General features: G+C 53.0%; 213 protein-coding genes, 2 other RNA genes and 1 riboswitch (2 of these 216 only partly in view). Of the genes, 86 read left to right on the top strand and 129 right to left on the bottom strand.

Features of this window, described 5'->3' with window-relative positions:
* On the top strand, positions 1-1007 hold the 3' portion of the coding sequence (gene phrB, locus DFK18_RS03835) for a deoxyribodipyrimidine photo-lyase (RefSeq protein WP_114416893.1). The gene continues 469 nt to the left of window position 1, outside the view; the window shows 1007 of its 1476 coding nt (coding positions 470-1476); its start codon lies beyond the left edge, outside the window; the stop codon is at positions 1005-1007.
* Here phrB and DFK18_RS03830 read toward each other — a convergent pair.
* Positions 994-1332: a zinc ribbon domain-containing protein YjdM gene (locus tag DFK18_RS03830; RefSeq protein ID WP_114416892.1), complete on the bottom strand. Its 339-nt coding sequence runs from the start codon at positions 1330-1332 to the stop codon at positions 994-996. The genes phrB and DFK18_RS03830 overlap by 14 nt on opposite strands.
* Before the next feature lie 243 nt (positions 1333-1575).
* Here DFK18_RS03830 and DFK18_RS03825 point away from each other — a divergent pair, with 243 nt between their 5' ends.
* Positions 1576-3708 carry a SulP family inorganic anion transporter gene (locus DFK18_RS03825; protein WP_114416891.1) on the top strand — a complete coding sequence of 711 codons (2133 nt, stop codon included), beginning with the start codon at positions 1576-1578 and terminating at the stop codon, positions 3706-3708.
* Between the two features lie 22 nt (positions 3709-3730).
* Here DFK18_RS03825 and DFK18_RS03820 read toward each other — a convergent pair whose 3' ends face one another.
* From DFK18_RS03820 to dapB, 23 genes are all read right to left on the bottom strand, one after another.
* Complete coding sequence (locus tag DFK18_RS03820; RefSeq protein ID WP_114416890.1) at positions 3731-4144, bottom strand: DUF4150 domain-containing protein; 414 nt, start codon at positions 4142-4144, stop codon at positions 3731-3733.
* Positions 4145-4158: 14 nt separating this feature from the next.
* Entirely contained in the window at positions 4159-4797 is a 639-nt protein-coding gene (locus tag DFK18_RS03815; protein ID WP_114416889.1) for a DUF3540 domain-containing protein, read from the bottom strand.
* A gap of 23 nt (positions 4798-4820) precedes the next feature.
* Positions 4821-6002, bottom strand: coding sequence for a pentapeptide repeat-containing protein (locus tag DFK18_RS03810; protein WP_114416888.1), 1182 nt, complete (start codon positions 6000-6002; stop codon positions 4821-4823).
* Positions 5999-8788: a DUF2169 family type VI secretion system accessory protein gene (locus DFK18_RS03805; protein ID WP_114416887.1), complete on the bottom strand. Its 2790-nt coding sequence runs from the start codon at positions 8786-8788 to the stop codon at positions 5999-6001. The genes DFK18_RS03810 and DFK18_RS03805 overlap by 4 nt, the downstream gene beginning before the upstream one ends.
* A 2-nt stretch (positions 8789-8790) precedes the next feature.
* Positions 8791-11604: a type VI secretion system Vgr family protein gene (locus tag DFK18_RS03800; RefSeq protein WP_114416886.1), complete on the bottom strand. Its 2814-nt coding sequence runs from the start codon at positions 11602-11604 to the stop codon at positions 8791-8793.
* A 17-nt stretch (positions 11605-11621) separates the two neighbouring features.
* Positions 11622-12965, bottom strand: a complete 1344-nt coding sequence (locus DFK18_RS03795; protein WP_281269754.1) for a TAXI family TRAP transporter solute-binding subunit — start codon at positions 12963-12965, stop codon at positions 11622-11624.
* 32 nt (positions 12966-12997) lie between these two features.
* Positions 12998-13957 carry a type VI secretion system baseplate subunit TssG gene (gene tssG / locus DFK18_RS03790; RefSeq protein WP_114416884.1) on the bottom strand — a complete coding sequence of 320 codons (960 nt, stop codon included), beginning with the start codon at positions 13955-13957 and terminating at the stop codon, positions 12998-13000.
* The gene (gene tssF / locus DFK18_RS03785; protein ID WP_162299673.1) at positions 13921-15630 is read right to left on the bottom strand and encodes a type VI secretion system baseplate subunit TssF; all 1710 of its coding nucleotides are present in this window, start codon (positions 15628-15630) and stop codon (positions 13921-13923) included. The genes tssG and tssF overlap by 37 nt, the downstream gene beginning before the upstream one ends.
* On the bottom strand, positions 15623-16024 hold the full coding sequence (locus DFK18_RS03780; RefSeq protein ID WP_114416882.1) for a GPW/gp25 family protein: 402 nt from the start codon (positions 16022-16024) through the stop codon (positions 15623-15625). Before DFK18_RS03780 ends, tssF begins: the two co-directional genes overlap by 8 nt.
* On the bottom strand, positions 16025-16516 hold the full coding sequence (gene tssD / locus DFK18_RS03775) for a type VI secretion system tube protein TssD (protein ID WP_114416881.1): 492 nt from the start codon (positions 16514-16516) through the stop codon (positions 16025-16027). It lies immediately after the preceding gene.
* Positions 16509-18038 (bottom strand): type VI secretion system contractile sheath domain-containing protein, encoded by a 1530-nt coding sequence (locus tag DFK18_RS03770; RefSeq protein ID WP_114416880.1) that lies wholly within the window; start codon positions 18036-18038, stop codon positions 16509-16511. Before DFK18_RS03770 ends, tssD (DFK18_RS03775) begins: the two co-directional genes overlap by 8 nt.
* Before the next feature lie 13 nt (positions 18039-18051).
* The gene (locus DFK18_RS03765) at positions 18052-21480 is read right to left on the bottom strand and encodes a type VI secretion protein IcmF/TssM N-terminal domain-containing protein (RefSeq protein ID WP_114416879.1); all 3429 of its coding nucleotides are present in this window, start codon (positions 21478-21480) and stop codon (positions 18052-18054) included.
* Positions 21481-21512: 32 nt separating this feature from the next.
* On the bottom strand, positions 21513-22190 hold the full coding sequence (locus tag DFK18_RS03760; protein ID WP_114416878.1) for a DotU family type IV/VI secretion system protein: 678 nt from the start codon (positions 22188-22190) through the stop codon (positions 21513-21515).
* A gap of 3 nt (positions 22191-22193) precedes the next feature.
* Positions 22194-23579, bottom strand: a complete 1386-nt coding sequence (gene tssK / locus DFK18_RS03755; protein WP_162299672.1) for a type VI secretion system baseplate subunit TssK — start codon at positions 23577-23579, stop codon at positions 22194-22196.
* A gap of 24 nt (positions 23580-23603) precedes the next feature.
* Positions 23604-24299, bottom strand: a complete 696-nt coding sequence (tssJ, locus tag DFK18_RS03750) for a type VI secretion system lipoprotein TssJ (RefSeq protein WP_114416876.1) — start codon at positions 24297-24299, stop codon at positions 23604-23606.
* A gap of 6 nt (positions 24300-24305) precedes the next feature.
* Positions 24306-24821 carry a type VI secretion system tube protein TssD gene (gene tssD, locus DFK18_RS03745; RefSeq protein WP_114416875.1) on the bottom strand — a complete coding sequence of 172 codons (516 nt, stop codon included), beginning with the start codon at positions 24819-24821 and terminating at the stop codon, positions 24306-24308.
* Positions 24822-24858: 37 nt separating this feature from the next.
* Positions 24859-26304 (bottom strand): type VI secretion system contractile sheath large subunit, encoded by a 1446-nt coding sequence (tssC, locus tag DFK18_RS03740; protein ID WP_114416874.1) that lies wholly within the window; start codon positions 26302-26304, stop codon positions 24859-24861.
* A 14-nt stretch (positions 26305-26318) separates the two neighbouring features.
* Positions 26319-26855, bottom strand: a complete 537-nt coding sequence (gene tssB, locus DFK18_RS03735) for a type VI secretion system contractile sheath small subunit (protein ID WP_114416873.1) — start codon at positions 26853-26855, stop codon at positions 26319-26321.
* Positions 26856-27304: 449 nt separating this feature from the next.
* Positions 27305-27781 (bottom strand): transcription elongation factor GreA, encoded by a 477-nt coding sequence (gene greA / locus DFK18_RS03730; protein WP_114416872.1) that lies wholly within the window; start codon positions 27779-27781, stop codon positions 27305-27307.
* Positions 27781-31002 carry a carbamoyl-phosphate synthase large subunit gene (gene carB / locus DFK18_RS03725; protein WP_114416871.1) on the bottom strand — a complete coding sequence of 1074 codons (3222 nt, stop codon included), beginning with the start codon at positions 31000-31002 and terminating at the stop codon, positions 27781-27783. The genes greA and carB overlap by 1 nt, the downstream gene beginning before the upstream one ends.
* Before the next feature lie 22 nt (positions 31003-31024).
* A complete protein-coding gene (carA, locus tag DFK18_RS03720; RefSeq protein WP_114416870.1) occupies positions 31025-32182 on the bottom strand; it encodes a glutamine-hydrolyzing carbamoyl-phosphate synthase small subunit in 1158 nt (385 codons plus the stop codon).
* Positions 32183-32400: 218 nt separating this feature from the next.
* The gene (locus tag DFK18_RS03715; protein ID WP_114416869.1) at positions 32401-32964 is read right to left on the bottom strand and encodes a hypothetical protein; all 564 of its coding nucleotides are present in this window, start codon (positions 32962-32964) and stop codon (positions 32401-32403) included.
* A gap of 77 nt (positions 32965-33041) precedes the next feature.
* On the bottom strand, positions 33042-33845 hold the full coding sequence (gene dapB / locus DFK18_RS03710; protein WP_178006170.1) for a 4-hydroxy-tetrahydrodipicolinate reductase: 804 nt from the start codon (positions 33843-33845) through the stop codon (positions 33042-33044).
* A 152-nt stretch (positions 33846-33997) separates the two neighbouring features.
* On the opposite strand from dapB, the gene DFK18_RS03705 reads away from it, so the two are divergent.
* Both DFK18_RS03705 and DFK18_RS03700 read left to right on the top strand, forming a co-directional pair.
* Positions 33998-35650, top strand: a complete 1653-nt coding sequence (locus DFK18_RS03705) for an HD family phosphohydrolase (RefSeq protein WP_114416868.1) — start codon at positions 33998-34000, stop codon at positions 35648-35650.
* An 18-nt stretch (positions 35651-35668) separates the two neighbouring features.
* Positions 35669-36448, top strand: a complete 780-nt coding sequence (locus tag DFK18_RS03700) for a 3',5'-cyclic-nucleotide phosphodiesterase (RefSeq protein WP_114416867.1) — start codon at positions 35669-35671, stop codon at positions 36446-36448.
* 60 nt (positions 36449-36508) lie between these two features.
* Here DFK18_RS03700 and DFK18_RS03695 read toward each other — a convergent pair whose 3' ends face one another.
* Positions 36509-38728 (bottom strand): CHASE2 domain-containing protein, encoded by a 2220-nt coding sequence (locus DFK18_RS03695; RefSeq protein WP_114416866.1) that lies wholly within the window; start codon positions 38726-38728, stop codon positions 36509-36511.
* A 15-nt stretch (positions 38729-38743) separates the two neighbouring features.
* Entirely contained in the window at positions 38744-40111 is a 1368-nt protein-coding gene (gene radA, locus DFK18_RS03690; protein ID WP_114416865.1) for a DNA repair protein RadA, read from the bottom strand.
* Between the two features lie 90 nt (positions 40112-40201).
* Here radA and DFK18_RS03685 point away from each other — a divergent pair, with 90 nt between their 5' ends.
* Both DFK18_RS03685 and DFK18_RS03680 read left to right on the top strand, forming a co-directional pair.
* Positions 40202-41473: an O-acetylhomoserine aminocarboxypropyltransferase/cysteine synthase family protein gene (locus DFK18_RS03685; RefSeq protein WP_114416864.1), complete on the top strand. Its 1272-nt coding sequence runs from the start codon at positions 40202-40204 to the stop codon at positions 41471-41473.
* A 160-nt stretch (positions 41474-41633) separates the two neighbouring features.
* On the top strand, positions 41634-42224 hold the full coding sequence (locus DFK18_RS03680) for a peroxidase-related enzyme (protein WP_114416863.1): 591 nt from the start codon (positions 41634-41636) through the stop codon (positions 42222-42224).
* A gap of 55 nt (positions 42225-42279) precedes the next feature.
* Here DFK18_RS03680 and DFK18_RS03675 read toward each other — a convergent pair whose 3' ends face one another.
* Both DFK18_RS03675 and hemE read right to left on the bottom strand, forming a co-directional pair.
* Complete coding sequence (locus DFK18_RS03675) at positions 42280-44265, bottom strand: alpha/beta hydrolase (protein WP_114416862.1); 1986 nt, start codon at positions 44263-44265, stop codon at positions 42280-42282.
* 116 nt (positions 44266-44381) lie between these two features.
* Positions 44382-45461 (bottom strand): uroporphyrinogen decarboxylase, encoded by a 1080-nt coding sequence (gene hemE, locus DFK18_RS03670; protein ID WP_114416861.1) that lies wholly within the window; start codon positions 45459-45461, stop codon positions 44382-44384.
* Between the two features lie 197 nt (positions 45462-45658).
* Between hemE and ribA the strand changes: the two genes are divergently transcribed.
* A complete protein-coding gene (ribA, locus tag DFK18_RS03665; RefSeq protein ID WP_114416860.1) occupies positions 45659-46282 on the top strand; it encodes a GTP cyclohydrolase II in 624 nt (207 codons plus the stop codon).
* Here ribA and DFK18_RS03660 read toward each other — a convergent pair.
* From DFK18_RS03660 to hrpB, 6 genes are all read right to left on the bottom strand, one after another.
* Positions 46276-46902 (bottom strand): acyloxyacyl hydrolase, encoded by a 627-nt coding sequence (locus tag DFK18_RS03660; RefSeq protein WP_114416859.1) that lies wholly within the window; start codon positions 46900-46902, stop codon positions 46276-46278. The two genes, ribA and DFK18_RS03660, sit on opposite strands and share 7 nt — an antisense overlap.
* Positions 46902-47291 (bottom strand): RidA family protein, encoded by a 390-nt coding sequence (locus DFK18_RS03655; RefSeq protein ID WP_114416858.1) that lies wholly within the window; start codon positions 47289-47291, stop codon positions 46902-46904. Before DFK18_RS03655 ends, DFK18_RS03660 begins: the two co-directional genes overlap by 1 nt.
* Before the next feature lie 24 nt (positions 47292-47315).
* Entirely contained in the window at positions 47316-49433 is a 2118-nt protein-coding gene (spoT, locus tag DFK18_RS03650) for a bifunctional GTP diphosphokinase/guanosine-3',5'-bis pyrophosphate 3'-pyrophosphohydrolase (protein ID WP_114416857.1), read from the bottom strand.
* Between the two features lie 55 nt (positions 49434-49488).
* Positions 49489-49740 carry a DNA-directed RNA polymerase subunit omega gene (rpoZ, locus tag DFK18_RS03645; RefSeq protein ID WP_114416856.1) on the bottom strand — a complete coding sequence of 84 codons (252 nt, stop codon included), beginning with the start codon at positions 49738-49740 and terminating at the stop codon, positions 49489-49491.
* Positions 49741-49825: 85 nt separating this feature from the next.
* Complete coding sequence (gmk, locus tag DFK18_RS03640; protein WP_114416855.1) at positions 49826-50446, bottom strand: guanylate kinase; 621 nt, start codon at positions 50444-50446, stop codon at positions 49826-49828.
* A gap of 122 nt (positions 50447-50568) precedes the next feature.
* On the bottom strand, positions 50569-53019 hold the full coding sequence (hrpB, locus tag DFK18_RS03635) for an ATP-dependent helicase HrpB (protein ID WP_114416854.1): 2451 nt from the start codon (positions 53017-53019) through the stop codon (positions 50569-50571).
* 143 nt (positions 53020-53162) lie between these two features.
* Between hrpB and ahpC the strand changes: the two genes are divergently transcribed.
* The 4 genes from ahpC (at position 53163) to DFK18_RS03615 (ending at position 59121) form a co-directional block, all read left to right on the top strand.
* On the top strand, positions 53163-53729 hold the full coding sequence (gene ahpC, locus DFK18_RS03630; protein ID WP_114416853.1) for an alkyl hydroperoxide reductase subunit C: 567 nt from the start codon (positions 53163-53165) through the stop codon (positions 53727-53729).
* Between the two features lie 79 nt (positions 53730-53808).
* The gene (gene ahpF, locus DFK18_RS03625) at positions 53809-55395 is read left to right on the top strand and encodes an alkyl hydroperoxide reductase subunit F (RefSeq protein WP_114416852.1); all 1587 of its coding nucleotides are present in this window, start codon (positions 53809-53811) and stop codon (positions 55393-55395) included.
* A 141-nt stretch (positions 55396-55536) separates the two neighbouring features.
* Positions 55537-57078, top strand: a complete 1542-nt coding sequence (locus DFK18_RS03620) for an FMN-binding glutamate synthase family protein (RefSeq protein ID WP_114416851.1) — start codon at positions 55537-55539, stop codon at positions 57076-57078.
* 192 nt (positions 57079-57270) lie between these two features.
* Positions 57271-59121: a methyl-accepting chemotaxis protein gene (locus DFK18_RS03615; RefSeq protein ID WP_114416850.1), complete on the top strand. Its 1851-nt coding sequence runs from the start codon at positions 57271-57273 to the stop codon at positions 59119-59121.
* Positions 59122-59159: 38 nt separating this feature from the next.
* Here the strand turns inward: DFK18_RS03615 and DFK18_RS03610 are convergent, their stop codons facing one another.
* Both DFK18_RS03610 and DFK18_RS03605 read right to left on the bottom strand, forming a co-directional pair.
* Positions 59160-60809 carry an alpha/beta hydrolase-fold protein gene (locus tag DFK18_RS03610; protein ID WP_162299671.1) on the bottom strand — a complete coding sequence of 550 codons (1650 nt, stop codon included), beginning with the start codon at positions 60807-60809 and terminating at the stop codon, positions 59160-59162.
* The gene (locus DFK18_RS03605) at positions 60799-62712 is read right to left on the bottom strand and encodes a TonB-dependent receptor plug domain-containing protein (RefSeq protein ID WP_114416848.1); all 1914 of its coding nucleotides are present in this window, start codon (positions 62710-62712) and stop codon (positions 60799-60801) included. Before DFK18_RS03605 ends, DFK18_RS03610 begins: the two co-directional genes overlap by 11 nt.
* Positions 62713-62932: 220 nt before the next feature.
* Between DFK18_RS03605 and DFK18_RS03600 the strand changes: the two genes are divergently transcribed.
* Entirely contained in the window at positions 62933-63931 is a 999-nt protein-coding gene (locus DFK18_RS03600) for a serine hydrolase domain-containing protein (RefSeq protein WP_114416847.1), read from the top strand.
* Positions 63932-64390: 459 nt separating this feature from the next.
* Positions 64391-65260, top strand: coding sequence for a DUF3800 domain-containing protein (locus tag DFK18_RS03595; RefSeq protein WP_114416846.1), 870 nt, complete (start codon positions 64391-64393; stop codon positions 65258-65260).
* Positions 65261-65621: 361 nt separating this feature from the next.
* Here the strand turns inward: DFK18_RS03595 and DFK18_RS03590 are convergent, their stop codons facing one another.
* On the bottom strand, positions 65622-66482 hold the full coding sequence (locus DFK18_RS03590; RefSeq protein WP_114416845.1) for a YicC/YloC family endoribonuclease: 861 nt from the start codon (positions 66480-66482) through the stop codon (positions 65622-65624).
* A gap of 58 nt (positions 66483-66540) precedes the next feature.
* On the opposite strand from DFK18_RS03590, the gene rph reads away from it, so the two are divergent.
* A complete protein-coding gene (rph, locus tag DFK18_RS03585) occupies positions 66541-67260 on the top strand; it encodes a ribonuclease PH (RefSeq protein ID WP_114416844.1) in 720 nt (239 codons plus the stop codon).
* Positions 67261-67550: 290 nt separating this feature from the next.
* Here rph and DFK18_RS03580 read toward each other — a convergent pair whose 3' ends face one another.
* Positions 67551-68306, bottom strand: a complete 756-nt coding sequence (locus DFK18_RS03580) for an exodeoxyribonuclease III (protein WP_114416843.1) — start codon at positions 68304-68306, stop codon at positions 67551-67553.
* An 84-nt stretch (positions 68307-68390) separates the two neighbouring features.
* On the opposite strand from DFK18_RS03580, the gene pyrE reads away from it, so the two are divergent.
* Together pyrE and DFK18_RS03570 are read left to right on the top strand one after the other, a co-directional pair.
* Positions 68391-69035, top strand: coding sequence for an orotate phosphoribosyltransferase (gene pyrE / locus DFK18_RS03575; RefSeq protein ID WP_114416842.1), 645 nt, complete (start codon positions 68391-68393; stop codon positions 69033-69035).
* Between the two features lie 27 nt (positions 69036-69062).
* Positions 69063-69650 (top strand): YfaZ family outer membrane protein, encoded by a 588-nt coding sequence (locus DFK18_RS03570; RefSeq protein ID WP_114416841.1) that lies wholly within the window; start codon positions 69063-69065, stop codon positions 69648-69650.
* Positions 69651-69652: 2 nt separating this feature from the next.
* On the opposite strand, the gene DFK18_RS03565 is transcribed toward DFK18_RS03570, so the two are convergent.
* Positions 69653-70471 carry an ATP-grasp domain-containing protein gene (locus tag DFK18_RS03565; RefSeq protein WP_114417082.1) on the bottom strand — a complete coding sequence of 273 codons (819 nt, stop codon included), beginning with the start codon at positions 70469-70471 and terminating at the stop codon, positions 69653-69655.
* Positions 70472-70636: 165 nt separating this feature from the next.
* On the opposite strand from DFK18_RS03565, the gene DFK18_RS03560 reads away from it, so the two are divergent.
* A complete protein-coding gene (locus DFK18_RS03560; protein ID WP_218563895.1) occupies positions 70637-71059 on the top strand; it encodes a PaaI family thioesterase in 423 nt (140 codons plus the stop codon).
* Here DFK18_RS03560 and DFK18_RS03555 read toward each other — a convergent pair.
* Entirely contained in the window at positions 71052-71945 is an 894-nt protein-coding gene (locus DFK18_RS03555) for a DMT family transporter (RefSeq protein WP_114416840.1), read from the bottom strand. The two genes, DFK18_RS03560 and DFK18_RS03555, sit on opposite strands and share 8 nt — an antisense overlap.
* Positions 71946-72031: 86 nt before the next feature.
* On the opposite strand from DFK18_RS03555, the gene thiS reads away from it, so the two are divergent.
* Genes thiS through trmB form a run of 3 tightly spaced genes read left to right on the top strand, consistent with a single transcriptional unit; the run spans position 72032 to position 73760 of the window.
* Positions 72032-72232: a sulfur carrier protein ThiS gene (gene thiS / locus DFK18_RS03550; RefSeq protein WP_114416839.1), complete on the top strand. Its 201-nt coding sequence runs from the start codon at positions 72032-72034 to the stop codon at positions 72230-72232.
* A gap of 14 nt (positions 72233-72246) precedes the next feature.
* Positions 72247-73035: a thiazole synthase gene (locus tag DFK18_RS03545; protein WP_114416838.1), complete on the top strand. Its 789-nt coding sequence runs from the start codon at positions 72247-72249 to the stop codon at positions 73033-73035.
* Positions 73032-73760 (top strand): tRNA (guanosine(46)-N7)-methyltransferase TrmB, encoded by a 729-nt coding sequence (trmB, locus tag DFK18_RS03540; protein ID WP_114416837.1) that lies wholly within the window; start codon positions 73032-73034, stop codon positions 73758-73760. Before DFK18_RS03545 ends, trmB begins: the two co-directional genes overlap by 4 nt.
* A gap of 39 nt (positions 73761-73799) precedes the next feature.
* On the opposite strand, the gene DFK18_RS03535 is transcribed toward trmB, so the two are convergent.
* From DFK18_RS03535 to DFK18_RS03520, 4 genes are read right to left on the bottom strand one after another with little or no spacing between them, the layout of a single operon-like run.
* The gene (locus tag DFK18_RS03535; RefSeq protein WP_114416836.1) at positions 73800-74087 is read right to left on the bottom strand and encodes a DUF2218 domain-containing protein; all 288 of its coding nucleotides are present in this window, start codon (positions 74085-74087) and stop codon (positions 73800-73802) included.
* A 13-nt stretch (positions 74088-74100) separates the two neighbouring features.
* Positions 74101-74886, bottom strand: coding sequence for an ABC transporter ATP-binding protein (locus DFK18_RS03530; RefSeq protein ID WP_114416835.1), 786 nt, complete (start codon positions 74884-74886; stop codon positions 74101-74103).
* Positions 74883-75950, bottom strand: coding sequence for a FecCD family ABC transporter permease (locus DFK18_RS03525; RefSeq protein ID WP_114416834.1), 1068 nt, complete (start codon positions 75948-75950; stop codon positions 74883-74885). The genes DFK18_RS03530 and DFK18_RS03525 overlap by 4 nt, the downstream gene beginning before the upstream one ends.
* Before the next feature lie 3 nt (positions 75951-75953).
* Complete coding sequence (locus DFK18_RS03520; protein ID WP_218563894.1) at positions 75954-77105, bottom strand: ABC transporter substrate-binding protein; 1152 nt, start codon at positions 77103-77105, stop codon at positions 75954-75956.
* Positions 77106-77359: 254 nt separating this feature from the next.
* A riboswitch (S-adenosyl-L-homocysteine riboswitch) is annotated at positions 77360-77438 on the top strand.
* A 72-nt stretch (positions 77439-77510) separates the two neighbouring features.
* On the opposite strand from DFK18_RS03520, the gene ahcY reads away from it, so the two are divergent.
* Both ahcY and DFK18_RS14735 read left to right on the top strand, forming a co-directional pair.
* The gene (ahcY, locus tag DFK18_RS03515) at positions 77511-78902 is read left to right on the top strand and encodes an adenosylhomocysteinase (protein ID WP_114416833.1); all 1392 of its coding nucleotides are present in this window, start codon (positions 77511-77513) and stop codon (positions 78900-78902) included.
* Positions 78903-79029: 127 nt separating this feature from the next.
* The gene (locus DFK18_RS14735) at positions 79030-81762 is read left to right on the top strand and encodes a cation-transporting P-type ATPase (protein WP_218563893.1); all 2733 of its coding nucleotides are present in this window, start codon (positions 79030-79032) and stop codon (positions 81760-81762) included.
* Between the two features lie 34 nt (positions 81763-81796).
* Here the strand turns inward: DFK18_RS14735 and DFK18_RS03505 are convergent, their stop codons facing one another.
* The 16 genes from DFK18_RS03505 to DFK18_RS03430 all read right to left on the bottom strand — a co-directional run bounded on the left by DFK18_RS03505 (position 81797) and on the right by DFK18_RS03430 (position 97197).
* Positions 81797-82165 (bottom strand): YbaN family protein, encoded by a 369-nt coding sequence (locus DFK18_RS03505; protein ID WP_114416831.1) that lies wholly within the window; start codon positions 82163-82165, stop codon positions 81797-81799.
* Positions 82166-82335: 170 nt separating this feature from the next.
* Positions 82336-83811 carry a methyl-accepting chemotaxis protein gene (locus tag DFK18_RS03500; protein ID WP_114416830.1) on the bottom strand — a complete coding sequence of 492 codons (1476 nt, stop codon included), beginning with the start codon at positions 83809-83811 and terminating at the stop codon, positions 82336-82338.
* Positions 83812-83814: 3 nt separating this feature from the next.
* Entirely contained in the window at positions 83815-84333 is a 519-nt protein-coding gene (locus DFK18_RS03495) for a PAS domain-containing protein (protein WP_114416829.1), read from the bottom strand.
* 200 nt (positions 84334-84533) lie between these two features.
* Positions 84534-85625 (bottom strand): nickel/cobalt transporter, encoded by a 1092-nt coding sequence (locus tag DFK18_RS03490; RefSeq protein WP_114416828.1) that lies wholly within the window; start codon positions 85623-85625, stop codon positions 84534-84536.
* Positions 85622-86266: a DUF1007 family protein gene (locus DFK18_RS03485; RefSeq protein WP_114416827.1), complete on the bottom strand. Its 645-nt coding sequence runs from the start codon at positions 86264-86266 to the stop codon at positions 85622-85624. Before DFK18_RS03485 ends, DFK18_RS03490 begins: the two co-directional genes overlap by 4 nt.
* Positions 86267-86406: 140 nt before the next feature.
* Positions 86407-87501 carry a metal ABC transporter solute-binding protein, Zn/Mn family gene (locus DFK18_RS03480; protein WP_114416826.1) on the bottom strand — a complete coding sequence of 365 codons (1095 nt, stop codon included), beginning with the start codon at positions 87499-87501 and terminating at the stop codon, positions 86407-86409.
* Between the two features lie 16 nt (positions 87502-87517).
* Positions 87518-88396: a metal ABC transporter permease gene (locus DFK18_RS03475; protein ID WP_114416825.1), complete on the bottom strand. Its 879-nt coding sequence runs from the start codon at positions 88394-88396 to the stop codon at positions 87518-87520.
* The gene (locus DFK18_RS03470) at positions 88396-89154 is read right to left on the bottom strand and encodes a metal ABC transporter ATP-binding protein (protein ID WP_114416824.1); all 759 of its coding nucleotides are present in this window, start codon (positions 89152-89154) and stop codon (positions 88396-88398) included. The genes DFK18_RS03475 and DFK18_RS03470 overlap by 1 nt, the downstream gene beginning before the upstream one ends.
* 198 nt (positions 89155-89352) lie before the next feature.
* Complete coding sequence (locus tag DFK18_RS03465; RefSeq protein WP_114416823.1) at positions 89353-90444, bottom strand: AI-2E family transporter; 1092 nt, start codon at positions 90442-90444, stop codon at positions 89353-89355.
* 145 nt (positions 90445-90589) lie between these two features.
* Positions 90590-90862: a hypothetical protein gene (locus DFK18_RS03460; protein WP_114416822.1), complete on the bottom strand. Its 273-nt coding sequence runs from the start codon at positions 90860-90862 to the stop codon at positions 90590-90592.
* Positions 90863-90864: 2 nt separating this feature from the next.
* On the bottom strand, positions 90865-92676 hold the full coding sequence (locus DFK18_RS03455) for a Na/Pi cotransporter family protein (RefSeq protein ID WP_114416821.1): 1812 nt from the start codon (positions 92674-92676) through the stop codon (positions 90865-90867).
* A gap of 18 nt (positions 92677-92694) precedes the next feature.
* The gene (locus DFK18_RS03450; protein ID WP_114416820.1) at positions 92695-93546 is read right to left on the bottom strand and encodes a peptidoglycan DD-metalloendopeptidase family protein; all 852 of its coding nucleotides are present in this window, start codon (positions 93544-93546) and stop codon (positions 92695-92697) included.
* A gap of 69 nt (positions 93547-93615) precedes the next feature.
* Positions 93616-94989: an exodeoxyribonuclease VII large subunit gene (xseA, locus tag DFK18_RS03445; RefSeq protein ID WP_114416819.1), complete on the bottom strand. Its 1374-nt coding sequence runs from the start codon at positions 94987-94989 to the stop codon at positions 93616-93618.
* A gap of 6 nt (positions 94990-94995) precedes the next feature.
* A complete protein-coding gene (locus tag DFK18_RS03440) occupies positions 94996-95580 on the bottom strand; it encodes a YggT family protein (RefSeq protein ID WP_114416818.1) in 585 nt (194 codons plus the stop codon).
* 63 nt (positions 95581-95643) lie between these two features.
* Positions 95644-96477, bottom strand: coding sequence for a pyrroline-5-carboxylate reductase (gene proC / locus DFK18_RS03435; RefSeq protein ID WP_114416817.1), 834 nt, complete (start codon positions 96475-96477; stop codon positions 95644-95646).
* 24 nt (positions 96478-96501) lie between these two features.
* The gene (locus DFK18_RS03430) at positions 96502-97197 is read right to left on the bottom strand and encodes a YggS family pyridoxal phosphate-dependent enzyme (protein WP_114416816.1); all 696 of its coding nucleotides are present in this window, start codon (positions 97195-97197) and stop codon (positions 96502-96504) included.
* Positions 97198-97258: 61 nt separating this feature from the next.
* On the opposite strand from DFK18_RS03430, the gene DFK18_RS03425 reads away from it, so the two are divergent.
* Both DFK18_RS03425 and DFK18_RS03420 read left to right on the top strand, forming a co-directional pair.
* Positions 97259-98293, top strand: coding sequence for a type IV pilus twitching motility protein PilT (locus DFK18_RS03425; protein WP_114416815.1), 1035 nt, complete (start codon positions 97259-97261; stop codon positions 98291-98293).
* A 3-nt stretch (positions 98294-98296) separates the two neighbouring features.
* Positions 98297-99424, top strand: a complete 1128-nt coding sequence (locus DFK18_RS03420) for a PilT/PilU family type 4a pilus ATPase (protein ID WP_114416814.1) — start codon at positions 98297-98299, stop codon at positions 99422-99424.
* 1 nt (position 99425) lies between these two features.
* Here the strand turns inward: DFK18_RS03420 and DFK18_RS03415 are convergent, their stop codons facing one another.
* The 26 genes from DFK18_RS03415 to rpmH all read right to left on the bottom strand — a co-directional run bounded on the left by DFK18_RS03415 (position 99426) and on the right by rpmH (position 125769).
* Entirely contained in the window at positions 99426-100667 is a 1242-nt protein-coding gene (locus tag DFK18_RS03415) for a heme biosynthesis HemY N-terminal domain-containing protein (RefSeq protein WP_114416813.1), read from the bottom strand.
* Positions 100664-101914, bottom strand: coding sequence for a uroporphyrinogen-III C-methyltransferase (locus DFK18_RS03410; protein WP_114416812.1), 1251 nt, complete (start codon positions 101912-101914; stop codon positions 100664-100666). Before DFK18_RS03410 ends, DFK18_RS03415 begins: the two co-directional genes overlap by 4 nt.
* A 15-nt stretch (positions 101915-101929) precedes the next feature.
* Positions 101930-102694 (bottom strand): uroporphyrinogen-III synthase, encoded by a 765-nt coding sequence (locus tag DFK18_RS03405; RefSeq protein WP_114416811.1) that lies wholly within the window; start codon positions 102692-102694, stop codon positions 101930-101932.
* Between the two features lie 6 nt (positions 102695-102700).
* The gene (gene hemC, locus DFK18_RS03400; protein ID WP_245944322.1) at positions 102701-103633 is read right to left on the bottom strand and encodes a hydroxymethylbilane synthase; all 933 of its coding nucleotides are present in this window, start codon (positions 103631-103633) and stop codon (positions 102701-102703) included.
* Positions 103634-103661: 28 nt separating this feature from the next.
* Complete coding sequence (gene glmS, locus DFK18_RS03395; protein ID WP_114416809.1) at positions 103662-105509, bottom strand: glutamine--fructose-6-phosphate transaminase (isomerizing); 1848 nt, start codon at positions 105507-105509, stop codon at positions 103662-103664.
* A gap of 12 nt (positions 105510-105521) precedes the next feature.
* A complete protein-coding gene (gene glmU / locus DFK18_RS03390; RefSeq protein ID WP_114416808.1) occupies positions 105522-106892 on the bottom strand; it encodes a bifunctional UDP-N-acetylglucosamine diphosphorylase/glucosamine-1-phosphate N-acetyltransferase GlmU in 1371 nt (456 codons plus the stop codon).
* Positions 106893-107000: 108 nt separating this feature from the next.
* Complete coding sequence (gene mgtE / locus DFK18_RS03385; RefSeq protein ID WP_114416807.1) at positions 107001-108353, bottom strand: magnesium transporter; 1353 nt, start codon at positions 108351-108353, stop codon at positions 107001-107003.
* 22 nt (positions 108354-108375) lie between these two features.
* Positions 108376-109446, bottom strand: coding sequence for an FAD:protein FMN transferase (locus DFK18_RS03380; RefSeq protein ID WP_114416806.1), 1071 nt, complete (start codon positions 109444-109446; stop codon positions 108376-108378).
* Between the two features lie 4 nt (positions 109447-109450).
* On the bottom strand, positions 109451-110248 hold the full coding sequence (locus tag DFK18_RS03375) for an undecaprenyl-diphosphate phosphatase (protein ID WP_114416805.1): 798 nt from the start codon (positions 110246-110248) through the stop codon (positions 109451-109453).
* A gap of 99 nt (positions 110249-110347) precedes the next feature.
* Positions 110348-110773 carry a F0F1 ATP synthase subunit epsilon gene (locus DFK18_RS03370; RefSeq protein WP_114416804.1) on the bottom strand — a complete coding sequence of 142 codons (426 nt, stop codon included), beginning with the start codon at positions 110771-110773 and terminating at the stop codon, positions 110348-110350.
* Positions 110774-110803: 30 nt separating this feature from the next.
* Positions 110804-112183 carry a F0F1 ATP synthase subunit beta gene (atpD, locus tag DFK18_RS03365; protein WP_114416803.1) on the bottom strand — a complete coding sequence of 460 codons (1380 nt, stop codon included), beginning with the start codon at positions 112181-112183 and terminating at the stop codon, positions 110804-110806.
* A gap of 42 nt (positions 112184-112225) precedes the next feature.
* Positions 112226-113095 carry a F0F1 ATP synthase subunit gamma gene (gene atpG / locus DFK18_RS03360; RefSeq protein WP_114416802.1) on the bottom strand — a complete coding sequence of 290 codons (870 nt, stop codon included), beginning with the start codon at positions 113093-113095 and terminating at the stop codon, positions 112226-112228.
* 64 nt (positions 113096-113159) lie between these two features.
* On the bottom strand, positions 113160-114707 hold the full coding sequence (gene atpA, locus DFK18_RS03355; protein WP_114416801.1) for a F0F1 ATP synthase subunit alpha: 1548 nt from the start codon (positions 114705-114707) through the stop codon (positions 113160-113162).
* A gap of 16 nt (positions 114708-114723) precedes the next feature.
* The gene (locus DFK18_RS03350) at positions 114724-115260 is read right to left on the bottom strand and encodes a F0F1 ATP synthase subunit delta (RefSeq protein ID WP_114416800.1); all 537 of its coding nucleotides are present in this window, start codon (positions 115258-115260) and stop codon (positions 114724-114726) included.
* 12 nt (positions 115261-115272) lie between these two features.
* Positions 115273-115743 carry a F0F1 ATP synthase subunit B gene (locus DFK18_RS03345; protein WP_114416799.1) on the bottom strand — a complete coding sequence of 157 codons (471 nt, stop codon included), beginning with the start codon at positions 115741-115743 and terminating at the stop codon, positions 115273-115275.
* Between the two features lie 84 nt (positions 115744-115827).
* Positions 115828-116055, bottom strand: a complete 228-nt coding sequence (gene atpE, locus DFK18_RS03340; protein ID WP_114416798.1) for a F0F1 ATP synthase subunit C — start codon at positions 116053-116055, stop codon at positions 115828-115830.
* 100 nt (positions 116056-116155) lie between these two features.
* Positions 116156-116992 (bottom strand): F0F1 ATP synthase subunit A, encoded by an 837-nt coding sequence (gene atpB, locus DFK18_RS03335; RefSeq protein ID WP_425451586.1) that lies wholly within the window; start codon positions 116990-116992, stop codon positions 116156-116158.
* Positions 116993-117004: 12 nt separating this feature from the next.
* Positions 117005-117421, bottom strand: a complete 417-nt coding sequence (locus DFK18_RS03330; RefSeq protein ID WP_114416796.1) for an ATP synthase subunit I — start codon at positions 117419-117421, stop codon at positions 117005-117007.
* Positions 117422-117530: 109 nt separating this feature from the next.
* Entirely contained in the window at positions 117531-118433 is a 903-nt protein-coding gene (locus DFK18_RS03325) for a ParB/RepB/Spo0J family partition protein (RefSeq protein ID WP_114416795.1), read from the bottom strand.
* A gap of 21 nt (positions 118434-118454) precedes the next feature.
* Entirely contained in the window at positions 118455-119228 is a 774-nt protein-coding gene (locus DFK18_RS03320) for a ParA family protein (protein WP_114416794.1), read from the bottom strand.
* Between the two features lie 4 nt (positions 119229-119232).
* Positions 119233-119880, bottom strand: a complete 648-nt coding sequence (rsmG, locus tag DFK18_RS03315) for a 16S rRNA (guanine(527)-N(7))-methyltransferase RsmG (RefSeq protein ID WP_114416793.1) — start codon at positions 119878-119880, stop codon at positions 119233-119235.
* Positions 119877-121763 (bottom strand): tRNA uridine-5-carboxymethylaminomethyl(34) synthesis enzyme MnmG, encoded by a 1887-nt coding sequence (gene mnmG, locus DFK18_RS03310; RefSeq protein WP_114416792.1) that lies wholly within the window; start codon positions 121761-121763, stop codon positions 119877-119879. Before mnmG ends, rsmG begins: the two co-directional genes overlap by 4 nt.
* Positions 121764-122109: 346 nt before the next feature.
* Entirely contained in the window at positions 122110-123471 is a 1362-nt protein-coding gene (gene mnmE, locus DFK18_RS03305; protein WP_114416791.1) for a tRNA uridine-5-carboxymethylaminomethyl(34) synthesis GTPase MnmE, read from the bottom strand.
* 78 nt (positions 123472-123549) lie between these two features.
* Complete coding sequence (gene yidC / locus DFK18_RS03300) at positions 123550-125220, bottom strand: membrane protein insertase YidC (RefSeq protein WP_114416790.1); 1671 nt, start codon at positions 125218-125220, stop codon at positions 123550-123552.
* Positions 125221-125224: 4 nt separating this feature from the next.
* Positions 125225-125620, bottom strand: coding sequence for a ribonuclease P protein component (gene rnpA, locus DFK18_RS03295; RefSeq protein ID WP_114416789.1), 396 nt, complete (start codon positions 125618-125620; stop codon positions 125225-125227).
* Positions 125621-125634: 14 nt separating this feature from the next.
* A complete protein-coding gene (gene rpmH / locus DFK18_RS03290) occupies positions 125635-125769 on the bottom strand; it encodes a 50S ribosomal protein L34 (RefSeq protein ID WP_092388829.1) in 135 nt (44 codons plus the stop codon).
* Positions 125770-126286: 517 nt separating this feature from the next.
* Here rpmH and dnaA point away from each other — a divergent pair.
* Genes dnaA through gyrB form a run of 4 tightly spaced genes read left to right on the top strand, consistent with a single transcriptional unit; the run spans position 126287 to position 132491 of the window.
* The gene (gene dnaA, locus DFK18_RS03285; protein WP_114416788.1) at positions 126287-127795 is read left to right on the top strand and encodes a chromosomal replication initiator protein DnaA; all 1509 of its coding nucleotides are present in this window, start codon (positions 126287-126289) and stop codon (positions 127793-127795) included.
* Between the two features lie 13 nt (positions 127796-127808).
* Complete coding sequence (gene dnaN, locus DFK18_RS03280) at positions 127809-128918, top strand: DNA polymerase III subunit beta (RefSeq protein WP_114416787.1); 1110 nt, start codon at positions 127809-127811, stop codon at positions 128916-128918.
* A gap of 18 nt (positions 128919-128936) precedes the next feature.
* Positions 128937-130031, top strand: a complete 1095-nt coding sequence (recF, locus tag DFK18_RS03275; protein ID WP_114416786.1) for a DNA replication/repair protein RecF — start codon at positions 128937-128939, stop codon at positions 130029-130031.
* Between the two features lie 42 nt (positions 130032-130073).
* Positions 130074-132491: a DNA topoisomerase (ATP-hydrolyzing) subunit B gene (gyrB, locus tag DFK18_RS03270; RefSeq protein WP_114416785.1), complete on the top strand. Its 2418-nt coding sequence runs from the start codon at positions 130074-130076 to the stop codon at positions 132489-132491.
* 58 nt (positions 132492-132549) lie between these two features.
* Here gyrB and gmhB read toward each other — a convergent pair whose 3' ends face one another.
* From gmhB to DFK18_RS03245, 5 genes are all read right to left on the bottom strand, one after another.
* Positions 132550-133095: a D-glycero-beta-D-manno-heptose 1,7-bisphosphate 7-phosphatase gene (gene gmhB, locus DFK18_RS03265; RefSeq protein ID WP_114416784.1), complete on the bottom strand. Its 546-nt coding sequence runs from the start codon at positions 133093-133095 to the stop codon at positions 132550-132552.
* Positions 133096-133148: 53 nt separating this feature from the next.
* Positions 133149-135215 carry a glycine--tRNA ligase subunit beta gene (gene glyS, locus DFK18_RS03260; protein WP_114416783.1) on the bottom strand — a complete coding sequence of 689 codons (2067 nt, stop codon included), beginning with the start codon at positions 135213-135215 and terminating at the stop codon, positions 133149-133151.
* A complete protein-coding gene (gene glyQ, locus DFK18_RS03255) occupies positions 135215-136165 on the bottom strand; it encodes a glycine--tRNA ligase subunit alpha (protein ID WP_114416782.1) in 951 nt (316 codons plus the stop codon). The genes glyS and glyQ overlap by 1 nt, the downstream gene beginning before the upstream one ends.
* Positions 136166-136218: 53 nt before the next feature.
* Complete coding sequence (locus DFK18_RS03250) at positions 136219-137268, bottom strand: glycosyltransferase family 4 protein (RefSeq protein ID WP_114416781.1); 1050 nt, start codon at positions 137266-137268, stop codon at positions 136219-136221.
* 142 nt (positions 137269-137410) lie between these two features.
* A complete protein-coding gene (locus tag DFK18_RS03245) occupies positions 137411-138130 on the bottom strand; it encodes a 3-deoxy-D-manno-octulosonic acid kinase (RefSeq protein WP_114416780.1) in 720 nt (239 codons plus the stop codon).
* On the opposite strand from DFK18_RS03245, the gene DFK18_RS03240 reads away from it, so the two are divergent.
* From DFK18_RS03240 to DFK18_RS03225, 4 genes are all read left to right on the top strand, one after another.
* Positions 138129-139256 carry a glycosyltransferase family 9 protein gene (locus DFK18_RS03240; protein ID WP_114416779.1) on the top strand — a complete coding sequence of 376 codons (1128 nt, stop codon included), beginning with the start codon at positions 138129-138131 and terminating at the stop codon, positions 139254-139256. The genes DFK18_RS03245 and DFK18_RS03240 overlap by 2 nt on opposite strands.
* Positions 139246-140667, top strand: coding sequence for a bifunctional D-glycero-beta-D-manno-heptose-7-phosphate kinase/D-glycero-beta-D-manno-heptose 1-phosphate adenylyltransferase HldE (gene hldE / locus DFK18_RS03235; protein ID WP_114416778.1), 1422 nt, complete (start codon positions 139246-139248; stop codon positions 140665-140667). Before DFK18_RS03240 ends, hldE begins: the two co-directional genes overlap by 11 nt.
* On the top strand, positions 140667-141923 hold the full coding sequence (gene waaA / locus DFK18_RS03230) for a lipid IV(A) 3-deoxy-D-manno-octulosonic acid transferase (protein WP_114416777.1): 1257 nt from the start codon (positions 140667-140669) through the stop codon (positions 141921-141923). Before hldE ends, waaA begins: the two co-directional genes overlap by 1 nt.
* Positions 141924-141997: 74 nt before the next feature.
* Positions 141998-142669 (top strand): glutathione S-transferase, encoded by a 672-nt coding sequence (locus tag DFK18_RS03225; RefSeq protein ID WP_114416776.1) that lies wholly within the window; start codon positions 141998-142000, stop codon positions 142667-142669.
* Here the strand turns inward: DFK18_RS03225 and rpiA are convergent.
* On the bottom strand, positions 142666-143343 hold the full coding sequence (gene rpiA / locus DFK18_RS03220; RefSeq protein WP_114416775.1) for a ribose-5-phosphate isomerase RpiA: 678 nt from the start codon (positions 143341-143343) through the stop codon (positions 142666-142668). The genes DFK18_RS03225 and rpiA overlap by 4 nt on opposite strands.
* Positions 143344-143501: 158 nt before the next feature.
* Between rpiA and ilvA the strand changes: the two genes are divergently transcribed.
* Positions 143502-145016, top strand: coding sequence for a threonine ammonia-lyase, biosynthetic (gene ilvA, locus DFK18_RS03215; RefSeq protein ID WP_114416774.1), 1515 nt, complete (start codon positions 143502-143504; stop codon positions 145014-145016).
* Between the two features lie 173 nt (positions 145017-145189).
* Here the strand turns inward: ilvA and DFK18_RS03210 are convergent, their stop codons facing one another.
* From DFK18_RS03210 to DFK18_RS03200, 3 genes are all read right to left on the bottom strand, one after another.
* Complete coding sequence (locus tag DFK18_RS03210) at positions 145190-145813, bottom strand: 5-formyltetrahydrofolate cyclo-ligase (protein ID WP_114416773.1); 624 nt, start codon at positions 145811-145813, stop codon at positions 145190-145192.
* A gap of 17 nt (positions 145814-145830) precedes the next feature.
* A non-coding RNA gene (gene ssrS / locus DFK18_RS03205) (6S RNA) lies at positions 145831-146012 on the bottom strand.
* A gap of 26 nt (positions 146013-146038) precedes the next feature.
* Positions 146039-146356 (bottom strand): cell division protein ZapA, encoded by a 318-nt coding sequence (locus DFK18_RS03200; RefSeq protein ID WP_114416772.1) that lies wholly within the window; start codon positions 146354-146356, stop codon positions 146039-146041.
* A gap of 133 nt (positions 146357-146489) precedes the next feature.
* Between DFK18_RS03200 and DFK18_RS03195 the strand changes: the two genes are divergently transcribed.
* The 4 genes from DFK18_RS03195 to DFK18_RS03180 are packed head-to-tail and all read left to right on the top strand — an operon-like array spanning position 146490 to position 150886.
* Positions 146490-147083, top strand: coding sequence for a UPF0149 family protein (locus DFK18_RS03195; protein WP_114416771.1), 594 nt, complete (start codon positions 146490-146492; stop codon positions 147081-147083).
* Between the two features lie 31 nt (positions 147084-147114).
* Complete coding sequence (gene pepP / locus DFK18_RS03190) at positions 147115-148440, top strand: Xaa-Pro aminopeptidase (RefSeq protein ID WP_114416770.1); 1326 nt, start codon at positions 147115-147117, stop codon at positions 148438-148440.
* A complete protein-coding gene (ubiH, locus tag DFK18_RS03185) occupies positions 148421-149668 on the top strand; it encodes a 2-octaprenyl-6-methoxyphenyl hydroxylase (RefSeq protein ID WP_114416769.1) in 1248 nt (415 codons plus the stop codon). Before pepP ends, ubiH begins: the two co-directional genes overlap by 20 nt.
* A gap of 3 nt (positions 149669-149671) precedes the next feature.
* Positions 149672-150886, top strand: a complete 1215-nt coding sequence (locus DFK18_RS03180; protein WP_114416768.1) for a UbiH/UbiF/VisC/COQ6 family ubiquinone biosynthesis hydroxylase — start codon at positions 149672-149674, stop codon at positions 150884-150886.
* Between the two features lie 12 nt (positions 150887-150898).
* Here DFK18_RS03180 and DFK18_RS03175 read toward each other — a convergent pair whose 3' ends face one another.
* From DFK18_RS03175 to gpmI, 3 genes are read right to left on the bottom strand one after another with little or no spacing between them, the layout of a single operon-like run.
* The gene (locus DFK18_RS03175) at positions 150899-152224 is read right to left on the bottom strand and encodes a S41 family peptidase (RefSeq protein WP_114416767.1); all 1326 of its coding nucleotides are present in this window, start codon (positions 152222-152224) and stop codon (positions 150899-150901) included.
* A 40-nt stretch (positions 152225-152264) separates the two neighbouring features.
* A complete protein-coding gene (locus DFK18_RS03170; protein ID WP_162299670.1) occupies positions 152265-153422 on the bottom strand; it encodes a murein hydrolase activator EnvC family protein in 1158 nt (385 codons plus the stop codon).
* A gap of 29 nt (positions 153423-153451) precedes the next feature.
* Entirely contained in the window at positions 153452-155002 is a 1551-nt protein-coding gene (gpmI, locus tag DFK18_RS03165; RefSeq protein ID WP_114416765.1) for a 2,3-bisphosphoglycerate-independent phosphoglycerate mutase, read from the bottom strand.
* A gap of 157 nt (positions 155003-155159) precedes the next feature.
* On the opposite strand from gpmI, the gene DFK18_RS03160 reads away from it, so the two are divergent.
* The 12 genes from DFK18_RS03160 (at position 155160) to DFK18_RS03105 (ending at position 164578) form a co-directional block, all read left to right on the top strand.
* Positions 155160-155579, top strand: a complete 420-nt coding sequence (locus DFK18_RS03160) for a rhodanese-like domain-containing protein (RefSeq protein ID WP_114416764.1) — start codon at positions 155160-155162, stop codon at positions 155577-155579.
* A gap of 86 nt (positions 155580-155665) precedes the next feature.
* On the top strand, positions 155666-156124 hold the full coding sequence (secB, locus tag DFK18_RS03155; protein WP_114416763.1) for a protein-export chaperone SecB: 459 nt from the start codon (positions 155666-155668) through the stop codon (positions 156122-156124).
* 3 nt (positions 156125-156127) lie between these two features.
* Entirely contained in the window at positions 156128-156847 is a 720-nt protein-coding gene (locus DFK18_RS03150; RefSeq protein WP_114416762.1) for a 16S rRNA (uracil(1498)-N(3))-methyltransferase, read from the top strand.
* A 23-nt stretch (positions 156848-156870) separates the two neighbouring features.
* Positions 156871-157842 (top strand): glutathione synthase, encoded by a 972-nt coding sequence (gene gshB, locus DFK18_RS03145; protein WP_114416761.1) that lies wholly within the window; start codon positions 156871-156873, stop codon positions 157840-157842.
* 19 nt (positions 157843-157861) lie between these two features.
* The gene (locus DFK18_RS03140) at positions 157862-158674 is read left to right on the top strand and encodes an energy transducer TonB (protein WP_114416760.1); all 813 of its coding nucleotides are present in this window, start codon (positions 157862-157864) and stop codon (positions 158672-158674) included.
* Between the two features lie 59 nt (positions 158675-158733).
* Positions 158734-159288, top strand: a complete 555-nt coding sequence (locus DFK18_RS03135) for a YqgE/AlgH family protein (protein ID WP_114416759.1) — start codon at positions 158734-158736, stop codon at positions 159286-159288.
* Complete coding sequence (ruvX, locus tag DFK18_RS03130) at positions 159281-159814, top strand: Holliday junction resolvase RuvX (RefSeq protein ID WP_114416758.1); 534 nt, start codon at positions 159281-159283, stop codon at positions 159812-159814. Before DFK18_RS03135 ends, ruvX begins: the two co-directional genes overlap by 8 nt.
* Positions 159811-160344, top strand: coding sequence for a bifunctional pyr operon transcriptional regulator/uracil phosphoribosyltransferase PyrR (pyrR, locus tag DFK18_RS03125; RefSeq protein ID WP_114416757.1), 534 nt, complete (start codon positions 159811-159813; stop codon positions 160342-160344). Before ruvX ends, pyrR begins: the two co-directional genes overlap by 4 nt.
* A complete protein-coding gene (locus tag DFK18_RS03120) occupies positions 160341-161330 on the top strand; it encodes an aspartate carbamoyltransferase catalytic subunit (protein WP_114416756.1) in 990 nt (329 codons plus the stop codon). Before pyrR ends, DFK18_RS03120 begins: the two co-directional genes overlap by 4 nt.
* Positions 161330-162619 carry a dihydroorotase gene (locus tag DFK18_RS03115; protein WP_114416755.1) on the top strand — a complete coding sequence of 430 codons (1290 nt, stop codon included), beginning with the start codon at positions 161330-161332 and terminating at the stop codon, positions 162617-162619. The genes DFK18_RS03120 and DFK18_RS03115 overlap by 1 nt, the downstream gene beginning before the upstream one ends.
* Before the next feature lie 38 nt (positions 162620-162657).
* Positions 162658-163329: a fumarylacetoacetate hydrolase family protein gene (locus DFK18_RS03110; RefSeq protein ID WP_114416754.1), complete on the top strand. Its 672-nt coding sequence runs from the start codon at positions 162658-162660 to the stop codon at positions 163327-163329.
* A gap of 106 nt (positions 163330-163435) precedes the next feature.
* Complete coding sequence (locus DFK18_RS03105) at positions 163436-164578, top strand: HD-GYP domain-containing protein (RefSeq protein WP_114416753.1); 1143 nt, start codon at positions 163436-163438, stop codon at positions 164576-164578.
* Here the strand turns inward: DFK18_RS03105 and speA are convergent, their stop codons facing one another.
* The 4 genes from speA to glnK (DFK18_RS03085) all read right to left on the bottom strand — a co-directional run bounded on the left by speA (position 164579) and on the right by glnK (DFK18_RS03085) (position 168556).
* Positions 164579-166495 carry a biosynthetic arginine decarboxylase gene (gene speA, locus DFK18_RS03100; protein WP_114416752.1) on the bottom strand — a complete coding sequence of 639 codons (1917 nt, stop codon included), beginning with the start codon at positions 166493-166495 and terminating at the stop codon, positions 164579-164581.
* Positions 166485-166823 carry a P-II family nitrogen regulator gene (gene glnK, locus DFK18_RS03095; RefSeq protein ID WP_114416751.1) on the bottom strand — a complete coding sequence of 113 codons (339 nt, stop codon included), beginning with the start codon at positions 166821-166823 and terminating at the stop codon, positions 166485-166487. The genes speA and glnK (DFK18_RS03095) overlap by 11 nt, the downstream gene beginning before the upstream one ends.
* A 120-nt stretch (positions 166824-166943) precedes the next feature.
* Positions 166944-168191 (bottom strand): ammonium transporter, encoded by a 1248-nt coding sequence (locus DFK18_RS03090; protein ID WP_114416750.1) that lies wholly within the window; start codon positions 168189-168191, stop codon positions 166944-166946.
* A gap of 26 nt (positions 168192-168217) precedes the next feature.
* Positions 168218-168556, bottom strand: a complete 339-nt coding sequence (gene glnK / locus DFK18_RS03085; protein ID WP_114416749.1) for a P-II family nitrogen regulator — start codon at positions 168554-168556, stop codon at positions 168218-168220.
* A gap of 276 nt (positions 168557-168832) precedes the next feature.
* On the opposite strand from glnK (DFK18_RS03085), the gene DFK18_RS03080 reads away from it, so the two are divergent.
* From DFK18_RS03080 to DFK18_RS03065, 4 genes are all read left to right on the top strand, one after another.
* Positions 168833-169072, top strand: a complete 240-nt coding sequence (locus DFK18_RS03080) for an accessory factor UbiK family protein (RefSeq protein WP_114416748.1) — start codon at positions 168833-168835, stop codon at positions 169070-169072.
* A gap of 50 nt (positions 169073-169122) precedes the next feature.
* Positions 169123-170604, top strand: a complete 1482-nt coding sequence (locus tag DFK18_RS03075) for a YifB family Mg chelatase-like AAA ATPase (protein ID WP_114416747.1) — start codon at positions 169123-169125, stop codon at positions 170602-170604.
* A gap of 17 nt (positions 170605-170621) precedes the next feature.
* Positions 170622-171812: a CBS domain-containing protein gene (locus tag DFK18_RS03070; RefSeq protein WP_114416746.1), complete on the top strand. Its 1191-nt coding sequence runs from the start codon at positions 170622-170624 to the stop codon at positions 171810-171812.
* A gap of 104 nt (positions 171813-171916) precedes the next feature.
* Positions 171917-174532: a bifunctional diguanylate cyclase/phosphodiesterase gene (locus DFK18_RS03065; protein WP_245944321.1), complete on the top strand. Its 2616-nt coding sequence runs from the start codon at positions 171917-171919 to the stop codon at positions 174530-174532.
* Positions 174533-174586: 54 nt separating this feature from the next.
* Here DFK18_RS03065 and metF read toward each other — a convergent pair whose 3' ends face one another.
* Together metF and DFK18_RS03055 are read right to left on the bottom strand one after the other, a co-directional pair.
* Entirely contained in the window at positions 174587-175420 is an 834-nt protein-coding gene (gene metF, locus DFK18_RS03060; protein ID WP_114416745.1) for a methylenetetrahydrofolate reductase [NAD(P)H], read from the bottom strand.
* 108 nt (positions 175421-175528) lie between these two features.
* Positions 175529-176455 (bottom strand): DMT family transporter, encoded by a 927-nt coding sequence (locus DFK18_RS03055; RefSeq protein WP_114416744.1) that lies wholly within the window; start codon positions 176453-176455, stop codon positions 175529-175531.
* A gap of 174 nt (positions 176456-176629) precedes the next feature.
* On the opposite strand from DFK18_RS03055, the gene DFK18_RS03050 reads away from it, so the two are divergent.
* Complete coding sequence (locus tag DFK18_RS03050; RefSeq protein WP_114416743.1) at positions 176630-177178, top strand: TRAP transporter small permease subunit; 549 nt, start codon at positions 176630-176632, stop codon at positions 177176-177178.
* A 15-nt stretch (positions 177179-177193) separates the two neighbouring features.
* On the top strand, positions 177194-178573 hold the full coding sequence (locus tag DFK18_RS03045) for a TRAP transporter large permease (protein WP_218563899.1): 1380 nt from the start codon (positions 177194-177196) through the stop codon (positions 178571-178573).
* Positions 178574-178634: 61 nt separating this feature from the next.
* On the opposite strand, the gene DFK18_RS03040 is transcribed toward DFK18_RS03045, so the two are convergent.
* Positions 178635-179750, bottom strand: coding sequence for a TRAP transporter substrate-binding protein (locus tag DFK18_RS03040; protein WP_114416741.1), 1116 nt, complete (start codon positions 179748-179750; stop codon positions 178635-178637).
* Between the two features lie 172 nt (positions 179751-179922).
* Here DFK18_RS03040 and DFK18_RS03035 point away from each other — a divergent pair, with 172 nt between their 5' ends.
* From DFK18_RS03035 to DFK18_RS03000, 8 genes are all read left to right on the top strand, one after another.
* On the top strand, positions 179923-180246 hold the full coding sequence (locus tag DFK18_RS03035; protein WP_114416740.1) for a DUF2288 domain-containing protein: 324 nt from the start codon (positions 179923-179925) through the stop codon (positions 180244-180246).
* Positions 180243-180914, top strand: a complete 672-nt coding sequence (locus DFK18_RS03030) for a pseudouridine synthase (protein WP_114416739.1) — start codon at positions 180243-180245, stop codon at positions 180912-180914. The genes DFK18_RS03035 and DFK18_RS03030 overlap by 4 nt, the downstream gene beginning before the upstream one ends.
* Before the next feature lie 109 nt (positions 180915-181023).
* The gene (locus DFK18_RS03025) at positions 181024-181455 is read left to right on the top strand and encodes a nuclear transport factor 2 family protein (protein ID WP_114416738.1); all 432 of its coding nucleotides are present in this window, start codon (positions 181024-181026) and stop codon (positions 181453-181455) included.
* A gap of 27 nt (positions 181456-181482) precedes the next feature.
* The gene (locus tag DFK18_RS03020; protein WP_114416737.1) at positions 181483-182238 is read left to right on the top strand and encodes an SDR family NAD(P)-dependent oxidoreductase; all 756 of its coding nucleotides are present in this window, start codon (positions 181483-181485) and stop codon (positions 182236-182238) included.
* On the top strand, positions 182238-183521 hold the full coding sequence (locus DFK18_RS03015; protein WP_114416736.1) for an NAD(P)/FAD-dependent oxidoreductase: 1284 nt from the start codon (positions 182238-182240) through the stop codon (positions 183519-183521). Before DFK18_RS03020 ends, DFK18_RS03015 begins: the two co-directional genes overlap by 1 nt.
* Positions 183518-184276, top strand: a complete 759-nt coding sequence (locus DFK18_RS03010) for a DUF1365 domain-containing protein (protein WP_114416735.1) — start codon at positions 183518-183520, stop codon at positions 184274-184276. Before DFK18_RS03015 ends, DFK18_RS03010 begins: the two co-directional genes overlap by 4 nt.
* A 3-nt stretch (positions 184277-184279) precedes the next feature.
* Entirely contained in the window at positions 184280-185542 is a 1263-nt protein-coding gene (locus DFK18_RS03005) for an SAM-dependent methyltransferase (RefSeq protein ID WP_114416734.1), read from the top strand.
* Positions 185543-185551: 9 nt separating this feature from the next.
* Positions 185552-186076, top strand: coding sequence for a DUF2878 domain-containing protein (locus tag DFK18_RS03000; protein ID WP_218563891.1), 525 nt, complete (start codon positions 185552-185554; stop codon positions 186074-186076).
* On the opposite strand, the gene DFK18_RS02995 is transcribed toward DFK18_RS03000, so the two are convergent.
* Both DFK18_RS02995 and DFK18_RS02990 read right to left on the bottom strand, forming a co-directional pair.
* Positions 186053-187843 carry a putative bifunctional diguanylate cyclase/phosphodiesterase gene (locus DFK18_RS02995; protein ID WP_114416733.1) on the bottom strand — a complete coding sequence of 597 codons (1791 nt, stop codon included), beginning with the start codon at positions 187841-187843 and terminating at the stop codon, positions 186053-186055. The genes DFK18_RS03000 and DFK18_RS02995 overlap by 24 nt on opposite strands.
* Before the next feature lie 8 nt (positions 187844-187851).
* A complete protein-coding gene (locus DFK18_RS02990) occupies positions 187852-189417 on the bottom strand; it encodes a methyl-accepting chemotaxis protein (protein ID WP_114416732.1) in 1566 nt (521 codons plus the stop codon).
* Between the two features lie 307 nt (positions 189418-189724).
* Between DFK18_RS02990 and fabA the strand changes: the two genes are divergently transcribed.
* The gene (fabA, locus tag DFK18_RS02985; RefSeq protein WP_114416731.1) at positions 189725-190240 is read left to right on the top strand and encodes a 3-hydroxyacyl-[acyl-carrier-protein] dehydratase FabA; all 516 of its coding nucleotides are present in this window, start codon (positions 189725-189727) and stop codon (positions 190238-190240) included.
* 15 nt (positions 190241-190255) lie between these two features.
* Positions 190256-191476 carry a beta-ketoacyl-ACP synthase I gene (gene fabB, locus DFK18_RS02980; protein WP_114416730.1) on the top strand — a complete coding sequence of 407 codons (1221 nt, stop codon included), beginning with the start codon at positions 190256-190258 and terminating at the stop codon, positions 191474-191476.
* On the opposite strand, the gene DFK18_RS02975 is transcribed toward fabB, so the two are convergent.
* Positions 191473-192240 (bottom strand): lysophospholipid acyltransferase family protein, encoded by a 768-nt coding sequence (locus DFK18_RS02975; protein WP_114416729.1) that lies wholly within the window; start codon positions 192238-192240, stop codon positions 191473-191475. The genes fabB and DFK18_RS02975 overlap by 4 nt on opposite strands.
* Positions 192230-193051: a sugar nucleotide-binding protein gene (locus DFK18_RS02970; RefSeq protein WP_114416728.1), complete on the bottom strand. Its 822-nt coding sequence runs from the start codon at positions 193049-193051 to the stop codon at positions 192230-192232. The genes DFK18_RS02975 and DFK18_RS02970 overlap by 11 nt, the downstream gene beginning before the upstream one ends.
* Positions 193052-193182: 131 nt before the next feature.
* On the opposite strand from DFK18_RS02970, the gene DFK18_RS02965 reads away from it, so the two are divergent.
* Together DFK18_RS02965 and DFK18_RS02960 are read left to right on the top strand one after the other, a co-directional pair.
* A complete protein-coding gene (locus tag DFK18_RS02965) occupies positions 193183-193647 on the top strand; it encodes a response regulator (protein ID WP_114416727.1) in 465 nt (154 codons plus the stop codon).
* Between the two features lie 161 nt (positions 193648-193808).
* Complete coding sequence (locus tag DFK18_RS02960; protein ID WP_114416726.1) at positions 193809-195419, top strand: methyl-accepting chemotaxis protein; 1611 nt, start codon at positions 193809-193811, stop codon at positions 195417-195419.
* 46 nt (positions 195420-195465) lie between these two features.
* On the opposite strand, the gene ssrA is transcribed toward DFK18_RS02960, so the two are convergent.
* Positions 195466-195824: a transfer-messenger RNA gene (gene ssrA / locus DFK18_RS02955) on the bottom strand.
* Between the two features lie 69 nt (positions 195825-195893).
* Positions 195894-196376 (bottom strand): SsrA-binding protein SmpB, encoded by a 483-nt coding sequence (gene smpB / locus DFK18_RS02950; protein WP_114416725.1) that lies wholly within the window; start codon positions 196374-196376, stop codon positions 195894-195896.
* Positions 196377-196469: 93 nt separating this feature from the next.
* On the opposite strand from smpB, the gene DFK18_RS02945 reads away from it, so the two are divergent.
* Together DFK18_RS02945 and DFK18_RS02940 are read left to right on the top strand one after the other, a co-directional pair.
* On the top strand, positions 196470-196910 hold the full coding sequence (locus tag DFK18_RS02945; RefSeq protein WP_114416724.1) for a type II toxin-antitoxin system RatA family toxin: 441 nt from the start codon (positions 196470-196472) through the stop codon (positions 196908-196910).
* Positions 196903-197181 carry an RnfH family protein gene (locus DFK18_RS02940; protein WP_114416723.1) on the top strand — a complete coding sequence of 93 codons (279 nt, stop codon included), beginning with the start codon at positions 196903-196905 and terminating at the stop codon, positions 197179-197181. The genes DFK18_RS02945 and DFK18_RS02940 overlap by 8 nt, the downstream gene beginning before the upstream one ends.
* A gap of 6 nt (positions 197182-197187) precedes the next feature.
* Here DFK18_RS02940 and DFK18_RS02935 read toward each other — a convergent pair whose 3' ends face one another.
* Positions 197188-197571, bottom strand: coding sequence for an outer membrane protein assembly factor BamE (locus DFK18_RS02935; protein WP_114416722.1), 384 nt, complete (start codon positions 197569-197571; stop codon positions 197188-197190).
* A gap of 113 nt (positions 197572-197684) precedes the next feature.
* Between DFK18_RS02935 and fur the strand changes: the two genes are divergently transcribed.
* Positions 197685-198092: a ferric iron uptake transcriptional regulator gene (gene fur, locus DFK18_RS02930; protein ID WP_114416721.1), complete on the top strand. Its 408-nt coding sequence runs from the start codon at positions 197685-197687 to the stop codon at positions 198090-198092.
* Positions 198093-198110: 18 nt separating this feature from the next.
* Here fur and recN read toward each other — a convergent pair whose 3' ends face one another.
* Positions 198111-199766 (bottom strand): DNA repair protein RecN, encoded by a 1656-nt coding sequence (gene recN / locus DFK18_RS02925; RefSeq protein ID WP_114416720.1) that lies wholly within the window; start codon positions 199764-199766, stop codon positions 198111-198113.
* 188 nt (positions 199767-199954) lie between these two features.
* Here recN and grpE point away from each other — a divergent pair, with 188 nt between their 5' ends.
* The 3 genes from grpE (at position 199955) to dnaJ (ending at position 203800) form a co-directional block, all read left to right on the top strand.
* Positions 199955-200548: a nucleotide exchange factor GrpE gene (gene grpE / locus DFK18_RS02920; RefSeq protein WP_114416719.1), complete on the top strand. Its 594-nt coding sequence runs from the start codon at positions 199955-199957 to the stop codon at positions 200546-200548.
* Between the two features lie 85 nt (positions 200549-200633).
* Positions 200634-202562, top strand: a complete 1929-nt coding sequence (dnaK, locus tag DFK18_RS02915; RefSeq protein ID WP_114416718.1) for a molecular chaperone DnaK — start codon at positions 200634-200636, stop codon at positions 202560-202562.
* A gap of 98 nt (positions 202563-202660) precedes the next feature.
* Positions 202661-203800 carry a molecular chaperone DnaJ gene (gene dnaJ, locus DFK18_RS02910; protein ID WP_114416717.1) on the top strand — a complete coding sequence of 380 codons (1140 nt, stop codon included), beginning with the start codon at positions 202661-202663 and terminating at the stop codon, positions 203798-203800.
* Positions 203801-203863: 63 nt separating this feature from the next.
* On the opposite strand, the gene bamJ is transcribed toward dnaJ, so the two are convergent.
* Complete coding sequence (gene bamJ, locus DFK18_RS02905) at positions 203864-204571, bottom strand: BamJ family beta-barrel-assembly machinery protein (protein WP_114416716.1); 708 nt, start codon at positions 204569-204571, stop codon at positions 203864-203866.
* Between the two features lie 59 nt (positions 204572-204630).
* Positions 204631-205200, bottom strand: coding sequence for a TIGR02444 family protein (locus DFK18_RS02900; protein WP_114416715.1), 570 nt, complete (start codon positions 205198-205200; stop codon positions 204631-204633).
* 43 nt (positions 205201-205243) lie between these two features.
* On the opposite strand from DFK18_RS02900, the gene DFK18_RS02895 reads away from it, so the two are divergent.
* The gene (locus DFK18_RS02895; protein WP_114416714.1) at positions 205244-207166 is read left to right on the top strand and encodes an ATP-binding cassette domain-containing protein; all 1923 of its coding nucleotides are present in this window, start codon (positions 205244-205246) and stop codon (positions 207164-207166) included.
* Positions 207167-207176: 10 nt separating this feature from the next.
* Here DFK18_RS02895 and DFK18_RS02890 read toward each other — a convergent pair whose 3' ends face one another.
* Together DFK18_RS02890 and dtd are read right to left on the bottom strand one after the other, a co-directional pair.
* Entirely contained in the window at positions 207177-207953 is a 777-nt protein-coding gene (locus DFK18_RS02890; protein ID WP_114416713.1) for an SDR family oxidoreductase, read from the bottom strand.
* Between the two features lie 22 nt (positions 207954-207975).
* Complete coding sequence (gene dtd, locus DFK18_RS02885; RefSeq protein WP_114416712.1) at positions 207976-208419, bottom strand: D-aminoacyl-tRNA deacylase; 444 nt, start codon at positions 208417-208419, stop codon at positions 207976-207978.
* Between the two features lie 169 nt (positions 208420-208588).
* Between dtd and DFK18_RS02880 the strand changes: the two genes are divergently transcribed.
* From DFK18_RS02880 to DFK18_RS02860, 5 genes are all read left to right on the top strand, one after another.
* A complete protein-coding gene (locus DFK18_RS02880; RefSeq protein WP_245944320.1) occupies positions 208589-209656 on the top strand; it encodes a TRAP transporter substrate-binding protein in 1068 nt (355 codons plus the stop codon).
* A 74-nt stretch (positions 209657-209730) separates the two neighbouring features.
* Complete coding sequence (locus DFK18_RS02875) at positions 209731-210306, top strand: TRAP transporter small permease (protein ID WP_114416711.1); 576 nt, start codon at positions 209731-209733, stop codon at positions 210304-210306.
* A gap of 3 nt (positions 210307-210309) precedes the next feature.
* Complete coding sequence (locus tag DFK18_RS02870; RefSeq protein WP_114416710.1) at positions 210310-211593, top strand: TRAP transporter large permease; 1284 nt, start codon at positions 210310-210312, stop codon at positions 211591-211593.
* An 18-nt stretch (positions 211594-211611) separates the two neighbouring features.
* A complete protein-coding gene (locus DFK18_RS02865; protein ID WP_114416709.1) occupies positions 211612-212052 on the top strand; it encodes a universal stress protein in 441 nt (146 codons plus the stop codon).
* A gap of 93 nt (positions 212053-212145) precedes the next feature.
* Entirely contained in the window at positions 212146-213858 is a 1713-nt protein-coding gene (locus tag DFK18_RS02860) for a potassium/proton antiporter (RefSeq protein WP_114416708.1), read from the top strand.
* Here DFK18_RS02860 and DFK18_RS02855 read toward each other — a convergent pair whose 3' ends face one another.
* From DFK18_RS02855 to DFK18_RS02840, 4 genes are all read right to left on the bottom strand, one after another.
* Positions 213859-214419 carry a chalcone isomerase family protein gene (locus DFK18_RS02855; protein ID WP_114416707.1) on the bottom strand — a complete coding sequence of 187 codons (561 nt, stop codon included), beginning with the start codon at positions 214417-214419 and terminating at the stop codon, positions 213859-213861.
* A gap of 51 nt (positions 214420-214470) precedes the next feature.
* On the bottom strand, positions 214471-215418 hold the full coding sequence (locus DFK18_RS02850) for a hypothetical protein (protein ID WP_162299669.1): 948 nt from the start codon (positions 215416-215418) through the stop codon (positions 214471-214473).
* A 125-nt stretch (positions 215419-215543) separates the two neighbouring features.
* A complete protein-coding gene (locus DFK18_RS02845; RefSeq protein ID WP_162299668.1) occupies positions 215544-216158 on the bottom strand; it encodes a thiol:disulfide interchange protein DsbA/DsbL in 615 nt (204 codons plus the stop codon).
* A 59-nt stretch (positions 216159-216217) separates the two neighbouring features.
* Positions 216218-216832, bottom strand: a complete 615-nt coding sequence (locus DFK18_RS02840) for a c-type cytochrome (RefSeq protein ID WP_114416704.1) — start codon at positions 216830-216832, stop codon at positions 216218-216220.
* Between the two features lie 210 nt (positions 216833-217042).
* Here DFK18_RS02840 and yihA point away from each other — a divergent pair, with 210 nt between their 5' ends.
* Positions 217043-217768, top strand: a complete 726-nt coding sequence (gene yihA, locus DFK18_RS02835; RefSeq protein ID WP_114416703.1) for a ribosome biogenesis GTP-binding protein YihA/YsxC — start codon at positions 217043-217045, stop codon at positions 217766-217768.
* Here the strand turns inward: yihA and DFK18_RS02830 are convergent.
* The 5 genes from DFK18_RS02830 to argH are packed head-to-tail and all read right to left on the bottom strand — an operon-like array spanning position 217689 to position 222007.
* Positions 217689-218375 carry a DUF484 family protein gene (locus tag DFK18_RS02830; protein ID WP_114416702.1) on the bottom strand — a complete coding sequence of 229 codons (687 nt, stop codon included), beginning with the start codon at positions 218373-218375 and terminating at the stop codon, positions 217689-217691. The two genes, yihA and DFK18_RS02830, sit on opposite strands and share 80 nt — an antisense overlap.
* Positions 218372-219202 carry a diaminopimelate epimerase gene (gene dapF / locus DFK18_RS02825; protein WP_114416701.1) on the bottom strand — a complete coding sequence of 277 codons (831 nt, stop codon included), beginning with the start codon at positions 219200-219202 and terminating at the stop codon, positions 218372-218374. Before dapF ends, DFK18_RS02830 begins: the two co-directional genes overlap by 4 nt.
* Before the next feature lie 11 nt (positions 219203-219213).
* Positions 219214-220464, bottom strand: a complete 1251-nt coding sequence (gene lysA / locus DFK18_RS02820) for a diaminopimelate decarboxylase (protein WP_114416700.1) — start codon at positions 220462-220464, stop codon at positions 219214-219216.
* 11 nt (positions 220465-220475) lie between these two features.
* On the bottom strand, positions 220476-220607 hold the full coding sequence (gene lptM, locus DFK18_RS02815) for an LPS translocon maturation chaperone LptM (protein ID WP_114416699.1): 132 nt from the start codon (positions 220605-220607) through the stop codon (positions 220476-220478).
* A gap of 5 nt (positions 220608-220612) precedes the next feature.
* Positions 220613-222007: an argininosuccinate lyase gene (gene argH / locus DFK18_RS02810; protein WP_114416698.1), complete on the bottom strand. Its 1395-nt coding sequence runs from the start codon at positions 222005-222007 to the stop codon at positions 220613-220615.
* Positions 222008-222363: 356 nt separating this feature from the next.
* Here argH and DFK18_RS02805 point away from each other — a divergent pair, with 356 nt between their 5' ends.
* From DFK18_RS02805 to DFK18_RS02795, 3 genes are all read left to right on the top strand, one after another.
* Positions 222364-223710, top strand: coding sequence for a sodium-dependent transporter (locus DFK18_RS02805; protein ID WP_245944319.1), 1347 nt, complete (start codon positions 222364-222366; stop codon positions 223708-223710).
* A 207-nt stretch (positions 223711-223917) separates the two neighbouring features.
* Complete coding sequence (locus DFK18_RS02800) at positions 223918-225615, top strand: sensor histidine kinase (RefSeq protein WP_162299667.1); 1698 nt, start codon at positions 223918-223920, stop codon at positions 225613-225615.
* Complete coding sequence (locus DFK18_RS02795; RefSeq protein WP_114416695.1) at positions 225612-226229, top strand: response regulator transcription factor; 618 nt, start codon at positions 225612-225614, stop codon at positions 226227-226229. Before DFK18_RS02800 ends, DFK18_RS02795 begins: the two co-directional genes overlap by 4 nt.
* Here DFK18_RS02795 and DFK18_RS02790 read toward each other — a convergent pair.
* The gene (locus DFK18_RS02790) at positions 226223-227197 is read right to left on the bottom strand and encodes a lipid A deacylase LpxR family protein (RefSeq protein ID WP_114416694.1); all 975 of its coding nucleotides are present in this window, start codon (positions 227195-227197) and stop codon (positions 226223-226225) included. The genes DFK18_RS02795 and DFK18_RS02790 overlap by 7 nt on opposite strands.
* A gap of 187 nt (positions 227198-227384) precedes the next feature.
* On the opposite strand from DFK18_RS02790, the gene DFK18_RS02785 reads away from it, so the two are divergent.
* Both DFK18_RS02785 and DFK18_RS02780 read left to right on the top strand, forming a co-directional pair.
* The gene (locus DFK18_RS02785) at positions 227385-228029 is read left to right on the top strand and encodes a c-type cytochrome (protein WP_218563890.1); all 645 of its coding nucleotides are present in this window, start codon (positions 227385-227387) and stop codon (positions 228027-228029) included.
* Positions 228030-228040: 11 nt separating this feature from the next.
* A complete protein-coding gene (locus DFK18_RS02780; RefSeq protein WP_114416692.1) occupies positions 228041-229036 on the top strand; it encodes a c-type cytochrome in 996 nt (331 codons plus the stop codon).
* A gap of 45 nt (positions 229037-229081) precedes the next feature.
* Here DFK18_RS02780 and DFK18_RS02775 read toward each other — a convergent pair whose 3' ends face one another.
* Both DFK18_RS02775 and DFK18_RS02770 read right to left on the bottom strand, forming a co-directional pair.
* Positions 229082-229579 carry a disulfide bond formation protein B gene (locus DFK18_RS02775; RefSeq protein WP_114416691.1) on the bottom strand — a complete coding sequence of 166 codons (498 nt, stop codon included), beginning with the start codon at positions 229577-229579 and terminating at the stop codon, positions 229082-229084.
* 89 nt (positions 229580-229668) lie between these two features.
* Positions 229669-229869: a PA3496 family putative envelope integrity protein gene (locus DFK18_RS02770; protein ID WP_114416690.1), complete on the bottom strand. Its 201-nt coding sequence runs from the start codon at positions 229867-229869 to the stop codon at positions 229669-229671.
* A gap of 181 nt (positions 229870-230050) precedes the next feature.
* Between DFK18_RS02770 and hexR the strand changes: the two genes are divergently transcribed.
* Positions 230051-230686: the 5' portion of a transcriptional regulator HexR gene (hexR, locus tag DFK18_RS02765; RefSeq protein WP_114416689.1), read on the top strand. It continues 219 nt past the right edge of the window; only the first 636 of its 855 coding nucleotides appear in the window; it begins with the start codon at positions 230051-230053; its stop codon lies beyond the right edge, outside the window.

The following is a 230686-nucleotide window of genomic DNA, read 5'->3' as shown; positions in this document are numbered from 1 at the left end:
CGCCCTTTTATCGTCAATGGATCCAACGTCTGGATGCCAGCGACCTGCAGCCTCTTCCCAAACCACCAGCCCAAGCGGCCACAGCCTGGGAGGCCGACCCCCTGCCGGAATCCTTAACGGAACTGGGACTAGATTCGGGGAATACGAATATCCAACAACTCTGGCCCGCCGGGGAAACCGCTGCACTGGAGCAACTGGCTGCATTTTGTGAGCAGTCGTTGCATCGCTACAAGGAACTAAGGGATTTTCCCGCGCTGGAAGCCACCAGTCGCCTATCACCTGCCCTGGCACAAGGCCTGATTTCACCCCGACAAGCTCTGACCGCTGTCTGGCAAGCAACTCAGGGACGCTTAACTGACAAGGAAAGTGGAGCAGGAACCTGGGTTGCTGAACTCGTCTGGCGTGAATTCTATCGCCATCTTCAAATCGGCTTTCCCCGTGTCAGCCGCGGGCGCGCCTTCAAAACCCCCACCGAAAAGTTGGCATGGCGATCCTTACAGGAAGACAGAGTGCAGGAGGATCTGGAAGCCTGGAAAGCTGGCCAAACCGGTTTTCCTCTGGTCGATGCAGCCATGCGCCAGCTGCAACAAACCGGCTGGATGCACAATCGCCTGCGGATGCTCACTGCCATGTTCCTGAGCAAGCATCTGCTGATCGATTGGCGGATCGGTGAGGCCTATTTCATGCAGCAATTAATAGATGCTGACCTGGCTTCCAATAATGGTGGCTGGCAGTGGGCCGCCTCGACCGGAACCGATGCAGTGCCTTATTTCCGCCTCTTCAATCCCTACCGCCAATCGGAACGTTTTGATCCTCAGGGCGACTTTATCCGCCGGTATCTGCCGGAATTAAAGCAACTTCAGGGCAAGGCCATCCATCAGCCTCCAGTGCATAAAAACCGATCGGACTTGTTTGCAGAGACAGGAGACTATCCGCCCCCAAGAGTTGATCTGAAGGCAGCCAGGGAGAGAGTTCTGGCTGCCTTTGAAGCCATCAAACCTTCTTGACGAACTCGGATTTGAGCTTCATCGCGCCCAAGCCATCAATTTTGCAATCAATATCATGATCACCATCTACCAGGCGGATATTTTTCACCTTGGTACCCACCTTGACCACGCTGGATGCCCCCTTAATTTTCAAATCCTTGATCACGGTAACAGTATCGCCATCGGCCAGGGGGTTACCATGGGCATCTCGAATTTGCTCAGCCGTTTCATCATTGCTTTCAGCCTGGGCAGACCATTCATGTCCACATTCAGGGCATATCAATTGCAGGCCATCTTCATAGGTGTATTCGGATTGACAGGAAGGGCAGGGGGGCAAAGCACTCATGAAAGACCTCAGTAAGAATTAAAAGAAGCTAAATCATGCCAGAGAGGCTGAATAAACACCAATAAGCCGCGCTTTGCTTTATTTCGACCTGAACCAAGGTTACACTTTAAAGGTTTTTTGTAACTAAAATTTCAGCAGTCAGGCTGCAGCGCCATCAGGAAAGTTGGATTAGCCCAGGCTTTTTCAGTCCACGACCTAGGGTTAATCAAAGACGCCAAAATAACAACCTTCGGGAACGCCTTCATGCACTCGCTACTACCCGCTCTCCGCCTTCTCCCTGCCGTTGCTCTGATGAGTCTGATCAGTACGGTCCTGGCTTTTTCTTTTGCAGCCATGATGGTTCACACCACCCATGAAGCCCTCTTGCCGGATATGGTCATGGCAATGCTGTTCACGGCCCTGGTTTCAGCCTTTTTTGTGGCCTGGAAAGGCAGTATGGCCGGTTTGATCGCCATCCCTCTCCCCAGTGCTGCAGCCATGTTTGCCGAGATGTTTCGCAGCAACAGCCCCGAAGCCGGAGAGATCTGGTTACTGCTATTATTAGGCGGCCTCCTGACTGCTAGCTTGATGTTGCTGCTGGGTGGCCTGAAACTCAGCAAGATAGTCCGCTATCTGCCACTTCCGGTTCTTGCCGGCTTTCTGGCCGGGGTGGGCTGGCTTTTCATCAAAGGCGGGCTGGCCCTGACCGGCCTGAACCACTGGTCATTTTCCGCTTTTATGGATTCAGCCCTGTGGATGGGTGTGGGTTTTGCCATCCTTCTCTGGCTGCTGCGTAAAAGAGTCCCTCCTTCTTATCTGCTGCCAGGCGCGACCCTGATCGGGGGGGCGATAATGATTTTTCTGGCACCAGCGCTGCAAAATCAGGGCAGCTGGTTCTTTCATCTGGAAGCGGCAGGGCAACTGCCCCTGACCAGCTGGCAGTGGTTCAGTCAGGGGCTTCCCAGTGTCGACTGGATTCATCTGCCCTGGACGGCACTGCTCACCCTGGCTGTTATTTCGGTTTTATCCATGCTGCTGCAGGCCACCTCGATTGAGCTGTTAGCAAAGCAGGACCTGAATCTGGATCAAGAGCTGCGCGTGGCTGGTGGCATGAATCTATTGAATGCCCTGGCTGGTGGCGGTGTGGGCTCCCTGTCCCTGAGCCAGACCAGCATGGTCCGCCAGATGAAGGCCAACCAGCGCCTGACCGGCTTTTTGATTGCAGCCTGTTTGTTGGTGGCCCTGCTGGTTCATGAACATCTATTGCGCTGGTTGCCTCTGCCACTGGTTGCTGGCCTGCTGATTTTCCAGGGCATGCAGTTTGTTCATCAGTGGCTGCTTACTTCCGGTCAACGCTTCCCCAGGGCCGACCAGTTTGTAATCGGCGTTATTTTTGTCGTCATAGTCTTCCAGGGCTTTTTGGGCGGGGTGCTGCTCGGATTACTCTTGACCATTCTCCTATTTATTCGTGAATACAGTCGTTTACAACCTATCCATCTGAACACCAACCTGACCGGTCTGAAAAGTGGCGTGGAAAGAACCCCTCAGGAACAAAACTGGTTACAGGAAGAAGCTAACCGAGTAAGGATATATCAGCTGCGCGGATTTCTGTTTTTTGGCTCAGCCAATTCCCTGATCGAACAGATCAAAACAGATGTTCACGAAAGCAAAACTCGAATTGAAGCCCTGTTGCTCGATTTCCACCGGGTCACTAATGCCGATTCCTCAACCGCTAATAGCCTCGTGCGCTTGAAGCAATTCTGTGACAGCGAAAAGATTCAGGTACATATTACCGGGCTCAACCAATCCCTACAGGAACGCCTTTTGGCTGCCGGTCTTGCCTTCAGCAAGGAGATGACTCCAGGAGTTTTACGTTTATCGGACTCTCTGGAAGAGGCCTTGGAATTGCTGGAAAACCAGTTGCTGAAGGGGCTGGAAACCAGCGAACTATCTCCGGTCAAAGCCATGCTGCAGCACCGGATGATCCTGCAGGAACACGAAATTCGTCGCCTTCTGGCCTATTTCAAAGAGGAAACCTTCTCCGATGGCGAGTGGATTCTGCAGGAAGGTGAGCGTAAGCGCAGCCTTTACATTATTTCTCAAGGAAGTGTGGAGGTTATGCTGAAGAATCGGGAAACCGGCAGCATGATCCGTCTGAAGAAAATGCGCCCCGGTACCCTGCTTGGGGAGATGGGGCTCTATCTGGATGAACCACGATCGGCCTCGGCGAGAGCATCCGGTGGCTGCCGTGTACTGACTCTAACCTACCCTACTCTGGAGCAACTGGAAGCCAGGGACCCGGATTTGGCCATGGCCTTCCACCGCTTTGTTGTATTCATGCAATCCGAACGTTTACGGGAAAGCAATCAGCGCGTCTACTCACTCCTACAGGATTAAACGGCCTCTCTACTTGATCATCTCAGGTCAAGAGCATCAGCTTGACCTGAGAAGGAGCCAGAGTGACGCCCGGTGCACCCGGGGTAAAACCGTTCTGACCCGACATCCCCAGCATCTTATTGGCTGGCAGACCACCAATCAGGGTTTTCAAGCTCCCCAGGAGTTGCCGCTGCGGTCCCATAACCATCCCCGACACGGGGTTCATCATTAAACCGGCATTATCACCATTACTCATGGGCGTAATGGTCATCATATTATGATTGGGCATGGCCAGCGTCAGCACCTTGACCTGGGAGGGAATCCCCGTAGTGGGTATGGCCATGTTGGGATAAGGAAGGGGCGTGGGGATCGGGCCTACCGGACTGGGAATCGGCGTCAGGCAGACATCGGGAAAACCCATGTTCATACCGCCCATCTGCGTTGTTGCAAAAACCATAATTGTTCTCTCTATCAGCCCATGTGGATGCGTTCAGCATCAACCCGCAAATCCTTCTCGCTGGTAATGCTGCCACGCTGGCTATGAATCGTCAGGGAGTTCCTGACCCGGTGCAGGTGTTCGCCGGAATCCTTTTGTTCCACTTCTTCGACTCGACTGATGGATTGGCGAACCTGCTTCCAGGTGCGCTGACCACTATGCCAGAAGTCCTGAATCAGGTTACGCACCCTTTGCCAGTTCTGAGTCAGCTGCTGACCCTGGACTTCGGCTTCTTCGGTCACCATTTTGCTTTTACGAGTCAGGAGTTGCGCCTGTTCAGCCTGTAGAGACCAATCACCAATATGCTGCCATTTGCAGTCACTACCGCCAAAATCTACCTCCATGCCTTCATGGGCGCGGATGCGCAAAGGCTGCGGCTGCTGGCGTTCCAGAATAGCCAGCAGGTAATAATCTGATCCCACCTGCTGAACCAGGACCCGATCACCCAAGGCCGGTTGAACCAGGCAGGAATAGGCTTGCCGTGCACGAAGCACGCCGCTATCGGAGGACAACAACCAACGCCCTTCCTTGCCCCCCTGAACCAGGGCTGTAAAAGAAGGTCCGGCTTGTTCAGGACCAGCGGGCTGTTGCGGGGAAAAGGCTTGCAAGGACATGAGGAACCTCCATCACGCAGGTGTTAACCTGCTTTTTTAGCATCTTGTTCGGCTTTTTGCCGCACTGGATCGGTCTTGAGTGCGACTTCTTGATCGGTATTCTTCCAGCTGGCATCCGGGTCGAGAATTTCATGCAGATTGGCCCGGTACACCTGACAATCACTCAGGTTGGCTTTTTGCAACAGCGCATGACTGAAATCCACATAAGTCAGATCACTACCGGAAAAATTGCAGCCCACAGCTTTCACTTCACTAAACTGGGCTTGCTCGGCTTTGACTTGAATGAACTCGGCGGCTTCCAAATCCGCCTTGATGAATAAAGCCATCCCCAGCTCACAAAGGTGAAATTTGGCTCCCTGTAACTGGGCCTGAATCAGATTGGCCTGATTCAAAATCGCCTTGCTGAAATCAGCACTGCGTGCCTGGGCCTGCATAAAACCGGCCTGAGTCAGATCCATCTCACGAAAATTACAAGCATCCAGAAGGCATTCCTGGAATTGCGGCTTGATTAAACCCGTCTTGGAAAAATCCCTGTGGCTTAGATCCAGTTTGTAGAAAAAGGGCAACTCCACCTGCATTTGATTCAACTGCAGGCCTTCCACTTCACCTTCTAGAAAATTTAACCTGAAACCCCGCGCTCCACCGAAGTCAGCTTCCTGTAATTGGCAATTAATCAGGCTGGACTGCTCGAATTCAGTACCGGCCCAGCGGGTTTTCTGTAGCTGAGCATCAATGCAACTGAGGTTTTCCATGCGTGAATCACTGAAATCAGCTTCCTGCAGGTTGCTATTGACCCAACTGGTTTGAAAGGTCGTGGCCGCCTGCCATTGGCTGTTGCTAAAGTTGCTTTCCACCAAGCTGGTTTTGTCATGCTGGCTGGATTGCAGCTGACAACCGCTCCATTGACACTGGATGACCGAGCTGGCCGACCAGTGAGTCGCATTAAACTTGATGCCCTTGCCCTGACACTCGACAAAATTGGTGTAAGTGAACTCGGCACCGGAAAAATTCACTTGATCAAATATGCACCGGTTGAAGTTACATTCTTTGATAACAGCTTGGCTCAAATCCACACCCGAAAAATCCACCTGCTCAAAGGCAACGCCTGCCAGAGTCATGCCCTGTAAATTGCCGGTCAGGGTTTGTTGCTGCAAGACAAAGCTATCACTCTTTTCCAGCCAAGCCCCCAGTTCTTCACGATTCATGCTGGTGGCCTCCAATCCTGGAGCAGGGTTCGATCAAGATTGGCCCCATCAAAACGGGTTTCACCGTATTCCATATATAGAAAATTGGCAGCATAGAGGTTGGCGCCTCTTAGGTTCGCCTGCACAACCCGAGCATGGTAAAGACTGGCTTCCATTAGATTTGCATCTTCCAGAAGACAGCCCGTGAAATTGACATTGGCCAGGTTAGCTCGAAATAGATTCGTTCGTTCAAAGGAGCTGGCAGTAAAATCACCTAGCTCTAAATCCGCTTGCTCCATATTGGCACGATCAAAACGGCCTTTTTTTACACTGGCCTCACGGAAGGAAGCCAGCTGCAAGTTGGCTTCGCTAAAATCACAACCGTTTAGCTGGCACCCCCGGACAAAACGAGTGTTAATAAGTTTTGCCCCTTTAAAAGAGGCATGCTCGGCAACCAGCTCTACAAAATTAGTGCCTTCAAGATTAATAGCATCAAATACACAATCTGCAAAACGTGCATTCACATAATTGCCTTGGCTTAAATCAGCTTGGGTGAACCGGCAGTTTTTCCATTCCGGTTCAATCAGGTTGAGTTTTCTTAAGCTGGCTTGGGAAAAGTCACAAGCCTCGACTTCAGTCTCCAACCAGAGGCTTTCATCCAGATTAGCCTGGACAAAGCTATTATCTTTTACTCGTGAATGATTAAATCTAGCCTTGGCAAGCTGGGCTGAAGAAAAATTAGATGCTGTTATCTGACTGGATCCAAGATTCGCTTCGCTCAGATCAGACCCACTAAAATCCACACCATCCAAGCAAGCATGAACCAAAATAGTTTTACAGAGCTTTGCATTTTTTAGGCTGGCAGCTGCTAAATTAACCCCTTCCATATAGCAATGGCTCAAATCATAACCATCCAGCTTGGCACCCGATAAATCCAGATCAGACAGATCCGAGGTGGGTAAAGGCTGGTTAGCCGCCAAAGCCTTGAGCACAGCGTCTTGGATAGCCGCCTGCTCTTCTGAAGAACGTACAGGGGCGCACTTCTCTTGAAACTCAGCTCCCATTAAGTAGGCTTCTTTAAGGCTGACTTCCATTTCTTGAAGTTTTTCTTCCTGCTCAACAATTGCTTGGCGGGCGGCTGATATTTTATTCAAGAGACCTTGGCGCTCTTCCTCTGGCAGATTCAATTCAGCTAAATCTCGTTCGTGCTCCTGCAAAAGACTTTGTAAAGGCTCCAACTGTTGACGCAGATCGGGTCGGGGCCAACTGGGTTGGGGAGGATTCAGGAGCTGATCGATTTGTTGACGAATCTCTTCGTGCTGAGCTTTGAGTTCTGGGTTTTGCAGTAGGGCTTCTAATTCCGGCAAAACTGCAGCCAGCATCTTTTGTGTCTCTATCTCTTTCACTTCATCTGCCAGCTTTTGCAGCTCTTTCATGGCATCAAAATCGATGTTGGCCAAGTCAGGAGAGCCATCCGGTTTTTGCGGAAGAATTTTTGCCTGCAAAGCTTCCAGTTTTTTTTGCCAGTCCTCGGTGTCAGTTTTTGGCAGTTCCGGTGCTTTAAAATTGGGATCAAGTGCTTGTGCCTGGGCAACCACTTCATCAAGGTTTTTTTGTGCTTCCGCTTCCTGCTCTTTTTTAAGCTCTTCAACCTTGTCCAGCTGGGGCAGCTCCAGTTTTGGCATCTCGCCTTGTGACATTAATAAAGCAATACCACATTTCAATTGACTGGGTAACAGAGGCTGGGTATCCATTAAATAGCGCCAGGCATTCTTTTGATCAGTACGTTTATAAATCTGATCGCGATAGTGCTCTTGTGTTTTGGGTTCTTTGGGCAATTCCATGGCCACTTGTAGCGCTTTGACATCTCGCGCATCATCCCTGCTTACTGCCACCTGCCCTCGACATAAAACCAAGCCAAGGTTCTGGTTAGGAAAAAGGAACAGGGTCTCTGGCTCCAATGAGGTTTCTTGAGGCAGAGGTTCTTTTTCATTCTGTTTTTCTTGCAAATAAGTAACCTTAATATTCCACTCAGGAACCTGACCTTCTATAAGGGGATGATCAGCGTTGAGGTTCTTCAGCCGGTACTTGAGTTGACTAGGTAAATACTGACTGTCAAAACGTTGATCAGCCAAGGCATCCTGACAAAAACGAAAGTCAAAATCATCCGGCAAGCCCGGCATGGCTTCGGCCTGATAGGTTTCATCATAGGTACCGGCATAGGGCTTTCTCTGTTCAGCCATCGTATCCAGTGCACTGGTGAAAGCCTGCTCCAGGGGTTTGCCTGGATCAGTTGCCGGCTTATTAAGGAGTTGTAGTTGAGTTACCGGGTAGGCTTCTTCATCTTCCGGCGTTTTGACTTTTTGCTGACCCAGACCTTCAGGATTCAATGCATAATCTTCGCCGCCATAAGAAAAGGCAGGCGTTAAAGGCAAGCGGGTAAAAGGCTCTTCGATTGACTGTTTTTTTAATCCTGGCAGGCCACGCCAGTAGCCCTTACCCAAGGCCAATAGGGATTTTTTGATAGGCCCCACCTGGATATCCACAGTCAGTTCTTTTTGCGGCTTTCCACCTGGAGTTTCAGCGCAACCATAAACCAGAAACTCTGCTTGCTGCTTGGGAAAGGCTGAATCCAGCAAGAGTAATTCTTCACACTCTGATAACTGATCCCATAGATCCTGCTCCAATACCGACTTGCCGCTACTCAGCTCAAAGCCATAAACAGCACCCAAGGATAAATAAAAACGTTTTTGATAGGTAAAAGATCGATTCAGCAGGGTCAACTGTAGAGGTTTAATAATCTGCATAATCAGTTAATCATCGTTATGCCGGAATTATTAATTGATGCCATTATATTATTTATTCTAGTAGTCCTGCTTGTAATCCCTGCATTCTGATTCTTTATCTCTATCATCATGTTGTTTAGTTTAGTGGCAGCATTAGAAATCTCCGTTGCCTTAGCCTCTGCCTCTAATACTTTGGCATTCATTTCTGAAGAACCATCTGCGGTAAACTTACCCCCTGCACTAATTTCTGTTTTTAGCCCCAGGTACATCTCATTTTTTACAGAAATAGCCATCTCATTTTGGGCACCCAAGAAGACTTCGCTGGCCAAGCCTGCTGTAATTTCACTCATGGCATTCAAATTAATTGATTTACCCGCTCCCAGATGCATTTCTACTACGCCACCCATAAAAAAGTCTTCTACACGGCCGTGGTGGATGGATTTACTTAGACCATAAAGTTCTTCAAAACTGTCACCATGATGATAATCGTGGGAATCGCCATGATGATGAGCTTCAGCCTTACCATCATGGACTTCTAGAAGATTGCCGTTCCGATACTCGTAGGTATCTCCGTAGGTCTTTTCTGCTATGACATTATCAGGACTTGAATACTGAATATTACTGCCATTGATACTATCAAAATAAGGGCCGCCTTTATTGGCTTTATCATTGCCTACTTTTTGATTGATTTTACCACTATCACTAACGTGAGTTTCTGCATAGCCATTCCCAAATTCATAATCGGCAGTATCACCCCAGGAGTAGTTATTGCCCATTTGGTAGTTAAAGGTATTACCCCAGACCTTTTCAATCAGATGGTCACCAGGTGACCAGGCGGTGTCAGTACCTTTAATATTTTCATCAAATGCCCAGTCTGTAGCTCCCGTGTATTTGTCAGGAACATCCCAGGTCATATGGCTATAGCGGTCATCATCTGGGCCTACAAAGAAGCTGCGTTCATCGGCATTGCCAAATCCAAAATCAATGCTGCCTCCGAAGGTATAGGTATTGCCATCCGTCCAGGTGTACTGATCCCCGGCCAGTCGGGTAATCAGGTATTGACCGGATAACTCTTCATCACGAGTTAAGTCAGCATCTGAATAGCTGCCTGCTGTATCCAGACTGAACTTGGGAAAAGCAAAAAGGGCTTGTTCGTCAAAGGTATCACCATCTTCACCACCATGAGCTTCAACAGTAAAATCTGCGACCCCTTTATCATCCACTGTATAGTCTTTGGCATACCTGAGTTTTTGCATGCCGCCAATGGATTCCGAGCGAAAAAGACCGTCCGTGGTGATTGTTACTCCGTCCCCGTCATGGTTGGGTGCTCCCAAATGCAGATAACTGTTATTGGTGGGTGAAAAGAGCTTCAGGCGGCTTTTGCCTTCTTCATCCTCCATTTCGATACGGTTGCCACTGGCCGAGTGGATTTCATTACGTGTCTTGTTAGCACTGGTGACCCGGCTGGGCTGGGCCGTATTGGGCAGAGCCCCCGAGATAACCGGACGATCCGGATCACCGCCGATAAAACTCAATAGAACTTCGGTTCCCTTCAACAGCGGAAAGTGCATGCCACCGCCAGTACCGGCCGAAGGCTGCATCATGGGAATCCACCAGGAAGCCTGACCTTCTCCGGGTGTATGAACCCGATCAAACGGCAGGATGACCTTGTAGCGACCTTCATCATCAATATTGGCGTACTTGCCTTCATCTTCGGCATCAATAATGGCATGAAGTACCCCATGGAAACGGGGTTTTTCAGCGCTAGGCGTTGGCCGGAACTGAACATCCGAGCGCAATGCCCTGAGCCGATTCACATAGGCAGCCGGTTGAGTCGCGGGATTGATACGACTGAAAGTGGGATTAAACCCCTCATGCTCCAGGGTGTATGCATAAAAATCGCCATTATCAGCTTCGCGGAAGTGACCTGTGACACTGAAAGCCAGACCGGGAGCCAGGCTGACATCACGGCTTTCACCCAGAAAAACCTCGCCTTGCATGGCAATTTCCTGGGCCCGAACTTCAGCCAGTTTTTCTGCTTCATCAACATCAATCAGGTTGTCACAGTAGCGATAGATATGGCCAAAGCCTTCATCATCAACACTAGCCTTGCCTTCAATCTGAACCGAAGGGGTTTCACTGCTGTAGTCCTTGAGGGTAATGTGCTTGGGTAGGGGTTCGCCCTGGCTGGTCCAGACCTGTAGCAGCCCCAGATCGTCTTCCACCACCAGACCTGTTTCCGGCTGATACTGAAGTTCGATTTCAGCGGCTTTGACATGCTGGAAAATATCATCCAGAAACACCACCTTGTCGGTATCATCCGCATGGTCAAAACGGTAATAGACCCCTTCACGTTCACAAATACGCTGGAGGAAGTTCAGGTGGGTTTCACCGAACTGGCAGCGGTATTCCCAGTCGCGGTAACCACCCAGCTGCCCCAGATCATAATCCGAAGAGCCCAGCTCCCCTTCTTCCAATACCTGGGCCAGGGTGTCCTGGAGTTGATGCTTAAGATAGATTTCGTTGGTTTCGATCAGGCTCAAACGCTGCAGCCTGGGAACCAGGGTCAGTTGATAGAGATAACCGTCTTCCAGAGGGGCCTTAACCTTGCCCTGGGCCACGACCCCCCAGATATCCCGGCTGCGTCCCTGGGCTTCCAGTAAAAGCCTGGCTTTCTTGCCACGCAGCTGCTTGATCGTCAGCTCCTCTTCACTGAAAACCTCCAGGGTAAAGCGAAACGGCTGACCCAGCGCTTCATGCCCCTTGAAGCTGACCACTTCAAAGAGGGTATCCGAGTCAGACATTTCGAACGTAAAGCGGGTATCCGGGTTAGCCATGATTATCTACCTTAGAATCAACTATGGGTGGCGGCTTCAGCCTGACGACTGGCCATTTCATTAACCTGCAGGCCAGCCAGTCGCCATTCGATCTGTCTGAGCACATCGGCACACTGTTGCAGGGTGCTCAGGAAGAGTACCGAATCGCTCAGGTGATTACCCTGGGCCAGGGCTACCGCCTGGTGTTTGAGATTCAGGGCTTCATTCAAATAGCGATACAGCAAACGCATATCCTTGGCTTCTTTCTGCGATTTCTCCAGCTCCACAGCTTCGCGGAAGATTTTTTCCAACCCGGTTTCCAGGTTGTTTCTTTTCTTCTGCTGACGCAGACGTTGCAGCTGTTTGAGCTGCAGGAAACCACCGCCAATGGCTGCAATCAATGCCAGCAGCAGCCAACGGTTATCCGACAGCCAGGAGAGGGTACGCGAGAGCTCATCAAAACCGGCATAGGGGTTGTAATAGCGGGCGCTGGCTGGATGCATGGGCATGTACTGAAGCAGACGATCTTCCAGCGGGTTGATATCCACCATGGTGGGTGCATCCCGGCGCAGACTTTCCGAGAAGAGGGCTTCATGGACTGCATGAACCACCTGATCAGGCAAACCTGAACGGGCAGCCAGCACAGCCAAGGTGCCTATCGTCTGTACATCTTCAGCTGGCAGAGGACCCCGGGCACTGGAATAACTGCCCGCTGGAATAATTGTAGGATTTATCTGACTTTGGTTCAGCGCATAGCCTGCCGCAAAATCGATAGGCAGAAGACGGAATTCACCACTCATCAGCACCGAGCGGAGATCCGGATTCAGCATCCCGGTGGTCACAATGGCACCTTCCAGCTCAGGCGTTTCCAGTAGACGGGTAAAATAGTAGTCATTCATCCCGATTTGCTCGGGATCTATCCCCAGGTGGTTCAGCATCAACATGGATTGCGCCCGGTAACCTGAACCCTCGACACCCAGAGCCACGTTATGGCCGGGCAAATCCATCATTGACTGGATATTACTATTATTTCTTACCACCAGATGCATCTGGTCACGCCACAGGGGAGCAACCAACTCCAGGTGATGCAGAGTGGCTGACCCGATCATGATAATCGCCAGATCGGCTTCGCCTTCCAGGAGACGTCCACGATTATCAACCGAGCCCTTGGTTTCCAGCAGCTCGACATCATAGTCGCCTTTCTGCTCAATAATATCTTTCAGCAGACTGCCGTATTCATAGTAGTAACCACCAGCAGAGGCCGTGGCAATGCGAATAATTCGGGTCTGGTTAGCTTGCTGGATACTCCAGTAGATCACCAGAATGGCTGCCAAAATTACCAGCATCCAACTTAGCCACCATCTAGCTCGAAAACTTATCATAGAACTCTCCATCGTGACCTGAGGCAGCAAGGCTACCGTTTAATCAATGTCAAACTGGCAGTCAGATAATCCCGCTGCCCACTGTCTTCTTGTTTCAACAACCAGCTGTTTTTACCTAAAAAGCCCCAGGCAGCATCGCCCAGTGAAACCTGCTGGCGTGGGGGTTCAAGGGTAAAGACCAACTGGCATTCGAGATTAACGCCCAAATAGATTTTCACCAGCGTCTGCAATAGTTGCCATTGCTGGGTATCACTGACTAATCGACTATATTGCCCGTGACTGATAGGCCCCAGGTGGATACGTATTTTGCCGTTGCTATCAGTAATGCGACTGCCCAGCCAGGCACTTTCACCCAGACCATGATTGGCTTCGCCCAGCCGTGACCAGGAGGCAGTATCCACCAACACTTTTCTGCTGGCACATTCTTCGACCCGAACCGGAAACTGCAAATAACTGTGCAAGAGCTTACTTAATCCTGCTGCGCTACGCTGTGAACTAGTCAGCAAATCAAAGTGTTGCAGCAACCAACTAACGGGTGGCAGCTTTTTTTGATCGTCCGGACTCACCCCCAGCAAACGGGTGAGCAGCTGTTGCCAGCCTGTTTCTTCCCATTCGATGTCACGCACAGCCGGATACCCTTTACTCAGGGTCAGCAGCAACAATTCATAAAGCCGCTGATTGAGTAAATCCAGAAGCGCCCGAGGAGCTGTACGCTCCGATTGCTCTGCCTGTTGCAGCAACTCGGTAATATAGGCCGGAAGTGGCGAAGTTCGCCCATAAAGACCGGGCAGATTGATCTGCACATACCAGAGATCATCTTCCTTCCAGGCGGCATCAACCTCACGCGCAGCCAGACCGGCCTGCAGGTTGGGGCGCAAACGCAGCTGGCTGCCCGGATCTACCGCCTTGATCCAGCGAATCAGCTGCAGCAGGGAGTAGCGCTGGGCTTCCCGGCTTATCCGAGCAGTTGCTGACTCAGCTGTGCTGGCCATGAGAAGTCCTCTCCCGTTTTGAGTTCATTCACCTTCAACGCAGTAAAATGATTGATGGGGGCTGCTTGGCTAAACAGTTGGTTGAGTCGATCACAGAACACCAAGGTTTCTCCCAGACTGTTAAAGGCGTTGCTACTGATGGTGATTTCCAGCTGCAAACCCCGATAGAGGGCTTGCCCCAGCAGTTTCTCCTTGGCAACCACCTGTAGATCGCGGATCGCTTGGATCTTCTTTTCATTGATGTGGCGCTGGGCCTCATCCGGGCTAACTTGATCAGCCAGGCTGCGTAAATGCCGAATCAAACCTGAGTAACTGAAAATACTGGCCGAGTGCGCGGAAAGGTCCAGCACCTTGCGCTCTTCAGAATCAGGATCCAAAGCGGGTGCTTTCCAGGCTGTAGTTGTAGTGAGGTTAGTGAAATCCACCTGCTCGGGAGAACCCTGAACATGAGTGTTCAAGTCACCGGGCAACAAACCTGCAGCCGTTCTGCCGTTACTGCACAGGGCTTCCACCCGCAGCATTTCTTCGCGGCCCCGTTTAACCTCTTTGCCTTTGGCCAAAACCAGCCCAAATTCGGGCAAGCCGGTCAATTCATTACGGCTGTGTCGAATTTGATAGGCATGGGCTTTGCGACGCTCTTCCACTTGCCAGTAGGGCTGATACACGTGGCTTTCATTATTATCCGAATAGCTGCCTTCCACTTTTTTGATTTTCTGAATCAAAAGATCTTCGCCCTGACGTGATCTTACTTGCAGCGGCTGACTCAGCAGAAAGTCATTGCGTAAAAAAGGTGGTAACTGGCGTGTGAATAGATTGTGAGCGGGCACGGTATTGAGATGAAAGTTATCCACACCCACTCGCGGCAGACTGATTCGAGAGTCATCCAGGTAAAACCTGAGTGTCATTCGGGTTGCCGCAAGATTTTCCATTCCCGAAAAAGTTAGCTGCATGGCCAGATTGGTTTCCGGGTTATGAAAATAGCCTTTTACTGCAGCATTGAGATCTCCGGCATCCAGTGGGCAACCCTTGGGACTGGGGCCCACTCGACAGGCTATTTGCTCCTGTTTCTGGCCATCGATCAGGACTTCAAGGTTTTCACTGGCATGCACCAAAAGCCAATAGATGTCGGCTCTTTGTGCCAGCTTGCCACTAATCAAAACATCCAGCGGCTGGTCATCCAGTAGTTCTGCCAAAGTCATGGCATTGGCCTGGAACTCCAGATCCAAGACACGGGTTGCTTCTTGTTTTTGGCTGGATGTTTCGCTGATCTCACAAGCGGTCATTTCCAGCGGCAGAATGCGGCAATTCTGGGAAGTAGTAAAAACCACTTTTTTATCCAGGCGCGGATTGCTGCCCACGGGAGTGCCGGCCGGTAGTTCCAGAGGCTCTTTCAGACTGGAGCGAGGCTGAACCTGCAAAAGGGTTGTTGAGGGCAGAGCCAACAGGCTGTTGGGTGCGGCCACCTCCAACAGGTTGCGTGTCAGTTCGGGAGCCTGACGCTCCATCTGGTCCCGCAAGCCAGCGGTTAAAAAGGCAACCCCTTCCAGCAGTCTTTCAACATCCGGATCGCTGCCTGGCACCAGATGACGAGCCAACTCAGGCTCTTTCTCAGCATAGTCCGTTGCCAACTGGTGCAGTCGATCCAGTTCATCCCGATAATAAAGATCAAACATGGGCCAATACCTTCTGATAGGTGGCAGTTCCCGGCAGGTGAACCTGTAGATACTGGTCCTTACCGTAAACCAGCAAAAATTCCACGTGCCCCTGATTAGCCTGAAGCTCGGCCTGCAGCAGGAGGGCATCTTTTATCTGCTGCATGCGTAAACTGGTGGCTTTGAGTCGAGGCTCATAGCGACGGATTTGTTCTTGAATGGCATGCATCAAGGCTTCCAACTGCTGCTCGTCAGCGCCCAGCTGCAACTGCGGCAACAACTCCAGCCCCATTCGGGGGTCCAGCGGTAGCGTTCCTTTACGCAGATTGACCAAACGCTCGAGATTCAAGCCAATATCTTCTGCCAGACTCGGGCCGGATGTTCCTAGCCCCAGACGATCCAGTAGCGGCATCATCTAGTCTCCTGCCTTACGGACCTGGGTCATGAATTCCTGCTCACCCCCGGGTCCCATTCGCCAAGCGATACTTTTGTAAACCAGGCGCAAACGCTCCAGATAATGCCAGCCATCCTGCGAGGGTTGGTTACAATCGGGCATTTCCGTTGTCAGTGACAGGATCTGTGCCTTCTCCAGTTCGATTTGATAAAAAGGCACCTGCTGACCCTCGTTATCGGCCTGATACCAGGTAATCAAGACATCCAGGGCTTCCTGTTCGCATAAAGCCTGATTCAGAAGCGGTGAGGAGGTATCGATGGGCTTAACCAGTTCGATGGGCTGGTGAGTCACTGCCGCATTAAGCACTCCGCCTTCACTTTCACCGGAACGGGCGACCTTGTGCGTCAATGACAAGACTTTGATCAGGCCTTCACCGTAGCGGTCATCATCTACACTGCCTTGTAGTTCACCCTGATCGGCACCGGTTATTTTCATGTATCCTGGTCTAGCCATGAGTTTCTCCTGGCAATTCAGCAACAAGGCTCAAAGCAAAACTTTCTCCCTGATATTTCAAATGTGGCTGCAGCTGCAATTGCATTTCTGCGGCCCCTGTTTCTCCTCTTGCCAAACGGACTTCAGCCGAGCGGAATGGCTTGCGGTGCAGGATTTCTGCTGTTGGCTTTTCCTGTGCGGAAACAATAGATTGCAGCCATTGGTTAAGTCCGTTTTCGACTTCCTGGATAGTCACGCTACTACCAATGAGTTCACGCATGGCTTGTTTCAGGTAATGGGCCACTCGGCAAACGGTCATCAGATAAACCAGCTGATTATCCGGATGTACGCCATCATCACTCTGGCTGGCCGCCTGTAGCATCACCGGCATTTCACAAACCAGAGCATCTCCGCGACCACCGGAAACAAAGGCGGTTAAACCCGCCTGAGTTAATTCGGCAACACGAGCCTGGCTCCATTGGCTCTCCAAAGGAGCTTGAGCCAACTGAGCGCTAGTGAGCTGCAAAGGCGGATAGAGATAGTCCTGACTACCCGAGGCTTCCAGCAAGCCAGTGTAGGCACCCAGTTGGTTAAAACTTTGCAATAGCAAACCTGCCAGGGGATAGGCGGCATTGCCCCAGACCAGTGCCTCTTCACCGGTTTCCGGTGTTTCTTGAAACCAGTTCTGTTGTAGATGCTCCTGATAGGGAGGCCGCAAAAGCACTCGGGGCATAGCCAACAAGAGGTAGCGAGCTGCCGGTGTTGCCGCCAACTGGCGGAATTTCATATACCGCGGACTGGAAGCCAGCTCCTGCAGCTTCTCGCGGGTTAGCTCTTCATTAAAATCGGAGAGACCAAATGAAGCTGCTGCAGCCGAAGTAATGACAGGAAGATGCGCCATTTGCCCCAGGCGTGCCAGGTTGGCAAGAAGGGATAAATCATGACTGGAAGTCAGCGTCCAGGCTGCATCCACAACCAGGGCCGAATAGGGCTCGCCCCCGTACTGCCCCAGTTCACGCGAGTAAACCAGATCGAATAGTTCCGTGGCTTCCAGCTCCTGGCTGGTCAATTCCTCTTGCAGATGTCTGGCCTGCATATGCAGGAAACTAACTTCCACCTGCTCGGCTGAACGAGTCAATTTCAGCAGTTTATCCAGACTGCGCCAGCTGGCTTCCAGTTGGCGAACCCGTGGGTGGTGGAGAATCCTGTTGACCAGGAAGAGTTCCTGCTGCTGGCGATGTAACTGCGCCAGATCATCCTCAAGGTCGGTCACAGCTCCCCGCTGTAGTTGAGCTAACAGCGCACTGGGTTCCAGGTCATACAGGCCACCGACCCGAATTGAAGCACTCCAGCCTTCACCTTGAAGCTCCAGCAATGGCTGATTCTTAGCCAGCCAAGCATCTATTGAGGGCAGGTTTTCCGCCTGGGTAGCGGCCTTGTCTGCTCCCAGATCAGCTATAACCAGGAGACGACAGGGCAGCGAACTCTGGCCTGGTGGCAACCGGTAGCCCAAGGGCACATTACTTTGATCAATTAAAGGCATCTGGACGTCCCGGTTAATCAACAATATAGCGTGGCAGTCTTTGACGGCTGGCACTCAGGACATCAATGACCCGCCCATGTCCGCGCAAGCCGAACTGGAGATCAAAATAGTCGATATTCCATTCCGCCAGTCGATCAGCATAAAGTGGGAATTCATCCACTGAGATACGCTCTGCGCCATCGGCAAAGTCTTCCAGGAATTCGGGAAAACCATAGGGGCCGCGGTAATTTTTCACCAAGCTGTAGTTCTCAACCTGGATGGTCAGACGCACATTGGTGCAGTCTGGAGTCCAGACAAACTCCGCATCCACCCGGTAGTTACTGTTTTCCACCTCCTGCAGCCCTTCTTCACACTGGAGTTGCAAGAGCATGCTGGAAGGCAAACGGCGGGCTCCCGGATTGGTGGAAATTGGCCGCGTACTGAGAATAACCGAATAATAATCCTGTTTCTGTTTCTTGAATTCGTCGGCTCGAGCCAGGTAGTTCAAGAGCTCGTCATTCAATGGATAGGGAGTGCCAAAAGCTCGTTTCGGAGCAAAACCGGCACCAAAACGCCGTTCAATAAAAGTATCCAGATGCTCGGCTTTAAAAATCCAGACCAGGCCTTCAGGACCATAAAGATAATCGGCCATCCGTTCCTGGGGCACACCATCGGTAGCAGCCAGGAAGTTTTGCTCCCAGAGTTCCTGCATTTCATCCGCAGACTGCTGCACCAGATAACGGCGGAACATGTTCAGTGGACCACGGAAAACCGCCCAAAAGGGTTCATTAAAATCGGTGTTTCTACCCAGTAGCCCCTGCAGATCAGCCAGGTTGCCGTAACCGGCAGCCAAGGAGGTTTGCCCCTGAGCCGGGTTATCCGGGTTGGCGTACAGATCCAGCATGCTCAGATGGGCAATGGAGGGAATCTGGGAATCCTGTGCCATGCCGCGAATATTGCTCTGGTATTCACCCAAGAGCGCGGCGGCTCTTTCCACCATCATTTCCTGCTCTTCCGGGGTAGGGCCGGAACCATCCTGGGCTTTTGCAGCGCTCTTGCCTATCTTGGCCAGCAACTTACCTAGTTTCCCTACTTTCTTAAGCAGTTTCAGAGCCATCTTCTGGAGAGCACTTTTATCTTCACCGGCGGCATCCGGAGCAAAGGCTTTCATGGCTTCATAGATGCTGACCAGGTGCACCCATTCCGGCGCTTCCTCATCCATAAAGGGCTCCAGTTCAACGGCCATGCGATCCAGAAGTGCAAAATGCTGGTTACGTGTGGTGGCCTGAAGATCAACAGCCTGACGCCAGGTGTTATCACCGGAGAGAACATCCACACCGGATTGGAAATTCAGTGCAAAGTTTTTCCAGGCATCCAGGTAGCGCGCCCGGTAGCTTTCCTGAAAACCAGGGATGAGTTCATCCACGCGCGCTGCATTTTCATCAACTTCCTGGGTAGCCAGAAGCTGCTCGATAAAGTCATCAATTTGGGCCTTACCCTCTGCAGTGAAAGCGGCGGGTACTCGCACATCCTGTTCAGCGCGGATGCCCCGCCAAAACTCCCCCAGGCGGACTTCAGCCTCCCTGGCAGCCTGGTTACCCCAATCAATTAACCAGTCCAGGCTACCCGGACTTTTGGACAAGATTCTCTGCAAGCGTGCACGCTTGGTTTGCAGTCTTGCTTCCAGCTTCTGGGGATTGTTGTGACGAATCAGGAAATCCAAATAGAGATTGTTCAGGGCATTTAACTGAGCAATATCTAATGAGGCCAGGACTTCATCATCCTCACGCGTATAAGCCGGAGGCAATTCACGTAACGCGGCTTCATCAGCCCCTTCTTCCAAGGCTTGCAGAAGATTGATTTCACGAACCAGCTGACCGACAAAACGGGCCATCTCGCGACTGAGTTCATCACCGACCAGATCCGTCTCGAACAGCTGTTTTTCCGCAGCAAATTGCAAATGCTTGTCGAGAGGGTCAATCAGGTTCTGCTCCACTCGCTTGACCAGCATACGATTGAGCCGCAACTGGAAATCGGGTGTGGCCGTCACATCATTAAGCCAGGGCAGAAAGCTGTGTTCTTCCAGTTGCTCCAGAAGACTAGCCAAACTGTAGTTGACGTCGATGTTGTTATTAAAGTCACTCTGCTCGATTAACTGACCTGCGTAGCGTTCGGTCATATTTTCGAGAAATAGAGTGTCCTGACGGTAGATAAAGCCCAGCGTGACCAGTACCAAAATAAAGACTGCAGCATAGCCCGCCACCCAGGTATTGCGAATGGCTTTCTCTGCACGCACGGCTGCCGGAACCTTTTCGGTCTGGTTGCGTTCATTCGGCAAAACCTTGGTAAAAAAGTCATGGCAGAACAGGCCCTGCGGCAGCTTCTGCTCCCCTTCACCCGGCAGGGATGAGGCCAGATAGAAACCTCGCAGGCGAGGCAGTTCTTCAAAGACACTCTCCTGGAAGACACCGCGAGTAAACTGGTGCAAGCGCCCCTGGAGTTCAGCCAGACGAGTTGGCAGCACCAGGGCATCCGTAGCCAGATCGCCACCACGCAGAATATAAACATTCAGGTCTTTCAGGCGTTCGGCAATGTGTACCAGACTGCCTTCAATAAATTCGTCGGCTTCCTGCTGTTGATTATTCAACTGGCCCACAGCCTGATCTTTCAGGTGGGTGGGAAGCTGTTCCTGCCAATTGGCCACGCCGTCCAGTTTTTCCATGCCCGTGAGGACAAAATATACCGGGAAGCGGGTTTTGATGACTTTCATCATCTGACCCAGCTGGTTTCGCAATTCCAGCCCCTGTTCAAACAGGTTGTCTTCGCTCTGGCTTTCCAGCCAGGACCAGTCGATGGGCAGAATCAAACCATTGATGGGCTCTTCACTGCGCTTTTTGGAAAGCAGGTAAAGCAGGTGACGCCATTCGGCATCCTGTTCATCCAGATCCTTGTAGAGATGGTTGGGGATTTGCACCAGCAGGCTTTCATTAAAAGGCCACCAGCTGATCGCCGAACCTTCTTTATTTAACTGGGCATCCATATCAGTCGGCAGGGAAACCCGACCCCCCTTAAGCAGATCACCTGCTTGTTCTTCCTCACCCAAATACAGATACCAAGGCAGAGCGTATTCAGGTTCCAACCCCTTATCGACCAGTGGGCTGTCCTTCATAAAGCGCATCAAGCCCTTGAAGCTGGCATCCAGCTGCTGGGTATCTTCATTGGCTGAAGCCTGGGTAGTATCAGGTTCGCCTTCCTGCAGAAGTCGCTTGGCTCTTGCCCGGGCACGCCAGCGTGCCAAGCCCCATTTACCTAAACGGTAGAGTAACCAAAGCCCAAACAGAGCCAGGGTTGCAGTGATCCCTGTTGCTAGGGGGTAGCCCAAGAGCAGAGCGACAAAAACAACCGCCCCGGCAATGAGCGCCCAAACAAAAATAAACAGGAGTATTTTCAGAAACGTTTTCACGAGTCAGCCTTCCTTTCTCTATTCATGGACGGCTAGATCAGTGCCACCAGGCGTTGAGCCAGTGCCACCACTTCCATCCTCATAAGGCCATAAGCCACCAGTACCAGCAGCAAGGGACCGCCCAGATACAATGGCAAATAGGAAAATCTGCGATGCCGGGGGGTAGACTTAGGCACCTGGGGGTAGGCTTCAGGTGTCAATACAGACACTTCGCTATCCCACGGATGCTTTTGCCCCTGAGACAAAAGCTCAAAATTTTCCATACGTAGCCTTTCCAGATAAGCCTGTTCAGAAGGACTGAAAAAGCGCCCCTTGAAACCCAATGCCAGGCAGTAGTAAAAAACCTCGCGTACATCCTGATCCGCTGGATCAATCAGTGTCAGGGAATCCAGTTCACGGAAGAATTCCTGACCGGCATTAGCGGTGTCATAGTATTTTTTCTGTAATTGCCGGGCTCCCCAGGCATCAGCATGCTGCCAGCCGGAAGACATGAGCGTCTCATCAATAAAAGCCACCACGGCAAAGCGGGCCTTTTCATAATGCTCCCGGCGATACCCCAAACTGGCGTAAACCAGAGCCTTGTCGGCTAGCAGACGTTCGCACTCGGTATGGACTTCATCGATATCCGGTTCAAAACCACCGGCATCAACTTTCTCCTGAACCTGCTTGACGTAAGCGAGTACCTCAATAAAACAATCGATCATTCGCATGGTTTACCCCTTGATCGTCACCAGCTCAGCCACCAGGTCATCCGGTGCATCATTCCAGGACAGCTGCATAACCCCTTCGCGTTCCACAGCCATCCAGGCATCGTCATTGCGCTGCAGGGCAAAGTAAGTGGAGTTGGGACGCTGCGGCAGACCTTCAGGGCGAACTTCCAGCAATTGCTTGGCAATACCCGGCAGAGCCCGCGACTGGTAAGTCGGAACCAGCGCCGGAGTACCCAACTTGGAGAACTGCTGGAAAGAACGCAGCCATTGGGGGCGCTCCTTCTGGGTCCGCAGCACCAGGAACATTTCCTGTCCCGAATCCAGAAAGTGAGCCGGCAGATCCAGTTCATACTGACCCTGACGGATCTCTTTGAAGCGCGCCAGGGCTTCGGAATCCAGGGCAATTTCATTAAGCAGACGGTTCACCAGTTCGCGGGCACCAGCAAAACAATTGCCCAACTGCAAGTGATCATAAGCAGGTAACTTCAGACCCGCTCCGGGCATCTCACCGCGAACATTGGCGGTTGTGGAAAAACAGCTCAAATCGGCAATCAGTTCACGCACCTGCTGGTAAACCCGCTCGGGCGGTACTTCTCCCAGCTCCAACAGATGGGTAAAAGCCTGCACCGGACGCGCCAATGCCTGGAGTGCCAATCGATAGCGCAACAAACGCGGATTAAAATCCGAATTGCGGTATTCCGTGGGTGCCTGCTTATAGTCTTCCAGCTGCTGAGCTCGGGCAACCAGTTCATCGCGGAAAGACTGCAACCATTGATGCATTTCCGGCACAGCAGTGACGGTTAGCATCGGAGGCAGATAATCCGGGTCCAGAAGGAGTTGATCCTGCTGGTGCACAAGGCGGCAGACTGGCAGGCTTTCTACACCACTCATTTCGCCCAGTTGGGCCCGAGTGACAAGTTTGCCGTAGAGCGTCAGCAGTGGAGCTTCCACTTCTTCGCCAGGCTGGTAGTAGTCGGGCAGCTGCTCGGGCTTTTCCTGCAACAGATAACGTGACCGGCTTTTCAAACCGGTTTCATGAGCTGATTGCACCGGCTGACGCTGACGCGCAGAGGTAATGACCAGGTGGACTTCCAGCGCTTCACTAACATCAGGCCAGGCTGCCTGATCAATATTCAGATCTTCCAGTTCGGCATTGCCGGGAAAATCAAACCAGGTGCCGTCACGCAGGAGCACCCTGAGACGACGGAAAGCCACCTTGTTGGCTGACAAGGCATTATGATCCAGCTCGTAGGAAGCGACCCCCCAGGGCAGGCAAGAAGTAGCCTGGCGGATGGCTTGCTGCATCTGCTGATGATAAGCATCCAGGTGCTGGAAATGCTGAGGTTGCAGGAACAGCCCCTGATGCCAGTAAATAGGTTTGCTAGTCAAGGTTGTTTTCCTTATGTCCAGGTTTCACAGTGCACGTGCATTGACAGTGCCGATTCGATTTTCACCCAGGTTGACCCAGACCTTGAGCCAGGCTGGCTGGTCTGGCAAAGGATCACTTCTCTGCCAGAAACGCCACCAGGGTTTTGAGGGGGGATTACGGTGGGTAACAGCCGGAATCGGCAGAACTTCAACACTGGCTTCATCACTCATCTGATAGTAGCCAGCAAGAATAACCAGATAACGGGCATCCTTGACGCGGTTGAGTACCAGGGTTCTGCTTTCTCCGGGCGAGAAGGTCAGGCGTCTTTCCCTGAGAAAGCTGGCGTTCAGCTGGTTGGCATCTGCACGCATCAGGTCGGACAAGCGGAAGGAGGAGCTGCGATAGCTATCCAGTTCACCTATATCGCTGACCTGCAGGATTTTGACTGCCAGAGTATGGGGGCGCCCTTGGCGTTCGTTGAGGCCTGCTGCTGCGTGAAAACGTAGCAGCAGGGATTCCGCTTCATACTCTAATTGACCGGCACTCAGGCTGGGCGGCTGCTCGGCTTGACCCTGGTAAATCCAGCGGTCAGGACCTGGTTCCCAGACCCAGGGGGTCTGGTTATCCGACTCCTGGTAAGAAGCTGCAATGGAATTAATCCAGGTTTCTCCTTCAGGTTGTCGACTGGCACAACCCACCAGGAGCAAAGCCAATAGCAAGACACCCAGCCCTTTACCCATTCAGCATTACTCCCCGGCCCAGTTATCAATAGCGGTACTGGAAGCCACTTCATGGTTCCAGGTAATGCTACTGTAAGTCATGCAAACTTCTTCGTAAGCATTTTTCTCGTCGTTGGCCGGATCCAGAAAATCTGGAGAAACTGTACGAATATCAACGATCTTCGCGCCTTCCAGCTCGATGGTGTAGTAGTGAACCGGCTGGCCATCACTACCGGTATCTGCACTGCGATAAAAATGCAGAGTACAAACCAGGTGCTTGGGCTCGGCCAGACACTGGAACAGAAGCGGTGAGCTTTTGTCGATCAGCTTACGCACTTTCAAGTACTCGTGCTTACGGTTACCCGTCACCTGACCGGTCAGGCGGTCGGTAGGAATGCTGACTTTGTGATCAAAGGCGGTAACAAAGATTTCATCTTCATGGCCGGACTTGAAAAACGCACCGATACTTTCTTCGCTGGATGCGCCTTCGCTCAATGCATCGCCGTCGGCCGTCTCAACAGTCATATAAATTACATTTGGCATCTTACTTCTCCTGAAAATTCAATAAATTATCTAGCAATTAAACGCGATCCAGCAGTCCGGTCAGGGATAGGGTGAAGTTGGCTCCCATAAATTTGAAATGCGGAGTCACCTGCAAGCCCACCTGATACCAACCTGCTTCGCCATCCACTTCGGTCACTGTTACCTGAGCGCGGCGCAGAGGACGCTGGCTGCGGGTAGCAGGAGAGGGGTTTTCCTGATCCGCAACATACTGGCGAATCCAGCGGTTGAGCTCACCTTCCAGATCGGCGCGGCTTTTCCAGCTACCCAGGTTCTCGCGCTGCAACACCTTGATGTAGTGCGCCAGGCGGTTGATGATGAACAGGTAGGGCAACTGGGTTCCCAAGCGGTAGTTCAACTCCGCCACCTTGGCTTCGGGATCCGTACCGAAATACTTGGGTTGCTGCACGGAATTGGACGAGAAGAAGGTGGCATTATCAGCATTCTTGCGCTGAGTCAGTGGAATAAAGCCAAGCTCGGACAGCTCGTATTCCTTACGATCGGAAATAGTCGTTTCAATCGGGCCCAGGGTTGCCGGGGTGCCTTCAATTTCTGTCACATGAACCGGAAGATTCAGCACAGCACCACCGGATTGTGGACCAATAATATTGGGGCACCAGCGATAGCGCGCAAAACTGTCCATCAGGCGAGTGGCATAGGCGTAGCTGGCGTTGATCCACAGGTAGTCTTCTTCCTGCTCGACTTCTTCCTGGTAAACAAAGCTGCGCACCGGCTTGTCTTCACCAAACAGGGGGCGACCCATCAAACGCGGCAGAACCAGACCCAGATTACGTGAATCTTCCTGTTCACGCAGACCACGCCACTTGATGTACTGAGGGCCTTCGAACAAGGACTCCACTTCTTTCAATTCAGGTAGTTCAGACCAGTTTTCCAGGCCAAAGAAGGCTGGTGAAGTACCGCTGATAAAGGGGGCATGCGTCATGGAAGACAAGCCTGCCATCTGTTCCAGCAGCTGGATATCAGGCGTACTAGGCGAGAATGCAAAATCGCCGACAACCACACCATAGGGTTCACCACCAAACTGTCCGTATTCCTTGGTATAGATAGTCTGGAACAAGGAAGACTGGCTCACTTCCGGTGCATCCTGGAAATCTTCCAGCAGCTCTTCCTTACTGGCGTTATAGATTTCTACCTGAATGTTTTCATTGAAATCGGTACGCTGCACCAGGAAGTCCAGACCCCGCCAGGTGCTTTCAACCTGCTTAAATTCTGTGGCATGCAGGATGGCATCCATTTGCTTGCCCAGGCGCTCATCCAGCTCATCGATCATTTGCTCGACCAGGGACTTATCAACGCGAGCCACGGGCTCATCCTTGCTCAGCAGCTCTCCCAGCAGCAGCTCAACGCCCTGCTTGGCAAGCAAATAACCAGTGTCTTCCTGTTCCAGGCGGGTAAATCCAAGGATTTCACCAACCAGGGGTTGTTCTTTTACCTGTTCACTCATAACCCACCTCTTACTTATTCAGAGTCCGCGCCATCGGATTGGCTGGAGTTGCCTTTAGCTTTGGCGCTGATGCCCAGTTCACTCATCAACTTCTTACGCTGGCCGGTGTCTTCCAACATCATTTGAATGGTTTTACGCATGGTCGGTGTATTTCCCAAGGGCCCTTTTAACGCTTTCAGGGCTTCACGTAATTCCAAGGTTTTTTTCAGTTCGGGAATAGCATCGGTTAGCTGATCCGGTTCAAAATCCTTCAGTGATTCAGGAGCCAACTCCACATTGAGTTCGTCTTCATTTTCATTCAAGAAATTGGGCACACTGAAACTCATCTCCAGACCCTGAGCCGCCATCACCTCATCAAAATTTTGACGATTGATATTCTGTGTCTGCCGTTCTGGCAGGGGAGCAGGATCATCTCCGGTGCGAAATTGCCCCAGGACCAACACTTTGAAGGGAAGCTCAACCTGAGCCTTGGCATCGCCGGTTGCTGGGCGATAGCAGATGTTGATTCTTTCTTTAGGCGCAACTGATGCACCGTGACTTTTACTGGCCATACCTTTGCACTCCAACTGGTTGTTCTGCGCAATAGATTCAAATTAATTAGCCATTAAACATTAGCAAGCCTCCCCCTTCCCCGCAAACAAATATTTACAGAGTGCCAAACAGTTCACACAAACTGTTAAAATGATATAAATAATGGCATTAATGCCAAGAAACGGCGCTTTTAAAGCAGTTCTTGTTATGTTTTCTATATTATTTCCTTAACATTTGCTTATATTGCATTGCAAAACATCACATCATTAAGGCAGCAACCACCAGCACCCGCTCGACTAAAGTTCAGCAAGAGTGACCCACATCAATTAAGGTTTTCACGACTATTGGGAGGTAGGGGTGCGATTTGCCTGCTTAGAGGACAGGCAAGAGATCAGCGCCCAATTTTTCAGCCATAAAAAAACCCCGGACTAAGCCGGGGTTTTGCAAGCAACCAGGTATACAAAGCTAGCTAACCGTAGATAACTTCTGTTACCTCGTATTCCACTTCGCCACGAGGCGTTTTCACCAGGGCGACATCCCCTTCTTCCTTGCCGATCAGTGCTCGGGCAATCGGGGAGGTGAAAGAAATCTTGTTGTGCTTCAAATCGGCCTCATCTTCACCGACTATGGTGTAGCTGACCTCTTCATCGGTATCCAGGTTCATCAGCTCAACGGTTACGCCAAAAACCACCTTGCCGGTTTTGGGAAGCTGACTGACATCGATCACCTGGGCATTGGACAACTTGCCTTCGATTTCCTGAATACGGCCTTCGATAAAACCCTGCTCTTCACGCGCAGCATGATATTCTGCGTTTTCTTTCAGATCACCATGCTCCCGCGCTTCAGCAATGGCTTCAATCACCCGGGGGCGAGCTACGGCTTTCAGTTCGTCCAATTCTTCGCGAAGACGCGCTTCGCCCTGAACAGTCATGGGACTCTTTTGCATTAAACTTCTCCTGCGTGCAGCTTTTGCAAACGGCGCACACTGATATTCATTCCATACTCAAGGGCCTGGCAAAGAGCCTGGGCACCGGCCAGCGTCGTGGTATAGGGCACTTTATGCTGCAGGGCCGCACGACGGATGCCGGAGGAATCAGCAATAGCCTGACGCCCTTCCGTTGTATTGACGATATAAACAATCTCGTCATTTTTGACCTTATCGACGATATGCGGACGCCCTTCCGCCACCTTGTTCACCACTTCAGCCTCGTAACCAGCTGCCTTGAGAGCTGCAGCAGTACCGCTGGTGGCCACCAGGGTGTAGCCCAGTTTGGTCAGGGAAGCAGCAACACCCAGAATGGCTTGCTTATCCACCTCACGGACCGAGAGGAAGGCTTTGCCGCCCGCCTTGGGCATTTTCTCACCGGCACCCAGCTGGGCCTTAAGGAAGGCTTCGGCAAAGGTCGTACCGCTACCCATAACTTCCCCAGTCGATTTCATTTCGGGGCCGAGAATGGGGTCAACGCCCTGGAACTTGTTGAAGGGGAAGACCGCTTCCTTGACGCTGAAGAAAGGCGGAATAATTTCTGTCTCGAAACCCTGTTCCTTAAGGCTGGTACCGGCCATACAGCGTGCTGCTACCTGGGCCAGGGAAGTACCAATGCACTTGGAAACAAAGGGCACCGTACGTGAAGCACGAGGATTGACTTCGATGATGTAGATTTCACCATCCTGCCAGGCCAGCTGAACATTCATCAGGCCCACGACACCCAGTTCACGAGCCATCTGCGCAATCATCACCCGCATACGATCCTGCACTTCGGCAGGCAGAGAATAGGGTGGCAAGGAGCAGGCTGAGTCACCCGAGTGAACGCCGGCCTGTTCGATATGCTGCATGATGCCGCCGATGACCACATCCTTGCCATCACTGACTGCATCGACATCGATTTCGATGGCGGCGTTGAGGAAGTGATCCAGCAGTACCGGGCTATCATTGGATACCTTGACGGCACTGGTCATGTAGCGCTCCAGCTCGTCACTGCCATAGACGATTTCCATCGCCCGGCCACCCAAGACATAGGAAGGACGCACCACCAGCGGATAGCCGATCGCCTCGGCCTTGGCCAGGGCTTCGTCAAAACTGCGGGCTGTGGCATTGGGTGGCTGTTTGAGACCCAGCTTTTCAATCATCTGCTGGAAACGCTCACGATCTTCAGCCCGGTCAATCGCATCCGGAGTAGTACCGATAATGGGTACGCCAGCAGCTTCCAGGTCACGCGCCAGCTTCAGCGGCGTCTGGCCACCAAACTGAACGATCACACCCTTGGGTTTTTCCTTATTAACGATTTCCAGCACGTCTTCCAGAGTTACCGGCTCAAAATAGAGGCGATCAGAGGTGTCGTAGTCGGTGGAAACCGTCTCGGGGTTACAGTTAACCATGATGGTTTCATAGCCATCATCACGCATGGCAAAAGCCGCATGCACACAGCAGTAGTCAAATTCAATGCCCTGACCAATCCGGTTGGGACCACCGCCCAACACCATGATTTTATCGCGTGAAGAGGGTTCAGCTTCACATTCCTCTTCATAGGTGGAATACATGTAGGCCGTACTGGTAGCAAATTCTGCCGCACAGGTATCCACCCGCTTATAGGTGGGGTGAATATCCAGTTGCTGACGCAGTTTGCGGAAAGAACTTTCGGAAACCCCCAGCAAATCAGCCAAGCGAGCATCGGAGAAGCCCTTGCGCTTGAGGCGGTAAACCAGCGCGTGGTCCAGATCACCAAAGGCAGTCTTGGCCACCTGGTTTTCCAGTTGGATCAGTTCTTCCAGCTGTACCAGATACCAAGGATCCACATTAGTCAGGCGGAAAACTTCTTCAAGGCTCATGCCGCTACGGAAGGCATCACCGATATACCAGATACGCTCTGCACCGGGATTCAGCAGTTCGCGCTTCAAGAGGTTTTTAGCTTCTTCATCCCATTTTTCAATTTTAGGGTCGAGACCACTGGCACCCACTTCCAGACCACGCAAGGCTTTCTGCAGGGATTCCTGGAAGGTACGACCAATGGCCATCACCTCACCCACCGATTTCATCTGGGTCGTCAGGCGGTCATTGCTCTGGGGGAATTTCTCAAAGGTGAAGCGCGGGATCTTGGTGACGACATAATCAATGGCCGGCTCGAACGAAGCCGGAGTCGCCCCCCCGGTAATGTCATTCTGAAGCTCATCCAGCGTATAGCCCACGGCCAGCTTGGCAGCAATCTTGGCGATGGGGAAACCGGTTGCTTTGGAGGCCAGGGCCGAGGAGCGAGAAACCCGTGGGTTCATTTCGATTACGACCATGCGGCCAGTATCAGGGTTGATACCAAACTGGACGTTGGAACCGCCGGTTTCCACCCCGATTTCACGCAGAACCGCCAGGGAGGCATCGCGCATGATCTGATATTCTTTATCCGTCAGGGTTTGCGCTGGTGCCACGGTAATGGAGTCACCCGTATGCACACCCATAGCATCAAAGTTTTCAATCGCACAGACGATGATGCAGTTGTCGTTCTTATCACGAACAACTTCCATCTCGTACTCTTTCCAGCCGATCAGGGATTCATCAATCAACAGTTCGTTGGTCGGTGACAAATCCAGGCCGCGGGTACAGATTTCTTCAAACTCTTCCTTGTTATAAGCAATACCACCACCGGAACCACCCATGGTAAAAGAAGGGCGAATAATGCAGGGAAAGCCCAACTCGGCCTGTACCTGCCAGGCTTCTTCCATGCTATGGGCCATGGAGGCCTTGGGGCACTCCAGACCGATTTTCTTCATCGCCTTGTCGAAGCGGTCCCGATCTTCGGCCTTGTCGATGGTATCGGCATTGGCACCAATCATTTCCACGCCGTACTTTTCCAGCACCCCGTGGCGCTCCAGATCCAGCGCACAGTTGAGGGCTGTCTGGCCACCCATGGTAGGCAGAACGGCATCCGGTCTTTCTTTCTCGATAATCTTCTCGACCACATCCCAGAGGATGGGCTCGATGTAGGTCGCATCCGCCATCACCGGGTCGGTCATGATGGTGGCCGGATTGGAGTTCACCAGAATGACCCGGTAGCCCTCTTCTCGCAGCGCTTTACAGGCTTGGGCACCGGAATAGTCGAACTCACAGGCCTGGCCGATAACGATGGGACCAGCCCCTAAAATGAGAATGCTTTGAATATCTGTGCGTTTTGGCATGACGGTCTCTTTAGCTGCAAATTCAGGCTGACTGGTTTTTACGGGCTTCGATCATCCCGATAAAACGATCAAAAAGCGGAGCGACATCCTGGGGCCCAGGGCTGGCTTCAGGGTGTCCCTGGAAGCTGAAAGCTGCCTTGTCAGTCCGCTCAACACCCTGCAGGGTGCCATCGAACAGGGATTTGTGGGTGGCCCGCAGGGTCGAAGGAAGACTGGCCTCATCCACTGCAAAACCGTGGTTCTGACTGGTAATCATGACTTCCTTGGTATCCAGATCCTGAACCGGATGGTTGGCACCATGGTGGCCGTGAGGCATTTTGACCGAGCGAGCACCTGAGGCCAGCGCCAGCAGCTGGTGACCCAGACAGATACCAAAAACAGGCACCTCGGTTTCCAGAATCTCGGCAATGGCCTTGATGGCGTAATCACAGGGTTCAGGATCACCAGGGCCATTGGACAGGAAAACCCCATCGGGTTTCATGGCCAGGACTTCACTGGCTGGGGTCTGAGCAGGGACCAGGGTAATCCGGCAGCCTCGACTGGCCAGCATGCGCAGGATATTGAATTTCACGCCATAGTCGTAAGCCACTACATGGTAAGGCTGATCAGCATCCTGGGTTTTGCTGTAGCCTTCGCCCAAGGCCCATTCGCCCTGGTTCCAGTGACTGATTGCAGTGGTGGAAACCTCTTTGGCCAGATCCATCCCCTTGAGACCGGGGAAGGAACGGGCAGCGGCCAGAGCTTTTTCTTCAGCATCTGCCGCACCGGCTTCAGCACCAGCCAGGATACAGCCGTTCTGCGAGCCTTTATCACGCAGAATTCGGGTCAGCCTGCGGGTATCCACATCACCAATGGCAACCAGGTTATTGGCCTTCAGATAGTCGGTGAGACTTTGTTCGCTACGGAAGTTGCTGGCAATCAGTGGGAGATCACGAATGATCAGACCGGCAGCGCCCAGAGACGCTGATTCAACGTCTTCTGAATTGATGCCGGTATTACCGATGTGTGGATAGGTCAGAGTTACAAGTTGCTTGGTATATGAAGGGTCAGTCAGTATTTCCTGATACCCGGTCATCGCGGTATTGAATACCACTTCGCCCAGGGTCTGGCCATCAGCGCCAATTGCGGTTCCACGGAAAATACTGCCGTCTTCAAGTGCCAGAATAGCGGGTCTGGTCAAAACTGCCTCCTCCCATCGCAGGCTACAACTCCAAGCACCTTTTTAGTGCCCGAGCTGAATTTGGGTTGCAAAAAAGCGAGATGAACACAAGTGTCCATCCCGCTTTGGTCTGTATTGTTTGCTTGAGGGCTACTTTTTGCCCTGATCGCACCAAGTAAGTGCAGGCGCTTATTTCCATGATTTTAGCGCTTTAGCGGGCCTTGTGTCCAGAAATATCGTCAGCAGGCAGGAGCCTGGCCGGATGGATAAATCTGTACCAGACCGCTCTCGCCATCAAAGTCAGCCACTACCCAGACCTGTTCAAACGGATGCCCTTCCGGCAGACAAATGGCATCCATCCTTTGCAGAAAATCTTCTCTTCGCCAAAGCGGGTTGGCATTGCGAATAACCAGCCAGACCCGATCGGAGTGATAGTTCTTTTCCGCCTTGTTGGCTAAAATCCGGTTCAGGGCCGTCAGCAGGCGCTCATCCGGCGGGGTGGCCGCCAGCTCGGTCAGATAACGCCAGGTGGCATTACCCTGATCGTGACCCAGTACCAGCATGGCTTCGACTTCGCTACCGTAGAGATGGGCAATCTCCAGATCCAGTCTCTGTTTGTTCAGATAGCAGGAAACGTCCGGCTTCTGAGGCTCGTTATGCCAGATATGTCGAACCGGTACTTCAAAGCAGGCCTCATAAAGCCGCATAAACAGGCGGGCCGCCTCATGCTCCAGGCGAATTTTTTCTTTCTCCGAGTCGGAAAGAGGCTTTCCTTCCCGGGAAAAATTCAGATCCGAAGTCATTGCCTAGCCGCCATTGCCGTTTCCTTCAGGTAAAACCAGGCCCGGAACACCCTGGGCCTGGAGCAAAGCCCTATTCATTAATGCAGATCCAGCACATCCTGCATGCTGTAAAGAGAAGCCGGTTTGTCTTGCAACCACTTGCAGGCTCGAACCGCCCCCTTGGCAAAAGTCATGCGGCTGGAAGCCTTGTGGGTAATTTCCACTCGCTCGCCTTCCGTGCCGAATACCACCGTATGATCGCCCACAACATCGCCCACACGCATAGTGGCAAAACCGATGGTCTTGGAATCCCGCGCACCGGTATGGCCTTCACGCCCGTAGACCGCGACTTCTTTCAGATCACGCCCCAGTGAACGAGCCACGGCTTCACCCATTCCCAGCGCAGTACCCGAAGGGGCATCCACCTTGTGACGATGGTGCGCTTCGACGATCTCCACATCATAATCATCGCCCAGGGCAGCTGCGGCCATTTCCAGCAGCTTGAAGCAGAGGTTGACCCCCACACTCATATTGGGCGCAAAAACGATCGATGTCTTCTTAGCGGCTTCCTGCAATTGTGCTTTCTGTTCGTCGTTCAGACCCGTAGTGCCCACTACCAGCTGCTTACCTGCAGAAGCACAGAGGGCCGCATTGGCCAGGGTGACCTGCGGCTGGGTAAAATCAATCAGTACATCAAAATCATCCAGCACAGACTCAACGTCACCTACAGCAGCAATCTGACGCTTACCCACACCCGCAATTTCACCTAAATCAGCACCGATCAGGCTAGAGCTGGGCTCCAGAATACCTGCGCCCAGCTCCGTTGCAGGATCTTCATCGATCGCTTGGATCAGTGCCTTGCCCATACGTCCGACGGCACCCATTACAGCCACTCTAATCATGATTTCCCCACCTGGTTTACTCTGAATTATTTTCTGCCATTATTATAAATAAATCGGTACTCAAACTTACCCATAAATGTGAACCGGTTCACACTTAGATCGCTAAGCTTTGCTAAGATCTAGGACTTTCTGCCTTCCACTCAGAGGTTTTCATGTCATCGGCCACGCCTTCCAACCCCAGCTATGAACGCATTCGCAGACTCAATGCTATCGGCATAGCACTTTCTGCCCAAAGCGATCAGAACCAGCTGCTGGAGATGATACTGAGCAGCGCCCGTGAACTCACGCAAGCCGATGCGGGAACCCTCTACATGGTTGAGCCAGAAGGCCCTTCTCTGCGTTTTGCCATGGTTCAAAACGATAAGCTTAACATCCATTTGGGGGGGAGCGGTGCTCCGGTCGGGGACAACTTTCCCTTGATTCCCCTCTATCTGGAGCAGCAACAACCCAACGAACGAATGATTGTGGCCTGGTCGGTTTTGCATAAGCGAACAGCACGTATTGCTGACGCCTACCACGAAGAAGGCTTTGATTTTTCCGGAACCCGTGCCTTTGATGAGAAAACCGGTTATCGCTCCAAATCCTTTCTCACCGTTCCCCTGCTCAATCACGAAGGTGAAGTCATAGCCGCGCTACAGCTGCTTAATAAACTGGATGCAAAAGGCGAGCTTACGGAATTTGATGACAGTGATCAGGATATTGCCGAATCCCTGGCCTCCCAGGCCGCCATCGCCCTGACCAACCGCCGCCTGATAGACGAATTGCGTAACCTGTTTGATAGCTTCACTCAAGTCATCGCCAGCGCGATCGACTCCAAATCCGCCCATACCGGTGCTCATTGCCGTCGCGTACCCGATGCCACCCTGATGCTGGCCGAAGCAGCCAGTGGTGCCGGCTTCCCCGGCCTGGAAGATTTTCGCATGTCAGAAGATGACATGTATGAACTGAAGACAGCAGCCTGGCTGCATGACTGTGGCAAGGTCGTCACGCCTCACCACGTCATGGAAAAATCCACCAAGCTGGAAACCATCGTTGATCGTATCGACTGGGTTGGCGATCGCTTTGAAATCCTGCGGCGGGATCTGGAAATTCAGCACCTGAAAGAAGAACTGGCCGCAGCTCGAGAAGGCCGGGAATTACCTGCAGCAACCCTGGAGGCCTATAACCAGGCCCAAGAACAACTGGCCGATGACCTCGCCTTCTTGCGTACAGCCAATACTGGCGGTGAATTCATGGCCGACGAATTGATTGCGCGGGTCGAGGCTCTGGGAGAGAAAACCTGGATTAATCTGCAGGGAGAGACCCAGCCACTGCTAACCGAAGAGGAAGTGAAGAATCTTTCCATTCGCAAGGGCACCCTGAACCAGGAAGAACGCAAGATCATGGAAGGCCACATGGTGCATACGTTGAATATGCTGGAACAGCTACCCTTCCCGCGCAACCTGCAACGAGTGCCTGAATATGCTGGTGGCCACCATGAACGCATGGATGGCAAAGGCTATCCTCGCGGACTCAAGCGAGAAGAAATGTCGATTCCTGCCCGTATCATGGGGATCGCTGATGTCTTTGAAGCCTTAACCGCTCATGAGCGCCCCTACAAAAAACCCATGCCCTTATCTTTAGCCTTGACCATTATGGGCAGAATGGTCGAGGATAATCACCTGGATCCAGATTTGTATGCCGCGTTCGTTTACAAAAAAGTGTACCTTGATTACGCTAAGAAACATCTGCGCGATGAACAAATCGATGAAGTGGACGTTGATAATCTGCCTGGATTACGTCTGGCTTCCATATCCCAGGCATGAAGCAAGGAGCATAAGGCTGTGAAGGTAGAAATTCTTGGTTGCAGCGGCGGGATGGGGCTAGGACAGCAAACCACCTGCTACCGTATCAATGAGCATACGCTGCTGGATTCAGGCAGTGGGCTGGGTAATTTGCCGCAAAATGAGCTGCTCAAGATAAAAAATATCTTTCTGACCCACTCGCATCTTGATCACGTCTGTTTTCTACCCCTTCTGATCGACAACCTGTTTGAAGCCATCAAAACGCCGATACAGGTCTATGCCCTGCCCGAAGTCATAGAAACCCTGCAGGAACATATTTTTAACTGGAAAATCTGGCCTGACTTTTCCACTCTGCCCAACAAGCACAACCCGGTTGTAGCCTTTAATGAAATCACCCCCTGGCAGAAGATAGAAGTGGAGGGTATCTCTTACACTCCCTTTCCGGTTGAACATATAGTGCCGACCTGTGGCTACCACCTGCTCAGTGACAGCGGCCAGACCCTGGCCTTTACCGGGGATACCACCTATAGCGATAGTGTCGTGGAAACCATCAATCAGTTGGGCAAGTTGGATGTACTCATGACCGAGTGCGCCTTTCCCGATCGTCTTTACGAACTGGGCAAGATGTCCAAGCACCTGACGCCCGTAATGGTCAAGGATCTACTCAAGACCCTGAAAACACCCCCCGGACAAATCTGGCTTTCCCATCTAAAGCCCAGCCAGCACTTGGAAATCAAGGGTGAACTGGAACGCTTGCAAGACGATCTGGCTTCCACCGACATCCAGATCTTGGAACCCTGCAAGACTTTTCAGCTGTAATAGCTCTCCACTCCTGATCGTCTCACAACAAAGAAAGGGAGGCAGATGCCTCCCTTTTCTCTATTTCTCGGTATGGGTCCAGACGCCATCCCAGTCCTCACCGGGAGGCTGCTCCAGATAGTGATCAATACGATCCAGATAAACACCCGGCAGACTGTCTTGCGGATAGTCGGCCTGTAATTTCTGATAAAGCTGACGGGCCTCTGTAAAACGTGCCTGGTGATAAACCTCCAGGGCAGCCTCATGTTTTTGCAGCCAATCCCGATCTTCTGCTTGCAGCGAAGTCTCCAATCCCAGGGGCTCCAGAATCGTGACAGGCTCAGACCGCCCCTTCACCCTTACCTTATCCAGGCGACGGTAAGCGTACTCCGGTGCAGCTTTGGCCGTCATTTCACTAACGATGATCTTGACGCCATAGGCCTTGGTCAGCCCTTCCAAACGCGAGCCCAGATTGACGTTATCGCCCATGACGGTATAGGCCATGCGGAATTCCGATCCCATGTTGCCCACATTCATAAACCCGGTATTCAGACCGATCCCCATAGCCAAGGGCTTCATGCCTTCTGCAGTGAAAACCTGATTGATTTCGTCTAACGCCTTGAGCATGGCAAAGGCTCCATCCAAGGCATGGCTGGCATGCTGCTCATCCTGTAAAGGTGCTCCCCAAAAGGCCATGACCGCATCCCCCATGTACTTGTCGATCGTACCCTGGTTGGCATGAATGGCCTTGGTAATCGGCGTCAAAAGCCGGTTCATCACACCCGTCAATTCAGCCGGCGGGATGCCCTCGGAAAAAGAAGTAAAACCACGCACGTCAGAAAAGAGAACGGTCAGTTCCCGCTCTTCGCCTTCCAGACCGAAACTGGCATGACTATCCACCATTTCCTCGACCAGCTCGGGCGGTACATATTGTCCAAAACGCTCGGTAACCCAGCCTTTTTCGCGACTTTCACGTAAGAAGTTCATCGCCAGATGCCAGCCTGCCATGAGTATCAGTAGCAGCAATCCCGAGGCCAGGGGCAGCACCCAGCCCTCCTGCCAAGCCCAGATATTAATGCCCAGGTGCACAGTCACCAGCACCAGACTCACCACCAGAACGGCAATTGCTTTCAGACGCGGAAAAATAAAGGTGATCAACAACCCTAGAACCCCCAGGATCAAAAGACCTGCTGCCAGGGAATAGGCTGGCTCAGCGCGGTAACTCTGATGCAGAATGCCGGCCAAAAGGCTGGCATTGATTTCCGGCCCGGGAAAAATACTGGCCACAGGCGTGGCCCGCAAATCCATCAAACCAGGAGCTGAAGCCCCCAAAATGGCCAGAGCACCTTCCAGCTTGCTCGGATCAACCCGACCATGGAGAACATCGGTAGCCGAGACATAGGTAAAGTGGCCTCGCTCACCATACCAGGGCACCAGAGCTCCGCCGCGGGAATCAGTAGGAATCTTGAAGCCACCCACATCCACGGCTTCCAGTTGCGGTACGCCGCCCCCTTCAGCAATATCCAGCTGCAAAGGCGGCTGCCCCAGCACCTGATACATCATCGCCAAGGGTAGATTAGGATAGAGACCGCCTTCCCAGTATTGCAGAACCGGGACCCGGCGAAAGACACCGTCATCATCAACAAAGGGGTTATCAAAAAAACCGCCGCCCAGGGCAGCATCTTGGAGAATATCCAGATTCGAGGAATAGCGTTCAGGGCGTGGCCAAGGCAGGCTGGCCAAAAGTTGTGGATCGGCATCCACAGCGATAGGAGGCGGTAACTGACCGACCGAGGGTGGATCCGTCTCTTTGACCCGCGACTGGAAATAATAGCCGGTCACGACCGGAAAATTAGCCATCACCTGAGCAAGAATACGGTCACCTGCGGGCAGGGGTGGGTCAGTCGGTAGTTGTGGATATTGCTGCTGCAGCGCTTGCCATTGCAGCGCCAGCTGATTCCCCTCGGGCTCGGCAAAAACGATATCCATCCCCAGCAGGCCCAGGTCATAATCCAGAAACAGGGTCTGAATCAGTTCTGCCACAACGACCCGCGGCCAGGGCCACTGGCCCAGCTCACTCAGGCTGCGCTCATCCAGATCGATAATGACGATGGAAGGATCTTTTTCATAGCTGAGCGTTGATTGCACCCGCAGGTCGTAACTCAAACCTTCCAGACGATCTACAGCCTTGAGTGGCCAGAAACCGGCCATTTCCCCCAGGACCAGCAACAAGAGCAATAAACTGACCAGATACTGCCAGTTCTTGAGGGTATAAATACGCTGCCAAATTTTTCCCAGCATGGCTGATTTCCTGTATTAAAGGGCTTCCAAAGCCTCACTTAAACGGGTCACTCCGATTACCTCCATACCTGCAGGCTTTTCCTTGGGCACATTGCCCTTGGGTACCAGGGCTCGTTTGAAACCATGTTTTGCCGCCTCGCGAATTCGTTCCTGGCCACTGGGCACCGGACGGATTTCACCCGACAGCCCGACCTCACCGATAATCATCAATTCCGGCGATAGAGGCTGGTTGCGAAGCGAAGAGACAATCGCCATCAAGGCAGCCAGATCAGCACCGGTTTCCAGAACCTTGACCCCACCCACAACATTGACAAAAACATCCTGGTCACCGGTAAAGATGCCACCGTGACGATGAAGAACCGCCAACAACAAAGACAGGCGATTGGTATCCAGCCCCACTGCGACCCGGCGGGGGTTACCCAGTGCCGACTCATCCACCAGCGCCTGCACTTCCACCAGCAGAGGGCGTGTTCCCTCCCAAGTGGCCATGACCACACTACCCGCAGCCGGCTCCTCATCACGGGAGAGAAAAATCGCGGAGGGATTTTTCACTTCCTTCAGCCCCGTTTCCAGCATAGCAAAAACCCCCAGCTCATTAACCGCCCCAAAGCGGTTTTTGTGACCACGTAGAGTACGAAAGCGGGAATCGCCATCACCTTCCAGCAGCAGGGAAGCATCGATCATGTGCTCCAGCACCTTGGGGCCAGCCAGAGAGCCATCCTTGGTCACATGTCCGACCAGGAATAAAACCGTGTTGGTCTGCTTGGCAAAACGGGTTAAATAGGCGGCCGATTCACGTACCTGAGCAACGCCGCCGGGTGCTGACTGGAGATCATCCAGCTGCATGGTTTGAATGGAATCCACGATCAGCACCTGGGGTTTTTCCACCTCAGCAACTGCCAGCAGTTTTTCAATACTGGTTTCAGCCAGCATCTTTAAGCCCTGGGTTGGCAGCCCCAGACGCTGGGCTCGCATGGCTACCTGTTGCAGGGATTCCTCACCGGTCACATAAAGCACCTTCATCAACTGCGCCAGCTTGCAAGCCGTCTGCAGCAGCAGCGTGGATTTACCTGCACCCGGATGACCACCCAAAAGAATCGCTGAACCCGGTACCAGGCCACCACCCAGCACCCGATCAAACTCACTGAAGGTGGAAGAAAAACGCGGCAGGTCTTCCAGACTGATCTCGGACAGATCCTGCACCTGCTGGGTCAGGGCTCCGGCAAAACCGGTTCGACCGGCGCCGGAAGACTTGTTGCTGACCGCACCCAGGCGCACCTCCTGCACGCTATTCCACTGCTTGCAAGCGGAGCACTGACCCTGCCATTTGCTGTACTCAGCACCACATTCTATACAGACAAAGGCTGTTTTCTGTTTTGCCATAACTTCGCTGCGAAACCCCATTGACAGTTATAAAAAAGGACAGCATTATAACCAAATACTATCTTCGAAAATAAAATAAGGATACTCACCATGAAGCGCGAAACCCTTGCCCTGCATCACGGCTACCAGCCTGACGACCAGCATTCCGTTGCCATCCCTGTTCACCAGACGACTTCTTTCAGTTTTGATTCAGCCCAGCATGCGGCCGATCTTTTTGATCTGAAAGTGGAAGGCAATATCTATTCACGCATCATGAACCCTACCTGCGCGGTGCTGGAACAACGTGTAACCGCTCTGGAAGGTGGTCTGGCCGGTCTGGCAGTGGCGTCCGGTATGGCCGCTATTACCTATGCCATTCAAACGATTGCTGCTGCCGGCGACAATATTGTCTCCATCAGTGAACTCTATGGCGGCACCTATAACCTCTTTGCCCACACTCTACCTCAGCAGGGCATTGAAGTCAGATTTGCCGACAAGGATGATTTTGCCGGTATCGAAAAACTCATCGATGGCAAAACCAAGGCAGTTTTCTGTGAATCCGTGGGCAACCCTTCCGGCAGTGTTGTGGATATGGAAAAACTGGCCGAAGTCGCTCACCGTCATGGCGTTCCCGTCATCGTGGACAATACCGTTGCCACCCCCTTCCTCTGGCGTCCGATTGAACAGGGTGCTGATATCGTCGTGCATTCCGCCACCAAATACATTGGCGGCCACGGCACCACGGTCGGCGGCGTGATTGTGGATTCCGGTAAGTTCCCCTGGGCTGAGCATGCCGAGCGCTTCCCTCAGTTGAATGAGCCGGATGTTTCCTATCATGGTGTCGTCTACACTCGTGATGTCGGCGAAGCGGCCTTTATTGCCCGCGCCCGAGTCGTTCCCCTGCGCAACATGGGCGCCGCTCTTTCTGCCCAGGCGGCCTGGAACCTGCTCCAGGGTCTGGAAACCCTTTCCCTGCGTATCGAACGGATTTGTGACAACACCCAGAAGGTGGCGGACTTCCTGCAGGCTCACCCACAAGTCAGCTGGGTGAACTATGCTGGCCTGTCCGAACACAAGGATGCCGCCCTGGCGCAAAAATACATGGGTGGCAAGGCCTCCGGTATTCTCAGCTTTGGTATCCAGGGTGGCAAGGAAGCCGGTGTTCGCTTCTACGATGCCCTGCAACTCTTCACTCGCCTGGTCAACATCGGCGATGCCAAGAGCTGTGCCTCCATTCCGGCATCCACCACTCACCGTCAGCTGAATGATGAAGAGCTCAAGAGCGCCGGTGTCAGCGCTGACATGGTTCGCTTGTCCGTAGGTATCGAACATATTGATGACCTGCTGGCCGATCTGGATCAGGCGTTGAAAGCCGCTTCCTAATCAACTGGCTGCTATATGAATGCCCTGTTCAGCGTGACTGACAGGGCATTTTTTATGCTTGCCTTCCCGCCGGCCAAACCTCACTCTGAGTAGGGTCAATAAGGTGTACTTGCGCCAGGCCGCGCAAGCGATCATCCAATAACAATAAAAGGAAGCACTCATGAACCAACTCAGCCCTCATTTTGACCTGCCCAAAGACTCCCAGATCAAGGATCTGCCCCAGGACATTCAGGACGCTATTCTGGCCGTTCAGGAAAAAGCCGGTTTTGTGCCCAATGTTTTTCTGATGCTGGCCTATCGTCCAGCCGAATTCCGAGCTTTTTTTGCCTATCACGATGCCTTAATGGAAAGAGACTCGGATACCCTGACACCAGCAGAAAAGGAAATGATCGTGGTTGCCACCAGCGCCCGCAATCGCTGCCTCTACTGTGTGGTGGCCCATGGTGCCATCCTGCGTATCTATAGCAAGAATCCACTCCTGGCCGATCAGCTGGCAGTCAATCACCGCACTTCACCGATCAGTGAACGCCATCAGGTGATGCTGGATTTTGCCCTCTATATTGGCCTGGAAGCGGGCGAGCTAAATGCCAGCTGGAAGGAAAAACTGCATGCAGTGGGCTTTACCCTGGATGACATCTGGGACATAGGTGCCATCAGTGCCTTTTTCGGACTATCCAATCGCATGGTTTCCCTGACCGGCACGCCACCCAACGAAGAGTTTTATTTGCTGGGCCGACTGCCCAAGCAATAAGGCTGCAGGGATCAAGCAGAAGAAGCTTCTGCTTGATCCTTTACCCTGGTTTCTACTAGGTTTTTTTCGACGCGGACGGGCGACGACTGCTCGCCTTGCGGGTCGATGTTGAGCCGGAAGGCTTGGCCGTTGCCGTTTTAGCCGCAGACGCCTTGGCTTGGGGCTGATAGGCGGGAGGTTCATCCTGCAGAAAGTCGGCCACGGTTTCCAGGTATTCGTTGAGCAGTTTTTTACTCACCACGAAGATGTGGCCGATGTTCTTCTCAATCGTACGGTTGAGGCCACCGCGAGTCATCTGCACATTGCCTTTTCTGCCCCAGCGCTCACTGGTCAAGCAGGAACCCACGGGAGCAATCGGGTCTCTCTGCCCGCGGTAATCAAAGAGTGCAATATCAGCACGATTTAACGCATCCATATCCACGGGCTTGCCATCCAGCTCAGGCGCTTTAGACGGCAGGGTATAGCGGCCTTCCCAGATTTGATTGCCCATAAAGACTTTTTCAATCCATTCCCGATGCGCTTTAGCCGGGAAGCGGGTGCCCGAATTCAGCCAGTGCAGGAAGGGAGCCGCATCATCGATAGCCCCATGGAAGTTGGCACGTGCGTAAAAACCTTCTGTCACGTTGAAAGCCACACCGGGTTGAATCGCGTGCATACCGGCCTCAATGGTTTGTGGCGGCAGGTTGCTGTTGCCATAAAAGGCCTGCATGATCGCCGGATCATAGCTTTCCCGGATCAATTGGCGCATGGGCTGGTGACCACTGGTGTCATCATCAAAAAACATGGGCGTGGTCATCAACACCACCTGGCGAATTTTGATATCACATCCACCCTGTTCCGCTTCTTCGATGCGACGAGCCAGGTAGGGCATAAAGAGGGTGCCGCCCATGCAGTAGGCCATCACCTCGATGGACTGCTCGGGATGACGCTCGGTAATCAGATCAAGATAGCGGTCATGAACGGTTTTGCCATAAAAACTCAGGCCCAGATGCTGCTGGTCGGGGCCGGGATTACCGTAATCGACCATATAGAGGTCATAACCCAGCTTCAGCATCCCTTCGATTACAGATTTACCCGGTGCCAGATCAAAGAGCTCGCAACGGTTGATCATGGGACTGGCCAGATAGAGGGTTTTGCCGTTGGGTTTTACCCCCTGAGGACGCGGGTAATGCCTCAGGCGTACCGAATAGAGCTCGGAACCGGGCACCGTTTCCCAATCACAGGCTCCAATCTTGGCAAAGGGGGATTCCAGCGCAAAACGGCGGATATCGATGGCATCATGCGCCAAAAGCGCTAAAAGTCGCAGTTCACAATCTTTAAGATAGTCGTCATCGGACTGCTGGCGGGTGCCCTCGGGAGTCAGCTTACGATACGGATTACGCTTGAGATCACTGAGGGGCTCTCCGGCAATCACCTGCAACAGCGAGCGCAAAAGCTTCTTCATGGCTCTCAGGCGTGTCTGACCATAGCTGTGGTACTGCCATTCCAGTGCCTGAAGCCCGGCCAGTTGACCCAACAACCAGGCCTGACCGGTGGGATTCTCACAGGCCCAGTCGCATTGCTTGCGATCAAAAACCAGTTTACGGCCCTGGCGGGTCAGATAGTCACTTGCTGCTTCCTGCTCTTCAGCGCTGGCATCCAGCTCACAGGTCAGGGCAATCAACATCTTGCGTAGTCGGGCGGCGTAGGCTGACTCGATTCTCAGATTATCGCGGGCCACCAGATCAGGATCGCGCCCCTGGGCCACGGCCTCCTGGGTGGCCTTGACCAGAGGTTTCATCCAACCGGTAAAGATTTCTCCCGGCACTCCCAGAGGTGACCACAGATCCTGCTGGACCCGGGTAGCGGCAAAGAGATTCTTCAGGCACAAGCCATTGAATTCACTCAGCCAGTGATGAGTATCCTTGTAGTAGGCCGGATTATCGGCCAGCGTTACTCCCATGACCTGATCCAGCTGATCAGCAGTCAGCCTGGGCAAGGGCAGACTCGACGTCATGCCTTGCATCCAGGGTTCCAGCCAGTTTTCACTGTTAGCCAACATCATCACCTCCATTTTGGTGCCGGGCAGTTAAGCGATAGCAACCACCCTAACAAAGGGCAAAAAACGAGTTAAGCCCGGGGCACTTCGTGCTTTTATGTGCAGCAGCCACTCCTTACCTAGGCTGGATTTTGCTCACGATGTCTGGATTCACTCAATTCATGTACTGCATCAACCAGAGCCTTGGCATGCTCGGGGGGAACATGCTGGTTAATTCCGTGGCCCAGATTGAATACATGGCCCGGCCCTGAACCATAGCTATCCAGAATACGACCTACCTCGGCACGAATGGCCGCGGGGGGTGCAAAAAGCGCACTGGGATCAAAGTTCCCCTGCAGGGCTACGCGGTTACCCACACGAGCGCGGGCATCCTTCATTTCAGTGGTCCAGTCCAGACCCAGAGCATCAGCGCCGGTCGCCGCCTGGTGCTCCAGCCACTGACCACCGCCCTTGGTAAAGAGAATAACCGGAACCCGGCGGCCATCCTTTTCGCGGATCAAACCATGCACGATCTGTTCCATATAGCGCAGCGAGAATTCCAGGTAAGCGGGCGTTGACAGGCTGCCACCCCAGGAATCAAAAATCTGTACCGCCTGGGCACCAGCACGGATCTGGGCATTCAAATAGGCTGTTACCGTCTGGGCCAGCTTATCCAGCAGCTGGTGCATGACATCCGGCTGGCCATAGAGTAGCCCCTTGGCATGGCGGTATTCACGGCTTCCCTGACCTTCGATCATATAGGTGGCCAGAGTCCAGGGACTGCCACTGAAGCCGATCAGAGGCACCCGGCCATTGAGTTCCTGACGAATACGACTGACCGCATTCATGACGTAATCCAGATCCTTTTCCACTTCGGGCAAAGGCAGGGCATCTACATCCGCCTGGCTGCGCACTGTTTTGCGGAATTTAGGACCTTCGCCGGTTTCAAAATAGAGGCCCAGCCCCATGGCATCGGGAATGGTCAGAATGTCGGAAAAAAGAATCGCTGCGTCCAGATCAAAACGCTCCAGCGGCTGCAGGGTGACTTCACAGGCCAGATCAGTATTACGGCAGAGGTCCATGAAAGAGCCCGCCTGTTTGCGGGTCGCCAGGTATTCGGGCAGATAACGCCCCGCCTGGCGCATCATCCAAACCGGCGTTTTATCAACCGGCTGACGGGCCAGGGCGCGCAGAAAACGATCATTCTTCAATTCTGTCATGAGACTTCCTAATACAAAAAAAGCTGAACAGTCTTTCACCGGGTAAAAGACTGACGGAAAATTGTTGCTCCCATTGTAGCCTGCCCAGGATGATCAGGGCAGGTCTGTGAATAAAAACTTGTAACAGCTGCTGCCGTTTGCTCAGCAACCTAGTAGAATAGTCAGATTAATTTTCACCATTTGAGAGATAGAGACCCGTGACACTGCGTTTTGTTGCCTCTTCACGTCTGCCTACCCCCTGGGCCACCTTCACCATGCACGGTTTTGAAGATACGGAAACCGGCAAGGAGCATCTTGCCCTGACGCTGGGTGAACTGGATGAGGATCAACCGGTACTGGCCAGAGTACATTCCGAATGCCTGACCGGGGATGCACTCTTCTCTTTACGTTGTGATTGCGGTTTTCAATTGCAGGAAGCTCTGAAAAGAATTGCTCAGGAAGGGCGGGGTGCGCTGCTTTATCTACGCCAGGAAGGACGGGGGATCGGCCTGCTGAACAAAATCCGGGCCTACCATCTTCAGGATGCCGGAGCCGACACCGTGGAAGCCAATGAGCAGCTGGGATTTGCTGCCGATCTGCGCGACTATTCCATGCTCATCCCCATGCTCAAACACCTGCAAATCAGCCGGGTGCGTCTGATGACCAATAATCCGCGCAAGGTGGCCGCGCTGGAAAACTATGGCCTTCAGGTTGCAGAACGTCTACCGCTGACCACCGGCATGAATCCCCACAACAGCCACTACCTCAACACCAAGGCCAGCAAACTGGGTCACATGATGTCGGCAGAGGACTTCGAGGATTCAGGCAACCCGCATCAGTAGTGGTAGCTTAAAGCCAGGATATTAAAATCGATGCCGTTATTCTGCTCGGCCATGCCGTTGTTGGAATAGTGGCGATAACGCAGGGCCAGCTCCCATTGCTGTTGTGCACCCCACTGCCAGCCTAAAGCCAGCGTATCGGAGAATTGATAATTCTGGCCAAACTCATGATCTGTAGCTGGAAAACGGCTGGCCGACATGAAGGTGGCACCGATCGAGGTTTCCAGGTAAGGCAACCAGGCCAGGGGTGTTTGCAAACGAAACACCGGAGTCAGTACCAGCAGATTATTACGGTCCTGGGTACCGGCTTCACGCTTTCCTTCCCAGTATTCCAGTGCCACCTGGCCATAGAGTTTGATCTGCAGCCAATCCCCTTGATGCAGATCCTGCCAGTGCCAACGCCAGGCTGCACGATGCGCCATCACCTCTTCACCCTGACCTGATTCAACCAGCACCGCATCAGCACCCATGGGGTTGGTCGCCAGGGTGGTAATCAGGGTCGTGGCTACGGCTGTTTGCCAGAAGGCACTGCCTTCAACCGGCTGAGCTTTTAATGAGGGAGCCAGCACCAGGGCTAGGAATAAAAAAAGCCCGGCCCGGCTGCAGCTTTGCAAAGCGGACATCAGTCGCCGACCACCATAACCCCTTCGGCCTCGAATGCCACGCCCTTGGGCAGTGCAGCAACCTGCACGGCAGCACGAGCGGGATAGGGCTGGGTAAAGTAGCGGGCCATGACTTCATTCACGGTGGCAAAGTTAGCCAGATCGGTCAGGTAGAGGTTCACCTTGACCACTTCATCCATGCTGCCACCAGCGGCTTCACAAACGGCCTTGAGGTTTTCAAAAACACGAACGGCCTGGGCCTCGAAATCGCCTTCGATCACCTGCATGGTTTCCGGAACCAGTGGAATCTGGCCGGACAGATAAACGGTATTACCGGCTTTGACTGCCTGCGAGTAGGTCCCTATGGCTTCGGGGGCCGCGTCGGTATTGATTACTGCTCGATTGCTCATGTGTTGCTCCTTCTTATTATCAAATCATCTCAGGCGCACGACCCGATTCACTTCCGGCAGGCGACGCAATTTTTTCATGACCCGGGCCAGATGGATACGGTCCCTGACCAGCAATTCCAGGGTCAGGATAGACAGGCGTGCATCTCTTTCATCAACGCTGATTCTTTCCAGATTGGCATCCACTTCCGTCACCTGGGTGGCAATCCGGGCAATGATGCCGCGTTGATCTTCAATTTCCAGCTTGAGGCTGACACTAAAGTCGCCCTCGGTGACTTCTGCCCAACTCAGGCCCACGCATTTGTCGGGATTATCGCGAATATCCTGAAGATTGCGGCAGTTATAACGGTGCACCACGATGCCATTGCCAAAACTGATATGGCCCAGAATGGAATCGCCGGGAATCGGACGACAACAACGGGCAAAAGTCACCACCATGCCTTCAGTGCCATGGATGATCATATTGCCATCATCATTGGTTTCTGCCGTTACCGATGCATCAGCATCCAGCAGGCGTCGCGCGACCATATAGGCCATGCGCTTGCCCAGACCGATGGCTTCCAGCAGCTCCTGCTCACTGGCCACCTGCATTTCTTCCAGCAGTTGATCCAGACGTTCCTTGGGCAGATCATCCAGATGCACATCAAACTGGGCCAGGGCTTTTTCCAGAAGACGCTTGCCCAAGGCTTCGGATTCACTGCGCTGCTGCTGCTTGATGTAGTGGCGAATGGCAGATCGGGCCTTGCCCGTGGTCACAAACGACAGCCAGGCCAGGTTGGGGCGGGCACCGGCTGCAGTAATGACCTCGACCGTCTGACCACTTTGAATACTGGCCGACAAGGGCGCCAGCTTGCGATCGATCCGGCAGGCGACACAGGAATTACCGACATCGGTATGCACGGCATAGGCAAAATCAACCGGCGTCGAGCCTTTGGGCAGCTCCATGATGTCACCACTGGGGGTAAACACATAGATCTCGTCAGGGAAGAGATCCACCTTGACGTGTTCGATGAACTCCAGCGAATCCCCCGCGCGCTGCTGCATTTCCAGCAGCCCCTTGACCCACTGGCGAGCCCGGGCATGGCTACCCTCAGCAATCGGCCGATCGGTTTGGCCTGCCTTGTAAAGCCAATGGGCGGCCACACCATTATTGGCCATGGCTTCCATTTCCCGGGTGCGTATCTGGACCTCAATGGGCATACCACTCAAGCCAAAGAGCGTGGTATGCAAGGATTGGTAACCATTGGCCTTGGGAATGGCGACATAATCCTTGAAGCGACCGGGAACCGGCTTGTAGGTATTGTGCACCGTACCCAAAGCGCGATAACAATCATCCACGGTTTCGGTCAGCACCCGGAAGGCGTAAACATCCATGATGTCGTTAAAGGATTTACGCTGGTGCTTCATCTTGCGGTAGAGAGACAGCAGGTTCTTTTCCCGGCCGATCACCCGACCCTTGAGGCCTTCGCTTTCCAGACGCTCCTGAAGACGCTGCTGAATTTTCTTGACCACTTCCTTACGATGCCCGCGCACACTAAGCACTGCCTTGCGCAGGCGTTCATAACGCATGGGATAGATTGCCTGAAAACTTAAATCTTCCAGTTCCAGACGCAGGGTGTTAATCCCCAGACGATTAGCAATGGGGGCATAGATATCCAGGGTTTCACGGGCAATACGACGCTTTTTTTCGCGCTTGAGCGCCCCCAGGGTGCGCATATTGTGCAGGCGATCCGCCAGCTTGACGATAATAACGCGAATATCCTCGGCCATGGCCAGAACCATCTTGCGAAAGTTCTCGGCCTGGGCTTCAGCCTTGGATTCGAATTTAATCTGGGTAAGCTTGGAAACCCCGTCCACCAGCTCGGCGACGGACTCCCCGAACTGACGGGATACCGCTTCCTTGTTAACCCCGGTATCTTCGATCACATCATGCAAAAGCGCAGCGATCAGCGCCTGGTGATCCAGATGCAGATTAGCAAGAATAGTGGCAACAGCCAGAGGATGGGTGACATAGGGTTCGCCGGAACTGCGGCGCTGACCATCATGTGCCTGCTCGGCAAAAAAATAGGCACGTCTGACCTGCTGAATTTCTTCAGCAGGCAGATAGCCTTTTAGACGGTCACAGAGGTCTTCAATCGTGTTCATTACCCACCTTCAGGTGTAAAGACTGAAAAAGCGGCGGGCAATTAACAGCATGGAATCAATAATCCTGCTGCTGGAGTTCTTCCTGAGCTTCTACAGCCTTTACTTCAGCTTCATCCAGAATGGATACGTCCGTCTGCCCTTCGGCAATTTCACGCAGTGCAACGACGGTTGCCTTGTCGTTTTCCCAGTCAACGTGGGGATCCTTGCCACCCAAGGTTAGCTGGCGGGCGCGACGAGTAGCAACCATTACCAGTTCAAAACGGTTTTCAACATTCTCAAGACAATCTTCAACAGTTACACGAGCCATGGAGTGACACCTGACAATAGCAGTGGGTAGGTTTTACAAGACCCGCCATTGTAGCGGAGCGTCCACCCCCACAACAAGTGGCAGTTTATTGCAGCAGATCGGCCAACAAGGCCTGGCAACTGATCTGTTGATTGTCCCGCGTTAATCTTTGAGCCACAAAAATCGCTTCCAGTTCCTTGAGCGCCTGCTCGAAGTCATCATTGATCACCAGGTAATCATATTCTGGATAGTGACTCATCTCACTGATCGCCTGGCGCATCCGCCCGTCAATCACTTCTTTGCTGTCCTGGCCGCGCTGTTCCAGGCGTTCGCGCAAGGCAGCCTGGGAAGGGGGAAGAATGAAAATGCTGGTGGCTTCCGGCATTTTTTTACGCACCTGCTGCGCACCCTGCCAGTCAATTTCCAGAATCACATCCACCCCGGCGGCCATGCGTTCTTCCACGCTCTTTTGGGCAGTGCCGTAGTAGTTACCAAAAACCTCGGCCGACTCAAAAAAGGCCCCTTCCTCACGCAACTGAAGAAAAGCTTCCTGACTGGTGAAATGATAATTCACCCCATCTTTTTCTCCGGGCCGCGGTGAACGAGTGGTGTGAGATACAGATACTTCCAGACGGGCCAGCTTTTCCAGCAGGGCTGCAACCAGACTGGTTTTTCCGGCACCTGAAGGGGCCGACAGGATATATAAGCGACCTTGCGGCTGCGACATGGCAAACTCCCTGAAACAAGACACGATCGATAGGCTGAAAAATAAAAAGCAGCCGAATCCGGCTGCAGTACACATTATTAGGTGCCAAGTTTACCCTGAGTAGAGCTGCTAAGCGACCCGCATCAGCGCCCTTGGGTCGCTCTGCGGGTTTTGCGGGTAGCTTCAGCCGTCAGGGGGTCATCCGGCCAGGGGTGTTTGGGGTAACGCCCGCGAAGATCCTTGCGTACTTCAAAATAGCCTTTCTTCCAGAAGCTGGCCAGATCACGGGTAATCTGGACCGGCCGACCGGCTGGCGACAAGAGATGAATGACCAGAGGAACTCGACCCTGAAGCAGGCGCGGGGTTTCCTGCCAGCCAAACACCTCCTGCAGCTTGACAGCCAAAACGGGTTCTTCACCGCTGTAATCCACCGGCAGGCTGGAGCCACTGGGCACCTCCAGGCGCTCGGGCAGTAACTGCGATAGCTGTTGCTGCAGGGACCAATCCAGAGATTCCAGCAACCACTGCCCCAGGGGTTGACGCGCCAGCTCGTCCAGTCGGGTCATCCCGGTTACCCGGGGCAATAACCAAGCATCCAAAGTCTCCAGCAAGGCTTCGGGGGTCAGGGCTGGCCAGGGCTCACCCAGGTAGCGATGTGCCAGGCGTAACCGCCCCAACAACTGCTGATCCTTGGCTGAAAAGGGCAGGGGTTCACCGGAGCGCAAAGCCTGGATCAGGACCTCGGCCGCCTTCTCTTGAGCTAGTGGTTGCAAGGGACGGCGCTTCAACAAGAGTTGGCCCAACCACAGCTGCTCTTCAGCCACTACCTTCTTTTCTTCGCTATTCCAGAAAACAACTTCTTTGGGGATAGCCTCCCGATTCAACCGCTGTTGCACCAGCTCTTCCGGCAGGGCCACGGCCTGATAAACCCGCGCCTGCTGGGCCTTGCCATCCAGATTGACAGCCACCAGCCAGGTATTTCTGGCCAGAGGATGCTGCTCGGGGAGGGCCAGCTGTCCCCCCGTGATCAATTTATAACGCCCCTCACCCTGGGAAAAGGCAAGGCGGTCGGGATAAGCCGCCAGCAATAAATCCGGCAGATGATCCAGTTCCACCGGCTCCAGGCGACAACCCAAGCGCTCAGCCCAGAGGCGTGCTGTCCTGCGCCAGCGGCCCTGTTCACCCTGGCTTTTTTGATCCGGCAAGCGGGTCATTTCTTCCTGCAAATCAAGCTGGCTACCGCTTAAGCCTTCTTCCAGCCAGGCTACCAACCAGGCAGCCAGGGGCAGGGCTTGCAGCTCCTTGGCTTTTTCCAGCAGTACGCCCAAGCGCGGATGAGTGGACCAGCGAGCCAATCCTTGACCTAGGGCCGTAAGACCCAGGTGGGCATCCAGTACCCCCAGACGCCTGAGAAGATCCCGCCCCGCCTGAAGCGCAGCGGCCGGTGGCGGCGTCACCCAGTTGAGCGTTGTGGCCTCCTTGATCCCCCAACGCGCCAGCTCAAAGGCCAGGCCGGACAGGTCAGCCTGCAGGATTTCCGGCTCCCGATGGGCAACCAGCGGCTGCTCCCGGCTCCAGAGACGATAACAACAACCCGGTGCTTCACGACCAGCTCGCCCTTCGCGTTGATCGGCACTGGCCTGGTTCACTTGCTGGGTGGTTAGCCGGGTCAGACCCGAGCGTGGTTGAAAAACCGGCAACCGCTCCCGCCCTGCATCGATAACGACTCGGATACCGGGCAGGGTCAAACTGGATTCCGCCAGGGCTGTGGACAAAATAATGCGACGCACGCCACCAGGCGGTGGACTGACAACGGCTTTTTGTTGTGCCAGGGGCAGCTGGCCATAGAGGGGCTGAATTTGCAGGGCATCGCTTTGCAGAACTTCAAGCTTCTGCTGCAAACGCCGGATTTCTACCTGTCCCGGCAAAAACACCAGCAGATCGCCTTCCTGTTCTTGCAAAGCCTCGCGAATGACCCTGGCCTGATGCTCGCTGGCGTCCTCTCTGAGTGGTGGCGGTCGATAGAAGCGGGTAATCGGGTAACTACGGCCCGGACAGCGAATCACCGGGGTTTTCTCTCCCAGCAAACGGGTCAGGGCGTCTACATCCAGCGTTGCCGACATCACCAGTAGTTTAAGGTCTTCCCGTATTGTCTCCTGCACCTCACGAGCCAACGCCAGCCCCAGGTCCGCCTCCAGACTACGCTCGTGAAATTCATCAAAGATAATACCGGCCACGCCTTCAAGCAGCGGGTCTTCCTGAATCCAGCGGGTCAGCACGCCCTGGGTGACCACCAGCAAGCGAGTGGAAGCACTGGCCCGACTTTCACCGCGAACGCGGAACCCCACGCTCTTGCCCAGTTCTTCGCCCAGCGTTTCCGCCATAAAACCGGCGGCCAGACGCGCTGCCACCCGGCGGGGTTCCAGCAACAGCCAGCAACCGGCTTCGCCAACCTCCTGCTGCATCAAGGCCAGGGGCACACTGGTGGTTTTACCCGCCCCGGGTTCGGCGACCAGCAGACAGGTGTTGTCTTGCTGAAGACAGCTCACCAATTGCGGCAAATAGGCATCTATGGGCAGGGTGCGGGCGGACATCTCGAGGGCCTTTCTTATCTTGATAGCAAAATCTAATCATGCCGTTGTATTTAATCAATTTCAAACATGGATCAGGGATCGCTAGTATAAACCCCGTACAGACAAACACCTTTTCTAATCAACTGACTTCAAGGAGTTGGATAATGCCACAAGCAATCAATACCGAAATCAAACCTTTTAACGCTACCGCTTTCAAACAGGGCGAATTTGTAGATATCAGTGAAGCTGATGTAAAAGGCAAGTGGGCTGTTTTCTTCTTCTACCCAGCTGACTTCACTTTCGTTTGCCCCACCGAGCTGGGCGACGTTGCCGACAAGTACGAAGAACTGCAAAAGCTGGGCGTGGAAGTCTTCTCCGTTTCCACGGACACCCACTTTACCCACAAAGCCTGGCACGACTCTTCCGAAACCATCGGCAAGATCAACTACTACATGGTGGGCGACCAGTCCGGCAACATCACCAACAACTTTGGTGTTATGCGTGAAGGCGCTGGCCTAGCCGACCGTGCCACCTTTGTGATCGATCCTGACGGTGTTATCCAGGCGATGGAAATCACTGCTGAAGGCATCGGCCGTGATGCTGACGATCTGCTGCGCAAGATCAAAGCAGCTCAGTACGTTCGCAACCACCCAGGCGAAGTTTGCCCCGCCAAGTGGAAAGAAGGCGAAGAAACCCTGGCTCCTTCTCTGGACCTGGTTGGCAAGATCTAAATGGATCGCCACTCCCGTCAGCCTTGGGGCTGACGGGTTCGCCTCCCCCTTTTTTCATCTTTACCACAGGACACGCATCATGTTGGACGCCAATCTCAAGAAGCAACTGGACACCTACCTGCAGAAGATCGTCACCCCGATTGAGCTAAGCGTGTCCAGTAACGATGAACCCAAATCTCAAGAATTACTGGAGTTGGCCGGAGAAATTGCCGGACTCTCCTCACAAATCGAACTGAAAGACGCAGCAGATTCCAAGCGTACCCCGAGTATGGCGATAGCCGCCCAGGGACAGGAAGCGCGCATCCGTTTTTCCGGTATTCCCATGGGCCATGAGTTTACCTCCCTGGTACTGGCACTGCTGCAAACCGGCGGCCATCCTTCCAAGGCCGAGCCGGAAGTGATCGAGCAGATCCGTAGTCTGCCCGGTGAATATCACTTTGAAACCTTTGTTTCCCTGTCCTGCCAGAACTGCCCGGATGTGGTTCAGGCACTGAATTTAATGGCCACGGTCAACCCCAGAATCACCCATGAAATGGTGGATGGGGCCCTCTTCCAGGATGAAGTGGAAGAAAAACAGATCATGGCCGTGCCTTCGGTTTACCTGAATGGTGAACACTTCGGCCAGGGCCGCATGACTCTGAATGAAATCGTCAATCAGCTGGATAGCGGTGCTTCCGAGCGCAAGGCTGCAGAACTCAATGAACGCGATCCCTACGAAGTACTGGTCGTGGGCGGAGGGCCTGCCGGGGCTTCAGCAGCCATTTATGCTGCACGCAAGGGCATACGCACCGGTATTGTTGCCGAGCGTTTTGGCGGCCAGGTCATGGATACCCTGGGTATCGAGAACTTTATCTCCGTACCCTACACCGAAGGCCCCAAACTGGTGGCCAGCCTTGAAGAACACGTCAAAGACTATGACGTGGATCTGGTCACTGAACAAAAAGCAGCCAGCCTCAAACAAAGCGACTATATTGAAATAGGCTTGGAAAGCGGCGCTACGCTCAAGACCCGCAGCCTGATTCTGGCCACGGGTGCCCGCTGGCGGGAAATGAACGTCCCCGGCGAGCGTGAATATCGCGGCAAGGGCGTGGCCTATTGCCCCCACTGTGACGGCCCCCTGTTCAAGGGCAAGAAGGTCGCTGTCATCGGTGGCGGTAATTCCGGCATCGAGGCCGCCATCGATCTGGCCGGCATCGTATCTGAAGTTACAGTGCTGGAATTCGGCGAAACCCTGAAGGCAGACCAGGTGCTCCAGGCCAAGGCCCGCTCGCTGCCCAATGTGGAGATCATTACCAACGCCTTGACCACCGAGGTCAAGGGCGATGGTCAAAAGGCCACCGGTCTGATCTATACCGACCGGGCCAGCGGTCAAAGCCACGAACTGGATGCCGCCGGTATTTTTGTCCAGATAGGCCTGATGCCCAACACCGAATGGCTGCAGGCTTCTGATCTGCAACTCAGCCGTTTCGGGGAAATTGAAATCGACAGCCGCGGTGCTACCAATCTGCCCGGTGTCTTTGCTGCAGGGGATGCCAGTAATGTGCCCTACAAGCAGATCATCATTGCCATGGGTGGCGGTGCAACAGCAGCACTCAGTGCTTTCGACCACCTGATCCGGACACCTGCGCCGGAAGAAGGTCGCAAGGCTGCTGCTACGGCTGACTAACCGCTGCCACGTCACCTTTACTCAACGCATGCTGTGCTTTACCGCCCCCCAGGGGGCGGTTTTTTTATTTTTACGTCAATCGGAGTAAACTCTTCCAGCAGCATCCGAATACTCAAGTACCTTGCCAAGTGAGCAGAAAACATGAACACCACGCTGGTCAATTTTGCAGTTACCTTTGTTGCCATCATCGGCATCCTCTTTATTCTCCTGATCCTAGGCCTGGTGATTACAGCGCTGGTGATGTATCAATTCGACAAGCGCCAGACGGCTCATACTATCCGCCGCAACTATCCACTGCTCGGCCGTTTTCGCTATATCTTTGAAAACCTGGGTGAATTTTTTCGCCAATACTTTTTTGCCATGGATCGTGAAGAAATGCCCTTCAACCGGGCCCAGCGCTCCTGGGTTTACCGGGCTGCCAAGAATCTGGATAACACCATTGCCTTTGGCTCCACCCGCGATCTGCGCAAACCCGGCACCTATTATTTTCTCAACACCCCCTTTCCCACGCTCAGTGAAGATGCCGCCAGCAGCAAGCCTCTGCAGATCGGTCCCTTTTGCCGCCTGCCCTATGATGCACCCTCCTTTTTAAATATCTCCGGCATGAGTTTTGGTGCTCTTTCCGTTCCCGCCATACGTGCCCTATCCCAGGGAGCGGCCCAGGCTGGCTGCTGGATGAATACCGGGGAGGGGGCGCTATCCAAACATCATCTGGAAGGTGGCTGCGATATTGTTTTTCAGATCGGCACCGCCAAGTATGGAGTGCGTGATGCCCAGGGGCGCCTGGATGAACAGAAACTGGCCCAAGTAGCTGCCATCGAGCAGGTACGCATGTTTGAAATCAAGCTTTCCCAGGGGGCCAAACCGGGTAAGGGCGGCATCCTGCCCGGCGACAAGGTCACCCCGGAGATTGCCGAAGCTCGCGGCATTCCGGTCGGTGAAGCCTCCATCAGCCCCAATCGTCACCCGGATATCAACAACCTGGATGACCTTCTGGATTTTATTGCCCGTGTCCGTGACATCACCGGCAAGCCCGTAGGCTTTAAACTAGTGCTGGGCACCACTGACTGGCTGGAGGCCTTTTGCCAGAAGGTGCTGGAAAGAGGTGTGGAAGCCGCCCCTGATTTTATTACCCTGGATAGCGCCGATGGTGGAACCGGTGCTGCTCCCATGCCCCTGATGGATAGTGTCGGTCTGCCTTTAAGGGATAGTCTGCCGTTACTGGTCAACCAGCTGATTAAACATGGTCTGCGTCAACGTATCCGTATCATTGCTTCCGGCAAGCTGATCAATCCCACCGATGTCGCTGCAGCCCTGTGCATGGGGGCTGATTTCACCGTCACTGCTCGCGGCTTCATGTTTGCGCTGGGCTGCATCCAGGCACTGCAATGCAATAAGAACACCTGCCCCACGGGGATAACCACCCATAATCCTCGCCTACAACAGGGCCTGGTACCAGCGGTCAAGGCCAAGCGGGTCGCCAACTTTCATCACAACCTGGTGCATGAAGTCGAGCTGATTGCCCACGCCTGTGGTGCCCCCGAGCCACGACAATTGAAAAGAGAGCACGCTGCCGTGGTGGTCGATGGTGGTGCCGTAGCACTGAATCTGCTTTATCCCACGGATTCACACCAGCTCAAGCCGGAAACCACAGCCAGTGAAGAAAAAGAGATTGCTGAATAAATTTATTTATTTTCAATTATTTAAAAATTAGACGCACCAAAAAAACCTAAATAAAACTATACGCACCAAAAGATATCAAAAATAGCAATCAATTGTTTCAAGATTGTATCAGCGTCACCAAATAATAATTTTAATACTTAGCAAGCTTGGTTATATTTATGAATGCAGAATGCATTTTTTATAGGCCATAACATGCTAATCAAACATAAATTGATCCTCAATGCCGTCTTGGCTGCCATCTCCCTTCTGGTGCTTTTCGGCTTGATGGCGTGGAGTTTAAATACTCTGGAACGCCTGGCCAATGGCCAACAGCTAGCTCAAAAGCTGGAAACCCAGATGCTCACACTGCGTCGACATGAAAAGGATTTTTTAATGCGTCAGGATACGAAGTACCTGACACGTTTTGATGCAACCCAGGAAGAAATCCGCCAACTCTTAAATCAACTGCGCGCTCTCGGCAACGACTATGAGATGGATCTAGGCTCTCTGAATGCCCTGGAGGCCACCTTCTCCGAGTACCAGGGGCTTTTTCACGAGCTAGTGGCGACCACTGAAGAAATCGGTCTGGATCATGAATCCGGCCTCCAGGGAGCACTGCGCTCGGCTGTGCATGATGTCGAGGAAACCCTGGAAGCCATGAATGCCGATACAATTCTGGTGACCCTCCTCCAACTCAGACGTGCCGAGAAGGACTTCATCCTGCGTGGCCTGGAAAAATACCCCCAACGTTTTGATGACCTGATTGTTCAGCTACGCAGCCAATTGCAGGAAAGAAATGTTCCTGGCGCAACCTTTACGTTGGTCGACCAATACCAGAACCGCTTTCAGGACTTTGTGGCCGGTCATCGGCAACTGGGTTTGAGCAGTGAAGAAGGCCTGCGCGGTGAAATGCGCTCTGCTATCCACCAAACCGAAACCCTGCTCGAAGAACTGGTCCTGGCTTTGGAGGAAGGTTTAAGTAATCGCATCAGCCAAGCTCATACGCTGGGTCTTGGGCTGTTTGTCCTGGTTCTGATTATTACCTGCGTGACGACCCTGTTGATTGGACGCTCTATCTTCAAGCCGATTCGCCAACTGGTGGCCGATATTCGCCAGATCGACCTAACCCATAACCTGGCCTTAAGGGTTCATCAAGAGGGTAAGGATGAAATCTCTGCAATGGGAGCCGGTCTGAACCAGATGCTGGCCGGATTTCAGGAGGTTATTAAAAAGGTCAATGCAGCCGTGGCGACCATGAATGCCACCACCGGCGAACTCTCGCAAAATGCCTCGCGCACTTCTGATGACATTGCCCGCCAGCGTGAGGAAACCGAGCTGGTGGCAACAGCCATCACCGAGATGGTCAGTACCATCGAAGAAATTGCCAGCAATACCGAGCATATGGCTGCCAATGCCAACAGCACCCATGAAAACGCCCTGAGTGGTCAGGCGCAGATTCAGGAAGCCATCAGTGTGATCCACCACCTGTCAGATCAACTGGAAGGTTCGGTTCAATCCGTCTCCCAACTGGCCGAGCAAAGCCAGACCATCGGTGAGGTGTTGGGTGTGATTGGCGACATTGCCGAGCAAACCAACCTTCTGGCCCTGAATGCGGCCATTGAAGCCGCTCGTGCCGGTGATCAGGGTCGCGGCTTTGCCGTGGTGGCCGATGAAGTTCGAGCCCTGGCGGCCCGCACCCAGGATGCCACCCAGGAAATCAACGATATCATCACCGCCTTGCAGGGCAAGACTGAAGAAACGGTTCGAGTCATTCACCAATGCCGTGAAGATGGTCAAAGCAGTCGCGAACAGGCTGGTCGTGCCGAAGCCATTCTCGACAGCATTACCGAAGAGGTGACGGATATCTCCCAGCGAGCTACTCAGGTCGCCGCTGCGATTGAAGAGCAAAGCGGGGTTGCCAATGAAGTAGGCCAGAATGTCGTCGCCATTCGCGACATCACCGATCAAGCCGCTGATGCTGTGCAAAGCAACGCCCAGGCCAGTGACGCCATTGCCAGTCAGGCCCGGGAACTGCAAAAGGTGGTTAGTGAATTTAAAGTCTAAGTCTGGCTAGGTTCTGCTCCGATGAGGCCATAGTGGTCTCATTGGAGCGAGCCGAGTAGATGCAGTAATCCCCGATGCAGCGTCGCCCGCCAGTGAAAATAATCATGGCCGGCACTGAATTCTTCCAAAATAACCGGATAACCTTTCACTTCCAGTAATTGGGCCAGCTGGCGATTGGCATTTAAAATGCCGCTTTCACCAAAGTCCGTTTCAAAAAGCCCTGCACTCAAATAAAAACGCAGAGGTTTGCGCTCTGTCTCGGCAACTTGGGCATTAAACCACTCGGGGCGATCGGCAGCTTCCGGGCTCCACCAAAAAGAACCTGATTGGCTCAACACCAGGCCGAAGTTCTCAGGGTGATGAAAAGCCGTACAGGCGGCCGCCAAACCACCAAAACTGGCTCCGGCCAGCAACGTCTTTTCAGGCTGAAAATGAAAGCCGGTGGTCTGCCCGATCCAGGGCAAAAGCTCCTTCGCCATAAAATCGGCAAACACCGGGTTGCAGGGCAGTTCAGAAGTACGTGCAGCACGATTGGGATTGCTGACAAAAACAGCAACCAGCGGAGGGATTCGCCCTGCGCTGATCAGGTTGTTCAGAATTCTGGGCGTGGGCACCTGGCTCAGATAGTCATCACCATCAAAGAAGATGGCCAGAGGCACCACACTGCCGGGTTCGGCCTGCAGAGCCTGCGGCATAAAAATCTGCACCGATCGCTGATTTCCTAACAGCTCGCTGGCCAGCTGATAGGATTGAACCTCGGGCAGGGATTGATCCGCTTGTTGCAGAACGGCTGGAGGCTCTACCTCTAATTCCAGAAAAGAGCGGGTGTTATAGGCATCCGCCAGTAAATACGGCTGCCAACTATGGGGATTATGAGGGTCCTGACGAGCACGCGACAGGATGGCAACCCGCTGCTCCCGCGCTGACCCCTGAATTTGTGGCACATCGGCTGCCAGCTGGTAACTCATCCGCGTACCCACCGGCAGACTATAACTGAGATACCAGATGTCAGTCGCCCCCAGACGCTTCAAAGCTGCATGTTCATAACTGGGACCGCCGAAAAGCAAAACCTGCTGCTGCGCACCTCGCCAAAGAAAAGTCACCAGGCGTTCATCAGTCTGCAGCTGCGCATGAGGAACTTCATCCGAGGTTTCAATCAAGGGGGTTCCCGCTGCAACCAGTTGTGACCAGACAGCATCAGGATCCTCTCCAGCATCCAGGGCCTGACGGGCTTCTCCTACCCGGGTGCTTAGAGGGTGGGAGGCGGCCACCGGCTCATCCACTGACAGCGGTACCTTTTCCAGCTGCAGTTGAACCCGGGCCGCTGCCTCTTCTGCCTGAACTTCCAGGCGAAAGGGCCCGGCAGATTCGGGGCTAAAATAAATAAAGGCTTCCCTGGCACCCGGCTGAGCCAGATATTTAACTGGCCGCCCCCCAGCACCACGGATCACTGCCTGAATGCCCGAGTTACTGCTTAAGTAGCCTCGCAGGTAATCACCAGCTTGCAGAGGCAAATCCAGCGTCCAAACCTCCTGGCTTGCCAACTCCAGCCGGGTATCCACCGGCATGGCTTGCACAGAACTCAGCCAGAAAAGCGCCAGTAATGCCAGCGCAGAATTGATGATCCTGCCCGCCCACAGGGGGCGGGCAGGCGAAGAGCCTTCCTTGGCAAACAGCCTAGAAATCATAGCTGAAACCAGCATAGATGCTGCGGCCCACCAGGTTGCTGGCGTAGTCATCGCCGTCATCATCCAGGCTGACATTGGTCAAATTGTTGATACCGCCACGAACCACCAGGGCCTGGGTGAGCCTGGAGTTAACGGCTAGATCCAGCTCCGTGTAAGCATCCTGCTCTTCATCGCTGGAATTGACCTGGGTACCGGTATGTCTTGCCCCCAGGCGTACTTCCGAGGCATCCAGAAAGGCCCAGTTCACGCCCAGATTCAACTGGTGGCGCGGACGGTATTCCAGCTCGCCTTCACCATTCTCTTCGGTATCCAGATAGGCATAGCTGGCATCCAGACGCACACTGGAGGTCAAATCAGCATCACCTTCCAGCTCTACACCCTGTAACTCCACTTCATTCAGGTTTTCCCAGGAGCGATCACCGGTCACGGAATCTCGAGTTGCAGAAATCATGTCCTCGACCTGGGTGCGGAAAACCACTGCACTCATACGCCAGCTTTGCTGATCGATTTCGGCACCGGCCTCAAAGCTGGTACTGGTTTCCGGCACCAGATCCGGGTTGCCCGGAATAAAGCAGGAACCCCCGCAGCTGACGATTTGATACTCTTCCACGATCTGGTGAGGGCTGGGCGCCTTGTAAGCCGTGCTCACGCCGCCTTTCAGGGAAAGGCCGTCACTAAGCTGGTAAACCAGATAGCCGCGCGGGGTAAATTCGCCCCCAAAATCATCATGATGATCATAGCGGCCACCCAGGGTCAGAGTCAGTTGATCGGTCAGCAGCATTTCATCCTGAACAAACACCGCCTGCATGGCAGCATCACTACCGCCGGACTGGGTAAAGGAGACGGCATCCTTGACTTCCTGATTACGGAACTCATAACCCAGGCTCAAACCATGCATGCCCAGATTCATGCTGGTATTAGCCGCCAGGGTCAGGTTTTCTTCTTCCAGGTGGCGCTGCTTGGGGCTGGGATAACGGCTGTTGTAATCATCAATTTCACCCGACTCCAGATTGGCACTCAAACGGGTCATACCCCAGGTCCAGTGGCCTTCATGGCTCAGACCCAGGGTGGTGCGCTGAATATCCTGTTCCCGGTAATCCGGTCCGGAACTGTAGACGCCATAGGGTCTTTCATCCTGGTTCAGTGACAGGTCAGCACTCAGGGTTTGCTGGTTATCCACATCCCAACTGAGTGAAGAAGAAAGATTGCGCGCCTGCTTTTCCTCGCGTTCTGGCACCTGGTCACTGGTGTCCTGATACCAGGCATCACGATCATAAACCTCGGCACTGACTCGCAAGTAAACATCCGTGGCCAGAGGACCGGCAGCCGAGAGGTTCGTTCTCAACTCCTTGCCATCTTCACCCTCGGTCACCAGCTCGTAGACACTGTCGAGACTGGCTGACCACTGGCCGGGAGCCTGCTTGGTAATGATATTAATCACACCACCCATGGCATCCGCCCCATAAAGGGAAGACATGGGGCCACGAACAACTTCAATACGCTCGATACTGGACCGGGGAATGGAGCTGAAATCAAAATCACCGCCACGCCAGAGCGCATTGGAAGACGACACCCGCTTGCCATTGACCAGAACCAGCGTGTAGCTGCCGCCCAGCCCCCGCACGCGGATGTCATCCCGGCCCGAAGAATCCGTGGAATTAAGAACACCAACATTACGGCCAATCAGGTCAGCAACACTCTGGGTGGGATTATTACGCAGCTCTTCAGCACCAATCACCGAGGTAAAAGCCGGAGCACTCATTTGTGAGTGTTGCGTCCCCGACGCAGTCACTATGACAGCATCCAGCTCTTCTTCTGCCTGGGCGAGGGGTTGAAAAACCAGCAAACTGGCGGCAAGTGCGGTCAAAGTAAACGAATGCGAACCCAGAACTCGACGGGCCATAAATAAATCCTCCTGGCGTGCTCCCTGGAAGAGCAATGAAAGTTAGTGGCTTCTGAGGGAAGCCTTGCAGAGGATCTAAATGCTAATCGTTTTCATTGGTATATGCAAAATATTTTCACTTTGTTCTAACCCCCCTCACCGAGATTCGTAATCAACCAAAAAATGAACCCCTGGCCTGAAAAAGCTCTAACACTCAACACAAGCAGAAGGACAGGAAGACATGCACCGCCGCACCTTTGCCAAATTTGCACTCTCCAGCTTTGCGCTACCCTGGTTACCTAAGGTCAGCGCACATACCTCTTCACGGCTGGATGCTGCTTTCAATTCGCTGGATCAACTCTATTCCCTGCAAATTCAGGTCGGGGACCAATTGCTTTATGCTCAAGCCCCTCGAGGGCCGGGACTAGATTCCCTGGCACCGATCAAATCCTGCTCCAAAAGCCTGGTAGCCCTGCTGCTGGGTAGTTGCATTGCCAGAAATGAAATCGACTCGGTCGAGCGCCGCCTGGTGGAAGTGGCACCGGGTCTGATTCCCGAGTCAGCCACAGAGGGTGTGGATAAGATAACCCTGGAGGATCTGGTCACTCTGCAAGCGGGGCTGGAAGGCACCTCGGGTCAGGAATATGGCGTCTGGGTGAATTCTGCCAACTGGATCGAGGATGCCCTCACCCGCCCCCTGGTGGAAGAGCCGGGCGAAGGCATGGTTTATTCCACCGGCACCACCCACCTACTGGGGGCAGTACTTACCGAAGTAACCGGCAAGAGCCTTTTGCAATTGGCGCGGGAAAGACTGGGCGAGCCGATGGGTTTTCGTATTCCCCCTTGGGTGCAAGACCCGCAAGGCTATTACCTGGGCGGCAATGGCATGGCCATGACCCCGCGCGCAATGCTCAAAGTTGCTCAGCTGGTTAGAGATGATGGCCGCTACCAGGGCCGGCAGCTACTGCCCGAAAACTGGATGCAGGCCTCCAAAATCCCCCGCACTCAATCCCCTTATTCCGGCATGGGCTACGGCTATGGCTGGTTTATATCCGCGAGCGGCTATGTCATGGCGCGTGGCTATGGCGGCCAGATCATCGCCGCCCACCCGCAAACGCAAATGGCCCTGGCCATCACCTCCGACCCCAACCGTCCGGCCTACTCCGAAGGCTACTTCGGTGACCTGATGCAACTACTGGAAGGGCCGGTGATGGAAATGACAATACGTGAATCGGCTTAACCTGCATCAAAAATTCAATATGTATTTTAAATAAAATTTAGGTAGCCTCTGATTAACGTGATGAGCGCAGGTTAGGCAAGGCGAAATTGAACGAAAAAGCGGAGTTTACAAGTAGTAAATGAGCATTTTGAGGCCAATTTCAACGCAGCATAAGCAAGCGCAATAGTTAATCAGAGGTTTCTTAGTTGATTAGTGACTCCTTTGCCCATAAACACAAGGAGACAAATTCATTGTTAACTAGAGAATAAATTAATAATATCGTATTTAAGCGCCACAGCATCATTCTTATTGAGTTTAATAGCTATTTACTCATATGATTCGGATAGCCGAGAAACTTAAAAAAGCTGTGCATGCACTTGTGAGCATCACCTTGCAACGATTGTTAACCCGCTAGTAAGTTGGCCTAATGACTATACTGTGGAGGGCTGCAAAATTATTTGGGACCAAAGGAACTAAGCGATGGCGGAAATACTACAGCTACCTCTGTTCGAACAGGACCCGTCAGCGGACTTGGTTGACGAGGCCACGCATTCTAAGAAAATTGATACAGATAGCCTCTTCAGTAAATACATTGTGTACGTAGATGAAAGCGGTGATCATGGTATGGATACCATTGATCCACAATACCCCCTATTTGTTCTGGCTTTTTGTGTATTCCACAAACGTCATTACAGCGAGCAGGTTGTATCAGCTCTTGAAAAGTTCAAGTTTAATCACTTTGGACATGATCAGATAGTTCTGCACGAAAATGAGATTCGCAAGGAAAAGGGGCAATTCAACATTTTTCGCAGCCGGGAGCAGAAGCATCAGTTTCTTCATGAACTAACCGAAATCATTCAGTACAGTAACTTTATTCTGATTAGCTGTGTCATTGATAAACGTCGCCTAAAGAAGCAGGATTCTTCCGGAGGAAACCCCTACCATATAGCGCTTGGCTTTTGCCTTGAAAAGCTCTATGAGTTCCTTCATGAAAAGCAGCAACAAGGATTACTGACTCATGTGGTAGTGGAGAGGCGTGGACCCAAGGAAGACGATGAGCTGGAGCTTGAGTTTCGGCGAATTTGTGACCGAAACAACTCTCAGAGTATCGTTCTGCCCTTTGATGTTTTGTTTTCCGACAAAAAGGTGATGTCTTCTGGACTACAGCTTGCTGATCTGGTTGCTCGCCCTATAGGCATTAGCGTTCTTAGACCCGAACAAACGAATAGAGCATTCGATGTACTCAAATACAAGTTTTACTGTGATGGAGGAAGATATTGTGTTGGAGAAGGGTATGAGGACCTAGGTTTGATGATTTATCCACCTCCAGAAAGCGAAAAGCCCCGATGAAACTCACCGAGGCTACAACGCCGACCGGGCACCCCCAATCCACTTGCCATAAATTATAGACAAGAGCCTCGGTAGGATGCAATAGGAACTTCAATACACAAAGAAATTGACTTCAAGAACGCCGTAGAGCTCGCACTGGTTGCCAGAAGGGAAATACCACCGGGCTCGATGCTGAACCCCCCTTGTTCTCTACAAAGATCGTGATTTCTCTGCAGAAAAACAACCAAAGATCTGAGAGCGGTTTTACAACCTGGAGGCAAGCAAGGTCGAGAGTAGCTTCTAGATACTCTAACGAAAGAATTATCCATCTAAAGGCGCACTTGCCGTACTGCACAAGTCTTAATACCGGCACAGCAGGCAGCTACTCAATATTCTGAATCTGCTCGCGCATCTGTTCGATCAGTACCTTGAGGTCGACCGAGACCTGGGTCATGTCCAGGCTCATGGCTTTGGAGCCGAGGGTGTTGGCTTCGCGGTTCATTTCCTGCATGAGGAAGTCGAGGCGACGCCCCACGGGTTTTTTGCTTTTTAGGGCCAGGCGTACTTCCTTGACGTGGGCATTGAGGCGATCCAGCTCTTCGGCAACATCCTGTTTTTGCGCAAGCAAAACCACTTCCTGCTCCAGACGCTGGGGATCGACCTCCACGGCCAGTTTTTCGGCTTTTTCCAAGAGGGAGCGACGCCAGAGTTGCAGGGCTTCGGGCAGGTAGTCCTGGGCTTTTTGCAGGCGCTCACTGATGGCACCCAGGCGTTCTTCGATCATTCCCGCCAGGGCTTCACCTTCACGCAGGCGGTTGGCCTTGAGTTCTTGCAGCGCCTGATCAAAGGCTTTCAGGGCTTCTGTTTTGACGGCTTCCAGGTCAACTTCCTGCGCCTGGAGCACTCCCGGCCACTGCAACAGGGTCAGAGGATCAAGCGAGGCAGCCGGGGTGCGGTTGTAGACCTGGTCGGCAGCGGCGATCAGTTGATCCAGCAATTCGCTGTTCACCTGCATGCCTTCACCGGCTTCCACCGGATAAAAACGCAACTGGATATCGACCTTGCCGCGACTGAGCGAGGAGCGCAGTTTGTGCCTTAAATCCGGTTCCAGACTGCGCAAGCTTTCCGGCAGGCGAAAGCTGGGTTCCAGATAGCGCTGATTGACCGAGCGGATTTCCCAGCTGAGGCTGCCCCAGGATGGCTGAATTTCATGTCGGGCGAAGGCGGTCATGCTGGCAATCATGTTGAATCCTTAATGTGTATAATGCGCGCTAAATTCATTCAAGGCTTTAGGTAGACCCATGCGACCCAGTGGAAGAACACCCGATCAAACACGAGAAGTCACTCTGAGCCGTCATTTTACCAGTCACGCCGAGGGCTCTGTACTGGTTTGTTTTGGCAATACCCAGGTGATTTGTACCGCCAGTGTTGAAAAGGGCGTGCCTCGCTGGCTGCGCGGCAAGAATCAGGGCTGGTTGACCGCCGAATACGGCATGTTGCCCCGTGCCACCCATTCTCGCAACAACCGTGAAGCCACACGTGGCAAACAGGGCGGTCGCACGCTGGAAATCCAGCGCCTGATCGGTCGCTCCCTGCGTTCGGCGGTGGATTTGAAAAAGCTGGGTGAGTACACCATCACTCTGGATTGCGATGTCATCCAGGCCGATGGCGGCACCCGTACGGCCTCCATTACCGGCGCTTGTGTGGCCCTGGTGGATGCACTGCGTAGCCTGCAACTGCAAAAAGTCCTGAAGGAAGATCCCTTCAAGCAGTTTATTGCTTCCGTATCGGTGGGCATCTATAAGGGTGAGCCAGTGCTGGATCTGGACTATGCCGAGGATTCCAACTGTGAAACCGATATGAATGTGGTCATGACCGAAGGCGGCCAGTTTATCGAGGTGCAGGGAACTGCCGAGGGCCAGCCGTTCAGCCGCGATGAGATGAATGCCATGATGGCGCTGGCGGAAAAAGGGTGTGAGGAGTTGATTGGGGTGCAGAAGAAGGCTTTGGAAGCCATCTAAGAAACCTCTGATTAACTATTACGCTGCGACCCACATGGACGTGGGAAGTGCAGCGATTCATCTGGAATTAATCCTGCCTCTGCTGCGTTGAAATTGGCCTCAAAGTGCTCATTTACTCCTTGTAAACTCCGCTTTCTCGTTCAATTTCGTTGGCGACCTACACGGATGTAGGAAGTGCTGGAATTCTTCAGGAAGGAATTCAGCCTTAGCCTGCGCTCATTACGTTAATCAGAGGCTCCTTCATATTTATTCCCCTCTATTTGATTTCGGCATTCATTGCCGAGATCAAACTAGAGATCGTATTCAACAATCAGCGGTGCGTGGGCCGAGAAGTTAACGCTGGGGTCAATCCAGGCCTTCTTGATACACTTGCGCAGATTGGGGCCGGTGACCTGGTAATCCAGGCGCCAGCCTTCCTGCCGCTCTCTGTCTCTGTCCTGATTGGGCCAGAAGGTGTACTGGTCAGCATCGCGGTTTACTTCGCGGAAGGCATCAATGTAACCCAGAGGGCCAAAGACCTGATCCATCCAGGCTCTTTCTTCCGGACGGAAACCAATGCTCAGCTGGTTATCCTGCCAGTTGGCCAGATCCAGGGTCTTGTGGGCGATATTCCAGGAACCGCAAATAATGTACTCACGGCGTTTACGGCGCAGTTTGGTGAGAAACTCCAGGTACTGTTCCATAAACAGTTTTTTCTCGGCCGGGTTGATGCCAGAAGGCATCTGAAAGCTGCAGACGCTAACCTTGTCAAAATCCGCCTGCATAAAGCGGCCTTCACGATCTGCCAGTTCAAAACCCAAACCGGTCATGATGGCTTTGGGCAGGGTACGGCAGTAGATGCCCGTGCCAGCAAAATCATCCTGCTCGGCGTCGAAGAAATAACCTTCCCAGCCGTCAGGGCGTTCGATGGCATCACCCAGCTTGTAGGACTTGGTGCGCACATCCTGAACACAAACTACGTCGGCATCCTGCTGCTGAAGCCAGTCAAGGAAGCCTTTTTCAACGGCTTGTTTGAGGCCGCCGACATTCAGGGTGATCACTTTCATATCGAGCGTTGTTCCCGTTCCTGCGTGGTTACACGTTTATTTAGGGTGTATGATACCTGACCTTAATACTTTAGGGGAATTGCTGTGCTTGATTATCAACAAGACTTTATTGATTTTGCCATTAAACAGCAGGTTTTGCGTTTTGGCGAGTTCACCCTCAAGTCAGGCCGGGTGAGTCCATATTTTTTCAATGCCGGTTTGTTCAATACCGGCGAGGCCTTGACCAAACTGGGCCATAGCTATGCTGAAGCCATTACCCGTTCCGGGCTGGAGTTTGATCTCCTGTTTGGGCCAGCCTACAAGGGTATCCCCTTGGCAGCAGTGACTGCCAGCACTCTGGCTGAGCATTATGGTCGCACCACCCCTTTTGCCTTTAATCGCAAAGAAGCCAAAAAACATGGCGAAGGTGGGCAGCTGGTGGGTGCCGAGCTACAAGGACGCCGCGTTCTGCTGATCGATGATGTCATTACTGCAGGAACCGCCATCCGTGAAGTACTGCCTTTGATTGAAGAAGCCGGGGCCACTCTGGCTGGTGTTGTGATTGCACTCAACCGCCAGGAAAGAGGCCAGGGCGAACGCTCGGCAATCCAGGAGGTCGAGCAGGACCTGGGTGTTCCCGTTGCCAGTATTATCAGCCTCGAGAATATTATTGATTACCTGAACGCTTCCTCTGACTTGCAGTCACATGCTCAAAGCATTGAAAATTATCGCCAGAAATATGGTGTTTAAGTAACCATCCATTAAAGGAAACCCATCATGCTGGTTAACAAATTGAGATTTTTATCAGCGACTCTTGTTTTGGGCCTTTCCGGTCAGGCCGCCGCCTTCAGTCTGGCGCCCGGTTCTCTGGAAGCCAACCTGAACAATGAGAGTGTGCAGTTTGAATACGACAAGCCGGTTGAAGGCACTAGCAACCTGCACGTCAATGTCGGGGCTCTTTATACCGAACATCTGGAAGCGGATTCGACCACCCTGGTCACGGCCGGTTTTCAGGGTGTGGAAACAGATAACCAGACCTACCGTGCAGCGGTTGGCGCTCGCCTCTACGCCTATGATGCGCCAGCAGAGACAACAGGTACAGCGCTGGCCGTAGGCGGCCTTTTCTACCACATCGTTCCCGGAGCTCCCTATGTCTCCTTAGGTGGCTACGGTTGGGTTGCCCCCCAGGTCACCAGTTTTGGGGATACCGAGCAACTCTTTGAAGCAGGGGCACGTGTTGCTTACCGGGCTATAGAAAACACCGATGTATTTGTTGGCTATCGCTACCTGCATTTGGAAACCGAGCAGGGCTTCGATGATTCTCTCGAAGATGGCCTGCATCTGGGTTTCCGGCTGAATTTCTAAGCCTAGATATCGCTCAGATCAGTCATGCCTGAGGCTGCCGGCTTATGAAACCGGCGGTCTTCAGGCTGCTGCAGATAACGCAACAGTAGCTCACTATTGCTCTTCTGCCCCACCAGCATCCCCTGGTTGCCAAACAGACGGTTAAACTCGAACAGATAAGGCCAGCCGTCAACCACTGCCAGATCAAAACCACCGTGATCTATCCCGACTTGCCGGGCCAAGCTTGTAACCAAATCCAAGGCAGCCTGAGGAATTGCTTCACGGCTAATCTGCCCGCCCTGGGAGAGGTTATTAAGAAACTGCCCTTGCGGGGCAATGCGCCAGTAGGCATCCAGAATATCATCCCCCACCCAGACCACACGCAAATCACGATCGATGGGTAATTTTTCCTGGATATAAAGTGTTTCGTGGTTGGCGGCCCAATCAAAGAGTTCGGCTTCGGTCTTCAACAAGGCCACACCTTCACCGCGTGAACTTTTAATCGCTTTGGCCACCAGCGGCAAGGCAAATTCATCCAAGAGTTGATACAAAGCCCGGCGAGAACTGCCATGAATAGCCGTTTTTGGTAGGTGTTGAGGACAAATGGCCTGGAAAGCTCGGGTCTGCTCAATCTTGTTGTGCCCCAGATAGTAGCTGGCCGGACTGGGAAAGATACGTTTTTTCAGGGCATAGAGCAGGGTATTGATCTGCCAGTATTCAGGAAAAAGCACCCAATCGGCATCACGGATTTCATCCAGATGGGCCAGCATGGAATCGGGTTTGATATAACGAACGCCGGGTAAACCCAGGGTTCGAAGCGGGTCGAAGGAAATGAGTTTCAAGGCCGTAATCTCAGTGACCGGAAGGCGGCGCAATAGTAATCCCAAACCGGAAGGTGCACCAGCAATAAAACCCGCAGGTCACGCAAAAGCTTCAATAGCTACTTACAAGTGCTTTTGGCTACTGCATAATTTCCTCAAGTTCCAACAACAAGAAGCGAGAATGCCATGAGCAGTCTGAAGATGAACCGTGAAGAAATGCTGGCTTTTCTGGCAAAGGAGTTTCCCCAATACCTGGGCGAAGTGACTGAAGTGGCCGAGGATTACAGTCTCTTGCGCCTGCCGGTGGATACCAGCCATCTGCGCCCTGGCGGGACGGTTTCCGGCCCCACCATGATGGCGCTGGCGGATGTGGCCATCTATGTCGCCTTGCTGTCCAAAATCGGACCCGTAGCCCTGGCCGTGACCACCGACTTTACCTGCCATTTTCTTAACAAGCCTCAAGCCGATCAGGCATTGATGGCCAGGGCTCGCCTGCTCAAGCAGGGCAAACGCCTGATCATCGGTGAGGTGGAACTCTACAGCGAAGGGGCAGAAGACACCCTCGTGGCCCATGTGGTCGCCAGCTATTCAGTGCCTCCGACTAAATAGGTTTCTTGCCACTGCGGTACTGCTGAATACCCAGGGCGGCAATGATCATCACCAGGCCCACCAGGGTCGCCGGGTAGATGGCTTCACCCACCAGCAGATTTAGTAGCACCAGGGAAACAAAAGGCGAGATAAAAATCAGGTTGGAAATCCTGGCTGTGCTTTCCGCGTATTGCATGGCCAGCAGCCAGAGCACAAAAGCAAAACCCATCTCGAAAAAACCCAGGTAAAGCGCCCCTACCCAGCCCTGCCAGGCCAATAGCTGAAAATCGGACCAAATCCAGGTGGCCAGGAATATCCAGGGCAGGGCCAGCAGGAAATTCAAAGTCAGCGCGACCAGGGGATCAGCCTGGTTGCGGGTGTTGATAATCCAGTAGCCGGACCAGATAAGCGTCGAGACCAGGGCCAGCGCCACACCCGTGGTATCGACAAAGTTCAGGCTAAACAGATCGCCCCGGGTGGCAATCACCGCCGCACCCAGATACCCCAGAAAAATGGCAATCCAGTCCTGCCCCCGGATTTTCTGGCCCAGAAAGGGAACAGATAACAGCGTCAGGGTAATCGCCCAGGTGTAATTGAGGGTTTGTGCCTGCTGGCCCGGTAGCAAATCATAGGCATAAAGAAGGGCCAGGTAATAAAATAGCGGATTTAACAGGCCTGAAAGCATAAAGAAACCAGGCTTGCGCTTTAACCAGTCAACCAGCAAACCCAGTTTTTGCTGATAGCCCAGCAACCCCAAAAGCAGCAGCAAAGAGCTACTGCTGGCTACCAACAGCAGCTGCAAGACTGAAAAATGAGCCAGGGTCAGTTTGAAGGCCGTTGCCACTGTCGACCAACAGGCCACCGCACCCAGCGCAAAAATTACAGCTTTCCTTTGATTTTTTTGCAAAATTTCACCTGTCTGGCTCTAGAATCCAGCGCGCAGGATAACAGGCCGACAAAAATTGGGTAGAATAGATTTCTTTGGAGGACGGCATGCAAATTACAGTCAATGGTGAACCTCAAAAGGTCGACGATCTCACCAGCGTCAGTGATCTATTACAAACTCTCAAACTGACCGGCAAGCGTCTGGCCATTGAGATCAATGAAGAAATCATTCCCAAAAGCCGCCACAGCCAGCACCAGCTTCAAGCCGGTGACCAGGTGGAAATTGTTCACGCCATAGGCGGCGGTTAATTCAAGAGGCAGGCATGACAGCAAAAGATACTTTTACAATCGGTTCGCGCGAATTCAGTTCTCGTCTACTGGTCGGAACCGGCAAATACAAGGACCTGCAGGAAACCGGAACGGCTATCGCCGCCAGTGGCGCCGAAATCGTGACCGTAGCAGTGCGTCGAACCAATATCGGCCAGAACCCGGATGAACCCAACCTGCTGGATGTTATCTCTCCGGACGACTACACCCTGCTGCCCAATACCGCAGGCTGTTTTAATGCCAAGGATGCCATACGAACCTGCATGCTCGCCCGCGAGCTGCTGGATGGACATAACCTGGTCAAGCTGGAAGTTCTGGGTGATCAGAAAACCCTCTATCCCAACATGCGCGAGACCTTTACTGCCGCCGAAAAGCTGTTGGCTGAAGGCTTTGAAGTCATGGTTTATTGCAATGATGACCCCATCGCTGCACAGGAGCTGGAAGCCATGGGCTGTGTTGCCATCATGCCTCTGGGTTCACTCATCGGTTCCGGCCTGGGTATTCTCAACCCGCACAATATCCGTTTGATCATGGAAGAGGCCAAGGTGCCTGTTCTGGTGGATGCCGGTGTGGGGACGGCCTCGGATGCAGCCATTGCCATGGAAATGGGCTGTGATGGGGTGTTGATGAATACTGCCATCGCTCATGCCCAGAACCCGGTGCTGATGGCCAGTGCCATGAAAAAAGCCATTGAAGCCGGACGCGAGGCCTATCTGGCCGGTCGCATGCCCAAGAAAGCCTATGCCAGTGCCAGTTCACCGCTGGAAGGACTGATTCATTCATGAGCAGCCAGCAAGCTAGCCAGAACAAACACGACCGGGCTGATGATGCCATTCATGACAAGAAGATCCGCAGTTTTGTCCTGCGTCAGGGCCGCATGACGGCCGCTCAGCAGCGGGGTATCGATGATTATCTGCCACGTTACGGGCTGACGCTGGATGAAGGTCGCATTGATCCGGCCCAGGTTTTTGGTCGTGAAGCGCCACTCGTGGTGGAAGTCGGTTTCGGTATGGGCAATTCCCTGCTGGAACAGCTCCAGGCCATGCCGGATCACGATTTTGTCGGTATCGAAGTGCATCTGCCGGGTGTGGGTAAATTGCTTTGCGAAGCAGGCGATCTGGATCTGGATAACCTGAGGGTCTATCGCGATGATGCGGTGGAAATCCTGAACCAGTGTTTTCCGGATAACTCCATCGACCTCTTCCAGCTTTTCTTCCCGGATCCCTGGCCCAAGAAGAAGCACCATAAACGCCGCATCGTACAGCCACCTTTCGTGGAAACCGTGCGCAAGAAGCTGAAAATTGGCGGTCGCTTTCACCTGGCCACCGATTGGGAAGCCTACGCCGAGCACATGCGTGATGTCATGAATGCAGCGCCCGGCTATGCCAACACCGCCAGCGAAGGTGATTTTGTACCCCGGCCGGAAACCCGCCCCCTCACCAAGTTTGAACAACGCGGGGAAAAGCTGGGTCATGGTGTCTGGGATCTAATCTATCGCAGGACCGAATAGACAACCGCTTAGTACTCCGGCAGGGAAGCCGGAAGCACTTTATTCACAAGGCTGCCACACCAAGGCCAACTGGTCTTCCCGAGCCATGCGCTGCAGGTGAATCTCCAAAATCTTTTTTATGCTGAGCAAATCTTCATCACTGGAAGCGGCGATTCTGAATTCCAGTCGATCCTCCTCGGCAAGGAGCTGACAAGCCCCCTGCACAAACTCGACTTTACCCGCTTGCTCATCCCACTGAGCAGGCACCTTGTGCTGAAAATGCTTGCACAGACGTTTAAGCAGGCGGCTGGACTGATTGGTTGTATAACTGGCTTCTTGCTTTAACATTCATTATTTCCTATTAAATAGCTGACATTTCAGTCAATCCATCAACAATCATGATGGGATAGCCCCTGGAACAGTTTTCCACCCGACCTTCAACGCCATAGGTTTCACGGCATATTTTTGAGGTCATAACGGTATCCGGTGCCCCCAGGGCCCGCAGTTCACCCTTAGCCAGTACCAGCATCTGATCGGCAAAGCGTAAAGCCAGATTCAAATCATGCAGGGCCACCAGAGCCAGACTGCCTTTGCGCTCAAGCAGGCGACGGGTTGCTGCCAGAACCTGGATTTGCCAACGCAAATCCAGCGCACTGGTAGGTTCGTCAAGTAGCAGCAATTCGGGTTCGCGCACCAGTAGTTGCGCCAGCCCCACCATTTGCCGCTGACCGCCGGACAATTCCTGCAGGGGTCGCAAAGCCAGATGAGTGATTTCCAACTCGTTAAAAACCGCTTCGATACGCTTTTCCAATTCGGCCAGGGGAATTGCTGTGGCCCGGCACAAACTCAGCACACTTTCGTAGGCCGTCAAGGAAGTAGGTTGCGGCAGACTCTGGGGTAGATAGGCCACGCGACTGGCGCGTTCACGAAAACTCAGTTGGGTGAGTTCTTCACCCGCCAGAGTGACCGAGCCACTGGTTTTCTCAAGACCGGCCAGCCCCTTGAGCAGCGTTGATTTACCCGCACCATTGGGTCCCACCACGGCGATGAGTTGCCCCCGGCTAAAGCCGGATAGACTCAACGACTGAATAATTCGGGCCTGCCGGTAACCCACCGAAAACTTTTCAACATCAAGAACCGAATTCATAACAGCTTCTGCCTGCGCAAGATAAGGGCCATAAACAGGGGAATACCGACCAGGGCGGTTACAATGCCCAGGGGCAGAATTACGCCGGGGATCAGTGATTTACTCAGTATCGAGGCCAGGGACATGATCAGGGCACCGGCCAGAGCACTGCCGGGAATGTAAAAACGATGATCTTCTCCCAGCAGCAGTCGGGCGATATGGGGGCCAACCAGCCCCACAAAGCCAATTTCACCGACAAAGGCAACCGCCACGGCGGTAAGCAGGCTGACACGCAGCAGCACCCCAAGACGCAAGCGTTTGATATCAATACCCAAGGATCTAGCTTGCAATTCCCCGGCGCGCAAAGCGGTCATGGCCCAAAGACTGCGAATAGAAAAGGGCAGACACAGGCCCATCAGGACCGCAATCAGGGTGATCTTGTCCCAGTTAGCCCGGGTCACGCTACCCAGTGTCCAGAAGACGATCTGCTGAACGGTATCGGCATCGGCATAGAACTGCAGCAGCGCCACCAGCGCATTCATGGTAAAGAAAAGTGCTATGCCAAAAAGCACCAGCATTTCGATGGAGGCATCAAAACGCCTTGCTACCAATTGAATCACCAGCGAGCAACCCAGGGCAAAAACAAAGGCAAACAAAGGAATCAGGGTCGTTTGCGCCAGACCGGTAAAGCCCCAGTCCAATACCAGAGCTGTCGCGGCACCCAAGGTAGCGGCTCCGGAAATACCCAGGGTAAAAGGACTGGCCAGGGGGTTGTTCAAAGCGGTCTGTATCTCTGAACCGGCCCAGCCCAAAGCTGCCCCGACCAGCAAGGCCATAACAGCGAAGGGAAGACGCATGTCCCAGAGAATGACTTTTTCACCCGGGGTCAGGCTTGCTGGCGATCCCAGGCCGATAAGCAGATCCATCAGGCCCAGATTAGAGGCACCCAGAGTCAGATCGACCAAGAAGGAGGCGATAACGGCAAGGATCAACAGCAGCAATAGCAGACGACGCCCCCGAACCGACTGGCGATAGGCTGCAGCCAGGGTTTGTTGTTCAGCAGGTGGATTCAGGCTGGCTTCCATGCATTAATCCTCCGGATCCGCATCTGTAGGATCGAGACTGATCCAGTAGGTTCCCTGGAGGTCAACAGGCTGAAATTCATCATAGAAATGAGCCAAAGTGGCTTGCGGATCCAGATGCTGCAGCTGATCCGGATAGTTCCAGCGGGCAAATACCTGAAGAGCGACCAGGTTAAAGGGAGAATTGTAAAAATGATGCCAGATTGCATGTGCCCGCCCTTCAATCACGGGCTGCAAGGCCTCAAGACGTTGCTGCGCCAGGGCCTGTTGGAAGCTAGCCTGGGCAAACTCCGGGGAAGTGCCCGCACCCAGGGCAATACTATCGGGAAAATTGGCAGACTGCTCCGAGCCGATGGCTGTTGCGATATAGACTTGAGGTGGCTGACTGAGCAGGAGTTCCGGGCTGATTACCCCGGAAACACCGGGCAGCAAAGGCTTGGCCAGGTTTTGGCCTCCAGATGCCTCGATGAAGTTCCCCAGCATGCCATGAGCCATGGTTTCGCAACACTGCTCGGACAGGCCGACACGGCTATGAATAAAAACCTGCGGGGCTGAAGTGCCTATCTCATCCAGGGAGCTTTGCAACTGATTGAACTGGGACTGGTAGAAATCAATAAAAGCAGCGGCTTTTTCCTGGCGGTTCAAGATCTCACCCAGCAGCTCGATGCTGGGCAGGGTATTTTCCAAAGGAGCCTTGCGAAAATCGATAAAAACGACCGGAATACCTGCAGCTTCCAGGCGTTCCACCAACTGTTGATTGGCCAGAGAAGGGCCATGTCCCTGGAGAGCAAAGATGGCCAGATCCGGCTGCAAACTGATGGCTTTTTCCAGATCAAAACTGTCGGCACTGGCTACACCGACTCGCGGCAGGTCATCCACTTGTGGAAAATGCTGGCGATACTGGGCATAGCTGGGGGCATCAAAACGCTCAAAATCACCCAAGGTTGCAGCGACAGGAGCCACCGGATCCTCCAGCAGAATTCCCAAAGCAGGTATAAAACGGCCTTCACCAAGGAGAAGCCGGTTTACCTGATCGGGAAGAGTAACGCTGCGCCCGGCCACATCAACCAGCTCACGCTCAGCCACAACCTGAGCCGGAAGAAATCCGTATAAACCCGTCACCAGGCATAAACCAACTGCCAGCTTCTTCAACATCATTTTTGCACTCCTTCGAGGCGCCTTAGATCCGACCGGGGTGGTGAAGACTGCCTAAAAGCAACCCTCAGTCAGAGCAGCTGCTTAACCCTATCATTGAAAATGCTTCTCACTTTAAATTAACTAGCAAAAATTCGCAAATGCTAATCATTACTATCTTTGGGTCGAAAGGTCACCAATAAAGAGCACTCGAGGATGAGAAAAAACCCGAGGAGGGCTATAATATTCGCGGGCAGCTTTTACTGCCCTCCCTTCCCTGTTTTGAGGGGCGCTGCAGCAGCTTTTTCGTCTGTCAGGCTCAAAGCAGGAAACAGCATTCAACGGCGCCCGTTCAACTTTAAATACCCAGCTCGACTGCCTACTGCAGGCGGTAGCGGGTTTTTAGCCATTAGTTAAACGGAGTGTCAGATGACAAGTTTTAATGATTACAAGGTTGCCGATATTCAACTGGCCGACTGGGGCCGCAAGGAACTGCATATTGCGGAAATGGAAATGCCCGCTCTCATGGCCATTCGCAACAAGTACCGCAGCCAACAACCGCTCAAGGGTGCTCGCATTGCCGGTTGTATTCACATGACCATCCAGACCGGGGTCCTGATTGAAACCCTGGTCGATCTGGGGGCCGAGGTCCGCTGGTCTTCCTGCAATATCTTCTCTACCCAGGATCATGCTGCAGCCGCCATTGCCGCTGCTGGTATCCCCGTTTTTGCCTGGAAGGGTGAAACCGAAGAAGAGTATATCTGGTGCATTAAGCAGACCATTGAAGGCAAGGAAGGCTGGGTGCCCAACATGGTGCTGGATGATGGCGGCGATCTGACCGAAATTCTGCACAAGGAATACCCTGAAATGCTGGAAGGCATTCACGGTATTTCCGAAGAAACCACCACCGGCGTTCACCGTCTGCTGGAAATGCTGGAAGCCGGAACCCTCAAGGTGCCCGCCATTAATGTTAATGATGCTGTGACCAAATCCAAGAACGACAACAAGTACGGCTGCCGCCACAGTTTGAACGATGCCATCAAGCGGGCCACTGACCACCTGCTGTCCGGTAAGCAGGCACTGGTGATCGGCTATGGTGATGTGGGCAAGGGCTCGGCGGCTTCCCTGCGTCAGGAAGGCATGATCGTACGCGTAACCGAAGCCGATCCCATCTGCGCCATGCAGGCCTGCATGGATGGCTATGAAGTGGTTTCCCCTTACCTCAACGGCAAGAACACGGGCCGCGATGATGGTGTGGACAAAACACTGCTGGGCCGTATCGACCTGCTGGTCACCACCACGGGTAACGTCAATGTTTGCGACGCACCCATGATGAAGGCCCTGAAAAAAGGTGCTGTGGTATGTAATATCGGTCACTTTGATAATGAAATCGATACCGCCTTTATGCGTGAAAACTGGGGCTGGCAGGAAATCAAACCCCAGGTTCACAAGGTTTTCCGCGATGGCAAACCCGGTCAGTTCGAGGAAGCCAGTGATGACTACCTGATTCTTCTCTCCGAAGGTCGCCTGGTTAACCTGGGCAACGCCACCGGTCACCCTAGCCGGATTATGGATGGTTCCTTTGCCAACCAGGTACTGGCCCAGATTCACCTGTTCAAGGTCGCCTTTGCTGACCTGCCCGCTGACCAGAAAGCCAGCCAGGTGACGGTCAGTGTGCTGCCCAAGCAGCTGGATGAAGAAGTCGCCCGCTACATGGTTCAGGGCTTTGGTGGCGTGGTAACCCAGCTGACCGAAGAACAGGCCAACTACCTGGGTGTACCTCAGGAAGGCCCCTTCAAAACAGATGCCTACCGCTACTAATTTCGGTCTAGGCTAACCCGCCCGCCAGAAGCTGTTTCTGGCGGGCTTTTTTATGCCCAAATTTAACTTTATCCCCACTAACACTGTGATAGGATTAGCTTTGTGCAGCCGCGAAAGGAGGATAGCCGTGAAAGATTTACCCAAAGATCTCTGGCATCATTTGGCCGAAGAGGATGTATTCCAGGCATTAAAAAGCCACCATCACGATGGTCTGACCGAGGCCGAGGTCGAAGAAAGACTCAGACTCTTTGGTGAAAACAGCATCACGGCCCAAAAACCCGTTTCTCCCTTAAAGCGCTTTCTGCTGCAATTCCATAATCCTCTGATTTATATCCTGCTGGCCGCCGCCCTGGTCACCTTTTTCCTGAAAGAATATGTCGATTCCGGAGTCATCTTCGGCGTGGTGATGATTAATGCCATCATCGGCTATATGCAGGAATCCAAGGCAGAAGAGGCCATCAACTCCCTGAAAAAGATGATGTCGGCTACGGCCACGGTCATCCGCGACTGTAAAAAACAGGCAGTGCCTGCAACCCAGCTGGTTCCCGGTGATATCGTCCTGCTTGCCTCGGGGGACAAGGTGCCTGCCGATATGCGCCTGTTCAACAACCGTGATCTGCAAATCGATGAGTCCGCCCTGACCGGGGAATCGGTTGCGGTACAAAAGGAAAGAGCCGAACTGGAAAAAGACACCGTCCTGGCTGACCGGGTCAACATGGCTTTTGCCGGCACCCTGGTGACCTATGGCTCGGGTATGGGGGTTGTCAGCGGTACCGGCGATGATACCGAAACCGGCAAGATTGCCCATATGATTTCCGAAGCGGTCAGCCTGGAAACCCCGCTGACCCAGAAAATCCAGGCATTCAGTAAAATCCTTCTTTACGTGATTCTGACCCTGGCCGCGATTACTTTTGGCGTGGGTCTGCTGCACGGCCAGGATTGGGTGGAAACCTTTATGGCTGCCGTGGCCTTGGCTGTTGCGGCCATTCCCGAAGGGCTGCCTGCGGTAGTCACCATTACCCTGGCCATCGGGGTCAGACGCATGGCCTTGCGTAATGCCATCGTGCGCAAACTGCCCGCTGTGGAAACCCTGGGTTCCACCACGATTATCTGTTCGGATAAAACCGGCACCCTGACTGAAAACCAGATGACCGTGCAGAAAATCTTTGCCGGCAGCCAGGAATATGATCTCAGCGGCAGCGGCTATTACCCGGAAGGTCAGGTTCAGGAAACTGGCGGTCAACCGCTGGAACAACTTCCGCAAGGCTTGCACGCCTGCCTTCTGGCCGGTCTGATCAACAATGACTCGGAACTGATCGAAGAAGAAGGCCAGTGGAAGGTACAGGGTGACCCAACCGAAGGGGCCTTGATTACCTCGGCCCTGAAGGCTGGACTGGATAAGGAGACGCTACTGAAAAAGCACGAGCGCCTGGATGTCATCCCCTTCGAATCCGACCGCCAGTATATGGCCACCCTGCATGCCTATGATGACGACACCAACCTGATCCTGCTCAAAGGCTCGCTGGAGCGCACCCTGATTCGCTGTAAGGATGCCCTGGGCAAAGAGGGGCAGCTGGAAGCCCTGGATCACGACCACATCACTCAAATGGCAGAAAAATTTGCTGCCATGGGGCTGAGGGTTCTTTGTATCGCCCAGCAGCGGGTTCCGCGAGAAGAAAATACCTTTGATCGTTTCCTGGAAACCGAAGCGGAACAACAGCTGACTTTCGTTGGCCTTCAGGCCATGATCGATCCGCCCCGTCAGGAAGCCATTAGAGCGGTCAACACCTGCCAGAAAGCCGGTATCTCCGTGAAGATGATTACCGGTGACCATGCGCTGACAGCCCGCGCCATTGCTCAGCAGATCGGCATCAACAATCCCGATCCGGATGCCGAGGAACACCGGGTACTCACCGGACGTGAACTGGCAGAAATGAGTGATCACGAACTGCTCAAGGAAATCGAGCGGGTTGCCGTCTTTGCCCGGGTCGCTCCCGAGCAGAAGCTTAAACTGGTGACCGCCTTGCAGGCCAAAAAACATGTAGTGGCCATGACCGGTGATGGCGTCAATGATGCCCCAGCCTTGAAGAAAGCCGATATCGGGGTCGCCATGGGGGTTGCCGGCACCGAGGTATCCAAGGAAGCAGCCGACATGGTGCTAACCGATGATAACTTTGCCACCATTGAAGGGGCGGTCGAGGAAGGCCGTAATGTCTTTGATAACCTGGTCAAGTTCATCACCTGGATACTGCCCACCAACCTGGGGCAAGGCATGGTGATCATGGTGGCCATCCTGATAGGAACAACGCTGCCGGTGCTTCCGGTTCAGGCGCTTTGGCTAAATATGACCACGGCGGTTTTCCTGGGCTTGATGCTGGCCTTTGAACCCAAAGAGCCGGGCATCATGAAACGGCGCCCAAGAGAGCCGGATTCCTCCATTCTTAATCCGGAAATGATCGGGCGTATTTTCTCGGTCAGTACCCTCTTGTTGATTGGTGCTTTTGGCCTCTTCAAATGGGCCCTGATTCAGGGGGAAACCGAAGAGGTAGCAAGAACCCTGGCTGTCACCCTGTTTGTGGTGGTGCAGAGTGTCTTCCTGTTTAACTGTCGCTCTCTGACCGTCAGCCTTTTCCATACGCCCATGTTCTCCAATCTGTGGATCTGGGCCGGGGTGGCTGCCATGCTGCTGGCCCAAATGGCCTTTATCTACACCCCCTTGATGAACCTGCTGTTCCAGAGTGCACCGCTCACCCTGCAGCATTGGGGCCTGATGCTGGCCTATGGTGCCGTGGTATTAGTACTGGTGGAAATTGAAAAGGGAATCTGGCGGGCCAAAAAGCCCAAGGATGCCAATCCCTAGTTCACTGGAATTAATAAGGCCGCCTCAAGGCGGCCTATTTGATTCGGGTGGCTGTCGGGCGGGATAACAGAAAACCACCTATGGCCAATAGCAGCAGGGTTGCTGCCAACCTGATCCACAGGGCATCCTGGGTCGACCACACAAAAACACCACTAATCAGCAGCAACACCAGGGTTACTTTTTTGACCGAAGCGGGGATGGCTTTTTCCTCTTCCCAGGCGAGAAGAATAGGACGGAAATAACGGTTCTCCCAGAGCCAGCGATGGAAGCGGGGAGATCCACGATTGGCAAACCAGGCGGCCAACAACAGAAAAGGAGTTGCCGGAACCAGAGGAAGCAGCAGCGCCAGGATGACCAGGACCATACAAAGACCCGCCATCATTAAATAAAACCAGCGCAGCATTTTCTCTCCCGCAATTGATCAGCCAGCAAGGGCTGAATTCTAGCTATTTACTCAAGTCCCCACCAGCAAAAACAGCCCTGCTTGCAGGCAAGGCTGTTATTCACTGGTACAGGTATTCAAAGGAGATTTAAGAGCCCCTGATTAACCGGGTAAGTGCTGGAACGGACGAGTTAATCAGGGATTTCCTTGTATTGGTTTTTTTCCATCACCAGTTGATCCAGCGCCTGCATCAGCCGTTGACTGGCTGCCTCGGCTTCCTGCATGGCCGCCACGATTTCCTTGCGCTGCGCAGTACTTTCCTGTTGGTATAACTCCAGAGCCCGGTGCAGGCCGTCAAACACCGCCTGCTGTTGCTCTTCAATGCTGGCAAAGCCGGAGTAGCGACCCAGATCGGCATCGCGGGTCTTGTCGATCCAGCGACTCAGGCGATCCTGGGAGAGACCGTCAAAGGAGCCTTCACCGGCTTCGGCACTGAGGCCCAGATACCCCTGCTGCTTACTGATAATGTGATCTACTTTTAGCAGGGAAGCAAAACTCTGATCCTTTATCAGGGCGACCTGCTCCAGGGTGGTTTCCGCATCCTCAGCGACCTCGGCAAAACGCTCCTGAAAGCCTTCTACCTCCCGAGAGATATGCTCGGAAAGCTCGCGACTTTCTCTGGCACCTTCCAGGGAAGTCCCCACCTGCTCACTGAAATCCCGCAGAATCTGGCTGACGCTCTGGGCCGCCTCCTTGGTTTTATGTGAAAGCTGTTTGACTTCATCAGCGACGACAGCAAAACCCCGACCCTGTTCCCCGGCGCGTGCCGCTTCGATGGAAGCATTCAAGGCCAGCAAACCTGTCTGGTCAGAAATATCAGTGATGGCTTCCAGTGCATCCGAGACAGCACCACTTTGCTGATTCAGTTCTTCAACCGTGGCACTGACTGCTGTCACACTCTGGGTGATTTTCTGCAACAAACCGCCCAGTTCCTGAGCACTTTTCTGACTAATACGTGCATTACCGGCATTTTTCTCCGAACTTTCGGTAATTCGGGAAATGGACTCACTGATGGTTTTCAAATCCTGCTGGGTCAGTTCCAGGTTATCCCTCAGGTTTTCGGTATTCAGTTCGTGCAGCTGGGAGGAGAGCCGGTTTTGCTCGGTAAAGACCTTATTGGCCTGCATGGCATCGATTGACTCATTAATGCTATCCAAAGAGCGTGAAAACTCACCGGGCATGCCCTTGGACAGGGTCTGGCGCGAGAAATCACCACGCGAAACCGCACCAAAGGCTGCATTCACTTCCTTGAAGTAGCTTTCAATCAAGTCCAGAAAATCATTCAGATCCCAGCTGACTTCACCGATTTCCCCCAGGCCTTCGGTATGGGTGATCCGGTGATGCATTTCCCCGACCCGAGCCTTGCGTAGGGCATCGTCAATCAGAGATAGCGTGATTAATGGCTTGCGTGAATAATTCCAGGCATAAAAGGTAAAACCCAAGGCCAGGATCGAAGGCAGCCAAACCCAGACCCAATGGTTGGTAAAGTGCACGACCAGAGCCGTTGCCACCGTTAAAAGGTTAAAAATCACACAGGCAATCAAGAACTTGCTACTGAGAAAAGGTGAACCCTTGGAGCGGTGATGATCCAGATGAACCTTGTACATAATCTACTCCGGTAACTCTTCCAGCTGATTCACCAGATCCTTGTAGGAACACCCCTGCTGCCGAACCTGCTCGAGCAACCACTGCATTGAAGCCTCGGGTGCCCGGCTAGCTGTTTCCTGAGCTTCTATCGCCCGCATCTGCCGATACCAGTCACTGACCTGGGCTACAGCAGCAAAATTGGGCCGACGACGCACGGAAAAATAGCCCGCCAGAGTGGATTCATAGGTGTAATCAGGGGTGATATTGGCAAAAACCCAATAGTAGCCGCCTGTAGCCGTGCGGTTTTTTACATAGCCGAAGAACTCTTCATCTTCCTGCAGGGTTTTCCACAAAAAACGAAAGACGCCTCGAGGCATGTCTTCGTGACGGATAAGATTATGGGGTTTGCCCAGAAGTTCAGGCTCTGAATAACCAGCAATTTCCATAAATCGCCGGTTGGCGTAGGTTATTTTTCCTTTGGGATCTGTCTTGCTGACAATCAGGTCATCACTATCCAACCTGATTTCCTCTGGGTGTTTCATGGGGGGGAGGCTCCTACCTATATCTATTTGGCATCAAATGATTTTAGTCTTATCCCTGCCCGGTTGCGTCGCAAATCCCCCACAAAAACCTAACCCATGTCAATTAACCTGCAATTAATGGCAAAACTGTGTTGTGATGGCAATTATCCACAGGAGGCCACAGCTTTTATCCCCCTCCCTCCACAAACTTATCCACAACCCTAGACTACACCCAGGGGATGTTCACTACCCGTGGCCAGCAGGAGACTCAAACCCAAAAGGAAAATCAAGAGGCCCCCCAGCCCCCCCAGGGCTCCCGTAAACCAACGCCAGGCGAAATGTTTTTCTCCCAGCAGGCGCAAAGCCAATTGCCTGGCCTTGACTGCAAGAAGCGCAAGCGTCATTACTGTGATCGAGGTCCCCAAGGCCATGGCAAAAACAGCCAGGACACCGGTCCACCAGAGTCCCAGTAGATTGGCCACCACCAGAACCAAGACCCCTCCCGAGCAGGGCCTCAGGCCGATGGAAAGCAGAAGACCTGCTGTTTTCAGGCCTTTTTTATCATCCAGATCATCAGGGTTAAGATGATGAGCCCGGCCACAATGCGAGCAAACCGTCTGTTGAGATAAAACCTCAGAGGAGTTCAGGGGGTTCAGGTAGTTGCTAGCAACTCCAGGTTGAAGCGGTTGCCACTGACTGCTTTGCAGGTCAGGTGTCTGTCTTGCCCGATAATCTTGCAGCAAGCGCTTTGCTGCGGACAACAACAGCCCTAGGCCCAGCAAAGCAATCAGAAGATAGCTGGCTTTTTCCAGATAGGGAACACTGGCATAGGCCTGACGGGCCAACCAGCCAAAGATATGCACCAGGACCCAAACGAGCAGAATAGCGGTCACGGCCTGTAGCTGGGCAGCAATAAAAGACAACCAGAGACCTCGCCCCAGGCGTTCCGGCTGACTGGTCAGATAGGCCGTCAAAACAGCCTTGCCATGCCCCGGCCCTGCAGCATGAAAGATACCGTAAAGAAAACTGAGGAGAAGAAGTCCCCAGGCAGTGGTTTCCGCCTTGCCCTGGCTCAAGGCCTGCAGGTGTTCGGATAGCTGGCGGTGCAGCTGATTCTGTTGTTGCTGAATCCAAAAAGTCAGCTTTTGCCAGGAGGAAGCTGAGCCACTGCGATCCGGCTCAGTAGTGGCTATTTCATCACCCGTGTCGGATTCAGACGTTGGCAGACCGGGCAAAGCAGCCTCAGCGCCTAGCGGCTCAACAAGAGCCAGCACGACCAGCAGGCCGCAAACAAAAGAGAGTAATCTTCTCATACGGAAGGACAGTTAAGAGTCACGGTTTCTGCAAAATAACGGCCCAATTGAGGGTCTTCTGGCGTTTCGTCCTTATCCAGTGCCAGGGCCTCCTCCAGGACTTCATCACTAGGCTGTGCCTGGTGCAGATCCAGCTCACAGCTTTCCGGTAGCTGGCTGGTATCGATACCTTCCTCCTGGCGGTGCAACATTTCAATATAGTAGGAAGGATCATAGATCTGATAATTCAGTTCCTGTCCCTGGAGGGCGACGGGTTCTGCCAAAGGCAGGATAAAACTGAATTCAATGCGCTGGTGGATCTCCATCAGGTTGTAATCCTTGACCTGAGCAAAGTCCAGTGAACGTCCCTCCAGCTGTACCTGGGTATAGAAAGAAAACTGCCTGAGGTTGGTAACGATGTCCTGAATCAGATCATCAAGACGCTGCTGGAATTCGGCCTCACTTCCTCCGGCTTCCAGTTCTTCAATCAGCAGGAGGCTGTAAAAGGGATCAAACCGCCAAGCCTGCCTGAGTGCAACCAGCTCCCCCTCATTATTGACCAGGGGCGCTACGCGCATATCAATCCAGACATGGGGGTGAGCTTGAAGACTTGATCCCCAAAGGAGGCTTGAAACCAGAAGAAGCCAGCCGCTTATTTTCATGCTTGATGACCTGAGCTTGGATAATCGGAAAAGTGAGAAATTCACTCCATCAGGGAAGGCTGGTTGAGACGGGCACAGCGCCAGCGGCTTCCCCAATTACAGCGTTTTCTTCACTTTCTCCTGAATTTTACGCCGCTCTGTCAGGGCTTCAAGGCCTGTAAGAGGGTGTTCAAATTATATTCCATCAGCGCCAGATAGCTAGAAGCTGGCCCGGATGCATCGGACAAAGCGCCGGAATAGAGGGTACCTCCCAGAGTCACGCCAGCTTCGCGTTGCAGCTGTTCAACCAGGCGCGGATCGCCGATATTTTCCAGAAAAACGGCTGCGACTTCCTGTTGTTGCAACTGCCTGACCAGTTGAGCCATTTCAGTGGCCGAAGGTTCGGAAGCCGTGCTTGTTCCCTGGGGTGAAACCAGTTCTAAATCATAATCCCTGGCCAGATAGGCAAAAGCATCGTGGGGGGTCATGATGCTGCGACGATCTTCCGGTAGTTGGGCAAAGGCTTCGCTGAAGTGCTGGTGCAAGGCCTGCAGCTCAGCCAGATAGGCCTCGGCTTGCTGGCGATAGAAGGCTTCACCTTGAGGGTCGAGGGCAATTAGGCCTTCCAGAATATTATCAACATAGACTTGAGCTTCGATCAGACTCAACCAGGCATGAGGATCATATTCACCGTGATCATGCCCGGCATGGCCAGAAGGCTGCTCGCTTTCATGTTGGTGTTCCTGGCCGTGATCGTGTTCTTGATGGTGATCCTGCTCTTGGTGGTGTTCCTGATCGTGGTTGTGTTCCTGGTGATGTTCGTGGTCGTGGTCGTGGTCGTGGTCGTGGTCGTGGTCGTGGTCGTGGTCGTGGTCGTGGTCGTGGTGATCAGCTTCATCCTGATACTGGCCAGCCGCAAGTAAATTAATACCGGCAGAGGCCGTCACCAGTTGACCCTGGTAACCACTAGCATCAAGCAGACGGTCCATCCAGCCGGTCAGATTCAAACCATTGTCGATCACCAGATCCGCCTGATTCAGCAGGCGGGAATCGGAAGGTCTGGGACGATAGGTGTGGGTGTCTTCATTGATACCAACCAGGCTGGTGACCTGGATTCTGTCGCCTCCCAACTCACGGGCCATATCACCGAGAATGCTGAAACTGGTCACCACCTGCAGCTTGTTTTCAGCCTGGAGAGGGCCGGACAGCAACAAAAGAAATGCCGCCAAGACGGTTAAAAACCGGTAAGGCTTCATACTTACTCCTTAATCATCAAGAGGTCAGGTGTTTTGCCGGATGTATCCAGCGTTTAAGAAGGCCATCTCGGCCCAGGAAAAGAGAAATCAGGTGCAGGCAGCCCAGCATTAAAATAATGGCCGGACCCGTGGGCAGATCCCAATGCCAGGAGAGGAGCAAGCCACTCCAGGACCCCAGGACAGCCAGACCCACAGCCACCACCAGCAGTTGATCCAGCTGTCTGGCCCAGAAGCGGGCAGCAGTTGCCGGAAGGATCATAATACCCACGGCCATGAGGGTTCCCAGTGCCTGAAAACCGGCCACCAGGTTAAGAACCACCAGCGCCAGGAATACCAGGTGAGTCAGGGTGCCCAGGCGGCTATGGCGTTTTAGAAAGCCGGGGTCGAGGCATTCCAGTATCAGTGGTCTCAGAAAGACAGCCAGCAATATCAGTGTCAGGGTGGCGATTGCAGCCAAGAGCACCAGGGCTTCATTGTTCAGGGCCAGGACACTGCCAAAAAGCAGATGCAATAAATCAATATTGCGATTCTGGGTAGACACCAGCAGCACCCCCAGAGCCAGGGAGAGCAGATAGAAGACAGCCAGATTGGCATCCTCTTTGAGCACTGTAATTCGTGCTAACCCCCCTGCCAGAAGAGCGACTATCCAACCGGCCATCAGACCGCCCAGCGTCATGGCACCCAGTGATAAACCAGCCACCATATAACCCAGGGCTGCACCGGGAAGAATGGCATGAGCCACGGCATCGCCGGTCAGGCTCATGCGCCTCAGCATCAGGAAAACGCCCACGGGAGTCGCGCTGGAACTCAAGGCCAAACAACCGACCAGGGCGCGGCGCATGAAACCAAAATCGATAAAAGGGGCCAGCAAGGCCTGATAAAGAACATCCAGCATCAGTGAGCACTTCCCGGTTGGGTTTCACAAACATCGGCCAGAGGATCAAAAGGGCCACGCATGCCTCGGGCTTTTTCCAGGTTGTCTTGGGTCAGTACCGAGACTGTGGGGCCCCAATCCACCAGATCCCGCGCCAGAAGCAGCGTTTGCGGAAAATACTCACGAACCTGATGCAGGTCGTGAAGAACCGCTACCAGGGTTTTGCCTTCACGGTTGAGTTGCTGTACCAGATGCAGAAGGTCGCTGGTGGTCTGCTCATCCACAGCAGCAAAGGGTTCATCCAGCAACAATAGCTGGGCATCCTCGAGAAGCAGGCGGGCAAAAAGAATGCGTTGTAACTGACCCCCGGACAGGGATTCCAGCGAAGCCTGTTCAAACCCTTGCATGCCCACAGCTTCCATCGCGCCTCTTACCTGCTGGCGGCGTTTTCCGGAAAAGGCTGCAAAAGCACCCAAGCGAGGCCAATGGCCCAGGCTGACAAAATCCTCGACCGTCAGTGGGAAATCCAGGTTCAAACCGGATCTTTGCGGTAAATAGGCTACGGAAATCTTACCTTGAGGCCAGCCGATTCGTCCCCCCAGAGGGCGCAATTCCTGCATCAAGCCTTTGAGTAGCGTCGACTTGCCGGCACCATTGGGGCCGACCACGGCCAGCAGGTCTTGGCTGTAAATATGCCCGGACAGATGATGCACTGCCGGATGCTTTTCATAGCCTAGCGTCAGATTTTCCAGGCAGACCAGGGGTTGCTCTTGAACCATGCATTCACCCCAGCGCCCAGGCCGTTAAAGCCCAGATTAAAATCAGCCAGGGAAGCAAGAGCAGCAGGCGGGCAAATACCCCCTGCTGAAGCAGAGAAAAACCTACAAATTTCATGGAGACTCCAGAATGTTATAACATAACATTTTAGAGGATAAACCCGTCCCGCGTAAAGCAGGAGTTAGGGTTATTCGCCAGCTTTAATCCCTGGCTGACTCTTGCTGATTATCGGTATCCCGGTCTTCCAGCTGACCCTGACTGGGTGCATCCCCCAGCATCACACCCAACCAGCGCGTTGTCGGTGAGTGCTCCAACGCCAGTTTGGCAATCATGGTCAGGGGAATCGACAGGAACATGCCCACTGCACCAAACAGCCAGCCCCAGAGAATCAAAGAAAGGAAAACCACCAACGGAGAGAGTCCCAGCCCTTTACCCATAAAACGGGGTTCCACCAGATTGCCCATGAGCACATTGACCGCCAGATAACCACCTGCCACCAGCGCTGCATCCGGCAGTCCCAACTGCACCACGGCCAGTAACACTGCTGGAATGGCAGCGAGAATCGAACCGACATTGGGAATAAAATTCATCAAGAGGGCGATCAAACCCCACAAAAGCGGAAAATCCAGCCCCAGAAACCAGGTCCAGCTGGCAATAAGAATACCGGTCACCAAACTGATGGTGGACTTGATCGCCAGGTACTTATTCACCTGACGGATAAAGGCACTGGCATTGCGCAGCGAGTTATTGGCATCGGGCAGAGCCAGGCGCAACTTCTTGGATAGAGTCGCCTCCTCCAGCAGCAGGAAGACAACAATAAACAGCATCAACAGAAGATTGGTCAAAAGCGCCCCCAGATTAGTCAGGGCCTTGGCTACCCAATCCATCAGCTGCGAAGGATTGAAATGCTCCAGAAGTTGATTTCGGTTGACCGGAACGCCCAGACCTTCCAGCCAGGGCAGCAAACCGGCCATCTCGGCATCCAGACGCCGCTGATAATCGGGCAGGCGGGAGATAAAATTATCAATGGCAGTACCGACAAAGAGCCCTAATAGGCCGCCAAAGACAATCAAAAACACCATAATGATCAAAATGGCAACGACAGGAGGCACCTTCTTGTGGGTCATGAAATGTAGCGGCGGCGTACAGATAATGCCGATAAAGATGGCCAACAGAAAAGGTAGAACGATGGTTTCGGCTGCCTTGAGGCCAGCCAGTATCACGATCAGGGAGGCCAATCCCAGCATCCATTTCAAACCGGAATTGGGTAGGCTCATATTATCAGACGTCATCTTGACGGGGTCCTTGTGCAAAAGTCAGCAAATCATCCGGGCTGCTCGACTGACAGCCGAGGGTTCGCCTTGAGTAACAGCAGCATGACCGGTGTTTTCAGTTTAACCGATTGCAAAGGGACAGCTACAACCCCGAAAAGTTCTTTTAGTCGTCCTTTTCTTTCCGGCTCTGTTTCAATTCCCGAACCCTATCCAGACCTTTTTTTCTCTGGGCATAGATCACATCCAGTTTGATCTGCAGTTCATCTCTTGCTTCCTCTTCGGCTTTGGGCAGGCCCTTGAGCTCAGCCTTCAGCTTGTGCTCTTTTTTCTTCAGCTCTTTGAGCACCTTGCGAATGGACTTGATTTCCTTGGCCTGGGTTTTACTGTCGGCATCCAGAAAATCCCCAACCTGCTCCAGCAGCTTTTTCAGTTTCATGCTCAGGCTCCTGTCTTCTCCGCACCCTCATCCACCAGCTGGCTGATTTCCTGCTTATCCAGCGTTAAAGAGCTGGAATCATCATCCAGTTGTGGCAGCAGGAGAGTGTGGACAGCATCTATCAGATTGGTGCTGATATCACTGACATAGGATTCATCATTCATGATCGAAGTAGCCACTCGGGCGACCAGACGACGATGACGAATCATTTCATCCAGTTCATCGATTAACTGACGGCTGGATTTCTCCAGAGAAACCCTAAGCGCATCCAGTGACAAAGTGGTGACATCATTACTGTCGGCTTCCAGTAACCGGTGTAAATCCCGCAGCAGGCGTGCCAGTTGCAAACGGATCAAATCATAGCGCTCGCGAACGGCTGGATTGGTCGACAGGCCATAACGACTGAGATTCTTGTGCAGATGCTTCATGCCCTTGACGGCTTCGACCAGCTTGCGACTGGCCTGGCGTAACACATAGAGTTCTTCGGTTGCCTTTTGTGTGGACTCTTCCGCCTGGGCCTTGGCAATAAAATCGACAATATCGCTATGCAGGCTTTTGATCTTGTCTTCATAGACATCATCCACATCCACCGGAAAAATCTTGCGGGTGTATTTTACGGCTTCGGACAAGGACTCCTCGGACTTCACCACCGAGCGTTTCATACTGACCCCATGCGCAAGCAGACCAAAGGCATTGTCGAACAGGTGGCGGACCTCCTTGCGCACGGCATTAACAGCCGTTTCCGGTGTTTCCAGTGCCTCCGGATAAAGATAGAGCGGGGTTTCCGCCGACTGCTTCTGAAAAGTAATACGAGCGATCAGAAGACGGGATAGCGGCTGCACAAAAGGAGCCAGCAAGAGCACCCCCATCACATTAAACAGGGTATGAAACAAGGCCAATTTCAGTAGGTAATCATCTTCGCGGATGCCCAGAAGAAAACCACCCTGATCAACCAACCAGGCGATCTGGCCAATAAATACAATAGCCACAGCCGCTGTCAGTACATTAAAGAGCACATGCGATGCTGCCAGGCGCTTGCCGCCCAGATTGGAAGCCAGGGCACCGAGAATAATCGTGATGGTGCTACCAAGATTGGCCCCGATAGCCAGCGCCAGCGCATTTTCATAGGTTACCTGCCCGGCAGAAAGGGCGGTAATGATGATCAGCAAACTGGCGTGGGAGGACTGCATGATTACTGTAATCAACATACCTACCAGGGTATAAACCAGTAACCCCATTAGACCGGGCAGGGCATAGGCAGAAAGATCAAAATTGCCCTGGAAGGCATCAAACCCTTCTTTCATGTAATGGATACCCAAAAACAGGAAAGCAAAACCTAGCAGCAGATTACCGAACCCCTTGAGGGTCTTGCTTTTCTGCATGATCAGTAGCATGCCAAAAATCAGACCCGGCATGGCATAGGCAGCAATATCCACCTTCAGACCCAAGCCGGCGATCAACCAGGCTCCGGTGGTAGTGCCTATATTCGCGCCCATGATGATGCCGATACCGGCAGCCAGGGTAATCATTTCTGCACTGACAAAGGAGACGGTGATCAGGGAGACCAGGGAGCTGGATTGCATGGCTGTGGTGCTAACAACACCAAAGGAGAGACTTTTCCAAAGGCGGTCGGTCGACTTGCGCAGGAGGCTTTCCAGCGTTCCTCCGGTGAAGGTCTTGAAACCTTCCTCCAGGCAGAGCATGCCAAACATGAACAAGGCCACCCCGGCAGCAATTTCCATAAAATCAGCACTCGCCCAGAGTGCATAGGCCAGCACCAGGAGCACTAGCGGCAGGAACAACCTTCTCAACATATAAACAGCATCCTTGTATTATTCTTGCGGGCGGTTTTCCGGCGCTATAAAAAGCTGGGGATCGACCCGAGCTGCATTCAAAGTCATGGTCCAGTGTAGATGAGGTCCGGTAGAACGACCAGTGGTGCCCACCTGACCGATGACCTGACCTGCGCTAACCCGGTCTCCCGGCTGGAGGTCGGCAAAACCATCCAGGTGGCAGTACATACTGGTCATCCCCAGGCCATGATCGATGACCAGGGTCTTACCATTGAAGAAGTAATGGTTTCTTGCCGTCACCTTGCCGGGAAAAACGGCTTTTACCGGTGTGCCCAGGGGAGCGGCAATATCCAATCCTGAATGGGGGTTTCTGGGCTCCCCGTTAAATACCCGGCGAAACCCGAAGAGACTGGACACCCGGCCTTCTAGAGGCTGCTGGATACGTACGGGAAGATCTTCACTTACCGGGCGAAAAGCATTCATGGCACCACGCAGCTCGGGCAGCTCACGTCGAACCCGGGCCAGATCCTCATCCGAGAGGGCAACATACTGGTAGTCCACATCCAGATGCTGAGCTGGATACTGCTTGTCTTCCACGACAAAGGTGAGCGGCAGATCTCCATCGCGAGTTCGCCACAGGGCCTGTGTCTGGCCGGGCGATTGATCCAGGGGAATACCCACCCAGGCATACCAACGTCCGTCACGACGGGCGGTATAGACCCGATGACCATCAAAAAAAACTTGCGGGGCGGCTTGTGTTTGCTGGGGAACCTCCAATAACGCAATACCGCCAGGAACCCGGGATTCATGGGGCCAGAAACCAGCAGCAGCCGGACCGGCCAGCAGCAAAAGAAACAAACAGCTTAGGGTTAAACGTGCTAGTAGCGACATGAGTCCTTCCCGGCATCAATAGCTTGTAAGATCCCTCCTGTATAAGCCGGATGCCATTGATTTGCAAGATTACGTCTGTTTTGGGACAGAGTTTTCCACACGGCAATCCAGCCAGCCTTCAGCCAATTGAATCTCGAGTAGATCCCCTGTTTGCACCTGGGTGGAAGAGCGTACCAGCTGGCCCTGATCATTTTTGGCCAGCGCATAGCCCCGGGCCAGCGTCTGAAGAGGGCTGATCGCCTGCAACTGCTGGGCAGCCTGTTGCAGTTTTTGTTCACGTCGAGTTTGCAGATGCTGCCAGGCCAACTGAAAACGCTGCTGCAGAGCAGCCAGCTGACGTTGTTGCTGGAGCAAATATCGGCCCGGATGGGCAGCCGCCAAACGCTGATCCAGACGCACCAGTTGCTGACGTCTTAGTTGCAACTGACGCTGGGGATGCTGGGTCTGCAGACGCTGCTGCAGGCTTTGCAGCTGGCTGGCGGCTTTCTCCAGGTAACGTTGGGGTTGTCTGGCCCTGAAAACCAGTTGATCCAGCCGCTGTTGCAGGGAACGCAGGTGAGTAGCCTGAGCATGTACAAGGCGGCCCTGCAGGGAAGTCAGGCGGGCATTGATGGTGGGGCCATCCGGCGTCACCCTTTCCGCAGCCGCAGAGGGCGTGGGCGCGCGCCAGTCACTGACAAAATCCACCAGGGTGAAATCCGTCTCATGCCCGACACCGGTTACCACGGGCATGGCACTGGCTGCCACCATGCGCGCCAGAGTTTCATCGTTAAAAGCCTGCAAATCTTCCAGACTGCCGCCGCCACGCGCCAGGATCAGGACTTCGGGATGACCGTGATACTGGGCCAGGGCCAGGGCCCTGCGCAGAGCGGCTGGAGCCTCGGCACCCTGAACCTGAGCCGGATAGAGAAGGATTTCTGCCAGGGGCCAACGACTCTTGAGCACCTTGAGCAGGTCTCGCAGTGCAGCGCCATGGGGCGAAGTAATCAGACCTATCCGTTGAGGAAACTCGGGCAGGGGACGTTTTTTATCCTGGGCAAAAAGGCCTTCATCTCCAAGCTTTTTTTTCAGTGCTTCCAGACGGGCCAGAAGGTCGCCATCCCCACAAGGGCGTAAACGATCAGCCAGCAGCTGATACTGACCCCGACCTTCATAGAGGCTGACCTGGCCACGCACCTGCAGTTGATCACCATTGGCTACCCGGTGGGCCACCAGTTGGTTGCGACCGGCAAACATGACACAACTGATTTGTGCCCGCTCATCCTTGAGCGTGAAATACCAGTGACCTGCTGCCGAGGCCATAAAATTGGAAACTTCACCTTCCACCCAGATGCTGGCCAGGCCCTGCTCCAGCAGCTGTTTAGCCTTTTGGTTGACCTGGCTGACACTCAAGGAGGCAATCAGGTCCTGCTGGTCACCAACTTGCAGAAAAGAAGAAGGCATCCTTGTTTACATGCCGATAAAGCGGGCAACCGGCAGGCCGGCAGCCTGGGCAAGGATTCCCACCAGAACGCTGGATACCAGATTGATGCCCAGAAAAACAAAGATGGGCGATAAATCCAGGCCACCCAGACTGGGAATCAATCGACGAACCGGAGCCAACAGGGGTTCAGTGATCTGGTAAACCAGCAGGGCACCCGGATGAGCCGCTTGAGGAGCCACCCAGCTAAGAATGATGGAAATGATCAGGGCAAAGAAGTACAGATCCAAAATGGTTTTGATCACCCCGGCCACACCACCAATCAGGATACTACCGATGCCTGCCAGTTCGCCCATCAGCTGCAGGGCCAGGAAAATCCCCAGGGATTTGATCAGGATAGCCAACACCAGGCTGGCCAGATCCAGGCGGCGATAGGGGCGCAAAACTGTCTGCAGGGGCCGGACCACAGGATTGGTGGCCTTCACAATACCCTGGGTGATGGGGTTGAAGTAATCCGCCTTGCTCAGATGCAAGAGGAACCTCAGCACTACAACAAAGGTTGCCAGGTGAAACAGCAATTGTATAAAGGATGCCATTCCCATACCCATGCCCATAAATTTCTCCGCTCTTTGATATTCGATAATAAATGTCTAGTTTAAACAGTCTGGACTCAGGGGTCAGCCTTTCAATTCCTCGGACAGACTTCTGGCCCGCTCGGCAGCCGCTCGGGCCGATTTGGCCACGAGTTCACGCAGACCACCTGCTTCAAAACTGGCAATGGCTTCAGCAGTGGTGCCTCCGGGTGAAGTCACCTTGGCTCTCAGGGCTTCGGGGCTATCCTCGGTTTGCAACAGCATCTGCCCGGCACCTGCAGCCGTATTCTCAGCCAGTTTCAGCGCCAGCTCCTCGGAGAGTCCAAGCTCCTTGCCAGCAGCCGCAAGGGCTTCAGTAAACAGGAAATAATAGGCCGGGCCAGAACCGGAAACAGCGGTGACGGCTTCCAGCTGGGCTTCATCTTCAACCCAGAAGGCCTGACCTACAGCCTCACTGATCTGTTCGACCCAGGCCTTTTGCTCATCTTCAACCTCGGCGGTGGCAAACAAGCCAGCAACGCCGACTCCCAGAAGAGAAGGAGTATTGGGCATGGAGCGAACCAAGGGCAGGCGGCCAGCCATCCATTCTTGCAGGGTGTCACAGGTCAACCCGGCCGCTATGCTGACGACCAGCGGCCGATGTTCATTCAAGCTGGCCTGCAGGGAAGCTAAAACCTGTTGCATAACTTGAGGCTTGACGGCCAGCACCACTACATCCGCCGCGGCTATAGCCTGGGTATTATCCTGAGTCGTGTTGATCCCGGTTTCTGAGGCCAGGGCCTGGAGTTTTTCTGCACCCGGATCTGCGGCCCAGATCAGGTCGGCCGGATAACCCTGGTGAAGGAGACCACGCAAGATGGCGCCAGCCATGTTGCCGGCACCGATAAATGCAATACTGGGTTTTGCTGAAGAGGTCATTAAGCTGCCTTTATTTCCGAGTGGTTAATTGCGGGCACCAAAAATGGCGGTGCCAATTCGTACCAGGCTACTGCCTTCGGCAATGGCGGCTTCCAGATCACCGCTCATGCCCATGGATAGGGTATCGATCTGAGCCTGGGGATAGGCCTCCTGCAACCGTTTGAAGAGAGCTGCCATCTGGGCAAAGGTTTTCCTCTGCTCGGATACATCATCACTGGCTGCAGGAATGCACATCAGCCCTCGCAGTTCCAACCGGGGTAGCTGCATGATCTGGTCAGCCAGAGCCAGTAGATCTGCAGGAGCTATCCCTGACTTACTCTGTTCATCACTGATGTTCACCTGGATCAACACCTTGAGGGGTTCCAGCTCCTCGGGCCGCTGGTCGTTCAAGCGGCGGGCAACCTTGAAACGATCCAGGGTGTGTACCCAATTAAAGTGACTTGCCAGATCGCGTGTTTTATTGGATTGAATCGGGCCGATAAAGTGCCATTCCAAATCCAGGTCGCCCAGTTCTTCCTGTTTTTGCAGGGCTTCTTGCAGATAATTTTCACCAAAAGCTTGCTGGCCCTCAGCTGCGGCCTCACGTATGGCCTGACTGCTTTGTTTTTTACTGACTGCCAGAATTTTGACCTGTGCCGGGTTTCTCTCAAACTTATGGCAGGCTTGCTCTACCTGTTGGCGAACCTTTGCGATATGCTGGGCAATTACAGATTGCAACATCTTTTTTACCTTATTTGATTCAACCCTACCCCTGTAAGGGAATTCAGTCAGAGGTCAGTTGATGGATATTACCGAATTGCTTGCCTTCTGCGCAAAACAGAAGGCGTCCGATCTGCATTTATCGGCCGATTTGCCCCCGATGATTCGTGTGGATGGCGATATTCGCCGGGTCAATGTGCCCCCCATGGATCACAAGGAAGTTCATGCGCTGGTCTATGACATCATGAACGACAAGCAAAGGCGGGACTACGAAGAATTCATGGAAGTGGATTTTTCCTTCGAACTCCCGGGTCTGGCTCGCTTTCGTGTTAATGCGTTCAACCACAACCGCGGCGCTGGTGCTGTTTTCCGCCTGATTCCCTCCACTGTTCTGACACTGGATGAACTGGGGATGGGCGATATCTTCCGCAACCTGTCCCTGCTACCCAGAGGCCTGGTTCTGGTAACCGGCCCGACCGGCTCGGGTAAATCCACCACCCTGGCCGCCATGATCGACTTTGTAAACGAGCGCAAGAACGCCCATATTCTGACCATTGAAGATCCCATCGAATTTGTTCATGAATCCAAGAAATGCCTGATCAACCAGCGTGAAGTCCACAGGGACACTCTCGGCTTTTCCGAAGCCCTGCGTTCAGCCCTGCGTGAAGACCCTGATGTAATCCTGGTCGGTGAGATGCGCGATCTGGAAACCATCCGTCTGGCTTTGACCGCTGCAGAAACCGGTCACCTGGTCTTTGGTACCCTGCACACCACCAGTGCGGCCAAAACCATCGACCGGATCGTGGATGTCTTCCCCGCCGAAGAAAAATCCATGGTGCGCTCCATGCTCTCGGAATCCCTGCAAGGCGTTATTTCCCAGATGCTGCTGAAAAAGGAAGGCGGCGGACGGGTTCCGGCTCACGAGATCATGATCGGCACAGCCGCCATTCGCAACCTGATCCGTGAAGACAAGATTGCGCAGATGTTTTCTGCCATCCAGACAGGCGCTAGCCACGGTATGCAGACCATGGATCAGTCACTCAAACAGTTGCTGGCCAAGGGCTTGATCAGCAAGGAAACCGCCCGCGAAAAAGCCAAACAACCGGAAAGCTTTTAAACCATGAAATTTACTGACTTCCTCAAGCAGATGGCCGAGCGCAAGGGCTCGGATCTGTTCATCACCACCGGCATGATGCCCTCAATGAAGGTTGATGGGCAGCTCACGGCTCTGACCGAGCAGAAGCTGTCGCCTGAACAGGCCAGGGAACTGGTTTTTGGGGTCATGAATCAGGAACAAAAAGACGAGTTTCGCAAAAACAAGGAATGCAATTTTGCCATCAGTGCTCCCGGTATCGGCCGTTTTCGGGTCAGTGCCTTTTACCAGCGCAATCAGGTGGGCATGGTACTGAGACGTATCGAGTTTGATATTCCCCAACTGGACAGCCTGCACCTACCGGAGATTATCAAGGATCTGGCCATGACCCAAAGGGGTCTGATTCTTTTCGTCGGGGCTACAGGGACGGGTAAATCCACCTCCCTGGCCTCGATGATTCAATACCGCAATGAAAATGCCCGCGGCCACATCATCAGCATTGAAGACCCCATTGAGTTTATTCATCCCCACAAACAGTGCATCGTGACCCAGCGGGAAGTCGGCATCGACACGGAAAGCTTTGAAGTGGCCCTCAAGAACACACTCAGACAAGCCCCGGATGTCATCATGATTGGCGAGGTTCGTAACCGTGAGACTATGGAGTACGCCCTGGCTTTTGCTGAAACCGGTCACCTGTGTCTGGCCACCCTGCATGCCAATAATGCCGACCAGGCCCTGGAAAGGGTCATCAACTTCTTCCCCCAGGAAAGGCATAACCAGGTATTTATGGATCTATCCCTGAACCTCAGGGGAATCGTGGCCCAGCAACTCCTTCCCACCCTGGATGGCAAGGGACGGCGGGCTGCCATAGAGGTACTGCTCAATACCCCGCTGGTCAGGGATATTATTCGCAAGGGAGAGGTGCATCAGCTCAAGGGCTTGATGAAAAAGTCACGTGAATCCGGCATGCAAACCTTTGACCAGGCGCTGTTTGACCTCTACAACCTGGGTGAAATCAGCGAAGAGGAGGCTCTTCAGCATGCCGATTCACCCAATGATCTGCGCCTGATGATCAAGCTGGGCAGCGCCGATGCCGGCAATACCTCCGCCGCTTTCGACCGGGCTGCCAGTAAATTCAGCCTCGAAGATGACTAATTTAGCGACCTGGCTTGGGCAAGGGCAGGTCAGGGAGTTGGCGGTGTAGTCCCTGCAGGGCCAGTTGATTGAAATACTGGCTTTTGCGTTCATCTCCCAGAGCCGCATAGAGACGGCTGATTTCCGCGTTGATGGCATCACTGGGGGCCAGCCGCTGACTGGTTTGATAATACTCCAGCGCCTTGCCCCAGAGTTCCAGTTGCTGGCTGATACGCGCCAGACAATGCAAGAGCACCGGATCATTGGGCCTTTCCTGCAGCCACTTTTCCGCTTCCAGCAGACGGCGCTTGGGCTCGGCCTCCACCGGCAGGGTGCCGTATTCTTTCACCAGATCGCTGGACCAGTGATTGCGTAACGCGCGTTTGATCAACTGTTCGGCCTGAGCAAATTTTTCCTGTTTCACCAGTACTCGGGAAAATGCCAGGATCAATTCATCTTCATTTTTCAAGCGGCCGGGCAAGGCCTCCCAGAGATCGCTGATAGCTTGAAAGGTTTCTCTGGAACCCGAGGCACGCAACAACTCGTCAAATCGACGCAGATAAACCTGGCGCTCAAGCAGATCCAACTCCTGGGTGGAATAAATTCTGTATTTGCGAAATTCCGGCAGAAGATTCAGCAGGGGCTTCCAGTCCGCCAGGGCAACGTGTACTTCTTTCAACTGACGCAGGACGAGAGGGTGATTAGGCACCTTCTGATGCAAGCGCACCAGGGTTGCCAGCGCCTGCTCATAGTGGCCATGATCCAGCTGGATTCGGGCCTGGGTAAAATCCACTGCCAGACCAGCATCGGGTGTGGATTCACTGGCCAGCTTGAGAAAAGCTTCGGCTTCCTCTTCCCGACCTTCATAGTGAGCAGCCTGGGCTGCGGCCAGGTAGTTGATCAGGGCGGCCCCCGAGTTTTTTGCTGAACGCGACAACTGCTTGCGGGCCTTTTTCCAACGACCTTCAGCCAGATCCTTGAGCCCCTTGACGGTCATATTCAGTGCTCTCTGGGCCCGGTTACGCTGGTAACGCTCCTTCAAACCTGCCAGGGGATGACTCAACCAGCCCAGTAAAGTGGATATCCACACAGCGGCAACCCAACTGAGTAGCAGGAGCACCAAAGCCGTCCAGAAGGACATTTCCAAGCTAATATCACCTTCCGGCATAACCAGCAGCAGGTAGCCGCTACCCTGCAAAAGCTGCTGACCGGCTAGAACCGAAACAGCCAGTACCAGCAGAATCAAAAGACCGCGCTTGATCATGAGCCCGCCTCCCCTGAAGCTTCAACGGCTGGCTCCTCAGGATCTTCAGCGACAGGTAGCAGGCGCCCATAGCGTTCAGCGATAAAAGCCTGAAGACGATCCAAGCTGCCTTCCACATCGGGCAATTCCTGGGTCACTGCCTCTTGCTGGAGTTGCTCAACAGCTTCGACAAATGCCTGATTTTGCTGTAAATCCAGATCGAAAGCTTGAAGGCGTCGGGCCACCCCGGCCAGGCTTTGTTGATAAAGGTCGGCTTCACCCCGCAAACCGGCCCAGGAGGCCTGCTGGAGAAGACTGCTGATTTGCTGGCGCAAAAGCACCTCATCCCGGGTAAAGGGCAGGGGTTCTACTGGCAGCTCACGTTTTTTGATCACCACCAGGCTTTTGATTTCCTGCCAGAAGATTTCATACCAAGCCAGTTCTTCGCTACCGGCTTCAACGGCTGCCTGCATATCCAACGAAGGGGCCTGGGGGAGGGGCTGAACTTTAAGGGTTAAAGCCTGATCAGCCAGACTTTGTAATTCCAGGGCCAGAGAAACCCGGTCAATGACTTGCAGTTCCTGAAGCTGGGCGATTTCTTCCTGCAACTGGTTGCGAATAGCCAGAGTTCCGGCCACTTCAGCAGTTTGCAGGCGTACTTGAGCGGTCTTGAAAAGGGTTAGGGCACCTGTGACATCCCGCTCCAATTGCAAACGCTGATTGGCCAGACGCAAGAGATACTCGACTTCAGCCAACTGCCAATCCTTGGGTTTGGGTTCACTGGCTTTCAATAAATCGGCATGCAGGGCCTCGAATTCCAGCTGATTTTCCTGAACCTGTTGGTGGTAGAGATCCAGTTGTTGGTTAAACCGCTGCTGGTTTGCTTCCAGGCTTTCCAATTGTTGCAAGCTGAGTGCCAATTCCTCAACCTGATCTTGATTGGGCTTGGTCTCGACTTGTTGATGCAGACTGCTTAGCTCCTGCTGGAACTGCAGGTACTTCTGGTAACCCAACCAACTCAGGCCAGCAATCAGTGCAAAAAGCAGAATCAGAAGAAAAACGACTAGCCCAGAAGCTACGCCAGAAGAGGTTTTGGAGCGAGATGCTGCAGGGGTTGCTGTCGAGGAAGCTTTTTTCTGGTTAGTGGTCTCGGCTGTTGAAGAAGCCCCTTCGCTTTTATCTTCTTTCTTTGCGGGCGTTACTGAAGACGGATCCTGCTGCTTCTTGTCATCACTGCTAGCGGCTTCGGATTTCTTCTGATCTGACATGCTTTTTCCTCTTGTTTAGCAGGCATCCGCAAACTTCTTGCTAAGGGCCTGGATAACGGCCTCGGCACCCGCTCCCTGGCTATTGATTACACGATCAAAACCGGCTTCCCTGGCCATTTTTTCCAGACGAAAACTGGGAAGGACAAGATGAACGGATTTCCTCCCTCCCTGAGTCAACTCTATATATTGTTGCAGGGCTTCGCCACTGCTAATAACCAGGATTTGCTGGGGACCGTGATTCAAGTCGTCCAACTGCTGGCGGTTGAGTCGTGGTTTGACTCGCTGATAGAGCTCCAGAACTTCTACTCTGGCTCCACGTGAAACCAGGGTATCGTAGAGAAGCGGACGTCCGCCGGCACCCTTCACCAACAGCAGCTTTTTCTGGTCAAGATCCTGCAATTGAGGCAAAAGCAGGAGATCTTCACTTTTATCCCCAGTTTCAGGGTAGTTAACTTGCAAACCTTCTTTTTCAAGCTGCCGGGCCGTCCCTGCACCCACGGAAAACCATTCAACACCGACCGGCCATTGCGGCCAGTAATCATCCAGGCGCTGCAATAACTGATCGGCTGCCGAAGGACTGATAACCACCACCTTCTGGAACTGATCCAGATCCAGCAGGGCTTGGCGCTGGCGAGGCGCCAATTCCAGGGGCTCAATGGCCAGTAGAGGGATATTACTCACCTCAGCACCAGCACTCTGAAGGGGGCCGACCAAGCGCCCGGCCAGTTTATCCGGGCGTGTCGTCAGGATATTCAGACCGGCTAATGGCTGCTTCTGCATAAGTGGTTATTCAACCTTGAAACCATAAACCTGTTCCAGAATATCCCCGGCACCTTGAGCAAGAAGGTCTTCGGCCACCTTCACGCCGAGTGCTTCGGGATCATCGGCTGGAGCCCTGGCTTCGGCTCTCAGGACACGTCCTCCTTCGGGCTCACCCACCAGTGCACGCAACCAGAGCTGATCGCCCTCCAGTAATGCATAGCCTCCAATAGGCACCTGACAGCCACCTTTAAGGCGCGTGTTCATGGCTCTTTCGGCCAGTACACAAGCGGTGGTTTCGGCATGAGCCAGGGGAGCCACCAGTTCAGCAGCCAGGCTGTCATCACTACGCAGCTCTATCCCCAAAGCACCCTGACCACAGGCAGGCAAGCTGATTTCTGCAGGGATTTCCTGACGGATACGCTCAGCCAGCCCCATACGCTGCAAGCCTGAAGTGGCCAGGATAATGGCATCATATTCACCGGCATCCAGCTTGCCCAAGCGGGTTTGCAGGTTACCGCGCAACCAATTAACTGTTAGATCCGGGCGATTGGCAAGAATCTGGCAGCCACGACGCAGGCTGGAGGTACCGATCACCTTGCCGGCTGGGACTTCATCCAGGCTGTTATAGCTATTGGAAACAAAGGCATCCGTGGGGGCATGACGTTCCATGATGGGACCCAGATAAAGACCTTCAGGAAATTCCATGGGCACATCCTTCATGGAATGCACGGCTATGTCCGCTTCACCGGAAAGCATGCTGGCTTCCAGTTCCTTTACGAAGAGTCCCTTGCCACCAATCTTGGCCAGCGGCGTATCCAGAATCTTGTCTCCCTGGGTTTTGATGGGTACCAGGACTACTTCCAACCCCGGATGCAGTTCTTCCAAACGGGCTTTTACGTGTTCTGCCTGCCAAAGAGCCAGGGGACTACGGCGGGTTGCTATGCGAATACGTGACACAGGGACTCCAAATACTAGTAGAAAAAAATTATTCGACCGTAACCGACTTGGCCAGATTACGCGGCTGATCCACATCCGTGCCCTTGAGTACAGCGACATGATAGGACAACAGCTGCAGGGGCAGGGTATAGAGGATGGGCGCCAGCACCTCATGCACCTCGGGCAGATGCAGCACCTGCATGCCTTCTTCCGGCTCCAGCAGGGTTACCGGGTCAGCAAAAACAAACAGCTCACCACCCCGTGCCCGGACTTCCTGAAGGTTGGATTTGAGTTTATCCACCAGATCATCACGAGGAGCAACTGCAATTACCGGCATTTCCTTATCAACCAGCGCCAGGGGGCCGTGCTTTAGTTCACCAGCGGGATAGGCTTCGGCATGAATGTAGGAAATTTCCTTGAGCTTGAGTGCGCCTTCCAGGGCAATAGGGAAGTGACTGCCACGACCCAGAAAGAGAGCATGGTGCTTTTCGGCAAAGTCTTCAGACAGCTTTTCAATCTCTGCATCCAGCTGCAGGGTTTCTTCAGCCAGACGCGGTAGAGCGCGTAAAGCCTCAACCAGTTCCGCTTCCAAGGGATCATCAGCATCCTGATTGCTTGCCTGAGCGGCTCGACGCAGAGCCAGGGTCAACAAAAGCAGGGCCGTCAGCTGGGTGGTAAAAGCCTTGGTCGAGGCTACACCGATCTCAGGACCTGCCTGGGTCATCAGGCTCATATCCGACTCCCGAACCAGCGAGGAGCCGGGGACATTACAGATAGTAAGACTAGCCAGGTAACCGGCCTCTTTAGCAAAGCGCAAGGCGGCCAGAGTATCAGCGGTTTCGCCCGATTGTGAGAGGGTCACAAAAAGAGCATTTTCGGCCACAACGACTTCGCGATAGCGGTATTCACTGGCCACTTCTACCTGACAGGGAATACCAGCCAGCTTTTCAATCCAATAACGGGCGACCATACCCGCATGATAGCTGGTTCCACAGGCAACGATCTGAACCTGTTTTACCCTTGGTAAAAGCTCCATGGCCTTGGCGCCCAGAGCCTGGGGCAAAACACGGCGATCGGATAAACGCCCTTCCAGGGTCGCGGCCAAAACAGCTGGCTGCTCATGGATTTCCTTGAGCATAAAGTGCTTATAGCTGCCTTTTTCCGCTGCCTGATTACCATGTTGCCACTGACAGATTTCGCGCTCTACGGCTTGGCCTTGGCGGTCAAGAATGGCATGTTGGTCAAGAGTCAGAGTTGCCAGATCGCCTTCTTCCAGGTAGATAAAGCGATCGGTAACCTGCAACAGAGCCAGGGGGTCGGAAGCACAAAAATACTCGCCCATACCCACACCGATCACCAGAGGGCTGCCTTTACGTGCACACACCAGTTTTTGAGGTTGATCCTGGTGAATTACCGCCAGCGCATAGGCACCTTCGAGTTGCTGGATGGCGGCTTCAACCGCCACAGTCAGATCCTGCTTTTCCTGGTAGAGCTGGTGAACCAGGTGGGCCACCACTTCAGTGTCGGTATCCGAAGTAAACCTATAGCCCGCCTTGGTCAAACGACTTTTTAGCTCCAGATAGTTCTCTATGATGCCATTATGAACCAAAGCCAGTTCATCACTGGAAAGGTGGGGGTGGGCATTGGCTTCACTGGGTACGCCATGAGTAGCCCAGCGGGTATGGGCAACACCCAGATGTCCCTTCATGGGCTCAGCTTCCAGGCGTTTTTCTACTTCTGCAACCTTGCCCTGGGCTCGCCTACGCTGGAGTTGCTGATCCTTATTAACTACCGCCAATCCGGCAGAATCATAACCCCGGTATTCCAGACGCTTCAGACCTTCCAAAAGGATAGCAGTAACATTCCGCTCAGCCAGAGCACCCACTATTCCGCACATTTCAGTTTCCTTTTATTCAGCCGACTTTTTGACAGGACGAGGCCAATTATCTTTTTGCAGTTGTTTGGCCCGGGTTACCGCCAAGGCTTTTTCAGGCACATCCCGAGCAATGGTCGAGCCAGCCCCCACGGTTGCCCCAGCGCCTACATGCACAGGAGCCACCAAACTGGAATTGGAACCAATAAAGGCCTCTGCACCAATCTGGGTCTGGTGCTTGTTCACGCCATCATAATTGCAGGTGATGGTACCTGCACCGATATTGGCTTTTTCGCCCACCCAGGCATCGCCGATGTAGCTCAGGTGATTGACCTTGGCACCAGCACCGATATGCGACTTTTTAGTCTCGACAAAATTACCCACCTTGGCCTCGGCTTCCAGATGAGTCCCCGGACGCAAACGGGCAAAAGGACCGACCTGATTATCACCAGCCAGATCACAGTCTTCCAAGATAGAATGGGCAGCAACGCGCGTTCCCGGACCAACACGCACATTTTTTAGAAGGCAGTAGGGACCGATTTCCACACCTTCAGCCAGGTCCACCTGCCCCTCAAAAATACAGCCGACATCGATAAAGATATCCCTTGCTGTATTCAGTTGGCCGCGCACATCCAAGCGTGCCGGATCAGCCAGGGTTACACCCGCGAGCATCAGTTTTTCTGCCTGTTGGCGTTGGTAGGCTCTTTCCAGTCCGGCCAACTGTAAACGGTTGTTTACCCCTTCCACTTCTTGGGCTGACTCCGCCTGGACACTGGCAATACGGGTTCCTTCACGATAAGCCAGGTCAATAATGTCGGTCAGGTAATATTCGCCCTGGGCATTATTATTGGATAACTGGGGAAGCCAACGTTGGAGTTGTTCTACGGTAACAGCCAGGATGCCTGTATTGACTTCTGTGATTGTCAGTTGCTCGGGGCTGGCATCCTTTTGCTCAACTATCGCCGCAACCTCTTGCTGGTCATCACGAAGAATCCGGCCATAACCCTGAGGATCAGGCAAGTCCACCGTTAACAGGCCCATTTGCTGGGGCTTGACCTCAGCCAACAATTTTTCAAGCGTTGCCTGGCTAATCAGGGGGACATCGCCATAGAGAATCAAAAGATGGCTGGAAGGATCAAGAGCAGGTAAAGCCTGGTCAACAGCATGACCGGTACCCAGTTGCTCTTCCTGAAGTACAAAATGAATATCTTCAGCTGCTAACTGCTTTTTGACCGCTTCAGCACCATGACCGATAACCAGATGAATACGGTGTGCCTGCAAAGAGCGCGCAGTATCGATGACATGTCCGGCCAGAGGTTTACCAGCCAGGGGGTGTAATACTTTGGGCAAGGCAGAGCGCATACGGGTTCCCTGACCCGCTGCCAGAACTACAACTTCAAGAGACATCCTGACCTCATTAGTGAACAGCTAGCGATTGAATAGCGCTCCATTCTACTGTTCTGACCTCAAGCTAGCCAGTTGAAAACTGTTTTAATGCTTTACCAGCAGCAAAGCCTAACCCATGCTGATATTGAGTAATGAAGTCGCAATACTAAAGTAAATCAAGACACCGATAATATCGGCGATCGAGGTTACCAGAGGGGCACTGGCTGTTGCCGGGTCCCAACCCAGTTTATCCAAAACAAAAGGCAAACTCATGCCGATCATGCTACCCACGATGACGATGGCCAGCATGCTATAGGCGACTACCTGAGCTATTTCCAGGCCACCTCGCCACCAGCCGATACCGGCGATGGTAACCGCCATCGTCAATCCCAGGGAGAGCGAGACGAGCAGCTCACGGCCTAGCAGTTTGCCCCAGTCCCTGGCGCCAACATCGCCGGTCGCCAGGCCACGAATCATCAGGGTTGAAGCCTGAGAGCCTGCATTACCGCCACTGGCGACCAATAAAGGCAGGAAAAATACCAGAACGACATAGCTTTCTATGGTTTTTTCATAAAAGGCGATCCCTGCACCGGAAAGGATATTGGCGAAAATCAGCAGAATCAGCCAATTAATACGCCGCCGGTAGAGGCTGAAAATCTTTGCCTTACCGAAGCTTTCTTCCAAAGGACCAACCGATGCCCCCTTGTGAATATCTTCCGTAGCCTCCTGCTCAGCCACGTCCATGGCATCATCGTAGGTGACTATCCCCACCAGACGCTCCTCGTCATCCAGAACAGGCAGTGCCAGAATATCGTAGCGACTGATTTTACGGGCAGCTTCTTCCTGAACTTCATGCACATTGATGGACACGACTTCACTGGTCATGAGTTGATCCAGGGAAGCACCCGGTTTAGCCAGGATCAATTGACGCAAAGAAACGGTGCCCACCAGTTTTTGTTGCTGATCGAGGATATATATCTGGTAGATGGTTTCAGCATTAGGGGCAGTCTGGCGAACGATTTCAAGCGCCTTGGTGACATTAACGCCGACGGGAACCGTGACATAGTCACTGGTCATCACCGCACCAGTCGTACCTTCTTCATAACTGGCCAGACGCCGCAGGTCTTCTCTTTCTTCTTTGGCCAGGCGACGTAATACGGCCTGTTGCCGATCTTCGCTCAGAAGATTGAATAAGTCGGCTCTTTCATCCGAGTTCATGCAGGTGAACAACTGGGTCAGACCCACTTCGGTCATCTGCTCGGCAATTTCCGACTGGCGATCCGGTTCCAGGTAGGCAAAAGCATCGGCACGCTGATCCAGGGGAAGGTGGGTCAGCAGCTTGAGCGTATCTTCCGGTGTTTCGTGAACAACAAACTCGGCCAGGTCAGCAGGCTGAAGTTCAGCAATCAGTTGTTCGATGATCAGCGTATCGTCTTTGCTGATCGCATCATGCAAGGCTGAAGCCAGTTCCGGATAAGTCATCCTTCCCCCTAGCAAGCTCGGATTAGTGACTGAGTAGCTGTTGTGTCAGTTCAGGCCCCAAGTGTTCCTGCATGGGTTGGGAAAGCCAGGTTTTCCAGCTATCTTCCTCTCTGGTAATCATTATGGCACGAATTCCCTCTTGTTCAGCGACCTTCAAGGCTTCTTCCCTTCCCATGACCATAAAAGCCGTCGCCCAGGCATCGGCAACGGCATTGCTGGGATGTTCAACAGTCACCGAAGCTAGCTGATGGTCGATGGGTCGTCCGCTTACCGGATTAAGGGTATGCGACATTCGCTGACCATCGATTTCATAGTAGTTGCGATAATCTCCCGAGGTGGCCACAGAAGAATTGATCAGTGGAAGAATATGATAGGCCTGCTGACTGGTTGCTTCGGGTAATTCAATTCCAATCCGCCAGGGTTGTCCGGGCTTACGCTCACCACCGACCAAAACCTCGCCACCAATGTTGACCAGGAAATTATTCACCCCCTGACTTTTAAGCCAAGTTCCCACCTGGTCAACTGCATAACCCTTGGCCAGAGCAGACAGATCAATGTAGCTGTCGGTGGTGCGCGTGACTTGAAGTTGCTCAGCATCAAGCAAAAGGTGCTGATAACCCACAGCAGCCAGCCTGTCCTGCAATTCTTCCTGGGAAGGAATTTCTTCGGGGCGGGCTTCCGGTCCAAAGCTCCAAAGATTAACCAAGCCGCCTACAGTTACGTCTAGAGCCCCGTTACTGGCTTCTGCGATCTGCTGGCTGAGTTGTAGAACTTCCATCAATGCTTGCGAAACAGGAACACTAGTGCCGGGTTCAGCCTGATTCAACCGACTGAGTTCGGAAGAATCGCGATAAGTAGACATGCTAGCATCAACGGCTTCCAGCTCCCTGATAATACCGGCTTCGAGCTGTTCAGCTTGTTCTTCTGACCAGTTACCAGGAAAGGTGGCGAGCCAAAAGGTTCCAAAAATCTGTCCCTGTAGCCTCACTGGCGGGTTTTCCGTTTCCTGGCTACAGGCTGTTAATCCCACCAGCAGAATGCACGCAAGTACCAAGCTACCCAATTGCTGCCATCTTGAAATCAAGGTATTCATAGACTCACCAGAAAAAGTAAATCAAAAGTCCGCCCAAAATAAGCCGATAAACAACAAAGGGTTGCATACCCAGACGCTTGATAAAGGCGAGGAAATAGTGGATACATAAGTAAGCACTAACAGCCGACATCAGTGCTCCAATAAACAGGGCTGCCCAGTCCACTGCATGAGTTTCTTGAAGCAGGCCATAGGTTTCCAGCAAAGCTGCCAGCGTAATTACGGGAATGGAAAGTAAAAAAGAAAAACGTGCAGCCGCTTCACGTGTCCAGCCCAATAAAAGGGCTGCGGTGATAGTGATGCCTGAACGTGAAGTTCCGGGAATCAATGCCAAAGCCTGCGCCAAGCCGATAACTAAAACATCTTTCCAGGTTATCTGTCGCTCGGTACGCTGACCGCGATTAAACCAATCGGCATAGGCCAGTAGAAGGCCAAAGAAAATTAACCCAAAGGCCATCACCAGAGGGCCGCGTAATTGGCTTTCTATCCAGTCATTAAAAATCAAACCAGCCAGACCGACAGGGAAGGTACCCCAGATGACAGCCCAGGCCAGACGGGCATCATCATCCAACTGTCGGGTTTTCAAGGAAAGGGTCCAACTCACCGTCATTTTTATTACTTCCTGACGGAAATAAACAACAACTGCGGCTAGAGTGCCCAGATGCAGGGCAACATCAAAAGCGAGCCCCTGGTCTTCCCAGGAAGTAAGAACGGGAACCAGTATAAGATGAGCTGAACTGGAAACCGGAAGGAATTCCGTCAAGCCCTGAACCAGGGATAAAAGAAGGAGTTGCAGCCAATCCATATTACTGCCCTGAAAATATTTTTTTTAACGACAAAAGGCGGCCCTAAAGCCGCCTTCTGACTGCAGTGATATCTGCAAAGCTGGTCAACAAGTAAAAACTTATTTACCCAACTGTTTACGCAGTTGCTGAATGGTGCGCAACTGAGCCGCTGCCTGAGCCAACATGGAAGTCGCCTGAGCATACTCCATTTCGGCATTCTTATCAGCCAGGGCTCTCTCTGCTGCTTCCATGGCTTCTTTAGCGGCAGCTTCATCCAGATTGTGAGCTCGTTCTGCCGAATCGGCAAGAACGGTCACTGTATCCGGCTGAACCTCCAGAAAACCACTGGAAACATAGATCAGCTCTTCTTCACCATCCTGTTTTTTGACCTTGACGGTTCCTGGTTTCAGCTCAGTCAACAGGGGTGTGTGGCCGGGCAAAATGCCCAGCTCACCCTGTACGCCTGAGGCCACCAGAATCTCGACACGGCCATCAAACAGTTTTTTTTCAGCACTGACAACATTGCAATGCATTGTCATAGCCATGGGTTCTCCCCCTGGGTTATCCCGTCAGACTTACTTCATGTCCTTGGCTTTTTCGACCGCTTCTTCGATGGAGCCAACCATGTAGAAAGCCTGCTCTGGCAGGTGGTCATAATCACCATTCAGGATACCCTGGAAACCACGGATCGTATCTTTCAGAGAAACATACTTACCAGGAGAACCGGTAAATACTTCCGCTACGAAGAAAGGCTGAGACAGGAAGCGCTGGATCTTACGAGCGCGGGCAACTGCCTGCTTGTCTTCTTCGGAAAGTTCGTCCATACCCAAAATGGCAATGATGTCTTTCAGCTCTTTATAGCGCTGCAGAACCATTTGCACACCACGAGCTGTCTCATAGTGCTCGGTACCCACAACCAGCGGATCCAGCTGACGAGAAGTGGAATCCAGTGGGTCAACCGCTGGGTAGATACCCAGAGAAGCGATATCACGAGACAGTACAACCGTCGCATCCAAGTGCGAGAAGGTGGTCGCGGGTGATGGATCGGTCAAGTCATCCGCAGGTACGTAAACGGCCTGTACGGAAGTGATCGAACCAGTTTTGGTGGAGGTGATACGCTCCTGCAGAACACCCATCTCTTCAGCCAGAGTCGGCTGGTAACCTACAGCCGAGGGCATACGACCCAGCAGTGCAGATACCTCAGTACCGGCCAGGGTATAACGGTAGATGTTATCTACGAAGAAGAGAACGTCACGACCTTCATCACGGAATTTTTCCGCCATGGTCAGACCCGTCAAGGCAACGCGCAGACGGTTACCGGGGGGTTCGTTCATCTGACCGTAAACCAGAGATACTTTATCCAGTACGTTGGAGTCCTTCATCTCATGGTAGAAGTCGTTACCCTCACGAGTACGCTCACCAACACCGGCAAATACGGAGAAACCGCTGTGCTCGATGGCGATGTTACGAATCAACTCCATCATGTTTACGGTTTTACCAACACCAGCACCACCAAAGAGACCAACCTTACCACCCTTGGCGAAAGGGCAAACCAGGTCGATTACCTTGATGCCCGTTTCCAGCAGTTCTACGGCGCTGGACTGTTCATCATAGGTCGGTGCTTTACGGTGAATCGCCCAACGCTCTTCTTCGCCGATAGGACCGGCTTCGTCGATAGGACGACCCAGTACATCCATAATCCGACCCAGGGTTTGTGTGCCCACGGGAACAGAAATAGGTGCATTGGTGTTATTGGCCACCAGGCCACGTTTCAGACCCTCGGTGGAGCCCATAGCAATGCAGCGTACGGTGCCATCACCGAGCTGTTGCTGTACTTCAAGAATCATTTCGCTGCCGTCGACGGTCAGGGCGTCATAAACGTTAGGTACGTCTGCCCGATCAAATTCAACGTCGATAACGGCACCGATGATCTGTACGATACGTCCGCTACTCATCTTGGTTCCTCTCAAACCTGCAAATGAAACCTGCTACCCTCATCAGATGGCTGCAGCCCCGCCAACAATTTCGGCGATTTCCTGAGTGATGGCTGCCTGACGCGCCTTGTTATAAACAAGTTGCAGCTCATCAATAAAGTTACCCGCATTATCGGTTGCACTCTTCATGGCAACCATACGAGCAGACTGCTCACAGGCAATATTTTCAACTACAGCCTGGTAGACTTGGGACTCGATGTACCTGATCAGCAAATTGTCGAGCAATTCCTGAGCTTCAGGTTCATAGATGTAATCCCAACCACCGACTTTGCTTTCCTCTTCTTCAGCTGCTTCAGCTTCAAGGGGTAACAGCTGCTGGACGAGCGGCTTTTGAGTCATGGTGTTGATAAATTCGTTATACACCACATAAAGCCGATCGATTTTGCCTTCTTCATAGGCATCCAGCATGACCTTGACGCTCCCGACCAGATCACTGGCCTTAGGAGTGTCACCCAGCCCGCTCTTGGCTGCTACCAGATTGCCGCCATAGCGACGGAAAAAAGCACTCGCCTTGCTGCCAATAGTGCATACATCAATCTCTGCACCCTTATCCTGCCATTCCTTCAGATCCTTCATGGCCGCCTTGAACAGGTTAATGTTCAAACCGCCACAAAGCCCACGGTCGGAAGACACGATAATATAGCCAACGCGTTTTACATCACGCTCAAGCATGTAGGGATGCTTGTATTCGGGTGTCGCTTTGGCTATATGGCTGACTACTTTTCTAATCTGGTTAGCATAAGGGTGGCTGGCGGCCATGCGATCCTGAGCTTTACGCATTTTCGACGCAGCAACCATTTGCATGGCGCTGGTGATTTTTTGCGTATTCTTGATACTCCCGATCTGGGAGCGGATCTCTTTTCCGACTGCCATACGCTTTCGCCTTCTTAGCCAACAAGTGACAGAGTCAGCAAAACTGCTACTGACTCACGCTCACTTACCAGGACTGGGTGGCCTTAAACTGCTCAAGTGCAGATTGCAGGCCTGATTCGATTTCTTTGTTGAAATCACCTGTTTCATTGATCTGTTTCATCAGATCAGCATGTTCACTGTTCATGTAAGCATGCAGAGCCTTTTCAAAAGGCAGAATTTCGCTGACCTTGAGATCGTCCAGGAAATTGTTTTCTGCGGCGAACAGGGAAACACCCATATCAGCAATGCTCATGGGGCTGTACTGATTCTGCTTCATCAGTTCAGTAACGCGCTGACCATGTTCAAGCTGTTTACGGGTTGACTCATCCAGATCGGAAGCAAACTGGGAGAAAGCTGCCAGCTCACGATACTGAGCCAGAGCCAGACGGATACCGCCGCCCAGTTTCTTGATGATCTTGGTTTGAGCAGAACCACCAACACGGGATACCGAAATACCGGCATTCATCGCAGGACGGATACCGGCGTTGAACTGGGCGGTTTCGACAAAGATCTGACCGTCGGTGATGGAGATAACGTTTGTTGGTACGAAAGCCGAAACGTCACCACCCTGGGTTTCGATGATCGGCAGAGCCGTCAAAGAACCTGTCTGACCCTTAACCTTGCCATCAGTGAACTTCTCAACGAACTCAGCGTTTACGCGGGAAGCACGTTCCAGCAGACGCGAGTGCAGATAGAAGACGTCACCTGGGTAGGCTTCACGTCCAGGAGGACGCTTCAGCAGCAGGGAGATCTGGCGGTAAGCCCAGGCCTGCTTGGTCAGGTCATCATAAACAATCAGGGAATCCTGACCGCGGTCGCGGAAGTATTCACCCATGGTACAACCAGCATAAGGAGCAATGAACTGCAGGGCAGCTGCTTCGGAAGCCGAAGCCACAACCACAATGGTGTGAGCCAGGGCATCATGCTCTTCCAGCTTGCGTACAACGTTGGCAATAGTGGACTGTTTCTGGCCCACGGCAACATAGATACACTTAACGCCGGAGTCTTTCTGGTTGATGATGGCGTCAACAGCGATAGCTGTTTTACCGATCTGACGGTCACCGATGATCAGCTCACGCTGACCACGACCGATAGGAACCATGGCATCCACGGCCTTGTAGCCGGTCTGCATTGGCTGGTCGACCCCTTGACGCCAGATAACACCAGGCGCGACCTTTTCGACCGCGTCGGTTTCTTTGGCTTCGATAGGGCCCTTGCCATCAATCGGGTTACCCAGGGCGTCAACGACGCGACCCAGGAGTTCGTCACCTACAGGTACTTCCAGGATACGGCCGGTACAACGTGCGGACTGACCTTCAGCCAGACCCAGGTAATCACCCAGTACGACCACACCTACGGAGTCACGCTCCAGGTTAAGGGCCATGCCGTAGGCGGTGCCCTTTTCAAATTCAATCATTTCGCCATACATGACGTCGCCGAGACCGTGAACCTTCACGATACCGTCAGCAACACTCACGATGGTGCCCTCGTTTTGGGCTTTCGAAGTGACATCCAAGTTACCGATGCGCTTCTTGATAATGTCACTGATCTCGGATGGATTCAGTTGCTGCATGCCTTGTCCCTCAAAATCAGGATTTCAATGACTCGGCCAGTTTCGCGAGTTTTCCGCGAATCGAGCCATCGATCACCAGGTCACCGGTGCGTATAACAACACCGCCAATGAGACGCTTGTCGATAACTACCTTGAGGGTTACCTCACGGTCGAGACGCTTGCGCAGTGATTCTGCCAACTGTTTCTGCTGTTCAGCATTCAGATCAAAGGCAGAAGTCACTTCTGCTTCAATTGATTTTTCCTGCTCAGCTTTAAAAGCTTCGTAAATATCGGCAATTACCGGAATTAGGGGTAAACGGCCTTTTTCACTCAACAGCAAAATAAAGTTGCGTCCCTTGTCATCGACTTTTGCTTTACAAATGTCGAGCAGGATTTCTGCTTTATCTTGATTGCCCAGAGAAGGACTAATCAACGCTGATTTCACTTCCTCGTTGGAAGCAGCTTCAGCAACCAGTCCCAGCATGGCTGACCAATCGGCCAGCTTGCCTTCACTCAGGGCATACTCAAAGGCGGCCTTCGCATAAGGCCTGGCGAGTGTGTTCAAATCAGCCATCAGACACCTCGCTTAAAGTTGTTTGGCGAGTTTGTCGACCAGCTCGCTGTGTGCCTTTTCGTCAACAGAGCTTTCGAGGATCTTTTCAGCACCCTCAATAATCAGATCAGACATCTGATCACGCAGCTCGTCCTTGGCACGGTTAATCTCCTGATCGATTTCTGCCTTGGCTGCCTCGACCAGACGCTGGCCTTCGGCACGTGCCTGTTCTTTGGCTTCTTCGATCGTCAGAGTTGCGCGCTTGTTAGCCTGTTCCAGAATCTGGGCAGACTGATCTTTGGCTTCGCGCAGAGTCTGGGCTGCTTTTTCTTGAGCCAGCTCCAAATCACGCTGAGCACGGCTGGCTGAATCCAGACCTTCAGCTATCTTTTTCTGACGTTCACGCATTGCCTCAGCGATCGGAGGCCATACGTACTTCATGCAGAACCAGACAAAGATAGCAAAGGCAACTGACTGACCCAGCAGAGTCAAATTCATATTCATAGCGCTATACCTTTTGCCATTGCGTTAGGTTTAAAAAGCAAAGTGGGGTTAACTTGAGCATCAGGCCAACCCCCCTACTCAGCCTTAACCTGCGACAACAAAGATCAGGTACAGAGCGATACCAACACCGATCATGGGCACGGCGTCCAGCAGACCGGCCATCAAGAAGGTCTTGGTTTGCAGTTGTGCACCCAGTTCAGGCTGGCGGGCAGAGGATTCGAGCAGCTTACCGCCCAGAATACCAAAGCCAATACCAGTACCTACGGCGCCCAGGCCGATCATCAGTGCAGCGGCAACATAAACAAGTTCCATGACTTACTCCTAAGTTACTAAGGTTAGTTGAAGGTGAGTTGAGGTTAAAACTTACTAATACTCCCTGCCAGCCTTGAGGCTAACAGGGAGAAATTACTGCTTAGTGATCTTCGTGTGCTGAACTCAGATATACAACGGTCAGCACCATAAAGATGAATGCCTGGAGAGGAATGACCAGGATATGGAAAACAGCCCATACCCACTGCAGACCCAGACCTAGAACGCCCATAAACAGGCCAGCACCAAACATCAGGGCAATCAGGATGAATACGACTTCACCGGCATACATGTTACCGAAAAGACGCAGCGCCAGACTGACCGGCTTGGTGAAGAGGGCGATCAACTCCAGAATCAGGTTAATCGGGATAAACAGCCAGTGATTGAAGGGGGTAAAGGAAAGCTCTTTGGCAAAACCACCCACACCTTTAATTTTAATGCTGTAGAAGATTACCAGAATAAAGACGCCAATCGACATACCAAAGGTGGCATTAGGGTCGGTCGTCGGTACGATCTTGAAATAGTCAGCACCCAGAGCGTGAGCCACACCGGGAATCCAGTCTACGGGTAGCCACTTCAGGCTGTTCATCAGGAAAATCCAGACAAAAATGGTCAGCGCCAACGGAGCAATCAGCGGATTACGTCCGTGGAAGGTTTCCTTGACCAGCTTGTCTACAAAATCAAAGCTCATTTCTACAAGGTTTTGCAAGCCACCGGGCACACCAGAGGAAGCGCGTTTAGCTGCCTTGCGAAACAAAAACAAGAAGAGAAGACCCATAGCAACCGACCAGCCCAGGGTATCCACGTGGATCGCCATAAAGCCCATTTCGGAAGCTTCTTGAGCGGTTTCAGCCATCTTCCATCCCAGCTCGGGATGCTTGCCATAGGTCATATTCTGCAAGTGATGCTGGATATACTCTACAGTTGAACCTGCCATAATCAGCCTCGAAGGTTAGTGCGGTTTCATTCCCTGTTGCAGCAGCCGGGGTGCCAGCCAGTGCATTGAAACTACCGCAATATAAGTGATTAAAAGGAAAATTGGGTTTGAGGGTTGCACTAGGCCAAAGGCCAGGGCAAAGAGTACAACTGTCAAACCAAACTTAACCGCTTCAGCAGCAAAGAGCTTTTGCACATTGCGCTGCATTTGTCGGGCTCCCCGGTGGCGGTAGGCTAGTGCAAAAAACGTTCCTTGAGGAACGACTGCAATCAAACCGCCTAGAAAAACCGCCTCTAGAGCCTGTGGGAAAACCAGACTGGCCAGCAAAGTCAGGCCGAGTGTTAAAAACACCTGAGCCAGCAGCAATCTGCGATAGGGGGGTAGGGGTATTGACGCCATTTCAGTTGCCCTATCTGCTTCCCAAAGCTGCATTGTCAACAAACAGCTTCTTTAAAAAACCACCGGATTATAGAGACTAACCCCCTGCGCTTCAATAGTGCGCGGCCTTGTGGCGCACTCTTTAAGACCAAGGTACTAGGGATTATTTAATATGGCGAAGAATTCCATCCAATTCCGCGAGACTGGAGTAGCGAATTTCCAGTTTCCCCTTACCCTTGGAAGAATGCTGAATTTTAACCGCTGCTCCCAGGCTGGTTTGTAAACGCTCTTCCAGGCGCTTGATATCCGGGTCCTTGGGTGGTTTGTCTTCCTGACCTTGCGGTTTTTCCAGTAGCTTACGAACCAGGGCTTCGGTCTGGCGAACCGACATCCCCTTGGCCACTACCTGACGTGCAGCTTCCAGTTGTTTGTTTTCATCCAGACTTAAGAGCGCACGCGCGTGCCCCATTTCCAGATCGCCATGTTCAAGCAGGCGGCGCACATCACGATGCAGATTCAAAAGGCGCAGCAAATTGGTAATGGAGCTGCGTGATTTGCCCACGGCTTCAGCTACCTGTTGCTGGGTCAATTCAAATTCTTTTTGCAGGCGCTGCAGAGCCAGGGCTTCCTCCAGCGGATTCAGGTCTTCACGCTGCAGGTTTTCAATCAAGGCCAGGGCTACCACATCCCGGTCTTCGACATCCCGAACCAACGCGGGAATAAATTCCAGCTCTGCCAACTGAGCTGCTCGCCAGCGTCTTTCACCGGCAATAATTTCAAATTCTGAGCCCTGGGGGCGCACCACCACCGGCTGCATAATGCCTTGCTGACGAATGGAGGCAGCCAGTTCTTCAAGTGCTTCCGGATGCATATCCCGGCGCGGCTGATAGCGCCCTGGCCTGAGTTTTTCTATGGGCAGTTTGCGCAGCTCACCCTCAGCTTGAGGCTGATGAGAAACCGAGGTAGTAGGAGGCTCTTCCGTATTGAGTTGGGCTGGCTCCGGGTTGGCTGCACCCAGAAGCGCATCCAGACCCCGGCCCAGGCCGCGTTTTTTTGCTGGTGTCATGGCAATTCAATCATCTTTATATCAGTTGGCGCGTCCTGAACGGCGCAGTATTTCGCCCGCCAACGCCAGGTAGGCCAGACTTCCTTTGGATTTGGCATCATAGCTGAGAACTGGCATCCCATAGCTGGGAGCTTCTGCCAGACGCACATTACGCGGAATCACGGTACCGAAAACCTGGTCATCAAAATAGTCGGTCAGCTGCTTGGATACATCACGAGTCAAGCTATTGCGGGGATCATACATGGTTCTGAGAATGCCCGTCACTTCCAGTCCCGGATTGACCGAACCGGCGACCCTTTTCAGGGTATCCAGCAAAGAAGTCAGGCCTTCCAGCGCGTAGTATTCGCATTGTACCGGAACCAGTACACCGCGAGCTGCGGTGAGGGCATTAATGGTCAAGAGATTCAGGGAAGGCGGGCAGTCAATCAAAATAAAATCATAATCCTGCTTGATACCTTCCAGGGCTTCGGCCAAGCGTCTTTCCCGGCGGGGTTGTTCAATCAGGTTAACTTCAGCCCCGGCCAGGTCAACATTGGCAGGCAACAAATCATAGTCAGCCGGTTCAGTCGTGATGCGTGCGGAAGCGATATCGGCATCACCCATAAGAACATCGTAAACGGAAAGCTGTAGGTCTTTCTTATCGATTCCACTACCCAGGGTTGCGTGACCCTGGGGGTCCATATCCACTAAAAGTACCTTGCGTTTGGTTGCTACCAGAGAAGCAGCGAGGTTGACGCAGGTTGTTGTCTTGCCCACCCCGCCTTTCTGGTTGGTCACAGCAAAAATTTTGGTCACAGCGTTATCCTTTTTCTGTTTGCTTTCTGATTATTAACAGATGCCGCTGCCCCTCCTGACCCGGTACTTTCAGTTCATGACTAAGATCAACAAAAAATCCTTCGGGTAATTCTTCCACTTCCTGATAAGGATACTGGCCTTTCATAGCCAGCCAGCGGGCATCTTCTGCAGCCAGAGGTTGGGTCCAGGTCAGAAAGTCCTTGAGACTAGCAAATGCTCGGCTAACCAACTGTTGGCTTCTTGTAGCTGCTTGATAATTTTCCACACGTGCCTGGCTGACCTGGAAATTATCCAGCGCCAGAGCGGCTTTCACCTGAAACTGAAAGCGGGTTTTCTTACCATTGGAATCCAGTGAATTTACCTGCAGGTCAGGCCGCAGGATCGCCAGGGGTATACCCGGCAAACCAGCTCCGGAGCCTATATCGGTTATTTCACCGGACTCAACATAAGGCAGCACAGCCAGACTGTCCAGCAGATGCCGGGAAATCATTTCGCGTGGATCCCTGACAGCTGTCAGATTGTATGCCTGATTCCACTTTTCCAGAAGCAACAAATAATCCATCAGTTGCTGCTCTTGTAAACTGCTGGTTTCGATGCCCAGTTGTTGCAGTCCCTGACTCAGCAGGTTTTGCAGTGCCTGTGAATCCTTCATGCCTGTTTTGCTGCCATTTCGCGTTTTTTCAAATGGATTAAAAGCATGGAAATTGCCGCCGGAGTAACTCCCGGAATCCGACCCGCTTGACCCACGGTGGCCGGACGAATCGTGGAGAGTTTGTTTTTCATTTCATTGGACAGACCATCAATCACGCTGTAATCCAGATCCACTGGCAGGGGATATGCCTCCTGCTTGCGCAGCTTGTCGATCTCGGCTGCCTGGCGATCAATATAGCCTGCATATTTCACCTGGATTTGTACCTGCTCCTGAACCTGGGGGTCTGTGGGTAGATCGCCCGGGGCCAGAGAAGCCAGGTCGTGATAATTTAATTCCGGCCGTTTCAATAAATCCAGCAAAGCTGCTTCTTTGTTTAACGGTTGCGGCAATTTGCCAGCCAGTTTTGCACTGGCCGGGCTGCCTGGCTGAATCCAGGTATCCTTAAGCCTTTCCTTTTCCAGCGCAATGGCTTCACGCTTGGTCGTAAAGACTTGCCAACGATGATCATCGATCAAACCCAACTCGCGACCTTTTTCAGTCAAACGCAGGTCGGCGTTGTCTTCACGCAGCAACAGACGGTATTCTGCCCGCGAAGTAAACATCCGATAGGGTTCTGAAGTACCCAGAGTAATAAGGTCATCAACCAAGACGCCCAGATAGGCTTCATCTCGACGAGGGCACCAGGTTTCTTTGTCCTGGCAACGCAGGGCGGCATTGGTGCCTGCCAATAAACCCTGGGCAGCTGCTTCCTCATAACCGGTGGTTCCATTGATTTGTCCGGAAAAAAATAGGTTATGTATCGCCTTGGTCTCCAGGCTTGGCTGCAGCGCCTGAGGATTGAAATAGTCATACTCGATGGCATAGCCAGGACGCGTGATGTGGGCATTTTCCATACCACGAATGGAACGCACCACCTGCAGCTGCACATCAAAAGGCAGGGAGGTAGAAATACCGTTGGGATAAAGTTCGTGGGTATTCAATCCCTCGGGTTCAACAAAAACCTGATGACTGTCTTTTCCCGAAAAGCGGTGGATCTTGTCTTCAATAGATGGACAATAGCGCGGACCGATACCTTCGATCACCCCGGAATACATGGGTGAACGATCCAGATTATCGCGAATAATTTCATGGGTTCTGGCATTGGTCGAAGTGATATAGCAATTCACCTGCTCAGGATGCTGGTCCTGACGCCCCAGAAATGACATCACTGGTAAAGGGGTGTCGCCCGGCTGGGCTTCCATCACCGAAAAATCCACACTGCGTGCATCGATGCGCGGAGGCGTTCCGGTTTTCAGGCGACCAACCGGTAAATCCAGTTCACGCAAACGACTAGCCAGAGCCTGGGCTGGGGGATCACCCGCGCGCCCACCGGAATAACTCTGCATACCGATATGGATCTGACCGCCCAGGAAGGTTCCCGTGGTCAGCACCACGCTCTTGGCATGAAAACGGATTCCCGATTGAGTCACAGCGCCTACGACCTGATCCCCTTCAACCAAGAGATCATCAGCAGCCTGCTGGAAAATTTGCAAGTTGGGCTGGTTTTCCAAAAGCTCACGGATCGCTGCCTTGTAAAGCACTCGATCGGCCTGCGCCCGAGTAGCACGAACGGCAGGCCCCTTGCGGGAATTCAATACCCGAAACTGTATACCAGCCAAATCGGTTGCCAAAGCCATGGCCCCGCCCAGGGCATCCACTTCGCGCACCAAATGGCTTTTACCGATACCACCGATGGCCGGATTACAGGACATTTGTCCCAGGGTTTCAATATTGTGGGTTAACAACAGGGTTTGGCAGCCCATGCGTGCAGCAGCCAAAGCGGCTTCCGTTCCTGCGTGGCCGCCGCCAATTACTAGAACATCAAAGCGGGTTGGATAGTCCACAGGTGCACCTCAAATGAGCCAATAGCGGGGAAAACGAGCAATTATAACCTTTTCGTGCCTGAACAACAGCCTTTTCCCCATCAACAGTAATAACAAAAAGAGTTATATAAAATTTTTTACTGCTATTATTATTAATGTGGACATTTTCTGTGGATAAAGTTCATCAGGCCAGATTTTATGCCCTTTTCAGCGTTGAATAACTCTGCGTACAGAGGGTTAAGATCAGTGGTAGAAAGCTGTTTAAAGCTGTGTACAAGTTAGCTAGTTACCCACAGATGCCAGTTATCCACGTTTCTCTACGCAGTTAATGCCCGTTAAACTTGCCTTCTTATACACAGCTGGTGGTTTATTTACCGATGCAAAATTCACCAAAAATCTTGCCAAGAAGATCATCGGCACTGAACTCTCCGGTTATTTCTCCCAGAATCTCTTGTGCCTGACGTAGATCCTCAGCCAGGAGTTCTCCAGCTCCCAGTTCCTCCAATTGCTGCTTCCCCTGTATCAGCAGGGTAAAAGCCCGTCGTAGGGCATCAAGATGACGTCTTCGTGCAGAGAAGCCTCCTTCAGTCGTAGCCTGGTAGCCCATGACATCTTTGAGGTGCTGCCTCAAACAATCCACACCCACTTGCTCTTTGGCTGAAATACGAATAATTGGTGGGGATGTGGATAAATCACTGCTTGCTTCTTCACCACTCAGGTCTATCTTGTTACGAACCAGAGTCAGGCGTTGAGGATAAGGCAGGCGACTGACAAATTCTGGCCAGATTTCCTGGGGATCCAAACGGCTTTCTTCCTGGGAATCCACAAGCAACAGGATACGATCAGCTTTTTCAATTTCATCCCAGGCTCGGGCTACGCCCAGCTTTTCGACCTGATCCTCGGTTTCACGAAGACCTGCCGTATCGATAATATGCAAAGGCATGCCATCCACATGAATCTGTTCTTTCAAGACATCACGTGTGGTTCCGGCAATATCGGTAACCAGCGCTCGCTCCTGACCGGCCAAGAGATTAAGAAGGCTGGATTTACCGGCATTGGGACGCCCCGCCAGCACCACATTCATTCCTTCTCTAAGCAAACAGCCTTGTTTGGCTTCCTGCTGTATGCTTTCCAATTTATCCACAAGACCAGTTAGTTGTGCCTGTACATGACCATCACTGATGAAATCGATTTCCTCTTCGGGAAAATCTATGGCTGCCTCCACATACATACGTAGGTGAATTAACTGCTCGACCAGTTCATGGATACGCTGGGAGAAAGCTCCCTGAAGGGATTTGAGAGCATTATCCGCTGCCTGTTGTGAGGTGGCTTCAATCAGATCGGCAATGGCTTCTGCCTGCGCCAGATCCAGCTTGTCGTTCAAGAAAGCCCGCTGTGTGAACTCACCGGGTTCAGCCAGGCGAACACCGGCGGCGAGTAGGTTTTCCAGGAGACGATCGAGCAGGATGGGACCACCATGACCCTGAAACTCCAGGACATCCTCACCGGTAAAGGAGTGGGGGCCTGGGAAGTAAATGGCCAGACCTTCATCCAAAAGCTCACCCTGGTTACTGTAGAAGGGACCATAATGAGCGTAACGAGGCCGCAGCTCTCTATGTAAAAGCTTCAGTGCTAATTCTTGGCAAAGTGGGCCTGAAACACGAACGATACCCACACCACCGCGACCTGGAGGGGTGGCCAACGCAGCTATGGTTTCCTGGGTGTGCATAAATTTTCCTCTTAGATAGCAAAACCCCCTCACGAGGAGGGGGTCAGGCAAAACAACTTATCCACATGGGGATACTAATCAGCTTTTACTGGCAGCCTTGGCCTCGTCTTCCTTTTCAATCTTGCGAGTGATGTACCACTGCTGAAGGATAGACAGGATGTTGTTAACCAGCCAGTAAACGACCAGACCGGCAGGGAACCAGAGGAAGAAGAAGGTGAAGACAACAGGTAGCATCTTCATGATCTTCGCCTGCATGGGGTCTGGCGGTGTGGGGTTCAGACGCTGCTGAAGGAACATGCTGATGCCCATCAGAATAGGCAGCACAAAGTAGGGATCCTTCATGGACAGGTCATTAATCCACAGCATAAAGGGGGCATGGCGCAGCTCGACCGATTCCATCAACATCCAGTAGAGGGCAATGAAAACCGGCATCTGAACCAGAATGGGCAGACACCCACCCAGCGGATTGATCTTCTCTTTCTTGTAGAGCTCCATCATCTGCTGGGAAAGTTTCTGACGATCGTCGCCACACTCTTCCTTGATGCGCTGCATCTTGGGTGCCACCCGGCGCATATTGGCCATGGAGCGATAGGCGGTGGCAGAAAGCTTGTAGAAGAGTGCCTTGATCACCACGGTGACCAGAATAATGGCAACACCCCAGTTACCCACAAAACCGTGGAACCAGTCCAGCAGCCAGAACAGGGGTTGAGCAATAAACCATAGCCAACCGTAGTCCACAGTCAGATCCAAGTGCTCAGCGGCCTTTTCCATCGCGCTCTGGTCTTTAGGACCAACATAAAGGGTTGCGGAAAGGTTGATGCTGGAATTGGCGTTCAACTGCTGTTCTTCAGTTTTGAAACCGACCAGGTTATTGCCTCGGCTATCAGTGCGTGTACTGAAGAAGCTGGTTTCGTCCTGAGGTGGAATCCAGGCACTGATGAAATAATGCTGCAGCATCGCGGCCCAACCGCCTTCAGAATATTCCTGAAAGCCACTGCCCTGGATATCATCAAAGCTGACTTTCTGATAGCGGGTTTCATCTGTGGAGAAGGCACCGCCCAGAAAAGCATTCATGCCCACGGATTGTCCTTGGCTGGGATCATCCGAGTTGTCACGCTTAATCAAGCCGATAAAGCTGGGCTGGAAGCTGGAATCAGTGGGGTTTTCAACTTCATAGCGAACCTCAACCTGATAACTGCCACGCTGGAACACAAAGTATTTGCTGACACTCAGGCCCTGAACTTCGCCAGTCATTCTGACTTCCAGCTGGTCTTCATCTTCATTCAGCTGGTAGCTGTAACTCTCTGGTTGCAATTGCAGGCGCTTGTCATTGCCCAGGCCGGTAATATCGCTTTGTACAATATACAAACGGCGATCGTTGTTCTGCAGGAGAACAAAGGGGTTATCCGAATCTACCTGAGTTTTATGCTCCAGCAAGGCAGCATAAAACAGATCGCCCCCCTTGGGGTTGATGCGAATATCCAGAGTATCGGTGGTCACGCTGACCAGTTGATCACTGGCTGGTGCCGTCTGGGGCTCTGAAGGTTCTAGATCAGGTGCTGAAGGATCGGCCAGTTCCAGAGTGGAATCCGTGTCGGCATCAGAAGAAGATACTGACCTGGTTTCTTGTTGTGATGTCGGTGCCTGAACGACTTCTTCGGTTTGGGAATAGTCTTGATTCCACTGAATAATCAGCAGATAGGCGACTATCGCCAGGGAAGAAAAGAGCACAATGCGTTTTACGTCCATGGGGTCACTGCCGCTTCGTTTTGTTGGGAAGGTTGATTGACGTTTTGCTTAAACGCCGATTGAGTTGTTGCCAGGCTTTATCCAGGTTTTGACTGACGTCTTCGGGACTGGTTTGGCCTGCTCCCCGGATTGCCAGGATAATGATATCCACAGGAGGGAGCTGCTGCTGGGTCAGACGAAAGGATTCTCTGAAGATACGTTTGAATCGGTTTCGCCTGACCGCAAGCTTCACGTGTTTTTTTCCAATGACAAACCCCAAACGGGTTTCTGCCTGTCGACCTGGCGCTGCCAGAATCAGAAAGCCTGGGCAGTAGGTCTTACAGATGGAGTTATCAAACACATGACGGAAATCCCCAGCATTGAGGAGTCTCAATTCCCGGGGAAAACCGTAGGAGGTCATTATTGGCCTAGCGCTTAGGCGCTGAGACGCTTGCGACCTTTTGCACGACGACGAGCCAGTACAGCACGACCGTTTTTAGTGGCCATGCGAGCACGGAAACCGTGGTTACGCTTGCGCTTGAGAACACTGGGTTGAAATGTACGTTTCATGGTTTTTGCTTTCCACAGGGTGAAGATGAATTGAAGGATCCCCGCGGGTCTTGATCCCCCAGAGAATCTTTACTCATACAAGAGCGGGGATTTTAGAGAATTCTTTGCCCGAGCGCAATTGTTTATGGGCTTTCAAGCTTTATCCAAGGCAAGAATAACAACAAGAGAATTAATAAAGAAGTTCTTTTATAGTTACTATGATTAGGCGGGGTAAAATCAGTGGATAAGCTTAAAAAATCATTTAAAATCATGACTATACAACCTTGATAACCTGGTTGCTTGCTGGTAGTTAAGCTTGGATCAAGCTTCTGATAGGCTGTGTACAAGTGGGTACCTTATCCACAGCTGCAAGCATCCACTGCTCCATACGTACTTTGTCCTTATCGATATCATCGATTTGTCCACACCTGCTGTGATTTTTAACGCGTCGGGGTTTTGCCTGTATTTGCCTGCTCTGCTGTGGATAAGTAGTAGGTGAGCAGGTAGAATGGATGCTATTCAACCTAGGAGTTCATCAGTGTCTGTAGAAGAGTTATGGCAGCAGTGTCGAGATATTTTGCAAGAGGAAATTCCTGCGCAGCCTTTTGCTACCTGGATCAAACCCTTACAGGCTGAAATTCAGGGGCGTAAGCTGCACCTCTATGCCCCCAACCGTTTTGTACTCCAATGGGTCTCGGATAAATATCTGGATCGTATTCAGAAACTGGTTGAAGAAACCTCCGAGGGTCAGTTAGCTCAGGTGGTTTTGAATGTTGGCAGCCGCAAGCCCGTACAGCTTACTAACCGCGCGGCACCGGTTCAGCCAGCTTCTAATCCTGTCGCCGAGAAAAAGGTTGCTCCCCCCGTGGATTATCAATCCACCCTCTATGATCTTTCTGATGAAATAGGTGAAGAGGTTCCTCAGGAGGTCGCAGCGCCTTCTCAAGATAAAGTGGGCGGCGGGGAAGCGGCACCTAGTACTAAAAAGGCAGCCAGATCAAAGGTCGAGGTAGAAGGTGCTATCAAGCATCCTTCTACCCTGAATCCAATGCATACCTTTGAGACCCTGGTCGAAGGTAAATCCAACCAGCTGGCCAAGGCTGCTTCCTTCCAGGTTGCCGAGAATCCAGGTGGTGCCTATAACCCCCTCTTTATTTATGGTGGAGTCGGTCTGGGTAAAACCCACTTGATGCATGCAGTGGGTCATCAAATTCTCAAGCATAACCCTAATGCCAAGGTGGTTTACCTCAATTCCGAGCGTTTTGTGCAGGATATGGTGAAGGCCTTGCAGTTAAACGCTATCAATGAATTCAAGCGCTATTACCGCAATCTGGATGCCTTGCTGATCGATGATATTCAATTCTTCGTTGGCAAGGATCGCTCTCAGGAAGAATTTTTCCATACCTTTAATTCCCTTCTCGAAGGGGGGCAGCAGATCATCCTGACTTCAGATCGTTACCCTAAAGAGATTGGCGTTGAAGAAAGGCTGAAAAGCCGCTTTGGCTGGGGGTTAACGGTTGCTATCGAGCCTCCGGAATTGGAATTGCGCGTCGCCATCCTGATGAAGAAGGCCGAGATGGTGCAGGTGGATCTGCCCCAGGAAGTGGCCTTTTTTATCGCCCAAAAAATTCGTTCCCATGTGCGTGATCTGGAAGGTGCTTTGAATCGGGTCATTGCTGACTCACGTTTTAAGGGCCAGCCGATTAGTGTGGAACTGGTTCGCGAGTCTCTGAAGGATCTTTTTGCCGTTCAGGATAAGCAGGTGGGTGTGGATAATATTCAACGCACTGTAGCTGAATATTACAAGATCAAGGTGGCTGACCTGCATTCCAAACGCCGTAACCGTTCTATTGCCCGTCCCAGACAAATGGCCATGGCTTTAGCTAAGGAGTTGACCAATCATTCCTTGCCGGAGATTGGCGATGCTTTTGGCGGTCGTGATCACACCACGGTTCTCCATGCCTGTCGTAAAATTGTCGCTCTTCAGGAAGAAAGTCCGGATATTCGTGAAGACTGGAAAAATCTCCTCCGTTTATTGACCAGTTAAAAAGGCTAACCCCATGAAGTTTACCGTAGCCCGAGAAACTCTGCTCCGTCCTCTGTCGATCCTGGCTGGCGTGGTCGCTCGTCGACATACCCTGCCGATCCTCTCGCATGTCAAGTTGGAGGCCAGTGAACAGGGGTTGACCCTGACCGGTTCAGACCTGGAAGTTGAACTCATTTGGCACGTGGGGCTGGAAGCTGTTGTTGAACCCGGCAGTATTACAGTTCCCGCCAAAAAGCTTTCGGATATCTGCAAGTCTTTGGCAGAAGGCTCTATCATTGATTTTGAGTTGCAGGAGCAGCGCGCCGTGGTGAAATCAGGGCGCAGTCGTTTTGTTCTGACGACCTTGCCTTCGTCCGAATTCCCAGGCATTCAATTGAGTCAGGTGGTTCAGGAAGTCAGCATCCCTCAGCGGCAACTACTCAACCTGATTCATCGCAATGAGTTTGCCATGGCCAAGCAGGATGTCCGCTATTATCTGAATGGCATGTTTTTCGAATTGCAGCAGGGGCGTCTGCGTTCTGTCGCGACTGATGGTCATCGCTTGTCCTTGGCCAATTCGTCTGTAGAAGCCGGCAGCGAAGAAGCTATCAACATGATCGTTCCTGCCAAGGCAGTGCACGAGCTGGCCAAGCTACTGGACAATGTCGAAGAGCCGGTCAGCCTGATTTTTGGTGAGCAACATTTTCAGGTCAACACTGGGCATTCGACGTTTGTCTCCAAGCAGATCGAAGGGCGCTATCCGGATTATGAAAGAGTGATACCTCGCCAGGGTGACAAACTGGTGTTGGCTGATCGTCTTGAACTTCGCCAGATGCTATCCCGCATTTCTATCCTGGCCAATGAGAAGTTCCAGGGAGTCAGGGTTAACCTTTCCTCGGGAATTCTTAGTGTTACCGCCAACAACCCCGAGCAAGAACAAGCCGAAGAATCCATGGAAGTTGATTATCAGGGGGATAACCTGGAAATCGGTTTCAATGTGGGCTATCTGATCGATGTAATGGATAATATCGGCGAGGAAGTAGAGCAGGTTCAATTATCCCTTTCCGACCCAGCTTCCAGTGTGCTCATCCAAGCTGCTGGTGGCGGCGAAGCCCTTTATGTTGTCATGCCGATGCGCCTTTAGAGGCGCATTGTCTCCCGCATGAGTATCAGGCGGTTAAGGCTGCAGAATTTCCGTAATCTGGAAGCAATAGATCTGCAGCCGGCTCCAGGACTTAACCTTCTCTGTGGTGCTAATGGTAGTGGCAAGACCTCCTTGTTGGAGGCTATCTACCTACTTAGTCTGGTGCGCTCCTTTCGTAGTAAAAAACTCAAAAACCTTATAGCTCACGCTGCCACGCAATTTACAGTTTTTGCTGAATTGGTTGGTAGTGAAGGTCGTGATTACCCTCTGGGTATTCAGCGTCGTACAAGTCTGGATGAAACCGAAGTTTTATTACGAGGACAACGCCCGGGCAGCCTGGCTGAGTTGGCTTCTCAGCTCCCAGTGCAGCTAATTAATCCGGATGCTTTTCGTCTTCTCGAAGGGGGACCCAAGGAAAGAAGGCAATTTCTGGATTGGGGAGCGTTTCACGTGGAACCAGGCTTTATTCATGCCTGGCAACGCTTCCAAAGAGCACTGAAACAGCGCAACAGCCTGCTTAGGCATGCTAGAATAGACCCCTTGCAGTTGGACCTCTGGGAGAAGGAAATAGCCCAGACAGGCGAAGCGGTGAGCCGTTATCGTGAGGATTATTTGCAGACCCTGACACCCTTGTTTAACCACTTGCTGGAGCGGCTTTCCAACCTGGATGCTATACGTCTTCACTTCCAGCGTGGTTGGGACAAGAACACCGACCTGGCTGAGAATCTGTTGGTCAGTCGGGGTAAGGATAGAGAGCAGGGATTTACTCAATCTGGTCCTCAGCGAGCAGATTTAAGAGTAAGTATTGCCGGGCGTTCTGCTATTGAAGTTTTATCCCGAGGCCAGCAAAAATTAGTCGTCTCCGCTTTGAAGTTGGCTCAAGGTGAACTTCTAGCCCGGGCCGGTAAAAAGCAGTGTATCTATTTGATTGATGACCTGCCTGCAGAACTGGATCGAAATCACCGGGAAGTCTTTTGCCGGGTTCTTGAATCTCAGGGGAGTCAGGTCTTTATAACGAGTGTGGATGCAGAGGCCCTGGATATCGATTGGCAATATCCGGAAAAGAATCTTTGGTTTCACGTGGAACAAGGACAAATTAGTCCGAAAACCTGAGCGCTGAAAACCCAGGCGCCAGGCTTCAACGGGGAGTAGGTAATGAGCGAAAGTAATTCCTATAATTCATCCAGTATCAAAGTGCTGAAAGGCTTGGATGCTGTGCGCAAACGCCCGGGCATGTATATTGGCGATACGGATGACGGAACCGGCTTGCATCACATGGTGTTCGAGTTGGTCGATAACTCGATTGATGAAGCTCTGGCTGGTTACTGCAGCGAAATTCGTGTGATCATTCACCCGGATGAATCTGTCAGCGTTACTGATGATGGCCGGGGTATTCCAGTAGATATCCATGAAGAAGAGGGAGTGTCTGCTGCTGAGGTCATCATGACGGTGCTCCACGCCGGGGGTAAATTTGACGACAATACCTACAAGGTTTCCGGTGGGCTTCACGGCGTTGGTGTGTCGGTGGTTAATGCGCTTTCTGAAGAATTGACACTGACGATCTGGCGCAAAGGCCAGGTACATGAGCAGGTTTACCACCACGGTGTTCCTGAAAAACCACTCGGTATCGTTGGCCAGACAGAACAAAGCGGTACCCTAGTTCGCTTTAAACCTTCGGCTGAAACCTTCAGTAATATCGAATTCAATTTTGATATTCTGGCCAAGCGTCTGCGGGAGCTATCCTTCCTGAACTCAGGTGTGCGTATTGTTCTTCAGGACGAACGTAGCGCTCGTGAAGAAGTCTTCCACTATGAAGGTGGCCTGAAAGCTTTTGTTGATCACCTGAATACTAATAAAAGCACTCTGGGTAAAACCTTCTATTTCTCCACAGAACGTGAAGATGGCACCGGTGTGGAAGTGGCAATGCAATGGAATGACGGCTTCTCCGAAAACATCTTCTGCTACACCAATAATATTCCCCAGCGCGATGGGGGCACTCACTTGGCTGGTTTTCGTGCAGCTCTGACACGCATGCTCAACCAGTATATCGAGCAGGAAGGCCTGGCTCGTAAGGCCAAGGTTTCAACGACGGGCGATGATGCACGCGAAGGCTTGACGGCCATTATTTCGGTAAAGGTTCCTGATCGCAAATTCTCATCCCAGACGAAGGATAAGCTGGTTTCTTCGGAAGTAAAAACCGCGGTAGAGCAGGAAATGTCACGCTATTTTGGCGACTACCTGTTGGAGTTTCCCCAGGAAGCCAAAGCCATCGTGAACAAAATGATTGATGCTGCCAGAGCCCGTGAAGCAGCACGTAAAGCCAGGGACATGACTCGTCGTAAAGGGGCGCTGGATATCGCTGGTTTGCCTGGAAAACTGGCTGACTGCCAGGAAAAAGACCCGGCATTATCAGAACTCTACCTGGTGGAGGGTGACTCTGCCGGCGGTTCGGCCAAACAGGGCCGCGATCGTAAAACTCAGGCTATCCTGCCGTTGAAAGGTAAGATTCTCAATGTCGAAAAAGCTCGCTTTGACAAGATGCTTTCATCTGCTGAGGTAGGCACCCTGATCACGGCACTGGGCTGTGGCATCGGTCGTGAAGAATTCAATCCTGATAAGCTGCGTTATCATTCCATTATCATCATGACTGACGCCGACGTGGATGGCTCGCATATACGTACTCTGCTGCTGACCTTCTTCTTCCGGCAAATGATGGAGCTGATCGAGCGCGGCCATGTATTTATTGCTCAGCCACCACTCTACAAAATCAAGCGCGGTAAACAGGAACAGTATCTGAAAGATGAGGCTGCTCTGGAGGAGCACCTGACGCAAACAGCTCTGGAAGGTGCCGCACTTTATGTAAACCCAGAAGCTCCCCCCCTGAGTGGAGAAGGGCTGCACAAGCTGGTCGCTGACTATCGTGCAACCCTGGACAGGATTGACCGCTTGTCTCAGGTCTATCCCGAGTTTGTGCTGGAGCAGATGATCGATGCACCCAGTCTAAGTGTTGAAGATTTGGAGAGTGAAGCCAAAGTTCAGGCATGGATCCACAAGCTTGAAGGCTTGGTGATCAAAGCAGCCAGTGACACCACTCAGGTTAAATTGCGAATAGAGGTTAATGAAGAACGAGGCCTCTATCTGCCTGCTGCTGAAGTTGTGGCCCATGGTGTGCCGACCGAGTATGTCTTTGGAATCGATTTCTTTAAATCTGCTGATTATCGTGCCATGAGAAGCCTGGGCGAGCAGCTGGAAGGTCTTTTGGAAGAAGGGGCTTACGTTGCTCGCGGTGAAAAGAAACGGCCTGTCAGCCGCTTTGTAGACGCTCTGAATTGGTTAATGAATGAAGCCAAGCGGGGCATTAATGTTCAGCGCTATAAGGGCTTGGGTGAAATGAACCCAGAGCAGCTTTGGGAAACCACCATGAACCCGGATACCCGCCGGATGCTGAAGGTATCTATTGAAGATGCCGTGGCTGCTGACATGATGTTCAATACCCTGATGGGGGATGAGGTCGAACCTCGCAGGAACTTCATTGAAAGCAACGCCCTGGCGGTCGCTAACCTGGATGTATAAAAAAAGGGCCCCTCGGGGCCCTTTTTAGTTCTGCTTCAGCAGCATTAATTCCTGGATTTCAATCCTCAGCCAGCAACTGATCGGCCAGCTCTGCCAGGTTGGTTACTACTTCCATTCCCTCTACTGTTTCCCCGGCGGCCAGGGTCTTTTCACCCTTGCCGGTTCTGACTAGAACGCAACGCTTGCACCCGGCTGCCTTACCCGCTTCCAGGTCGCGGATTGCATCTCCCACCATGATGGCATCATCAAGATCCAGGTTGAGGACCAGGCTGATTTGCTCCAGTAGTCCGGGCTTGGGCTTGCGGCATTCACAACCATCATCAGGTCCATGAGGGCACCAGGCAATGTGATGCAGGTCACCACCAGCCTCGTGAAGGAGCTGAAGCAGCTTGCTGTGCATGGCGTCGAGATCTTCTTGGGTGAATTTTCCACGTGCTAAACCGGACTGGTTGGTAGCTACAGCCAGTATCCAGCCAGCCTTGTAAAGACGAGCAAGGGCTTCGATAGAACCGGGAATGGGGATGAATTCCTCGGCATTTTTAACGAAGACATCCGAGTCTTCATTGATAACACCATCACGATCAAGAATAAGAAGTTTGTACATGCGTTAAAGGCTAGTCGTTCAGAAAAGAAAGGGGAGCTTTGCTCCCCCCGGTATCAATGTTGCAGTTGGGCGATGTCGGCAGTATGCAGGAACAGGGACTGCAGGGAGGCGAGAAGTGCCAAGCGGTTATTTTTAACTGCTTCGTCTTCAGCCATGACCATAACATCATCGAAGAAGCGATCTACGGGTTCACGCAGCTCTGCCAGCTTATTCAAGGCAGCCTGATAATCACCCTGGGCATAGAAGGGTGCCACTTCGATATCCTTGGCAGCCAGATCTTCGGCTAACTGGATTTCAGCAGCTTCTGTTAGCAAAGCTTTGTTGATCTCGGTTGCCACGGGTTGGTCGAGTTTACCCAGAAGGTTACTGACTCGCTTGTTAGCGGCAGCCAGCGCCTGGGATTCGGGAAGCTGGTTGAACTCAGCCACGGCCTGGACGCGACGATCAAAATCATGCGGATGGGTGACCCCACGACTACGTACAGCCAGGAAGACACCAGTGGGAATGTCCTGGGCCTGATACCAGGCGCGGAAGCGATCCAGCATGTAATCCAGAAGCTCGGTTTCTACCTTATCGGCTTGGGGAAGCTGGTTATGCTGGGCAAGAGCTAATTGAATCAGTTCTTTCAGATCAAGATCCAGTTGTTTGTTGACCAGCAGGTTCAATACACCCAGGGTCGCACGGCGCAGCGCAAAGGGATCCTTCACACCCGTGGGTTTTTGGCCGATACCAAAGATACCAGTGAGGGTATCCAGACGATCAGCCAAAGCCAGGCAGGCACCAGTCAGGGTCTGGGGAAGAGCATCACCCGCATTACGAGGGAGATAGTGCTCACGGATTGCCTGGCTGACTTCAGGATCTTCACCATCGTTTAAGGCATAGGCTTCACCCATGAGGCCTTGTAGTTCCGGGAATTCCAGAACCATTTCCGTATTCAGGTCACATTTGCACAGCAGGGCTGCACGAGCCACCTTATCGGCCGGTGCACCGATTTTTTGGGCAATCTGTTCAGCCAGGGCTGCAATACGGCGAGTCTTGTCTCCCAGGCTGCCCAGTTGCTTCTGAAAAACGACCTCTTCCAGACCCTGGCTGCGAGCAGAAAGAGGTGTCTTCTTATCGGTTTCAAAGAAGAAAGCAGCATCGGCCAAACGCGGGCGGATAACCCGTTCATTTCCCTTAATGATGGCTTGAGGATCACGGCTGGCAATATTGCTGATGGTAGTAAACAGCGGCAAGAGAGCGCCTTTATCATCCACCAGGTGAAAGTACTTTTGATGTTCTTTCATGGAGGAGATCAGGCAAGCATCGGGAACTTCCAGGAAGCCCTCATCGAAGCTACCCGTCAAGGCAACCGGCCATTCCACCAATCCGGTCACTTCATCCAGAAGGTCTTCATCGATAACCGCAGTTCCCTGGTGTTTTTCTGCTTCGGCCAGTACCTGCTGGCGGATCATTTCGCGACGCTCATTGAAATCAGCGACCACTCGCGCTTCTTTGAGGGCAGGCAGGTAATCAGCAGGCTGCTCCAGCGTGATTTCTTCCGGCGCATGGAAACGATGACCGCGTGTTTTGCAATCACTGCTGAGTCCCAGTAGCTGTGCCGGTACCACCTCTCGTCCCTGCATCAGCAGCAGCCAATGGACCGGGCGCGAGAATTCGGTACGCTCGGATCCCCAACGCATACGTTTGGGAACAGGCAGAGCTGCTATGGCTTGACTGAAAATGTCCGGCAGGAGTTCACGCGTAGGCTGACCAGGCTGGGTAGAGCGATACATCAGCCAGCTGCCCTTATCGGTTTCCAGGGTTTCCAGTTGATCAGGGGTTACTCCACAAGAGCGGGCAAAGCCTTCCAGTGCCTTGGTGGGCTGGCCATCCTTATAGGCTGCTTTAACCGCTGGGCCCTTGCGTTCAATGGCCTGGTCAGGTTGTTGCTCTTCCAGTTGGGAGACCAGCAGGGCCAGACGCCTTGGGGTTGCATAGGCATGAATTTCGGCAAAGGGCAGACCGGCTTCTTCAAGCCCATGGCGAACCGACTTTTCCAGAGACTCTGAAAGCGTTTTCAGCAGAGTAGGGGGAAGCTCTTCACAACCCAGTTCAAAAAGTAGATCAGCTGCTGACATCAGGCTTTCTCCTCTTCTGAGGCCAGTACTTCCTGGCGCAGTTTTTCAGGGGCCAGGGGGAAACCCAGGGCTTTGCGGGAATTAAAGTAAGCCAGGGCCACTTCACGGGCCAGGGTTCTTACCCGAAGAATATAGCGTTGGCGTTCGGTGACCGAAATGGCGTGGCGGGCATCTAGAAGATTGAAAGTATGCGAGGCCTTGAGTACCTGCTCGTAAGCCGGTAGAGCCAGATCGGCTTGAAGAAGCTTCTGGCATTCCTTTTCACAGTGGTCGAACCAGCCAAAAAGGGCATCCACATCCGCCTGTTCAAAGTTATAGGCGCTCTGTTCTTTTTCATTCTGAAGCCAGACATCGCCATAGGTCACGGGTTCACCCTGAGGATCAAGTGTCCAGACGAGATCATAAACGCTATCCACACCCTGCAGGTACATGGCAATACGCTCCAGGCCATAGGTGATTTCACCCGTGACCGGATAGCATTCGATACCACCAGCCTGCTGGAAATAGGTGAATTGGGTGACTTCCATACCGTTCAGCCAGACTTCCCAGCCCAGACCCCAGGCACCCAGGGTGGGGGATTCCCAGTTATCTTCAACAAAGCGGATGTCATGTACCAGAGGATCAATGCCCAGGGCTTTCAAAGAACCCAGATAGCGTTCCTGAATGTCTGCTGGTGAAGGCTTCATCACTACCTGGAATTGATAGTAGTGCTGTAGACGGTTGGGGTTTTCACCATAGCGACCGTCGGTTGGCCGGCGGGAAGGCTGAACATAGGCTGAGTTCCAGGTTTCTGGTCCCAGAGAGCGCAGGAAGGTGGCAGGATGGAAAGTGCCCGCTCCTACCTCCATGTCCAGAGGCTGGAGGACAACACAGCCCTGGTCAGCCCAGTATTGCTGCAGAGCCAGAATCAGGCCCTGGAAGGTGGATACGTCTGGCGTAGACGGGTTCATGGTAAGCTGCCCTTGCGTTAATGAATGGTCAACGAATGGGCAGGAATTATACCTTATCCGCTTTTGGCTTTCAGGCTCTTAATCAGGGCCTGGTAAACGCCCAGATACTTGAGGGTGATGCGGTCGGGAGTCACTTCCTTGAGTTCGCGGTTGGCATCGCGGGTCAGGCGGGTTCTTAATTCGGTGGAGTTGTAGAGAATCTTGATCATTTCTTCCAGAGAGCTGACGTTCCCTTTCTTGAAAAGCAGGCCGTTACTGCGGTGACTGATCATCTCGGCAAAGCCCGAAACCTTGCTGGCTATAACGGGAATATGAAAGCTCATGGCCTGAAGCAGGCCGGTAAAAGAATCTGCCCGATTGGCCGGATCGACAAACAGGTTCATGATCGAATAGTAGTCACCGGGATGAGGGGGTTCACCGACCCAGTCGATATTTTCGCGATCCTCGTATTTCTTTTTGAGTTTTTCAAAATCCGGCCCGACCCCGAGAAAAACAAACACCATGTTGGGGAAATCGGCCTGCATTTGTTCAGCGCATTGCAGCAGAATATTCTGCCCCCCGGTTTTCTGGTTGATCCGCCCCCAGTGACCAATCACAAACTTGCCTTGATAGTGGCTACGTAGTTCGGTCATCTTCATGGGATTGGTATCCAGGCTGATGGCCGCATCAGGTATTCGTTTAACCGGGCAGTAGGCTTTTTCACGCATGGCCAGCTCAGCCGGGAAGGAGGTCACGGTGACTGCCAGAGCTTTTTTTAATATTGAGGAGGTCAGTTTGGATGTGGATTCAGCATCTGCCTGATGCCAGCTCATCATCCAGGGTGTGCCTCTGAGTTTACGCTGCCAGGCCACCCAACGAGCAGCTGCCAGGTCATGGGCATTGATCAGGCCGTTTTTGGGAACTTTGAAGTGCCCGCTAAATCGGCTTCTGACAGCAACCAGATGCAAACTGCGCACATGCCTGAGACGGTTATGAAGAACGGAACCGGCTTTGCAGACCACCTGCTGCTTGATTTTCTTTTCCGCCAGGGTGCGGATCAGAAGTTCAACCTGCTGGGTCTGGGCATCATACTCATCACTCAGGCAAACCTGGATCAAACGCATGCTCGCATCTTTCCTCTGCAGTTTTCAGGAAACATTCAGTTAACCGAGTTTCGCAGTTTCTGACCAGGATTACAGTCAAAAGAAAGCATCTTTTTGCAAAAAGGTGTTTCCGAGGCTTTGAATTCAAGAAAAAGGCTGTCCGCTACTTGCTGGCCGAGGTATACCCGGCCAGTAGCCATTCCTGCCACTGGGGAGCTGCGGCAGCATCCAGCTTGACCAGCCCCCGGTACAGGCGAGCAAGATTGTTTTCCGGCACCTGTCCGGGTTGATCCAGGAGTTCACACCGATCCAGGTCAATAACCCAGATCTTGCCGGTTTGGGGTTGTATCAGCAGATTGCGCGGGTTGAGGTCAGTATGGTTGAGCCCGGCCTGGTGAAAGGGAACCAGGGCTTTTCCCGTGGCAAGGAGGGCGGCTTGTTGTTCCTTTACCGTTTGCTCTAGAAGAAACTCCGCCAGAGGCCGGGCTGAAGGAATTCGCAGGGTAATCAGGTCTGCCTGGTAAAAGAGGCCGTGCTTGTGCACTCTGGCCGCCAGGGGTTTGGGAACCGGTAAGCCGCGTTGATAGAGTTCCTGTGTCAGCTGCATCTCCTGCCAGGGGCGGGTGTTATCCAATCCTGTCCAGAGATAGTAGTCCTGGATAAACCGCCCCGGTAATCCGCCGCGGTGATAATGCCGCCAGACAGCTTCACCGGCTGGCGTTTTAATAAAAGCGCTGGTGCCACGACCTGGAGCACCACCGAGCAGGGCCTGCTGTTGTTTCCAGAAGTCGGCAGTAAACCAACCACTATGAATTTGTGAGATGTATTCAGGGTCATATAGAATAAACTGCCCCTGATCTTCTATTTGCCGGAAACTTACCATGTCATCTCAGTCAGCCAACCCGCCATCACCACCAGTACGGGATTTGTGTATTTTACGTCTTTCTGCACTGGGTGATGTTTGCAACCTGGTGCCCAGTGTACGTGCCCTGCAAGAGGCTCATCCCGATATCAGAATAACCTGGGTAATCGGTGCCGCAGAGTATAGCCTACTCAAGGGGCTGGAAGGCGTCGACTTTGTTATCTACAACAAAAAGACCGGCTTTAAGGGTATGCGCGATCTGGGGCGTCAATTAAAGCAAAAGCAGCAGGGTAAACCCTTCGATGTCTTGCTGCACATGCAGGCTGCTTTGAGGGCCAGCATCCTGTCGCGCTTTATTCCGGCTAGAAGACGCATCGGTTTTGATAAAGCCAGAGCCAAGGATTTTCAGAACTGGTTTGTGAATGAGCAAATAGTTGCCAATCCACAGCAGCATGTTGGTGAAGGCTTCCTGGATTTTGTGCGTTATCTGGGTGTTCAGCCCCAGTCGTTACAATGGAACCTACCTATACCTGTCGAGGCAGAAGAGGAGGCGGCAACCTGGCAGCCTGAGCAGCACCCTTATCTGGTGTTAAGTCCCTGCTCCAGTAATCGCGCACGCAATTGGCGCAATTGGTCGACAGCCGGTTATGCTGCCCTGGTTGATTATGCCTACGAGCACTATGGTTTAAGAACCCTGGTTACGGGCGGCAATAGTGAATTGGAACACCAAACCTTTGCCGAGCTGGAACAGTTGGCTAGCGCTCCTTTGGTGAAAGCCGTGGGCCAGACTTCTCTGAAAGCTCTCTTGTGCTTGATTCGCGATGCGCGTCTGGTCGTGGCACCGGATTCCGGCCCGATTCACATGGCAGTGGCCATGCAAACGCCGCCGTTGGGGCTCTATGCCACTTCCAACCCCAAGCGTACCGGTCCCTGGTTGGGCCGGGAGTTTGTTGCTAACCGCTATCCTGAAGCGGTTAAAAAGTTTCTGGGTAAAGAAGTGGAAGAAATTGGCTGGGGACAAAGAGTCAGAGATCCTGCTGCCTTGGACTTGATTACTCTGGATGATGTGAAAGAGCGCCTGGATGCCATCATGGCTGCTTCTCCCGATTGCCTGAAAGAACAAAAGGAAAGACTCGATGAAAATTAATCTGGCAGCCTTTGAGCAGGCCCGCCTTCTGGTGGCTGGAGATATCATGCTGGATCGTTACTGGCAGGGTGGTACTTCCAGAATCTCGCCTGAAGCACCGGTTCCTGTGGTCAGGGTCCAGGATCAGGATGATCGCCCCGGTGGGGCAGCCAATGTGGCCTTGAATCTGGCCAGCCTGGGTGCTCAGGCCCAGTTAACCGGCATTGTAGGTCAGGACGAGAATGCACGTTTGTTGGGCGAACGCTTACAACAATCGGGAGTTGAAACCTGCTTTCATGCTTCCGAGCGCCATCCAACTATCACCAAGCTGAGAGTGATGAGTCGTAATCAGCAGCTCTTGCGCCTGGATTTTGAAGAAAAGCTGGAAAGCGAACCGGGTTTTACCCAGGCCTTTAGCCAAGCCCTGCCCGAGCAGGATCTGATCATTCTTTCCGATTATGCCAAGGGTACTCTGCAGGAAGTCCAGGCTTTGATCCAACAAGCCAAAGCGGCTGGAAAAAAGGTTCTGGTCGATCCCAAGGGTAAGGATTTTTCCATCTATCGTCATGCAACGCTCCTCACCCCTAACCTCAGCGAGTTGGAAGCAGTCGTGGGTTCCTGCCAGGATGATCATGAACTGGAAACCAAGGCAGAGCAATTGCGGCAGGAGTTGCAGTTGGAAGCCCTCTTGGTGACTCGCAGCGAAAAGGGCATGTCCCTCTTTCGAGAAGAGCATCCACCTTTGCATCTGCCAACGCGAGCCCAGGAGATCTTTGATGTTACTGGTGCCGGAGACACAGTCATTGCTGTCTTGGGTCTGGCGCTGGCTTCTGGTCATGATTATCCGGAAGCGGTAATGCTGGCCAATCTGGCTGCCGGGCTTGTGGTCGCCAAGCCGGGGACCGCCACGGTGAGTGTGGCTGAAATCTATACAGCCCTGCATGGTGACAAGCTGATTGAATATGGTGTCTTGCCGGTTGAAACCCTCAAGGAAGCCGTCACTGCTGCCCAAGCCAGGGGAGAAAAGGTGGTGATGACCAACGGTTGTTTTGATCTTCTGCATGCCGGTCATGTCGCCTATTTGGAAGAAGCTAAAAAACTGGGGGATCGCCTGATCGTTGCCGTCAATAGTGATGCTTCGGTGAGTCGTCTCAAGGGACCGGCCCGTCCTATCAACCCACTGGATCGGCGTATGAAGGTGTTGGCTGGCCTGGAAGCCGTGGACTGGGTGGTGGCTTTTGAAGAGGATACGCCCAGGGATTTGATCGCAGGTCTCCTGCCCGATCTGCTGGTTAAGGGAGGCGATTATCAAGTGGATCAAATCGCGGGTGCTCGGGAAGTTCTGGATGCCGGCGGACAAGTCAAAGTGCTGGAATTTGTTGACGGTGTTTCCACGACTGCGATGGTTAAATCCATCCTGGATAAGAACTGATGTCTGCCTGGCCGCGTTATCTCTATACAGGCTTGTTAACCCTGCTGACCCCTTTAGCGAAAAAGCGCCTGGAGCGGGAAAAAGTCAATGAGCTTTCTGCTCGACAAAGGGCCGGCCATATCTCCCCCTGCAAGCAGGAAGTCATCTGGGCGCACTGCGCCTCTGTAGGTGAAGTCCTGGCGGCTGAACCTCTGCTACGTCAACTTGAGCAGCAGTATCCGGGCAAGCAGCTGGTGGTCACCACCATGACGGCAACAGGTGCCCAGCAGGTTCGCCAACGCCTGCCCGAGGCGCGGCATTACCTTTTACCCCTGGATTTGCCCTGGAATACCGATCGTTTTATCCACACCCTGAACCCACGTCTGGCGATTATCTTTGAAACCGAGTTGTGGCCCAATTTGATCCACAGCTGCAAGAAGATGTTGGTTCCTGTAGTGATTGCCAATGGTCGCCTGTCTGCCGGAGCTTTTGATCGTTATAGCAAGATCAGGCCTTTGGTCGCCGCCTGTCTGCAGGAAGTGACTGCCGTGGCGGCCAAGGCAGAAGAAGATGGTCAGCGCTTTGTTGCCCTGGGTTTGCCGCCCGAACGGCTGCAGATTAGTGGCAGCATTAAATATGACCTGCAGTTGCCGGAAGGCCTGATAGAAGAGGCAGAGCAGCTTAAACAAACCTGGTCGGGGCGTCCTGTTTGGATTGCAGGCAGTACCCATGAAGGCGAAGACCTGCCTTTACTAAAGGCGCATCAGCAGCTGCTGGAAAACCAGCCTGATACGCTACTGATCCTGGTGCCTCGCCACCCACAGCGGTTTGATGCAGTGGCTGAAATGGTCAGGGAGGAGGGTTTCAGCCTGGCCAGGCGCAGCCAGGGTGAAGAAGTAACCCGGTCAACCCAGGTCTACCTGGCTGATACCCTGGGGGAAATGCTCTTGCTCTTTGCTGCAGCCGATCTGGCATTTGTTGCGGGTAGTCTGGAGCCTATCGGCGGACATAATCTGTTGGAACCGGCGGCAGTGGGAACGCCGGTGATAACCGGCCCGCATCTGCACAATTTTACCGAGATCGCTGTTTTACTGCGTGAGGCTGGAGCCCTGCAGGAAATAGAATCCAGCCAGGAGCTGCCAGAGTTGTTGATTAAACTCTGGCAAGAACCGCAAACCACTGAGGCCATGCAGCAGGCGGGTCGTCAGGTGGTGGCAGCCAATCGCGGTGCTCTGGAAAAACAGCTGCAGCTGGTTCAGGCTTATTTGCAGGATTAATCTGTTTCGCTCCCAGGAATAACCTCTGCTAGACTCTCAAATTCAAACAAGTGTTTGCAATTTGAGGAGTCCCCATGCTGACCCTGCACCATCTGGAAAAATCCCGCTCTCATCGTATCCTCTGGCTTTTGGAACTCCTTGAAGTCGATTATCAGTGGAAGGAATACGCCCGTGACCCCAAAACCCTGCTGGCCCCACCAGAACTGAAGGCTATTCACCCTCTGGGTAAGTCGCCGGTGATTACCGAGGATACTAGGGTCATTGCAGAATCAGGGGCGATTATTGATTACCTGCTGGCACGCTATGGTAAGGGACGCTTTCAGCCCGAAGCTGAGGATGTCGATGCCTGGATCGATTTTCGCTATTGGATGCACTATGCAGAAGGCAGTTTGATGCCTTTTCTGCTGATGAAATTGGTTTTTACCCAGATTCCCAAACAACCCATGCCCTTTTTTGTAAAGCCGGTGGCCAAGGGTATTAGCAGTAAGGTTCTGGGACAGCTAGTGGATCCCAACCTGACCCGTCAGTTGGATTTTATTGAAAGCCAGTTGCAAGGTAAAAAATGGTTTCTGGGTGAGCAGTTGACCGCAGCAGATGTACAGATGAGCTTTCCCATGCAAGCCCTGGCCGCTCGAGCTGACTTGTCCTCCTATCCGGGAATTGCCGCTTATGTGAAGCGAATCGAGGAAGATCCGGCCTGGCAGCGGGTGGTGCGCAAGGCCGGTCCTCTGGAGCTACCGGGTTAAACCTCGGCAGTCATTCTTTTAACCCCATCCTTGCAACCGAGCAGCAGAACATCAGCGGCTCGCTGGGCAAAGATGCCATTACAAACCACCCCGGCAATGTCATTGATCCGGCTTTCCAGCTTGAGAGGATCATCCAGCTGGAAGTTGTAGCAGTCGAGAATCCAGTTGCCATTGTCGGTGGTCACGCCCTCACGCCACTGAGGATCAGCACCCAGCTTGACCAGTTCGCGCCCCAGGTGGCTACGGGCCATGGGTAGCACCTCCACCGGCAGGGGGAAATCCCCCAGGATATCGACCAGCTTGCTTTCATCGGCAATACAGATAAATTTGCGGCTGGCAGAAGCCACGATTTTTTCACGGGTCAGTGCAGCGCCACCGCCCTTGATCATTTGCAGGCGTGCATTGATTTCATCAGCGCCATCGACATAAACATCCAGAATGCCGGCTGAGTTGAGATCATAAACGGGAATGCCGTGAGCCTTGAGGCGCTCGGCACTGGCTTCGGAACTGGCGACCGCACCATCGAAATCCATCTTCACCTTGGCCAGTTCATCAATAAAGTAGTTGGCAGTGGAACCGGTTCCTACCCCGATAATGGTGTCCTTGTTCAGGTCCTTGCGGACTTCTTCCAAAGCAGCCTGGGCAACAGCCTGCTTAAGTTCATCTTGAGTCATGTCGGCTTCCCGTTAAGGTGATCAATTTCGACCAGTATAACAACTAAGTGTCGACATCTTCGACTGGACGATTTATTCAAGTCAGGCCACAATGTGCGGCTATTCCCTAATGACAGTCATGTTATTTATCTGCTGAAAAACCGGGGCTGCACCTTATTATGCTCGAACACTATGTGAAGAAAATCCTCCAGGCGCGGGTTTATGATGCCGCTCTGGAAACTCCCTTGTCTGAAGCTCGTTTTATGTCCAAGCGCCTGAACAATCAGGTCTGGATTAAGCGTGAGGATTTGCAGCCGGTTTTCTCTTTCAAGATTCGCGGTGCTTTCAACAAGATGGCACAGCTTTCCGAAGAAGAAAAAAACAAGGGAGTGATAGCAGCTTCAGCGGGTAACCATGCCCAGGGGTTGGCTATGGCGGCCAAGCAGATGGGGGTTAAAGCCGTCATAGTTATGCCCCGGATTACACCGGATATCAAGGTACAGGCCGTGAGGGCACGTGGTGCTCGTGTCATCCTGCGAGGTGATGCCTTTGGTGAAGCCCTGGAGCATGCCCTGCAGCTGGTGGAAGAAAAGGGCTATACCTACATTCCGCCTTATGATGACCCTGATGTTATTGCCGGTCAGGGCACCATCGGTATGGAGATATTGCACCAGCATCCGGATCCCATCCATGCCATTTTTGTCCCTGTCGGTGGTGGTGGCCTGATTGCCGGGGTGGCGGCCTATGTTAAATACCTGCGTCCGGACATCAAGGTCATCGGGGTTGAAGCCGAGGATGCCGCCTGCCTGGATGCTGCCATGAAAAAAGGCAAGCGGGTCACGCTGGATCAGGTAGGTATTTTTGCTGAAGGTGTGGCAGTTGCCCAGATCGGCAAGGAACCCTTCAAAGTCTGCAAGGATTATGTCGATGAAGTTATCACTGCCACGACCGATGAAATCTGCGCGGCTGTTAAAGATATTTTTGAAGATACCCGGGCCGTGGCCGAGCCTTCAGGTGCTCTGTCGCTAGCCGGCTTGAAGAAATACGTGGAAAGAACCGGGGTTAGTGATTCCACGCTGGTGTGTATTAATTCCGGGGCCAACACCAATTTCGATCGCCTTCAACATATTGCCGAGCGCACTGAGCTGGGTGAAAAACGAGAAGCCATTCTGGCGGTCGGTATCCCCGAGCGTCCAGGAAGTTTCAAGAATTTCTGCAAGGTGATCGGGCGGCGTCGTATGGTGACGGAATTTAATTACCGCTATGCCGATCATGAGCAGGCCCAGATTTATGTGGGTGTCCAGGTTAAACCGGATGATAATGATCGCGAAGAATTGATTCTGGCATTGCAGGAAGCCGACTATCCGGTTGTGGATTTAACCGATAATGAACTGGCCAAGATGCATATCCGTCACCTGGGTGGTGGCCGGACTTCCAACACCAGTAATGAAGAAATCTATCGTTTCGAGTTTCCCGAGCGTCCGGGAGCCTTGTTGAATTTCCTCAATCACCTGAAACACGACTGGAATATCTCCCTTTTTCACTATCGTAATCATGGTGCAGCCTATGGGCGGGTGCTGGTGGGCTTCCAGATTCCTCAGGATCAGAGAGGGGTGATAGAAGATTATTTGGATAAAATCAGCTATCGCTATTGGCGGGAAACAGAAAATCCTGCTTACAGACTCTTTCTGTAAACAATCATGACTTGTTTATAACAATAAAAAAGAGTAATTTTAATAAACCTTGAATTGTTAAGGTTTTATTACGCCAGGGGAAGGTGAAGGAGTCGAGTCATGCAAAAGAAACCTGATGTGATGGTCCTGCTGGTCCTGGTCTTTGTCGCCGGTCTGGTTGTGACCAGTCTGATTTAAATCCCTTTCGCGGGATAAAAAGCCTCGGGGGTTACTATCCCCTGCAGAGGTACATCCCAGGCAGCTACTGGCAGGGAGTCCACTTCCTGGCAGGTGTGAGCCAGGCCGATAAGCCTGGGTTGCCTGGGTCTGCTTTTACGAATATCAAAGGTGCGGTCATAAAACCCGCCTCCCATTCCCAGGCGTCCGCCTTGACGATCAAATCCCACCAGCGGCAGGAGCACCGAATCCACGGCCCAGGGGGGAATCTGCCGATGTCTTTCCAGTCCATAGCCTTTCAACCTGGGTTCAGGTATACCGAAACGGTTTTTCTCCATGGGAGTCGAACCGGGTAACCAGCGAACCAGCCATAGAAGTCGGGGTGCCAGCGGGTGTAAAACCGGCAGATAGATTTCCTTGTTCATGGTTAGAGCCAACTTAACCAAGGGCAGGGGATCTATTTCACCATCATTGGGCAGGTAGACGAGGATTCTTCTTGAGGCCTGAAACCAGCTTTGCTGATGTAACTGGTGAGCCAGCTGCTGTGCCGCTACCGCTTGTTGTCCCGGCGTTAAGGCGCGTCGGCGCGCTCTTAATTGCTGGCGCAGTTGTTGGCGTTGTGGCAGAGAGGTGGGAAGCATAGACAGGAAGAAAGGTTAATAGCCCCAGAGTGCCGCTGTTGTCGTGGCCCTTGAACCCTAAAGTTCAAGGTGGAAGCAACCGGTCTACCGAAGGCTTTCCGCTGCATGGCGGACCTGCTCACGGGTAGATCCAGGCGGCGTCCTTAATAAAGATCATAGGCTCGAGGACGTGAGCAACTGGCGCACACCCCAGGGACAATTTAAGTTTAACAAATAATGCCAGGGTTATGGCAACTTTCGTGACTGCTGTTGGCTGTCGAGTTCATCCAGTGCCGAATCCAGCTTTTCACTCAGGCGAGCGATCTTAACTTCATGATCGTGATTTGTATCATCCCGCTGCAGCATCTCGTTGGTAATATTGAGGGCGGCCATGATCGAGAGGCGCTCCATGCTGAGAATCTTCCCGGCACGGCGGATTTCTGACATCTTCTGGTTGAGATAGCGGGCAGCACGCAGCAGATCTTCCTGCTCCCCGGAGGGGCAGGCAATCAGGTATTTGCGATCCAAAAGAGTGATTTCAGTGGTATTCTTGTCACTGCTCATGCGTACGGCTCCGAAGCCCAGTCAAGCAAGCCTGTACTATAGACCGGCCTTTTTTGCCGGTCAATTACAAAGAGTGCAAGTAACCACTTGCCTCTTGTCTTAACGAGTCCAACCCAACGACCAAGAGAGTTTCATGTCATCAGATGCCGATAAAATGCCCTCTGTCAGCTTTGATAGCCTGGCGGATTTCTGCCTAAAACATCGCTGCTTCCAGTCCCCTTCACTTTTTCACGGTGTTTTAACGGGTCAGCTATGTGGCCAGGAGCGTTTACCCAGGGAGCAGTGGCTGGTGCTGTTTGCCCAGCTGCTGGGAGAGCAAACCCGTTTGACGCCCGAAGATGAAAAGCTGGCACTGGATTTAATGGATGCCACCCTGCAGCAGCTGGTGGCAGGTCATCTGGAATTTGAACCCCTGCTTCCGGATGAACTCTATGAAGTGGAAGAGCGTTTTTCAGGTCTGGTTAAATGGATACAGGGTTTTCTGAAATCACTGAAAGCCACAGGAATCAAGGAAAAGAAACTGACTGCAGAAGCTCATGAAGGGCTGCAGGACCTGGAAAAAATCGTGGAAATGGGGGATGCCGCTCCCGCAGCCACGGAAGATAACGAGAAGGACCTGACCCAATTAACCGAATTTGTGCGCCTGGTTGCCATGATGATCTATCTGGAGATGCATCCGGGGCAGCCGCAGGTTGAAAATCCTGAAAAGGGATCAAGCCTGCATTAAGCAAGAATTTCCCTGATATAAAGGAGTCCTCATGTCGAGCCAGCCATTTCAACAGCGCCGCCAGCAGCTCCTCCAAAGCCTGCCTGACCGGGGCCTGGCAATTATTCCGGCAGCCACTGAAGTGACTCGCAGTCGGGATACGGAATACCCTTTTCGTCAGAGCAGTGATTACTGGTACCTGACCGGTTGCAAAGAGCCCGATGGGCTCCTGGTTTTAATGAAGGGTCGTGAAGAAGGTGAAAGCCTCATCTTTACCCTGCCCAAGGATCCAGCTATGGAAGTCTGGACAGGTATTCGCCTGGGGCGTGAAGAAGCAGTCAAACAGTTAGGCGTTGATCAGGCTTTTGCCTTGGATCAGTTGGATGACCTCCTGCCGGATTTGATCGGTCAGGCCAGTGAAGTCTGGTTGCCCTTTGACGACCTCAAGCTTTACCAGCGTTTTCTGGAAGGCCGGCAGGCTGCTCTGCGTAAACACAAAAGATCTGCCAGCCTGCCAGATCGACTGGTGGATATCAGCGCCCGTCTGGCCGAGATGCGTCTGATCAAATCCCCCGAGGAAATGGAATTGATGCGTCGTGCAGCCGAGATCTCGGCCGCAGCACATTGTCGGGCCATGCGCTCCTGTCGGCCGGGTCAATATGAATACCAGCTGCAGGCAGAAATCGAGCATGAGTTTGCAATCCGCGGCGCCAGTGCCCCTGCTTATGCCAGTATTGTCGGCTCCGGGGCCAATGCCTGTGTACTCCACTATATTGCCAACCAGAGTGAAATGCAGGCTGGCCAGCTGGTTCTGATTGATGCTGGCGCCGAGTATCAGGGTTATGCCGGGGATATCACCCGTACCTTTCCGGTGGATGGTTCCTTCACCGGCCCTCAAAAGCGGGTCTATGAGTGGGTGCTGAAAGCCAATCAGGAAGCAATTCGCCAGGTGCGCCCCGGCATGACCCTGGAAGCTTTGCATACCACAGCAGTACGTATTCTGACCGAGGGGCTGGTTGACCTGGGTGTGCTTCAGGGCGACCTGGATCAATTGATCAAGGATGAAGCCTACAAGCCTTTTTACATGCATGGTACCGGCCACTGGTTAGGGCTGGATGTGCATGATGTCGGCCAGTATCGCCTGGGTAGCCGCTCACGTCCCCTGGAGCCGGGTATGGTCTTTACCATAGAACCCGGCTTGTATTTTGCTCCGGACAATGAGGAAGTGGATAGCTGCTGGCGCGGGCTGGGTATCAGAATTGAAGATGATGTCCTGGTGACGGAGACGGGTTGTCTGGTCCTTAGCAAGGATGTCCCTAAAACCATTGATGAAGTGGAAGCACTGATGAGAGGCCAGGATGCACACCTGCACAACTGATATTGCCATTGTTGGAGGCGGGCTGGTTGGTGCCAGCCTGGCTCTTGCCCTCCAGCCTCTGGCGCGGGCCAGGGGATTGAAAATTACCCTTCTGGAAAGCCAGCCTCCACAAGCTGATAGTTCAACCAAAAAAACCTGGCAACCCAGCTTTGATGCCCGTTCCTCGGCTCTTTCCTGGGGAACCCGGCTAATTTACGAACAGCTGGGCCTGTGGGATAAGCTAAGCAGTCATGCCTATCCGATCGAGCATATCCATGTTTCTGACCGGGGCTATTGGGGCTCCACCCAGCTGGACCATCGTGAACAGGGTGTGGATGCCCTGGGCTATGTCGTGCCCAATGCCTGGCTGGGTGAAACCCTCTGGTGGGGTTTGCAGCAGGCGGGAGAAAACAATACGCAGGTTTTGGCACCCGCTGAAATCGACCAGTTGAGTTTTCCACATCCTGACCAGACGGAACTGCGGGGCCGCCTTGGCGATCAGGAGCTTCTGGTCAAAAGCCGGCTGGTGGTCCTGGCCGATGGCGGGCGTTCAGGCTTGAAACAGCAGCTGGGTATTGCAGATACGCACTACGATTATGAACAAACAGCTCTGGTGGCCAACCTGCGGCTTTCCAAGCCTCATCAAGGCTGGGCTTACGAACGCTTTTCCGAAGAGGGCCCCATGGCCTTGCTGCCTTTGGACGGTGATCAGATGGCCCTGGTCTGGACCCGCCAGGGTGAAGAAGCCCTGATGCTGGCTGATTTGCCGGAAGAGGAATTCCTGGCACGTTTACAGGATAGTTTTGGCAAGCGGGCCGGCCGCTTTCTTCAGGTCGGGGAACGCTTTGCCTATCCCCTGAAAAAAATTCGCGCCAAGGAACAGGTAAGACGCAACCTAGTGATACTGGGTAATGCAGCTCACTACCTGCATCCCGTGGCTGGTCAGGGCTACAACCTGGCTATTCGGGGTGTTACCAGTCTGGCTGCCGATCTCGAGGCGGCTGCACGCCAGGCTGAGCAAGAGGGCAAAAATTTTCATCCCGGAGATCTGGCCGTTTTGACGGCCTGGCAGCAAAGACGGCTGCCCGATCAGGATGCCGTGGTGGGTTTCAGTCACAGTCTGATAGAGATCTTTGCACGCAAACAACCGCTATTGGGTCATGCCCGGGCAGCAGGTCTCATAGGCCTTAACCTCTTTTCTCCAGCGCGGCGCTGGCTGGCCAAGAAAGCCATGGGTTTGGAGATATAAACCATGCATAAATTCGATCTGATCATTATTGGTGGCGGCATGACCGGCCTGGCTTTGGCTGCCGGACTGGCTGAAACCCCTTTGAAGCTGGCCATTATTGAAGCGGCCCAGGAGCCACCCACCTGGAAGCCCGAGCAGCTGGATATGCGCGTCAGTGCCCTGTCCGAAGCCAGTCGCCAACTTTTGGAACGCCTGGGTGCCTGGTCAGCCATGGAAAAGCTCCGGGTTAATCCTTACCAGGGCATGTATGTCTGGGATAGTGAAGGTACAGCGGCCGTAGAATTTCAGGCTCGGGATGCCGGGGTCGAGGATCTGGGTTATCTGGTAGAAAACTCGGTCACCCAATTGGGTCTGCTAGAGGCCGTTAAGGATCAGCAAAACCTGACTTGGTTCCGCGGATGTAAGCCGGAAAAACTCAGTCCGGCTCTGGATGCCGGAGGCACACGCGAATTAACCCTGACCGATGGAACCCGCTTGACAGCTTCCCTGGTTGTGGCAGCTGATGGTGCTCACTCCTGGTTAAGACACCAGGGAGGTTTTTCCACGCGCGAGTGGAATTATAACCACCATGCATTGGTCACTAGTGTACGCATGGAAAAGTCTCACCAGGATGCTGCCTGGCAGAGGTTTGATGCCACAGGTCCTCTGGCTTTTCTGCCGTTGAAACCTGACGGAAATGATCACTGGTGTTCGATTGTCTGGTCAACCAGTCCCGAAGAAGCGGAAGAACTTAAGGCCCTGGATGAAGACAGCTTCAATCAACGCCTGACTCAAGCCTTCGAGGGGCGTTTGGGGCAGGTGCTGGAAAGTCAGGAGCGAGGTGTTTTTCCCTTGCGTCAGCGACATGCAGTGGACTATGTCAAACCTGGACTGGCTTTGATGGGGGATGCTGCCCATACCATCCATCCATTAGCCGGTCAGGGCGTCAATCTGGGCTTTCTGGATGTACAGGCTTTGACACGGGTAGTGGCTGCTGCAGCCACCAAGGGTCAGCCACTGGGTAGCCTGGCTGTCCTCAAAAGTTATCAGCAGCAACGCAAGCCCGACAATCTGGCAATGATGGCCCTGATGGAAAGCTTCAAGCGTCTTTTTGCAACCCGCCAGCTACCGCTATTGCTGGTGCGCAATCTGGGCATGAAGCTGGTGAATTCCCAGCCCTGGATTAAGCGTCGCCTGGTAGCCCAGGCCCTGGGAATCAGAGCCCTGGCAAAAAGTTGATAAAGCGCTCTTTTAGGAGCGCTGGTTGTAGAGGTTCAGGCCCTTGAGGAGGTTAAGGGCCTCATTCACCGGATAATCTTCCGGTGAAGTCAGTCGGGGGGTGCCACCCGCTTCCTGTTCTTCGGATTCGGGTCTTTGCAGATGGCCTTCCAAATCCGCTTCGCGAGGGCCGTTTCTTTCCTGTAAAGGCGTGATCTGGGCATTGATTACGGGGATATCCGGATGGATACCGTCAGCCTGGATGGAACGGCCATTGGGGGTGTAATAGAGGGCGGTGGTCATCTTGAGCGCGCGGTCATTGTTAAGCGGCAGCACCGTCTGGACCGATCCCTTGCCAAAGCTGGGAGTTCCCATAATGATGGCCCGCTGGTGATCCTGCAGGGCGCCAGCCAGAATCTCAGAAGCCGAAGCGGAACCGGAATTAATCAGTACCACCAGAGGGACTCCCTGAAGAGCATCGCCAGGGCTGGCTTCAAAGCGCATTTCAGTATCCGGTAAACGCCCCTGGGTATAGACAATCAGGCCACCATCCAGAAAAACATCACTCACGTCGGCTGCAGCCTGGAGGACCCCGCCGGGATTGTTACGCAGGTCCAGGATTAAACCCTGCAAGGGCCCGGTATTCTCTTGTTTAAGCTTTTCTAAGGCTTCCAGGGTTTCTTCGCCACTGCGTGTCTGGAATTGGCTGATGCGCAGATAGCCATAACCTTCTTCCAGCAGTTCCTGGCGCACACTGGCTGTCCTGATCAGATCCCGGGTGAGTTCGACTTCGAAAGGCTGGCCGGCATCTTCCCTGAGAATGGTGAGTTTAAGGCTGCTGCCGGGTTCGCCGCGCATCAGTTCGATTGCCCGATCCAGACTCAAATCCCGGGTGGAGGTGTCGTTGATGCGGATGATCAGGTCCTGGGGTTGGATGCCAGCTCTTGAAGCAGGTGTACCATCCAAGGGACTGATAACCTTGATGTAGCCTTCTTCAACACCTATCTCTATGCCCAGGCCACCAAACTCTCCCTGGGTGCTTTCACGCAATTCCTGGAAAGCTTCAGGTTCCAGATAATCCGAGTGGGGATCCAGGCCCGAGAGCATGCCACGAATGGCATTGTTCAGAAGCTCGCGGTCATCCACCTCATGCACATAGGCCTGCTTGATGCGTTCGTAGACTTCGGCGAAATTGCGTAATTCTTCCAGGGGTAATTCTTGAGCAGCGGAAGTGGATTCTTCGTGAGTCTCGGGGGTGGTGTTGATTTCAGCCTGGAGCGGCAGAGTAAAGGCCAGAAGCAAACCTGCAAGACCCAGACGGCGGTGTAGGGAGGAGGTGCTCGGTTTTAGTGCTAGCATCATTTACTCCGGAATATCTTGTTGAGACGCGGCGAAATTTCTAGCGTCTGGCAACCCAGCTGATAGGGTCCAGGGGTTCGCCCTGGCGGCGGATTTCAAAATAGAGGGCATTACGCTGCTGGCCACCTGTTGCCCCGGCTGTGGCTATCACATCACCACCGTGAACCCAGTCACCCGTCTGGTTTCTGAGCGTCTGATTGTGGCCGTAGATGCTCATATAGTCATTACCGTGATCAATAATGATCATGAAACCAAAGCCACGCAACCAGTCGGCAAAAATGACCCGGCCACCATGGATGGCTCTGACTTCTTCTCCGGCTCCAGCTTCTATGGTCAAACCACGGCTGACCAGACGGCCATTATGCTGACGGCTACCGAAAGCACTGAGTACACGTCCCTGCAGAGGCCAGGGCAGCTTGCCCTTCATCTGTGGGAAGGGTTGGGCATCCTGAGGCGGCGGCAGGCGGACAATGGCTTCAGTAACGGCGGCCAAGAGTTCTTCAAGCCGGGCTTGGTCGGCCTGGAGTTCTTCCAGCTCTTCACCGCGGCCGGCAATTTCCTGGCGAAGCTCAGTCACCAGACGTTGGCGTCGGCTTTGTTCATTCAGCAATTCCCGGCGTCTTTCCTGCAGGGAGGTGCGAACGTTTTCCAGCGCCTTGCCCCGGGTGATGATTTCCGATTCCACTTGATCCAGCTGTCTGGCTATCCCCAGGTACTGCTCGATTCTCTCGGTACGTTCCTTGTTGATATAGTCATAGTAACGCAGGAGACGGGCGACCCGATCGGGTGATTGCTGATTGAGGAGCACCTTGAGGTATTCCTGGCGCCCCATGGAATAGGCAGCGCGAATTTGCTGGCGTAAAAAGCCGGATTGCTGATCCAGCTGTTGCTGCAGGTCTTGCTGTTCCCGCTGGAGGCGACGCATGCGCTCCTGCAGCTGCCCGGCCTCTTCGGTATTGGCCTGGATTTGTTGAACCAGTTGGCCTATCTGAATTTCTGTCTGGCGTAGTTGGCTTTCCAGCTGGGATTCTTCGCTTCTGGCCTCGTTCAGCCAGTCCTGAAGGTCGGAGATATCCTCTCGCAACTGTTCCAGTTGACGTTCACTCACCTCCTCCTGGTTTTCTGCCTGAAGGCTGTTGCCAGCGAACAGAAGACACAGGGGAAGTAGAAAACGGGCCAGCTTGCGGGGATGCATCATCCTACCCTCCATGGATCCGGCTGGAAGTTTCAGTCAAATTCAACCAAAGCCCTTCCTGTCATTTCTTGCGGCTGTGGCAGACCCATGGCCTTGAGCAGGGTGGGGGCCAGGTCACAAAGACGGCCTCCTTCCAATAGGCGGGCCTTCTTTCCAGCCGGTGGCAGATAAATCAGGGGCACGGGGAAGGTTGTATGGGCTGTTTGTGCCTGGCCGGTTTTGGCATCCAGCATCTGTTCGGCATTGCCATGATCAGCTGTAATAAAAGCCTGACCTCCCACTTCCTCAAGGGCTGCAATGACTTCGCCAATACAGGTATCCAAGGCTTCCACTGCTTTGACAGCCGCATCAAAATCACCGGTATGACCGACCATATCACCATTGGCATAGTTACAGATGATGGCGTCGTACTGGCCTGACTTGATCGCTTCGACCAGTTTTCTGGTCACCTCCGGGGCACTCATCTCCGGTTGCTGGTCGTAGGTGGCGACCTGAGGCGAAGGCACCAGGATACGTGTTTCTCCGGCAAACTCTTCTTCCCGCCCACCGGAAAAGAAGAAGGTCACATGGGCGTATTTTTCCGTTTCGGCAATGCGTAGCTGGGTTTTGCCCTGGTCGGCGAGGTATTCACCCAGAGTGTTTTTCAGGTCTTCGGGTGGAAAGGCGGCTGGCGCAGGAATATCGGCGGCATACTGGGTCAGCATGACGAAGTCGGCCAGACGTGGCCAAGCACGACGGGCAAAGCCCTGGAACTCGGGTTCGACAAAGGCGCGGGTAATTTCGCGAGCCCGGTCGGCACGGAAATTCATGAAGATAACGGCATCGCCGTCTTCGATCTGACAGGTCTGGCCTTCGGGCTGAATGGCTGTGGCAGCAACAAATTCATCATTCTCACCCCGGGCATAGGCTGCCTCAAGTCCTTCCAGGGCAGTGCTGGCCGTGTGTTCCCCCTGTCCCAGGGTCAGCAGGTTGTAGGCCTTTTCCACACGATCCCAGCGGTTGTCCCGATCCATTGCATAATAGCGGCCGACCAGGCTGGCGATACGACCGCAACCCAGTTGGGTGAATTTCTCTTCAAAACGCTGGATAGAGGCTTCGGCACTGCGTGGTGGTGTATCCCTTCCATCCAGGAAGGCATGCAGATAAACCGCTTGAGCGCCACGCTTAACGGCCATTTCGGCAGCAGCCAGTAGATGTTCTTCATGACTGTGTACGCCGCCGGGTGACAGCAACCCGAGAAGGTGGACAGCCCCTTGATTGTGGATGGCTTTATCCATGGCTTGGGTTAGTGCGGTGTTATCAAAAAAGCTGCCGTCCTTGATGGCCTGGGTAATGCGGGTGAAGTCCTGATAAACAATTCGTCCGGCACCCAGGTTCATATGCCCGACTTCTGAGTTGCCCATCTGGCCATCGGGAAGCCCCACTTTCATTCCATCAGTGTGTATCTGCGTGGAGGGAAGCTCCGCTCGCAGGCGGTCCATGACCGGTGTCTGGGCATGAAAAATCGCATTGTGTTCACTGGCAGGGTTATCACCGTAACCGTCCAGAATGATCAGGGCTGCGGGGGGTGTTTTGGCATTCATGTTGGAAACAGTAACTCTCAGTTTGTCTGCTGGCTAGTAATCCTGACCATGATAGCTTTACAGACAGCAAATCACCATCCCACAGGTGTCAGCGAAGCCTCTCTGGTGTATCCTTGAGCGCTGAATTCCACTGGCACTAACACACAAGAGATCCAAGATGTTTGAACAAATTGTTGAGTTCACCCTGAATAACCCTCTGCTGGTCGGCGCTTTTGTCATTCTGCTGATTCTGGTCATCGTCAATGAAGCCAAGGGTGCTGCCAAGGGTGTGGATACCGCTGAAGCCGTACGCCTGATGAACAAAGACGAAGCTGTGGCTCTGGATATTCGGGACCGTAAGGATTTCAATGCCGGTCATATTACCGGTGCGTTGCACATCCCCATGAATAGCCTGGATAGCAAGCTGAACGAACTGGAAAAGCACAAGAACAAGAAGATTATTGTGGTTTGCCGTATGGGGAGTTCGGCGAGCATGGCCGTTGCCAAGCTGCAAAAAGCCGGCTTTCAGGATGTGGTTCGCCTCAAGGGTGGCATGATGCAATGGCAGACCGACTCCATGCCCGTGGTTAAAAAGTAATCCGAGGTGCCTCTGCAACTCTAAGCGCTCTTATGGCTTTTGATCAGAGGCTCCCTGTCTGTAAACGATTAAAGTAGGAATCAATTATGAGCGAAGCAACCAAGCCGGAATTTGCCCTCCAGCGTATCTATCTGACCGATGTTTCCTTTGAAGCACCCAATAGTCCTGAAGTTTTCATGATGAATGAAAAACCCCAGGTGGATGTGAAGCTGGATACCAAAAACCGTAAGGTTAATGACGAACTCTACGAAGTGACCGTCAAGATTACAGCTCAGGTTAACTTTGGTGATAAAACGGCTTTTCTGGCCGAGGTTCAGCAGAGCGGTGCTTTCCGTATCGTGGCGATTGAAGGGGATAATCTGGATCATACCCTGGGTGCCTTCTGCCCCAATATCCTTTTCCCTTATGCGCGTGAAGCCGTGGATAACCTGGTGGTTAAGGGTGGCTTCCCTCCCTTGATGATTGCTCCGGTCAATTTTGAAGCCATTTATGCTGAGCGCAAGCAACGTGCTGCCCAGCAGGCTGAACAGCCTACCCAGCAATAAGCAGTGCGACGTTTCTTTTCGCCTCAGCCACTGACTGAGGCGGGCCAGAAAGTTCACCTGGAAGGTCAGGTTGTTCGCCATTTGATCCAGGTTCTGCGCATGCAAGCCGGTGATGAACTGGAACTCTTCGATGGCGAGGTGGCCTTCCGGGCAGGCTTGCTGGAAGGCAATAAAAAACAGGCTAGCCTGGAGTTGCTGGAGGCCTTGCCAATCCAGCCGCCTTCACCGCTTTTTACCCACCTGGGTCAAGCCATTTCCAAGGGCGACCGTATGGACTGGGTCATTCAAAAGGCCACCGAGCTGGGTGTGAACGCTATCACGCCTTTATATACCCAGCAGGGTGATGTGCGCCTTAAGGGTGATCGGGAAAGTAAAAAGCTGCATCACTGGCAGCAGATAGCCATCAGTGCCTGTGAACAGTCCGGCCGGACCCGGGTACCGCAAATTCTGCCGCCCCAGAAGCTGGAAGACTGGCTGGCTCTGCGCCAGGAAGATGTGAAACTGACTTTACATCCTCGTGGTCAAAATGCCGAGCTGGCGACACAAGAGGTTCAGTCCGCGGCCTTGTTGATCGGTCCGGAAGGGGGCTTGAGTGAGTCGGAAGTGGAGGCTGCCCAGCGGGCTGACTTCCTTCCCCTGACCCTCGGGCCCAGAGTTTTGCGAACAGAAACGGCTCCGGTCGTTGCTTTATCTTTACTACAACACTGGTGGGGCGATTTTTGAGCTCCGCAATTCGGGAGTAGAACATGGCTCAAACCGATCAGGTCGTTCTGGGTGTAGTAATGGACCCCATCGCGGACATTACCTACAAAAAGGACACGACTCTGGCGCTTTTGCTGGCTGCTAAAAAGCGTGGCTGGAAAATCAAATACATGCACCTGGACGATCTCTTCCTGCGCCAGGGCAAACCCTATGCCTTGATGTCGGACCTGGATGTGTTTGCCGATCCTGTACGCTGGTATGACCTGGGTACCACTCAGCCCAGCCCCCAGCCTCTGGCGGATCTGGATGTTCTCTTGATGCGCAAGGATCCGCCTTTTGATCAGGCTTTCCTGACTTCAACCTGGTTGCTGGAAGCTGCGGAAAGAGAAGGCGTCCTGGTCGCCAATAAGCCGCAAAGCCTGCGTGATTTCAATGAAAAACTCTTCGCTCAGGAATTCCCCGAATGCTGCCCGCCCACTCTGGTGGCTAGCCAAGACAGCCTGATTCGCGAGTTTCACCAGGAGCACGGCGATATCATCCTTAAACCACTGGATGGTATGGGCGGCATGGGTGTTTTTCGCGTGAAAGAAGATGGCCTTAACCTGGGGGCCATTATCGAGCAGCTGACCGCTATGGGCCAGCGCCAGATCATGGTGCAAAAATACCTGCCGGAAATTAAGGAAGGCGATACCCGCATCCTGCTGATTGATGGTGAACCCCAGCCTTACGGTCTGGCCCGGATTCCCCAGGCCGGGGAAACCCGCGGCAACCTGGCAGCCGGAGGCAATGGTGTTGCCCGCAAGCTGACCGATCGTGACTACTGGCTGGTAAAACAGGTTGCGCCGGTACTCAAGGAGCGCGGTCTGATTTTTGTCGGTCTGGATGTGATCGGCGATTATCTGACAGAAATTAATGTCACCAGTCCTACCTGTGTGCGAGAACTGGATCAGCAGTGTGGTCTGGATATTGGCGGGGACTTGATGGCTCACCTGGCAGAGCGTCTGGGCCGGGGCTAACAGCCACCAGACTGCAGCCATGGTTGGCACTCAGTGCAAAGCCGTCATCCGGCAGCTACCACCCCTGGTGTTAGCCTTGCTGGTGGCGGTTTTTTTGCATCTGGGTCTGGCTGTCTACTGGTGGTTGCAGGTGGAAAAAGAGCTACTCACCGAAGAAGATCTGGTCTACCAGGAAGCGACAGAAATTCTGCTGCAAGCAGCGGATATTCCTGAAACACCTCACCAAACTGAACAACCCGAACCCGAACCCGAACCCGAACCCGAGCCAGAGCCAGAGCCAGAGCCAGAGCCAGAGCCAGAGCCAGAGCCAGAGCCAGAGCCAGAGCCAGAGCCAGAGCCAGAGCCAGAGCCAGAGGTTGCGAGTCAGCCGGAAGCCTCTCAGGGTTTGCCGACTTCGGCCAGTCTGCTGGCGCGCAGTCGTGAAATTGCTCGTTTGGAGGCCCGTCTTGCTGACCAGGCTGAACACCTGGGTCAAAGGCCACGTATTCGCAGATTGACCCCGGATAGTGAGATGACCAGTGAAGAGGCGCTCTATCTGCAGCAGTGGGAAGACAAGGTCGAGCGCACCGGCAACCTTAACTATCCTGAAGAAGCCCGTGCCAGGGGCTTAAGTGGTCGTTTGCGCCTGATGGTAGCCATTAATGCCGATGGCAGCATTCGCGAAGCCCAGCTATTGACCAGTTCCGGCTATCGTTTGCTGGATGCTGCTGCCCTGGAAATACTGAATATTGCTGCTCCCTTTCCACCCCTTCCTCCCAGCCTGCAGCAGGAAGCCGAGGTGTTGGAAATAATACGAACCTGGCGTTTTGGTCGTAGCTGGCAGGCGAATTAACTTGCCAAGCTGCGTATAATTTCAGGAGAATCGGCCCAGCGAAAACAAGAGGAGCCTGTGTGACCAGTTTACGAGACCATTTTTTACTTGCCATGCCTCAGCTTCAGGACCCCCATTTCCAGGGTTCCCTGACCTATATGTGTGAACAGGGGGAACAGGGGGCACTGGGGATTATCGTAAACAAACCCATGGATCTCAGTTTCTCAGAACTGATGGAGCAGATGCAGCTGCCGGGAGAATTCTGTAAACAGGCCCATCAGCCGATTTACCGAGGTGGACCGGTACATACGGATCGAGGGTTTGTCCTGCATACCGGCAAGGATGACTGGAAAGCCTCCTTACCCGTTAGTGATACCCTTACCCTGACAACTTCGGTAGATATTCTCGAAGCCCTGGCGGCTGATGAAGGCCCGGAAGAATTTTTGATTGCCTTGGGCTGTGCGGCCTGGGAAGAGGGCCAACTGGAAAATGAAATCAAGGAAAATGCCTGGCTGACCTGTCCGGCCAAGGACTCCACCCTGTTTGATCTGCCACCTGATCAGCGCCTAGATGCCGCAGCCACTAGTCTGGGTATCCGCCTTGATCTAATGACCAGTCAGGTGGGGCATGCCTGAACAGCGACCCAGGGTAATCCTGGCCTTTGATTTTGGTAGCAAGCGCCATGGTGTGGCTCTGGGTAATGAATTAACTGCAACGGCCAACCCGCTGGATGTAATTCCCGCCCGGGATGGTATTCCAGCCTGGCAGCTTCTGGATGATCTGGTTGCCAATTGGCAGCCGGATGTCTTCTTGGTGGGTTTACCCCTGGATGAAGACGGAGGTGCTACCCCTCTGAGTCAGCGTGCTACCAAGTTTGCCCGCCGCCTGTTTGGCCGCTACGGCAAAAGCTGCTATGGCATGGATGAGCGGGGTACCACCAAGGCGGCCAAGCGTCTGGTTAAAAAAGCCGGGCATAAGGGCAACTATCGCGAAGACCCTGTGGATAGTCTGGCCGCAGCTTTTATCCTGCAAGCCTGGCTGGATCTGGCAGAAGCCGGGAGCGAAGATGCCGCCTCGGCAAGATTTTTACAACCGCTGGCCGGCCCTCAGGTAGCTGGCCGGTCGCAAACAGCAACTGCTGTGGAGTCGAAAAAAACATGACTGCGCCTTCCTCCGATTTGCCTTCCGTTGCTCCACTTGTGGAAAAGATGGCTGCCCAGCTGGTGCAACGGGTCAGTGAACAACAACTGAATGATCCGCTTCTTGTAGGGATTCATACGGGCGGCTACTGGGTAGCCGAGGCTCTGCGCAAAAAAATGCAGGTCAGCTGGCCCCTGGGTGGTCTGGATATCTCTTTTTACCGGGATGATTTTACCCGCAAGGGACTGAGCCCCAGTGTTAAGCCCTCCAGCCTTCCCTTTGCCACGGAAGATCGTCATCTACTCTTGGTGGATGATGTCCTCATGTCAGGGCGAACCATACGTGCCGCCATGAATGAGCTCTTTGATTACGGTCGCCCTGCCTCGATTACCCTGGTTACTCTGCTCTCGCTGAATGCCCGTGAACTGCCTATCCAGGCTGATATCTGTGGCTTGCCACTCGAGCTGTCCAGTGATCAAAGAGTCAAGCTTTCCGGCCCTGATCCGCTGGAGTTGAACCTGATTACTGTTAAGGAGGAAGGCCAGGCATGACCTATCCGGTGAACCCCCGTGATATTCAATTAACCGAAGACGGCCAATTGAAGCATTTTCTCAGCATCAGCGGTCTGCCCAAAAGCCTACTGACCGAGATCCTGGATACTGCCGAATCCTTTGCCAATATGGGTGAGCAGTCGGTAAAAAAGGTTCCCCTGCTGAGGGGCAAGACTCTTGTTAATCTCTTTTTTGAGAATTCCACCCGCACCCGGGCAACTTTCGAACTGGCAGCCAAGCGCCTGTCCGCTGACGTTCTCAATCTGGATATCAAGACCTCTTCGACATCCAAGGGGGAAACCCTGATGGATACGCTGCAGAACATGGAGGCCATGCATGCTGATCTTTTTGTGGTCAGGCATGCCGATTCCGGGGCAGCACATTTTATCGCCAGCCAGGTAACGCCGAGGGTGGCGATTATCAATGCCGGGGATGGCCGTCATGCTCATCCTACTCAGGCCATGCTCGATATGTTTACCATCCGTCGCCACAAGGGTGACTTTGCTGGACTCAAGGTGGCCATAGTCGGGGATATTCTGCATTCACGAGTAGCCCGTTCACAGATTCGTGCTCTGAATACCCTGGGCGTGGAAGAAGTGCGCCTGGTCGCTCCCAAGACTCTCTTGCCCGTGGGCATTGAAGATCTGGGCGTCAAGCTCTACACCCGCATGGATGAGGGTATCCGTGACGCTGATGTGGTGATCATGCTGCGCCTGCAAAAGGAGCGCATGAGTGGAGCACTGCTGCCCTCGGAATCCGAATACTATCGTTTATACGGGTTGACCACCGACAAGCTGGCCTTTGCCCATCCGGATGCGATCGTGATGCACCCCGGGCCCATCAACCGCGGGGTGGAAATCGAATCGGCGGTGGCTGATGGACCGCGTTCGGTCATCCTGCAGCAGGTGGGTTACGGCATAGCTATTCGCATGGCAGTCATGAGCATGGCTGTTAGTGGTCAGACACAGGAAAGGGCGAAGATCTAATGAGACTCTCGATTTTAGGCGGACGTGTGCTGGACCCTGCCAGCAAGCTGGACCGAATTGATGATATCCATATTCAGGAGGGTCGCATCCTGCAACTGGGCAAAGCACCCGCTGCTTTTCACGCCGATCAGGTTGTGGATGCCAAGGGCCTGGTGGTGACTCCTGGTTTTATCGATCTTTCCTGCCATCTGCGCGAGCCTGGCCCCAGTTACAAGGGCAATATTGCTTCGGAAACCCAGGCCGCTCTGGCTGGTGGTTTTACCAGTGTCTGCGCCCGCCCGGATACCCAGCCACCGCTGGATAGTCCGGCAGTTATCCGGGTGGTCAGAGAAAAAGCAGAAGCTGTTGCCCAAGCGCGGGTCTTGCCTCTGGGAGCCTTGACTCAGGGGCTGGAAGGTCAGCTTTTGACCAATATGTCAGGTCTCAAGGCAGCTGGCTGCGTTGCCCTCACCAACATGCGAGCCAGTATTCAGGATCAGCTGATTTTGCGCCGTTGCATGGAATATGCGGCTACCTTCGATTTATTACTGATCTTCTACCCTGAAGAAGCCAGTCTGGCCGCAGGGGGTTGTGCCCATGAAGGTGCTATGGCTTCGCAGCTGGGGCTGCAGGGGATTCCGGAAACAGCTGAAACGCTGGCGCTAGCACAACAGTTGCTTTTGATTGAGCAGACAGGAATACGAGCTCACTTCAGTCATCTCTCCTCGGCTCGTTCTGTAGAGCTGATTCGTGATGCCCGCAAGAGAGGCCTGCCGGTCACTGCCGATGTGGCAATCAGCCACTTGATGTATAACGACCGCTATCTGGAAGCTTTTGACAGTAACTATCATCTACAACCGCCTCTGCGCAGTGAAGCTGACCGCCTGGCTCTGATAGCCGCTTTGGAAGAGGGAGATTTAAGTGGTGTTTCCACCGGACACTTGCCGCACGAAACTGCGGCCAAAATGGCTCCTTTTGCCGCTTCCGAGCCGGGTGTTAGCAGCCTGGAAACCCTGCTACCGCAACTGCTGACACTGGTGGATCAGCAACTGTTGAGTCTTGAGCAATTGGTGGCCAGCTTAACTTCGGGCCCGGCGAGCGTGCTGGATCAGCCTCTAGGCAGCCTGCAACCGGGGCAGCCTGCTGATATTACGCTTTTTGACCCCGAGCAGAGCTGGGTGCTGGATGCCAGCAGTGGCTACTCGGCAGGGCAGAATACGCCTTGTTGGCAGCAAACCCTCAAGGGGCGGGTTCAGGCGACCCTGGTGGAAGGCCAGGTGAGTTACCGATTGAAGAATTCAGCCGAATAAGTCCCTAGAGGACGATCCGTTAATCAAGGAGTTACCCAGTGTCTACTAGCCCTTTTATTCCCCGCCTTCTAGAAAGTGATTGGCAGCAGCCCCTGGGTAAAATTGTGTGTGTGGGGCGCAACTACGCTGAACATGCTGCTGAGTTGAACAATCCGGTGCCCAAACAGCCTTTGTTGTTCATGAAGCCAGCCACCGCAGCCGTGGATCTCGAACAGGCTCCATTGGAGTTACCCAAGGACGCAGGCGAGGTGCATTATGAAACGGAAATTGCTGTGCTTGTGGGCAAAAGGCTACAAAAAGCCGATCCAGATCAGGTTTTTGCAGCCATCGCCGGTGTAGGCTTGGCCCTTGACCTGACGCTGAGAGACCTGCAGACACAACTCAAACAAAAGGGTCACCCCTGGGAGCTGGCCAAGGCCTGGGATGATTCCTGTCCGTTGACTGCTCTGGTCAAGGCAGAAAAAGTGGAAGATTGGCAGGCTTTGGAACTGAGCCTGAGCATCAATGGCGAGGAAAGGCAAAGAGGCCAGGCCAGTCAGATGCTGACGCCCCTGGCACAACTGCTTAGTTACATCAGTCAGCACTTTACACTGGAAGAAGGTGACCTAGTGCTAACCGGAACACCAGCGGGTGTTGGCCCCTTGCATTCGGGAGACCAGCTAGAGTTGGAATTAAAAGGCTACCTGCAGGCCTCGACCCAGGTGAAATAAAAGCCTGGTTGGCAAGAAACTTGCTTCCCAGTTACCTGATTAATATTTGGTAAATTTCGAGGTTAGGGTATACCTTGAAGTATGGCTATTGAGGAGGCAAGGGGAAATGCAACATGAGAGCCTGGTAAAAGAGCTCAGTCGTTTTACAACGCTACCTGACAAGTTGCGCTTCCTGGGTGTGCGCATCCGCCAGAAATATACCAATGTGGAGCGTTTTTCTGTTGCCCTTTATCAACCGGCAACAGACAAGGTGCGAACTTTTTTTACCACCAGTCCCATGCAGGAGGCCATCAGCCACTATGACTTTGCTCTGGTGGATGCTTGGTCACTGCGCCAGATTGCCACTCAACGCCATCCACGGGTTATTAATGACCTCTCACAACTGGTGCCCCCAGCCCAGACGGGCCGGGTGAATCCGCATACCGAGAAGCTGGTCAAGCAGGGTTGGCTATCCAGCTATACAGCACCACTGATTTGTGGCAAGGAATTGATGGGCTTTGTTTTCTTCAATTCGCATTCCGCCTACACCTTTCGCGGTGAGATGCTGCAGGAACTGGAGCTTTACAGTCAGTTGATCGCCCAGCTGATCTATCAGGATCATGCTTCTATCCGAACCTTGACGGCTGCTGTGCGCTCCACCATGATCCTCTGTGCCGGACGCGACCCGGAAACCGGTGGCCACCTGGAACGTATGGCCCAGTACGCCCAGTTGATTGCTGCCGACCTGGAGCCCAAGTGGACCTTCAGCGACCGCCAGATTCAGCATCTGTTGCTGTTTTCTCCGCTCCATGATCTGGGCAAGATAGCTATTCCTGATGAAATCCTGCTGAAAAAAGGGCGTTTGACCGCAGAAGAATTCAAAATCATGCAGGAGCACACCACCCGTGGTGTGGAGTTGCTGGATGAAGTAATCCGTAACCATGGCCTGGAAGATCTGCCCGATGTGGAGATGCTGAAAAACATCGTCCTCTACCATCATGAAAAAATGGATGGCTCCGGTTATCCCAGGGGAATCAGCGGTGAAGCCATTCCTATTGAAGCCAGAATCATTGCTGTGGCCGATGTCTTTGATGCCTTGACCAGTGAACGCCCCTACAAGGAACCCTGGAGTATAGAAGCGGCGCTGGAAGAACTGGAACGCATGGCAGGACGCCACCTGGATACTGACTGCGTCGAGGTAATGGTCAACAACGAAGAGCAGCTGGGCTTTATTCTCGACCAGCTGCAATCCGATGTCGTGGAAGCCTGATTACTCCAAATAGGTATAGCCGCCCAGCCCTTCCTCGAAAAGACGCAGGAACAGCTCCCGATCTTCACTATCCAGAGTGCTGGCATCCAGTTGGCTGTGTAAGGCCTGCATGAGTTCACCGGGATTGAAGTTCACGTAACCCAGTACCTTGTCCACGGTATCCCCTTTGATGATGTTTTCCAGTTGCGGTTGCCCCTGGTCATCCAAGACAACATCGACTGAATCGGTATCCCCAAAGAGATTATGCATATCTCCTAGGATTTCCTGGTAGGCACCTGTCAGGAAAAAGCCGAGAAGCTTTTCTTCCTTTTCGGACCATTCCGGTAATGGCAGGGTGGTTTCCAGGCCCTGACCGTCAACATACTGGTCGATACGTCCATCAGAATCGCAGGTGATATCCTGAATGACGCCCCTGCGACTGGTGGGGCGATCAAGCCCGGATAGGGGTAAAACCGGGAAAACCTGCTTGATACCCCAGACATCCGGTAATGATTGGAACAGGGAGAAATTGACGAAGAGTTTATCGGCCAGCTTTTCATTGAGTTCATCGTGGATTTCGCGATGAGCCCGGTTGCTAAAACTGAGAAGCTCACGGATACGGGCAATGGTGCAGGTATACAGGCGTTCGGCCAGGGCTCGGCCTTGGATACCCAAAAGTCCGTGGATGTACATATCCTGAGCTTCAGACAGTGCTTGCACCACATCGTGCCAGGTTTCTACCAGAGAGCGATCATCAATCTGCTGATCCGTCTGCTGGTAGACCCGCCAGAGTTCATGCAGGACCGGAGCATCCTCGGCTTGGGGTTCTTGCGGTGGAGTCAGATCCGGTTGCTCCAGATCGATGACATTGGTGATCAAGACAGCATGATGAGCCGTAAGCGCACGCCCTGATTCGGTAATTAAATGAGGGTGGGGCAGTTGATTGGCTTCACAAACCTGATGGAAGGCATGTACGACATTGTTGGCATACTCTTCCATGGAATAATTGATGGAACAGACACTGCGCGAACGGGTACCTTCATAATCAACACCCAGGCCGCCACCGACATCCACCACCTGTACGGGTGCTCCCAGCTGTAATAATTCCTGGTAAAAGCGACCGCATTCTTTGAGGCCCTTCTGGATATCACGGATATTGGCGATCTGCGAGCCCAGATGAAAATGCAAGAGCTGAAGACTATCCAGAGCATCGGCCGCCTTGAGCTGTTCTACCATGGCCAGTATCTGATTGGCAGCCAGACCAAATTTGGATTTCTCTCCGCCGCTGTCCTGCCAGTGTCCCTTACCCAGGGAAGAGAGTCGGGCACGCACACCCATGCGCGGTTTAACGCCCAGGTTTTTGGCTTCTTCCAGTACCAGGGCCACTTCCGAGGGTTTTTCCACCACGATATAAACCCGATGACCAAGGCGTTCACCCAGCAGGGCCAGACGAATATATTCACGATCCTTGTAGCCATTACAGACCAGTGTGGACGGATGGCTGGTAGACAGGGCCAGCACGGCCAGGAGTTCGGGCTTGCTACCCGCTTCCAGGCCTACCCGGGCTTCCAGACGTGCCTGGCTTTCCAGCAGTTCTTCGACAACCCGTCGTTGCTGGTTGACTTTGATGGGATAAACCGCGGTATAGCCACCCTGATAGCCGTGGTTATCCATAGCACGATCAAAGGCAGCGCAGAGGCGGTTAACCCTATCTTGAAGAATATCGGGAAAACGCACCAGAACAGGCAGGGTAAGACCTGCCGCGCGCAGCTGTTTTACCAGCTGTGTCAGGTCCAGATGTTCTTCCCGGATAGACGAGGGTTTGACCCGGACCCGTCCCTGGTGGTCGGCAGAAAAATAGCCACTGCCCCAATGCTTGATGTTATAGACACGATTGGGGTCGAGAGGCTGTGCCTGGTTCGGGGAATCAGACTGCATCCTTGCCTTTCTCGCCAGTGCGGATGCGAATAACTTCATCCAGCGGGGAGACAAAAATCTTGCCGTCACCGATTTTGCCGGTATTGGCAACCTTAACGATGGCATCAATGACCTGCTCCAGTTGGGCGTCATCAACGGCAATTTCCAGTTTTACCTTGGGCAGAAAATCAACAACATATTCGGCACCCCGGTAGAGTTCGGTGTGGCCTTTCTGGCGACCAAAGCCTTTGACTTCGGTGACCGTAATGCCCTGAACACCCATTTCAGACAGGGCTTCGCGGACATCGTCGAGTTTGAAGGGTTTGATGATTGCAGTAACCAGTTTCATTTTATTCTCCTCTCTTGGGCAGATTGCCTCTGCTTAGGATAAAGGTTTAACAAAAAAAAGGGCACCCCGGAGGGTGCCCAAACTTCCATGCTCACCTGTTACAGTCAATCTTTCATCAGATTACTTGGAGTTCTTGGTAAATTCTGGGTAGGCTTCCAGGCCACACTCAGCAATATCCACACCAGCGTACTCTTCTTCTTCGGAGACGCGGATGCCCATGATGGCTTTCAGGATCAGCCATACCACCAGGCTGGCGATGAATACCCAGAAGAAGATACCCAGGATGCCGATGATCTGTGCGACGAAGCTGACATCAGCGTTGAAAGGTACGGCCAGAACACCCCAGATACCCACAACACCGTGCACAGAAATAGCACCGACGGGATCATCGATACGCAGTTTGTCCAGGAAGACGATGGACAGAACAACCAGGACACCACCGATGGCACCAATCAGAGCAGCACCTTGACCTGTTGGGGACAGAGGATCCGCAGTGATGGCAACCAGACCGGCCAGAGCACCGTTCAGGGCCATGGTCAGATCAGCTTTCTTGAACCAGATCTTGGAGAAGATCAGGGCAGCGATCACACCACCGGCAGCAGCGGCATTGGTGTTAACAAAAACTTGAGCAACGTTGTTGGCAGAGGAGATGTCAGACATCTTCAGCTCGGAACCACCGTTGAAGCCAAACCACCCCATCCACAGGATGAAAGTACCCAGCGTGGCCAGAGGCATGTTGGCACCAGGGATCGCATGAACTTCACCCTTGGGACCGTACTTGCCTTTACGTGGACCCAGAACCAGAACACCAGCCAGGGCAGCAGCAGCACCCGCCAGGTGAACGATACCGGAACCTGCATAGTCGGAGTAGCCGACAGAAGCCAACCAGCCGCCACCCCAGGTCCAGAAACCGGAAACAGGGTAGATCACACCAGTCAGGACTACTGCGAAAATCAGGAAGGCCCACAGCTTCATACGCTCAGCAACGGCACCAGAAACGATGGACATGGCGGTTGCCACGAACACGACCTGGAAGAAGAAGTCAGAACGCATGGAGTAGTAGGGGGCATCGTCGCCACCGGCGGTAACCGCTTCAACCGCATTCTCGGTTCCAATCAGGAAGCCAAGATTGGGGAAGATGCCGCCTTCGGGGCTGGAATACATGATGAAGTAGCCCACGAACAAATACATGGTGCAGGCAATCGCAAACAGGGCGATGTTTTTAGTCAGAATTTCTGCTGTGTTCTTGGAACGAACCAGGCCAGCTTCCAGCATGGAGAAGCCAGCGGCCATCCACATGACGAGCACGCCACAGATCAGAAAATAGAAGGTGTCAATTGCGTAGGTAATATGGAGTATATCTTCCATCGTTAAATCCTCAGTTGGTCAGCCGGTTACACAGCGTCGTTGCCGCGTTCGCCAGTACGAATACGGATGGCTTCATCCACTGGAGAGACGAAGATCTTGCCGTCGCCAATCTTGCCGGTGTTGGCAGCACTGATGATGGCTTCAACAACGCTTTCCACGCGTTCGTCGTCGATAGCGACTTCGATTTTCACCTTGGGCAGAAAATCGACCACGTACTCAGCGCCGCGATACAGCTCTGTGTGACCTTTTTGGCGACCAAAGCCTTTGACTTCAGTCACGGTGATTCCCTGAATGCCTATCTCAGATAGGGCTTCCCGAACATCGTCCAATTTGAAGGGTTTGATAATGGCTGTTACCAGTTTCATGCCTGTATCCTCTCAGCCGGGTTCTCGATGACACCACAGGGTGCAGTGCCGTTAATTCTTCACTGAGCACTAGAGCAGCCGTTGTGCCAGTTTTTTAAAAAAACAATAAAAACAGTTGGTTAAGATGTTTTTTCCGCTTTTTTGGAGAAGTGTTGGAAGAAGCGGTAGGCACAAAAGGCACCAGTATGGAGCGAGGGTTTGCTCCTGAGTGGTGCAGCCAAAGCGGACAGCTAAGTGGTCTGACTATGCTAAGCTGGAAGCAAAAGGAGAGGTGATATGGCAACTTCAGATGCAATTCATAGATTGACCCAGGAACTGACTGACCGCCTGAGTGCGGCCAGAGAAAATGCAACGCCCACGCAGCCGCTAAAAAAGCTGGTTCAGGAAGCAGTGAGCAAACTGGATCTGGTGACCCGCGATGATTACGAGCGGCTTTTGCAAATTCATCAGCGCACCCGCCAGAAGGTGGATGAACTGGCCAAACGGGTTGATGAACTGGAGCGCAAGAACCAGTGATTTAAGAGGAACTTAAGCGCAGGATGCAGCGATTAAACAGGGAGGTCAGCATGTCCTTAGCCATGATCAAGACACGAGCTCTGTTGGGCCTGGAAGCTCCACCAGTCAGGGTTGAAGTTCACCTGGCCAATGGTTTGCCCGCTTTCAACTTGGTTGGGTTACCGGAAACTGCGGTCAAGGAAAGTCGAGATCGTGTTCGTAGCGCCTTGATCACGGCTGGCTTTGATTTTCCTGCCCGGCGGATTACCGTCAACCTCTCCCCGGCGGATTTGCCCAAGGAAGGTGGACGTTATGATCTACCGATTGCTTTGGGCATTCTGGTGGCTTCCGGACAGCTGCCTCAGACCGCTGTAGAGCCTTGGGAATTTCTGGGCGAGCTGGCGCTGAATGGGGAATTGCGGCCGGTTAAGGGGGTGCTGCCCACCGCTTTGGGGGCTGCTCACCAGGGGCATCAACTCTTGGTGCCCCAGGATAATGCAGCTGAGGCAGGCCTGGTCAGCCAACTGGAGGTGCGATCTGCGGCTCACCTGCTTCAGGTTTCAGCATTTCTCTGCGGACAGGAAAGCCTGCCTCTGGAAAAAGGCCACCCTGCGGAAGCTCCACAGCCAGTAGGCCAGGACTTACGTTCCATCAAGGGGCAGGCTGGTGCCAAAAGAGCCTTGGAAATCGCTGCGGCCGGAGGCCATAACCTGCTTTTTACCGGCCCTCCCGGTTCCGGCAAAACCCTGCTGGCCAGCTGTCTGCCTGCTTTACTACCGCCATTGGATGAAAACCAGGCCCTGGAAGTGGCAGCCATACAATCAATTAGCGAAGGCTTTGATATCAAAAGCTGGCGGCAGAGGCCCTATCGGGCTCCGCACCATTCCAGTTCATCCGTGGCGCTGGTTGGAGGTGGCAGTTATCCGCGTCCAGGTGAGATCAGTCTGGCCCATCAGGGGGTGCTTTTTCTGGATGAGTTGCCGGAATTTGAGCGTCGTGTCCTGGAGGCTTTACGCGAACCCCTGGAAGCCGGAGAGATTCATCTTTCCAGGGCGGCCCAGCAAACCTGCTACCCCTCTGATTTTTTACTCTTGGCAGCGATGAACCCCTGTCCCTGTGGGCACCTGGGCAATCCCCAGCAACCCTGTCGGTGCAGTGAGGGGCAAATCCAGAAGTACCGGGGGCGCTTGTCCGGTCCGCTACTGGATCGAATTGATATGCACCTGGAAGTAGCTGCAGTACCACCGGATGAGCTGTGGGGGCCAGCATCCGGAGAGAGCACAGAAATGGTGCGTGCCCGGGTGCTGGCTGCACGAGAGCGCCAAATCCGCAGAGCTGGTAAACTCAATTCGGCCATGACACCTGCTGATGTAGAGGCCGAACTGGACTCGCCTGAACTCAAGCAGCTACTCAGCCAAGCCATGCAGAAAATGCAACTGTCAGCACGAGCGGCGCACCGTGTGGTTAAAGTAGCCTTGACCCTGGCCGATCTTGAAGGCGCGCCAAAGCTTGCGCGAAGTCATTTACTCGAGGCCCTGGGCTATCGAAAATAAAGCTTTTTAAGGAAACTATGCTATTTCCCCAACTTGAACAGCTGGCAACACCGGAGGTTATCAGCCTGCCGGAAACAGCCAGCGTCCAGTCAGCTCTCAAGCTGATGAAAGAGCACAATATTCGTGCCCTGGTAGTGTTGGGGAGCCGGGGCTATCGTCTTTTACAAGCCAAGGATCTGGTGAGCTTTCATCTTCAGGGCATCGACTTTTCCGTTCCCCTGGCCCAGGTTCACCTCCCCAAAGCCTTGCAATTATCACCCCAGGCCAGTGTAGAAGAAGCGATACAGCTGATTGGTGTCAATCAGGTGGAACAGGTCTGCCTGGTGGATGAAGAAGAGGTGCTTCGAGGCATCGTCAGCTACACCGATCTGGTGCAAAGCCTGGACCCCGAGCTGCTGGCAGAAAGCCAAAGCCTGGGCGAGTTGTTGCGAGGCGTTCAGGTGTTGCAGGTGAACAAGGAGATGCCGGCTCGAGTGGCTTTTTCCCTGATGCAACAGCAGGAAGTCAGTACGGCATTGATCAGTGAAGAAGGCGTTCCTCTGGGGATTATTACGCAAACGGATGTTATTCGTTTGCTGGATGCAGGGCAGGATCTGGCCCGTCCGATCGAGGAAATCATGTCCAGCCCGGTTTTTACACTGGCTGCCAATATCAGTATTCAGGAAGCCCTGATCGCGATCAAGGACAAGAATTTCAAGCGTTTGGTGGTTGTCGATGAAAGTGGTCGGGTGGTCGGTCTGATCAGCCAGCAGGATTTAGTCAGTATCTATTACAACCAGTGGTTTGGGCTGCTCAAGGAAAAACATGAGGAGCTGAGCCGTCGTAATCAGGAGCTGCAGCAGCAAAACCAACTGCTTTCCCTGGTGCTGGATGAAATCACTCATGCAGTTCTGGTCGTGGAAACAGAAAATCGTGTACTTTTCAGTAATCAGGCTGCCGAACAGCTGCTGGGCTACAGTCGGACCGCCCTGCAGCAAAATACTCTGAACCGCATCCTGGCAGGCAGTGCCCAATCAGCCGTATTGAATGAATTTTATGAACGCTTGAAGCTGGGCCTCAAGGCAAGCCTGGAGTGTAATCTCCTGCTGACTTCGGGAACCAGCCAGCCCCTGCAGGTGAAAGCCCGTCCGCTTTTGGCCGGAGAAGCTCCCTTGGTTCTGGTTGCTTTTTCCGTCTTGTCAGAGAAGACAGAAATGCTGGCGGGCTGACCCCGGAAGAGATTCTTGATTTTTTTGATCTGCCTCCCTGTTCCTACCCGCTTGCTTGTAGCACAATCATTAGAATTTAAAAGCAAAAACAAAAGGATTGCGCCTTGCTGAACCAGCTGAAGCAACTATTAAAAACCCTCAAGGGCTTTGTGTTTTCTGCGATTATGGTGGTGACCCTGGTTGTCTTTCTGGGGGTGACCCTGGCGGCTTCACTTTTGTATGAAAATATTATCTCCCGTCAGGCCGAACAGACCTCGCAAAGTCTGGCCGAGCACACCTTTAATTCCATGTTCCAGGTCATGCGCCAGGGTTGGACGCGTGAACAACTGGAAGATTTTCTGGCCGGTACCCGTGAAGCCTTTGCCGACAGTCCCTATGAGGTCAAGATTTATCGTGGACCTCTGGTCAAAGACTTGTTTGGCGATATCCAGCAGCCGCAAATGGATGCCCCCATCCGCGAGGTTTTTGCCGGTGCGGGGGAAAAGGTTTTGCAGGACTCGCGTCTGGCCCGTCGTATTTTTCCCATGCAGGCCCGTGAGGAATGTCTGAGTTGTCACGTTAACGCCGAGATCGGTGATGTGCTGGGCGTGATCGATGTGCAGCAGGATTTGCATCCGATTAGTGCCGAAATGCGCCGCAACTATATTGCCCTCTTTCTGGGTTGTGGCCTGTTGGTTTTTATCCTTGCCGTCATTATCACCGGTTATGTCTCCCGGCGGATTAGTCGCTCGACGGATGAATTCAAGGGTCGCTTGGAGAAAGTCAATTCGGTCAAGGATTTCAAGAAGCTGGATATTAGTGCCGGTGATTTTGAGTTTGCAGAACTCAACGAAGCCTTTGGCAGCATCAATTACCTGGTCGAGCAGCTCAAGGATGTAGCTGTCGACAAGGATATCCTGGAATTTGAAATTCGCCTGCTGGAAAAATTCATTATCACCTCCGATATCGTCAAGGACTGGCGGGAATTCATCAAAGACCTGCTCATCGATATCAACACCATTCTGGAAGCCCATTCTCTGGTCACAGTTTTTCAGGTGGAGGATGAAGGCTATGAGCTGGAGATCTTCTGGCGCTATCAGGTCACGGAAGAAACCCGCGAACTATTTGAAAAGGTGGTACGCCAGCAACTGGAAGAAAGTACCCACTTTCACAAGGAAGCCCCCATTCTGGGAATTATTCACCACGTGGCTGATCCCAGTATTCAGGAACAGGCCTCCCAGGCAACCCTGACCCTTCAGGATATTGATCTGCAAACCAAATCGCTGCTTTTGGATACTCCCAAAATCGGTGGTGTCGTGGGCATCGGGGTACAATCGGAAATCGCCCGGGATCCCATCCGGCATATGGTGATTGGCAGCATCCTGACCACCCTGTTGAATCTGGTGGGCTCGGTTAAAGCCATCTACAAGTACACCAAGGATCTGGAATACTATGCGACTCGCGATCCTCTGACCGGTCTTTATAACCAGCGCCTCTTCCGGGAATTGTTGGGTTATGAAGTGGGTCGCTCCCAGCGTCATGAAACCACTTTTGCTTTGGTAATGCTGGATCTGGATAACTTCAAAACCGTCAATGACCGCTATGGCCATGCCTTTGGTGACCAATTTCTCCAGGCTTTTGCCAAAAATCTTGAAGATTCGGTCAGGCCCGGTGATATTCTGGCTCGTTACGGCGGTGATGAATTTGTTATCGTCCTGCCTGAAGCCAGTGAAGAGCAGGGTTACAGTGTTGCCCGCCGGATCAGCGAAAACCTGGAAAAGCTGGCTTTGCCTACACCTGAAGGCAATATTGTGCGGGCGACCACCTCCATCGGTATTGCTGTTTATCCCAACCACAGCCAAAACCCGGCTGACCTTTTTGTCATGGCCGATAACATGATGTACAAGGCCAAGCGCAGTGGTAAAAATGCCATTGCTGCTCCGGATGAGAACGAGGTGGCCGAGGTCTTCAAAGAGGTTGGGGAAAAGAATGAGTTGATACTTAATGCCCTGGAAGACAGACGGATTGAACCCTTCTTCCAGCCCATTATCGATCTGAAGACCGGCGAAATTGCCATTCACGAGTTGCTGATGCGTATTCGTGAAGGCGATCAGCTGATTTCCGCCTACGAGTTTATTGATGTGGCGGAGAAAATCGGCGTGGTTCACAAGATGGACTACCAGCTGATCGAAAAGGCTTTTGAGCAGATTGAGCAGCAGGGTTACCAAGGGCAGCTGTTTATTAACCTGTCCCCGCGTTCACTGATTATTGGCGAGTTCATCACCAAGGTGCATGGATTGGCCCGGGCCAATAACGTGGATGCAGAAAGAATTGTCTTTGAGCTGACAGAAAGGGAAACCGTCAGCAATATGGCACTGCTGGAGAAGTTTGTGCTTGATCTTAAGCTGGAAGGCTTTAATTTCGCCATCGACGATTTTGGTTCAGGCTTTTCTTCCTACCACTACATCAAGCACTTCCCCATTGATGTCATCAAGATCGAAGGTGAGTTTATCCGCAATATGCTCGACGATGAAAAGTACATGGCCTTCGTCAAGAGTATTGTTACTCTGGCTCAGAACCTGGGCATTAAAACGATTGCCGAGTTTGTTGAGGATGAGGAGGTACTTCAGGCCATCCGTGACCTGGGAATAGACTATGCCCAGGGGTATTTTGTGGGGCGACCCAGCCAGGAGCTGATTACTACCAACGACCGTATGGATGCTTTTTTCGGTCGCTCCTGAAATTAAAAGGGCCCCGGATGGGGGCCTCTCGTAAAAAGAAAAGCTCGAGGTTTCCTAGCGGAGCTTGTTAAGAATATTCAGCGACGCTTCTGCCTGGTTCAGAGTGTAGAAGTGGATACCAGGTGCACCACCATCCAGCAGCTGCTGACAAAGGCGGGCAATGACATCTTCGCCAAAGGCCTGAATGGAGGCGGTATCATCGCCAAAGGCTTCCAGTTGTTTGCGGATATAGCGCGGAATCTCCGCTCCGCAGGCATCGGAAAAACGGGCCAGCTTGGTGTAGTTGGTAATGGGCATGATGCCGGGAATAACCGGAATATCTACACCAGCGGCTCGGACCCTATCCATAAAGTAGAAGTAGGCATCGGCATTAAAGAAGTACTGGGTGATGGCACTGTCTGCACCGGCCTGGCATTTGCGCACAAAGTTTTGCAGATCGGCTTCAAAGCTCGGGGCCTGGGGGTGAGTTTCCGGATAGGCAGCCACTTCCAGAGTGAAATCCTGGCCAAACTCCTCACGAATAAACTCGACCAGCTCATTGGCATAGCGCAGTTCCCCGCCCATACCCATGCCGGAGGGTAGATCACCACGCAGTGCCACCAGGCGTTTTATATTATTTTCCTTGTAGGATTTCAGCAGCTCTCTGAGTTCGTCACGGGTTGCACCTATACAGGAAAGGTGTGGTGCAGTATCAATGCCCGTTGCTCTCAGGGTTTGCAGGGTTTCCAGAGTACCCTGCTGGGTGGAACCACCGGCACCATAGGTGACGGAAAAGAAATGGGGATCAACTGCTGCCAGGCGCTCACCGACGCCCTTTAATTTTTCCTTGCCTGCTTCGGTTTTGGGCGGAAAGAATTCGAAGCTAATAGGTTGTTTCAGGTGCGTCATAATAGGCAATCCGGTGATCAGTAAGAATAAAAGAGCAGCTTACCTGCTTGGCCAGTTGAATAAAATGTTTGCTAAGTGAAAGTTTCTGCGTCCTTGCATGAATTAAATTCAACTTCCTCGTTTGCGCCCCAGAAAAGTGGCCAGCCAAATTCCGGAAAATATAAAAGCCATGCCGGTCCAGTGAAAGCCTTCCAACCTTTCCTGCAAGAAGATACTGGCCAAGAGTATGCCCCAGACAGGGATCAGGTGAATAAAGTAGCCAGCTCGGTTGGGGGTCAAAACCTCTACCCCTTTGTTCCAGAAGAGAAAGGCTGCGATCGAGGCAAAGAGGGCGACATAGCCGATACTGAGCAGACTGGTGGTATTAAGGGTCAGGCTGCGTTCCAAGACCCAGTGCTCGTAAAGATAAAAGGGGGTCAGAAACAACCAGCCCAGGATCACGGTCAGCCCGAAAAAAGCCATGCCGGGCAGGCCTGCCGGGCGTCTGCGTAATAAGGCCGAGTAGAGCGCCCAGCAGATGACAGCACTGAGTATCCAGAGATTACCGCCGCCTTCGCCTAGTTGGTTAAACAGATCCAGCAGATCACCCCGACTCACCAGCACCCAGATTCCCAGCAGAGAGGTCAGCATGCCGAGCGTTTGCAGTAGATTGACTTTTTCCCGGAAGAGCAGCCAGGAAAAAGCCAGAATGAACAGGGGGCAAGCCGATAACAGCAGGATGGCATTACTGGCCGGGAGGGTCTGCAGGCCCAGGTAAACCAGAGTGTTAAAGCCCGTGACACCCAGTAGAGACATCAAGGCCAGAAGCGGCCAGTGCTGGCGAATCACCGATCTGGCTTGCCACAGAGGTTTCACCACAAATGGCAGAATGACCACCAGGGCAACCAGCCAGCGCCACCAGGCAAGAGCCAGGGGAGGAATATCGGCATGCACAGCACGACCAACCACAAAGTTACCGCCCCAGAAGAGGGTGGTCAGAATCAGTAGCAGGTAGGCCAGACCTTCGAGTCTGGATGCGGGTTTGGATGCTGGCATGAAAGCAACCCTTATGCTGTTTTGAAAAGGTTGGAAGACAGGGATTCCCGTCCCGGTTGAGTGTCTTGGCAGAGAATATCATGTATTCTTTGCCCGGTATTGGGAAGACACCGCACAGCGGCAGTGGGGTGTTTATGCTATTAATTAACCGATAATAATTAAGAGGGCTTCAAAGTGCAGTCTATAGCGCTGATTGTCCGCATGATTAGCCGGTTCAACATTCTGCTGGGGCATTTCTTTTCCTGGTTTTCTCTGGGGATTGTTCTCGTCTGCTTTACGGTTGTTGTTCTGCGTTACGTGTTTTCTTCGGGTGCCATCTGGCTACAAGATCTTTATGTCTGGCTGAACGCCATGATGTTTATGGGGATCTCCGGTTACGCCCTGTTCAATAATTCCCACGTTCGTGTGGATATTTTTTACCGGCCGGCCAGTCGGCGCCGAAAAGCCTGGGTGGATATGTTTGGCAGCCTCTTTTTTGTGGGCCCTTTTGCCTGGGTGCTGGCGGTCTGGAGTCTGCCATACATCCAGCGTTCCTGGCGTTTTATGGAAGGGTCCAGCAATTTCGGTGGCATGCCGGGCCTTTATGTGATCAAGACTTTTGTGCTGGTTTTTGCTGCGGTGATCGCGCTTCAGGCACTGGCCATGTTCTTGCGCGGCTTGTTGGTTCTTGCCAACCAGGAAGACCTTCTCCCTGAGGAATATCGCTACCAGGAGGACCACTAAATGGATGTCACTCTGATAGGAGAAATTCTTTCTGTTCTGATGTTCTTCGGCATCATCGCGGTGCTAATGCTGGGTTACCCCGTCGCCTTCTCGCTGGCCGGGGTTTCTTTGATGTTTGCCGGCCTGGGTTATCTCTTTGGTGCCTTTGATCCGAGTAATTTTTCCAGCCTGGCCTCCCGCTATGTCGGGGTGATGCTCAATGAAGTCCTGGTGGCCGTGCCTCTGTTTATCTTTATGGGCATGATGCTGGAGCGCTCGGGGATTGCCGAGAAACTGCTGATTACCATGGGGCGTCTGTTTGGAAGCCTGCGTGGTGGTCTGGGTTTGTCGGTTATTGTCGTGGGTGCGCTCCTGGCTGCTTCCACCGGGATTGTTGGGGCCACGGTCGTCACCATGGGGTTGCTGTCTCTGCCAGCCATGCTGCGCGCTGGCTATGACCCCCGATTGGCCAGTGGCGTTATCTGCGCTTCAGGTACCCTGGGGCAGATTATCCCGCCTTCGACCGTACTCATCTTTATGGGTGACATGATGTCAGGCATCAATGCCCGGGTTCAGATGGAGATGGGTAACTTTGCACCCAGCCCCGTTTCCGTGGGTGATTTGTTTGCTGGCGCCTTTATGCCTGGCCTATTACTGATTGCTCTTTATATGCTGTGGATGGTGTTCAAGGCTGTCAGGGAACCTAAATCCTGCCCGGCACTGGAAGTGACGGAAGAGGAGCGCAAGGATCTGGGTCGGGAAATCCTTACCAGTTTGGTTCCTCCTCTGCTGTTGATTCTGACGGTACTGGGTTCGATTCTTGGCGGTATAGCCACGCCCACGGAATCAGCTTCTGTCGGGGCGGTGGGCGCAATGCTGTTGGCCGCACTACGTAAGCGTTTCAGTCTCGCCAGTCTGCGTCAGGTGATGTTATCGACAGCCAATACCACGACCATGATTTTTGTCATCCTGCTGGGGGCCTCGGTGTTTTCCCTGGTCTTCCGCATGCTGGGTGGCGAAGAACTGGTCAGTGAATTTCTGAATAATCTGCCTGGCGGTAAATTAGGGGCAATTTTCTTCGTCATGCTGCTGATGTTCTTCCTGGGTTTTATCCTGGATACCTTCGAGATCATCTTTATTGTCCTGCCGATTACAGCGCCGGTGCTGCTGATGATGGGGGTCGACCCTGTCTGGCTGGCCGTGATGGTAGCCGTGAATCTGCAGACGAGCTTTTTGACGCCGCCTTTTGGCTTTTCACTGTTTTACCTGCGCGGGGTGGCACCCGGAAGTGTTTCCACGCGGATGATTTACGAGGGGGTTTTACCGTTTGTGGTTCTGCAATTGGTGGCCATAGGTATTCTGGCGGCCTTCCCGGAAATTGTTACCTGGTTGCCTGATGTACTCTATGGTCCCTAGTCCTATTGCAGGCCATAAAAAAACCCCGCCTTGGCGGGGTTTTTTGTGTAAAGCGAAAAGATCACTCGTATTTGATGTACTTCTCGCGGGCAATACCAAACTGCTGATCCACCAGTTCGGTACGGGTGCGTAGCAGGTTGAAATTGCGGACATAACTCTGCGCAGTTTCCCGGGTAAGGGGATCACTGTGCTCGCGCAGTTCGTTGATGATATCCATGGCTGCGTTGGCACCGGCCTGCAGCAGGTCTTCAGGGAAGGTACGCAGATTGACGCCATGTTCTTCAACCAGGGTTTTCAAGGCAATGGGGTCATTGGCATAGAAGTCGGAAGCGACCTGGTCGTATTCGGCCTGACAGGCAATTTCCACGATCTTCTGCAGGCGTTCTGGCAGTTCAGCAAACTTGGATTTGTTGACCACCAGCTCGGTGGCCAGCCCGGGCTCGTTGAAGCTGGGCAGGTAGTATTCCTTACAGATCTGGTGGAAGCCCAAAGCCAGATCGTTGTAGGGGCCGACAAACTCGGCTGCATCCAGCGCACCTGACTGAAGCGCCTGGTAGATTTCACCGCCAGCCATGTTGACCACGTTGGCACCCATACGCTGCCAAACTTGGCCACCAATGCCGGGCGTACGGAAGTTCAGGCCCTGAACGTCATCCAGGCTATGAATTTCGTTGCGGAACCAACCACCTGCTTGGGTACCGGTATCACCGGACAGGAAGCCTTTAACGCCAAACTGGTCATAAACCTTGTCCCAGATTTCCTGGCCACCCATGTAGCGAATCCAGGCAGACAGCTCGCGTGAAGTCATGCCGTAGGGAACGCCAGTGAAGAAGGAGGTGGCAGGGCTCTTGTTTTGCCAGTAGTAGGCGGCACCATGGCTCATTTCAGCAGAGCCTTCGATAACAGCATCGAAAGACTGCAGAGGAGGAACCAGTTCACCGGCAGAATAAACCTGAACGGTCAGCTCACCACCGGACATGGCAGTAATGCGGTCTGCCAGGCGCTGTGCACCAACACCCAGACCGGGGAAGTTCTTGGGCCAGGTAGTAACCATGCGCCAGGTGATACGGCTGTTGGCAATACTGGGGGCAGCGACACTGGCTGCAGCGGCACCGGCACCCAAAGCAGCCGTCTGGATAAACTTACGACGGCCCGTGTTGCATTCGTTGTTTTTCATGATAGGAAAGCTCCCACTCTCATTTTTCTTATTAAACGGTCTGGCGTGCTGTTTCGCATCCCTGAAGCGAATGGATTAAAATACCTTGTTTACCAGCAGCCTCAGTAAATACTACACATAAATCCGGCTGTAGGAACAGGAAAAAACACTTTTTACCAACTTGAGGTTATCCATGAGCGAAGACTACCCGGATGCTAACGATCCCGAACTTTTACGTCAGAAGCTGGCTTTGGAAACAGCCCCGATTCTTTGGCGGGAACTGGAGAAATTCCATGCGCGTGGCGTGGTGGTTCAGGTGGCTTCCGATCTGGATATGACCGAGGTGGGTTATCAGTTGATCCAGGATAACAAGGAAGAGGTCAAGGCCTGGATGGATGCCGGCCAGCTGGATTCGGTGGCTAACGCTGATGCCCAAGACTGGCACGATAATAATCGTGAAGTCTGGGCACTGGTGATTGCTCCCTGGGTTCTGGTGCAAAAAGACAAACCGCAATGAAGCCGGTTTTTTCTGCCGAGGATTATCAGCCTCCGCTCGAACCCTGGCTGGACCTGATTTACCAGGATGATTTTCTGGCCGTGATCAACAAGCCTTCGGGCCTGCTTTCCAACCCGGGGAAAGATCCGGGGTTGGCAGACAGTGTGGCCCGGCGCATCAAATCCCTGTCTCCCTATGCTGAACTGGTGCACCGGCTGGACATGGATACTTCCGGGCTGTTGCTGATAGCGCTGAGAAAAAGGACGGAATCAGCGCTGAAAATCCAGTTTCAGGATCGCAAGATTGATAAAACCTACCTGGCTCGAGTGGCAGGTCGCCCTCCCGAGCCTGAAGGCGAAATTGACCTTCCTCTGATTTGCGACTGGCCCAACCGACCGCTACAAAAGGTTTGTCATGATACCGGCAAGCCATCACGCACCGGTTATCGGCTTTTGCAGGAAGACGAGGCTTCCTCCCTGCTGGAACTCTACCCCTTTACCGGGCGTTCTCACCAATTGCGGGTCCATCTACTGGCATTGGGTTGCCCTATTCTGGGTGATCGCTTCTATGCCCCTCCTGCTGTGCGTGCAGCCAGTCCCCGACTCCTTCTGCATGCTGCCAGCCTGTCCCTGACTCATCCAGAGACAGGTGAAAAGCTTCACTTCCAGGCTCCCTGCGATTTCCAATAGAAAAAAATTCCTGTACAAACCCTGAGTTCAGTGTCTAGGTTTTAAAGACTGACTGTCTTTGCAGTCTAGGCTACCTCTACCTAAAAACCTGCTCTCAGGGAGTTTGTCCATGATTTGTGAAGGAAGAGTAAAAGAATTTTTTGACTTTTATCAAAAGTTAGACAAGAATTCTACTAAAGCTCTGGGTCACTTCTATGCTGAAGAGATTGTCTTCACTGATCCACTGCATCAGGTCGTGGGACTCGAGGCTTTGATTGCTTATTTTGATCGTCTCTATGCCGGTGTAGAGAGCATCCGTTTCGAATTTTCCGAACCGGATCTAGTGGGGCAGCGTGTTTGGTGTAGCTGGGTGATGACCTACACCCATAAGCGTATCAACCGTGGCCAACCGGTGTCGGTTGAAGGTGCCAGTTGTTTGCATTGGTTGGATAACAAGGTGGTGGCACATCGGGATTATTTCGACACCACCCAGTTGCTCTGGGAACACCTGCCCTTGCTGGGCCGCCTTTTGCGGATTTTGAAAAAGCCTTTGCAGCACTAGCTTCAATGGGTTTTGGGGAGTTTGGCGATGAAACCATTACAACAGCCAAGTCGCATCTGGATTACCGGAGCCGGTTCGGGCATTGGCCGGGAGCTGGCATTGCAGCTGGCTGAAGCGGGGCATCGACTGGTCATCAGTGGTCGCCGTTATGAACCGCTGCAGGAAGTTGCAGACGAATACCCTCACGTGGAAGTAGCTGTTGCTGATGTCACCTCACCAGTCAATCTGCAACAGGCCGTCTCCCTGATTGAGGAAAAACTGGGCGGTGTGGATATGGTGATTCTCAATGCCGGAACCTGCGAATACCTGGATGATGGCAAGGTGGATGCAGCTCGAATACGCCGCGTGCTGGAAACCAATTTTATGGGCTTGGTGTATTCGGTGGAAGCGGTTCAAGCCCTGCTGTCCCGATCTCCATCCCCGGCTTTGGTTGCCCTGTCCAGTTCTGCTGCCTATGCCCCCCTGCCACGAGCAGAAGCCTATGGTGCCTCCAAGGCAGCAGTGAGTTATTTCATGGAAAGCCTGAGAGCAGATCTGGCAGCCCAGAAGGTCTTTGTCAGCGTGGTTTATCCTGGTTTTGTGAAAACTCCCCTGACCGATCGTAATGACTTTCCCATGCCCATGCGAATCTCCGCTGAGGAAGCGGCCCGGCAAATCATCCTGGGGCTGAAAAAAGGCCAGCCGGAAATTCGTGTACCCCGATTGTTCGTGGCGTTAGTTCGCAGGCTGGGACGCCTGCCCTTTTTTCTGCGCAGTCGGATTACTCAGAGGATGGTTCGCTGATGGACACAACAAGAAAAATTGCTGTGGTGGGTTCAGGGATTGCCGGTTTGACTGCAGCCCACCTATTGGCACGTAAATATCAAGTCACCCTCTTTGAAGCAGAGGATCGCCTTGGTGGCCATACAGCGACCCGGGATATTCAGCTGGCGGGTCGTAAATGGGCGATCGATACCGGCTTTATTGTCTTCAATGATTGGACCTACCCGAACTTTATCCGTCTGCTGGATCAACTGGGTGTTGCTTCTCAGCCAACGGAAATGAGCTTTTCAGTCACCTGTGAAAAAAGTGGCCTGGAGTACAACGGGCATAACCTCAACACCCTCTTTGCCCAGCGTCGCAAACTGTTTTCACCCAGGTTCTGGGGCATGCTCAGGGATATTTTCCGCTTCAATCGTGAGGCACCCGAGGAGTTGGAAGCTGGTCTTTTATCTACAGAAGAGACCCTGGGCGCCTACCTCAAACGCAAAGGCTATGGAGATGCCTTTATCGATGATTACCTGGTTCCCATGGGTGCGGCAATCTGGTCATCGGGTTTAACCGCGATGCAGGACTTTCCGCTGGTTTTTTTCGTGCGCTTTTTTAAGAACCACGGCCTGCTTAGTGTTAAAAACCGGCCGCAGTGGCGAGTCATCGAGGGGGGATCGCGTAATTATGTGGAGCCCCTGACACGTCCCTTTGCTCAGGGAATACGCTTGCAAACCCCGGTAGTTGCAGTCAATCGCCTTGAGGATGCAGTGGAGGTAGTGAGTGTTCGAGGGACGGAAACTTTTGATGAAGTGGTTTTGGCTTGCCACAGTGATCAGGCCTTGGCTTTGCTTAAGGATGCCAGCGATAGTGAAAAGACACTACTTGGGCAGCTTCCCTACCAGGACAACGAAGTCATTTTACATCGGGATGCCAGCCTGTTGCCTTCCAGGCAGCGAGCCTGGGCCAGCTGGAATTACCGTCGTCGAGCTCCTGAGCGCTTGCTGCCCGGCCGGACAGATAAGGATCTGGTCAGTTTGACCTACTATATGAACCGTCTCCAGGGCTTGGAGCTGGATACCCCGGTTTGTGTGACCTTAAACGATACGGCCAGAATTGATCCTGAAAAGATCCTGGGTCGTTATACCTATGCACACCCGGTTTTCACCCTGGAGGGAATCACGGCCCAAAAGAAACTGCAGCAAATCAACGGCCAACAGCATACCTGGTTTTGCGGTGCCTGGTGCCGCAATGGTTTTCATGAGGATGGGGTGGTCAGTGCTCTGGCTGTTGCCGAAAAGCTCGGAGTTTCCCTATGACCTCACCTCGAAAGTTAACCAGTGCCTTTTATACCGGCTGGGTCCGACATCGGCGTTATTATCCTGCCCCTCACCAGTTTCGCTACCGCCTTTTCATGTGCTGGTTGAATCTGGATGAGCTGGACCAGCTACCCTGGACTCAAAAAAAACGTTTCTGGCGCTGGGCGGCTTTTCATCGTCAGGATTACCTGGGACCTGCTGAACGTCCTCTCAAGGCAGTGGTGCTGGATCAGGTGGAGCAGAAAACGGGGCAGCGGCCTGATGGTGCCGTCTTTCTACTGACCCAGCTGCGCTATGGCGGACTCTGCTTCAATCCGATCAGCCTCTATTACTGTTTTGATCGTCACCAGCATCTACAAGCGGTGGTGGGCGAGGTTTCCAATATTCCCTGGAAGGAACGCCAGCTTTATGTAGCCAGCTGTGACCCGCAAGCCCGTCGCCATGAAGCCAGTTTTGAGAAAAGAATGCATGTTTCCCCTTTCAATCCCATGCAACAGACCTACGTCTGGCAATTCAACACGCCGGATAAAAATCTGGTGATGCACATGGAGAACCAGGATAGGGAAGGGTCTATCCCTTTTGATGCCACCCTGGTGATGCAGCGTCGCGACGATCTGGGCCTATCCATGGGACGCCTTTTGCTGCGCCACCCCTGGATGACTCTAAAGGTGCTGCTGGCCATACATTTTGAAGCCCTGCGGCTGGCGCTTAAAAAGAACCCTGTCTACCCCCATCCTGCAAAAAGAGGAGTGTGAGTCATGAAAGCTGAACGTGTGCTTCCTGCTCAGGCCAGTTCTGGCTGGTCGGTTCGTTTTTTCCGCAAGCTGGCATTGAACTGGCTGCAAGATTTGAACAAGGCCAGGATTCAAGTGGAGGATCCAGATGGTTGCTGGAGCCTGGGGAGTGCAGCTGCCGAGCTGCAGGTGAAGGTCAGCTTTCATGATCGGGAAATGTGGCGCGAATTGGTTTTGGGGGGCACTCTGGGTGCAGCCGAAGCCTATATGCAGGGGCGCTGGAGTTGCTCCGACCTAGTGGCCCTGACACGCATCATGGCGTTGAATCTCGATCGGCTGCAGGGGCGTCTGGATCATTCGTTCAAGCGCCTGGGAGCCCCTCTCAACCGCCTTATGCATTTCCTCAATCGCAATACCAAAGAGGGTTCGAGGCGTAATATCAGCGCTCATTATGATTTGGGTAATGACTTTTTCCGCCTTTTTCTGGATCGTGAACACAAGATGTATTCCAGTGCGGTCTATCCTTCGCCCGGAGCCAGTCTGGAAGAGGCGTCCAGCTATAAATTGCAATTGATTTGCAAGAAACTGGATCTACAGCCTGAAGATCATCTCCTGGAAATTGGTACCGGCTGGGGAGGGCTGGCTGTCTATGCCGCCAAGCACTATGGCTGCCGGGTCACGACCACTACCATCTCCCGGGAACAGTATGAACATGCCCAGCGAAGAATTAACGAAGAAGGTCTGCAAGACAGGATAACGCTTCTGTTTGATGACTACCGGGATCTGGTGGGCGAGTATGACAAGCTGGTCTCCATCGAAATGATTGAAGCGGTGGGTCACCAGTATCTGCCGACCTATTTGCAAACCCTGCAAGCCCGATTAAAGCCCGAGGGGCTGGCGCTGATCCAGGCGATTACTCTGCCTGACCAACGTTACCGGGAAGCCGTCAAACGAGTGGATTTCATCAAGAAGTACATCTTCCCCGGTGGTTTCCTGCCCAGTCACCAGGTATTGCTGGATCACCTGAGCAAAATAACGGATTTTAATCTGGTCCACCTGGATGAAATCGGCTTTCACTATGCCCGCACGCTCAAGGATTGGCGTGAGCGTTTTCATCAGGAGAAGGAGGCCGTCAGACAACTGGGCTATGACGAACGCTTTGTACGCATGTGGGATTATTATCTGAGCTACTGTGAAGGTGGTTTTCTGGAAAGAGCCATAGGCACCAGTCAGCTGCTTCTGGCACGTCCGGATAATCGTCGAAGCAATCTGGCCGGTCTTCTTTAGGTGGCGGCAGTGATCAAGTCAAGACTGCAACAGCTGCTGGCAAACCTGGTGCTCTTCCAACTGGGCTGGTTTGCCTGTGTGCTGGGTGGGATGTCTGCCTGGTTAGTCTTGCCGATGTGTTTTGTCGCTCTGCATCTCTTGTGGTTGGCTGAACCGGGGGAAGCTCTATTTCTGATTCTGGTTGCTGCCCTGGGCGGGCTGGTGGATAGCCTATGGATGCAGGCTGGTTGGATGGAATTTCCGGGTTGGTCTGCGCCCTGGCTACCCGGCTGGCTGCTGATTCTCTGGCTGCTTTTTGCCACCACCCTCAAGCATTCTCTGGCCTGGCTACAGGGACGCTGGTGGTTGGCTGCTCTTCTGGGAGCCTTGGGCGGTAGTAGTAGCTACTACGCAGGGGCGCTTCTCGGAGCTGCCGAGTTTCCCCGCAGTCTGCCAACCACCCTGATGCTACTGGCCCTGGCTTGGGCTGTTATTTTTCCCGGACTCTTATGGTTGGCGCAGCAGCGTTGTTTATTTGGTGACCGGAAGGCTTGAGCCCAGTTTGTTCTGGATGAGTAATTCAGTCATGGCTGCCGCTTCTATCGGCTTGCTGAAATAGTAGCCCTGAAGGAGATCACAGCCTTTCCGCGCCAGATAGTCAGCCTGTTCTGCTTCTTCCACCCCTTCAGCCACAACCGTCATCTTCAAGCCGCGGCAAAGTGCGAGAGTTGATTCAACAATGGCGCGGTCGGCTTCATTGGCGGGCAGGCTGCGAATGAAAGCACGATCCAGCTTCAATTGGTTAACCGGCAGGTGCTTGAGATAGGCCAGCGAGGAATAGCCTGTACCAAAATCATCAATCGCCAGATGAACTCCGACACTGGAGAGTTGGTCCAGCCGATCCAGGGTTTCCTTGTCACGCTGCACAAACACCCCTTCTGTCAGTTCCAACTCCAGGACCTCCGGGTTGAGCTGGTATTTACCCAGTAGTGACTGGACATTTTCAACAAAATTCTCGGCCTGAAATTCCAGTGGGGATACATTAACAGCGATACGGCTGGGCGCTATTTCCTTGTCCTGCCAGGCAGAATACTGCTTCAGCGACTGTTCCAGTATCCATTGACCCAGAGGTTCCATGAGGCCATGACGTTCAGCCAGAGGAATAAACTGGTCCGGTGGAATTCGACCCAGGGTCGGGTGGTCCCAACGCAAGAGCACTTCCAGAGCATGAATGCGTTGACTGCCGGAAGCGACCAGGGGTTGGAAATTAAGGCTCAGCTGATTGTTGGACAGAGCCTCGCGTAAACCCTGAAGTAGTACCAGCGGGTTGTTGTTTTCCTTGAGATCTTCACTGTAGTGGCGTGTTTGTCCGGCACCTCGCGCTTTGGCCGCATGCAGGGCCAGCTCGGATTGCTGAAGAAGTTCATTGACGGCCAGGCTGGCATCCTTCCAGATGCTGGTTCCCATCGTAAAGCTGAACTCCATCAACTTGCCTTTGATGGAAAAAGGGCGGCCCAGATGTTGGCGGATATTGGCCAACTGCTCACGCCGGTCCTTTTCATCATCATGGGGGTTGAGAGGAAAGGTACAGATAAACACATCGGCAGAATGACGAGCGACCAAACCCTGGGAGGCTTCCTTGAGGCGTCTGGCCAGGCTGCCCAGCAACTGATCCCCGACGGCAAAACCATAGCTGGCATTGACCAGGCGAAAATTGTCGATATCAATCAGGGCAAAGCACCAGTGGCGCTGTAAATTGGGTACTTGGCGGGAGAGTTCACGCAGGGTGTTGGCTGTATTGGGCAAACCGGTCAGACGATCATGCTCGGTCGCATGCTCCAACCGGGCCTCTTGGCGGCGGTGCTCAGTAATATCCGTGAAAATGGCAACATAATGGGTGATTTCTCCATCCGAATCCTTGACTGCCTTGGCTGTCAGCCATTCCAGATAGATTTCACCATCCTTGCGCCGGTTCCAGATTTCACCCTGCCAGATGCCATCGCGTAGCAGAGTTTGCCAGTAGTTTTCATAAAAATCCCGGTCATGGTAGCCGGAGCTGAGAATCCGAGGATTTTCACCCAAGACTTCTTCTTCGGTGTAACCGGTTACCTGGGTAAAGGTACGGTTGACAGCGATGATGTTGCCCTCGGGATCGGTAATCGTGACCCCATCGTGGGTATGATCAAAAACCTGCTTGAGTAGGCGGAAGATCACCTGACGATTACGGAATTTGTGTTTGCGATACCAGTAGCCCAGAAAAGTCCCTGCAAGCAGCAGAGCTAAGGCGATGAGTGGGCTATAGTCACGAAAAAATTCCTGCATGCTGATAATTACCTGCGCCCGAAGGCGCGCGCTAGAGAATGCATTTGTCTGACCTGATCAGTAAGCTGGTCAGCACTCTTGGAGGTGTCTTCAGCTTTATCACGAGTGGCATGGGCCAGATCACGAACTTGAACCAGGCTGTCGGCAACACTATCGCTGGCGGTTACCTGTTGTTCGATGGCCGCAGCGACCCTCTGGCTGGCGCCCAGAACTTCATCAGCAGCTGATGTCAGGCCAGAGAGAACCTCGCCTGCCGCCTCGATTTGGGCAACGGTTTCCTGGCTATCTTCACGACTGGCCAGCATCTGTTCGACAGCCACGCCAATGTTCTTGCGAATCGCCTCAATACGACCGGTAATGGTTTCCGTTACCTCTTGGGTACTGCCAGCCAGTTGCCTGACTGCATCGGCAACCACAGCAAAGCCTCGCCCGGATTCACCGGCTCTAGCGGCTTCAATGGCCGCATTCAGGGCCAGCAGGTTGGTTTGGTCGGCAATATCGGTAATGGCCTTGATGCTGTCACTGATGGCATCGGCATCGTCGCTGAGTTGTTCAATTCGATCCACAGCGAGTTCAAAACGCTCCGCCATGCGTCTAACACTGCGCACACTTTCGGCAACACTATCCTGACCGCGCTGGGTTTCGGCATTCATGTCCTGGCTGGCATCATTGATACCCTGCATATTGTTTTCCAGTTCATGAATACTGCCAGCCAGTTGTTCAGCCATGCTAGCGAGTTGATCCAGATGCTCTTCTTGGCGTTTGACCTGGTTTTCGGCCTCATGCATGGCTGTATCGGTGGAGGTGGCTACGGTATCCAGTGCCGAGGTTGAATCTTCAATACGACCTACAACCGTGCGGATTTGGGCTTCCTGCATGCGCAGGGCCAAATCCAGAGCCCCGAATTCACTCATATTGTCACTGTAGATCTGTTGAGCGACCGGGTTATCAACGATGCTGAGCGCTTTGCCATAGACATTCTTCAAGGGGTTGAGGAACCAGGCAGCGGCACCAAGAATGGCAAGACCGGACGAGCCCACCAGGAAGCCCGCCAGCATACGGCTGTCCACGGCATAGAGGGTGACCAGGCTGGAAAGAATCTGTAAAAGCACTAACCCCAGGATAACGCCATAAGCCGACCAGCGTTTCTTGGGTGCTTTTTGGCGGCCCGAGTTGATGGCTGTATAGGTACTCTGGGCTCTTTCCACCAGCTTGCTACCGGGTTTGACCCGCACTGACTGATAGCCGGTGTGTTCTTCACCATCGAAAATGGGGGAAACGAAAGCATCCACCCAATAGAAGTCGCCATTTTTGCAGCGGTTCTTAACCACTCCCATCCAGGATTCACCTTTTTTCAGGCGCTGCCAGAGGTCGGCAAAAGCCAGTGGCGGCATATCCGGATGACGTACCAGGTTATGATTTTTGCCCACGAGCTCATCGCAGCTGAAACCGCTGATACGCTGGAAATCCTGGTTGGCATAGCAAGTAATGCCTTTGAGGTCTGTAGTGGATACCAGACGATCCCCTGCCGACAGAGAGATTTCTTTATCCGTTACAGGTAAATTTGTTTTCATAGTTACTGGATACTGTGGACAGTCTGCTTGTTTCGAGTGTCAGAAGCAGGGACCTAAACAAGTGGAGTTAATAAGATATGATTATATCAGGGCAGAAGGTGACCTGTCGGTTAAGTAATGCAACCAAAAAATACATAATGCTACAAGCAGCACAAGGGGACACTGGTGAAGAAAAAAGCAGTCCAAGTAGAGTTGATGGATTCAATGCAGGACTGCAGATAGATGCAAACTTGGGTTCAAGTCAGTAAACTAGGCACTAACATAACTATAAGCATAAACCCTCATTACTCAACAGCGGAAAGACTCAGTGAATCAAAAAAACTCCTACACCTACGAAGAATTGCTCGATTGCGGTCATGGTAAGCTCTTTGGCCCCGGCAATGCCCAGCTCCCAGTTCCCAACATGCTGATGCTGGATCGTATTGTTGAAATCAATGCCGATGGCGGCAGTTATGGCAAAGGGCAGATCATTGCCGAGCTGGATATTCATCCCGACCTCTGGTTTTTCGAATGCCATTTTCCCGGTGATCCGGTTATGCCTGGCTGCCTGGGTCTGGATGCCATGTGGCAGCTGGTCGGTTTCTACCTGGGTTGGCAAGGTAACCCGGGTCGTGGTCGTGCTCTGGGAAGCGGTGAAGTTAAATTTACCGGCCAGGTCTTGCCAGAAGCTAAGCTGGTGACCTACAAGATTGATATCAAGCGCACGATGAACCGCAAGCTGGTGCTGGGTATTGCCGACGGCATCATGGAAGTTGATGGTCGTAAGATTTATGAAGCCAAGGATCTGCGCGTAGGACTGTTTACCAGCACTAGTGGATTCTAAAAGAGGGCAGAATCAATGAAACGAGTTGTTGTTACAGGCCTGGGTATAGTTTCCTGCCTGGGTGCGGATAAACAAAGCGTTCTGGAGGCTCTTAAGCAGGGGCGCTCTGGCATCAAATTCAAACAGGAATATGCTGACAAGGGTTTTCGCAGCCAGGTTGCAGGCAGCGTGGATCTCAACCTGGATGAATTGGTGGATCGCAAACTCAAGCGTTTTATGGGTGATGCTGCTGCTTTTGCTTATCTTTCCATGCAGCAGGCGATCGCTGATTCCGGTCTTAGCGAAGAGCAGGTTTCTAATGTTCGCACAGGCCTGATCGCCGGTTCTGGCGGCGCCTCCTCGGCCAACCAGGTAGAAGCTGCCGATGTACTGCGTGAAAAAGGCCTGCGTCGTGTGGGGCCCTACCGGGTAACTCGCACCATGGGTAGTACGGTTTCAGCCTGTCTGGCCACACCCTTTAAAATCAAGGGCGTGAACTATTCCATTTCCTCGGCTTGTGCCACCTCGGCTCACTGCATCGGCAATGCCATGGAGATGATTCAGTTGGGTAAGCAGGATGTCGTGTTTGCCGGCGGCGGTGAAGAAGAGCACTGGACACTTTCCTGTCTCTTTGATGCCATGGGTGCCCTGACTACCAACTACAACGATAATCCTGAACAAGCCTCGCGCCCCTATGACAAGGCCCGTGATGGTTTCGTTATCGCTGGTGGCGGCGGTATGCTGGTTCTGGAAGAGCTAGAGCATGCCAAGGCTCGTGGTGCCAAGATATATGGTGAGCTGGTTGGCTATGGTGCAACCTCGGATGGTTACGACATGGTCGCTCCTTCCGGTGAAGGTGCTGTACGTTGTATGCAGCAGGCCATGCAGAACCTGGAAGGGGATATTGACTACATCAATACTCACGGTACTTCCACGCCTGTTGGTGATGTGGCGGAGCTCAAAGCCATTCGCGAAGTTTTTGGTGACCAGAGCCCGGCGATGAGTTCAACCAAATCGCTGACCGGTCATTCCCTGGGTGCCACAGGCGTTCAGGAAGCCATCTATTCTCTGTTGATGATGGAGAATGATTTCATTGCAGCTTCTGCCAACGTGACGGAGCTGGATGAAGCGGCTGAAGGCTTTGATCTGGTCACCGGCCAAGCTCGCGAGGGCGTGAAGCTTGACCGAGTTCTCTCCAACAGCTTTGGTTTTGGTGGTACGAACGCCTGCCTGGTGTTCCAGCGCTACCAGGATTAATCCTCAGTTGTTGGTACAGCTGGTCGAGGGATTTGAGATATCTCGGCCAGCTGTGCTTCGATCCACTCCTCTGCTTCCCGAGTAACCTCGTCGGCCTTCCTGCCTTGGGTCGCTATGGGCTGACCGATTCGCATGGTCAGAACACCGGAATACTTGATCAGTGTCTTGTTACTCCAGTGCTCGCCAGCATTGTGAGCAATAGGAACCACAGGTACTCCTGCACGACACGCCAGCATGGCGGCACTCTTGCTGAAAGCTTTGCGCTGCCCAGGGGGCACCCGCGTACCTTCCGGAAAAATCAGCACTGAAATACCTTCTGCAAGACGTTCGGCACCGACCTTGAGAAGGATGCGGATCATCTTTGCCGGTTGGCTACGATCCAGAGGGATAGGCTTAATCAATCTCAACCCCCAGCCAAAGATGGGCAGGTTTAAAAGCTCCTGCTTGAGTACAGTGCAAATTGGCGGTTTAAGGGTTTGCAAATACATGGTTTCCCATTCACTTTGATGGTTCGCGACCATCACAAAAGCACCATCAGGCAGGTTTTCCTTGCCTTCAAAACGATAGGTGATGCCGCAGGTGAGTTGTAACCACCAGATCACAAAGCGGCTATGCCAGTTCAGTAATCGAAAGCGCTTGGTGACTGGCAGCGGCCATACCACCAGGGCAAGTGGAGCGCCGATAAATAACAGTGCAAAAAAATAGCCAAAATAAAACAGCAGGCTGCCCAGTGGGCGGCTTTTGAGATTAGTGTTAGGTGTCATCTTTGTCGCTGTGGACAGAGCCATCCAGCTTCTCCAGTAAATCGGGCAAGGAGGCGCGCCAGGCACGGGGGTGCACGCCAAAGGTTTCCAGTAGGTGTTGGGTATTCATGCCCTGGCGAGTGGTGCCGGACAGGTCGCCAGGGTAGGAGGGGGTGTTCAAATAACGTGCCAAGGTATGCATCAGCTCAGTTTGACTGACCGGTTCGCTGCCTGCGTAATGATAAATACCATGAGCCTGGGCACCAGAATCCAGTTGCAGTGCGATGCCAAGCAGAACCCTGGCCAAATCATCGAGTGGTTGCAGGCCTCTGTAATCGATATCATCCGGAGCTTGATGTTTTTTGCAGCGTTCAATTAGCTGGGCCAGTCCTCCCTGAAGGGATGAACTCAGCAGGGGTGGCGTCCTTAAAATAATGCTTTGAGGGTAGCTGCCAGCAGCTTGTTCTAGCTCGAGGAGTCGCAAAGCCAGCTGGTCTTCCGCTAAGGTGGGGTCCTGCTCAGATACGGCCTGTTGTTCGGGCGAGAAAACCCGGTCCGATGAAATCAGCAGTAGCTGCGCTTGTCGGGAGGCGCTTAGCTCCAATAACTGGGGGAGCTTTTCTTGCCAAAACTTTAGTTGACTGTAATCAGGTTCCAGGGATACTTCGCCCGAATGCCCTAAGGGGGCCAGGAGCAGAAAATCGAAATCGGGCAATGCCAAAGGCTGGGTTTGTGCATCGGTTGATAGAATTTCCAATTCGGAGTAACGCTGGGCCTCTTCTTCCAGTGCCTGGTACAGGGGCTGATAGTCAGAAAGGAAGAGTATGCGCATAGAGGATTACCTAGAAAAATCAAAGTGTAATTATATCATAAGCGGTTAAAATAGCCGCCGCCCGTCTTGATTTTAAACAGGGCCTGGCTAACAATTCATAACCATGCATCGATTTAGGGAAAAACATTACAATGAGTGGACGCACGTCAAATCCGGCAGATTCAGGTACCTCCCTGCAGGTGTTACTGGTCGAAGATGAACCAGCAGATGCCCATTTGGTACGCTTGGCTTTTCGCGAGAGTCAGTTGGATATCCAGATGGATCAGGTCGTTGATGGTCTGGATGCTCTAGCCTACCTTAAAAAAGACCCGCCTTATGAGCAAGCCGCAACGCCGGGCTTGATTCTTCTGGATTTGAATATGCCGCGCATGAATGGACGCGAATTTCTGGCCGAAGTGAAAAAAGATGCCGGATTAAAACGCCTGCCCGTGGTGGTTCTGACGACTTCTGATGCTGAACAGGATATAGAAAGCTGCTATGAAAGTGGTGCATCAGGTTTCATCACCAAGCCGATAGACATTGACCAGTTTATACACGTGATTAAAAGTCTGGGTGACTACTGGAGCAATGTTCTGAAAATTCCCCGCCAAGATTAACCGCCTGCTTCAGGCGTATCCAATGCCTCGGGCTCTGTTCATACAAGGCAAGGCAGGAAAAAAAACCCTTCAAAAGAGCCTGTCATTTTGAAAACTGCTTTGTATACTCCAAGGATAGTTAACAAAAATTAATAGTCAGCTTGCTGATAAGGGGACGCAGAATGCAAAGTATAAAAAACTGGTCACTCAAGCATAAAATCAGGTTGCCACTGCTTTTAGCCGCTTTGTTAATTATCTACATGAATGCTTCTTCTTACCTGGCTATGAATAGTCTGCTTACCCAGGTGAAGAGTTTTGACGAGGACTACTTTCCCGCCATTTCAGCTGTACTCAATGCCGATCGCGATTTGTATCAGAATCTGGTAGCGCTTAGGGAGCAAAGAGCTTTGCTGGCTGCAGGAAGTCGTCAAGGTTGGGATAGCCTGGATGCGGATCGAACTGACAACTACACCCAGGCACTGGAACGGGGTCTGCACGCGATCGATTATCTCGGAGCAGTGATACCGCAAGAGCGCAAACAGGAGTATCAAGAGCTGATGGAGCGTTGGCAGAGGCACTCCGAGGAGTTGCTGCAAAACCCTCGCCTAGAAGAACGCACCGAATTGTTCGAGGCTCCCCGCGAACTGTTAAATAGTCTGGGCGAACGCATTGATAGCTTGGCCCAGGATTCTTCCACTCAGGCTGCTGCCACCCTGGAGCAGCAGACCTTTATGCAATTGGTTCAGCTGGCAGTATTGGTGATCGCATTTATTCTGGCTGGAATCCTTGCTCCTCGTTTCTTGGTAACACCCATAGAATCCTTGCGTAATCGTATGAAGGATGTCGCCCAGGGTGAAGGCGATTTGACTGCCCGTATCCCGGTTAACTCCAAGGACGAGCTGGGGCAGGTGGCCGATGCATTTAACCAGGTCATGGAAAAGCTGCGTCAATCAATATCCGTGGTGAAAGAGGTCAATAGCGATGTAACCGAACGCACCCAGCTATTGCACTCAACAGCTGCTTCTAACATCCAGTTGACTGAGCGACAACAAGAAATTGTTGACCAGGTGGTGGTTGCCATGGAGGAAATGCATTCAGCCGCACGTGAAATTGCCTCCAACTCCAATGCTGGTGCAGAAGCCGCTAATCAGGCTCATGGCTCGGTTGATCAGGGAGTGGATATATCCTCTCAATCCAGCCAACGTGTCCGGGACTTGTCTCGTCAGTTAAGCCAGTCATCTGAAGCGATCGGTCATTTGGCTGACGAAGCAGAGAGCGTCGGCAGTGTTCTCGATGTCATCAAAGGGATTGCTGAACAAACTAACTTGCTGGCTTTGAATGCTGCTATTGAAGCCGCCAGGGCCGGTGATCAGGGTCGTGGCTTTGCAGTTGTGGCAGAAGAGGTCAGGGCTCTGGCCAGTCAGACGCAAAGTTCGACAGAAGACATTCGCGAAAAAATTGAAAAATTGCAGGAGGGAGCCAGCGGCGCGGTCAAGGCGATTCAGCAGGGCCTGGATTTGGTCCGGACTACGGTAGAGGATGTAGAGCGTTCGACGGATGCGTTTACCAGCATTCAAGGCGCAGTCAGCGAGATTACCAATATGTCGCTGCAGACTGCCACTGCGACTGAAGAGCAAACCAATGTCGTGGGTGAAATTAATGAAAACCTGCAGAGCATTGCTGATTACTCCTCACAGAGCAATGACTCTTCACGCAGTCTGAATGATCTGGCAACGGCCCTGAAACAGCAAACAGATCAACTCAACCTGGTGGTCGGGGCCTTCAAGGTCTAGGCAAAAAAAGACCCCGGCAATCAGCTGACTGCCGGGGTCCGATGTTTGGTGGAGACGGCGGGAGTTGAACCCGCGTCCGCCGACACTCTGCCCTTGGATCTACATGCTTAGTTTCGCCTTTTGTTTTAACTGTCAGGTCTCCGACGAACAGGATACCCTTCAGCGATCCTTCGATTTAGTTTTAGCAGCGCCGACGAAGGCTATCTTTGCTGCGATCCTATCTTACTGCGCTCATATCTCCGTCCACCAGCGATAGGCAACTTGGCTTCAGGAGTAGCTTATGCAGCTAGAGCGTAAGAGTCGTCGTTTGCGACTATAACGTTGAAGCGATTGATTTACGAGAGCCACTTCACTCTCGGCATGCACCTCAGGTTTCGCTATCGGCGTCGAAGCCAGAACGTCCCCTTGATGTGGACTGCATCTTAACACAGTCACTAGGTTAAACCACAAGCTGCTAAAAAAGTTCCGCGTTTATCAGCGATTTTGCTCACGCAGTATACGGCTCTTCTGGCGTTGCCAATCCTTGTCTTTGTCTGCAGCGCGCTTGTCGTGCAGTTGTTTACCTTTTACCAGGGCCAGCTTGCACTTGACCTTGTTGCCCTTCCAGTAGAGCGAAAGTGGCACACAGGTAAAGCCCTTCTGGTTGATCTTGCCCAGAAGGCGTGCAATCTCCTTCTTATGCAGCAGCAGCTTACGGGTACGCGTAGGATCAGCCACTACATGAGTAGAAGCAGTGGTTAGAGGCGTAATGTGTGAGCCCAGCAGCCAGGCTTCTTCATTCTTGATCAGAATATAGGTATCGGTGAGCTGGCATTTGCCCGCTCTCAGGCTTTTCACTTCCCAGCCTGCCAGAACCAAGCCTGCTTCCAGGGTTTCTTCAACATGATATTCATGCCGTGCCTTGCGGTTGACTGCTATCGTGTTGCTGTTCAGTGGTTTTTTAGACTTTTTGCCCATATAAAGGTCGATCCTGATCTATCCGAGAAATTCTGCAGAAAAAGGCGCTCATGTTAGAATCTTCAGCAAAGCAGCTGCAAACTGGAGACTAGTATGAGCCGTATCAGCCGTTCGGCTTTGGTCATGCACTCGGCTAAAGAAATGTTCGAGTTGGTCAATGACTGTGAATCTTACCCGAAATTTCTTCCCGGTTGCAGTGATGCCCGCCTGATCGAAAGAAAAGATGATTATCTGATTGGTGAGCTGGAACTGTCGAAAGCGGGCATGAAATACCGCTTTACTACCCGGAATGAATTAAAGGACCCCGAGCGCATCGACCTGAAGTTGGTGGATGGTCCTTTTAAAAAGCTGGAAGGTCAATGGAAATTTCAGCCGCTGAATGAGCAGGCCTGCAAGGTCAGCCTGGATTTAGAGTTTGAACTGGCGGGTCGTGTGGTGTCTGCCGCCCTGGGGCCCCTGTTCAGTCAGATGGCCGCCAACCTGGTGGATGCCTTTGTAAAGCGTGCCGACGAGGTTTACGGAAAACATGCCTAGAATCGAAGTAGCCTATGCGCTACCGGACAAGCAAAAATTACTGCAGCTGGAGGTACCTGAGGGCACCAGTGTTCGCCAGGCCGCTGTGCTGGCCGAAATGGAACGCTTTTTCCCTGATATTGACGTGGAAAAGGCACGCCTGGGGATTTTCAGCAAACCCGTTGCCAAGCCTGAAGAGCAAAGCGTACGTGAAGGTGATCGGATAGAGATCTACCGTCCTTTGCTGGCTGATCCCAAGGCGGCCCGAGCCAAACGAGCCGCCGGGGACTAGCCGGGTTTAATCGTCAGTCAAAGGAACCGGGCCTGACTGAGACGCCTCTTCTTCTGCAAGGGCTTCAAAATTGATGGCCGTTAATTGAGCTTCCTCGCCTGCATCGCTGCTGAAGACTAGATGTAACTGCTTACGTTGAAGTAATTCCTGTCCTTGGCGCAGTTGATAAACATAGTACCAATGCTGCCCCTTCCCCAGGGGTTGAATCAGTGGTGTTCCCAGCAGATATCTTACCTGCTCCCGACTCATGCCCAGTTCCAGCTGATCCACCTGCTCTTGTTCAAAGAGGTTGCCCTGTTGTATTTCACGTTTGTGAGGAGCCAGCCAGCTGCAACCGCTGACAACGACCACTAGCAGGATATAAGTGAGTAATTTGGTCGGTTTTTTCATAACAAATGGGTTTAACTCTGGGTCGCTTCAGTGAATAATAGAGGGAGGTGAATGATACTCAAAACCTTGCGCAACTGCGAAGGCTTCTGATCACTTTAGCATAGAGAGTACCCATGGCTGACGAAAATCAGGAATTAAGAAAGGCCGGTCTTAAAGTGACCCTGCCCAGGATCAAGATACTTCAGGTGCTGGAGCGGCATACGGAAGACCATCTGAGTGCCGAGGATGTGTACAAAACCCTGATTGAGTCAGGTGAAGATGTTGGTTTGGCAACTGTCTATCGTGTTCTGACTCAGTTTGAAGCGGCTGGGCTGGTAGACAAACATAACTTTGATGGCGGTCATGCAGTTTTTGAGCTGTCCAAGGAAGAGCATCACGATCACATGGTCAATGTGGATACCGGAGAAGTGATCGAATTCTATGATGCCGAAATCGAAAAGCGCCAACACCAGCTAGCCGAAGAACACGGTCTGGATCTGGTTGATCACGCGCTGGTTCTTTACGTTAAGAAAAAGCGTTAACCCGCCTCTAAAAGCTGCTTAATGGCGGCTTTCCTGTAGCATTTCCCGCGCATGGGCGAGGGTGGATTCGGAGAGTTTAACCCCGCCCAGCATTCTGGCCAGCTCAGCGACCCGTCCGGTTTCATCCAGTAACTGCATTTGCGTTCTGGTGTTCTCCTCTTCCGTCGTCTTGTGGATATGCAGGTGCTGATCACCCTGCGCAGCCACCTGGGGCAGGTGGGTGACACAGAAGATCTGGCCCCGTTGTGACAACTGCTTCAACAGACGACCGACTATCTCGGCAACGGCACCGGAAATCCCGACATCGACTTCATCAAACACCAGTGTGGGAATGCTGGAAGTTGCCGCCGTGACGACCTGGATAGCCAGACTGATACGGGACAGCTCGCCCCCCGAGGCAATACGAACCAGAGGCTTGGGAGGTTGTCCGGGGTTGGGAGCAATCAGGTACTCGACCTCATCCTTACCTTGCGGTTGGAAGGTCTTGACCGCTTCAAAGCTAACCCGGAACTGGCTTTTATCCATGCCCAGGTAGGCGAGCTGCTCATCCACGGCTTGCTCCAGTTGACTGGCAGCCTGTTTGCGCTTCTGGCTGAGTTCTTCAGCCTGATCCCGGTACTGCTGCGCCAGGGTTTCAACCTCTTGGGTGAGTTGATCCAAGCTGCCTTCATCAGCATCAATGGCCTCAAGTTCCTGCCTGAGTTGCAGGTGGAGGGCTGGCAGCTCTTCAGCAGGGATGTGATGCTTGCGTGCTGTCTGGTAAATAGTGTTCAAGCGCTCTTCAACCCACTGCAGGCGTGCGGGATCAATTTCCAAATTGCTCAAATAGAGTTCCAGATCATGGCTGGCTTCCTGCAGCTGGATTTGGGCTTCGGACAAGAGCTCGGTAATGTTCTTCAAGGCTGGGCTATTGAGGCCGGTTAACAGCTGCAGCGCCTGACTGACTTGCTGGAGCGCAGCCCCTTCTTCATGATCGCAACAGCTCATTGCCTGCTGACTGGTTTGAATCAGGTTCTCGGCATTGGCCAGTTCTTCCTGTTCAGATTCCAGTTGGGATAATTCTTCTTCTGCCAGCCCCAGTTGATCCAATTCCTCGACCTGATAGCGTAGAAGCTGGATTCTGGCTCTTTGTGCATCATCCTGCTGGCGCAGGTTCTCCAGGCGTTTGCGTGCTTGCTGCCAATCACGGTAGGACACAGCGAGTTCGGCGGCCTGTTTTTCCAGGCCCGCATATTCATCCAGCAGGGGGAGGTGGGTTTCACGGCGCAGGAGGGACTGATGGGCATGTTGACCATGAATATCCAGAAGCAGCTGCCCCAGCTCCTTGAGATGCTGTACCGGGCAAGGCTGGCCGTTGATCCAGGCCTTGGAGCGGCCGTTGGAGAGCAGGCTGCGTCTGAGAAGGCATTCCTCGGTGTCCAGATCATGGGAAACCAGCCATTCTCGGGCAGCAGGCAGTTGGCTGAGATCAAAGGAGGCGGTGATTTCTGCACGCTTGGCACCATGGCGAACACTGTCGCTGTCAGCACGATCACCCAGTGCCAGCCCCAGGGCTTGCAGAAGGATGGATTTGCCGGCACCGGTTTCGCCGGTAATCACTGTCATGCCGGAACGGAATTCCAGTTCCAGATGTTCAACGATGGCCAGTTGCTGGATACTTAAGCTGACTAGCATAAAGCCTCCCCTGATTTTTTATACAGTAGACTTATACCTCAGCTGGCTAAGGGTAGCAAGTTCCCCGAATAAATTTTTATTTTACCTTGAAAGTCTTTGAGTCCGCCCTTATCTACTAAGGCACCCAACCGAGAGTTAACTGATTTTGATCGGGCGGCGCTGATTCGCCCCCTTTGCCGGAGTGAACTATGAGCAAAGAAGAAGAGCTCAAGCAGCAAGAGGAAGAAGTCGAGACGACTGAGCAGGCCGAAGCGACGGCTACTGCTGAAGAAGCCAAGAGCCCGGAAGAAGAGATTGCGGGTCTGTCCGCTCAGGTTGAAAGCCTGCAGAAAGAAGTGCAGGACTCCAAGGATCAAATGTTGCGAGCTGCTGCCGAAGCGCAGAATGTTCGCCGCAGAGCGGAAGCTGATGTAGAGAAAGCGCACAAGTTTGCCTTGGAAAAATTTGCCAAGGAGCTCTTGCCAGTCGTCGATAGTCTGGAAAAAGCCACTGAAGCCCTGGGCGAAGTGGAAGAGTCCCAGAAAGAGGGTGTGGAAATGACCCTCAAGCTGTTCAAGGACGTGATCGGTAAGTTCAATATCAAACAGGTTGATCCCATGGGGGAGACTTTTGATCCCCAGTACCATGAAGCCATGAGCATGGTGCCTAATCCGGATATGCCCGCCAACTCGGTGATGGATGTCCTGCAAAAGGGTTACACCCTTAATGATCGCCTGTTGCGTCCTGCCATGGTGGTCGTCACAACCGGTGGGGCAGCAAAAAAAATTGATGAGACCGCTTGAAATTAAGCCTTTGCGAACACATTAAAGTAAGCAGACGCAAGCAAAAGCAAGCAGCCATTTTTAACAGAATTGTGGAGATAGAATTATGGGTCGTATTATCGGTATTGACTTGGGTACCACCAACTCCTGTGTAGCTGTACTGGACGGTGAAGCCCCACGTGTTATCGAAAACGGTGAAGGCGGTCGCACTACGCCTTCCATCATCGCTTACACCGAAGAAGGTGAAATCCTGGTCGGTCAGAGTGCCAAGCGCCAGGCTGTAACCAACCCTCACAACACCCTGTATGCCGTCAAGCGCCTGATTGGTCGCCAGTTTGACGAAGATGTTGTTCAGAAGGACATCAAGATGGTGCCTTACAACATCGTAAAAGCAGACAATAACGATGCCTGGGTCGAGGTGAAAGGCAAGAAGATGGCCCCTCCCCAGATTTCTGCTGAAGTTCTCAAGAAAATGAAGAAAACAGCAGAAGACTATCTGGGCGAAGAAGTGACCGAAGCGGTTATTACCGTGCCTGCCTACTTCAACGACAGCCAGCGTCAGGCCACCAAAGATGCCGGTCGTATCGCTGGTCTGGAAGTAAAACGTATCATCAACGAACCTACAGCGGCTGCCCTGGCCTACGGCATGGATAAGTCACGCGGTGACAAGACCATTGCTGTATATGACCTGGGTGGTGGTACTTTCGATATTTCCATTATCGAAGTAGCCGATGTCGATGGCGAAACCCAGTTTGAAGTTTTGGCTACCAACGGTGACACCTTCCTGGGCGGTGAGGACTTTGACCTGCGCCTGATCGACTATCTGGCAGAAGAATTCAAGAAAGACAGCGGTATTGACCTGAAGGGTGATCCTCTGGCCATGCAGCGTCTGAAAGAAGCGGCTGAAAAAGCCAAGATCGAGCTTTCCGCCAGCCAGCAAACGGAAGTTAACCTGCCTTATGTGACTGCTGACCAGTCAGGCCCCAAACACCTGAACGTTAAAGTCAGCCGTGCCAAGCTGGAAGCCCTGGTTGAAGAGCTGGTTGAACGCTCTCTGGCCCCTTGCCGTACTGCGCTTCAGGATGCCGGTGTCTCCGCTTCTGAAGTGGATGATGTTATCCTGGTCGGTGGTCAGACTCGTATGCCTCTGGTGCAGTCCAAAGTTGCCGAATTCTTCGGTAAGGATGCACGCAAGGATGTTAACCCTGATGAAGCGGTTGCCATGGGTGCTGCCATCCAGGGCGCGGTTCTGTCCGGTGATGTGAAGGACGTGCTCCTGCTGGACGTAACCCCTCTGACGCTGGGTATCGAGACCATGGGCGGCGTGATGACTTCTCTGATCGAGAAGAACACTACCATCCCGACCAAGAAGTCTCAGGTCTTCTCTACCGCAGAAGACAACCAGAATGCAGTAACCATTCATGTGTTGCAGGGTGAACGTAAACAGGCAGGCCAGAACAAGTCTCTGGGTCGCTTCGACCTGGCAGATATTCCACCTGCACCCCGTGGCGTGCCTCAGATCGAAGTAACCTTCGACCTGGATGCTAACGGTATTCTCAACGTGTCTGCCAAAGATAAAGCAACCGGCAAGGAACAGTCGATTGTGATCAAGGCTTCTTCCGGTCTGACCGATGAAGAAATCGAGCAGATGGAAAGAGATGCCGAAGCACACGCTGAGGAAGATAAGAAGTTTGAAGAGCTGGTTCAGGCTCGCAACCAGGCCGATGGCATGATTCACGCTACTCGCAAAACCCTGACCGATGTCGGTGACAAGGCTGAAGAAAGCGAGAAGGAAGCGATCGAAAAAGCCATTGCTGACCTGGAAGAAGCGCTGAAATCCGACGATAAAGACGAGATTGAAGCCAAAACTCAGGCCCTGACTGAAGCCTCCAGCGGTCTGGCCCAGAAGCTTTACGCCGAGCAAGCTGGCGAAGCGCAAGGCGGTGCCGAAGCTGATGCCCAGGCTGACGCAGGCAAAGGCCCTGATGATGCAGTCGATGCTGAGTTTGAAGAAGTCAAAGACGACAAGAAATAAGTATCGCCCGCATTAAAAATGCAGAACCAGCCAACGCGGGCCCTGTCCCGCGTTGGTTTTTTTCCGACGGGTGGACTAACAAGCGGTGACTAAGAACCATGGCAAAACGTGATTATTACGAAATCCTGGGGGTCGAACGCGACGCCGACGAAAAGGCTATCAAGAAGGCCTACCGTCGTCTGGCGATGAAATACCACCCGGATCGTAACTCGGATGACCCCGAGTCAGCAGATAAATTCAAGGAAGCCACTGAAGCCTACGAAATCCTGGCTGACCAGGAAAAACGGGCCGCCTATGACCGCTTTGGTCATGCCGGTGTTGATCCCCAGATGGGCGGCGGTGCTGGTGGTTTCCAGGGCGGTGCCGGTAACTTCAGCGATATCTTCGGCGACATGTTCGGGGATATCTTCGGTGGCGGCGGCGGTGGAGGCCGCGGCGGCCGGGGTGGTGCCCAACGCGGTTCGGATTTGCGCTATCAGCTGGATCTGGATCTGGAAGATGCTGTGCGAGGTACCTCCGTCAAGATTAAGGTGCCTACACTGGAAGAATGTGACAGCTGTAATGGCAGCGGCTCTGAAGATGGTAAAGCGGAAACCTGTGGCACCTGTAATGGCATGGGCCAGGTCAGAATGCAGCAGGGTTTCTTTGCCATCCAGCAGACCTGTCCCAGTTGTCAGGGTGCCGGCCAGGTTATCAAGAACCCCTGCAAGAAGTGTCACGGTGAAGGCCGCGTCCAGAATTCGAAAACCCTGGAAGTCAAGATTCCTGCCGGGGTGGATACCGGTGACCGCATCCGTCTTTCCGGAGAAGGCGAAGCTGGACGCATGGGCGGACCGGCTGGGGACCTCTATGTTCAGGTCAATGTACGCCCACATCCTATCTTTGAGCGCGATGGTGCCAACCTTTATTGTGAGGTGCCGGTCAGCTTTGTGGATGCCACTCTGGGGGGTGAACTGGAAGTGCCCACGCTGGATGGCCGCGTAAAACTGAAAATCCCGGCAGAAACCCAGACCGGCAAGCTCTTCCGCTTGCGAGGCAAGGGGGTAAAACCGGTACGTGGCGGTCCCCGTGGTGATCTTCTCTGTCGTGTGGTGCTGGAAACGCCAGTGAACCTGACCGAGTCCCAGAAAGACCTGCTCAGAGAGTTTCACGAAGGCACCAAAATGGAAAAACATTCACCCAAGAAAACCAACTGGTTCGATGGCGTGAAGAAGTTTTTCGAGGACATGAAGCCCTAAAACAGGCTTAGCCTACAAAAAAGCCCGGCTATTAGCCGGGCTTTTTTTATTGCAGTTGAGTCATTACTCGTCTGCAGCCTGAATTTCCTGGAGCTCAACTTTGAAAATCAGGGTTTCATTAGGGCCGATGGCACCACCAGCGCCTGCAGGGCCATAAGCCAGATCAGCGGGAACATAGATTTCCCACTCACTGCCCACAGGCATCATCTGCAGAGCTTCCTGCCAGCCAGCAATAACCTGGTTGACCTGGAAGGTCACCGGCTCACCGCGTTCATAGGAGCTGTCAAAAACTTCGCCATCAATCAGACTACCTTCATAGTGAACCTTAACGGTAGAGTCGGCGGTTGGGGTGGCACCTTCGCCTTGAGTAATGATTTTATACTGCAGGCCGGATTCGGTAACCTCGACGCCATCCTTGTCGGCATTTTCTTCCAGAAACTCCTGGCCCTTGGCCAGATTATTATTGGCAGCTTCTTCCTGGGCCGCCTGGGCTTCAGCGGCAATCTGCTGCTGGAGGTTTTGCAGAACCTGGCGAATTTCCTCGTCGGTCAGTTGAGGATCGCGCTCGGCATAGATGTCTTCAAGCGCTTCGGTAAAGCTGTCAATATCCAGATCAGTGACATCCTGCTGCAGTTGACGGCCAACCATAACACCCAGGCTGTAACCGATTTTTTCTTCTTCACTATCAGGGGCTGCCAGAGTAGTCGTTGGCAGTGTCAGGGTCAGGCCCAGGGACGTAGCCAGGGCGATCCGGCTGAGTGGTTTCAACATGCATACTCCTTGGTTGGTTCGAGAATTCTCAGCATTAGTGGTTCAAATGATATAGAAGTTCAGTTCTGGCGTAAAAAACGTTTTTCAATTTGTTCACGCAGCTGCACGCAGGCAACTTCAACCTGTTCTTCTTCCAGAATAATGCCCAGGAGCACTTTCAGCGGTTCGTTATCGATATGAGTCGGGTCGCTGATGCAGTGAGTCAGGTTTTCGATCAGGGCAGCCTGCTTGTCCTCACAGGGAATCAGGCCCTGGCGTTCCTGATAGTAATAATAAAGCACGGCCTGTTCTTGCTGTTCGGACAGGAGTTCAGCTTTCAGCAGGTGTTCGCGCATCTGATGTAGAGGGCCATTTTCACTGCGATCCGCGCGTTCGGCGAGCAGTTTGAGTTCATCTCGCTGGCGTCTGAGAGGGAGGGTGTAATCCCGGTGCCAGTTTTCCAGCTGCTGAAAAGTGGTTTTCCAGTCAGGACTGAACCTCAGCTGTTGCTGGGAAACCCAAAGAGCAAAGAACAGCAGATTGACGTTGGCACCGCCTTCATCCTGTAGATGCAAACAGGCATCCTTGATTCGCTTGAGTTGATAGAGACTCAGCGAAAAACGCCAGAAAGGGTTATCATGCAGCAGCATTTTTCAGTCCTTGCAGAGGAAGATCACCGGGAGCCGTACAATTATGATGACATTTCGCAATTTAACCCTTCAACGCGGCCAGCAACGGCTGCTGGAGGAAGCGAACCTGAGTTTGCATGCAGGCTGGAAGGTCGGCCTGACAGGCGCGAACGGGGCAGGCAAGTCATCAATTTTTAAACTCTTGTTGGGTCAACTTACCCCAGAAGGGGGTGAGCTGCAAATGTCGGGTTATGAACGAATTGCCCATCTGGAACAGGAAGTTTCCGAGTTAAGTCAGCCGGCTCTGGAATATGTGCTGGACGGCCATGAAGAATTGAAAAACGTCGAGGCCGGACTCAAGCAGGCGGAGGCGGAAGGAGATAACCAGCGCCTGGCCGAGCTGCATGGTCACTACGACCTGCTACAGGGCTATTCCAAAAAGGCCGAAGCCGAACAGCTGCTGGCCGGTCTGGGCTTTGCTGAGGAGACTTTTTATAACCCGGTTAACAGCTTTTCAGGTGGCTGGCGTATTCGCCTGAATCTGGCACGTACTCTGTTTATGCCCTCGGATTTGTTACTGCTCGACGAACCTACTAACCACCTGGACCTGGATGCCACCCTCTGGTTGGAAGGCTGGCTGGCCCAGTATCCGGGAACCCTCTTGCTGATTTCCCATGACCGGGATTTTCTCGACCGGGTGGTGACCCACCTGTTGCATCTGGAGCATCAGCAGTTGAACCTTTACAAGGGGGGCTATTCGGCGTTTGAAAAGCAGCGTGCCGAAAAGCTGGCGCAGCAGCAGTCGCTCTATGAGAAACAGCAGCGTGAAGTGGCGCATATGGAAGATTTTATCCGCCGTTTCAAGGCCAAGGCGACCAAAGCCAAACAGGCGCAGAGTCGAATCAAGGCGTTGGAAAGGATGGAAAAAATTGCCCCCGCACATGTGGATTCACCCTTTCATTTCAGCTTCCCGGAAGCCGACAAAACTTCTGACCCCTTGTTGGTGATGCGTGAGGCCTCACTGGGCTATGCAGGTAAAAGTATTCTTGAGCAGGTTGGTTTTACCCTGCATCCGGATCAACGCCTGGGGCTCTTGGGTCCCAATGGCGCGGGTAAATCCACCCTGATCAAAAGCCTGGTGGGGGATCTATCTCTGCTCAGTGGAGAGCGAGTAGCCGGTGAGCATCTATCCATTGGCTATTTTGCCCAGCATCAACTGGAAGCCTTGGATACCCAGGCTTCCGCGCTTTTGCACCTGCAACGCCTGTCACCCAAGGAAAATGAACAGACGCTGCGCAATTTTCTGGGTGGCTTTGGCTTTCATGGTGATGAGGCCCTGGCTAGCGTGGATCACTTTTCAGGGGGGGAAAAGGCCCGCCTGGCCCTGGCGATTATCGCCTGGCAGAAACCCAACCTCCTTCTTCTGGACGAACCCACCAACCACCTGGATCTGGAAATGCGTCATGCCTTGACCCTGGCACTACAGGAATTCTCTGGTGCGGTTCTGGTGGTCTCCCACGATCGCCATCTGCTTAAGAACACCGTGGATACCTTCTGGCTGGTAGCCGATGGTGAGGTGAAGGAATTTGATGGTGATTTGGAAGCTTATGCCCGCTGGTTGAAAGAACGTCAGGCCCAGGCTCGCAAAGATGAAAAAGAAGAAAAGAAAGAGGTGTTAACTCAGACGCCTGCTAAGAAAAAACTGGATCGTAAAGAGGCTGCCCGGCGCCGGGAAGAACTTAAACCTTTAAAAAAGGAAGTTCAGCGGCTGGAAAAACAAATGGATCAGTTGCGTGAACAATTGCGAGTCAGTGAGGAGGCTTTGGCGGATGCTGATCTCTACACTAATAGTGGACGCAAGGATGAACTCCAGCAATTAATGAAGGATCAAGCCGTTCAACAGGAAGCGCTGGAAGAAGTCGAAATGGCCTGGCTGGAAACCAGTGAAGAACTGGAAAGCCGCAGTCAGGAGCTGGGGCTTTCCTGAAACAGCGTTTTCAGTCAGCCTGATAAACCATCTTGCGGCTCATGCCGCCATCCACAACAAAGTTCTGGCCGGTGACGAAACCGGCCAGATCGGAAGCCAGCCAGAGTACCAGTCCGGCCACATCATCGGGTTTACCTATACGGCCAACAGGATGCTGTTCGTGATCCTCGTCAGAATGAAAGGGCTGGTAGCGGGAGCTGGTTTTTTGCCAGTCACCGACTTCAATCCAGCCGGGGCTGATGGCATTGACACGAACATCCGGTCCCAGGCTCATGGCCAGAGAATGGGTCAAAGCCAGAATGCCGCCCTTGCTGGCGGAATAGGCCTCGGTATCCGGCTCGGACTGGAGGGCTCGCGTGGAGGCCATATTGATGATACTGCCGCGAGTTTCCCTGAGCTGGGTCGCAGCATGTTTGGAGCACAAGAAGGTGCCGGTCAGATTGACATCCAGATAGCGTTGCCAGGTGGATAGATCCAGGTCTTCCAACGCACCGGTGAAAGGACTGGCCAGACCGGCATTGTTGACCAGGAGGGACAAGGGGCCCAGTTCTTCCTGAGTGGTTTGCATTAGCTGGCGCACCTGATCTTCCTGGGAGACATCCATAGCCTGAAAGGCCACCTTGCCCAGGTTGTCAAAAAGATGGATGCACTCGGTACCTGCTTCGCCATCGATATCGGCCATCATGACCTGCCAGCCCTGTTGTAAAAGAGCACCGGTAATGGCACGTCCTATTCCCTGGGCACCGCCGGTGACCAGAGCAACGGGTGGGCGCTTGGCATCATTCAAGATGAAATCTCCTCACAGAAATTCAGGTATTAACTTCCAGCATAAAGGTGACTGGCCCATCATTGACCAGTTCCACCTGCATATCCGCAGCAAATTGACCACTGGCTACCTGATCCAGACGATCCTGGGCCAGGCTGAGAAAATGATTATAGAGGAATTCCCCCTGACTGGGAGTGGCAGCCGAGGAAAAACTTGGTCTCAGTCCCTTGCGGGTTGAAGCAGACAGAGTGAACTGGGAGACCACCAGAAGTCCACCCCCAATATCTTCAAGACTGAGATTCATTTTGCCTTCCTGGTCGGAAAAAACCCGGTAACGGATGACCTTGTCCAGTAATTTTTCCGCTACTGCTTCGGTGTCGGGATGGTCGACACCCAAAAAAACCAATAATCCCTGATCGATAGCGCCGATGGTCTTTCCATCGACTTGAACACGCGCATTTTTGACGCGCTGCAGCAAAGCTTTCATACAAAAGGCCTTTATTAACAGGTAAACATGACAGGATTTGCATAATAAAAAATAATCAAAAGTCTTGATATCTATAATTTCCTTTGCCATTCTGAGAAAACGAAGAAAAGTGCAAGACCCCTACGTCGAGTAGTTTTCTCGACTCTATCAAGCGACGAGGATGATAGTAATGATGTTGAAAAAAGTGCTGGGCACGGCTGTTGCCGGTGTCCTTATGGCCTCCATGGTCGGTTGTAGTGGTGAAACGGAAGAGACGGAAAGCAACACCCAGGCCGCCGCAGAACCCCAGGGTGAAACCTGGCGCTATGCACATGAGGAGTTTGAAGGTGATGTTCAAGACGTCTTCGCCATGAAATTCAAGGAATACATCGAAGATAATTCCGCTCATACTCTGGAAGTTTATCGCTTTGGTGAGCTGGGTGAGTCTGATGACATCATGGAACAGACTCAGCAAGGCATTCTGCAGTTTGTTAACCAGTCGCCTGGCTTTACCGGCTCTCTGATCCCCGAAGCGCAGATTTTCTTCATCCCCTACCTGCTGCCCGTTGAGGACGACAAGATCATTGAATTCTTCAAGACCAGTGAAGCGATCAATGAAATGTTCCCCGAGTTGTATGCAGAACAGGGTCTGGAACTGCTGAGAATGTACCCTGAAGGGGAAATGGTCGTCACTGCTGATGAGCCAGTACGTACACCTGCCGATTTTGATGGCAAGAAAATCCGTACCATGACCAACCCGCTGCTGTCCGAGACCTATGAAGCCTTTGGTGCAACACCAACGCCTCTGCCCTGGGGTGAAGTCTATGGTGCGCTGCAGACCAACATTATTCAGGGTCAGGAAAACCCCATTTTCTGGATCGAGTCCGGTGGTCTCTATGAAGTATCCCCTAACCTGATCTTCACGGGCCATGGTCAGTTCACAACTGCCATGATGGCCAACCAGGACTTCTATGAAGGCCTGTCTGCTGAAGACAAGGAGCTGGTCCAGTCCGCTGCTGACTATGCATTCAATCACATCACTGAGTATGTTCAGGGTCTGAGTGAAGAAAAACTCCAGGCTATTCTGGATGCCAGCGATGAAGTGACCGTGACTCGTCTGACCGAAGAAGAGCGCCAGGCCTTTATGGATCGTGCGCCTCAGGTTGAAGACAAGTTCATCGAAATGACCGGTGAAAGCGGTCAAGAACTGCTGCAGCAGTTCAAAGAAGACCTGCAAGAGGTCAATGCTGCCGAATAATCCAGGCTCTATCTGACCTGGTCAGGGAAGAAATGGTTGCCAAGGAAGGCACCCAGTTACAGGAGTAATCTCCCATGCAGGATGATCTACCCTCTCACTCCCAGTCCGCCCTACCGGGATTTCTAGGCACCATTGATAATGGTATTAGCAAGGCAGAAGCCGTGATCCTGGCTCTGGGTGTCTTGTTAATGGCTATTAATACCATTGCCAATGTTGTCGGACGTTTTGTTTTTGGTGAGAGTCTGCACTTTGCAGAAGAAGTGAATCGTATTCTGATCGTCATGATCACCTTTGCCGGTATCGGCTATGCGGCACGGCACGGTCGCCATATTCGTATGTCAGCCCTCTATGATGCCTTCCCGGTTGAAACCCGGCGTTATTTGATGATTTTTATCGCCTTCTTTACCAGCGCAATCATGTTCTTTCTCTGCTGGTATTCGGTGACCTACATCTACAGCATCTATTCCACCGGTCGTATCCTGCCGACCCTGGGACTGCCTCTCTACTGGATTTATCTCTGGGTGCCCATAGGCTTTGCGGTCACGGGTATTCAGTACTTTATGACGGGCATTAAAAACTTTATCTCCAAGGATGTTTATCTTTCCACCAACGTCGTGGATGGCTACGAAGACACGGAAACCGAGGTGTAACCTATGGCGCTCTTGATGCTGGCAGCCATGATCGTGCTGCTGATGTTGGGTTTTCCCATGATGATTCCCCTGACCATAGGCGCACTCATCGGTTTTGTGATGATGTTCGATGGTCTGGGGCAGATGGATACTTTTGTGCAACAGGTGATGGCGGGGATAAGACCTGCTGCCCTGATTGCCGTTCCCATGTTTATTCTGGCAGCCGATATTATGACCCGGGGTCAATCGGCTAGCCGCTTAATCAATATGGTCATGTCGTTTATTGGCCACATTAAAGGCGGGTTGGCTGTCAGTACTGCAGCTTCCTGTACTCTTTTTGGTGCTGTTTCCGGTTCCACTCAGGCAACAGTGGTGGCCGTAGGCTCTCCACTTCGTCCCCGCATGCTTAAGGCCGGGTACTCCGATTCCTTTACTCTTGCTTTGATCATCAACTCCAGTGATATCGCCTTTTTGATTCCTCCCAGTATTGGGATGATTATCTATGGGGTCATTTCCGGTACTTCCATTGGTGAGCTGTTTATTGCCGGGATAGGCCCGGGTCTCCTGATCTTGGCGATGTTTTCGCTTTACTGCATTGGCTACGCCCACCTGAACAAGGTGCCCACCGAGCCACGTTCGACCTGGAAGGAACGGCTAGTATCCGTTCAGGAAGCCCTCTGGCCACTGGGTTTCCCAGTGATTATCGTGGGTGGTATCTACGGCGGTATTTTCAGTCCTACCGAAGCAGCAGCAGTGTGTGTGCTCTATGCCGTGATTCTGGAGTTTGCTATCTTCCGCTCGCTGAAGGCGATGGATATCTACAAGATTGCCAAATCCACCGGCCTGATTACCGCCGTAGTATTTATCCTAGTGGGTGTGGGTAATGGTTTTTCCTGGATTATTTCCTTTGCCCAGATTCCTGAAGCTATTCTGAGTAGTGTCGGCATCCAGGATGCGGGGCCAATCGGGGTACTGGTAGCAATTGCCGTAGCCTTCTTTATAGCCTGCATGTTTGTCGATCCCATCGTGGTTATTCTGGTACTGACACCGATCTTTACTCCCGCTATTGAAGCCACGGCTTTGGACCCCGTTCTGGTGGGTGTTCTGATTACTCTGATGGTTGCCATAGGTTCGGCTACACCACCTTTTGGTTGCGATATCTTCACAGCAATTGCGATCTTCAAGCGTCCCTACTGGGAAGTCATTCGGGGAACACCACCCTTCGTCTTTATGCTGGTGGCGGCTGCAGGGCTGATTATTGCTTTCCCGCAGATTGCGCTGTTCTTTAGAGATCTGGCTTACGGCTAAACCTTTTGGAGAAGGGTAATGTTTAAAAAAATTCTGGTTCCAGTGGACGGTTCTGAGGGAGCTCTGGCTGCCTTGGAAAAGGCTGTAGAACTACAGAAACTGACTTCAGCTGAACTCTTGATTCTGTGTGTCTACAAGCATCACAGTCTATTTGAAGCCTCTCTTTCGATGGTGCGTCCAGATGAAGTCCAGATTCCGGATGATGCCCTCCAGGAATATGCCAAGAGTGTTGCCGAGCACGCCAAGGAGAAGGCCAAGGAGTGGGGTGCTGAGCAGGTGCGGGCTTTCGTGAAGGGAGGGCGTCCGTCAAAAACAATTGTGAAGTTTGCCAAAACCAAGGAAGTTGACCTGATTGTAATGGGGTCCCGCGGGACGAATGGTGATGTCGAGGGTTACTTTATGGGCAGTGTGTCCCAGCGAGTTGCCAGCCATTCCAAGTGCCCGACGCTGGTTGTCTGACAAACGGCATAAATATTCCTCACGACCCTCGGCATGCCGGGGGTTTTTTATGCCACAATTAAGCTTCTGCTTGGCTAAGACTTGTGACCCCCTGTGGATAATCTGAATTCAATTTTCCTGATAGCTTCCCTATTACTCTGCCTGAGTATCCTGGCCAGTGTTATATCAGCACGTGTTGGCATGCCGCTGCTGTTGGTATTTCTGGCTATCGGGATGCTGGCTGGTGAAGACGGCATCGGCGGGGTAAATTTTGCCAATTTTGAGGTGGCTTATACCATCGGCCACCTGGCGCTTGCTGTTATCCTGCTGGATGGTGGGATGCGAACCCGAATGAAAACCTTCCGGGTAGGGTTGCGGCCGGCACTCTCTCTGGCGACCTTGGGCGTTCTGGTGACCAGTGGCTTGACGGGACTCTTGGCCCAGTGGCTATTTGACCTGACGCTAATGCAGGGGCTGCTGGTTGGTGCCATTGTCGGGTCGACAGACGCGGCGGCAGTCTTTTCCATGCTGGGTGGCAAGGGTGTTCATCTGAACGAAAGGGTCAGTGCAACCCTGGAGATAGAGTCGGGTACCAACGATCCCATGGCGATCTTCCTGACCATTACTCTGATTACTTTACTGACCCAGGATGCTGCCAATCCCTGGCAGGCGCTGCAAGTATTTGCTTTGCAATTTGGTCTGGGCTTGCCTCTGGGGTTAGGTGCCGGTTGGTTGTTCTCGCGAGTTCTCAAGCGGGTGCATCTACCCACGGGGCTCTATCCGCTGCTGGTGACTGGTGCAGGCCTGGCACTTTTTGCTGCAACCAATCTTCTGGGAGGGAGCGGGTTCCTGGCGATCTATTTGGCCGGGCTGATGCTGGGCAACAGTCGTAGTGCCCAGCTGCAATATATTCTCCCCGTGCATGATGGCCTGGCCTGGCTGAGCCAAATCGGCCTCTTCCTGATTTTGGGGTTATTGGTGACGCCCCACCAAATGCTCGATATTGCCCTGCCAGCAACCGCTTTGGCTTTGGGTCTGATTTTTGTAGCTCGCCCCCTGGCTGTGGGGCTCTGCCTGCTGCCGTTTTTTAAATTCAACCTGCGTGAGCTGGGCTTCATTGCCTGGGTGGGCTTGAGGGGAGCCGTGCCCATAGTACTGGCAATTTTTCCGGTTATTGCCGGGACTGACAAGGCTTCCTTGTATTTTAATATTGCCTTCCACGTGGTACTGATTTCATTGTTGGTCCAGGGGAGCAGCCTTCCCTGGATGGCCAAGAAGCTTCGCGTGGAAGTCCCCCCGGATTTTGCACCTAAACGCCGTAGTCTTTTGGGTATCTTCCCCGAAGATGATTATGAAGCCTTTGTGTATACCGTCATGAGCGAAACGCTGGAAGGCGTGGAATTAAGACGCTTGAGATTTCCTTCCGGCGCCCGCATCGGCGCTCTCTTCAGAAACCGGCAGCTGATCCACCCGTCCGGGAGTACCCAGCTTCAACAAGGCGACCTCCTGTGTATTATTGGCAGGGATGCTGATCTGCCGGTGCTTAACAAGATGTTTAATGAAGAGCCCGCCCCGAAGAAAGAAAAGGCCCGCAGCTTCTTTGGCGATTTTACCCTGGATGGTGAAGCGCCTCTCAAGGATGTGGCTGAACTCTACGGCTTAACTCTGAGTGCGGATCAGAAGGAGTTGTCCTTGGGAGAATTCTTGACGCGTCGTTTCGGGGGCCACCCGGTTGTCGGTGACCAGATGGATTGGCATGGTATTCACTGGGTCGTGGTCAAGGTAGAAGGCGACAAAATAGCCCGTGTTGGTCTGAAGCCACTTTAATCAGCGATTTAGAAGATCCTCTTTCAAGGATTCACTGGCCGGCTCTTCTCCCAGCCAGATAGAAAAAAGAGCTGAGGCCAACAAGGCATCATTGAGTTGCCCCAGGGGTTGACCATTTAATGCCAGCTCCAGCCCCTGCTGGGGAATCCAGGTTAAAGAATAGCGATCTCCGGGTTCAACCGCTTGGTAGAGGTCAAGGAAAGCGGGTAGAGAGGTGGAAAGCTGCTGTTGATCATCAGCAGAAGTATTGGCCGCTATACCTGCTTGAGTGGCTTGAACGAAATCCTCAGCTGCAATGGAATGAAAGTATTCTATTTCCAGTCTTCTGCCACTGGTTGGATCCTCGTGGGAAGCTCCTGGTTGCGCCTGATAGTAGGCGGCGACATAGGCCTTAATAACCAAGCCAACCCTGAGAAGCCCCTGGCCCTGAAGTTGCAAGGTATTGTAGTTGGCAGGGAAAAACACACCTTCGACGATAATTCCTTCATGATCGTCAGCCAGAGCAGGCGTGATGAGTAGTAAGATCAGGCAGGAAAGGAAATAGTTGCGAATTGGTGGCATGGCTTAATCATCCTAGAGAAGGATGAATTCAGCATAGCAGCTATGGAAAACTCAAGGGCTTTCTTTTTTGTTATCTTCGCTGGCTGCTGCCTGTTCTTCTTGCTGGGTCGATGTTTCAGCTTGCTCCTTGGAAGCAGCCGAAATGGCTTGTTGCTGCTCCTGCTGTTGCAATTTTTCTTCATGAGCCTGGGCATTTTCATCCAGTTCGTTGGGATCAAAATCCATGGACTCAATAAAAGCGTCTTCCTTTTCTTTTTGCAGCAATTCTTGGTAACCCTTGAGAGCTTCTACCATAAACTCATAGTAGGTTTTGGTATCCTGCAGGGTTCGCAGATTGGCGAGAAGCGTGTGCTCACGCGACATTAAAGCGAGTCGCTTGAAGCGGCGGCCACCCAGGCGGGGGTTAAATTCAACCAGGGGATAGATACGGTGGATATAGCCGAGTCGGCCTTCAATATTGCGGATGTATTCAATCAGATCACGCTTTAAACGTTTGCGTTGGGTGACTAGTGCGGGGTAGCGGTTCAGCGAGGGAAAATAGGACATCATTCCTGCACCGTGGGTCAGCCAGAGCACAAAGGCAATACCGCCAGCAATACCGCCGACCCAGGGGCTGGTTAAACTGAGCAGGCTGGCAAGGAAAAGAAAGAGGGCTGAACCGAGGGCAATAAACCAGAGGGTGCGGGCGCGTTTGGCAGCAAAGATCTCATGATCGGTGGGATAGTCGACCAGAGACAGCAGGTCATAATCCATGCCTTCAAGTTCGGCATAGAGACTTCGCCTTTCAGCTTCCAGGCGTTCCTTTTCGGCCTTTTCGCGTTCTTCAATTTTTCTCTGGCGCTCTTCCTCTTCCCACTGGAGGCGTTCCTTTTCGCGGGCAGCACGACTCTCCTTGACCTCATCTTCGGCTGATTTTTGCCGCGAAGCCAAGTCATTGCTTTGCTGGGAGGAATCTTCGGAAAGATTTCTCTGTCCTATTAAATCGTCTGAGCTATTCACAGTTAACGCCACTGTGTCCTAAGAGAGATATGGCTATCATAGAGGCTCGCGGCGGCTTTGTCCGTTTCAACCTGTAACTCAGACAGTAAAAAAGCAGCCGAGCGAGCCAGGGTGTAGGTATTGGATTAGCGGTTGGAACGTACTTCCTGAATCAGTTGGTCAGCGACACGAATCATATTGCTCAAGCTGCCGGCGGAACGGCCATCAACTTGATACTGGCCATCAACGATCAGGGTGGGTACGCTGGCTACGCCAAAATTCCGCAGCCGCGCGGTATCTCTTTGTACACGCCTGTCGACACCAAAGCTGGAATAGGTATCTTCTACTTCTTGAGCGGATACACCATAGTCAGCGAAAAATTCGCTGAGCGCATCGACACTGCCCATATTCTGACCATCACGATGGATGGCATGGAAAAAAGGCATGTGGGCTTCCTCGAAGATACCCAGGGCTTCCATGATGTAATAGGCTCTGGAGCGGTGTTCCCACTGTTGATTAAAAGAAGCAGGTAGACGGACCAGCTCTACATCCTCCGGAAGCGTTTGAGCCCAGGCTTCCAGTTGAGGTTCCAGACGATAGCAGTGAGGGCAGGTGTAGGAAAAAATTGCAGTGACTTCTATCTTGTCATCGGCGACTTGCGGTCTGACTCTGTCACCCAGTGTTGTGTAACCTTCGGCGAAAACAGGGCCTGTTAGCAGTAAAAACGCTATCAGCAAAAAACAACGACGCATCAGGGGCATGGGTCTCTCCATCAGTCAAAAAAAAGGGGCTAAAAAAGCCCCTTTTAAGATGCCTGCTCTTAGCGATTAGTTCCGTGCAAGCCAAACATATATTCTGCAACGGCTTCGATGTCGGCATCGGTCATTTTTTCTGCAATACCACGCATCATGCCAGCAGGGTCGTTGTCGCGCTCGCCACTGCGGAAGGCATTCAGCTGATTGATGGTGTAGGTAGTGTGCTGACCGGAAACTTCAGGGAAGGCGGCTGGCGCATTACCCTTACCGTTCGGCAGATGGCAGGCTGTACAAGCAGGAATGCCACGGGCAACGTCACCGGCGCGATAGAGATCACGACCCTGGAGAGCCAATTCTTCGTTGGCTTGGCCAACGTTAGCAGGCTGCTGGGAGTAGTAGGCAGCAATATCACGAACATCCTGGTCGCTCAGGTTATCAACAATGCCAGCCATTTCTGGAACATTGCGGGCACCATCACGGATTTCAGTAATCTGCTTGAAAAGGTAGCTGCTGTGCTGGCCAGCCAGGTTGGGCCACTGGGCAACGGCACTAACGCCAGATGCACCGTGACAGGCAGCACAAACGGCTGCTTTTTGTTGTCCAGCTGCGGCATCGCCTTCAGCATGTACGTAACCAGCGGCGCTGATTGCCAGGGTCAAGCCAATAAGTAGTTTTTTCATCGTTCGTCCAGTCTCATCATTTGCTAGTCTTGGAAAGCTGCCGCCCGATGGCTGGCAGAAGACTCCAGCTCTGGTAGCGCTTTTCGCACCTTCGGACGTCCGGTGATAAACTATCACCGTAAAGTACCCGCATTATAGCTAAGCCTTGCGCTAACTGGAATGCCACTCACCTTATCCCTTCTGTTTAAATTTGCCCGTCAGGGGTTGTTCATGCGCCAAGTCAAGAAAAAAAAGCCACGCCAGAAAATTATTTATGAACCGAACAAGAAAAGGCCTCCAGAGCCCCAGCCAGCGCATTTTGCCCAGGCCAGCTTTCTGTTAAGCGCGCCAACTTTAGCTGAATGTCCTGTTGATGAGGGCGTGGAAATCGCTTTTGCAGGACGATCCAATGCCGGGAAATCGAGTGCGTTAAATTGTCTCACCAGCCCGCGATTGGCGCGAACCAGTAAAACGCCAGGGCGTACCCAGTTGATTAACTTTTTCAAAATCGATGAAGAAAAGCGCTTGGTTGACCTGCCTGGTTACGGCTATGCCAAGGTGCCCGATGCTCTGCGGCGCGAATGGGGTAAACATCTGGGTGCCTATGTCAGTGAACGCAAGTGCCTGGTCGGCATTGTTATCATGATGGATATTCGCCACCCCCTGACTGATTTTGACTGCCAGTTAATGGAGGTCGCAGCCAGTCGTGATCTGCCGGTACACCTGCTACTCACCAAGGCAGACAAGTTGAAACGTGGCCCGGCTAAGAATCAGTTGCTGGCGGTGCGTAAGGAGCTGGAGGACTTTCCCGGAAAAGCCAGTGTGCAGCTTTTTTCCTCACTCAAGGGAGAAGGGCGTGGGGAAGCCTGGAAGCGACTCAATAGTTGGCTGGATCTGTCTCGCCCGGATGTTGCTGGGCCGCAAAACTCCGACGATCCTTTGCCAGCAGACGACTGATAATACTGCCCAGGTATTCTATAAACAGGGTGTCCTGCTGCTGGCCGAATTTGTCACTATCCGGGTGCACCAACACCAGCAAACCCAAGGGTCGGGTATGACTCAGCAGGCAGAGGGCGGCAGAGCCCCGGGTCTCTGCTTTTAGACCCAGGCAGCGGGCAGTGCTAGTATCCAACTGAGTGCACAGAGCCTGACGATTACCGAGCAAATCCAACTGCTGTTTTTGCAAGCTCTCATCAGCACGGTTGAGGCTATTGAGATTGGTGTAACTCCAGAGAAGGACTTCCGGAATCTGGAAGTCCTGCTGGAGGCGCTCTGAGAGCACACTGATCAGTTCTTCGGAATTTTCTGTTTCTACCAGATTAATCAGCAGGCGTTCGGTGCGACGCAGACGCTTTTCATTGTCGCGGGCATTGGCCAGCAACTGCTGATAGTTTTCTTCTTGCTGGCGCACCTGTTCACGCAGCAAACCCAACTGATAAGTAAGCAGAGACTCGGCATCCCCACAGGGGTGGTCAAGTTCGAGACTGCAAAGCAATTCTTCGCGTCCTTTGAAGAAATCCGGATTTTCCCGCAACCAGTCGACGACTTCCTCGGCATCCATCATAAGTAAATCTGTCCTTCATAAACTTTCTTGGCTGGCCCCGTCATCATTACAGGGTGACCCTCGCCGGGCCATTCTATTTGCAGATGCCCCCCGGGTAGTTGGATATCGACCCAGGAATCAAACCAACCCTGAATACGTCCGGATACCATGGCCGCACAAGCACCAGTGCCACAGGCCAGAGTTTCACCCACACCGCGTTCAAAAACCCGAAGCCGAGCCTGATTACGCTCCTGTACCTGGAGAAACCCTGCATTCACTCGTTTGGGAAAACGCACGTGATTTTCAATCAGGGGGCCCAGTCGCTCGACGGCTGCTTCATCCACCTGATCCACTCGTAAAACCGCATGAGGATTACCCATGGACACGGCACCGATATTCAAGGTCTGGCCGTCTACATCCAGTGCATAACTTTTTGCTTGTACTTCGGCTTGAAAGGGAATTTGATCGGGTGAAAGTTGGGGAATGCCCATGTTGACGGTGACCTGGCCATCATCTCTAACCTGAAGGGTCAGGGGGCCTCCTGCCGTTTCCACCTTCAGCGTTTGCTTGCTGGTGAGCTTGCGGTCACGAACAAAGACGGCGAAACAGCGGGCACCATTGCCGCAGTTTTCTACCTCGGAACCATCAGCATTATAAATGCGATAGCGAAAGTCAGCATCGGGCGTACGCGGTGCTTCCACAGTCAAAAGCTGATCAAAGCCGATGCCAAAATGGCGATCAGCCAAGCGCCTTATTTGTTCGGTGCGCAGGCGGGCTTTCTGGCTGATCAGGTCAACCATCATGAAATCATTGCCCAGACCTTGCATCTTGGTGAAATGGAGCAGCATTTTATGCCTCATCAGGCTGGCAGAGTAAATTCGCCGGCCATTTGTTGTTCATAGCTTTCCCGCTGGCGGACCAGATACCAGTTTTCGCCATCAACCATGACTTCAGCAGCCCGGTTACGGCTGTTGTAATTGGATGCCATGGTGAAACCATAGGCACCGGCCGAACGGATAGCCAGCAAATCGCCTGCTTCCAAGGCCAGTTTGCGATCCTTGCCCAGAAAATCGCCCGTTTCACAAATAGGACCAACAATTTCCCAGTTGCGTTCAGTGGCATCTTCACGCGGGGTTACCGCAATGATTTCCTGCCAGGCATCATAGAGCGCCGGGCGCAACAGGTCATTCATGGCGGCATCAACGATGGCAAAATGCTTTTCCTGGCCTTCTTTCAGGTATTCAACCCGGGTGACGAGAATACCGGCATTGGCGGCAATCGCCCGGCCGGGCTCGAAAATCAGCTCATGGTTACGCTGTGCCAGTTTTTGTCTCAGAGCTTCGACATACGTAGAAGGCAGCGGCGGGGTTTCATCACTGTAGCGAACACCCAGGCCGCCACCCAGATCCAGATGTTGCAAGTGAATGCCGTCTTCGGCCAGTTGATCCACCAGTACCAGGAGGCGATCGAGAGCATCCAGGAAGGGATCTATCTGGGTGATTTGCGAACCTATGTGGCAGTCGACACCCACGATTTCCAGATGCTGCATGGCGGCAGCTTCCCGGTAAACCTCCCGAGCGAGCTCAAAACCGATACCAAATTTGTTGGCTTTCAGGCCGGTAGAGATATAGGGGTGAGTCTGGGGGTCAACATCCGGATTGACGCGCAGAGATATGGGGGCCGTGACCGCCATTTCCTCGGCAATCCGTTCAATGCGGTCCAGTTCCGGACGGGATTCGACATTGAAACACTTAATCCCCACTTCCAGAGCGCGGCGAATTTCATGGGCCTGTTTGCCGACTCCCGAGAAAACGACACGTGCCGGATCGCCGCCTGCTGCCAGGACTCTTTCCAGCTCGCCCACAGAGACGATATCAAAGCCGGCTCCGAGGCGGGCAAGCAGATTGAGAACGGCCAGGTTGGAGTTGGCTTTGACGGCATAACAGATCAGATGGGGCTGATCAGCCAGCGGATCGGAATAGGCTTTGAAGTGGCGCTCCAAAGTGGCACGCGAATAGATGTATAGAGGGGTGCCCAGTTCATCGGCCAGCTCTTTAACTGAAGTCTTTTCGGCAAAGAGTTGCTTGTCTTGGTAATTAAAAAAATCCATAGCCAGATGCCTTATTCAGCAGTGGTGGTGAGCTGTTGTCCCGGCTGGGGCAGGTAGAGGTCATCTTTTTGCCCGCAACCAGCCAGGAGTGTCAAAGTCAGTAGCAGCAACAGGCCACCACAGTAACTAGTGTGACGCTTCATTGCCATTAGCCTCGCTGGCGCAAACGGGTCTGGGCGCGCTTGGCGGCGGCCCGGACTTGATCAGGAGCGGTGCCGCCCAGATGGTTGCGAGCCGCTACCGAGCCTTCCAGGGTGAGGACGTCAAACACATCTTCACCGATGGCGTCAGAGAACTGACGTAGCTCTTCCAGACTCATATCGGAGAGATCCTTTTTCTCGCGCACCCCATAGGCCACTGACTGGCCGACTACTTCATGAGCATCACGGAAAGGCAGCCCCTTGCGGACCAGATAATCAGCTAGGTCCGTAGCCGTGGCAAAACCGCGGCGGGCGGCTTCACGCATGGAGTCACGCTTGGGTTCGATCGCCGGAATCATGTCGGCAAAGGCACGCAGGCAGCCTTGCACTGTATCCAGGGTGTCAAACAGGGGTTCCTTGTCTTCCTGGTTATCCTTGTTGTAGGCCAGCGGCTGAGATTTCATCAGTGTGAGCAGGCTCATCAGGTGGCCATAGACTCGCCCGGTTTTACCGCGAACCAGTTCGGGCACGTCGGGATTTTTCTTTTGCGGCATGATGGAGCTGCCGGTACAAAAGCGATCGGGCAGATCAATAAAGTTGAACTGGGCGCTGGTCCAGAGAATCAACTCTTCACTCATGCGTGACAGGTGCATCAGCAAGAGGCTGGCAAAGCTGCAGAATTCCACGGCGAAGTCACGATCGGATACTGAGTCCAGGGAGTTTTCCGTGGGGCCTGCAAAACCCATCAGTTCGGCTGTTTGCAGGCGGTCGATGGGATAGGTAGTGCCAGCCAGTGCCGCTGCACCCAGGGGCGAGAGATTGACCCTTTTGCGTGCATCTTCAAGGCGTTCGTAATCCCTTTGCAGCATTTCGTTCCAGGCCAGCAGGTGATGGCCAAAGGTGACCGGTTGTGCGGTCTGCAAGTGGGTGAAACCGGGCATGATGGTGTCGGCTTCCTTGACAGCCAAATCGGTCAGACCTTTTTGCAAGCGCGTCAACTCAGCACCAATTCGATCCATTTCATCACGCAGATAAAGACGAATATCGGTGGCGACCTGATCGTTGCGGGAGCGACCGGTATGCAGTTTCTTGCCGGTGATGCCGATCTTGGCCGTTAGAGCGGCCTCAATATTCATATGCACATCTTCCTGCTCTACTGACCAGGTGAAGTCGCCTTTTTCGATTTCAGCTTCTATTTCTTTCAACCCCTGAATGATGGCATCTCTTTCCATATCGGTGAGCACGCCTACTTTGGCCAGCATGGTGGCATGGGCAATCGAGCCTTGAATATCCTGGCGATAGAGGCGCTGATCAAAATTAACCGAAGCGGTAAAGGCTTCTACAAAGGCATCGGTGGGTTCGCTGAAACGTCCACCCGATGAGAGGGAAGTGGGTTGTGTCATCTCTTGTTGGCTCCAGTAATCTAGACCTGTTTTGCTCCCTAGTTTACCAGAGGCCTGACCGGAAAGTCGTCAATAGCCTGCAACTTCGGGTGACCTGCAGGCATATTTCTGGGAAAATAAACGGATAGGTTTTTCCGTACCCCTGATTCAGGGCGCAGTGATCCTGCTTTCGGAAAAACAAGCGAGCCGGCTTATCTTCCGCGCCGCCCGGGTTTGCTGCAGTGATCCTGCCAAGAACTTCGTGTTTCCCTTACCCCGGGGAACCGTTTTTTTGCTGGTGGCTGTGGGCTGGTTTCCGGTGGTGCCGGAACATCGGGCCCTCTACCAACAAAAAAAACGGGGTTAACGAGGTTACTATGGCTTCAACAAAACAGGTGCATGCCCAGTGGTCTTCACGCATGGGCTTTATCCTGGCAGCAACCGGTTCGGCGGTTGGGCTGGGTAATATCTGGAAATTTCCTTATATGGTGGGCGAAAGCGGTGGCGCTGCTTTTGTCTTTATCTATCTGGCTTGTATCCTTCTGATTGGTTTACCCATTCTGGTGAGTGAGTGGCTTTTGGGCCGCAGGGGCCAGAAGAATCCTGTCAATACCATGCAGGAACTGGCCGCAGTTGCCGGAGCCAATAAACTCTGGGTTCTGGTGGGTCTGGGCGGTGTCCTCGGCGCTTTTCTGATTCTCTCCTTTTATAGCGTGATAGGCGGCTGGTCTCTGGCTTACATCAAGGATGCCCTTTTGGGTAATTTTTCGGGCCAGACAGCAGAAGCCATTGGCATTCTGTTTAACGATCTTCTTGCCAGCCCGGCCATCTTGATCCTCTGGCACAGCCTCTTTATGTTGCTGACCGTTTTCATCGTGGCTCGTGGGGTGACCGCTGGTCTGGAAAAAACGGCTCGTTTGCTGATGCCTGCTTTGGGTGTTTTGCTGATTTTGCTGGTTCTCTATGGCATGACCACCGGTGGGTTTACCCAGGCCCTGGCCTTCATGTTTAAGCCTGACTGGTCCGTGGTTTCCGGTGATGTGGTTCTGGCTGCCTTGGGCCATGCTTTCTTTACGCTCTCCCTGGGTATGGGCATCATGATGGCCTATGGCTCCTACCTCGGCGAGGAGGTGAAGCTGTTGCAGGCAGCCCGTACCGTGGTGATCATGGACACCGTCATTGCTCTGGCTGCTGGTCTGGCCATCTTCCCGATAGTCTTTGCCAAGGGGCTGGATCTGGGTTCCGGTCCGGGTCTGATTTTTGTCACTCTGCCAGTGGCCTTCGGTAACATCACCGGTGGCTGGCTGGTCGGCCTGGCTTTCTTTGTGTTGCTCACCTTTGCTGCGGTTACTTCTGCAATTTCCTTGCTGGAACCCGTGGTGGAGTTTGTGGAAGAGCGTACACCCTTAAGCCGGGTTGGCTCGACGCTGGTCTCCGGGGCTGCCGCCTGGGCTCTGGGTGTGCTTGCTCTGATGTCGTTTAATCTGCTGTCAGAATTTGCCATCCTGGGACTGAACATTTTTGATCTCCTGGATACGCTGACCAGTAAATTCTTCCTGCCTTTGACAGGCCTGGGTGTCGTTCTCTTCCTGGCTTGGCGCTTGGATAAGGAAGAAGTTCGTCAGGAACTGGGGCTGGATGTCTACGACTTCAGTCTTTGGAATCTGATCGTGCGCTATCTGGCACCTGTGGGTGTTCTGGTGGTCTTCTTTGCCAATCTTTAAGTTTGTGGGGGCGGCTCAGGGCCGCCCTTGCTCTTGAGTGAAAGAAACAGTTGCCGCTAAACTAATGCCTGGCCGCCATCCACTTAGGCGGGTCTGAACAAGGGCTCTTGCCAGGTGCGTTTTTTTCATCTTCCTTTTATATCCCTTGCCTTTGCAGCCATCCTGCTGCTCACTGCCTCCCAAACCTTAGCTAGCCAAGGTGTTCGCTTGGGTATTCTCGCCTGGAGAGATCTGCCCGAGTTGCATTCGCAGTGGCAACCCACTTTGGATTTGTTGCAACAAAGCCTGCCTGAGGTCAGCTGGCAGCTTCACTGGCTTACCCACGAAGAGCTGGAGGCTGCCCTGGCATCCGGGCAGCTGGATTTTGTGCTCACGAATCCCGGCCACTATGTTGATCTTTCTTCCCGCTACCCCTTGGCACCCCTGGCTACACGACGCGACCCGCATGCCCTGACACCGCATGAATCGCTGGGCTCGGTTCTGGTTACCCTGGCACAGCGTCAGGATCTGCAGCACTTGGCCGATCTTGAGGGCCAGACTCTGGGCATTGTCAGTCCTCAAGCTTTTGGAGGCTTTCAGTTGATAGCGGATGTAATGCTGCGTCAGGGATTTGACTGGACGAAAGAGTTACAGGCTCTCCAGACACGAGGTTTTCCCATGGAAGAGCTGTTGGCTGCTCTGGACCAGGAGCAGGTTGATGCAGTGGTCCTGCGCTCCTGTCTGCTGGAAAGTCTGGCAGCTTCCGGGCAATTGGCGCTAGATGACTATCGGATTCTGTCTCCGCTAGAGGTGGCAGACTATACCTGTGCTACTTCCACGAGGCTATTTCCGGACTGGCCTTTTTTAAGCCTGCAAAGCACGGATTCTGAATTGGCCCGCCAGGTTGCAGTCGCTTTGCTGACCTCTTCGCAAGGTCGCTGGGTTGCCCCTGTCTCCTATCAACCGGTCTATGAGGTCTTTGAACGCCTCCAGGTCGGGCCTTTTTCCGGCTACTCTGCCAGTCCATTAGTGGATTGGCTGATCAGGCATCGAGAATTGCTGCTGTTGCTGGCCTCCCTGCTACTCTTGGTCTTTATCCATCATCTGCGCACTGGCTACCTTGTGCGTCAGCGAACCCGGGAGTTGCGCGAAGCTGAGCGCAATTTGCGGCATCAGCAGGCAGAAATTCTGGAAATGTCGCGTTTTGCCTTGATGGGTGAATTGACGGCGGGTTTGGCGCATGAACTCAATCAGCCGCTTACTTCCGTGGTGAATTACGCCCGGGGGAGTCGCAACTATCTCCTCAGACCGGAAGCTGCTGAGTTCGTGTATCGGGAGTCACTCTTGGATGCCATGAATAAACTGGCAGCCCAGGGGGAGCAGGCAGCTGCAATTATCAAAAATCTGCGTCTGTTTTTACGTAAAAGCGAACCTGTTTACACCTGGATGCAACCTGAGACCGTCTGCACCGAAGCGCTGGAGCTGCTTGCCGGTCACCTGAGCCAGCACCAAATCAATGTTACCTGCAGCTGTACACCGGAACTGCCCGCTTTTTCGGCAAATCGCGTCGAAGTCTTGCAGATCCTGATGAATCTGCTCACCAATGCCATAGAGGCTCTGCTGCCTCTAGAGGTAGAAAACCGCCATCTCAGCTTGTCATGTTCAGTGGTGGGCAATAGCCTGGTTTTTGCGGTCGAGGATAGTGGACCAGGCCTTCAGGGGCTGGATCCGCAAAAAATACTGACCCCTTTTTATACAACGAAAGAAGGTGGTATGGGGTTGGGGTTGAGCCTGAGTCAAACACTGGCCAAGAAAATGGGGGGGCATTTACTCTTGAGGGATAACCCTCGAGGTGAGGGGTTGTTGGCCCTATTCAGCTTGCCCCTGTCTGGAAGACCTCTTGGCGCAATCAAGGAGAAACCATGAAAGCCTGTATATGGCTGCTTGATGATGATGCTGGAATACGTGATTCACTCAGTTGGTTATTGGCTTCCCTGGATTGGGAGGTTAGGTCCTTTGCCGAGCCAGAGGCCTTTCTGCAAGAAATAGCGGCGACCGCCCTGCAGCCGGGTTGCCTGTTGCTGGATATCCGCATGCCGGGGATGACGGGGCTGGAAGTGCTCGAAGAAGTCGGGGTTCGAGCCCAAGGGCTGCCAGTGATCATTATTACCGGTCATGCTGATGTTCCTCTGGCTGTGGCAGCACTCAAGGCAGGGGCATTTGATTTTGTCGAAAAGCCTTTTAATGATGACCAGTTGCTGGCGCGAATCAATCAGGCCGTGCGCCTGCACCAGTCCTATCTTGATCGGGTCAAAGGTCAAGAGGCGCAGGAGCGTCTATGGCTAACGCTGACGCCCAGGGAGCAGGAGGTAATGCGCCAACTGGTACAAGGTCTGACGGCCAGGGAAATTGCTGAGGCGCTTGCAATCAGTCCCAAGACGGTAGATGTTCATCGTCATCATCTTCTGCAAAAGATGCAGGTCCGCTCCCTGGCGGAATTGATACATGCAGGTTACCGGCTGGGTTTGCTGAGTCAGTAGGTCCAGACTAGGGCCAGGCTGCCATAGTTCACCACCTGCCCGCTCAGCTGGGCAACCTGGGAACTCCGCTCTAGCGAAAGTGCAACCAGCATGCCGGGGGTATGCAATGTGGCTCCAAGAAAACCGGACAACCACCAGTTTCTGCCTTCCAGTTCATAACCGGCTTTTTGACCCTCGCTTTCCAGATAACTCCACAGGATCCGTTGGCTGGTAAAACCGGCATACAGTGACCAGCCACTGGAATCCAGGCTGCCCAGCCCTGCCAGGGAGGCCGTGGAACCCAGTACCGAATAGGCCGGGAGCAGATTGCCCGAAAGTTGCTGACCCCAACTTAGATAAGCCCCGGTGCGCGATTGCACGATCCAGGTGTCTGCTTCTCCGGCTAGACCCCAGCCGCCTCGAACCTGGAAATGATCTCCCTGCCAATGAAAAAAATGCCGGGCATGCAGGGCAGTCATGCCTACAACGGGTTGAGTCGGTAGTTGGTGTTGCCAGCCTTGCGGTGTCGTTGATCCGGTCCATTGATGGACCCAGCGCTGACTGGCATCCGCCTGGGAAGCTTCACCGGTCGTGCCGATTGACAGGGTGTAGCCGGTAATGCTCCTGGCGGTGCGGGCATAGCCACCCAACTGCATGCGCAAAAGACCGGCGTAGGGCGTATCCCGGTACTGGGGCTCAGCCACAGAAATATCACTGGGTGTCAGCATCAGCTGCTCCAGACTCCAGGTAACCGAGTAGAAACTATCCGGTTGCTTCCAGCCGGGGAGCCATTGGAAATACGGGCAGCTCTGGCAGGCCGAGCTGCTAACCTCATCGCTGAGCCAAGCAAATTTCAAGCCGTTGGTATAGTTGCCATCACTGTCGAAAAAGATGTCATTGTCCCAGGAGAGGGCAAGTACTTCTGCCTGAACCCGATTACTCATTGGGACGATCAGCAGGAGGCTTACCAGAAGCAAAAGCTTGCGCATTAAAAGTGACCTGAAAATTGCATATTAGACTGACCATTCTACTTATTTTCTCTCAGTTCACAATCCTGTTATATAAGAAAAATCTTTATTCTTTTAAATCCTTTGCCAATACTGAAAAGACCGTGATTCTTGTAGGCTCTTTTATAGGCTGCAATTGCAGCAGTCACGATGATGGGGAGGGAAAAGAATGCAGTCCTTACTAATGAAAATAATGATCAGCTCCTTCTTGCTGGTCGGCTGGAGTTTACCGGCTTGGGCATTGGATGGTGATGCTCAGCGGGGAGAAGCTGCGGCTGCCGTATGTTCAGCCTGTCACCAGGCCGATGGTAGTGGGCAGAATATTCCCGATGGAGAGTCCTGGCCACGCCTGGCAGGAATGAATGCCGACTACCTGTATAAACAGGTCAAGGACTTCCAGGCAGGAACGCGAGTTAACGCCAGCATGCAGCCTTTTGCGCAGATGCTGACCGATCAACAGCTTCGCGATGTTGCTGTGTATTACAGTCAATTACCGGTTACCCCGGCAGCTGGTGGTGAAACTGCCAGTGAGGAAGACCTGGCCTGGGGGGAAAAGCTGGCAACACGGGGTGACTGGGAGCGATATATCGTCCCTTGCAGCTCTTGTCATGGCCCGGGTAACCAGGGGGCTGGGCAGCATTTTCCAGGCATAGCAGGCCAGCATGCAGGTTACCTTGCTCAGCAGCTTCGTGCTTGGCAAAACGGTGACCGGGATAATGATCCTCAACACCTGATGGCAGCCATTGCCGAGCGCATGAATGAACGTGATATTCAGGCGGTTTCCGCCTGGTTAGCCCAGCAACCAGCCAACTAGGGGGAAATGCAATGTTCAGGAAAATCACTCAACCCTTAGGGGCGGTCGTTTTGGTCAGCCTGCTTGCCCTGCCGGTCAAGGCGGAAGATCAGCCCTTGCGTTTTCCAGTCGAAATTCCAGGGCCTCAGCCAGGTCAGCTGGTACATACACCACCCACCATGGAAGATCTGGAAGCTTCGAACCTGCATCCGGAGCTGAAACGCACCATTCGACGGGGTTATGACTTGTTCATGAATACCCAGCAACTACGCGGCGAAAATGTCTTCAATGACATGAACTGCAAGAGTTGTCATATGGGCGAAGGGCGCTTGCCTTTTGCTGCACCGGTTTGGCGCGCAGCAGTGGTGCTGCCCAATTTCCGTCCTAAAAACCAGCATGTGAATAATCTGGAAGAACGTATTGCCGGTTGTTTCAGCTTTTCCATGAATGGCACCCCACCGGAATACGGTAGTGATAACATGGTGGCTCTGGCTGCTTATCACCGTTGGCTGGCGCGGGGTGTCCCTATTTACCAGTTGGGTAATTATTACGGCCGCGGTTACCCCATCGATGAGCCCGAGGAAGAGCCTTCTTACACCCGGGGCGAGGCGCTCTATGAAGAAAACTGCGCAATCTGTCACGCCAGTGATGGTAGCGGCTTACGTGTTGATGGACAGGCACATTTCCCGGCTGTTTGGGGAGATCTGTCTTATAACTGGGGTGCCGGCATCATTCGCCGCTTTACTCTGGCCGGGTTTATTCGTAACAACATGCCCCTGGGTCAACCCTACAGCATGAGCGTGCAGGAATCCTGGGATATTGCCGAATACATCAATAGTCACGAACGTCCTCAGGACCCTCGTTATACCGGTGATGTTGGCGAGACACGAGAAAGGTATTACGAAACCTTTCATCGTCATGGCTACTACGGAACCGAGCAGCAGGGCCAGCTGCTGGGCGACCATGACAATGTTGGTGAGAAGGATTTCCTAAGACCCTGGAACCTGAGACCTCGCACCTACGAGTAGAAGCGGCGGTTATTTAGCCTGCGGATTTTTTTCCGCAGGCTTTTTTTATTGGCGCTTGCAGAGGCTGTAAGTGGCCAGGCCTACAAAGAGCAGATAACCGGCCAGTGACCACACGGGTAGGGGTAACCAGAAGAAGTTGGCAGCCTGGGCACAATCTGCGGAACCCAGGAACATCTGGGTTAAAGCCTGCTGCAGGGGAAAGAAGTCCAGAAGGGTTTCCACATCCATACCACAGCTGGCTGCTTCCGGATTGAATTTGATGTAAATATGGCGCAAGGCAATCACACTGCCGAGCAGGCCCAGTAGCAGATAAACAAGGATCAGAACCCAGCGCAGGGGGCGATAGCGCTGAAGCAGGAGCGCCACCAGACTGACCAGGGCAAGGGCAATAAAAACCCCTCTTTGCAGCCAGCACAGGGGACAGGGCAGCAGGCCGGTAATCCATTCATAGGCCAGGGCCGCAACGACAATGCCGATGGAGCCCAGAAAGGCCAGCAGGCAACCCTGCTGGCGTATAACAGCAACAATAGAAGATTTGGACACGAAATTTTCCTTGAATGCAGGTCGTCAGCAAAAATATCAGCTTATTAAACCCTGCGCTTTCAGGGAAGTTCCTTGATTGCTAAAAAAGCTTAATGCAGTTCCAGATCCCAGCCATTGCTGAGCTCTTGTTCAAGACGCTTTTTTTCCTGAAGATCTTCAATGGTTTGCCGGGCTCGTCGGTGGCGCTCGGCTTCGGTCCGCATTTTTTGCTCGTTTTCATCTTCAGTAATATTTTTGAAGACGCTCAAGATGTCGGCTTTAACCTGATCGACTGATGGATAATGACGCATAAGGACTCTCCTCTCAGAAGCAGTAAAAACTGCAGGTAGCAGCACTAAATTAACAAGCATTTTTTACGCCAAGATTGCAAGTAAATGGAGAAGTTTTGTCGCGGAAGGAAAAAATGGGTTCATGCGGGGGGGCTGTCACGGGTAGAATAGTCAGCCAAAGTCATCAAAAGATTGAATTGCCGTGATCAATATTCTGGAACACCTGCGTAAAACCCTGGATTCCTTCCGCCGCTCCGAGCAGAAGGTGGGCAATTATGTGCTCAAGAATCCCAATGAAGTGATTCACATGCGAATTGTCGATCTTGCGACAGAAGCGCATGTCAGTGAGCCGACAGTCGTACGTTTTTGCCGAGCACTGGGCTGCGATGGTTTTCAGGATTTCAAACTGCGTCTGGCCCAGGTGCTGGCAACAGACAGCAGCTTTACCCAGTTTTCCATGAACGACGGCGATACGGTTGCCGAATTCTCGCGCAGCATTTTTGATTCCACCATCGGTGTGCTGCTTCAGGTGCGCGACAAGCTGGATACAGCCAGCCTTCAGGAAGCCATACAGCTGCTCACTAATGCCAACCGGGTGGAATTTTACGGTTTCGGGGCCTCGGGTGCCGTCGCCGTGGATGCCCAGCACAAGTTTTTCCGACTGCAGATGTCCACGGCAGCCTATTCCGACCCTCATATGCAGAATATGTCCGCAGTGACCTTGACAGCAGGGGACGTGGTCGTGGCGATTTCCCAGACAGGGCGTACCAAATCCCTGATGCAGAGTGTGCAGCTGGCCAAGGAAGCCGGAGCCAGCGTGATCGGCTTGTGTCCTTCC

It is taken from the genome of Marinospirillum perlucidum (genome assembly GCF_003336805.1).
GTDB classification, from domain to species: domain Bacteria; phylum Pseudomonadota; class Gammaproteobacteria; order Pseudomonadales; family Halomonadaceae; genus Marinospirillum; species Marinospirillum perlucidum.
The sequence above is the reverse complement of the archived record's forward strand: the minus strand, read 5'-3'. Positions and strand labels throughout refer to the sequence as shown.

Coding starts and splice junctions, on each gene's coding strand:
- DFK18_RS03015 (WP_114416736.1), top strand. CDS start 182,238: ATGGACACAACAAGAAAAATTGCTGTGGTGGGTTCAGGGATTGCCGGT.
- DFK18_RS02795 (WP_114416695.1), top strand. CDS start 225,612: ATGAAAGCCTGTATATGGCTGCTTGATGATGATGCTGGAATACGTGAT.
- DFK18_RS03805 (WP_114416887.1), bottom strand. CDS start 8,788: ATGCAGATTATTAAACCTCTACAGTTGACCCTGCTGAATCGATCTTTT.
- fabB (WP_114416730.1), top strand. CDS start 190,256: ATGAAACGAGTTGTTGTTACAGGCCTGGGTATAGTTTCCTGCCTGGGT.
- DFK18_RS03485 (WP_114416827.1), bottom strand. CDS start 86,266: ATGAAAATAAGCGGCTGGCTTCTTCTGGTTTCAAGCCTCCTTTGGGGA.
- DFK18_RS03470 (WP_114416824.1), bottom strand. CDS start 89,154: ATGGTTCAAGAGCAACCCCTGGTCTGCCTGGAAAATCTGACGCTAGGC.
- DFK18_RS02790 (WP_114416694.1), bottom strand. CDS start 227,197: ATGCGCAAGCTTTTGCTTCTGGTAAGCCTCCTGCTGATCGTCCCAATG.
- DFK18_RS03505 (WP_114416831.1), bottom strand. CDS start 82,165: ATGCTGCGCTGGTTTTATTTAATGATGGCGGGTCTTTGTATGGTCCTG.
- DFK18_RS02880 (WP_245944320.1), top strand. CDS start 208,589: ATGATGTTGAAAAAAGTGCTGGGCACGGCTGTTGCCGGTGTCCTTATG.
- DFK18_RS03325 (WP_114416795.1), bottom strand. CDS start 118,433: ATGACACCAGCAAAAAAACGCGGCCTGGGCCGGGGTCTGGATGCGCTT.
- DFK18_RS03525 (WP_114416834.1), bottom strand. CDS start 75,950: ATGGAAGCCAGCCTGAATCCACCTGCTGAACAACAAACCCTGGCTGCA.
- DFK18_RS02865 (WP_114416709.1), top strand. CDS start 211,612: ATGTTTAAAAAAATTCTGGTTCCAGTGGACGGTTCTGAGGGAGCTCTG.
- DFK18_RS03245 (WP_114416780.1), bottom strand. CDS start 138,130: ATGGTAAGTTTCCGGCAAATAGAAGATCAGGGGCAGTTTATTCTATAT.
- gmk (WP_114416855.1), bottom strand. CDS start 50,446: ATGTCGCAGCCGCAAGGTCGCTTATATATCCTGTCGGCCCCTTCAGGT.
- DFK18_RS03460 (WP_114416822.1), bottom strand. CDS start 90,862: ATGAAACTGAAAAAGCTGCTGGAGCAGGTTGGGGATTTTCTGGATGCC.
- DFK18_RS03200 (WP_114416772.1), bottom strand. CDS start 146,356: ATGAGCAGTGACAAGAATACCACTGAAATCACTCTTTTGGATCGCAAA.
- grpE (WP_114416719.1), top strand. CDS start 199,955: ATGAGCAAAGAAGAAGAGCTCAAGCAGCAAGAGGAAGAAGTCGAGACG.
- DFK18_RS03350 (WP_114416800.1), bottom strand. CDS start 115,260: ATGGCTGATTTGAACACACTCGCCAGGCCTTATGCGAAGGCCGCCTTT.
- DFK18_RS02940 (WP_114416723.1), top strand. CDS start 196,903: ATGCCTAGAATCGAAGTAGCCTATGCGCTACCGGACAAGCAAAAATTA.
- hldE (WP_114416778.1), top strand. CDS start 139,246: ATGAAAATTAATCTGGCAGCCTTTGAGCAGGCCCGCCTTCTGGTGGCT.
- DFK18_RS03795 (WP_281269754.1), bottom strand. CDS start 12,965: ATGATAAGTTTTCGAGCTAGATGGTGGCTAAGTTGGATGCTGGTAATT.
- DFK18_RS03345 (WP_114416799.1), bottom strand. CDS start 115,743: ATGAATATGAATTTGACTCTGCTGGGTCAGTCAGTTGCCTTTGCTATC.
- waaA (WP_114416777.1), top strand. CDS start 140,667: ATGTCTGCCTGGCCGCGTTATCTCTATACAGGCTTGTTAACCCTGCTG.
- DFK18_RS03035 (WP_114416740.1), top strand. CDS start 179,923: ATGAGCGAAGACTACCCGGATGCTAACGATCCCGAACTTTTACGTCAG.
- lysA (WP_114416700.1), bottom strand. CDS start 220,464: ATGGATTTTTTTAATTACCAAGACAAGCAACTCTTTGCCGAAAAGACT.
- gshB (WP_114416761.1), top strand. CDS start 156,871: ATGGCTCAAACCGATCAGGTCGTTCTGGGTGTAGTAATGGACCCCATC.
- yihA (WP_114416703.1), top strand. CDS start 217,043: ATGCGCCAAGTCAAGAAAAAAAAGCCACGCCAGAAAATTATTTATGAA.
- DFK18_RS03070 (WP_114416746.1), top strand. CDS start 170,622: ATGCTATTTCCCCAACTTGAACAGCTGGCAACACCGGAGGTTATCAGC.
- dapB (WP_178006170.1), bottom strand. CDS start 33,845: ATGATTAGAGTGGCTGTAATGGGTGCCGTCGGACGTATGGGCAAGGCA.
- rpoZ (WP_114416856.1), bottom strand. CDS start 49,740: ATGGCTCGTGTAACTGTTGAAGATTGTCTTGAGAATGTTGAAAACCGT.
- DFK18_RS02770 (WP_114416690.1), bottom strand. CDS start 229,869: ATGCGTCATTATCCATCAGTCGATCAGGTTAAAGCCGACATCTTGAGC.
- DFK18_RS03815 (WP_114416889.1), bottom strand. CDS start 4,797: ATGTCCTTGCAAGCCTTTTCCCCGCAACAGCCCGCTGGTCCTGAACAA.
- DFK18_RS03090 (WP_114416750.1), bottom strand. CDS start 168,191: ATGGAAGATATACTCCATATTACCTACGCAATTGACACCTTCTATTTT.
- tssJ (WP_114416876.1), bottom strand. CDS start 24,299: ATGGGTAAAGGGCTGGGTGTCTTGCTATTGGCTTTGCTCCTGGTGGGT.
- DFK18_RS03005 (WP_114416734.1), top strand. CDS start 184,280: ATGAAAGCTGAACGTGTGCTTCCTGCTCAGGCCAGTTCTGGCTGGTCG.
- DFK18_RS03415 (WP_114416813.1), bottom strand. CDS start 100,667: ATGATCAAGCGCGGTCTTTTGATTCTGCTGGTACTGGCTGTTTCGGTT.
- yidC (WP_114416790.1), bottom strand. CDS start 125,220: ATGGACGTAAAACGCATTGTGCTCTTTTCTTCCCTGGCGATAGTCGCC.
- DFK18_RS03800 (WP_114416886.1), bottom strand. CDS start 11,604: ATGGCTAACCCGGATACCCGCTTTACGTTCGAAATGTCTGACTCGGAT.
- DFK18_RS03160 (WP_114416764.1), top strand. CDS start 155,160: ATGTTTGAACAAATTGTTGAGTTCACCCTGAATAACCCTCTGCTGGTC.
- DFK18_RS03545 (WP_114416838.1), top strand. CDS start 72,247: ATGACAGCAAAAGATACTTTTACAATCGGTTCGCGCGAATTCAGTTCT.
- DFK18_RS03600 (WP_114416847.1), top strand. CDS start 62,933: ATGCACCGCCGCACCTTTGCCAAATTTGCACTCTCCAGCTTTGCGCTA.
- DFK18_RS03810 (WP_114416888.1), bottom strand. CDS start 6,002: ATGAATCGTGAAGAACTGGGGGCTTGGCTGGAAAAGAGTGATAGCTTT.
- secB (WP_114416763.1), top strand. CDS start 155,666: ATGAGCGAAGCAACCAAGCCGGAATTTGCCCTCCAGCGTATCTATCTG.
- spoT (WP_114416857.1), bottom strand. CDS start 49,433: ATGAACACGATTGAAGACCTCTGTGACCGTCTAAAAGGCTATCTGCCT.
- proC (WP_114416817.1), bottom strand. CDS start 96,477: ATGACCTCTTCAGCAAAACCCAGTATTGCATTTATCGGTGCCGGCAAC.
- dnaJ (WP_114416717.1), top strand. CDS start 202,661: ATGGCAAAACGTGATTATTACGAAATCCTGGGGGTCGAACGCGACGCC.
- DFK18_RS02855 (WP_114416707.1), bottom strand. CDS start 214,419: ATGCCACCAATTCGCAACTATTTCCTTTCCTGCCTGATCTTACTACTC.
- glyS (WP_114416783.1), bottom strand. CDS start 135,215: ATGTCAGCAGCTGATCTACTTTTTGAACTGGGTTGTGAAGAGCTTCCC.
- glmS (WP_114416809.1), bottom strand. CDS start 105,509: ATGTGCGGAATAGTGGGTGCTCTGGCTGAGCGGAATGTTACTGCTATC.
- DFK18_RS03195 (WP_114416771.1), top strand. CDS start 146,490: ATGTCATCAGATGCCGATAAAATGCCCTCTGTCAGCTTTGATAGCCTG.
- ahpF (WP_114416852.1), top strand. CDS start 53,809: ATGTTGGACGCCAATCTCAAGAAGCAACTGGACACCTACCTGCAGAAG.
- hemE (WP_114416861.1), bottom strand. CDS start 45,461: ATGACAGAATTGAAGAATGATCGTTTTCTGCGCGCCCTGGCCCGTCAG.
- DFK18_RS03080 (WP_114416748.1), top strand. CDS start 168,833: ATGGCAACTTCAGATGCAATTCATAGATTGACCCAGGAACTGACTGAC.
- DFK18_RS03695 (WP_114416866.1), bottom strand. CDS start 38,728: ATGCTGGGAAAAATTTGGCAGCGTATTTATACCCTCAAGAACTGGCAG.
- DFK18_RS03685 (WP_114416864.1), top strand. CDS start 40,202: ATGAAGCGCGAAACCCTTGCCCTGCATCACGGCTACCAGCCTGACGAC.
- DFK18_RS03180 (WP_114416768.1), top strand. CDS start 149,672: ATGCATAAATTCGATCTGATCATTATTGGTGGCGGCATGACCGGCCTG.
- glyQ (WP_114416782.1), bottom strand. CDS start 136,165: ATGAACCCGTCTACGCCAGACGTATCCACCTTCCAGGGCCTGATTCTG.
- DFK18_RS02945 (WP_114416724.1), top strand. CDS start 196,470: ATGAGCCGTATCAGCCGTTCGGCTTTGGTCATGCACTCGGCTAAAGAA.
- DFK18_RS03480 (WP_114416826.1), bottom strand. CDS start 87,501: ATGAAGCCTTACCGGTTTTTAACCGTCTTGGCGGCATTTCTTTTGTTG.
- fur (WP_114416721.1), top strand. CDS start 197,685: ATGGCTGACGAAAATCAGGAATTAAGAAAGGCCGGTCTTAAAGTGACC.
- DFK18_RS02970 (WP_114416728.1), bottom strand. CDS start 193,051: ATGCGCATACTCTTCCTTTCTGACTATCAGCCCCTGTACCAGGCACTG.
- DFK18_RS03570 (WP_114416841.1), top strand. CDS start 69,063: ATGCTGGTTAACAAATTGAGATTTTTATCAGCGACTCTTGTTTTGGGC.
- DFK18_RS03465 (WP_114416823.1), bottom strand. CDS start 90,444: ATGACGTCTGATAATATGAGCCTACCCAATTCCGGTTTGAAATGGATG.
- bamJ (WP_114416716.1), bottom strand. CDS start 204,571: ATGTTGAAACCACTCAGCCGGATCGCCCTGGCTACGTCCCTGGGCCTG.
- DFK18_RS03675 (WP_114416862.1), bottom strand. CDS start 44,265: ATGTTGGCTAACAGTGAAAACTGGCTGGAACCCTGGATGCAAGGCATG.
- DFK18_RS03025 (WP_114416738.1), top strand. CDS start 181,024: ATGATTTGTGAAGGAAGAGTAAAAGAATTTTTTGACTTTTATCAAAAG.
- DFK18_RS03760 (WP_114416878.1), bottom strand. CDS start 22,190: ATGCGAATGATCGATTGTTTTATTGAGGTACTCGCTTACGTCAAGCAG.
- DFK18_RS03370 (WP_114416804.1), bottom strand. CDS start 110,773: ATGGCTATGACAATGCATTGCAATGTTGTCAGTGCTGAAAAAAAACTG.
- dtd (WP_114416712.1), bottom strand. CDS start 208,419: ATGAAAGCTTTGCTGCAGCGCGTCAAAAATGCGCGTGTTCAAGTCGAT.
- atpD (WP_114416803.1), bottom strand. CDS start 112,183: ATGAGTAGCGGACGTATCGTACAGATCATCGGTGCCGTTATCGACGTT.
- rph (WP_114416844.1), top strand. CDS start 66,541: ATGCGACCCAGTGGAAGAACACCCGATCAAACACGAGAAGTCACTCTG.
- DFK18_RS03620 (WP_114416851.1), top strand. CDS start 55,537: ATGAACACCACGCTGGTCAATTTTGCAGTTACCTTTGTTGCCATCATC.
- gpmI (WP_114416765.1), bottom strand. CDS start 155,002: ATGAATGCCAAAACACCCCCCGCAGCCCTGATCATTCTGGACGGTTAC.
- DFK18_RS02960 (WP_114416726.1), top strand. CDS start 193,809: ATGCAAAGTATAAAAAACTGGTCACTCAAGCATAAAATCAGGTTGCCA.
- tssF (WP_162299673.1), bottom strand. CDS start 15,630: ATGTTTGATCTTTATTATCGGGATGAACTGGATCGACTGCACCAGTTG.
- DFK18_RS03210 (WP_114416773.1), bottom strand. CDS start 145,813: ATGCTTCCCACCTCTCTGCCACAACGCCAACAACTGCGCCAGCAATTA.
- DFK18_RS03330 (WP_114416796.1), bottom strand. CDS start 117,421: ATGCAGCTTTGGGAAGCAGATAGGGCAACTGAAATGGCGTCAATACCC.
- DFK18_RS03105 (WP_114416753.1), top strand. CDS start 163,436: ATGCAACATGAGAGCCTGGTAAAAGAGCTCAGTCGTTTTACAACGCTA.
- DFK18_RS03380 (WP_114416806.1), bottom strand. CDS start 109,446: ATGAATACCTTGATTTCAAGATGGCAGCAATTGGGTAGCTTGGTACTT.
- DFK18_RS03020 (WP_114416737.1), top strand. CDS start 181,483: ATGAAACCATTACAACAGCCAAGTCGCATCTGGATTACCGGAGCCGGT.
- DFK18_RS03660 (WP_114416859.1), bottom strand. CDS start 46,902: ATGTCCGCTTTGCAAAGCTGCAGCCGGGCCGGGCTTTTTTTATTCCTA.
- DFK18_RS03425 (WP_114416815.1), top strand. CDS start 97,259: ATGGATATTACCGAATTGCTTGCCTTCTGCGCAAAACAGAAGGCGTCC.
- ubiH (WP_114416769.1), top strand. CDS start 148,421: ATGCACACCTGCACAACTGATATTGCCATTGTTGGAGGCGGGCTGGTT.
- rsmG (WP_114416793.1), bottom strand. CDS start 119,880: ATGAAGGATTCACAGGCACTGCAAAACCTGCTGAGTCAGGGACTGCAA.
- atpE (WP_114416798.1), bottom strand. CDS start 116,055: ATGGAACTTGTTTATGTTGCCGCTGCACTGATGATCGGCCTGGGCGCC.
- DFK18_RS03825 (WP_114416891.1), top strand. CDS start 1,576: ATGCACTCGCTACTACCCGCTCTCCGCCTTCTCCCTGCCGTTGCTCTG.
- DFK18_RS03780 (WP_114416882.1), bottom strand. CDS start 16,024: ATGATGCCGCTACTGGATCGTCTGGGGCTAGGAACATCCGGCCCGAGT.
- DFK18_RS02965 (WP_114416727.1), top strand. CDS start 193,183: ATGAGTGGACGCACGTCAAATCCGGCAGATTCAGGTACCTCCCTGCAG.
- DFK18_RS03615 (WP_114416850.1), top strand. CDS start 57,271: ATGCTAATCAAACATAAATTGATCCTCAATGCCGTCTTGGCTGCCATC.
- atpA (WP_114416801.1), bottom strand. CDS start 114,707: ATGCAGCAACTGAATCCATCCGAGATCAGTGACATTATCAAGAAGCGC.
- DFK18_RS02990 (WP_114416732.1), bottom strand. CDS start 189,417: ATGAAAACAAATTTACCTGTAACGGATAAAGAAATCTCTCTGTCGGCA.
- glnK (WP_114416749.1), bottom strand. CDS start 168,556: ATGAAACTGGTAACAGCCATTATCAAACCCTTCAAATTGGACGATGTT.
- pyrR (WP_114416757.1), top strand. CDS start 159,811: ATGACTGCGCCTTCCTCCGATTTGCCTTCCGTTGCTCCACTTGTGGAA.
- DFK18_RS03420 (WP_114416814.1), top strand. CDS start 98,297: ATGAAATTTACTGACTTCCTCAAGCAGATGGCCGAGCGCAAGGGCTCG.
- ahpC (WP_114416853.1), top strand. CDS start 53,163: ATGCCACAAGCAATCAATACCGAAATCAAACCTTTTAACGCTACCGCT.
- gyrB (WP_114416785.1), top strand. CDS start 130,074: ATGAGCGAAAGTAATTCCTATAATTCATCCAGTATCAAAGTGCTGAAA.
- DFK18_RS03770 (WP_114416880.1), bottom strand. CDS start 18,038: ATGCCTTTAATTGATCAAAGTAATGTGCCCTTGGGCTACCGGTTGCCA.
- DFK18_RS03560 (WP_218563895.1), top strand. CDS start 70,637: ATGAGCAGTCTGAAGATGAACCGTGAAGAAATGCTGGCTTTTCTGGCA.
- mgtE (WP_114416807.1), bottom strand. CDS start 108,353: ATGACTTATCCGGAACTGGCTTCAGCCTTGCATGATGCGATCAGCAAA.
- glmU (WP_114416808.1), bottom strand. CDS start 106,892: ATGTCTCTTGAAGTTGTAGTTCTGGCAGCGGGTCAGGGAACCCGTATG.
- DFK18_RS03495 (WP_114416829.1), bottom strand. CDS start 84,333: ATGAAACACCCAGAGGAAATCAGGTTGGATAGTGATGACCTGATTGTC.
- argH (WP_114416698.1), bottom strand. CDS start 222,007: ATGACACAACCCACTTCCCTCTCATCGGGTGGACGTTTCAGCGAACCC.
- tssD (WP_114416875.1), bottom strand. CDS start 24,821: ATGCCAAATGTAATTTATATGACTGTTGAGACGGCCGACGGCGATGCA.
- DFK18_RS03455 (WP_114416821.1), bottom strand. CDS start 92,676: ATGTTGAGAAGGTTGTTCCTGCCGCTAGTGCTCCTGGTGCTGGCCTAT.
- DFK18_RS02840 (WP_114416704.1), bottom strand. CDS start 216,832: ATGAAAAAACTACTTATTGGCTTGACCCTGGCAATCAGCGCCGCTGGT.
- DFK18_RS03250 (WP_114416781.1), bottom strand. CDS start 137,268: ATGCGTTTGATCCAGGTTTGCCTGAGTGATGAGTATGATGCCCAGACC.
- DFK18_RS02780 (WP_114416692.1), top strand. CDS start 228,041: ATGTTCAGGAAAATCACTCAACCCTTAGGGGCGGTCGTTTTGGTCAGC.
- tssD (WP_114416881.1), bottom strand. CDS start 16,516: ATGGCTAGACCAGGATACATGAAAATAACCGGTGCCGATCAGGGTGAA.
- glnK (WP_114416751.1), bottom strand. CDS start 166,823: ATGAAACTGGTTACTGCAATCATCAAACCCTTCAAACTCGACGATGTC.
- atpG (WP_114416802.1), bottom strand. CDS start 113,095: ATGGCAGTCGGAAAAGAGATCCGCTCCCAGATCGGGAGTATCAAGAAT.
- DFK18_RS03225 (WP_114416776.1), top strand. CDS start 141,998: ATGCTGACCCTGCACCATCTGGAAAAATCCCGCTCTCATCGTATCCTC.
- DFK18_RS03115 (WP_114416755.1), top strand. CDS start 161,330: ATGAGACTCTCGATTTTAGGCGGACGTGTGCTGGACCCTGCCAGCAAG.
- DFK18_RS02845 (WP_162299668.1), bottom strand. CDS start 216,158: ATGCCCCTGATGCGTCGTTGTTTTTTGCTGATAGCGTTTTTACTGCTA.
- dnaK (WP_114416718.1), top strand. CDS start 200,634: ATGGGTCGTATTATCGGTATTGACTTGGGTACCACCAACTCCTGTGTA.
- ahcY (WP_114416833.1), top strand. CDS start 77,511: ATGACAAGTTTTAATGATTACAAGGTTGCCGATATTCAACTGGCCGAC.
- DFK18_RS03410 (WP_114416812.1), bottom strand. CDS start 101,914: ATGTCAGATCAGAAGAAATCCGAAGCCGCTAGCAGTGATGACAAGAAG.
- trmB (WP_114416837.1), top strand. CDS start 73,032: ATGAGCAGCCAGCAAGCTAGCCAGAACAAACACGACCGGGCTGATGAT.
- recN (WP_114416720.1), bottom strand. CDS start 199,766: ATGCTAGTCAGCTTAAGTATCCAGCAACTGGCCATCGTTGAACATCTG.
- greA (WP_114416872.1), bottom strand. CDS start 27,781: ATGCAAAAGAGTCCCATGACTGTTCAGGGCGAAGCGCGTCTTCGCGAA.
- DFK18_RS02830 (WP_114416702.1), bottom strand. CDS start 218,375: ATGATGGATGCCGAGGAAGTCGTCGACTGGTTGCGGGAAAATCCGGAT.
- DFK18_RS03140 (WP_114416760.1), top strand. CDS start 157,862: ATGGTTGGCACTCAGTGCAAAGCCGTCATCCGGCAGCTACCACCCCTG.
- pepP (WP_114416770.1), top strand. CDS start 147,115: ATGTCGAGCCAGCCATTTCAACAGCGCCGCCAGCAGCTCCTCCAAAGC.
- smpB (WP_114416725.1), bottom strand. CDS start 196,376: ATGGGCAAAAAGTCTAAAAAACCACTGAACAGCAACACGATAGCAGTC.
- DFK18_RS02900 (WP_114416715.1), bottom strand. CDS start 205,200: ATGCTGCTGCATGATAACCCTTTCTGGCGTTTTTCGCTGAGTCTCTAT.
- DFK18_RS03375 (WP_114416805.1), bottom strand. CDS start 110,248: ATGGATTGGCTGCAACTCCTTCTTTTATCCCTGGTTCAGGGCTTGACG.
- DFK18_RS03440 (WP_114416818.1), bottom strand. CDS start 95,580: ATGGGCATGGGTATGGGAATGGCATCCTTTATACAATTGCTGTTTCAC.
- DFK18_RS03175 (WP_114416767.1), bottom strand. CDS start 152,224: ATGCTAGCACTAAAACCGAGCACCTCCTCCCTACACCGCCGTCTGGGT.
- DFK18_RS03580 (WP_114416843.1), bottom strand. CDS start 68,306: ATGAAAGTGATCACCCTGAATGTCGGCGGCCTCAAACAAGCCGTTGAA.
- DFK18_RS03605 (WP_114416848.1), bottom strand. CDS start 62,712: ATGGCCCGTCGAGTTCTGGGTTCGCATTCGTTTACTTTGACCGCACTT.
- DFK18_RS03010 (WP_114416735.1), top strand. CDS start 183,518: ATGACCTCACCTCGAAAGTTAACCAGTGCCTTTTATACCGGCTGGGTC.
- DFK18_RS03830 (WP_114416892.1), bottom strand. CDS start 1,332: ATGAGTGCTTTGCCCCCCTGCCCTTCCTGTCAATCCGAATACACCTAT.
- DFK18_RS03610 (WP_162299671.1), bottom strand. CDS start 60,809: ATGATTTCTAGGCTGTTTGCCAAGGAAGGCTCTTCGCCTGCCCGCCCC.
- DFK18_RS03705 (WP_114416868.1), top strand. CDS start 33,998: ATGTCATCGGCCACGCCTTCCAACCCCAGCTATGAACGCATTCGCAGA.
- carB (WP_114416871.1), bottom strand. CDS start 31,002: ATGCCAAAACGCACAGATATTCAAAGCATTCTCATTTTAGGGGCTGGT.
- DFK18_RS03075 (WP_114416747.1), top strand. CDS start 169,123: ATGTCCTTAGCCATGATCAAGACACGAGCTCTGTTGGGCCTGGAAGCT.
- DFK18_RS03040 (WP_114416741.1), bottom strand. CDS start 179,750: ATGAAAAACAACGAATGCAACACGGGCCGTCGTAAGTTTATCCAGACG.
- thiS (WP_114416839.1), top strand. CDS start 72,032: ATGCAAATTACAGTCAATGGTGAACCTCAAAAGGTCGACGATCTCACC.
- xseA (WP_114416819.1), bottom strand. CDS start 94,989: ATGCCTTCTTCTTTTCTGCAAGTTGGTGACCAGCAGGACCTGATTGCC.
- rpmH (WP_092388829.1), bottom strand. CDS start 125,769: ATGAAACGTACATTTCAACCCAGTGTTCTCAAGCGCAAGCGTAACCAC.
- lptM (WP_114416699.1), bottom strand. CDS start 220,607: ATGAAGCGTCACACTAGTTACTGTGGTGGCCTGTTGCTGCTACTGACT.
- metF (WP_114416745.1), bottom strand. CDS start 175,420: ATGACGCACCTGAAACAACCTATTAGCTTCGAATTCTTTCCGCCCAAA.
- DFK18_RS03120 (WP_114416756.1), top strand. CDS start 160,341: ATGACCTATCCGGTGAACCCCCGTGATATTCAATTAACCGAAGACGGC.
- DFK18_RS03055 (WP_114416744.1), bottom strand. CDS start 176,455: ATGCCAGCATCCAAACCCGCATCCAGACTCGAAGGTCTGGCCTACCTG.
- DFK18_RS02935 (WP_114416722.1), bottom strand. CDS start 197,571: ATGAAAAAACCGACCAAATTACTCACTTATATCCTGCTAGTGGTCGTT.
- gmhB (WP_114416784.1), bottom strand. CDS start 133,095: ATGTACAAACTTCTTATTCTTGATCGTGATGGTGTTATCAATGAAGAC.
- DFK18_RS03820 (WP_114416890.1), bottom strand. CDS start 4,144: ATGGTTTTTGCAACAACGCAGATGGGCGGTATGAACATGGGTTTTCCC.
- speA (WP_114416752.1), bottom strand. CDS start 166,495: ATGCAGTCTGATTCCCCGAACCAGGCACAGCCTCTCGACCCCAATCGT.
- dnaN (WP_114416787.1), top strand. CDS start 127,809: ATGAAGTTTACCGTAGCCCGAGAAACTCTGCTCCGTCCTCTGTCGATC.
- rnpA (WP_114416789.1), bottom strand. CDS start 125,620: ATGACCTCCTACGGTTTTCCCCGGGAATTGAGACTCCTCAATGCTGGG.
- DFK18_RS03715 (WP_114416869.1), bottom strand. CDS start 32,964: ATGACTTCGGATCTGAATTTTTCCCGGGAAGGAAAGCCTCTTTCCGAC.
- DFK18_RS03535 (WP_114416836.1), bottom strand. CDS start 74,087: ATGTTAAAGCAAGAAGCCAGTTATACAACCAATCAGTCCAGCCGCCTG.
- DFK18_RS03030 (WP_114416739.1), top strand. CDS start 180,243: ATGAAGCCGGTTTTTTCTGCCGAGGATTATCAGCCTCCGCTCGAACCC.
- tssC (WP_114416874.1), bottom strand. CDS start 26,304: ATGAGTGAACAGGTAAAAGAACAACCCCTGGTTGGTGAAATCCTTGGA.
- recF (WP_114416786.1), top strand. CDS start 128,937: ATGAGTATCAGGCGGTTAAGGCTGCAGAATTTCCGTAATCTGGAAGCA.
- DFK18_RS03520 (WP_218563894.1), bottom strand. CDS start 77,105: ATGATGTTGAAGAAGCTGGCAGTTGGTTTATGCCTGGTGACGGGTTTA.
- DFK18_RS02995 (WP_114416733.1), bottom strand. CDS start 187,843: ATGCAGGAATTTTTTCGTGACTATAGCCCACTCATCGCCTTAGCTCTG.
- DFK18_RS03450 (WP_114416820.1), bottom strand. CDS start 93,546: ATGTCGCTACTAGCACGTTTAACCCTAAGCTGTTTGTTTCTTTTGCTG.
- DFK18_RS03680 (WP_114416863.1), top strand. CDS start 41,634: ATGAACCAACTCAGCCCTCATTTTGACCTGCCCAAAGACTCCCAGATC.
- DFK18_RS03405 (WP_114416811.1), bottom strand. CDS start 102,694: ATGCAGAAGCAGCCATTAGCCGGTCTGAATATCCTGACGACACGCCCG.
- DFK18_RS02785 (WP_218563890.1), top strand. CDS start 227,385: ATGCAGTCCTTACTAATGAAAATAATGATCAGCTCCTTCTTGCTGGTC.
- ruvX (WP_114416758.1), top strand. CDS start 159,281: ATGCCTGAACAGCGACCCAGGGTAATCCTGGCCTTTGATTTTGGTAGC.
- DFK18_RS03430 (WP_114416816.1), bottom strand. CDS start 97,197: ATGTTGCAATCTGTAATTGCCCAGCATATCGCAAAGGTTCGCCAACAG.
- DFK18_RS03655 (WP_114416858.1), bottom strand. CDS start 47,291: ATGAGCAATCGAGCAGTAATCAATACCGACGCGGCCCCCGAAGCCATA.
- DFK18_RS02870 (WP_114416710.1), top strand. CDS start 210,310: ATGGCGCTCTTGATGCTGGCAGCCATGATCGTGCTGCTGATGTTGGGT.
- tssB (WP_114416873.1), bottom strand. CDS start 26,855: ATGGCCAGTAAAAGTCACGGTGCATCAGTTGCGCCTAAAGAAAGAATC.
- DFK18_RS02805 (WP_245944319.1), top strand. CDS start 222,364: ATGGCTTCAACAAAACAGGTGCATGCCCAGTGGTCTTCACGCATGGGC.
- DFK18_RS03240 (WP_114416779.1), top strand. CDS start 138,129: ATGTCATCTCAGTCAGCCAACCCGCCATCACCACCAGTACGGGATTTG.
- DFK18_RS02875 (WP_114416711.1), top strand. CDS start 209,731: ATGCAGGATGATCTACCCTCTCACTCCCAGTCCGCCCTACCGGGATTT.
- DFK18_RS03490 (WP_114416828.1), bottom strand. CDS start 85,625: ATGAGAAGATTACTCTCTTTTGTTTGCGGCCTGCTGGTCGTGCTGGCT.
- hrpB (WP_114416854.1), bottom strand. CDS start 53,019: ATGTCCGCCCGCACCCTGCCCATAGATGCCTATTTGCCGCAATTGGTG.
- tssG (WP_114416884.1), bottom strand. CDS start 13,957: ATGGCCAGCACAGCTGAGTCAGCAACTGCTCGGATAAGCCGGGAAGCC.
- DFK18_RS02895 (WP_114416714.1), top strand. CDS start 205,244: ATGATGACATTTCGCAATTTAACCCTTCAACGCGGCCAGCAACGGCTG.
- DFK18_RS03500 (WP_114416830.1), bottom strand. CDS start 83,811: ATGTACAAGGTTCATCTGGATCATCACCGCTCCAAGGGTTCACCTTTT.
- DFK18_RS03590 (WP_114416845.1), bottom strand. CDS start 66,482: ATGATTGCCAGCATGACCGCCTTCGCCCGACATGAAATTCAGCCATCC.
- DFK18_RS03530 (WP_114416835.1), bottom strand. CDS start 74,886: ATGAATTCGGTTCTTGATGTTGAAAAGTTTTCGGTGGGTTACCGGCAG.
- DFK18_RS03595 (WP_114416846.1), top strand. CDS start 64,391: ATGGCGGAAATACTACAGCTACCTCTGTTCGAACAGGACCCGTCAGCG.
- DFK18_RS03170 (WP_162299670.1), bottom strand. CDS start 153,422: ATGATGCATCCCCGCAAGCTGGCCCGTTTTCTACTTCCCCTGTGTCTT.
- rpiA (WP_114416775.1), bottom strand. CDS start 143,343: ATGACTCAAGATGAACTTAAGCAGGCTGTTGCCCAGGCTGCTTTGGAA.
- radA (WP_114416865.1), bottom strand. CDS start 40,111: ATGGCAAAACAGAAAACAGCCTTTGTCTGTATAGAATGTGGTGCTGAG.
- ilvA (WP_114416774.1), top strand. CDS start 143,502: ATGCTCGAACACTATGTGAAGAAAATCCTCCAGGCGCGGGTTTATGAT.
- dapF (WP_114416701.1), bottom strand. CDS start 219,202: ATGCTGCTCCATTTCACCAAGATGCAAGGTCTGGGCAATGATTTCATG.
- DFK18_RS02975 (WP_114416729.1), bottom strand. CDS start 192,240: ATGACACCTAACACTAATCTCAAAAGCCGCCCACTGGGCAGCCTGCTG.
- mnmE (WP_114416791.1), bottom strand. CDS start 123,471: ATGCACACCCAGGAAACCATAGCTGCGTTGGCCACCCCTCCAGGTCGC.
- DFK18_RS03475 (WP_114416825.1), bottom strand. CDS start 88,396: ATGCTGGATGTTCTTTATCAGGCCTTGCTGGCCCCTTTTATCGATTTT.